Here is a 221,737-nt window from a genome sequence, read left to right as displayed (position 1 = left end):
CTCACAGGGACTACCCGCCCTGCCCGCGCCATCTCGTGCCGACGCTGCCGCGTCCACCGCAAGCCCGGCTCGCGAAAATGACGACCGCAAGATCGCCCCTCCTGGATGAGCCGGGATGGACGACACATACGTCAAAACCGAATTTCGGTAAAGTGGAATATTTTTGCTTGGATGGATTGACAGAGGGCGACACAGCAAGGGGTGCCGTAGCCCGGATGAGCGGAGCGACATCCGGGACAGCACGGGATGCAGGCGGGCGGCCCCGGATATCGCTCCGCTCATCCGGGCTACAGGAGCTGAGCTGCCGTCATCGAGAGATCGTGGCACGGCGCTTTGCGCCTTTGCCCACCCTACGAGAGCTCGCTACGCGTCCTCGACGCCCGCCTCGTGCGGCGTGAACTGGTAGACCGAGCTGCAGAACTCGCAGGTCACGACCACCTTGTCGTCCTTGACCATGGCGGCGCGGTCGTCGGGCGAGAAGCTCTTGAGCATCGCGGCAACCGCATCGCGCGAGCAGGAGCACTGCGCCTTGAGAACCAGCGGATTGAACACGCGCACGCCGCGCTCGTGGAACAGGCGGAACAGCAGCCGCTCGCCGGAGAGCTCGGGATCGATCAGCTCGACGTCCTCGACGGTCTCGATCAGCGAACGCGCCTCGACCCAGGCATCGTCCTCGGTGATGGCATGCACCTCGACGCCATCAGGGGCATCGCCGGGATGCAAGTCCGCCTGCCGCGCGCGCTCCGGCGCCTTCGGCAGAAACTGCATCAGCATGCCGCCGGCACGCCAGCGATGCTTGCCGCCGTCGTTGGAGCGCCACTCCTCGCCGACCGCGAGACGCACCTTGGTCGGGATCTGCTCGGAGCGCAGGAAATATTCGTGGGCGGCGTCTTCCAGGCTGCCGCCGTCGAGCGCGACCAGGCCCTGGTAGCGGCTCATGTCGGGGCCCTGGTCGATGGTCATGGCGAGATGACCGCGGCCGAGCAGCGCGCCGGAATCCCTGGCGTCGCCGAGACGCGCGGCATCGAAGCGGGCATAGGCGCGCAGGCGATCCGGCGCCTGGTAGTCCACCACCAGGAACGACACCGGACCGTCGGTCTGGGCCTGGAGGATGAAGCGCCCCTCGAATTTCAGCGCCGAGCCGAGCAGCGTCGTCAGCACGATGGCCTCGCCGAGCAGCTTGCCGACGGGCGCGGGATAATCGTGCTTGGTCAGGATGTCGTCGAGTGCCGGACCAAGCCGCACCAGGCGCCCGCGCACGTCGAGTGCATCGACCTCGTAGGGCAGCACGGCGTCATCGATCGGAACTGCGGATGGCGCGCGAACCGGGCCTTCGGACCCGGTCTTCATGTCAGGAGATTGGAAAACCATGGCGCTCTATCTGGGGTCGGAGGTGGGAAATGGAAGGGGCGCGGAGGTGGCATGTTCCGGGTGCGGGTTGAGCGGTGGCAAGCCGCCTCAAATTCGATGTCGTCCCGGGGCGCGCGAAGCGCGAGCCCGGGATCCATAACCACAGGCTGCGATTTGGCGAAGACTGTTGGCGTCGCCCAGCCTGCCACAAGAGAGATTCCGCGATATGGGTCCCTGCGTTCGCAATGCGTTCGCAGGGACGACACTTGTGTATGAGGCGGCAGCCGGGCCGCCAGCGCAGTTATTTCACCGCGTCGAAGCACCAGGCCAAGATGCCCTTTTGCGCGTGCAGGCGGTTCTCGGCCTCGTCGAACACGACCGATTGCGGGCCGTCGATCACCTCGTCGGTGACCTCCTCGCCGCGATGGGCAGGCAGGCAATGCATGAACAGCGCATCGGGCTTGGCAAGTGACATCAGCTTGCCGTTGACCTGGTAGGGCTTGAGCACGTTGTGGCGATGCTCGCCTTCCTTGTCGCCCATCGACACCCAGGTGTCGGTGACGACGCAATCGGCGCCGCGCACGGCGGCTTCCGGATCGGTGCCGAGCACGATCGGCGCGCCCGTCGCCTTGACCCAGTCGCGCATCGCCTTTTTCGGCGCGAGCTCCGGAGGCGTTGCGACGTTGAGCTGGAACTTGAAGCGCTCGGCGGCGTGCGCCCAGGACGCCAGAACGTTGTTGTCGTCGCCAGTCCAGGCCACCGTCTTGCCCTCGATCGGGCCGCGATGCTCCTCGTAGGTCATGAGGTCGGCCATCACCTGGCAGGGATGCGAGCGCCGCGTCAGGCCGTTGATCACGGGTACGGTGGCGTTGGCCGCAAGCTCCAGCAACGCATCGTGATTGAGGATGCGGATCATGATGGCGTCGACATAGCGCGACAGCACGCGCGCGGTGTCGGCGATGGTCTCGCCGCGGCCGAGCTGCATCTCGGCGCCGGTGAGCATGATCGCCTCGCCGCCGAGCTGGCGCATGCCGACGTCGAACGACACCCGCGTCCGCGTCGAGGGACGCTCGAAGATCATCGCCAGCGTCTTGCCTTCGAGCGGCCGCACCGGCTGGTGCGCCTTCTGCTTCGCCTTCATGGCGCTTGATGCGGCGAGCATGCGCTTGAGCTCCGACAAGGGCAGCTCGTTGATGTCGAGGAAGTGCTTCGGCGTCTTGTTGGGAGACTTGCTCATCAGCTTGCCGCCCGCTTGCTCTGGCCGGCCGCCAATGCGGTGCAGGCACGCTCCAGCCGCCCGACGCTGTCCTCGATCTCGGCCTCGGTGACGATCAAAGGCGGCAGGAAACGCACGACATTGTCGCCGGCCCCGACGGTCAGGAGCTTTTCGTCGCGCAAGGCGGCCACCAGATCGCCCGAGGGCACGACGGCCTTGATGCCGATCAGGAGGCCCTCGCCGCGCACCTCGTTGACGATGTCGGGATGACGGTCGATCACGGAAGCGAGCTTCTGCTTGAGCAGCAGCGACATCTTCTGCACGTGGTCGAAGAAGCCGGGCTTGAGCATGACGTCGAGCACGGCGTTGGCCGCGGAAATCGCCAGCGGATTGCCGCCGAAGGTCGAGCCGTGCGAGCCGGGGCCCATGCCGGCCGCCGCATCCGCGCTCGCCAGCACGGCGCCGATCGGGAAGCCGCCGCCGAGCGCCTTCGCCAGCGACATCACGTCAGGCGTGACGCCGGTGCGCCGATACGCGAACAGATCGCCGGCACGGCCCATGCCGGTCTGCACCTCGTCGAAGGCGAGCAGCAGGCCCTTCTCGTCGCAGAGCTGGCGCAACGCCTTGAGGAAAGCGGGCGGTGCCGAACGCACGCCGCCCTCGCCCTGGATCGGCTCGATCAGGATACCGGCGGTGTCGGGGCCGATCGCCTTCTTGACGGCGTCGAGGTCGCCATGCGGCACCTGGTCGAAGCCGTCCATCGGCGGACCGAACCCTTCGAGATATTTTGCAGAGCCTGTCGCAGCGAGCGTCGCCAGCGTGCGGCCGTGGAAGGCGCCTTCGAAGGTGATGATGCGGTAACGTTCCGGATGCCCCTTGGAGAAGTGATGATGGCGCACCAGCTTGATCACGCCCTCCAGCGCCTCGGCGCCGGAATTGCAGAAGAACACGAAGTCGGCAAAACTCTCGTTGCACAGGCGCGCAGCAAGCTTCTCGCCGTCCGGGCTCTGGAACAGGTTCGACATGTGCCACAGCTTCGTCGCCTGCTCCTGCAACGCCTTGATCAGATGCGGGTGGCAATGGCCGAGCGCATTGACGGCGACGCCCGAGGTGAAATCGAGATAGCGATCGCCATTGGTCGCGATCAGCCAGCAGCCTTCGCCGCGTTCGAAACCGAGGTTGGCCCTGGCGAAAACGGGGAGCAAATGCGGGGCTGCGCTGTTAGTCATGACGGCCACTTGATGTTGCGGACGGTGTGAGGCGTGCTTTGCGCAACGCACCATTGACCGGCCCGGAAAACGAAACGTGCCGCCTTTTAAGGGCGGCACGCGCGACCATCTTAGGCCTGGTGAAACGGGTGTCAATGCCGCCCGGAAAGCCCCGCGAAACGCTGAATCCGTAGTCTTGCGGTGCCGATTTTGCGGGTTTTTCACCACGGAACATGTGGACGCGAGTCGGCGGACTCTTGCGCGGGAGTCACGCCATATTGTAGCGTTTGGACTGTCAGATACGACATCTCGTGCAGCAGTTCTGATCCCTTAAGTCCTCATGTACCGGCGTAAACGTTCGGGCGTCTTGAGCGCGCCCGGCGAGCCTTAAGGGATTCTGGCGGCACGGGTTTTTGAAGGCTTAGACAATCGCTGCGAAGGCCCCAGGATGGCAGCCGCGCGGCGAGGGAAAGGGTGCAATGACGGTTTTGACCTGGTCCGACGATCGCGTCGAGCAGCTGAAAAAGCTCTGGGAGGCCGGACTTTCGGCCAGCCAGATCGCAGCAGAGCTCGGCAATGTGACCCGCAATGCCGTGATCGGCAAAGTGCACAGGCTCGGCCTGTCCGGCCGCGCCAAGAGCCCTTCGTCGGCCGCGCCCCGGCCGCGCAAGGCGCGTCCCGCCCAGCACATGATGCGGGTGACCCGCCCCATCGCGCGCGGCAACACCGCGCTGGCGCAGGCCTTCGAGGTCGAGATCGAGGCCGAGCCCGTCACCTACGACAACGTGGTGCCGATGAGCCAGCGGCTGTCGCTGCTCGAATTGAACGAGGCGACCTGCCACTGGCCGGTCGGCGATCCCTCGAGCCCGGATTTCTTCTTCTGCGGCGGCAAGGCGCTGTCCGGCCTGCCCTATTGCGCCCAGCACTCGCGCGTGGCGTATCAGCCGGCAGCCGATCGCCGCCGCGCACCGGCGAAGCCCACGCGGTGAGCTCGCGGAATTAACTGATCGCCTAGACTGCAGCCGTCACACGATGACGGCTCCAATGACTCGGTGTCATCCCCGCGAACGCGGGGATCCATAACCACAGGGCGCAATTGTTGCGCGAGATGGTGACTCCGAGTCTTCGCCAAACCACGTCCTGTGGTTATGGGTCCCGGATCTGCGCTGACGCTTGTCCGGGACGACACGGAGAGTGCGGCTACAGCCGCTACACCCAACGCCTGCTAACCCGACGCCTGCTCCGCCTTGGCGAAGCGATCGTCCAGTGCGTAGCCGGCGCCGCGGACGGTGCGGATCGGATCCTGCTCGCGGCCGAGATTGAGCAGCTTGCGCAGGCGGCCGATATGGACGTCGACGGTGCGCTCGTCGATGTAGATGTCGCGGCCCCAGACGCTGTCGAGCAGCTGCTCACGCGAGAACACCCGGCCGGGATGCTCCAGGAAGAACTCCAGCAGGCGATATTCGGTCGGGCCGAGATCGATCGGGCGGCCCGAGCGCGCGACGCGGCGCTTGTCACGGTCGAGCTCGATGTCGCCATAGGCGAGCACGGTGGCGAGCCGCTCGGGACTGGCGCGGCGCAAGAGGCCCTTCACGCGCGCCAGCAGCTCCGGCACCGAGAACGGCTTGACGATGTAATCGTCGGCGCCGGTCGCAAGACCCCGCACCCGCTCGCTCTCCTCGCCGCGCGCGGTGAGCATGATGATGGGCAGCTGCTTGGTCTCGGGCCGGGTGCGCAGGCGCCGGCACAGCTCGATGCCGGAGAGGCCCGGCAGCATCCAATCGAGCACGATCAGATCGGGAATGTGCTCTTTGAGGCGGGTGTCGGCGTCGTCGCCGCGCATCACCGTCTCGACGTCATAGCCGTCGCCTTCGAGGTTGTAACGCAGCAGCTCGGTGAGAGCTTCCTCGTCCTCAACCACCATAATGCGTGCGCCCATGGTGTCGTCGCTCCTTAGGTATTCGGGATCGTCGTGGCGAAGTTCGTCATGTCGCCCTTCGGCCGCTTGTCGGTGATCGCCTGGCCCTCGATCATGTAGAACACGGTCTCGGCGATGTTGGTGGCGTGGTCGCCGATGCGCTCGATGTTCTTGGCGCAGAACATCAGATGGATGCAGAACGAGATGTTGCGCGGATCCTCCATCATGTAGGTGAGGAGCTCGCGGAACAACGAGGTGCAGATCGCGTCGACTTCCTCGTCGCCCTTCCACACCGCCATCGCCGCCGGCAGATCGTGCGCGGCATAGGCGTCGAGCACCGACTTGACCTGCTGCTGCACCAGGTCGGTCATGTGCTCCAGGCCGCGGAACAGCTTGAGCGGATGGAAGTCGGTCTCCAGCGCGGCGACGCGCTTGCCCATGTTCTTGGCGAGGTCGCCGATGCGCTCGAGATCGGTCGCAACCCGCATGGCGCCGACGATCTCGCGCAGGTCCACCGCCATCGGCTGGCGGCGGGCGATGGTGAGCACGGCGCGCTCCTCGATGCGCTTCTGCAGCGCGTCGAGATCGGCGTCGATGGCGACGACGCGCTGGCCGAGCGCGACATCGCGACGGATCAGCGCATCGACGGAATCGACGATCATGCGCTCGGCGATCCCGCCCATCTCGGCGACCAGGCGGGTGAGCTCCTGGAGGTCGGTGTCAAAGGCCTTTGCGGTATGTTCAGTACCCATATTGCGTCTCCTCAGCCGAACCGGCCGGTGATGTAGTCCTGCGTCCGCCGGTCGGTCGGCGACGTGAAGATCTTGCTGGTGTCGTCGAACTCGATCAGCTCGCCGAGATACATGAAGGCGGTCTTGTCGGAGACGCGCGCCGCCTGCTGCATGTTGTGGGTGACGATCGCGATCGTGTAGTTCTCGGACAATTCCTGGATCAGCTCCTCGACCTTGGCGGTCGAGATCGGGTCGAGCGCCGAGCACGGCTCGTCGAACAGGATCACCTCGGGCCGCACCGCGACGGTGCGGGCGATGCAGAGGCGCTGCTGCTGGCCGCCGGAGAGCGACAGGCCGGAGGCGTTGAGCTTGTCCTTGACCTCGTTCCACAGCGCGCCGCCGCGCAGCGCCTTCTCGACGCGGTCGTCCATCTCGGACTTCGAGATCTTCTCGTAGAGGCGGATGCCGAAAGCGATGTTCTCGTAGATCGTCATCGGAAACGGCGTCGGCTTCTGGAACACCATGCCGACCCGGGCGCGCAGCAGGTTGAGGTCGAGCTTGGGATCGAGGATGTTGGTGTGGTCGAGCAGCAGCTGGCCGGTGGCGCGCTGCCCCGGATAGAGGTCGTACATCCGGTTGAAGATGCGCAGCAGGGTCGACTTGCCGCAGCCGGACGGGCCGATGAAGGCCGTGACGCGGTTGGTGCCGAGCGCCAGATTGATGTTCTTCAGCGCGTGGTGCTCACCGTAGTAGAAATTCAGGTTGCGCGCGGTGACCTTGGCAGGCGCCTCAGGCAGCGGCTGCGAGCCGGGATGAACGCTCGGCGCGCTGACGGAAACAGACATTTCACTCATTTTGCGGTCCTCTCGGCACCAAGGATGCGGGCGCCAATATTCAGGGCAAGCACAGTCAGGGTGATCAGCAGCGCACCGCTCCAGGCGAGCTGCTTCCAATAGGCGTAGGGGCTCTGCACGAAGTTGTTGATGGTCACCGGCAGGTTGGCCATCGTCTTGTCCAGGCCGAGGCTGAAGAACTGGTTGGACAGCGCGGTGAACAGCAGCGGCGCGGTCTCGCCGGCGACGCGGGCGGTGGCGAGCAGCACGCCGGTGATGAGGCCGGAGCGGGCCGCGCGGTAGGCGATGCGCTTGATCACCAGCGAGCGCGGCAGGCCGAGTGCGCTGGCGGCTTCACGCAGCGGGTTCGGCACCAGCAGCAGCATGTCCTCCGTGGTGCGCACCACGACCGGGATCACGATCACGGCGAGCGCCAGCGCGCCCGCGATCGCCGAGAAGCCCCGCATCGGCACCACCACCGCGCCGTAGATGAACAGGCCGATGATGATCGAAGGCGCCGAGAGCAGGATGTCGTTGATGAAGCGGATCACCGAGGTCAGCTTGTCGTTGCGGCCGTACTCGGCGAGGTAGGTACCGGCGAACAGGCCGAGCGGCGCGCCGATGCCGACGCCGATCGCGGTCATGATGATCGAGCCGACGATGGCATTGCGCAGGCCGCCGTCGGTCGAGCCCGGAGGCGGCGTGTCCGCGGTGAATAGCTCCAGGTTCAGGCCGCTGATGCCGTTGTAGAGCAGCGTGACCAGGATCAGCGCGAGCCAGGTGACGCCGAAGGCGGCGGCGGCGATGCAGAGGCCGCGGATGACGATGTCCCAGCGGCGGCGGCGTGCATAGATCGGGTTCATGGCTTCACTTCCCGGCCTTGGTTTCCAGCCGCATCAGCATCAGCCGCGCGGCCGCGAGCACGAAGAATGTCAGCACGAACAGCAGCAGGCCGAGCAGGATCAGGCCGGACTGATGCAGGCCGTCGCTCTCGGCGAACTCGGACGCGATCGCCGCCGAGATCGTGGTACCCGGGGCGAAGATCGAGGAGGAGATCCGGAACGAGTTGCCGATGATGAAGGTCACCGCCATGGTCTCGCCGAGCGCGCGGCCCAGCGCCAGCATGACGCCGCCGATGATGCCGACGCGGGTGTAGGGGATCACCACGCTGCGGACGACTTCCCAGGTGGTGCAGCCGACGCCGTAGGCGGCTTCCTTCAGGACCGGCGGCACCGTCTTGAACACGTCGACCGAGATCGAGGTGATGAAGGGCAGCACCATGATGGCGAGGATCAGCGCGGCGTTGAACAGGCTGAGATAGGACGGGGGACCTGCGAAGATCGCGCCCAGCACCGGGACGCCGTCGAAGACCCTGATCATAAAGGGCTGGAAGGTGTTGGCCAGGAACGGGCCCAGCACGAAGAAGCCCCACATGCCGTAGATGATCGATGGGATGCCGGCGAGCAGCTCGACCGCCATGCCGATCGGGCGGCGCAGCCATTGCGGGCAGAGCTCGGTGAGGAAGATGGCGATGCCGAGGCCGACGGGAATGGCGATCAGCATCGCGATGAAGGAGGTGACGAGCGTGCCGTACATCGGTCCGAGCGCGCCGAGCACGGGCGGATCGGCCGACGGCGCCCAGCGCTGCGTCCAGAGGAAGGAGAGGCCGTATTCCTTGATCGCCGGGAACGCGCCGACGATCAGCGAGATGATGATGCCGCCGAGAATGAGCAGCACCGAGATCGCGGACAACCGCGTGATCCAGTAGAAGGTGACGTCGCCGAGCTTGAACGCGCTCAAGGCCTTGGCGCGGTCATACGGTCCGGCGTCGTCGATCACATCGCTCTGAACGGCCATTTCTGCCACGCCGATCCCCTGTACCAAAGAATACACTTTTTATTGGTCTCGTGCCCCGGATGCGGTGCAGCGCGCAGCGGTGCGCCGCTGATCCGGGGCCCAGTTCTTGTGGTCCCGGCTCTGCGGAGCAGCACTTGCGTGCTGCGCCGCGTCCGGGACACGAGAGCTGATGGTCTCAGCTCTTGATCTCGGCAGCCCAAGTCTTCTCGATCTGCTGGACGACGCTGTCCGGCATCGGGATGTAGTCGAGTTCCTCGGCCGCCTTGCCGCCGTTCTTGAAGGCCCAGCGGAAGAACTTGATGGCTTCCTGCGAGGCCGCCTTGTCGGTGGCATCCTTGTGCATGAGGATGAAGGTCGCCGCCGTGATCGGCCAGGACTTCTCGCCCGGCTGCTCGGTCAGGATGACGTAATAGCCGGGCGCCTTGGCCCAGTCGGCGTTGGAGGCGGCCGCCTGGAATGCTTCGACGGTCGGCTGCACCGGCTTGCCCGCCTTGTTGACGAGGCCGGCGTAGGTCAGCTTGTTCTGCTTGGCATAGGCGTATTCGACATAGCCGATCGAGTTCTTGGTCTGGCCGATATTGCCTGACACGCCTTCGTTGCCCTTGGCGCCGACGCCGACCGGCCACTCGACCGCGGTGCCCTCGCCGACCTTGCTCTTCCAATCCGCGCTGGCCTTGGAGAGGTAGTTGGTGAAGTTGAAGGTGGTGCCCGAGCCGTCCGAACGGCGGACCACGGTGATCGCGTCCGACGGCAGCTTCAGGTTCGGATTGAGCTTCTTGATCGCGGCGTCGTCCCACTTGGTGATCTTGCCGAGATAGATATTGGCCAGCGTCTGGCCGTCGAACAGCAGTTCGCCCGGCTTCACGCCCTCGAGATTGACGACGGGGACGATGGCGCCCATCACCATCGGCCATTGCACGAGGCCGTCCTTCTCGAGCTGCTCGGCCTTGAGCGGCGCATCGGTGGCGCCGAAGGTCACGGTCTTGGCCTGGATCTGCTTGATGCCGCCGCCGGAGCCGATCGACTGGTAGTTCAGTCCGTTGCCGGTTTCCTTTTTGTAGGCGTCAGCCCACTTCGAATAGATCGGGAACGGGAACGTCGCGCCGGCGCCCGTGATGTCGGCGGCAAGCGCCACCGTCGTCGATGCGGCGACCAAGCCGGCAGCGACCATCGTCTTGAGGAAATTCATGCTGGTCTCCATACAGGGGAGCGAAGCGCAATCCGCGCCCGATCGCGCTCCCCGCGCCGCCCGTTTAGGAGCGGTCGGCTGTGCTTTTACGAAGGTTTCGTGACAGTCGGATGACAATGGCAAGCAATTGATATTGCTTGGATTTCAGGTCGCCTCGGAAGTCCTGATTTGGGGAAAACAGGCGGTGAAAGTGGCGCCCTGCTTGGGCACGCTTTCGATCAGGAGCCGGCCGCGATGGCGGTTAAGAATATGTTTCACCAGCGATAATCCGAGGCCGGTGCCGCCCTGCGAGCGACTGTCGCCGACGTCCACGCGGTAGAACCGCTCGGTCAGCCGCGGCAGGTGCTCGGGTGCGATGCCGGGGCCGAAATCGCGGACCATGATCCGGATTTCCTGAGTTCCGTCAGGGGCCGCGGCCGAGGTCAGCGACACGATGACGCGTCCGCCGGAGGCGCCGTATTTGAGGGCGTTCTCGATCAGGTTCTCGAACAGGCGGAGCAGCTCCTCGCGGTCGCCGGCGATCATCACCGGGCTATCCGGCAAATGGATCTCGACCTCGACCTGGCGCTCGCGCGCCAGCGGCTCGAGCCCGTCGGCGACCTGGCGGATGATCGGCAAGAGGTCGACCAGGGTGTCGGGCCGGACATGGGCCGACAGCTCGACCCGCGACAGCGACAACAGATCGTCGATCAGGCGCGCCATGCGCGTGGCCTGGTTGTGCATGATGCCGAGGAAGCGCTCGCGCGCCTTGGGATCGTCCTTGGCCTGCCCCTGCAGCGTGTCGATGAAGCCCGACAGCGCGGCCAGCGGCGTGCGCAGCTCGTGGCTGGCATTGGCGACGAAGTCGGCGCGCATCTCCTCGACCCGGCGCAGCGGAGTCTGGTCGTGGAAGGTCATCAGCATGCATTTGTCGGCGCCGCCGAAGCTGGTCGGCACCGGCACCGGCGTGATCATGAGCTCCATCCAGCGATCGACCGGGACATGATCGAGATAGGTCGCGCGCCGCGGCTCGGTGGTCGCGATCGCCTCGCGCAGCGCCGTGATGATCTCCGGCGAGCGCAGCGCGAACTGGGCGAGCTCGTTCCTGCGCAGCGCCGGCGCGAGCTGGGCGGCGGCGGCATTGAGGTGGATGACGCGGCCGGCGCGGTCGAGCAGCACCGCCGGATCCGGCATGCCGGCCACCACCGCAGCCACCGCCGCGCTCTCGACCGGATTGATGCGCCCGACGTCGTCACGCGAAGCGGCGGGATCATGCAGGCGCCACGGGATCAGCGCAGCGGCGGCGATGCAGAGGAATACGATCGCGGCGGGCAGCGCCGACAATTCGCCGAGCGAGACGATGACGGCCAGCGCCAGCGCCGCAGCGATCAGGATGATCGTCGAGTGCCGCAGCCGGTCGGACCAGGGCTGGGCGGAGGGAGAAGAGGGGGCGTCGATCGCCATCGGGGCGGACTTCTCCTGGGGGCTTGTCTCAAAGCTTGGCGCCGTCAGGCGCCGCTGTCGCTACGCTCTCTGACATAGGCGGCTTCGCGTGCCGGGCCGGGGTCGAGCTTGAGCGCCGCCTGCTGCAAGCGCTTCGATCGTGCGCCGATGATAACTTCGCGAAACGTCAGCAAGATTACAGAGATGACAAACGGCGACAGATAATAGAGGACGCGGAACAGCAACATGCCGCCCAGAAGCTCCTCGCGGTCCATCTGCCAGAGGCCGACCAGCATGGCGGCGTCGAACACGCCGAGCCCGCCGGGCGAATGGCTGGCGAAGCCGAGCAGCGTCGCCGACACGAAGATCACCGCGACCACCACGAAGCCGAGATTGGGCTCGTCCGGGACCAGCACGTACATCGCCAGCGCACAGAAACCGAGATCGATGATGCCGATCGCGATCTGGAGCAGCGTCAGCGGGCCGCCCGGCAGCACCACGGTCCAGGGCCCGCGGCCGACCACGCGCGGCTGGGTCCAGACCCAGGCCACGTAACCGACCAGGCTTGCGATGATCATCAGCGCCAGCGTCCGGTTCAGCCACGGCGGCAGCTGATCGATCGAGGCGGCGGCCTCGGGATGATAGGCGATGCCGAGGCCGAGCACGGCGGCATTGCCGAGCCAGAAGGTCAGGCCGGCGAGAAAACAGATCTTGGCGACGTCGATCGCGTTCAGCCCATAGGCCGAATAGATGCGATAGCGCACCGCGCCGCCGGTGAAGACGGAGGCGCCGACATTGTGGCCGATCGAATAGCTGGTGAAGGCGGCGAGCGCGTTGATGCGATAGGGCACATTGGGACGGCCGATCGCGCGCACGGCGAACAGGTCGTAGAAGGTCAGGGTGAAATAGCCCGCGGCGACGAACAGCGCCGCCATCGCAATCTGGCTCGGCTCGGTGCTCTTGATTGCCTCGAGGACCTCGTTGAAGTCGATGCCGCGCAGCATGTGGTAGAGCACATAGCAAGCGATGCCGATGACCGCGACGCTGATCACAACGCCAAGCTTATGCAGGATTTGCTTCTCGCGCAGAAACGACGTCGCCCTGCGTATGGCTTCCAGCATCTAGACCTCGAACAACGCTTCAGCGGCCAGAACGGCCGGCGGACAGACGGACGGCGCACAGGCACGCGACGACCCCTCGCCGCCGGCTCCGGCATCGCGCATGCCCCCTGCCTCTCCACTAGCGCGTTTTGAGCCGGAGTGGAATTCGCCAATTCGAACAAAAACACGTGCCTTCAATATTTTAGGCAGGGTCTTGGCTCCTGATGCAGGGTTTGGCGCCTTCGGCGGCAAGCTTGAGGCGAATCTCCTTGGCAATCCTGCGCAGACGCCATGAAGTTTTGATGATTTCGGCCGCACAATGTTCCGTCACGCCTTAAGCCGACGTCAATCTATGGACGGCGCCCGCCTGTTGAAAGAGGGGCATCCTGGGCATCGTTCGCGAATTGTCCCGATGCGCCGGAAGGTCGCGGGGCCGTGACCTGCCCTCAAGGCGCGGTCAGATAGCCGCGGCGATAGGCGCCGGCCTGATCGTCGAAGATCGCCATGGCGGTGGTCATCCGCCTGAAGCCCAGGCGCTCGTAAAACCCTTCCTTGCCGGGCACGGCATAGAGGATGATCTTGCGATGGCCGCGGCAACGCACAAGCAGACGTTCGATGATGTCGCGGCCAAGACCCTGCCCCTGGCGGTCCGGGTGGACGGCAATATCGCAGAGATAGGCGCAGTCGCGGCCGTCGGCCAGCACGCGCCCCGCTCCGACGATGCGGCCGTCCTCCATGGCGAAGGCGCGAAACATGCTGTTGCCGAATACCAGCGCAAGGTCGGCCGGCGTCTTGTTGCCGAGCGGGGCGATCCGATAGAGCTCGGACAGCTCGTCCCAGTCGGTCCCGGCGAGATCGTCAACCCAGACGATCGACATTGCGAAAACCCTCCCGGCTCATTCCCGCGCGGCGTTGACGGCAGCGACGATGTCGTCGCCGTCAGGAAAATGGCCTTTGCTGCGGCTGGCGACGATCCGGTCGCCGAGCTTGACCTGGAAAATACCGCCCTTGCCGGGGACGAGATCGGCGTCCAGCCCCAGCTGTCGGCGCAGCGCTGCAGCCACCTCTTTGGCGCGCTTCTCGTAGCCGCACGGGCGGCAATAGATGATGGTCACCTCCGACATCCCGCCCTCCGTCAGGCCGCAAGCTGCCGGCGCACAGCTTCGATGCCGGCGATCCAGCCGGCCAGGGAACGGCCGATCGCGTCGGAATGATCCTCCTGGAGGTAGTGCCGGCCGGGCCCGAGGCGGACGAGCGCGCAGTGCTGGAGCGAGGCCGCGAACGTCGCGGCGAACTCGGGCGTAACGACCGCGCCCGGATCGCCCGCGAACAGCAGCTTCGGATATGAGGACGCCTTCAGCGAGGCGTGAGCCGATTGCAGCGCCTGATAGACATCGGCGGGCTCGCCGGCGATCGGCAGTTCACGCGGGAATGCCAGAACCGGACGGCGGCTCGCCGGGGTGGGAAAGGGCGTGCGATATGGCGCCATCTCGCCTTCGCTCAAACTGCGCAGGATGCCCGCCGGCAACACGCGTTCGACGAAGGCGTTCGCGTCCAGGATCATGGCCTCCCCCTCGCCCGGCGTCCTGAATTTGCGGAACGTCTCGCGCGCAGCTTCGACCTGGTGGAAATCCTGCCAGGTCGGCATCGGCCGGATGAACTCCATGAAGGCAAGGCCGCGTACCAGCGCCGGCCGGCGCGCCGCCAGATGAAACGCAAGCGCCGTGCCCCAGTCCTGCGCAACGAGATAGGCGGAGGAAATGCCGAGCTGTTCGATCAGCGCGTCGAGATAACGCACATGGTCGACGAAGCGGTAGGCGACGTCGGGCTTGCCGGAGCGGCCGAAGCCGATGAGATCGGGCGCAATGCAATGCGCCACCGGCGCCACCAACGGCAGGATGTTTCGCCAGATGTGCGACGAGGTCGGATTGCCGTGAAGGAAAAGCGCGACCGGCGCGTCCTGCGCGCCCGTCTCGCGATAGGCCATCGTGCTTCCCAGCACGGCGGCGCTGCGGATCTGAATCTCGGCTTGCTGGCTCATGTCGGCTCCTTGAAGACAGTCTTGAATGCGATGGTCTTGAAGCGCTCGAGCGCCTGGGGCGTGCGGTCGACCTTCATGCGCAGGATCGCGCCCTGCCAGGACGCGAGCAGGAAGTCGGCAAGCTCCTCAGGCGCGAATTCGGAATCGATCTCGCCGCTTTCCTGCGCCTCGCGGATGCAGGCGGCGAAGGGCATGCGCCACTCGGCAAATATTTCAGCAAGGCGGGCGCGCAGCATCTCGCTGCTGCCGGCCGCTTCCAGACTGAGATCGCCGATCAGGCAGCCGCGTCCGTAGCCGTCGGCTGCGAGCCGTCCGGTGATGATGTCGAGATAGCGCTTGAGCCGCGCCCGCGGGGTCAGCGAGCCGTCTTCGAGGGCCTCCGCGACCAATCCCTTCGTGATCTCGAAATAGCGATCGAGCACCTCCGAGGCGAACGCTTCCTTGGAGCGGAAATGATTGGTGAAGGACCCCTGTGGCGCGCCCGCCGCGGCGGTGACATCGCGCACGCTGGTGCCGTGATAGCCGGTCCGGAACATGACCTTGAGGCCGGCGTCGAGGATGGCGTCTTTGAGCGAGGGCTTGGGCATGAGGGAATAATACGTACGTACGTATTATTGTCAATCACTGACATTTTCCGCCGGATGGCGACCCATGTCGGGACAATGGGGGAGCTTGGTGGCGGAGCCTCAGCCGGTCCGCATGCTGCGCGCGACCACGCGGTCGCGCAGCCAGGCGCCGATGGTGCAGCCGACGAGGTAGCAGGCGAACATGATCAGGCCGAGGTCGAGCCAATAGCCGAAGCGGCCGGGGACCACATGGGCGAACGAGGCCGCGACCAGCGCGGCGGCGAGCGCGGCGAGCCAGCGCGCGGTCACCTTCGAGGTGCCGTTGCCGCGCTGGACCACCGAGATCCAGCCCATGCAGAAGCCCAGCAGCACCGAGCCGATCAGCCAACCCAGATGGAACGAGACGAGATAGGGCATCGTCACCTCACCAGAAATTCGATGCGGCGGTTCTGCGCCTTGCCGTCGTCGGTATCGTTGCCGGCGACGGGCTGCGTGCTGCCATGGCCAACCGCGGTGAAGCGGCTCGCGGGCAGGCCGGCCCTGACCAGATAGTCAATCACCGCCTGCGCGCGCTTCTCGGAGAGGGCCCGGTTGAAGCCGTCCTCGCCGTCGGCATCGGTATGCCCGGCAACCTCGATATTCACGGCAGGGCAACGCAGCGCCGTCTCGATCAGATGATCGAGGATGCCGGCGGAATCCGGATCGATGTCGGCACGCTTGGGCGTGAAGCGGATCTTGCCCTTGGCCAGCAGGTCCGTGAACAATTGCTGGCACACGGTGCCGTCGACCGGCCCTGGCGCAGGCTTCACGGTGATCTCCGGCTTGTACTGCCAGTTCTTCGGGAAGTCCTTGCCGAGCCCTGCACGGATCTCGTTGGCGGCCCCCTCGTAGAGCGCATCGCCCGACAGCTTCACCTCGCGATCAGACACGACGAGCGTGCCGGTCGACAGCCGCGACAGCGCGCCGAGCGCGGCGACCACGGCCGTGTTGAAGGAGCCGGGGGCGCCGAGGCTGGCCTTGAGATTGTCGACCACCTTCTCGGTGAAGAACTTTCGCCCGGCGCTGGTGGCGATCGCCGCATGCACATTGTTGTCGGGGACGTAGCCGGTCAGCGTCACGGTCGCCGCGACCGGATCCTTGTAGGCCTGGAAGATGTAGGGCGGGGCCTTGACGTCGTTGGCGGCGACCGAAAAGCCCTCCGGCAGGTTCTTCAGCGCGGCTGCGATCGCCTCGCGGCCGCCGAGCTCGCGCGCCATGCCCGACAGATTGACCTTGGTATCCGTGATCGTGATCTTGCCGTCCTTCAGCTTGCCGATCTGGTCGAGCAGCAGCATCGCGGCGGCTTCGAACCGCGGCGGCGCACCGCGCGCCAGCCCCATCTGGTCGGCCACCTCGGCCCCGCCGATCTCCTTGCGGGCCGCCTCGGTCAGCCGGCCCTTGATCGACGGCAGCGGCGCGGAGCCCGACAGCGTCACCCGCACCACGTCGCGCTCGGCGTTCCAGACGAACGGTTGGGCTTCGGGAACAAGCCGGGTCCGGTCGTCGACCAGGCGCACGCCCGGAACAGTCTCGACCGCCGTCACGGCGTCGCGGCGCCCCTCCTCGGAGAACGCGTCCGCGACCAGGCTGACGTCGCGGCCGTCGACCGCGATCCGGGTCTTGTCCAGAACGGTCCCCTTCAGCGCCGCCGAGCTGCGGGCCGACAGGTCGGCCTCCACCGGTAAGGTGTTATTCCAGGCCGCAAATCCCCACATGACGGCCAGGGGAATCAGCCCCGGCCACCATTTGCTGGCCCACCTGAAAAGCTTCTGCATTCGACGACCCGAACTCTGGAACCGGAGACAAAACAAACCCTTGGCAGGCTGTCAAACCGGAAATGGCGCCCTTCCGAAGGCACGGCCTGGACAATCGGAATAACTTTTTCTTCAAGGGTTCTTCCGTAAGTTGAGGACGGAATGCCAGAGTCCGCCGACGGGTCATGAAACAACTGCGTAACAACGTCATCCGCGCCGGGCTGGGAGCACTCTATTTCAGCGGGGCACACCATCTGCTGCGCCCGCTCTTGTCCGGCGTCGGTGCCATTTTCATGCTGCACCACGTGCGGCCGGCCCGCGAGGCCGCGTTCCAGCCGAACCGGCATCTCGAGGTCACCCCCGAATTCCTGCGCGCGACGCTGTGCCATTTGCGCGCGAGCGATATCGACATCGTCACCATGGACGAGCTGCATGAGCGGCTGGTGCAGGGCCGCTTCGACCGCCGCTTCGCCGCCTTCACCTTCGACGACGGCTACCGCGACAATCTGGACCACGCGCTGCCGGTGCTGCGCGAATTTGACGCGCCGCTGACGGTCTATGTCGCGAGCGATTTTGCCGAAGGCACGGGACGGCTGTGGTGGACGGCGCTGGAGGCCGTGGTCGCCAAGGCCGAGCAGGTCGACGTCAGAATCGGCCATTCCGCGCTGCGGCTCGATGCGACGACGCCGGCGGCCAAGCAGGCCGCGTTCGACCGCCTGCACGACTGGCTGCGCGCGCTGCCGGGCGAGCATGACCTGGCGCGGGAGATCGAGGCGCTCTGCACGGCGTACGACGTCGACATGGCGGCGCTGTGCCGCAACCTCTGCCTGTCCTGGCCCGAGCTGAAGACATTTGCCGCCGATCCGCTGGTCACGATCGGCGCGCATAGCGTCAGCCATTGCAACCTTGCCAAGCTGGCGGAAGACATCGCCGCACAGGAGCTGGCCGTGAGCCGGGCGCGGATCGAGCAGGCGCTAGAGTGCCCCGTGCTGCACCTCGCCTATCCCTATGGCGACCGCGAGGCGGCGGGGCTGCGCGAATTCGGCCTGGCTGCGACGGCCGGCTTCAAGACCGCGGTGACGACGCGGCCCGGCATGCTGTTTGCCGAGAATGCCGGCCAGATGACGGCGCTGCCGCGCGTCTCGCTCAACGGCAATTACCAGGACGCGCGAATCCTGCCGGTGCTGACCTCGGGCGCCGCGACCGCGATGTGGAACGGCTTCCGCCGGATCGCGGCGGCGTAGCTGCGCTCCGCTAGCGGAGATTGACTCCCCTTCCCGCCCCGCCCAAAACAGCGCCAACCAAGGGAGGCACCATGTTCAACGACCTGTTCTCGCTCAAAGGCCGCGTCGCGCTGGTGACCGGCGGCTCGCGCGGCATCGGCAAGATGATCGCGGCGGGATTTCTCAGCGCCGGCGCCGCAAAGGTCTACATCACCGCGCGCAAGGCGGGGCCGTGCGAGGCGACCGCCAGGGAGCTCACCGCGCAATATGACGGCGAATGCATCGCGCTGCCGATCGACATCTCCACCGTCGAAGGCTGCGACAGGCTCGCCGGCGAGATCATCAAGCTGGAGCCGAAGCTCGACATCCTCGTCAACAACGCCGGCGCTGCCTGGGGCGCGGAGTTCGACGAATTCCCCGAAAGCGGCTGGGACAAGGTGATGGACCTCAACGTCAAGTCGCTGTTCTTCCTGACCAAGGCGCTGGCGAAACCGCTGCGCGCGGCCGCAAGCGCAGAACGTCCGGCCAAGGTGATCAACATCGCCTCGGTCGACGGCATCTTCGTCAACCCCGGCGAGACGTATTCCTACGCCGCCAGCAAGGCCGCGGTGATCCACCTGACGCGGCGCCTGGCGACCAAGCTGATCAAGGACAACATCAACGTCACCGCGATCGCGCCGGGCGCCTTCAAGTCCGACATGAACCGGGCCGCGCGCGACCACGCCGACGAGGTCGCACAGCGCATCCCGTCGCGGCGCATCGGAAGCGACGAGGACATGGCAGGTGTGGCGATCTATCTCGCCTCGCGCGCGGGCGATTACGTGGTCGGCAACACCATCGCCGTCGACGGCGGCGTGGTGTACGCGAATGCGGGCCTGGAGATTGCGGGATGAGAAGCGCGAATGGCGAGTAGCGAATGGCGAATAGACGCTCGCCCATTCGCTACTCGCCATTCACCATTCGCCAACTTTCTTTACGACTCGATCTTCACGTACTCGAAATCGCCCGGCTTGTTGTCGATGCCGACCTTCGGCGGCGAGATCCAGGAGGCGTACTTGCCGGTCTCGGTGACGGGCTGCATCAGCGAGGTGATGAAGTCGCCGTCGTTGGCCGAGGGCAGCCATTCGTCCTTGCGCCTGGCCCAGGTGGCGTCGTCGATCAAGATGCCGTCGGGCGTGGCGTGCACGTCCTTGAATTCGCCGATGTGGCGGTGGAAGGCGACGTTGGGCAGCTTGAGCTGAAAATCATAGCCCGCGGTCGAGATCACCTTGTTCCAGCGCAGCATGCCCTTGACACAATCCTGGCTGTAATCGTCGCGCAGCCGCATGTTGAGCGCGGTCAGCGCGGGCTCGTCGACCAGCTTGATCTCTCCGTTGATCAGCTTGAGCACCGGATAGGTGGAATTCTTGAGCTGGTGATCGTCCTCGATCTGGGTTTCGTGATAGCGGCCCTTGATGCCGGCGTTGAAGGCGTTGGCCGCGTTGGTCGAGACCTCCGAGCCGAACAGGTCGAGCGACAGCGTGTAGTGCAGGTTCAGCTTCTTCTGGATGGTCGGCAGGTCGATCACCCCGAGCGCGCGCACCTTTGCGATATCGGTGGGATCGGTGATGCCGGCGGCCTTCATCGCATCGCAGGTGCGCTGCACGACGCGGGTGATGCCGGTCTCGCCGACGAACATGTGGTGCGCTTCCTCGGTCAGCATGAAGCGGCAGGTGCGCGACAGCGGATCGAAACCGGACTGCGCGAGCGAGTGCAGCTGCATCTTGCCGTCGCGGTCGGTGAAGTAGGTGAACATGAAGAAGGACAGCCAGTCCGGCGTCGCCTCGTTGAAGGCGCCCAGCATGCGCGGCGCGTCGGCATCGCCGGAGCGGCGGCGCAGGAGATCATCGGCTTCCTCGCGGCCGTCGCGGCCGAAATATTTCTGCAGCAGGTAGACCATCGCCCAGAGGTGACGACCTTCCTCGACATTGACCTGGAACAGATTGCGCATGTCGTAGAGCGAGGGCGCGGTCTTGCCGAGATGGCGCTGCTGCTCGACCGAAGCCGGCTCGGTATCGCCCTGGATCACGATCAGGCGGCGCAGCATGGCGCGATGCTCGCCCGGGACTTCCTGCCAGGCCGGCTCGCCATAATGCTCGCCGAACGGCACGACGCGGTTCTCTTCCTGCGGCGCAAGCAGGATGCCCCAGCGATATTCGGGCATGCGCACATAGTCGAACTTGGCCCAGCCGCGCGGATCGACGGAGTACGCCGTGCGCAAGTAAACCAGCGATTCCTGGAAGCCTTCCGGCCCCATGTCGCTCCACCAGTCCATGTAGCCGGGATGCCAGCCTTCCAGCGCTTTCAGCACCTGACGGTCTTCGGCGAGATTCACGTTGTTCGGAATCTTGGTCGAGTAGTCGACGTTCATGATGTTCATGTTCATGGTGACCTCCCGTGGGGGACTGACTCGTTGAAGGGGCGAATAGCGAATGGCGAGTAGCGAATGAAATTCCCCTATTCGCCATTCGCCACTCCCTATTCGCTAGACTCGCGTCATATCGAATTTCGGCTTCTGGCCGCTGCCATAGCGGCGTAGCGCGCCTTCCTCCCCGACCGCGTTCGGGCGCTGGAAGATCCAGTTCTGCCAGGCCGTGAGGCGCGCGAAGATCTTTGATTCCATGGTCTCGGGGCCGACGAAGCGCAGGCTCGCCTCCATGCCGGTGAGGCTGTCGGGCGAGAAGCTGGCGCGCTCCTCCAGGAAGACGCGAACCTCGTCGTCCCAGTCAATGTCGTCGAGCGCGAAGGTGACGAGGCCGAGCTCCTCGGCCTGCTCGGCGTCGAGGCTGGTGCCGAGCGTTGCTTCCACGCGCTCGACATCGGAGGGGTCGGCCTGGAAGCGCGACTGCAGCCGGGTCAGCCCATGGCTCATCGGGTAGGGGCCGAAATTCATCGCGGACAGCTCGATCGAGGGCGGCGGACGGTTGTCGCCCTGGCGCGTGCCGATCAGCATGTAGGAGCGGTCGGCTGCGAAGACGAGCTCGGCGAGGGTGCCGGCAAAGCAGGAGCCGGGCTCGACCAGCGTCACCAGCGTGCGCGAGGTGACGTCGATGCGCTTCAGCACGCGCTTCCAGTAATGCCTGATTTCGTTGACCAGCCAATGCGCCTTGTTGGCTTCGAGGAAGGCGTCGTGCGCGAGCACATGAGCGCGGTCGCCATGGCTCTTGAAGACGAGCATCGCGATCTCGAGCTCGTTGATGCGCAGATGCAGGATGGCGTCGTCGAGCTCGCGCGCCACCCGGAGCGGCCAGAACGAGGCGCCCTGCGCCATCATGCCGTCGATGTCGGCAGGCGGCGCGGCCTCCGGCGCCTTGATCGAGATGGTGGCGATGCGGGCCGTGCGGTCGATGTCGACCGTGACGAAGCCGTAGCGGATGCTGGTGTCGTCGATCAGGCGCTTGAGCGGCGTCAACGCGATGCCCTTGCCGCTGCCCTTGCGCTTCGAAGCGGCAGCAAATTCGCTGGCACGCTCGGCGATCTTGGCCTCGAGCTTGGAGTTCGGCGCGATCTCGTCGACGAGGCGCCATTGCACGGCGCGCTTGCCCTTCACGCCTTCCTCGATGGTGCAGAAGAAATCGGCGTGATCGCGGCGCACCTTGCGCTTGTCGACAACGCGCGTGAGGCCGCCGGTGCCCGGCAGCACCGCGAGCAGCGGCACTTCGGGCAGCGCCACGGCGGAGGAGCCGTCGTCGGCGAGAATGATGTGGTCGGTGGCGAGCGCCAGCTCATAGCCGCCGCCGGCGGCCGAGCCGTTCACCACGGTGATGAAGCGCTGGCCGGAATTCTCCGAGGAATCTTCCATGCCGTTGCGGGTCTCGTTGGTGAACTTGCAGAAGTTCACCTTGTGGGCATGGGTGGAGCCCGCGAGCATGCGGATGTTGGCGCCGGCACAGAACACGCGGTTCTTGGCCGAGCGCATCACCACGACCTTGACCTCGGGATGCTCGAAGCGCAGGCGCTGGATCGCGTCGGCAAGCTCGATGTCGACGCCGAGATCGTAGGAATTGAGCTTGAGCAGGTAGCCCTCGAACAGGCCGCCATTCTCGTCGACGTCCATGGTCAGCGTCGCGACGTCGCCGTCGACCGCCAGTTTCCAGTGCTTGTAGCGGGACGGTTCGGTCTGGAAATCGATGAATGTCGCGCCGCCTGCGAGGCGCCGATCTTCCCCGGCCATGGGTCATCCCTGAGCTTGATTATGCATTTTCGCCGTAGCGTTAGATGCACAATAGTGCATATTTTCGAGCGCGTCTAGCCCTTAACGGAGCTCACATGCATTTTGTTTCATCCCAGGGAAGACAGCGGCGGACGCTCCAATCCCGTTGCTGTTCAGCGCGTTCGGTTCTGCCAGACCGCTGCCATCCTCACGCGGCGCGGCCTTGCAGTCCCTCATCATCGCGCAGCGCCGCTCTCGCGAACTGCTCCATCGCTTCCAGCGTCGCCCCAGGCGCCTCACGATGCGGCGAATGGCCGGCGCCCGAAATGATCTTCACGTCGACCGGGCAGTAGCACTCTTCCTGCGCGATCTCGACCTGACGCAGGGTGCCGTACTGGTCATCCCCGCCCTGAACGATCAGGACAGGCACGCGGATATAGGCGAGGTATTCGGAGATGTCCCAGTCGCGGAATTTGGGATCGAGCCAGGCACCGTTCCAGCCGTAGAAGGCGTTGTCGACGTCCTTGTGCCAGCGCGCGAGCTTTGCCTTGAGGTCCGTGGTCTCGAACGTCGTCTTGATCTCGGCGATGGATTTCACCGAGAGGTCCTCGACGATGAAGTGCGGGGCGATCAATCCGATGCCATGCAAACGGTGATCCTGGTGCGAACCGGCATAGATCGCCGCGATCGAGGCACCGTCCGAATGGCCGAGCAGGAGGCCGCGCTTGAACGGAATAGCGTCGAGGATTTTCGGCAGCACGTCCAGCGCCTCGCGCTGCATGTAGTCGAGCGGCCGCGGCAACGGCACGGGGCTCGATTGGCCGTAGCCCGCGCGCGAATACGCGAAGATGCCGGCACCGGTGGCCTGCTGGAGCTTCTCGGGGAAATCACCCCAGAGGCCGACAGAGCCGAGGCCCTCATGCAGCATCACGATCGTGGGCGCGTCGGTGACTAGCGGCGCGAACCATTTGTATTCGAGGCTGGCGCCGTTGATGCTGAGAAAGCCGGTGGGAGGAAGATTGGTCATCCTGTCGTTTCCATTCATTCCGTCATTCCGGACAACTCGCAAAGCGAGTTGATCCGGAATCTCGAGGTTGGAGTCCATCGCTCGAGATTCCGGGTTCGCGCTTCGCGCGCCCCGGAATGACGAGCGACTAATGCGCCCCCTCCCGCAGCTTGAACCGCTGGATCTTCCCGGTCGCCGTCTTCGGCAAGGACTCCACCACGTCGATCCAGCGCGGATATTTCCACGGGCCGATCTTCTGCTTGACGTGCTCCTTCAGCATTTCCTGGAGATTGCTCGTCGTCGCGCCCGGGCGCAGCACGACGAACGCCTTCGGCTTCAGCAGGCCTTCCGGATCGGCTTCCGGCACGACGGCCGCTTCCAGCACGGCGGGATGCGAGATCAGCGCGCTCTCGACCTCGAACGGCGAGACCCAGATGCCGGAGACCTTGAACATGTCGTCGGCGCGGCCGCAGAAGGTGTAGCGGCCCTCGGCGTCGCGGACATATTTGTCGCCGGTGCGGGTCCAGGGGCCTTCAAACGTGCGGCGGCTCTTGTGGCGCTGATTCCAGTAGCCCTCACCGGCGGAGGGCGCATCGACCAAGAGCTCGCCGACCTCGCCGTCGGCGACGTCCTGCCCGGCTTCGTTGACGAGCCGGACCGCATAGCCTGGCACCGGCTTGCCGGAGGAGCCGTATTTGATGTCGCCGGGCGCATTCGACAGGAAGATGTGCAAGAGCTCGGTCGAGCCGACGCCGTCGAGGATGTCGACGCCGAAGCGCGCCTTCCAGTTGTTGCCGACCGATTCCGGCAGCGCCTCGCCGGCCGAGGTGCAGATGCGCAGGGCCTTGCCGCCGCGCTCGCTTTTCATGGTCTCGTCGTTGAGCATCGCCGCGAACAAGGTCGGCACGCCGTAGAAGATCGAGGGGTTGTAGCGGTTCATCAGATCGAACATGCGCGCCGGTGTCGGCCGCTCGCTGTTGAGGATCACGCTGGCGCCGACCGACATCGGGAAGGTCAGCGCATTGCCGAGGCCATAGGCGAAGAACAGCTTTGCGGCGGACAGACACACATCGCTCTCGCGGATGCCGAGCACCTGCTTGGCGTAGGTGTCGGCGGTCGCCTGCAAATTGGAATGGATATGGCGCACGCCCTTGGGCATGCCGGTCGAGCCCGACGAGTAGAGCCAGAACGCCGGCTCGTCAGGATGCGTCGCGGCGGTGGTGAACTGGTCGCTCTCGCCGGCAATCTCCTCCGCGAGTTGCTTGTGGCCGTTCTGCTTGGCGCCGGAGACCACGACATGCTCGAGATCGGGCATGCGGCCGACGACGTCCTTGATGACGGGATAGAGCGCTTCGGAGACGAACAGCACGCGCGCGCGGCAGTCGGCGAGGATGTAGGCGTATTGGTCCGCCGTCAGCAGCGTGTTCAGCGGCACCGGCACGATGCCGGCGCGGATCGCGCCCAGGAACACGACCGGAAAGTCGACCGTATCCAGCATGATCATCGCCACGCGCTCCTCGCGGCGGACGCCGAGCCGGCGCAGCATGTTGGCGGCGCGGCGGGTCTGTTGCTGGAGCTCGCCATAGGTGAGCCGCGAGACGGTGTCGTCGAAGGCCAGCTTGCTGCCCCGGCCCTCCTCGACGTTACGGTCGAGCAGCCAGGTCACCGCGTTATAGGATCCCTCGCTCACGGACTTCTCCCCCGAATTTAGAATTATAATTCATAGAAAGACACCGCGGTCGCTTGCTGTCAATGCCAGCAGGCACTATGTTTCATTAAATTGCGCCGCAGGACAACCTTCAAGAAGACATCCCCTAAAGAAGGCTCATGACCGACAGTCCCGACGCCGAATCCCGATTCCTTGAACAGCTCGGCCAGCGCGTGCGCACCATGCGCGCGTTGCGCGGCATGTCGCGCAAGGTGCTCGCCAAGGTATCCGGTATCTCGGAGCGCTACATCGCGCAGCTCGAAAGCGGCAAGGGCAATGTCTCCATCGTGCTGCTCCGCCGCGTCTCCGACGCGATGGGCGCGCATCTCGAAGACCTGCTGCCCTCGGCCGAGCCGACACCGGACTGGCAGATGTTTCGCGATCTCTTGCGCAAGGCGACGCCGGCGCAGATCGCGCAAGCCAAGGATCTGCTCGCCGGCGGCAGCGCAACCGCGCCGCGGCGTGCGCCGTTCTGCGGCATCGCGCTGATCGGCCTGCGCGGCGCCGGCAAATCCACGCTCGGCAAGATCCTGGCGAAGAAGGTCGGCTGGAGCTTCGTCGAGCTCAACAAGGAGGTCGAGCAGCAGAACGGGCTCTCGGTCGCCGAGATCATCGCGCTGTACGGCCAGGAGGGCTTTCGCCGCATGGAGCAGGCGGCGCTGCAACAGCTGCTGGCGCGCAACGAGCTGATGGTGCTGGCGACCGGCGGCGGCATCGTCTCGGAGCCCCTGACCTTCGACCAGATCCTGACCTCGTTCTACACGATCTGGCTCAAGGCCGAGCCCGAGGAGCACATGGCCCGAGTCCGTCGCCAGGGCGATCTGCGTCCGATGGCGGACGACCGCTCCGCCATGGCGGAGCTGCGCAACATCCTCTTGAGCCGCGAGCCGCTGTATTCGCGCGCGACGGCAGTGGTCGATACCGCCGGCCTCTCCGTCGATGCAGCCGCCGCGCGGCTGGTCGAGGCCGTGCGGCCGGTGCTGCAGAACGAGGCCCGCAGCTTCGGACTGCGGAGTGTGGCGCTGTAGGGAGAGTTGTCAGCTCCGATCTCCGCTACGTTCCCTCCCCCCTTGCGGGGGAGGGTTAGGGAGAGGGGTCCACACGGGGACTCCATCCTTCACGCAACACGTTCGTTCTTCGCCACAACGAACACCTTTTCCTGGGCACCCCTCTCCCCCGCCCTCCCCCGCAAGGGGGGAGGGAACGCAGTAGTGCGCGCTGAAGCACTTCGTATCCCTTTTCGTTCCGTAAATGGACGATATGAAGAGCAGCCAACTTCGGGCTTCAATAATGACCTCCACCGACGTCAGCACTTCCATGTTCGAATGGATCTGCGGCAGCGCTGCGATCGAGGCGCCTCGGCGCAATTCGAACGCGCACCATGCACCTTGTGCGATTTGAGTTCCGCGGCGATCGCCTGCTAAGCTCCAGGCATGACCGACATCCTTCCCGATACGCTCCGCCGCCTCTACACCGATCCCGGCGAGTACATCGACAGCGATCATCCCGCCGTGCAGCAATTCGCTGACAACGCCGTGCGCGCGGACGCGAGCGCGCGGCAGAAGGCGAGCGTGCTCTATAAGGCGGTGCGCGACGGCATCCGCTATAACCCCTATGTCAGCATGCGCGTTGCCGAGACCTTTCGCGCCTCGAGCGTGCTCGCCGCGGGCCAGGGTTATTGCGTCGGCAAGGCCGCGCTCTATGCTGCCGCCTGCCGCGTCCACGGCATCCCCGCACGGGTCGGCTTTGCCGACGTGAAGAACCATCTCACCACCGAGAAGCTGCGCGCGAGCATGGGCACCGACATCTTCACCTGGCACGGCTATACGGAGGTGTTCGTCGACGGCGCCTGGCGCAAGGCGACGCCGACCTTCAACGACACGCTCTGCGCCAAGGTCGGCGTGGCGCCGCTCGATTTCGACGGCCACACCGACGCGCTGCTGCATCCCTTCGACGGCGAGGGCCGCGCCTACATGCAATACGTCAACGATCGCGGCACCTATCACGACGTCCCGGCGAAATTCCTGATGCGCGAGATGGCGCGGGATTACGCCAACATGCAGGGCGAGGACCTTTCGGGCCGCGACATGGAGCGCGAGGCGGAGGGGCGGTAGCGCACGATGGGCGCGCCTCCCAATTTCATCCGTCGGCCGGCACGCCGCGCCGCTTGCATCTCAGACGCGGCTCGGCGGCCGCAGCCCGAGCCCAAGCGCGTCCGCCGAGAATGCGGCCTACCTGGCCGACTTGGTCGCTAGACCGACCAGTAATGCGGATGCGGGTAGGATCGCGAACGATCACCCCAGTCGAACGCATCGCCATCGAACTCGCACGGGCCACTGCTGAGTTCGTCCAGCGTCAACTCGATCTGGAACGCCTCGCGCCTTGGGTCGTATTTCAACGCGCTCCACTGGAGAGGGTAGTGATGGTGGGTGCCAAGCAGTCCACCGGTCTTGATCACCGCATAGGCAACCATCCCACTCATCTTGTCGAGCATCAGTCGTTCGATCGTGCCGAGCTTCGTACCGTCGCGCCCGTAGACGGCGACACGCTCCACGCGATCACTGGGAACCATGGTATGATGCATGGCGTCCTCCCTGTTCTCATTGCGCCCATTATAGCACCGGTTTCGAGATAGCGGGAATACAGTTACAGAAGTTGCGACCGCAGCGACGCCGCCCCCTCCTGCAGCAGCGGCAGGAAACGATCGATCAGTTCCTGCGCCGGCACGCGGTCGACATGGGCCCCCATGTTGATCGCGGCGACGATGACGCCATCGTAGCGACGGACCGGAACCGAGATCGAACGAAAATGCGGCTCGGCCTCGCGATCGACCAGGGAATAGCCCTGCGCACGGTCGGCGGCGATGCGCGCCAGCAGCGCCTTCGGGTCGGACTGTGTCTGCGGCGTCAGCGCCTCGCGCGCCATCGCCTTCAGGCGCGCGGCAAGGGCGGCATCGTCGAGCTGACCGAGCATGGCGCGGCCGACCGAGGTGCAGAACGAAGGCAGGCGGTAGCCGATCTCCAGTCCGCCCGAGAACACCCGCGCCGGACTCCCCCGGGCAATGAACACGACGTCGTCGCCGTCGAGGATCGCGAGCGAAGAGATCTCGTTCGCTGCGGTCGCAACGTGATCGAGCACGGGCTGCAGCACCGCGACGAGCTGGTTGGAGCGCAGGTAAGACGCCGCCAGCGTCAGCACATGCGGGGTCAGTGAGAACAGCTTGCCATCGCCCGAGACGTAACCGCCGCGCTGGAGCGTGAACAGCATGCGCCGTGCGGTGGCGCGCGGCAGATCGGCGGCGCGGGCGAGATCGCTCAGCGTCATCGGACCCGCATTGGTGCCGAAACATTGCAGCAGGCGCAGGCCGCGATCGAGCGCCTCGACGAAATCCGTCGCCCGCTCCTCGCTCTCGCTCCGTTTCAGCTTGGGCATGGGAGGATCCTGCAAAATAGTGCTTGCTGCCGGATCACGGCATGGCATAATTCGCCCATTCGTTCAATAGGCGAACAAACGCCACTCCACAAGGGATGCACGCGTCATGATGAGCCAGGAGCAGAACGACCTGATCACCCGCACCGGACCGAAGGATCCGTGCGGCAGACTGATGCGGAGCTACTGGCAGCCGGCGGCGCTGGTGGACGAGCTCGAGGGCGCTCGCCCGATCCGCCCGGTCAGACTGCTCGGCGAGAACCTGGTGCTATTCCGTGACGAGACCGGACGTTACGGCCTGATGGATCGCCACTGCGCCCATCGCGGCGCGGACCTCGCCTTCGGCCGGCTCGAGCATGGCGGCCTGCGCTGCGCCTTCCACGGCTGGCTGTTCGACGCCACCGGCCAGTGCATCGAGACCCCGGCTGAGCCGAAGGATTCGAAGCTCTGCCAGAACATCCGGCAGCGCTCGTATCCCGTAGTCGAGAAGAGCGGCATCCTCTGGGCGTATCTTGGCGAAGGTGAGCCGCCGGCATTTCCCGAGATCGACTGTTTCGTTGCGCCGGGCAGCCATACTTTCGCGTTCAAGGGCCACATGGCCTGCAATTGGCTGCAGGCGCTGGAGGTCGGCATCGATCCCGCGCACGCCTCCTATCTGCATCGTTTCTTCGAGGACGAGGACACCTCCACCGCCTACGGCAAGCAATTCCGCGGCGCCTCCGCCGGCAGCGATCTGCCGATGACGAAGATCCTGCGCGAGTACGACCGCCCGATCATCAATGTCGAGCACACCGAATACGGCCTGCGCCTGATCGCGCTGCGCGAGATCGACGAGGAGCGCACCCATGTGCGCGTCACCAACCAGCTGTTCCCGCACGGCTTCGTCATCCCCATGAGCACGGAGATGACGATCACGCAATGGCACGTGCCGGTCGACGACGAGAATTGCTACTGGTACGCGATCTTCACCAGTTACACCTCTCCGGTCGACAAGCAGAAGATGCGCGACCAGCGGCTCGAGCTCTATGAGCTGCCGGACTACAAGTCGCGCAAGAACCGCAGCAACGATTACGGCTTCGATCCGCACGAGCAGCAGAGCGCGACCTATACCGGCATGGGCAACGACATCAACGTCCACGACCAATGGGCGGTGGAATCGATGGGCGCGATCCAGGATCGCACCAAGGAGCATCTCGGTTCGAGCGACAAGGCGATCGTGCAGTACCGCCGCCTGCTGCGGCAGGAGATCGAGAAGGTCTCGGGCGGCGAGAAGCCGATGCTGTTCCTGGACGAGGCCAATGCGCGCAGCATCCAGGGACCGGCGACCATGGACGGCATCGGCCCGACCCGGGGCTGGGAGACCTACTGGATGGAAGTCGACGTCAAGCGCCGCCGCGGCGCGCCGTGGATCGCGCCGGTGCCGAAGGAGATCGCTGATAACGTGCATAAGCTGACGGCGGCGGAGTGATGGCGCCGATCGTCGCCGGCGAGTCGCGACGGCGGCTCAGCAATCTCTGGTGTCATGCTCCGCGAAAGCGGGGCATCCAGTCCGCCTCGGCCTCTCGTGGATACGTTGCCGTCTCTGGAATACTGGATCGTCCGTCTTCGCGGGCGATGACAGACAGCTCTCGTAGGGTGGGCAAAGGCGCAAGGCGCCGTGCCCACCATGTGTCCGTGAGAACGATAGACGCGGTGGGCACGCTTCGCTTTGCCCACCCTACTGCAGTTGAGGGGGTGGTGAAGTGACTTTCGTCGCGCGTCATGCGCTGTGGTCGGATGAGCAAAGGGACGCCGCGGCGCGCATGTGCCGCATCGTCGAGGAGAGGAATCTCGAGGTGATCCGCCTCGCCTTTCCCGACCAGCACGGCATCCTGCGCGGCAAGACCATCGTCGCCTCCGAGGCGATTGCCGCGCTGGAGAGTGGCTGCTCCATCACCACCACCATGCTCGCCAAGGACACGTCGCACCGCACGGTGTTTCCGGTGTTTACCGCGGGCGGCGGCTTCGGCATGAAGGAGATGGAGGGCGCGGCCGACGTGCTGATGGTCGCCGATCCCACCACGTTTCGCGTCTTGCCGTGGGCGCCGACCACGGGCTGGGTGCTGTGCGACCTCCACTTCAATGACGGCCGCCCGGTGCCGTTCGCGACGCGCTCGCTCTATCGCAAGGTGCTCGACGAGCTCGCGGGCCGAGGCCACGATTTCGTCGCCGGCCTCGAGGTCGAATTCCACATCTTCAGGCTCGACGATGCGCATATGCGGCCGGAGGATGCCGGTCAGCCCGGCACGCCGCCATCGGTGAGCCTGCTCAGTCACGGCTATCAATATCTCACCGAGCAGCGATTCGATCAGATGGAGCCGGTGCTGGAGATCCTGCGCCGCGATATCGTCGCGCTCGGCCTGCCCCTGCGCTCCGTCGAGGTCGAGTTCGGACCGAGCCAGTGCGAGTTCACCTTCGCGCCGCGCAAGGGGCTGGAGCCTGCCGACAACATGGTGCTGTTCCGCTCCGCCGTGAAGCAGATCGCGCGCCGGCACGGCTATCACGCCACCTTCATGTGCCGGCCGAAGCTGCCGAACGTGTTTGCCAGCGGCTGGCACCTGCACCAGTCGATCGTCTCGCGCGCGAGCGGCGAGAACCTGTTCATGACCAAGGAAACGGCGAAAGACGGCAGCGAGCCGCTCAGCGCGTTCGGCAAGGCCTACCTCGCCGGCCTGCTCGATCACGCCCGCGCCTCGACATTGTTCACCACCCCGACCATCAACGGCTACAAGCGCTACCGCTCCTATTCGCTGGCGCCGGACCGGGCGATCTGGGGCCGCGACAATCGCGGCGTGATGATCCGCGTGCTCGGCGGCGCGGGTGATGCCGCAACGCGCCTGGAGAACCGCATCGGCGAGCCAGCAGCAAACCCTTATCTCTACATGGCCTCGCAGATTCTCTCTGGCCTCGACGGCGTCGATCGCAGGCTCGATCCCGGCCCCTCCGCCGACACGCCCTACGAGACCAAGGCGCCGCTGCTGCCGAAATCACTGCGCGATGCCGTCGCCGCCCTGAAGGACGATCCGTTCTTCCGCGAGAAGCTCGGAGCCGAATTCGTCGATTATTACACCCACATCAAGAACGCCGAGATCGACCGCTTCCTGTCTGAAGTGACCGACTGGGAGCACCGCGAATATTTCGAGGTGTTTTGACGTCGGGTCGTACTCTCGCCGCCGTCATTGCGAGCGCAGCGAAGCAATCCAGACTGCCTCCGCGGAAAGACTCTGGATTGCTTCGTCGCTCCGCTCCTCGCAATGACGGGGTTGAGAGAGCGGGGGCTCCTCGCAATGACGGCGGGGAGAGAGGGGCTCAGATGCCCAGATATTTGTGCTGGAGATCCGGCTCGGCCAACAGCTCGTCGGAGGTGCCGCTCCATACCGTCTTGCCGCGCTCGATGATGTAATGGCGATCGCAGATGCGGGCGAGATGGTCGACGTTCTTGTCGACGACCAGGATCGATTGCCCCCGGCTCTTGAGCAGCGACAGGCAGTGCCAGATTTCTTCGCGGATCAGCGGCGCGAGGCCTTCGGTCGCCTCGTCCAGAATGAGCAGCTTCGGATTGGTCATCAGCGCGCGGCCGATCGCGAGCATCTGCTGCTCGCCGCCGGAGAGCTGGTTGCCCATGTTGGTCGCACGTTCGGCGAGGCGCGGGAACAGCACGTAGATCGCCGGCAGTGTCCAGGGATTGGGACTGCCGAAGCGATCGGCGGCGGCCGCCACCAGGTTTTCGCGCACGGTGAGGTTCGGGAAGATCTGGCGGCCCTCGGGGACGAGGCCGACGCCAAGCTTTGCAATTCGGTAGGACGGCAGCTGCCGCACCTCGGCGCCGGCAAAACGGATCGCGCCGGCACGGGCAGGCGTCAGGCCCATGATGGAGCGGATGGTGGTGGTCTTGCCCATGCCGTTGCGGCCCATCAGCGAGACCATCTCGCCCGGCTTGATCGACAGCGACAGGCCGAAGAGCACCTGCGAGAGGCCGTAGCATGTCTCGATGCCGTCGACGTCGAGCAGCGTGTCAGCCATGATGCGTCACCACGTGCTGGTCGCCGAGATAGGCGCGCTTGACGTCCTCGTTCGCCCGGATCGCGGCCGGATCGCCGGACGCGATGACGCGGCCATAGACCAGCACCGTAATGCGGTCGGCCAGCGCGAACACCGCCGGCATGTCGTGCTCGACCAGCACGATCGAGACTTCCTTGCGGAGCTCCTGCAGCAGTTTCACCATGCTCTGGGATTCGGTAACGCCGAGGCCGGCCATCGGCTCGTCGAGCAGCAGCAATTTCGGCTTGCTGGCGAGCGCGACCGCAAGCTCGATCTGGCGTCGCTCGCCATGGCTGAGCCTCGAGACCAGAACATCGGCGCGATGAGCCAGGCCAACGCGATCAAGCGCGGCATGTGCGGCATCGCGCAGGCCTTTCTCCTTGCGCGCATCGGCGAAGAAGCGGAACGAGGTGCCGGCATGCGCCTGCGCCGCCAGTGCGACGTTATCCGCGGCGGTGAAATCGAGCAGCAGCGAGGTGATCTGGAACGAACGCGCAAGGCCCAGCGCACAGCGCCGATAGGCCGGAAGGTAAGTGATATCGCGCCCCGCCAGCGAGACGCTGCCGGAATGCGGCGCGAGATGTCCGGTGAGCTGGCTGATCAGCGTGGTCTTGCCGGCGCCGTTCGGGCCGATGATGGCGTGCAGCTCGCCGCTGGCGACGTCGAGCGAAACGTTGTCGGTCGCGATGATGCCGCCGAAGCGTCGCACCAGCTTTTCGACGCGGAGCAAGGGTTCAGCCACGGTCGGCCCTCCCCAGCGCGCCCATGATGCCGCCGCGGCCGAACAGCACGATCAGCAGCAAGAGCGGGCCCAAGATCAGCGCCCAATATTCGGTGATCTGCGACAGCAGCTCTTCCAGCAGCAGGAACACCACCGCGCCCATGACCGGGCCGAACAGCGTGCCCATGCCGCCGAGGATCACCATCACCATGAGGTCGCCGGAGCGGGTCCAGTACATCACGGCCGGGCTGACGAAATCGGTGTTGTTGGCGAGCAGCGCGCCGGCGAGGCCGCACATGGTGCCGGAGATGACGAAGCAGACCAGCTGGTAGCGCTTGGCCGGAAAGCCGATCGCCTGCATGCGCTGCTCGTTGGAGCGCAGACCCTGCACGACGAGACCGAAGCGCGAATTGACGATGCGCCAGATCAGGACCATTACGCCGAACAGGCAGGCGAGGCAGAGATAGTAGAACTGCGTTCGGTTCGACGGGTCGATCAGGCCGGAGAAGTCGCTCCGCGTGTAGATGGTGAGGCCGTCATCGCCGCCGTAACGCGCAAGGCCCGAGGCGACGTAATAGGCCATTTGCGCGAAGGCGAGCGTGATCATGATGAAGTAGACGCCGCGGGTGCGCAGTGAGAGCGCGCCGATCACCAGTGCATAGATTGCGGAAGCCGCGAGCGCGACGGCAAACTGGATGAAGCCGGATCCCACGCCTTCCTGCGCCAGCATGCCGACCGCGTAGCCGCCGATGCCGAGATAGGCGGCGTGGCCAAAGCTCATCAGGCCGGCAAATCCCATGATGAGGTTGAGGCTCGCAGCCGCCAGCGCCAGGATGACGATGCGGGTGAACAGCGTCAGGATGAAGATGTTGCCGGACAGATGCGAATAGAGCGGCAGCAGCACGAGGCCTGCCAGCATCAGGGCCGTGACGGCCTTGCTCACAGTCAAACCCTTCATCGACGATTGGCCGGAAACAGCCCCTCCGGCCGCACCACCAGCACGATCGCCATCAACAGGTAGATCAGCATGGAGGACAGCGCGGGCGCGGCGGTGGAGGCGGCGGCGCCGCTCAGCACCTGCCGCAGCAGATTGGGCAGGAAGGCGCGGCCGAGCGTGTCGATCATGCCGACGAAGATCGCGGCGAGGAACGCGCCGCGGATGGAGCCGATGCCGCCGATCACGATGATGACGAAGGCGAGGATCAGGATGTTCTCGCCCATGCCGATCTGCACGGTGAGGATCGGCGCCTGCATCAGCCCGGCAAGGCCCGCGAGCGCGGCCCCTAGGCCGAACACCAGCGTGTAGAGCAGCTTGATGTTGATGCCGAGCGCGCCGATCATCTCGCGGTTGGAGGCACCGGCGCGGATCAACATGCCGATGCGGGTGCGCATCACGCCGAGATAGAGCAGGAGCGCGACCAGCAGCGCCACGATGATGATGGCGAGGCGATAGGCCGGATAGTGAATGCCGGGCAGGATCGGCACCGGCACGGTGAGCCAGGCCGGCAACGGCAGCGCGAGGCCCGCCGGGCCCCAGATCAGCCGCACGGCTTCGTTGAAGAACAGGATCAGGCCGAACGTCGCGAGCACGTGGTCGAGATGGTCGCGGCCGTAGAGATGCCGCAGCGCGCTCACCTCCAGCACGATGCCGAGCACCAGGGTGGCGCCGAGCGCCATCAGCGCACCGAGCAGGAAGCTGCCGGTCCAGGCCGCGAAGGTCGCGGCGAAATAGGCGCCCATCATATAGAGCGAGCCGTGCGCGAGGTTGACGAGATCCATGATCCCGAACACCAGCGTCAGGCCGGCGGCGAGCAGAAACAGCAGCAGGCCGAACTGCAATCCGTTCAAGAACTGTTCGACGACTAGCAGCATCAAGACTCTTTCAGGCGCACGCAGCGTCGCGCCGATGTTCGAACAATGTCGCCATCAGTGAAAGAGCTCCCCCTGCCTCTTCAAGGCCGAAAAATGGGTAATGGCAGTATCGTTCCGAGGCAAGAGCGATTCGACACCTGACATGCACTTTGTTGCATGCGGGTGCATGCGGGCAAAATGCCCCTGCAAGAAGGCTGCCGCGCAGGCTGGGTCAACCTGCCGCACCCGACACGAGCCGCGCTCTTCTTGGGCCCGATGATCTCCACATCGTCATGGCCGGGCTTGTTCCGGCCATCCACGCCTTGCCCGCGGCGCGAAGAACGTGGATGCCCGGGCCTTCGCCGCGCCGGAGCAGCTTCGGCCGCGCAGGCGGGACAAGCCCGGGCATGACGACCTCTTTGTGAGGGGATGCGTCTAGTGCGACGTCATCCGCTGGGGGAGGTTATCCAGTTCGGCGAGCACGCTGTCGGCCGTGGAGGCCTCCAGCGCCGCCATCCGGAACAGATGGGCGAGCGTCGCCAATCCGGTGTCTTCCGCCATTTGCGCCAGCTCGAGCGCCATGTCGGACATGTAGCCGAGAGTCTCGTCCTCGGTCTGCGCCACGATCTGGCTGTCCCGCATCATGTTCGACATCTCAGGCGCTCTTTCGCTGCGCGGCAGCAAGGCCGCAGAAGTTGGCACGGGCGATACAGTCGATCCGCGGACCGTCCTGCTGGACCACGCTCGTCATCCCGATACGGTCATGCACGACATCGAGCGATTCCTGGCGGACCTCGATCGTTGCCGCCATGGTCCAGGAATTTTCCAACAGGGCCGGCAATCCCAGCGGCGTGACGACGAAGCCGATGTCGTGGAACCGCGGCAGCCACCAGGTTTCCATGACGAGACAAAGCCGCTCGATGCCCTGCTCGAGACAGAACTCCTGCGCCGCCGCCATCAATTGCAGATTGAATGCGCCGTCGCGGCGCTCGCGCGAGACGAAGAAGCGCGACCATTCCCAGACCAACGGATCCGACGGACAACCGCATACCGACGCGAGATGCGGGAACACCTCGCTCATCATCGTCGGCCTGGTGGTCGGATACAGCCGGGAGCCGCCGAGCACCCGCCGGTTTTCCAGTGCCAGCAGGTAGACCGCGTCGTCATTGTCGTAGCTATCGATCTCGCGCCCGTCAGACTTGCGCAGCGCCTCCCATTTCCGCTCCTCGACAAATATCTCGTGGCGGATCCGGAAATGCTGTTCGAGAACGTCTTCGTAAAGGTGCCGATTGACGGCAGAAATCACATGAATCATGAACTCCCCCTTGGCTCGCAATGCGGGGAAGCCTCAGCGAAAACGGCCGAGCCGACTATTGGGAAATTTCCCAGTAGGCGAATGTTTCAGAGATTGATGATTCTGTGGCGGATCGCGATCGCGACCGCATGCGTCCGGTTGACCGCACCGAGCTTGCGCGCGGCAGTTGCAAGATGCTCTTCCGCGGTGCGTTGCGTGATGTGCAGGATCTCGCCGATCTCCCAGGCGGACTTGCCTTGCGAAGCCCAGGCGAGCACCTCGCGCTCGCGGGGGGTGAGGCGCGTCGACGGATGCGGCGTCGGATCGAGCAGGCGGCGGATGTGATCGAAGCCGTACATCCCGATCAGGTGCAGCGCCGGCTTGCTGCGCGCATTGAGATCGAGGTGGACGCCGGCGAGCGAGACGCCGGCCTCGTAGCCGGTCAAGCCGTGGATCGGCACGACGAAGCCGCGCGACATGCGGAAATCGGCAGCGCGCCGCATCACCTCCACCGCGCCCGGCTCCAGCTCCGGATCGTACGGCGCTTCGGACCACTCGAACGGGTTCACCGTCTGCCGGCATTTGCGGATCACGGGATCGACGCGGTCGTAGCTCTTTTGGGTATAGAGGCTGAACCACTCCGCCGGCCATTTCTTGGCGAGCACCATCTGGGAAAAGCGCTGCTCGGGATTGGGCAGGCCCGCCACGATGATATGTTCGAAGCCATACCGACCGAACGCGGCTGCAAGCGCGTCCATGGCGTCCGGAACCTTGGTACAGGTTCCGAGCCCTTCGATGAAGTCGAGCGCCTCGCGGCCATAATCAACGCCATCAGCGGCGGACATCGGTGCGTTTCCTGACCTTCGCCCTCGCCTATAGCACGTATTCGCGGGCCGCCTCAATTTCGCAGCGACCGTAGTTTCCCGGTCCTCATCCGGCCAGAAGATTTAAACTACTTGTGGCAGAGTTGACGGCACTATACACCTGAACGTCTCCGAAGCGGGAAAACCACGATGGAAGACGAGGACATCGCCCTCAACAGCGTGCTCGGCCTGGAACTGAATCGCGTGTTTTTCGCCGTCCGCGAAACGGCAAACAAGCAGAAGATCATCGAGTTCGCGCGCGAAGTGCTGGAGAGCGAGCGTGCGGAGCCGGCCGACAGCATCTCGCCCGAGGGCCCGGCGAGCTAAAGCGCAGTTGCAGCAGGCGCCGCCGATGCAGCGGATCGCGCGACGATGCCCTTCCATTCGAACGAACCGATTTTAATCGAAACATTCTGACAATTGCCTCCCCTTCTTCCCGACCACGCTCTCGTGCCCCGGACGCAGCGCAGCGTCCCTTTGACGGTGCGCTGCAGAGCCGGGGCCCAGATTGCCAAGAACAACCGCTGTGACAGGGGTCCCGGCTCTGCGCAGCAGCGTTGCACGCTGCAGCGCGTCCGGGACACGAGAGCGATTTGCAGCCTCCGTCCACATCCTCAGACACTTACCGCTGGATGACGGCGCGGCTCTCGTGAGATGATCGCCGCCCCGATCCTCGTTCGGATGCCAAGAGCATGATGACGCTGCGCCAGGTCGAAGTGATCCGTGCCGTGATGGTGACGGGCACCATCGGCGGCGCGGCGAAGCTGCTCAACGTCTCGGCGCCGGGGATCAGCCGCCTCGTCAAATACACCGAGCGCTCGCTCGGCATCCGCTTCTTCCAGCGCCAGAACGGGCGCTACTTCCCGACGCCGGAAGCCGAGAACATCTTCGAGCAGATCAACGGCGTCTACAAGAAGGTCGACGATCTCTCCGAGATCATCTCCAAGATCGGCCGTGGCGGGTTGTCCGAGCTGCGCATCGGCTCGGTGCCGAGCATCTCGCAGGTGATGGTGCCCCGCGCGATCGAGCGCGTCCGGCGCCGTTATCCCGATCTCGGCATCGACATCAACATCCTCAAGCTCGAAGAGGCCATCGACTATCTCATGCTCGGCCGCGGCGAGTGCGTCGCGATGAGCTACCGGCTGGAGCATTCCGCGCTCGACTTCATGCCGCTCGCCTCGGGCGAGCTGTATTGCATCGTGCCGCCCGGCCACGAGCTCGCCGGCCGCAAACAGGTCTCGGCCGCCGAGATCACCCGCTATCCGCTGATCGGCATCGATCCCAACGATCCCTACGGCCGGATCATGGCCGGGATCTTCGCGCGCAACCGGCTCGACTACAACATCACCATCCGCGCGCGCTTCGGCACCACGGTCTGCGCGCTGGTGAAGGCGGGGCTCGGTATCGCCATCATCGACCAGTTCACCGTGGCTCATGGCGGCTATCCCGGGATCGAGCTCTTGAAGATCGCCGAGCCGACGCGGTTCGACACCTACATCGCGGTCAAGCGCGGCGCGCCGCTGTCGCTCCATGCCGAGGCTTTCATCGAGGCGCTGCGCGCCGAGATGCGCGCGGTCGAGCCGTCGCGCGGCAAGGCCGCTTCGGTGCGCGGGCGGAAGAAATAACATGATGTTAGGTTTGCCGGCTAAAAGGGTAATTGTGTTAGCCTAAGGAAAGGCTATCGTCGGAGACCTGGAAGCCCCTTGGAATTGCGCGGGTTTCCCCGCTAATGACCGGCACCGAACGTTCCATTTGAGACGATAGCGAACCATGTCCACGCGCGGATACGCCGCCAGCAAGAAGCTCCTCACCGGCCTGATCGGCGCGCCGATCGCGCATTCCGCGTCCCCTGCCATGCATGAACGTGCCGCCGAGGCGCTCGGCCTGCGCGGCCACTATCAGCTCATCGAAATTGCCGGCGCCGATGCGGCCGGCCTTGGCCTGTTGCTGGAAGGCGTGCGGCGGCTCGGCTTTGCCGGCGTCAACGTCACCTATCCCTACAAGGAAGCGGTGGTCCCGCTGCTCGACGCGCTGGCGCCCGGTGCGGCCGCGATGGGCGCGGTCAACACGGTGGTCGTCAGAAACGGCCGCCTGACCGGCCACAACACCGACACCACGGGCTTTGCGCGCGCGGTGGCGCCGCTGCTGGCGCCCGCGGGGAACGCCGTCGCGGTGATCGGCGCCGGCGGCGTCGGCAAGGCGATCGCGTTTGCGCTGGCGAACCTGAAGGTTTCCGACATCCGCATCTTCGACAGCGAGCCCGCGCGCGCCGCGACGCTCGTCTCCCTGCTGGCGCCGCAAGGCGGCGCAAGGGGGGCTGCAAGGGTCGCTGCAAGCGTCGAGGACGCGCTTCATGGCGCAACCGGTCTCGTCAACGGCACCCCGGTCGGCATGCTGCCGAACCGGGCCATGCCGGTTGCGGCCGCGCTGCTGCACGAAAAGCTGTGGGTGGCGGATGCCGTCTACTCGCCGCTGATCACGCCGCTGCTGGCGGCGGCCGAAGCCAAGGGCGCGCGGATCATGACCGGGCGGGAGCTCGCGATCTATCAGGCGGCCGACGCTTTCGAATTGTTCACGGGGCTTGCCCCATCGACCGAGGTCATGGGACAGGCATTCGACGAGGTGATGGCGGCACGAAGCTCAGCCTATCACGCAGCGTAACCAAAGCGGCCGGACACAAGGCCGCGGACCCTATCTGAGGAAAACCGGAGGAGACATCATGAAATCGACCCTGCTGGCAGGCGCCCTGCTTGCCTTCGCGACCGCAACCAGTGTCCACGCCCAGGCGATCAAGCTCGCCAACGTCGCCGAGCTCTCCGGCGGCGGCGCCACCGTCGGCACCAACTGGAAGAACGGCATCGACCTCGCGATCGAGGAGATCAACGCCAAGGGCGGCGTGCTCGGCCGCAAGCTGGAGGTGACCCACGCCGACTCGCAGTCCAACCCGGGCGTGGCGCGCGCCCAGGTCCAGAAGGCGCTCGATGCCGAGCCCTATGTGCTGCTCGGGCCCGGCTATTCCGGCTCGGTGAAGGTCACGGCCCCGCTCGCGGCCGAAGCCGGCATCGCGCAGATCATGGGCGGCGAGGCCGCTGAGCTGACGCAAGGAGGCAACAAATTCCTGTTCCGCACCTCGTTCGGCCAGCAATCCTCGATGCCGAAGGTCGCGAAATACATCCACGACGAGATGAAGGCGAAGACGGTCGCGGTGGTCTGGGTCAACAACGATTTCGGCCGCGGCGGGCGCGACGTCGTGATCAAGGAGCTCGACCGGCTCGGCTCCAAGGTCGTTGCCGACCTCTCGACCGAAGCGGGCCAGGCCGATTTCGCCGCCGACGTCGGCAAGATCAAGGCCGCCAATCCCGATGCCGTCTTCGTCTACCTCAACGAGGAAGAGAGCGCGCGCATCCTGAAAGAGCTGAAGCGCCAGGGCGTCACCGCGCCGCTGATGGGCGAGACCACGCTGATCGGCCAGAAGGTGATCGAGCTCGCCGGCGATGCCGCCAACGGCGCGCGCGGCCATGTCGGCCTCACCACGGATGCGCCGGTCGACCAGATCAAGCAATTCCGCGAGAGGTTCTCCAAGAAGTACAATTACGTCCCCGACCACAACGGCCTGAAGGGCTATCTCGCCGTCTACATGGTGAAGGCCACCACCGAGAAGATGGGCAAGGTCGATCCGAAGAAGTTCGCCGACACGCTGCACGGCCTCACCATCAAGGCCGCGGACGAGCCGGGCATCCTGATGGACGTCACCTTCAGCGACACCGGCGACATCGACCGCCAGAGCTTTCTGGTCGAAGTCGTGGAAGGCAAGCAGGTCGTGAAGCAGGTACTGCCGAAGGTGAAGTGAGATCTTCTTCGCCTTTCCCCGCACGCGGGGGGATATCTCTCTTCTCCCTCTCCCCGCTCTTCGCGGGGAGAGGGTCGGGGTGAGGGGCTGCTTCCGCGAGTCCAACCGTTAGCGAATTCGCGGAGACAGCCCCTCACCCCGCCCTCTCCCCGTAAGCACGGGGAGAGGGAGACGAAAGAGCGGGGCGAGGGAGAAGACAGAACAGCGAGAGGGAAAAATGTCCAACCTATTCGATCTTCTGGTCGCGGGGCTCGCCACTGGCGCGATCTATGCGCTGGTCGCGGTCGGCTTCACGCTGCTGTGGCAGACCTCGCAGACCATCAATTTCGCGCAAGGCGAGTTCGTGATGCTGCCGGCGTTCCTGATGCTGGCGGCGATGCATGCCGGCGCGCCGTTCTGGCTCGCGATCATCCTGGGTATCCTGCTCTCGATGATCCTGCTCGGGCTCGCCTTCAAGCTGCTGCTGGTCGACCCGATGATGCGTCACGGCGTGCTGCCGCTTGCGATCGCGACCATGGCGCTCGCGATCGGCATCAAGGAATCCGTCAAGCAGTTCTTCAGCGCCGAAGCCCAGCCCTTTCCCTCGATCGTGCCGACGGGCGACGTCTCCATCCTCGGACACGCGGTCTCGCTGCAAAGCATCGGCGTGCTCGCCGTCGCCATCCTCGCCGTGGTCGGCCTGACCACGCTGCTCAACCGCACCTCGCTCGGGCATCAGATGCAGGCGGCGGCACAGAACCCGACGGTGGCGCGCATCATCGGCGTGCCCGTCGAGCGGATGATCCTGCTGACCTTCCTGATCAACGCCTTCCTGGTCGCGCTGGCTTCGCTTCTGATCACGCCGATCTACCTGGCAAAATTCTCCTCCGGAGAGGTGCTGGGCCAGGCCGCTTTCATCGCGGCGATCGTCGGCGGCTTCAACCAGGTGCGCGGCGCCATCGTCGGCGGTCTCCTGATCGGCGTGCTCGACAATCTCGCGGCCGCCTATGTCTCCACCCAATATCGCGCCGCCGTGCCGATGATCTTCCTGATCGCCGTGATCCTGTTCCGGCCGCAGGGATTGCTCGGCCGCGCCGAGGAGCGCACGGTATGAGCAGCTTCGGCAAACCCCTGAAGATCGCGCTCGGCCTCGCAATCATCGCCGGCCTGATCGTCATCCCCATGAACTTCAACCGCTACGGCCTGTTCATCCTCAGCCAATGGGCGGTGATGAGCATCGCCGCCATGGGCCTCAACCTCACGCTCGGCTATGCTGGCCAGGTCTCGCTGGCACAGGGCGCCTTCGTCGGCATCGGCGCCTATGCCGCGGCGATCATGACCACCCATGGCTGGCCGCTGCCGGCGGCGATCCTGGTCGCGATCGCATTGAGCTTCGCGGTCGGCTGGGTGCTCGGCTATCCCGCGCTGCGCGTCCAGCACCACTACCTCGCCTTCGTCACGCTGGCCTTCTCCACCCTCGCCTTCCTGGTGTTCCGCAACGAGAGCTGGCTCACCGGCGGCATCTACGGCATCTCCAACATCCCGCGGCCGCATATCTTCGGCATCGCGACCAACAAGCCCCTCCCCTTCTACTACGTCTGCCTCGGCTCGCTCGCGATCGTGTCGCTGGCGGTATGGTGGCTGATCCGCTCGCCCTGGGGCCGCGCCTTCATGGCGCTACGTGAGAATCCCTTGCGCGCGCAATCGCTCGGCATCGACACCCGGCGCTACACGCTGATGGCATTCGCGATCGGCTCGGCGCTCGGCGGCGTCGCCGGCGCGCTCTATGCGCCGCTGACGCAATATATCGATCCGGTGCCGTTCAACCTCTCGCTCTCGCTCGACCTGCTGATGATGGTGATCGTCGGCGGCGCCGGGTTCTATTTCGGCCCCTTCCTCGGCGCGATGATCGCGGTGCTGCTGCCGGAATGGCTGCGCTTCACCGAAGGCTATTACCTGATGCTATACGCGGTCGCGGTGATGCTGCTGCTGATCTGGTCGCCGACGGGCATTCTGGGAATCCTCGACCGCTATCTCGCCGAACGCCGCACCAAGGCGGCCTCCGCACTGCGCGCCGTCGCAAAGTCGCGCCTGGAGACGGTGCAATGAGCGCGGTATTGGAAGTCTCAGAGATCAAGAAAAATTTCGGCGGCATCAGCGCCGTCGACGGCGTTTCCTTCGACGTGCGCGAGGGCGAGATCCTCGGCCTGATCGGCCCGAACGGCTGCGGCAAGTCGACCCTGTTCAACTGCATCCTCGGCCAGCTCACGCCCTCGGGCGGCGAGGTCAAGCTCGCCGGCAAGGTCGTCACCGGTCTGCGCCCCGCCGAGCTCAACAAGCTCGGCGTCAGCCGCACCTTTCAGCTGTTGCAGGTCTTCCCGAAGCTCTCGGTGCGCGAGAACCTGATCCTGGCGGGCCAGGAGCACCAGGGCAGCATGGCCTCGCGCCTGGTCGGCCGCTCCGATGCCGGGCTGACCGAGGCCGCCAACCAGATGATCGGCTTCTTCAAGCTCGATCATCTCGCCGACGAGCCGGCCGGCGGCCTGTCCTATGGCCAGCAGAAGTTGCTCGACGCCGCCATGGCCTTCATGGGCGGCCCGCGCCTCGTGCTGCTCGACGAGCCCGCCGGCGGCGTCAACCCGTCGATGCTGGCGGACCTCAAGGAGCGCCTGGTCGCGATCAACCGCGAGAAGAACGCCACCTTCGTCGTGATCGAGCACAACATGGAGTTCGTGATGTCGCTGTGCTCGCGCGTGATGGTGATGGCGGAAGGCAAGGTGCTGGCGATGGGTCGCCCCGACGAGGTCCGCAAGAACCCCGCCGTGATCGAAGCCTATCTCGGACATTAGGGAGAGCGAGCCATGAGCGACCCGATCCTCTCGGTTCACAATCTCGTCGGCGGCTACGGCAAGATGACGATCTTGAACGGCACGACGTTCTCGGTGCCGCCGGCGACCATCACCACCATCATCGGCCCCAATGGCGCCGGCAAATCCACCGTGTTCAAGGCGATCTTCGGCCTGCTCAGGCTGCGCGAGGGCAAGATCAGCTTTGCCGGCCGCGACGTCACCAATTTGAGCCAGCGCGCGCTGCTCAATGCCGGCATCTGCTACGTGCCGCAGGGCCGCAACATCTTCCCCGAGCTGTCGGTGCGCCACAATGTCGAGCTCGGCGGCGTCGCGGCCGAGAAGGGCCTCGACCTGCCGAAGCGGATCGAGGCGGCGCTCGACCTGTTTCCGGCGCTGCGGCGGAAGTCGACGCAGCAGGCCTCGACATTGTCCGGCGGCGAGCAGAAGCAGCTCGAGATCGCCCGCTCGCTGCTGCTCGAACCCAAGCTGGTGCTGGTCGACGAGCCCTCGATCGGCCTGTCGCCGCTGATGGTGCAGCAGACCTTCGATATCCTCAAGAGCTTGCGCAGCCGCGGCGTCACCATCCTGATGATCGAGCAGAACGCGCGGTCGGCGCTGGAAATCTCCGACATCGGCATCGTGCTCGAGCTGGGTCAGACCCGCATGGTCGATGACGCCAAGCGCATTTTGAACGATCCGCGGATCGGCCAGCTCTTCCTCGGCGGCGCGATGGAGGAGAGTGCGGCATGAGCGCGGCTATACGCATCGCCGTGGCCGGCGCCGGCCTGATCGGCCGCCGCCATATCGAGCTGATCGCGGCATTCGAGGGCTGCGAGCTCGCCGGCATCGCCGATCCCTCGCCCGCCGCGAAGGATCATGCACTGGCGCAGAACGTGCCTTGCTATTCCGATCATCGCGCGCTGCTGGCACGGGAGAAGCCGGACGGCCTCGTCATCGCCTCGCCCAACACACTGCATTTGCCGATGGCCCTTGATTGCGCCGCGGCGGGTGTGCCGGCCCTGATCGAGAAGCCGGTGACCGAGACGGTTGCCACCGCGCAGCGCCTGTGCGCCGCGGTGAGGCGCACCGGCGTGCCGATGCTGGTCGGTCACCACCGGCGGCACAATCCGATCATCAAGTCGGCCCGCGAGACGGTAGCAAGCGGCAAGCTCGGCCAGCTCACCGCAGTGGCCGGACTGTGGCTGCTGAAGAAGCCGGACGATTATTTCGAAGTCGCCTGGCGGCGCGAGGCGGGCGGCGGTCCGCTGCTGATCAATCTGATTCATGACATCGACAATCTCCGCTTCATCTGCGGCGAGATCGTCGAGGTGCAGGCGCTGACCTCGAACAAGGTGCGCGGCTTCGCCGTCGAGGACACCGCGGCGCTCCTGCTGCGCTTCGCCAACGGCGCCCTCGGCACGGTGACCGTGTCGGATGCGACGCCGGCACCATGGAGCTGGGAACTCACGTCGGGCGAGAACGCGGTCTATCCCAGACAGGACCAGCCCTGTTACGTCTTCGCAGGAACCAGCGGCTCCCTCTCGGTGCCGACCATGGAGCTGTGGTCGTATCGACAAGATCCCGGCTGGCACGCGCCGCTGGTCCGCGAGCCCGCCGCATTCTCGGCTTACGATCCGCTCGTCGAGCAGCTTCGGCATTTCCTGGCCGTGATCGCCGGCCGCGAGCAGCCTCTGATTTCGGTCGAAGATGCAATGGGCACGCTCGCCGTCGTCGAGGCCGTCAGCGAAGCGGCGCGCACGGGACAAAAGATCTCGCCGGGGCAGATCATGGAGCAAGCCGCATGAACAAACGCTCGATCGCCACCGTCTCGCTCTCGGGCAGCCTGGACGAGAAACTCCGCGCCATCGCGGCCGCCGGCTTCGACGCGGTCGAGATCTTCGAGAACGATCTGCTGTCGTTCGGCGCAAGCCCGCGCGAGATCGCAAAGCTCTGCCGCGATCTCAACCTGACGATCTGCGCGTTCCAGCCGTTCCGCGATTTCGAGGGCATGCCCGAGCCGCAGCGCTCGCGCAACTTCGCACGCGCGGAGCGAAAGTTCGATCTGATGCAGGAACTCGGCACCGATCTCCTGCTGATCTGCTCCAACGTCTCGCCCGCCTCGCTCGGCGGCATCGACCGCGCCGCGGACGACCTTCGCGAGCTGGGCGAACGCGCGGCCAAGCGCTCCTTGCGCGTCGGCTACGAGGCGCTGGCCTGGGGCCGCCATGTCAGCGACTATCGCGATGCCTGGGAGATCGTGCGGCGCGCCGATCATGCCGCGATCGGCATCATCCTCGACAGCTTTCACGCGCTGGCGCCCGGATTTCCCACCCGCGCGATGGCCTCGATTCCGGGCGACAAGATCTTCCTGGTGCAGCTTGCGGACGCGCCCAAGCTCGAGCTCGACATCCTGTCGTGGAGCAGGCACTTCCGGTCCTTCCCCGGCCAGGGCGATCTGCCGGTCGTCGAATTCATGGCCGCGATCGCCGCGACCGGCTATGCCGGGCCGCTGTCGCTGGAGATCTTCAACGACCAGTTCCGCGCCGGCTCGGCCGCGCAGACCGCGCTCGACGGCCTGCGCTCGCTGATCCTGCTGGAAGACCAGCTGGCGCCGGATTGGCCGAAATTCGCCGCCGAGCCGCTGGCGCCGAAGGCGAAGAGCCGCGGCACCGGTTTCATCGAGTTTGCCGTCAACGAAACCAAGGCCGGCGATCTCGCCCGCCTGTTTTCCCAGCTCGGCTTCCGCAAGACCGGCGCGCATCGCAGCAAGGCGGTGGAGCGCTGGTCGCAGGGCAAGGTCGAGCTCGTCATCAACAGCGAGACCGACGGTTTTGCCCATTCCCATTACGTCACCCACGGCCCCGGCGTCTGCGCCATCGCGCTCGACGTCGACAATGCCGGTCTCGCCATGCAGCGTGCCGAGATGCTGAAGGCGCGCACCTTCTACCAGCCGGTCGGACCGGGCGAGCTGGAGATTCCTGCGATCCACGGCGTCGGCGGCAGCCTGCTCTATTTCCTGGATCAAGCCGGCAAGAACTGGGACACCGATTTCGAGGCGATCGCGGGCAACGCAGACCAGGACGCGCTGCTCGCCGTCGATCACATCGCGCAGACGATGCCCTATGACGAGATGCTGTCCTGGCTGTTGTTCTACACCGGCATCCTCGACCTGAAGCGGTTGCCGCAGATGGAGATCGCCGATCCCAGGGGCCTCGTGCAGAGCCAGGCCATCGTCAACGCCGACCAGAGCCTGCGCTTCGTGCTCAACGGCTCCTCCGCCAACCGCACGCTGCCGGCGCGCTTCATCTCGGAATTTTTCGGCTCAGGCGTGCAGCACGTCGCGTTCTCTTGCAGCGACATCTTCACGACGGTCGCGGAGATGCGCAAGCGCGGCGCGGATTTTCTCGATATCCCTGACAATTACTACGACGACATCGAAGCCAAATACGACCTCGCGCCCGAGCTGATGGCGCAGCTGCGCGCCAACCACATCCTCTACGATCGCGAAGGCGACGGCGAGTTCTTCCAGGTCTACACCCACATCTTCGACGAACGCTTCTTCTTCGAGATCGTCGAGCGGCGGAGCTATCAGGGCTTTGGCGCGGCCAATGCCGCCATCAGGCTGGCAGCGCAGGCGCGCGAGGTGCGGCCGATGAGCATGCCGCGGGCGTGACTGCCTTTCTCTCCACGAGACCGGAATCGTAGGGTGGGCAAAGGCGCGCTTGCGCCGTGCCCACCACCTCTCAATGATTGATAAGAATGGTGGGCACGCTTCGCTTTGCCCACCCTACGATACTTACAATTGAGGGGGCAGAAGAGCCCCCTCATCCGGTAGCTACACCGACCTCACTTCATCTTGCACTTGTCGTGGAAGCGATCCTGGTCGTTCTCGACGATGGTCGCGACCGTCTTCAGCGCGAGCTGGCCTTCGGAATCCTTGACCACGTCCTGCAGGTAGAAGTTCTGGATCGGGATGTGATTGTTGCCGAACTTGAACGCGCCGCGCACCGACTTGAAGTTGGCCTTCTCCATCTCGGCCTTCATCTCGTCCTTCTTCGAGGTGTCACCTTTCACGGCGTCGACGGCGCTGTTGATCAGGTTCGCGGCGTCATAGGACTGCGCACCGTAGAAGGTCGGGCGCAGGCCGGGATACTTCTTGCGATAGTCGGCGACGAAGCGCTTGTTCTGCTCGTTGGGGAGGTCGTTGACCCATTGCTGCGCGCCGGGCACCCCGAGCGCGTTCTCTTTCTGGAGCGGCAGCGACAGCTCGTCGATGGTGAAGGCGGTGTAGAGCGGCATCGTACCCTTCAGTCCGGCCTGCGCATATTGATTGAGGAACTGCACGCCGGCGGCACCTGGGTAGAACACGAAGATCGACTCGGCGCCGGAGGCGCGCGCCTTCGAGAGCTCGGCGGAGAAGTCGAGCTGGCTCGGCCACACCGTGTATTCCTCACCCACGACCTGGCCCTTGAAGGTGCTCTTGACGCCGGCCAGCATGTCCTTGCCGGCGGCGTAGTTCGGGCCGATCAGGAACACCGACTTGACGCCCTTCTGGTTCATGTAGGTGCCGACCGCCTGCGGGGTCTGGTCGTTCTGCCAGGAGGTCGAAAACACGTAAGGCGAGCACAGCTCGCCCGCGAGCTGCGACGGTCCGGCATTGGCCGAGATCAGGAAGGTCTTCGAATCGACCGCGGTCTTGAGCGAGGCGAGCAGCACGTTCGACCAGATATAGCCGACGATGAAGTCGACCTTGTCCGACTGCACCAGTTTCTCGGTCTTCTGCTTGCCGACGTCGGGCTTCTGCCCGTCGTCCTCGTAGAGCACCTCCACCGGCTTGCCGCCCATCTTGCGGCCGAGGTGATCGAGCGCGAGCTCGAAGGAATTACGCATGTCGTTGCCGATCACGGCGGTCGGGCCGCTGAACGTCGAGACGAAGCCGATCTTGATGGTGTCTCCAGCGAATGCCTGATTTGCCAGCACGAGCGCCGCTGCGCCCGCCAGCCAAAATGCCGTCCTCATAACCACTCCCTCCTTATTATCGGTCCCGGAAACGGGGTGATCGCCGCCCCGGGCCTGTCTCTATTGAACGCAAAATCTGTCGAGCCGCCAATGGCTCAGCGCCTGCCCCTGCACCATATTTCGCCCCGATTACGGATAGCAAGAAATATAATTCTACTTAACTCGGCTGAGGCCGGCTTCAGGGGCCGGTCCGGAGCTCTGGCGCTGTATCGCGACGGATCGATACACCCCGCCTATGCCGCGATTGATGGCCTCTATTGGACCGCGACACCCGATCCGCACTTAAATGAGGAAGAAGCAGCAGCGAGATTCGAGGGCGTATCATGACCGCACACCCCCATCGCGTCGTCATCGTCGGCGCCGGCTTCGGCGGGCTGGAGGCGACCTACCGGCTCGCGGGCACGCCGGTCGAGATCACGCTGATCGACCGCCGCAACCATCATCTGTTTCAGCCGCTGCTCTATCAGGTCGCGACCGCCTCGCTGGCGACCAGCGAGATCGCCTGGCCGATCCGCCATCTCATGCGCGACCGGCCCGAGGTGACGACGCTGTTCGCGACCGTGAGCGGCGTCGATGCGGCGCGACGTTGCGTGCTGATCGACGACGGCAGCGAGGTGCCCTACGACACGCTGGTGCTGGCGACCGGCGCGCGTCACGCCTATTTCGGCCACGACGAGTGGGAGCAATGGGCGCCGGGGCTGAAGACGCTGGAGGATGCGACCACCTTGCGCCGTCACATCCTGGTGGCGTTCGAGCGCGCCGAGCGCGAGACCGATCCGGCGAAGCGCGCGGCGCGGCTGACCTTCGTCATCGTCGGTGCCGGCCCGACCGGCGTCGAGCTCGCCGGCACCATCGCCGAAATGGCGCGCCACACGCTGCCCGGCGATTTCCGCAACATCGACACGACCAAAGCGCGCGTGGTGCTGATCGAGGCGGGGCCGCGCGTGCTCGCCGGCTTCGCCGACGACCTCTCGGCCTATGCGCAGGCGTCGCTGGAGAAGATCGGTGTCGAGGTCGTGCTGGGACAGGCCGTCACCGAGATCAACCGCGAGGGCGTGGTGTTCGGCGGCAAGCTGCTCGAAGCCAAGACCAGGATCTGGGCCGCCGGCGTGCGCGCCTCGCCGGCAGCCGAATGGCTGGGTGCACCTCACGACCGCGCCGGACGCGTGCTGGTCGAGGCCGACCTCACCATCCCCGGCCATCCCGAAATCTTCGCGATCGGCGACACCGTCAGCATCAACGCTTGGGACGGCAAGCCGGTGCCGGGCATCGCGCCGGCGGCCAAGCAGCAGGGCCGTCACGTCGCCGAGACCATCAAGGCCCGCCTGCGTGGCGCTGCGGCCGGCCCGTTCCGCTACAAGCACGCCGGCAGCCTGGCCCAGATCGGCAAGCGGCTCGCCGTCATCGATTTCGGCCGCTTCAAGCTGCGCGGCGCCATCGCGTGGTGGATCTGGGGCATCGCCCACATCTACTTCCTGATCGGCCTCCGCCACCGCCTCAGCGTCGCCTTGAGCTGGCTCTGGATCTACGCGCGGGACCAGCGCGCCGCGCGGTTGATCACGCAGGGATCAAGCAAGGTGGTGTAGGGAGCTCTTCGCCGCGCATTCCTCTGACCCTCCCCTGAAGGGGGAGGGTCAGCACGCAATCGAGCGAAGCGAGATGCGTGCCGGGGTGGGGTGACAGTCTCTCCACTGATGAAGTGCCCGAGTGGATGGATCACCCCACCCCGCTCGCGCTGCGCGCGATCGACCCTCCCCCTCCAGGGGAGGGTGAAGCAGACGCGCTCGCTGCTAGCTACTTCACCAGCTCACACCCGCCCTCCGCCAGCGGGCGGAAGGCCTGGTCGGCGGGAATCGTCGAGACCAGCTTGTAATAGTCGTACGGATATTTCGACTCCTCCGGCTTCTTCACCTCGAACAAATACATCGGATGCACGACGCGGCCGTCCTGGCGGATCGTGGTGTCGCCGAACAGTTTGTCCTTGCCCTTGAACTTCTTCATCTCGGGCACGGCATCCTTGGCGTTGTCGCTGCCGGTCGCCGCGACGGCGTTGAGATAAGCCAGCGTCGAGGCATAGACGCCCGCCTGATTGCCGCTCGGCATCTTGCCGTTCATGCCGGGCCGCGCGGCGAAGCGCTTGGCGAAGGCGCGGGTGTCGTCGTTCATGTCCCAATAGAAGGCTTCCATGAGCTGCAAGCCCTGTGCGACCTTGATGCCCATGCCATGAATGTCGTTGATGAAGAGCAGGAAGGCGACGAGCTTCTGTCCGCTCTGCTGGATGCCGAACTCGGCGGCCTGCTTCACGGCGTTGATGGTGTCGCCGCCGGCATTGGCAAGGCCGATCACCCGGGCCCTCGAGCTCTGCGCCTGTAACAGGAAGGAGGCAAAGTCGGAGGTGCCGAGCGGATGCTTGGAGGAGCCCAGCACCTTGCCGCCATGGCCCTCGATGTATTTCTGGGCCTCGGCCTCGATGCCCTTGCCGAGGGCGTAGTCGACCGTGAGGAAGTACCAGTCCTTGCCGCCGCGCGACATCATCGCAGCCGCCGTGGTGTTGCCGGTGGCCCAGGTGTCGTTGACCCATTGGATGGTGTTGGGCGAGCAGGCCTTGCCGGTGAGATCGGAGCTTGCGGTCGACGACGCCAGGAACGTCATGCGGCTGTCGCGCAGCAGCGTGTTGATGGAAAGACCGACCGCCGAATTCGGCACGTCGACGATGGCATCGACGCCTTCGACATCGAGCCATTTACGCGCAATGGCGTTGCCGACGTCGGCCTTGTTCTGGTGGTCGGCATAGACGATCTCGACCTTGATGTTCTTGCCGCCGCCGTTGAAGTCTTCCGCCGCCATGCGCGCGGCTTCCACCGAGCCCATGCCGTTGGTGTCCTGGAAGATGCCGGAGATGTCGTTGAGCACGCCGACGCGCACGACGTTGTCGGAGATCTCGGCGCTTGCCGCGCCGGCAACCAGGCTCGCGGCCAGCGCGAGCGTCCACTTCAGATGTTTCATGGTTCCCTTCCCTGTTGATGCGTTGCCGCACCGGCCGTTGCCGGAGCGGTTGAAAAATCAGTTGGCTTTGCAGGTCAGACCTGCCGCTCCGGCAGCTTCACGATGAGCCCGTCGAGCTCCGGCGTGATCCTGATCTGGCAGGACAGCCGGCTGTTCGGCCGCCGCTCGCTCGCGGTGCCGTCGAGCAACGCGTCCTCGTCGTCGGCCATATCAGGCAGGCGCGCGAGCCAGCCTTCATCGACATAGACGTGACAGGTCGCGCACATGGCGTTGCCGCCGCATTCGGCCAGAATGCCGTCGAGGCCATGACGGGTCGCCGCCTGCATGGCGCTCTCTTCACCTGAGGTCTCGACGCGCTCGGACTTGCCGTCGGCATGGATGAAAGTGATGGCGGGCATGAAGCTCCTCGTCAGGCCGGGGTAATCGTCACAGGCAGGCTGTCGAGCCCGCGCAGGGTGTTGTTGAAGCGGCGTTTCGGCTCGCCCGTGATCTCGATTTTCGCGACACGGCGCGCCAGCGCAGTCAGCATCACCTCGCCTTCGAGGCGGGCGACGAGCTGGCCGACGCACATGTGGATGCCCGAGCCGAAGCCGACATGGCCGGAGGTCCGGCGGGTGATGTCGTAGCTGTCGGGCCGGTCCCAGCGCCTAGGATCGCGATTGGCGGCGGCCAGGAACATCAGCACCTTCTCGCCCTCGCCGATCGTGGCGCCCGCGAGCTCGACCTCGCGCGTGGTGGTGCGGAAGAAGGTCTGCACCGGACTTTCGAACCGCACCGCCTCCTCGAAGGCGTTGCGCGCCAGCGTCGGATCATCGCGCAGGCGCTGCCATTGGTCGGGGAAGCGCGCGAGGCAATAGACGGCGGCACCGATGCCGTTGACCGTGGTGTCGAGGCCGGCCGACAGCAGCGAGCGCACCAGCAGCGGCGCCTCGGTGGCCGTGATCTCGCCATCGTCGACGCGGGCATGAATGCAGGCGCCGAAGCCCCCGGGCGCGAGGTTGTCGCGCTGGCATTGCTCGGCGACATAGGCCTGGTGCGGCGCCGAGCGCGCGATCGCCTGCTGGCGCAGCTCGTTCGGCGGGCCGAACGCGTTGAACACGACGCTGGCGTAGGGAATCAGATGCTCGCGTCCTTCCGGCTTCAGGCCCAGCGCATCCGGAAAGATCGAGAGCGGGTAGGCCTCGGCGAGATCGGCGACCGCGTCGAAACTGCGCTTGTCCAGCAGCGCGTCCACCCGCTCCTCCGCCGCGGCGGCGAAGCGGTCGCGCACCTGCTTCATCGCGGTCGGCGACAGCACTTTCGACAGCACGGCCCGGGTGCGGGTGTGCGCGGGCGGGTCGGCTTCGAGGATCAGGCTCGGCGGCCGCCACGGCGTCTCCTTCTTGAAGTCGGACAGGCCGACACCGCGGCTGGAGCAGAAGGTGGCGGGATCGTTCAGCACCGCATGGACCTCGGCATAGCGCGCCACGCCATAGACGTTCCACTTGTCGAGATAGACCACCGGTCCGGCCTCCCGCAGCCGCTGATGGGCGGGATAAGGATCGGCGAAAAACTCCATGTCGAACGGATCGACGTCGAGATGCGGGACGGAGGCGGGACCCGTCGATGCCGGGGTGGCGGATGCGGTCATGGAAGACCTCCCTCATTTTGATCTTGTGAAAGGGCGGCGCATGCCATTAGGTCTTTGGGCCCACCGCGAGTCAGAACCCCGACATGCCTGCGCCTTCGACCAGATCCCGGCAAAAGCCTGCGCCCGTTGAGACGGGGCCGACGCTCGATCTCAACCGCTACGTCCCCGCGTTCGTCACCTTCATCGCCAACAAGCTCTCGAACAGCGCGACCGCGTTCTATCAGCGGGAATTCGGCGTCAACGTCACGGAATGGCGAATCATGTCGCTGCTGGCGATCGAGCCCGGCATTCCGGCCTCGCGCATCTGCCACGTCATCGGCTTCGACAAGGGGCCCGTGAGCCGGACGCTGGCCGGCCTCGAGAAGCGCGGCCTGATCTCGATCCGCACCGACCCGAATGACGGCCGCACCCATTCGATCGCGCTGACGGCAAAGGGCCGTGCCACGCATGACAAGGTGATCGTTGCGGCGCTCGAGCGCGAACGGCGGCTGTTGTCGTGCCTGAGCAAGGACGAGCGCGAGGTGCTGATCGATCTGCTCCGCCGGCTGCACGACAATCTCGGCGCGGTCACGGGCGGCATCGAGCCCTGACGGGTCGCGCTTCAGGCGCCACCTTCCGTCACGTCCAGGCATGCGCCGGCGTTTGCCGACGGCACCGTTCGGGCCGAGCATCGTTTCCTCCAGGGTCGGACGCGGCAGTTTCCCTGCCGTCATTGCCTCCTGGAATGGTTTGCATAAATTAGTTGCCTAGGCAACAAAAGAATCGGAAATATATTACGGCGTGTGGCTGTCCTGTTTCGCCAGCATCTTCTTCGCATAGCGCTCGTCATTCCGGGGCGCGCGTAGCGCGAACCCGGAATCCATCGTGCAGCCATCTATGCGGGAAAATGGATTCCGGGTTCGCGCCACAGGCGCGCCCCGGAATGACAGCGAGATGAGCTAGGCGCCCCTCCTACGCCGCTCCTTCATCGGCTCACTACAAGCCGACCCATTCCGACGACGCATCATCATTCAGCTGCGCCACCGCATCGGCACGCCGCGCCAGCACGGCGCGCTGGTTGATGTAGCCCTTGTCGGTGATCTCGCCGCCGTCGACCGACGGTGGCTCGGCGAGCAGCAGCGCACGGGTGGCGTGACCAGAGGAATTGGCGGCCTGCTGCTTCAGTTTCGCGAGGCCTTGCGCGATGGCGCTCCTGACCTTGTCATGTGCGAGCACCTCGCTCACATCGGCCGTCTCGCCCAAGCCGGCATGGGCGCGGCAGGCTGCGATGTTCGGGAACACCAGAAAGCGCACTTCGTCACCGCCATGGCCTGCGACCACGATGTCCTGCGCCAGCGGCGCCAGCGCGGCGATGCCGGCAACGCGCAGCGTGCCGACATTGACCCAGGTGCCGGAATTGAGCTTGAAATCCTCGGCGACGCGGCCATCGAAGAACAGGCCGCGCTCCGGCCGCGCATTGTCGGCAAGCTTGACGGCATCGCCGATCAGGTAAAAGCCCTCGTCGTCGAAGGCCTGCCTGGTCAGCTCCGGCGCCTTCCAATAGCCCGGCGTGACGTTGGGGCCGCGCACCCGCACCTCCAGCTTGTCGCCCGAGGCGACGAGCTTCAGCTCGGTACCGGGAATGGGCACGCCGATATTGCCGGAGCGCTCGGCGAGGAAATGGCAATCAGTCGCGAGCGGCGACGTTTCCGTCGAGCCCCAGGCCGAAACCATCGGCAGCGCGCGGCCGACGGTCTTGATCGAGAGCTCCTCGAGCGCGTCCCAGAGATTCTGCGGCAGGGCGGCGCCGGCATAGAAGGCGAATTTCACCTCGCCGAAGAAGCGGCGGCGCAGCTCCTCGTCGCCGCGCAGCGCCGCGATCAGCATGTCGAAGCCGCGCGGCACGTTGAAGTAGACCGTCGGCATCACGCTCTTCAAATTGGCCAGCGAGGTCGCAAACAGCCCGGGCGCGGGCTTGCCGCCGTCGATATAGAGCGAGCCGCCATTGCGCAGCACGAGATTGAAATTGTGGTTGGCGCCGAAGGTGTGGCTCCAGGGCAGCCAGTCCAGGATGACGAGATCACCGCGCGTCTGCTCGAGAAACGTCCAGGTCTGCGCCTTGGCCTGTTGGCTCGAGGTCAGCATGCGCTGGGTGTTGATGACGGCTTTCGGCGTGCCGGTCGACCCTGACGTGAACAGGAACTTTGCGATCGTGTCCGGCGTCACCGCGGCGAAGGATGCTGCGACGTCAGGGCTCTCCGGCGTTGCCGCGACGGCGCGGAAAGCGAGTGCGCCGGCGTCATCCGCGTTGCCGCTGATGATCTGCGCCCGGTGCAGCGGCGCGATGGCGGCAAGCGCGGCCGCGAAGGGCCTGGTCGCAGAGACGTAGATCGCGCCCGGCTCGAGCAGCGCGATCATGCTCTTGAGCTTCTCGAAATCCCGCGACATCAGCGAATAGGCCGGCGAGATCGCGGCCGAGGGCACGCCGACATGCTGGGCGGCAAGCGCGAGCAGCGCGTGGTCGATGCTGTTGTCGGAGAGAATCGCGAGCGGGCGTTCCGCGCTGAGGCCCTGCGCCAAGATCCAGGACGCCGCCGCACGCACCTGGCGCAGCGCCTGCGCATAGGTGACGGTGGTCCACGGCGCTTCGACATTGCCGCGCTCGGCGAGGAAGATCGCATCCGGCGTTTGCCGCGCCCATTGCTCCAGCCAGTCGCCGACGCAACGCGCGCCATCCCGCAACGGATCGGGCGATCGCAGCACGATGCTGCCGTCGGCGCGATGCTCTGCGACGGTGCGCGCGCTTGCGAACAGGCCTGCAACGTCACCACGTGGGGCGACTGTCATGTGTGTCTCCTCCCTCCGTCCGGATACGACCGGCCGCGACCTCGTTCGGGCTGCTTGGCCACAATGTTGGGCTTGACAATTGTTGTCGTCAACAACAATCTTTTGCTTGCCTCGCTGACGCGCTAAGCTTGCCGGGCGGGAGACACGATGTGACAGCCAGCGCACCCCAGACTGCCCCACGCAAGCGCGCCGGCAATGGCGCGGCGCCTCAAGATATCGCCGACGACATCGGGCTCGATGCGCTGGTCGGGCACGCCGGCTACGCGGTGCGGCGCTTCCAGATCTGGATCTTCCAGGACTTCATCAAGACCCTCGGCGAAGTCGACATAAGGCCGACGCAATATTCGGTGCTGACGCTGATCGGCGCCAATCCGGGCCTGTCGCAGATGGCGGTGGCAAAGCGCCTCGGCATCGAGCGCGCCCGGCTGGTGCATCTGCTCGACAGCCTCGAGCTGCGCAGGTACGTCAAGCGGGTCAAGTCGAAGGCGGACCGCCGTTCCCATGCACTGCACCTCACCGCGCAGGGCGAGACGGCGCTGGCGAAATTCAAGCGGCTCGCGGCCGAGCACGAGCGGCACGTCGAAGAGAAGATCGGCAAGGAAAACCGGGCGCAGCTGCTCCGGATCCTCGCTGGCTTCACCTGATCTCGACTGCCCATAATTTAGGCTGACGCTCGGCAAAGGGCGATGATGCCGCCGCCGATGAGCTTGCCGAAATACCTCATAACCAACTGATTACACTATAATCTTTCTCAACGATCGGGCCCCCTGCTATTGTACACAATGGCACATCGCTTGCTTCCTCCGGGGTGAGGACAGATTGCCGGAGTTTTGTCGCCATGGGGGCTGAGCAGCCTGAAACGATCGCCGCGATTGTGGCCGCGCATCGCGCGGGCACGCTGACGCCGGCAGAGACGGTCGCGCGGACCTATCAGCGCATCCGCGACCGCGACGATCCCGCCATCTTCATCAGCCTGCGCGAGGAGAAGGATGCGGTCGCGGAAGCCGAGAGGCTCGCCGCGCACGCGGATGCCGCCAGCCTGCCGCTGTACGGCGTGCCGGTCGCGGTGAAGGACAATATCGACGCGCTGGGCTTTGCGACCACCGCCGCCTGCCCCGCCTTTTCCACCGCGCCGACGCATGACGCGACCGCGGTGGCGCGCCTGCGCGCCGCGGGTGCCATCATCATCGGCAAGACCAATCTCGACCAGTTCGCGACCGGCCTCGTCGGCGTACGCTCGCCCTACGGCATTCCCAGGAATTCGATCCGTGAGGATCTCATTCCCGGCGGATCGAGCTCCGGCTCCGCCGTGGCGGTCGGCGCCGGCCTCGTGCCGCTGTCGCTCGGCACCGACACCGCCGGCTCGGGTCGCGTGCCGGCGATGCTCAACAACATCGTCGGGCTGAAACCGAGCCTCGGCATGATCTCGAATGCCGGCCTCGTACCGGCCTGCCGCACGCTCGACTGCATCTCGGTGTTCGCGCTGACGGTCGACGACGCGGCGCTGGCGCTGTCCGTGATGGCGGGACCGGACCCGGCCGATCCGTTCTCACGCGACCGGCCGCTTGGGGCGATGACGCCGCTCCCGGCAGATCTGCGCCTCGGCGTGCCGCGCAACGGACAGCTGATCTTCTTCGGGGACAAGAATGCCGAGGCTGCCTACGCCGATGCGCTGAAGCGCTGGACCGCGCTCGGGGCAACGCTGGTCGAGTTCGACCTCGAGCCGTTCTACGAGACGGCGCGGCTGCTCTATGAGGGGCCGTGGGTCGCCGAGCGTTACCTCGTGATCAAGGATCTGCTCGCCTCCGCGCCGGGTGCGATCCATCCCGTCACGCGCGAGATCACCGCGGCCGGCGCGCGGCTCACGGCGGCCGAGACCTTTTCGGCGCTGTACCGCCTGCAGGGCCTGCGCAGGATCGCCGAGCGCACCTTTGCCAATATCGACGCGCTGGTGCTGCCGACGGCGCCGACCGCCTATACGACCGCGCAGGTGCTCGCCAATCCGATCGAGCTCAACAGCCGGCTCGGCACCTACACCAATTTCGTCAACCTGCTCGACCTCTGCGGCCTGGCGCTGCCGGCGTCGATGCGCGCGGACGGCATTCCGTTCGGCATCACGCTGCTCGCCCCCGCCGGACGCGATGCGATGCTGGCGAGCATCGGCCGCGTCTTCCATGCGGATACCAAGCTGAGCCTCGGCGCGAAAGGCGCGGCACAAGCTCCGCTCGCGCCGCTGCCGGCAAGCCGCAGTGACGACATCCCGATCGCCGTGGTCGGCGCGCATCTGTCCGGCATGGTGCTGAATGGCGAATTGATAGCGCTGAACGGACGCCTGATCGAGACGATCAGGACAGCGCCCGATTACAAGCTCTACGCGCTCAAGACCACGCCGCCGAAGCCCGGCATGCTGCGCGTCGCCGCCGGCAAGGGCGCGTCGATCGAGCTGGAGATCTGGTCGCTGTCGCCATCCGCCTTCGGCCAGTTCGTCAACGCGATTCCCTCGCCGATGGCGATCGGCACGGTGCGGCTTGCCGATGGCCGCACCGTGAAGGGGTTTCTCGTCGAGCCGGAGGTGCTGGGCGATGCGCGCGATATCACGGCTTATGGGGGATGGCGCGCATATATGAAGGAAGCTGCGACAAAGTAGCTTTCGTAGGGTGGGCAAAGCGTAGCGTGCCCACGATTCCCTGAATCATAAGAAGACCGTGGGCACGGCGCTTTGCGCCTTTGCCCACCCTACGGCACCGCGCGCGCGGCTTACACCGACACGGCGTAGATCTCGTACTCCCCGCGCACCAGCTCGATATGCGCGCGCATCGCGGCTGCCGCGCCCTGCTTGTCGCCGCGCATGATGGCGACGACGACGCGGTCGTGCTCGGCATGCGATTTTGCCAACCGGCCGAGGTTGCGGAACTGGGCGCGGCGGAACGGCTGCACCCGGACGCGGGTCGCCAGCGTGATCTCGGCGATATAGCCGTTCTGCGAACCGGCATAGATGGCGTTGTGGAAGCGTTCGTTGACCTCGTGGAAGCGATCCGGGTTGCCGGTGTAGCTCAGCACGCGCAGCTCTTCGTGGATGGCCTCCAGGCCATGGCGCTCGCCCGCGGACATGCGCTCGGCCGCAAGGCCGGCGCACAGCGCCTCGAGCTCCGCCATCGCCTCGAACATGCTTGTCAGCCGCTCGATCGAGGGCTGCGCCACCACTGCGCCGCGATGGGGCCGCGCCTCAACGAGGCCGCTCGCCACCAGCTGGCGCAGCGCCTCGCGCACCGGCGTGCGCGAGACGTTGAAGCGCCGTGCGATGTCAGTCTCGTCCAGTGGTGCGCCGGGGGCGAGGGCGCCGCGCACGATCTCGTCCGCCAGTTGCAGGCGCAGCTCCTCAGCCCGCGTGACCTTGTGCACGCTGGGTGGCGCCCGATCGACGCGAGGCACCACCGGCTCGGCCGGCGCTGCCCCTTGCGGAAGATCGTCAAGCGTCATGCGGTCTCTTTCGGCTCGTCGATGATGCTGACATGGGCGGCGACGATACGCCAACCCTCGGGAAAGCGGATCCAGGTCTGCATCTGCCGGCCGACCTTGCCGGGCGCCGTGTCGCGATAGAACAGGGTGGAGGCCACCGCGGTGTCGCGGCCATAGCTGGTAATGACCGTCTTGGCGGTGCGGCGGTTCAGGCCGACGGGCGAGCGCGCGGCACGGAAGCCGCTGATCGCCGCATAGCCATAGAGGTTCTCGCCGATGCCGTAGCGCAAGGTGCGGGGGTCGTTGCGGAACAGCTCGCCGAGCACGGCGACGTCGTTGTTGACGAGGGCCTGCTCATAGCGATCGAACGCGGCTTTGACTTCCGCGATCACGTCGGGGAGATCGATCTCCATCTCAGATTCCTCTCGGCGATGGCGCGGCGGCCACGCCCATCTTTTCCAAGGCGTAGGCGACGCGGAGCGCAATGTCCTCACGCCAGGGCGCGGCGATGATCTGCACGCCGATCGGCAGCGGCTCGAGCGGCACCGGCACTGCAACGACCGGCAGGCCGATGAACGAGATCGGCTGGGTGTGGATGCCGATATTGGCGCGCACCGGCAGCTCGACGCCGTCGAGATTGAAATTCACCTGGCCGAGCTTCGGTGCCGTACAGGGCGTCGCCGGCGCGAGCAGCACGTCGACTGACTTGAAGATGTCCGCGAGCTGCGCGCGATACCAGCGGCGGAATTTCTGGGCGCGGTCGACCAGCGGCGCCGGCACCATCGCGCCTGCGATCAGCCGGTCGCGCACGGCCGGATCGAAATCGTTCGGGCGCTTGCGCAGGCGATCGAGATGCAGCGATGCACCTTCGGTCGTGGTGATGACATAGGCCGCCGCGCGGGCACGGGCGGCCTCGGGGATGTCGATCACCTTCGTTGCGCCGAGCGCCTTGGCGACGCGGCTGACCGCTTCGACGGCTTCCGGAAACACATTCTTCTGGAAGTAGCCGCCGGCAATCGCGATACGCAGATCCGACACCGGGTTGGCGATCAGCGGCAGCGTCGGCTCCAGACCGCGCGTGGTGCAGGCGCTGTCCTCCGGGTCCGGGCCCTGCATCACGTCATAGGCGAGCGCGAGATCGGTGGCGGAGCGCGCGAACGGGCCGAGATGATCGAGGCTCGCGACGAACGGGAACGAGCGCGCCCGCGACAGCCGGCCATAGGTCGGCTTCAGGCCGAAGATGCCGCAGAACGAGGACGGCACGCGGATCGAGCCGTTGGTGTCCGAGCCGAGCGCGATCGGCACCAGCGCGCCACCGACGGCGCTGCCGGAGCCGCCGGAGGAGCCGCCGGTCATCCGCGTCGTGTCATGCGGATTGCGCGAGGGGCCGTCATGGACGTTCTCACCGGTGAAGTCGTAGGCGTATTCGCCCATGTTGAGCGCGCCGACGAGCACGGCGCCGGCAGCCTCCATGCGCTCGATCAAGGCCGCATCGCGCCTGGCGGGCGGAAGGTCGCGGTTGATCTTCGAGCCGGCCCGGGTGGGCAGACCCGCGACGTCGAACAGGTTCTTCACCGCAAAGGGGACACCGGCGAGCGGGCCGACTTCCTGGCCCGCGGCGATGTCGGCATCGATCGCGCGTGCTTTCGCGCGGGCGCGATCGGCGGTGACATCGGTAAAGGAATTGAGGATGCCGTCGTGCTGCTTGATGCGTGCGAGCGCAGCCTCCGTGGCATCGAGCGCGGACATCTTGCGGGTCGCAACCGCGCTGGCGATCTCGGCGGCCGTCATCTCTGGCTTGCTGGTCATGGCAGCATTACGCCGTGAAGATCGGCGCCGGCTCTGTCTCGTCCGGCAGCGCGAATTCGTCGACCATGCGGCCAAGCCGCAGCGAGACTTCGAGATTGGCGCGCACCGCGGGCCTCCAGGCCTCCTCGACCGGCAGCGCCAGCGCTTTCGATACGGCGTCGATATAATCGTCCAGCGGCTCGGCCATCACGCTCCCAAACAATCTCTCAATGCAACGGCGGATGCGGGATCGCCGTCAGCAGTTCCTTGGTGTAGTCGTCCTGCGGATCGCTCAAGACCTGCTCGGAGGAGCCCTCTTCGACGATCCGCCCCGTCCGCATCACAATGACACGATCGCACAACAAGCGCACCACATTCAAATCATGCGAGACGAACAGATAGCTCATACCTAGCCGCTGCTTCAGGTCCTGAAGCAGATTGAGCACGACCGCCTGAACCGAGACGTCGAGCGCCGCCGTCGGCTCGTCGAGAATGACGAGTTTCGGATGCAGCGCGATAGCGCGGGCGATGCCGACGCGGGCCTTCTGGCCGCCGGACAATTGATGCGGGAAGCGGTCGAGCAGATTGTGCGGCAGGCCGACCATGGTGGCGAGCTCCTCGCAGCGCGCGCGAAGCGCGTCGCGTCCCCTGACGTCGCCCAGCTGCATGATCGGGTCCGCAATGGCGCGCGCGGCGGTGAAGCGCGGGTTGAGGCTGTCGGTCGGATCCTGGAACACCATCTGGATGCGGCTGCGCTGCGGCAGCCGGGCGAAGGCGGATGGCGCGATGCCGGAGATGTCCTCGCCGTCGAACTGGATCAGGCCGGAGGTCTGGTCCAGGAGCCGCATCACCATCATCGACGTCGTCGACTTGCCGCAGCCGGATTCGCCGACGAGCCCGACGCTCTCGCCATGGCCGATCGAGAAGCTGATGCCGTCGACGGCACGGAACACGTCGGGCTCGACGGGCGGCTTGCGGCCGAACAGCTTGCCGAGCACGGCGGTGGCGCCCTGGCGGGGGTACTCCTTGACCAGCTTGTCGACGAGAAGGAGGGGCTGCTCGCTCGTCTCCCTCGCCCCGCTCGCGCTGAGAGGGTCGGGGTGAGGCGCTGCTTCCGCGAGCACGGTGCTGGGAGAGGCGGAGGATGCCGCTACGCTTACGTCCTCTTCCGGCAGCAAGTCCCGCAACGACACACCGAGCCGCGGCGTCGCGCGCATCAGCTTCTTGGTGTAGGGGTGCTGCGGGTTTGCAAAGATGTCGGCGGCCTTGGCAGTCTCGACCACGCGGCCCTTCTCCATCACCACGACGCGGTCGCAATAGGCAGCCGCAAGGCCGAGGTCGTGCGTGATCAGGATGGTCGACATCGCGCGGCGCCTGGTCAGCTCGACGATCAGATCCATCACCGCCTTCTGCGTGGTGACGTCGAGGCCGGTGGTCGGCTCGTCCGCGATCAGGAGCTGCGGATTGCAGGCGAGCGCGAGGGCGATGACGACGCGCTGGCACATGCCGCCGGACAGCTCGAACGGATAGGCGTGGTAGCGCTCGCGCGGACGGGCGATCTTGACCTGCTCCAGCGCCTCGATCGCCTTCTCACCGTGATCGGCCACCTGGGCCTGCTGCACATGGGTGCGCAGCACGTCCTCGATCTGGTCACCGACTTTCCGGATCGGGTTGAGCGCGGCGCGCGGGTTCTGGAAGATCATCGAGACTTCGCGGCCGCGCAGATCGCGCATCTGGTCTTCGCTCGCCGCCTTGACGTCAATGCCCGAGAACATCACCGAGCCCTCGGCGATCCGCCCGGCACGGTCGAGGATGCGCATCACCGCATAGGACGTCACCGACTTGCCGGAGCCGGACTCGCCGACGATGGCGAGCGTCTCACCCTTGGCGACGGAGATGTTGACCTGCTGCACCGCTTTGACGATGCCGCGGCGGGTGGTGAACTCGACCGTGAGGTCCTGGACGTCGAGCAGCGGCTGGACGGTCATGCGGGCCTGCCCATCAAAAAGGTCGAAAACAACCCCATGCACAGTAGAACGGCATTGGAATCGTTGGGGAATTTTTGACGGCTTTTTGCCGGTGAGGGAGGCACCGCTCTCTCATTCCCTCCCCCCTTGCGGGGGAGGGTTGGGGAGAGGGGTGGCCCCAGGAGAGATCGGAGTTCGTGGCTACCCCCCTCCCTGCCCCTCCCCCGCAAGGGGGGAGGGAATGAGAGAGAGGTGCCCTCCTCACATCCGAGTCTCACGTTGCTTGCGCCGCAAGGAAGACCAGCCATCACGTCCTCCGCTGGGGATCGACGATGTCGCGCAGGCCGTCGCCGAGGAGGTTGAAGCAGAATACGGCGATCATCAGCGCGAGGCCGGGGAAGAGCGCGATCCACCATTCGCCTGACACCATGAAGCCGGCGCCTTCGGCGACCATGATGCCCCATTCGGCGGTCGGCGGACGGACGCCGAGCCCGATGAAGGACAGGCCCGCGGCATTCAGGATGGCGTAGCCCATGGTCAGCGACATCTGCACGATCATGATCGGCATGATGTTCGGCAGGATGTGCACCAGGAGGATGCGGAATTCGCCATTGCCCGACAGGCGCGCGGCCTGCACGAAGCCGGCGTTGCGGCGCACATTGGCCTCGGCGCGGGCGACGCGGGCATAGAGCGGGAAGTTCACGATGGCGGTGGCCAGGATGATGTTCTGCACGGTGTTGCCGAGCGCGGCGACGATGCCCATCGCCAGCACGAACAACGGAAAGGCCATGATGGTGTCGGCGATGCGGCCGACGATACGATCGGTCCAGCCGCCGAAGTAACCGGCCGCGATGCCGGCGAGGCCGCCCATCAGGAACACCAGCGCAACCGAGGCGACCGCGATAAAGGTGTCGAGCCGCGTCGCCACGATGACGCGGCTGAAGATGTCGCGCCCGAGCTGGTCGGTGCCGAACCAGTGCGCCGCCGACGGCGGCTTCAGCGCCGCGGCGGTGTCCGACGCAAGCGGATCATATGGCACCACGTAGGGGCCGAAGATCGCGGCAAGCAGGATCAGGATCAGCAGCGCGAAGGCAAAGCCCGTGACCTTGTTCTCGCCGAGGACATAGCGGGTCTGGTCGAGGATCGCGACGAGGCCGGACGTACGCGCGGGACCGACGGGTTCGACAGCAGGCGCAACGGAGCTCATTGTTTCACTCCTGGAGCTTCATGACTTTGGGTGGCGAGCTTGGAGTTGGCTTCACTTCTCCCGCTTGCGGGGGAGGGAGCGCACCGTCCGCGCGATTCGCATCGAACGCGATCATGGTCGGCTACCCCTCCAACCGCACCCGCGGATCGATCACGCCGTACAGGATGTCGATCACGAGATTGAGCAGCACGTACATCACTGCCATGGTCAGCACGAAGCCCTGCACCGGCGCGAAGTCCGACGCGATCAGGGCTTCCACCGCGTAGGAGCCGATGCCGGGCCAGGCGAACACTTTTTCCACCAGCACGTTGGCGCCCAGCAGGAACGAGAACACCATGCTGAGCGTGGTGATGACGGGCAGCATCGCGTTGCGGAACGCGTAGGTGACGATCACGGTCGCCGGCGACAGCCCGCTGGCCCGCGCGGTGCGGACGAATTCGGATGCGAGCACCGCCAGCATCGAAGCGCGCGTCATGCGCGCGATCGGCGCCAGCGAGAAGATCGCGAGCGTCGTCGCGGGCAGAATGAGCTGGCTCAGCGCCGAGCGGAACGCCTCGAGGTCGCGCGCGATCAGCGTGTCGATCAGGTAGAAGCCGGTGACCGTCGGCGGCGCGCTGTAGAACACGTCGAGACGCCCGAGCGGCGCCGGCGACCAGCCCAGGCGGAAATAGAACACATAGACCAGCACGAGGCCGGTGAAGAACACCGGCAGCGAGACGCCGGCCGTCGTCGTGACCCGGCAGAGATGGTCGATCCACGACCCCGGCCGCGTCGCCGCGAGCACGCCGAGCGGAATCGCTATCACGACCGAGACGATGAGGCCGAGCAGGGTCAATTCGGCGGAGGCCGGCAGGCGGTTGCGGATCTCGGCAGCGACCGGCTGCCCTGTGGTCAGCGAGTTGCCGAAATCGCCATGGGCGAGATCGCTGGTGTAGCGGAAGAACTGCTCGATCAGCGGCCTGTCGAGGCCGAGTTTTTTCCGGATCTGCTCGACGGCCTCCTTGGTCGCGGCGGGACCGGCGAAGTAGGCGGCGGGATCGCCGGGCAGCGCGCGCGTCAGCAGGAAGGTGACGATGACGACCCCGATCAGCGAGGGAATCGCGAACATCAGGCGCTTGCCGATCATGGTCAGCATGGGGCGCTCCCCATTGCGAACAAGCCGCTCTCGGCACGCTCGGCTATGTTCCCTCCCCCCTTGCGGGGGAGGGCTAGGGAGAGGGGTGCCACACCGGGACTCGCAGTGTGACGAAGAAAACGCCGCGCGCGACGAGGAGCACCATTTCCTGGGCTACCCCTCTCCCCAACCCTCCCCCGCAAGGGGGGAGGGAGCCTGAAGAGCGTGCTCACCTCACTCGGCAGAGTGACGCAGAGAAACGCGGCTATGTCGCACGCGCTCCGCATTTCTCACCCCTTCGCCATCGCGCGATAATCGAGGCGGCGGTGGAACCAGTATTGGTAGCCGCTGATATTCTTCTGCATCGCGACGTTGACGAAGGGCTGGTAGAGCGGGATGCGCGGGATGTCGGTGAAGGCGAGATCGACGAAGCCCTTCACGTCCTTGTCGTAGGCCGCCTTGTCGCCGCTCGCGGCAGCGGTGCGCGCACCGTCGATCAGCTTGTCCATCTCCGCCGACTTGTAGCTCATGGTGTTGAAGACGGAATTGTTGCCGTGATAGCACCAGTAGAAGAAGTATTCGGGGTAATCGAGCCAGCCCGAGAACACGTTGGTGAAGAGCGGCATCTCCTTCTTGTTCAATTCGGTGCGCCAGTTGGCGCCGGGCACCTTGTTGATGGTGGTCTTGATGCCGATCTGCGCGAGAGATTCCTGCACCAGCACGCAGAGCGGCTCGTTGACGCCAGCGAAGTTGAGATCGAACGAGATCGTGGTCTCAAAACCGTTGGCGTAGCCGGCTTCAGTCAGCAGCGCCTTCGCCTTCTCCATGTCGGTGTTGTATTTGTGCGGCTGCGGCCAGGCCACTTCGGTCGGCTTGTCCTTGGCGGCACCGAACATCGGGTTGGCGAGGCCGAACATCACCGCGTCCATGATCTTCTGATAGGGCAGCGCGTAGGCCACGGCCTGGCGCACCTTCGGATTGTCGAAGGGCGGCTTGGTGACGTTCATGCCGATATACTGGATGCCGTTGGAGAACGGCAGCGACACCACGTTGAGCTTGCCGTTGGCCTTCATCTCCTGAAAGTCCTTGTTCGGCAGCTCGTAGGAGATGTCGGCATCGCCGCGCTCCAGCAGCGCGCGGCGGTTGCCGGCCTGCGGCACCATGCGCCAGATCACGCGCTTGATCTTCGGCAGCGGGCCGCAGACCCAGTCGTCGTTGCGCTCCATGATGACCTCGGTGCCGGCGGTCCACTTCGTCACCTTGTAGGCGCCGGAGCCCGCGGTCTGCTGCTTGGTGAATTCGAGACCCCAGGGATCCTTCTCGCTGGCGTTCTTCTTCACCAGCTCGGAATTGACGATGCAGGGCACGATCACGGCGAGATCGGGTATCGTCAGCTTGTCCTTCTTCAGGAAGTCGACGCGCACGGTATGGTCGTCGATCACGACGAACTGCTCCGGCTTGGTGAGCGAGCCCGCGCTCATCTGGAAGGTCGGGAATCCGCCGACGCTGACGGCGCGGTCGAGCGACCACTTCACGTCCTTGGCGGTGACGGGCGTGCCGTCGTGGAATTTGGCGTTCTTGCGCAGCTTGAAGGTGACCGACATGTCGTCGATCTTGAAGTCTTCGGCGAGTTCGCCCTTGAACTTGTCGCGGTCGTAATAGGGCACGCCGCCGGGGCCGCTCTTCATCTCGTGGCTGATCAGCCGGTCGTAGCAATTCCAGGACACCTCATAGCCCGGCACGTTGGTGCCGATGCCGTGGATGTCGAGATTGTTGGGGCCGCCTTCCGAGACGATCAGCAGCGTCTCCGAGCGGGCGTCGGCATAGGCGGTGGAGATCACGGACGGCATGGCCGGAAGCGCCGCCCCGGCGGCCAACCCGGAAACGGATTTGAGGAAATCGCGGCGCTTCATGAAATGCTCCAACACAAAGGGTTTGGTTGGAACCGGATTCGCAAGGTTCGTGCCAAGGCTTAACGAGGCGTTACGCCTGGCCTAAGGCACGGGGACTAAAAGTCTATTCGCTTTCCTCAAGGAGTAAGGGGGAACAACCAACATCCAGCATTGCATACAAAGAGACGCCTTTGCCTAAATATTAGGCTATTTGGTGCCGCGGCCCATTCCGGAGGCGATCATGGAGGCCACGACGGAGCGGTACGCCCAAGCCGTCATTCCGGGGCGATGCGCAGCATCGAGCCCGGAATCCATCGGGCGGTAGAACGCGCGGAGCAATAGATTCCGGGCTCGCCGCTGCGAGGCGCCCCGGAATGACGGGAGGCGTGGCGCGATCAGCCGGGCCAGATCAGCTCTTGAAGCTCAATCAAATCATCCGCCTTCTCCTGCCAGCCCTCGATGCAGATGTGGCTGTTGAGGTCGCTGGCCCGGTGCAGCAGCATCAAGGCCATCAGGCGGCGCTTGAGCGCAAAGTCCGGCTTCGCATAGCCGAAGCCTTCGAGCAGGCTCTTCACCCGGCCCGGCCGGCCCGCCGCCATGAAGGCGCTGGGCCCGAGCAGGTCGTAGTCGCGCCATCCCGCAAGCACGTCGCCGAAGTCGAACAGGCCCTTGAGCGACCATTGGCCGTCGTCGCAGGCGAGCAGAAAGTTTTCCGGAATGTATTCGCCGATCAGGATCACCGGCGGCGCGTCCATCGGGATCAGCTCTTCTGCATCGCGCACGAGATCGTCGAGGCCGGCGAGAAACTTCGGCGCAAGGCCGAGACGGGTGTGCCTGGCACGGCAGCCCCGCATCTGCCTCCCCATGAAGTCGTCCCAGCGCGGCTCGATCGAGGCGAGCGGTCCGAGCGGAGTGCGCTGGACGGCCGCGATGGTCTCGCCGATCTGGCGCAGCACGCGCTCCTTCTGGTCTTCCGGCAGTTGCGGCCAGACCTCCGCGCCGAGCGTGCCTGATAGCCGCGTGATGATCAGATAAGGCCAGCCGTCGCGCATCCCTTCCGCGACGATCTCGGGGATCGGCAGATCGAGACGGCCGGCGAGCTGCGCCAGAGCGCCACGCTCCGAGACGAATTGCGCTGCGAGCAGCGGCGGGAAGATCTTCAGGATCAGCGTCTCGCCGAGACCGACCACGAGATTGGTCCCGGTCGCGAACACATGCGGCGCGCCGATAGGAAGACCGTGGCTGCGCGCGATGTCGAGCGCGATTCCAAGCCATTGCGGGGACGCGGAGCGAAAGGCGTGGAAGCTGTCCGCGTCGGTGAAGTGAGGGAGTGTCATCGATATTGCGCTTGATGCGATTGAGCTCGTCATGCCCGGGCTTGTCCCGGGCATCCACGTTCTTCGTACTGCGTGGCAAGGCGTGGATGGCCGGGACAAGCCCGGCCATGACGCGGTGGAAAGACCTTGCGCGTCAACGTCAAGCCTGGCTTCCTTGCATCGCTACCGCTCCGGGCTTGCGCGCTCGAACTGGCGGAGCAGCTTGTTGCCGCGCTCGACGGCGGAATCCAGCGCGGCCTGCGCGCTCTTGTGGCCGGCGAAGGCCTGCTCCAGCTCGTCCTCGATCGCGCCGCGGATCAGCACGAAGGAGCCGAGCCGGATGCCCTTCGAATTCTCCGTCGGCGGATGCAAGGTGATCTCCTCGAACGAAATCGCCGAGCCCGGATTGCGCTCGTAAAAGCCTTGCGACCGCGTCAGCTCGAACGCGCCGCGGGTGATCGGCAAGTATCCGGTGTTCTGATGCCAGGCGGCCTGCACGCCGGGCTGCGACAGATAGGCGAAGAACCGCGCCACGCCCTTGTATTCCTCGCGCGGCCGGTCGCGCAGCACCCACAGGGTGGCGCCGCCGATGATCGAGTTCTGCGGCGCGTCCTTCACGTCGGGCCAATACGGCATCATGCCGTAACCGATCTCGAACTTCGAGTTCGCCTTGATGTCGGCGCGCGTCGCCGAGGAGCCGATGAAGATGCCGCATTCGCCGCGCTGGAAACGCGGCTCGGCCGCTTGTCCGCGGCCGCCATAGTCGAACACCTTGGTCTTCTGCCATTCGCCGAGCTGGGCGACGTGACGCACGAGGGTGGGATTGTTGATGGTCAGTTCCGCATCCAGCCCGGCAAAGCCGTTGGCCCGGCTGGCCACCGGCAGATTGTGGAAGGCGGAGAAATTCTCGACATGGATCCAGGACGGCCAGGACGTGGTGAAGCCGCAAGAAGCGCCGTGGTCACGCAGGCGCTTTGCAGCCAATCCCAGTGCCGGCCAGGTCTTCGGCGGCGTCTCCGGATCGAGGCCGGCGTCGCGGAACATGGTCTTGTTGTAATAGAGGATCGGCGTCGAGGAATTGAACGGGAACGACAACAGATTGCCGGCCGCGTCGGTGTAATAGCCGGAGACCGCGGGCAGGTAATCGGCGAGCGAGAACGGCTCGCCCTGGTCCCGCATCAGGTTGAACACCGGGTAGATCGCGCCCTTGGCCGCGGTCATGGTGGCGGTGGCGACCTCGTTGACCTGGACGATCGCGGGCTGGCTGCGCGAGCGGAAGGCGAAGATCGCGGCCGTCACCGTCTCGGTGTAATTGCCCTTGTAGACAGGCACGATGCGGTAGTCGGACTGCGAGGCGTTAAAGTCCGTGGCCAGCTTCTCCAGCTGCCGGCCAAGCTCGCCGGACATGGCGTGCCACCAGGCGATGTCGGTGGCGGCGCGCACGGGGACAGCCCATGACAGGGCCGCGAGGGCGGCGGCGATTCGCAAAATGCGCAAGGCTGGCATCACGATGGCTCTTCCCCGGGCCGCGCGACAAAGGCGGCTGCCCTGCTTAAGGCGCGGCATATCCGGTTTCAACCGGGAATGAACGGCGGCCGCGCCGCACAATCGGTCTGCGGACTCACGCGGGATGGCCTTCCCTTTACCATCTGCTAGATTGCATTGAACCTTTTCCATCCGCCATAGACTCCACCACTGAGGGGTTGAGTGTGCCAGTGTTGAACCGTGCCGAACTCTCGCGGACCGGGGTGATCTTCGTCGCGCTTCTGCTTGCCGCGGTCTCGATGGACATGAGCGCGACGGGTGCCGTTGCGCGCGAATTTCGCGCCGCCGACACCCAGGCCGAGAACTACCCGACCGTCCAGGCGCTGCGCTATATGGGCGCCCTGATCGCCGAGCGCACCCAGGGCCGCCACGAGATCAAGGTGTTCCACTCCCGCCAGCTCGGCGAGGAAAAGGAGACCATCGAGCAGACCCGGGCCGGCGCGATCGACCTCAACCGGACCAACGTGGCGCTGATCGGCAACTTCGTTCCGGCGATGAACGTGCTCGCCATGCCGTTCCTGTTCCGGTCCATCGAGCACATGCAGAAGGTGCTGGACGGGCCTGTTGGCAGCGAGATCCTCGATAGTTTCGAGCCCTACGGCTTCGTCGGGCTCGCCTTTTACGATTCCGGCGCGCGGTCGATCTACAACGGGGTCCGCCCGGTAAGGGGTCTTGCGGACCTCAAGGGATTGCGGATCCGGGTGCAGCAGTCGGAGTTGATGAGCCAGATGGTCCGCGCGCTCGGCGCCGAGCCGGTCGAGCTGCCCTATGGGCAGGTGCTCACCGGTCTCGCCAACCATCTGATCGACGGCGCGGAAAACAACTGGCCATCCTTTGTGACGACGGACCATTACAAGCATGCCGGCCACTACACCCTCACCGAGCACACGATGAGCCCCGAGGTTCTCGTGATCTCGCTGAAGGCCTGGCAGAGCCTGGCGCCGGACGACCGGAACATCTTCCGGGAGGCCGCCCAGCGCTCCAGCCGGTTCATGCGGGAGAAATGGCGCGACCTCGAGGAGCAGTCGCAGCGCAAGGCGCAGGCAGCCGGCGTCACGGTCATCAGGGATATCGACCGCAAGCCGTTCGAGGACGCGATGGCCCCGATCTACGCCAAGGCCGGGCGCGATCCCGCCGCGGCCGCGCTGATCGAACGCATTCGCAAGGTGGAGTGAGCCGCGTTGGCTGCGCTTGGACATCACGAGCACGCGGAACGGCCGCCCGGCCCGGTCGGGCGGATGCGCGCGCGCCTGGTCGGCGTGCTGCGGGCGGTGCCGATCCGCTGGCGCATCCTGTCGATCGCCGCGCTGAACTCCGCCGTGGTGGTGGTGCTGGTGGCGATGATCTGGAACGGCGCGCAGGTGCTGGGCTCGGCCTGGGACGATGTCCGCCAGGTGCGCGAATCCGACCGGATCCTGGCGCTGCTCGAAAGCGAGACCGGACGGCTGCACAATCTGATCCACCGCTACATCAACCAGCCGAGCCCGGACCTGTTCGCCGAGATCCTCTTGCTGCGCGAGGCGGTGCTGGGCACATTGTCCAACCGCGCCGCCAAGGACCCGATGCTGTCGGGCTCGGTCGAGGAGCTGGAGCGCACCACCGACCGCTTCCTCAACGGCTTCGGCGAGCTGCGCAGCGTGCAGTCCACCATCGCAAAGACCTATGAGGAGCAGGTGCAGGGCCCGGCCCGGGACATGGCCGGCCTCTACTCCATCATCGAGGGCGCCACCGGCCACCGCGACGCGCTGATCTGGCCCTCGCTCGGAAAATCCCGCGAGGCCTTCACCGCGATGCTGGTCGCCGCCAATTCCTATTACCTGTCGCTGTCGACGGGCGCGGCCGACGACGCGCGCCGCAACACCGAGACGATCGAGAAGACCATTCCGGTGATGATCGATCTCGCCGACAACGATCTCCAGCGCATGGCGCTGCAGCGGCTCGGCGCCCGCACCGCCGCGCTGCGCGAGGGCTTTGCCAAGCTGTCCGAGCAGCTTGCGAGCCGCACCGAGCTCCTGCGCAACAGCATCGACGCCAGCCAGGCCGAGGCGATCGGCGCCATCGACGACCTCTCCACCAAGATGCGCCAGCGCGAGCAGAAGGCGCAGGAGACCTTTGACCGCACGCTGGCGGATATTTCGCGGCGCGTGCTGTCGATCGCGGTGATCTTCCTCGGCATCATCCTCACCGCCGGCGTGATGATCGCGCTGTCGATCCGGCTGCCGCTGCAGCAGATCATGACCGCGATGCGCGCGATCACGCTCGGCGACCTCGACCGCGAGGTGCAGGGCACCAAGGCGCGCGACGAGGTCGGGGCGATGGCGCGCGCGGTGGAGGTGTTCCGCGAGAACGCCATCGCCAAGCGCCAGACCGAGGACGAGCTGCGCGCCTCCAAGGAGAAGGCCGAGAGCGCGCTGCTCGAGCTCAATACCGCGCAGCAGAATTTGATCGATGCCGAGCGGCTGGCCGCGCTCGGGGGCCTCGTTGCCGGCGTCGCGCACGAGGTCAACAACCCGATCGGCATCAGCCTCACGGTTGCCTCGAGCTTTGCCCGGCGCACCGAGATTTTCGAGGCCCAGCTCAGGGGCGACGGCGGCCTGCGCCGCTCGCAGCTGGAAGAATTCGTGCAGTCCTCGCGCGACGCCTCGCAGCAGCTGGTCGCCAATCTCCAGCGCGCCGGCGAGCTGATCCAGTCGTTCAAGCAGGTCGCGGTCGACCGCTCCCATGCCGAGCGACGGCAATTCTCGCTCAGCGAGGCCACCGACCAGATCATCGCCAGCCTGCGCCCGGTCTTGAAGCGCTCGCCGATCACGCTCGAGGTCGACGTGCCCGAGGGGCTGCTGCTCGACGGCTATCCGGGCTCCTATGGCCAGATCCTGACCAACCTGTTCCTCAACGCCGCCAACCACGCCTTCGCCGACGGGCGCGCCGGCACCATCACGATCTCGGCGCGGCCGCGCGGCACCGACGATGTCGAGCTCATCTTCACCGATGACGGGGCCGGCATGACCCCGGACGTGCAGCGCCAGGCCTTTGACCCTTTCTTTACCACCCGGCGCAATGAAGGCGGCACGGGACTTGGCCTGCATATCGTCTATAACCTCGTCACCCAGCAGCTCGGCGGCCGCATGATGCTGGAATCCAAGCTGGGACAAGGCACTACTTTTCGCATTATCATGCCCCGCGTCGCCAAGGGCGGCGCGGAAAGCACAGAAAGTGACGGGACTTCTCAATGGCCGAACAGGACGATGTCCTCCACCTGATCGACGACACCGGTACCGCGTCGGAGGATAGCAACGCCCGGAAGTGGAAGATCGCCGTCATCGACGACGATCCGGCGGTGCATGACGGCACCCGCTTCGCGCTGTCCGACTACAGCCTCAACGGCCAGAGCCTGGAGATCCTGTCGGCCTATTCCGCGGCGGAAGGCCGCAAACTGATGACCGAGCACAGCGACATCGCCGCCGTGCTGCTCGACGTCATCATGGAGACCGACGTCGCCGGCCTCGAGCTGGTCGAGTTCATCCGCAACGAGATCAAGAACGAGACCGTGCGCATCATCCTGCGCACCGGTCAGCCCGGCCAGGCGCCGGAGCGGCGCGTGATCGTGCAGTACGACATCAACGACTACAAGGCCAAGACCGAGCTCACCGCCGACAAGCTGTTCACCTCGCTGACGGCGGCGCTGCGCTCCTATCAGCAGCTCGAGCGCATGGTGCAGACAAGGCGCGGGCTCGAGATCATCATCGACGCCGCCTCGACGCTGTACGACTTCAAGTCGATGCAGCGGCTCGCCGAGGGCGTGCTGACCCAGCTCGCCTCGCTGCTCAACGTCGACTGCGCCGGCATCCTGGTTCTGCGCGACAATGGCGGCCTCGACCCCGAGCTCTCGGTGCTCGCCGGCAGCGGCTGCTACAGCCGCTTCATCGGCACCACGACGTCGAAGGCGCTCGACCCCGATCTGCGCGAGATGGTGGAGGCCGCGTTCCAGCGCCGCAAGAACGAATTCGCCGACCATCGCAGCGTGATCTATCTGCGCACCGGGTCGGGCCGCGAGGTGGTGGTGCTGCTGCAGGCCGAGCGCGAGCTGTCCGAGACCGACCGTTCGCTGGTCGAGATCTTCTCCTCCAGGCTCTCGATCGCCTTCGACAACGTGATCCTGTATCAGCAGCTGCAGGACGCCAACACGCAGCTGGAGGACCGCGTCGCCCAGCGCACCCGCGCGTTGATGCAGGCCAACCGCCGCCTCTCGGCGCAATGGCTGCGGCTGCAGCGCGCCAACGGCTTCAAGAACGAGATTTTGGGCACCGTCGCGCACGATCTGAAGAACCCGCTCGGCGTCATCCTCGGCCGCACCGAGATGCTGAAGGAGCTGATCTCGACCGCCGCGTCGCAAAGCGGCGTGGTCGCCCAGGTCGACCACATCCGCGACGCCACCAAGCGCCTGATCACGATGGTCGACCATCTGATCTCGGACGCGATGGCCGACGCCTTCGACATCACCATCCGCCGCGAGCCGGTCGACGTCGCCGCTTTGGTCAAGGAGGTCGCCGAAGCCAACCAGCCGCTGGCCGTCAACAAGCAGCAGGCGATCAGCGTCACCGCGCCGGCCAACATCGTCACCATGTGCGACATCGACCGCATCCGCGAGGCGATCGACAATCTCATCAGCAACGCCATCAAATACTCGCCGATCGGCGGCAGGATCGACGTCGCCGTCAGCGATGAGAGCGGCGACACCATCGTCCGCATCAGCGACGAGGGCGCCGGCCTGTCGCCGGAGGATCTCGGCCGTCTGTTCGGCCGCTTCCAGCGGCTGTCGGCCAAGCCGACCGCCGGCGAGAGCTCGACCGGCCTCGGCCTCTCCATCGTCAAGCGCATCGTCGACATGCATGGCGGCGAGGTGACCGCCGACAGCGGCGGGCCCGGCCAGGGCTCGACCTTCACCATCACCCTCCCCGCGACTGAAACGCCGTGATGCAAAGCCCATGACCCAAAGCCAGCACATCATGATCGTCGACGACGAAGCCCCGGCCCGGGAGATGGTCGGCGATTATCTCAAGATGCACGGCTTCACCGTGACGCTGTGCGACGGCGGCAAGTCGCTGCGCACGGCGATCCAGGGCAGCATGCCAGATCTGGTCGTGCTCGACCTCAACATGCCGGAGGAAGACGGCCTCTCGATCATCCGCGACCTCAAGAGCCGCATCAACGTGCCGGTCATCATGCTGACGGCGACGGCGAGCCCGATCGACCGCGTCGTCGGGCTCGAGCTCGGCGCCGACGATTACGTGGCCAAGCCCTGCGAGCTGCGCGAGCTGATGGCCCGCATCCGCTCGGTGCTGCGCCGGAGCGTGCCGGCCAAGGCGGCCGCGCCGGAGGCGGCGGCGAAATCCGACAAGGACCAGCTGGTGCGCTTCGGCACCAAATGGCTCGATCTCGAAGCGCAGGCCTTGCGCGACGACGAGGGCAACGAGCATCCGCTGACCGCGTCCGAGTTCGGGCTGTTGAAGGTGTTCGCGGCCAATCCGAAGCGCGTGCTGTCGCGCGAGCGCCTGCTGGAATTGGCCAATGCGCGCGACGCCGAAGCCTTCGACCGCGCCGTCGACCTGCGCATCATGCGCATCCGCCGCAAGATCGAGCCCGATCCGGCCAAGCCGGCCGTGATCCGCACCATCCGCGGCGGCGGCTACCTGTTCTCGCCGCAGGGCGAGAAGGCGTAGCGGCGGGCAGCGCAGGCAGTGCCGTAGGGTGGGCAAAGCGGAAGCGTGCCCACCGTCCTCTCCATAATTGCGAAAGATCGTGGGCACGGCGCTTCGCGCCTTTGCCCACCCTACGACAGTGCCGTTCCCGGCTACCCGCTTCGGGCCCCGGGACGACAGAGGTGGGTGCGGCACGGCCGAACGCAAATCGCCGGGATTCGTTCCGTGGCGCCTCCGTCCGCCTCCCAAGGCCTCCTCCCGTATTTTCCGTACATTGAATTTGCACGCTTTTTTGCCCCGGATGTTTCGTCGCCCCCCCTCCGACGAAACAATTTGGCGGCGCACGAAACCATTTTCCGCTTTTCGTGCAGACGTCCCGAAACGTTGGCTGATTAACACTTTGGTCCAAGGAAACGCCGCTCGGTTGCGGCGCTACGGGGAGCCAAGTCCATGCCGAACGTCATCGCCATCAACGCCCAAGCCAGCCAGAGCATCATCGCCGCTCAGGCGACCTCGGACGACATGCTCCTCGAAAGCATTGCCGACGGCAACCGGACGGCCATGCACATCCTATATTGCCGGCACAATGTGAGGGTGTACCGCTTCATCCTGCGCATCGTGCGCGACGCCACCGCGGCGGAAGACCTCGTCAGCCAGGTGTTTCTGGACGTGTGGCGAACCGCCGGCCAGTTCCAGGGCCGTTCCCAGGTCTCGACCTGGCTGCTCTCGATCGCCCGCTTCAAGGCCCTGACCGCGATGCGCCAGCGCCGCTTCGAGGACATCGACCAAGAGGACGTGCGCCAGATTCCCGACGGTAACGATACGCCCGAGACCTCGCTCGACCGCAGCGATACCAGCGCCATCCTGCGCGCCTGCGTGCAGAAGCTGTCGCCGGCTCATCGCGAGATCATCAACCTGATCTACTATCACGAGAAGTCGGTGGAGGAGGTCGGGCAGATCATCGGCATTCCCCAGAGCACCGTGAAGACGCGGATGTTCTACGCCCGCAAGCAATTGGCCGAATTGCTTAAAGGCTGCGGCGTCGAGCGCTTCGCCGCCTGAAGTTTCGATATTTCAATGGGATAGGACCTTGCTTTGGTCCTGTCCGGGACACGGAAGTGTTACCGCCCGCGACACAATTGAAACAAAGCACAACATCAGGCGGAAAAACTTCCTCCCTATAAAGCTCACATACGGTTTTGCTTAAACCTCCCAAGGACCTCCAACGACCCGGACGGGATGCCCCCCTCCGGGTCGTTTTGTGTCTGGGGGGCTCCGAGCTCATGCCGCGCGCCAAGCGAGGCGGACAGCGACCTCTCATTCCCTCCCCCCTTGCGGGGGAGGGGCAGGGAGAGGGGTAGCCACTCCGGGACTCTCTCGATCGGAGACCGTGGCACGAGCGCAGATGGATGGACCTTTTCCTGGGCTACCCCTCTCCCCCGCCCTCCCCCGCAAGGGGGGAGGGAGCGCACCGTCCCTGGGGCCACAGGCGTTGCCTCGCAAAGCCACCTACTCTCGGCGGTCGCGCTCCTGCTCGGTGCGCTGATTGGCTGTTCGATTTCGATCCGAATTTGCTGCGCGAGGCCGCCTGCTGCTCAATGCCAGCAGCTGATGCCGCACGGACATCGCGCGGCGGATTTCGGGTGACGCCCTTGTTGCTTGACTCCACAAACCCGTCCGTGGAGTTTCCAAGGCAACGCAATCATCCGCGCGCGATGGACGACACCACCACCAGCACCGACATTCGCCTCCGTGAAGGCTCCTCGATCGCGCAGCGGCTGGTGATGTCCGGCTTTGCGGCCGCCGTTGCGCTCTGCTTCACCCCCGGCCTGTTCACGCACGACACCATGGAGATCATCATCTCCGTGGTCGCGCTGCTGGTCGGCGCCGGATTCGTCGTCGGCATCATGATGGCGCCGGCGGTGGTGTGGATCATCACATCGGATGAAATCCTGATCGGGCAGCAGCGCCCGTTCGGAAAGCTCCGTACCAGGATCATCGCCAAGGACGACATCGCCGGCTTGCAGGTTCCGGGCAGCAAGAGGACGAAAGCCCGCTTCCAGCTGGCGTTCACATTGGCCTCGGGAGAGCGGTTGACGTCGCCGCCGATCTCGGACGTCACGCACGTTCATGACACCGTGGCGCGGATCGCCGCGCAGTTCGACGTTCCCGACGTCGAGGCGCCGAGCAATCCGCTCGATGCCAGCAATCCCGAGATGCGTCTCGGCGATCCGCTCGAACCGTTTCCCGCAAGGGACATCCGGATCGTTGCGTTCATTGCCCTCGCCCTGTGCGCGGCGCCCTACGCCTACAAGCTCTGGCGGGGGCTATCGCCGACCCATGTCGACATCTTGCTGCTGCCGCTCGGCGCGCTCGCCGCCTTCGCCGTGCACCGCTACGCCAACCTCGTCACCGGCGCGTTCTGGATCATCCGGCAAGCCGACATCCGCGTCGAGCGCCTGTGGGGCGACGGCAGCTTGCGCGCCGACCATATCGAGGGGCGCGACGTGAAGACGATCACGGTCGAGCGCCGCGGCCGGTCCGAGGACGAGCATTGCATCGTGGCGATCCGGCTGCATTCGGGGCAAAGATTTCGCAGCCCCCGCATCGGATCGCGGGTCGAGGCGCGCGCGGTGGCGACCGAGATCGTGCGGCGGCTCGGGATCGCGCCGGAGAGCAACAAGATCTGACTGGCGCTTGGCAATGGTCGGAGATGGTCTTTCCGCGACTTCGGTCTGAGCCTCTCCCGCTTGCGGGAGAGGTCGCCGCGTCCCGGGGCGATGCGAAGCATCGTCCCGCGCGGCGGGTGAGGGTTCTTTCCTCTAGGGGAGTGTCCCATTGTGGAGACACCCTCTCCCCCGCCCTCCCCCGCAAGCGGGGGAGGGAGCGCAGTACCGCCTTGGCCACGACCTAAGCTTTTCGCGCCATCCCCTGTTTGTGGCATTGCCCGGCTTGGTCAAAAACCATAGGCATTCTCGTGACATACTAGAGCGGCGCGCCATCAACTTGCCATGAACTTGCCCCTCAGGTTTGATGGCTTTGAATGATTTGCGCTGTGGCAGCGGGGAGAGATTGAAATGGCGGATTTTCGTCACCTGACCGGAATATGCGTGGCCGCGATCGGCCTGTTCCTGTCCGCGCCGCAAAGCTTTGCCCAGCAGCCGGACCGCGGCGACGAGCCGGGCCTGGTTGCCGACGACGGCTATCAGCTCGAGCCGGAATGGCAGAAGCAGGTGGTCTATTTCCGCACCACCGAAGCGCCGGGCACGATCATCGTCTCGACCGCCGAACGGCACCTGTACCTGGTGCAGCCCGGCGGGCGCGCGATCCGCTACGGCATCGGCGTCGGCCGCGACGGCTTTCAGTGGCAGGGGCTGGTGACCATCACCAACAAGAAGGAGTGGCCGGACTGGACGCCGCCGCCGGAGATGATCCAGCGCCAACCCTATCTGCCGCGCTTCATGGCCGGCGGCCCCGGCAATCCGTTAGGGGCCCGCGCTATGTATCTGGGCACCACCGTCTACCGTATCCACGGCACCAACCGCCCCGACACGATCGGGACCAAGGTGTCCTCGGGCTGCTTCCGCCTCGTCAACAACGACGTCGCCGATCTCTACGACCGCGTCCCTGTCGGCACCAAGGTGGTCATCCGGCAGAAGCCTGAGCTCTGAGACTCATGATTCGAGCGTGATCTCTACGGACGACCGCGTCGCCTTGCCGGCGCGGCTTGTCCGGATCGGATCATGCTCTCCCGCCCTCGCCTGATTCCTTTTCCCGATTTCTCGAGAGAACAACATGATGCGCACTTTTCGTGGCGGCCTGCTGATCGGGCTCGCGGTCGCCGTGCTGGTCGCCGTCCTGGCCATCATCTATGAATTCTACGACACCCGCACGCTGAAGCGCACCGTGCGCCGCGGCGAGGTGCTGTGCGGGGTCAACAAGGGCCTGCCGGGCTTCTCGATCCCCGACGACAAGGGCAACTGGACCGGCTTCGACGTCGATTTCTGCCGCGCAGTGGCCGCTGCGATCTTTAATGACCCCGGCAAGGCGAAATTCATCGCGCTCGACGCCAACGAGCGCTTCAAGGAACTGCAGAGCCGCAAGGTGGACATCCTCTCGCGCAACACGACCTGGAGCATGGCGCGCGAGCTCGACTACGATCTCTACTTCCCCGCGGTCGCCTATTACGACGGCGTCGGCTTCATGCTGCCGCGGTCGCGCAACAAGGAAACGTCGCTGGACCTTGATGGCAGCAAGGTCTGCGTGCAGACCGGGACCACGACCGTGCTCAACGTCGCCGACTACTTCCGTGCCAACAACATGAAGTACGACGAGGTGAAGTTCGACAAGCTCGACGACGTGGTGAAGGGCTACGACACCGGCAAATGCGACACGTTCTCCGCCGACGTCTCGCAGCTCTACGCGCTCAGGCTCAACCTGACCAAGCCCGGCGACCACATGATCCTGCCCGACATGATCTCCAAGGAGCCGCTCGCCCCCGTCGTGCGCCAGCGCGACGACGACTGGATGATGATCGTGAAGTGGACGCTCTACGCGATGATCAACGCCGAAGAGTTAGGTGTGACCTCGGAGAACATCGACGAGGCGCTGAAGTCGAAGAAGCCGGAAGTGATGCGCCTCGTCGGCACCGAAGGCCGTTACGGGGAGCAGCTCGGCCTCACCAAGGACTGGGCCGCCCGCATCATCCGCCACGTCGGCAATTACGGCGAGATGTACGAGCGCAATATCGGCGAGAAATCGAAGCTGAAGATTCCGCGCGGCATGAACCAGCTGTGGAACGCGGGTGGCGTGCAATACGCGCCGCCGATGCGGTAACAGGTCCCTCCGCCGTCATTGCGAGCGAAGCGACGCAATCCAGTATCTTTCCGCGGTGGTGGGGGGCTGGATTGCTTCGTCGCTGCGCTCCTCGCAATGACGGATTCTGGCCGGCGCTCTCCGCACATTCAACTGTCATCGCCCGGCTTGACCGGGCGATCCAGTACGCCGCGGCCTCTCCGTAACTTTCTGCTGTCTCTGGAATACTGGGTCGCCCGGTCAAGCCGGGCGACGACACCGGCTGTGAGGCGCGGCCTTCGCGCCTCGGCTCAATACCCCCGCGCGCGCGCCAGCTGCTCGGTGTGGTAATTGGCGTCGCCGAACAGCTCCTCGCACACTCGCGCGCGCTTCATGAAGAAGCCGATGTCGAACTGGTCGGTCATGCCCATGCCGCCGTGCATCTGCACGCCTTCCTGCACGGCGCGCGTGGCGGTGGTGCCGGCGCGGGCCTTGGCAACCGCGACGGCTGAGGCGGCCTTGGCGACATCCGCGTCCAGCGCCTGGAGCGCCTTCATGGTTGCGGCGCGGGTGATCTCGATGTCGACATAGAGCTCGGCGGCGCGGTGCTGCAGCGCCTGGAATTCGCCGATCAGCTTGCCGAACTGCTTTCTGTTCTTGAGATACTCGACGGTGCGGCCAAAGACTTCGTCGCTGAGGCCGACCATCTCCGCGGCGACCGCGCCGCGGCCGATGTCGAGCACGCCGTCGAGCAGCGCGGCGCCCTGATCGACCTCGCCGAGCACGCTGTCGGCATTGACTTCGACATTGGAAAGCTCGATCCGCGCAGCATTGTGCGCGTCGACCATGATGGTGCGCTCGACCGCAACGCCCTTGGCCTTGGGGTTGACCAGGAACAGCGTGAGGCCGTCACGCTCACCGGCTGAGCCCGCGGTGCGGGCGGCGACGATGAAGAGATCGGCGACGTGGCCGTCGACCACCAGCGCCTTGGCGCCCGACAGCTTGAAGCCGTTGCCGGCGCGCACGGCCTGCAGGCTGGTCTGCAGCGGACGATGCTTGGCGCCCTCGTCGATCGCGAGCGTCGCGAGCAGCGAGCCGCTCGCGATCTTCGGCAGGTATTCCGATTTCTGCGCGGCATTGCCGCCGCGGTTCAGCGCCGAGGCCGCAACCACTGAGGTCGCGAGGAAGGGCGACGGCATCAAGGTCCGGCCGATCTCCTCCATCACGATTCCGGCTTCCATGAATCCAAGCCCGCTGCCGCCGAATTCCTCCGGCACCAGAAGGCCGGCAAAACCCATCTCGGCGAAGGAATGCCAAAGCTCCTTGGAGAAGCCGGTGGGGTCCTTGCTGTCGCGCAGATGCCGCAGATGCGACACCGGCGCCTTGTCGCTGATCAGCCCGCGCGCGGAGTCGCGGAGCATCGATTGTTCTTCGGTGAGGACGAGGGCCATGTGCGTGTTTCCGATTCGAAATCTGTTTGTTGTCGTCATTCCGGGCTGACCCGAAGGGTCAGACCCGGAATCCATCAGGCCGCATGCATGCCGTGAGATGGATTCCGGGTTCGCGCTTCGCGCGCCCCGGAATGACGGGTGCGAGAGCGTGGCTTACGCCCCCGGCAGATCCAGGATGCGCTTGGCGACGATGCCGAGCATCACCTCGGACGTGCCGCCTTCGATCGAGTTGGCCTTGGTGCGCAGCCAGGCGCGCGGACGGGCGCCCTGCCTGGAGCGCTCGCTCTCCCATTCCAGCGCATCGACGCCGCCGGCCGACATCAGGATCTCGTGGCGGCGCTTGTTGAGCTCGGTGCCGTAATATTTCATCGCCGACGAGAACGCCGGATGCGCCTGCCCTGCTTTGGCGAGATCGACCGCGCGCTCGGCGCAGGCCGCGAGGGCGGCCTCATCCACGTCGAAGCTGGCGATCTTGCCGCGCAGCATGGCGTCGTCGAGCTTGTCTTGCGCATCGGTGCCGACGGAGTCGGCCGCGATCTGGCCGAGCGGCCGGCCGACGCCGCGCTCGCCCACCCCTGAGATCATCGCACGCTCGTGCTGCAGCAGATATTTCGCGACGTCCCAGCCGCGGTTGATGGTGCCGACCACGTGCGATTTCGGCACGCGGACGCCGTCGAAGAAGGTCTCGCAGAACGGCGAATAGCCGGAGATCAAGAGGATCGGCTTGGTCGAGACGCCCTTGGACGTCATGTCGAACAGGATGAAGCTGATGCCGTCGTGCTTCTTGGCCGTAGGATCGGTGCGGACCAGGCAGAAGATCCAGTCGGCGTAATTGGCGTAAGACGTCCAGATCTTCTGGCCGGTGATGATGAAATCGTCGCCATCGCTCTCGGCGCGGGTCTGGAGCGAAGCGAGATCGGAGCCGGCGTTCGGCTCGGAATAGCCCTGGCACCAGCGGATTTCGCCCGCCGCGATCTTCGGCAGATGCTCCTTCTTCTGGGCGTCGTTGCCGTATTTCAAAAGCGCCGGCCCGAGCATCCAGATGCCGAAGCTCGACAACGGCGGACGCGCGCCGATTCTTGCCATTTCCGCGCGCAGCACCTTGTGCTCGGCGGCGCTGAGGCCGCCACCGCCATATTCCTTCGGCCAGTCCGGCACGGTCCAGCCCTTGTCGCGCATGCGCTCGAACCAGATGCGCTGCGGCTCGGAGGAGAACTTTGCGTTGCGCCCGCCCCAGAACACGTCGGCGTCCGACGTCGCGGGCTTGCGCATCTCCGGCGGGCAATTGGCTTCCAGCCAGGCGCGCGTCTCATCGCGGAATGTTTCGAGATCGGCGGTCTCAGTGTCGCTCATGGTCGTTTCCATCAATCAAAAAGACTTGTTGGGCACGACTCTGGGCCAAGCCCCCGCGGAATTCAACCACTTCCGCAGGCGCAGTCGGCTATAGTCGCGGCACGACGGTGCTTGAAAACAAAGAGGAAACGCGCATGCGCCTGAAGCTTCTTTCGCCTGGCGAAATGAACGAGAGCCAGCGGCAGACCTATGACGAATCGATTGCCGGCAAGCGCGGCAAGCCGCCGGCGCCGATGATGGCCTGGCTCAACAGCCCGGAGATGGCGCGCCACGCCACGCGGCTCGGCGAGGTCATGCGCTTCGACACGATATTCCCGGCAAAGCTCTCGGAGATCGCGATCCTGGTGACGGCGCGGCACTGGACCGCGCACTACGAATGGTACGCGCACAAGCGCCTCGCGCTCGCCGGCGGCATGGATCCTGACGTCATCGACGCCATCCGCGACCGCCGCACGCCCGAGTTCGACGATCCCAAGGCCAAGATGATCTACGACGTCGCGAAGTCGCTGCATGAGGGCCACGGCGTCGAGAAGGGCCTCTACGATGCGGCGGTCAATCTGCTCGGCGAGCGCGGCGTGGTCGAGGTGATCGGCCTGTGCGGCTACTACACGATGGTATCGATGACGCTGAACACGTTCGAGTTCGGGCTGCCCGAGGGCGAGGTGTCGGAGCTGAGCTAGTTTCCGATCGGGAAACGATGGGTTTCGAGATGAGCAATAGCGCTGTCCCGAGGCCCGCCCTATCTGGAGTTCAGCAACGGAGCATCCCCATGTCGCAAAATCCCGCCGTCGCCGCCGGCACAAGGATCGGCCACGTCCATCTCAAGGTCGCCGATCTCGATCGCGCGCTCGGCTTCTATTGCGGCGTGCTCGGCTTCGAGCTGATGCAGCGCATGGGCTCAGGTGCCGCCTTCATCGCGGCCGGCGGCTATCACCACCACATCGGGCTTAACACCTGGGAAAGCAAAGGCGGCTCGCCACCGCCGCCGGGCACGACCGGGCTGTTCCACACGGCAATCCTCTATCCGACGCGGCCGGCGCTGGCGGACGCGCTGCATCGTGTGCTCACGGCCGGGATTGTGCTGGATGGGGCGAGCGATCACGGCGTCAGCGAGGCGCTGTATCTGCGCGATCCCGACCAGAATGGCGTCGAGCTGTATTGGGACAGGCCTCGGGAGCAATGGCCGTTCGGACCGGATGGGAAGCTGGCGATGTTCACCAAGCGGCTGGACGTTGAGGGGTTGCTGAGGGAGCGGGAGGGGTGAACTCCGATCTCTCCCCGTCATTGCGAGCGTAGCGAAGCAATCCAGAGTCTTTCCGCGGAGGCAGCCTGGATTGCTTCGTCGCAAGAGCTCCTCGCAATGACGGAGTATGTTGAGGCGGCGTCGCGCCTTCGTACAGGTGCCGTAGGGTGGGCAAAGCGACTTGTCCGCCGTAGCTCGGAGAGCGAAGGCGGAAGCGTGCCCACGAACCCTTGTGAGTCATTGAGAAATCGTGGGCACGGCGCTTCGCGCCTTTGCCCACCCTACGAGAGCTTTGTCCGCGGCTTTCCCCGCACCATGATCAGCGCAGCCGCCGCGACCTCCAGCGCAATGCACAGATAGAACGGCAGCGAATAGCCGCCGGACCAATCGCGCAAGGCTCCGACGACGCCGGGGCCGAACGCGTAGGTGACCTGGTTGATCGCGGTATTCAGGCTGATCAGCACGCCGAACGCGGCGCTGTCGAACTCCTGCTGCACGATCAGCGAGGGCAGCGTGATGAGGTTGCCGACCGAGAAGCCGAACAATGCGCAGGCCGCGATCAGCACGTAATCATTGTGCAGGTTGATGACGACACACAGCGCCGCGGCCTGGCTCAGGAACGACAGCGCAGAGGCGAGGCGCTGGTTGAGGCGGTCGATCACCAGCGAGAACAGCACGCGGCCGACCACCGCCATCGCGGTCAGCACCGCGACCGCGATGGCGGCGCGCTCGCGGCCGATCACGGGATCGAGGAACGAGATCAGGTGCACGATGAAGCCGACCTGGGCGAACAGCACCAAGGCAAATGCAATGGTCACCGTCAGGAAGCCGACGTCGCGCAACGCCCAGGCGCGGATTTGCGTCGATGATTGCGGCTTGGCCCGCGCCGCCGCGTGCCGGCCGTGGTGATCGGGCGGCCGGCCGACGAGAACAAGGATCACCGGCAGCAGCAGCACCAGCATGGCGCCGGCAGCGATGTACATCGCGCTGGCGAAGCCGACATGGCCGATCAGCGTGACCAGCAGCGGCACGCCGACGATGCCGCCGAAGCTGGCACCATTGAGCGCGAGGCTGATCGCCATGCCGCGCTTGTGATCGAACCACAGGCTGATCGTGTTGGTGATCATGGCAAGACTGGTGCCGGCCCAGCCGAAGGCGAGCACGGCATTGGCGAGATAAAGCTGCCAGGGTTCGCGCACCGCGCCGATCGCGACGGCCGCTGCCGCCATCGCCAGCGTGCCGGCGATCAGGCTGAGGCGCGGGCCGTACTTTCGCACGGCTTCGCCGACGAAGACGACCAGCAGCGCGCCGAACAGATAGAAGAACGTCGTGCCGGAGGAGATCAGCGTGGTCGGCCAGCCCCGCGCGCGCTGCAGCTCGGCGACATAGACGCTCTGGCCGTAGAAGCCGAGCCCCCAGCCGAAGGTCGCGAGCAGGAAGCAGACCGCGACGATGCGCCAGCCTTCGTAACGGAGGGAGGATTCGTCGATTGGCGCGGTGGGACGGGGGCTGTCGAGCATTTGCGCTGGTCCTCGGTTTCCCCCGCGAGCGCCGTGCTTCACGCTCGCCTGTTGATGACGAGCATCATGTAACAACCCGAGCACCGAAAATCACTTCGGCCCGGATCGAAGTATCAACGTTGCTGACAGCCTCCTGCCAACTTAGACCGCGTCCGGGAACTCACCCATGGCCGCGTCAAGGCGCGCCCTGCGGCGACGGGCCCAGGAGACCAGCGAGAGCACGACGAGACCGAGAACCACTGGCGGGAACACCACCAGGTTCACCGCCGACCAGCCGTAACTGGCGAGCAGCTGCCCGGAGGAGAACGAGCCGAGCGCCATCATGCCGAACACCAGGAAGTCGTTGAAGGCCTGCACCTTGTTGCGCTCCTGCGGGCGGTGCGTCTCCAGCACCAGCGCGGAGGCGCCGATGAAGGAGAAATTCCAGCCCACGCCGAGCACGATGAGCGTCGCCCAGAAATGCATTGCGGTGAGGCCGGAGAGACCGATACCGGCGGCACCGGCTTCCAGCAGCAGGCCGACGGCCACGACCTTCGGCGCGCCGAAGCGGGCGATCAGCGCGCCGGTGAAGAAGCTCGGCCCGTACATGGCGACGATGTGCCATTGAATGCCGAAATTGGAATCGGAGACGGACAGGCCGCACATCTGCATGGCGAGCGGCGCCGAGGTCATCACCAGGTTCATCATGGGATAGGAGATGACGCCGCACAGTGCCGCCGCGATGAAGCGCGGCTGCGTCACGATGGTGAGCAGCGGCCGGCCGCCATGCAGATCGGCCGGCGCGGGCTTCGGCATATCGACGCCGGCGACGATGCCCATCGCGACCAGCGCGACGGCCGCCTGCACCAGGAAGCTGAAGGCGAACAGATAGGGCTGCCAGACGTCCATGGTCCATTGCACGAGCTGTGGACCGAGCACGCCGGCGAACACGCCGCCCGCCATCACCCAGGACACCGCCTTGGGCCGGTAGGCCGCGCTGGCGCCGTCGGCGGCGGCGAAGCGATAGGACTGTGCGACGGAGCCGTAGAGGCCGCCGAGGAAGGTCGCGATGCAGAACAGCGCGAACGAGCCGTGCAGGATCGCGAACGAGCCGAGCAGGCCGGTCAGCGTGCCGAGGCCTGTGCCGATGACGAAGGCGACGCGGCGGCCGAAACGGCGCGAGATCGCGCCGGTCGGCAGCGTGCCGGCAGCAAGTCCGACCACATACATCGAGATCGGCACGGTCGCGAACGACATGTCGGGCGCGAGCGTGGCGCCGACGATCGCGCCGGTAGCGAAGATCACGGCCGAGTTGGCGCCGGTCAGCGCCTGGGCGGCAGCGAGCCGCACCACGTTGGCGCGCACGCGGGCCTCGGCGGCGATCTCATGGGCTGCAGTCACGTCAAGCATCGGCTTTTCCGCCCCAACGGGCTCTCGAGGGGCTCTGTTGATTCCCGGCACTATGGAGGGGTGCGGGAGGAGGGGCAACCGGCGCAAACGGGCGCAGGCCATGCCTCTGACGCAATCGGCGCAATGATAGCGGCTCGCACCCTTGACGGCTTGCGCTCGATCAAATCTGATCCGCCGCGATTTTCCCGGGAGTTTTATTCATGTCCGTCGACGACAGGCCCACGCTCAGCGCTCCCGACGACGACCCCTTTCTGTGGCTGGAGGAGATCGAAGGCAAGCAGGCGCTCGATTTCGTCGAGCGGCAGAATCAACTGACGCTGCAGGCGTTCGGCGGCAAAGGTTACGAGCACGACCGCGACGTCTTAGCTGCGATCTACGACCGGCCCGACAACATTCCCTATGTCACCCGGCGCGGCTCCGATCTGCACAATCTCTGGAAGGATGCCGCCAACCCGCGCGGCCTGTGGCGGCGGACGACGCTTGCGGAGTTTCGCAAAACGACGCCTGCGTGGGAGACCGTGCTGGATATCGACAAGCTCGCAGCGCACGAAGGCGAGGACTGGCTGCTCGGCGGAATCGCCACGATGCCGGGAAGCTCGCGTGCGGTTCTGAGCCTGTCGCGCGGCGGCAGCGACGCCGTGACGCTGCGGGAATTCGACATGGATACGAAGAGCTTCGTGACGGACGGCTTTACGCTGCCGGAGGCGAAGGGCGGTCTCGACTGGCTCGATGCGGACACGCTGTTGCTGTCGAGCGCCTATGGCGAGGGCATGGCGACGAGCTCGGGCTATGCGCGCACGGTTAGGCTGTGGCGGCGCGGCCAGCCTGTCGAGCGGGCGGAGGTGATCATCGAGACCACCGCCGATCACATGATGATCCATGCCGTGGTCGACGACACCGGACCTGAGCGGCGGGTCTGGATCGTCGACCAGATCGATTTCTTCAATCACGCGATCTGGCTGCGCGACGCAGCCGGCGGCATGACGAAGCTCGACCTGCCGACCGGGATCTGGCTGCAGGCCCATGGCGACTGGTTCGCGATGAAGCTGCGCAAGGACTGGACGGCCGGGGGGCGGACCTACGCCACCGACACCGTGCTCGGCATCTCGCTCTCGGCGTTCCTCGCCGGCAGCCGCGATTTTGCGGTGCTGTTCGAGCCGGCGCCGCGGCGCGCGCTGCAGGGCCTGTTCTGGGCGGCGGGCAAGCTCGTGCTGTCGATCCTCGACGAGCTGCGCCCGCGCTTCGAAATCTGCACGCCGTCCGCCAACGGCTGGAGCCGCGACACGCTTGCCGGCCTGCCTGAGATCGGCGTCGTCGACGTCTGGCCGCTCGATCGTCATCCTTCCGAGAGCAACGGCGATCTGCTCGCCAACGTGCAGGATCCGCTCACGCCGCCGTCGCTGCTGTTGCTCGAACGCGGCGTCGCCAGCCCGATCGTGCTGAAGCAGGCGCCGAAGACCTTCACCGCCGACGGGCTTGTGGTGACGCAGCACGAGGCGGTCTCGATCGACGGCGAGCGCATTCCCTATGTGCAGACCGGCCCGGCGGGCGAGACCGGCGATGCACCGGTTTATATGAGCGCCTATGGCGGCTTCGCGCTTGCGGTGAAGCCTTATTACAATTCCTCACTCGGCAAGCTGTGGCTGGAACGTGGCGGCACCATTGTGCAGGCGAATCTGCGCGGCGGCGGCGAGTTCGGCACGCGCTGGCACGATGCCGGCCGGCTCGCGGGCAAGAAGCTGTCGCACGACGATTTCGCCGCGGTCGCCGCCGATCTCGTGCGCCGCGGCGTGACGCGGCCGAAGCGCATCGCCGCGCAGGGCGGCTCGAACGGCGGCATTCTCATCACCAACATGCTGGTGCGCTATCCCGAGCGCTTCGGCGCGCTGTTCTGCACCATCCCGCTGATCGACATGCGCCGCTACACCAAGCTGCTCGCGGGCGCGAGCTGGATCGCGGAATATGGCGACCCCGACAAGCCCGAGGAATGGGACTGGCTGAAGACCTACTCGGCCTATCACAACGTGAGGGCCGGCCAGCCCTATCCGCCGATCCTGATCGCCACCACGCGCCGCGACGACCGCGTCCATCCCGGCCATGCGCGCAAGATGGCGGCGAAGCTGCAGGCGATGGGCTACGAGGCCTGGTTCTACGAGCCGGCAGCCGGCGGCCACGGCTACGGCAAGGATAACAAGGAGCGCGCCGGTTTCGAGGTGCTCGGCTTCCGGTTCTTGAAGGAGAAGATCGGGTGGCGGGATGGCGAGGGCTGAGGCTTATTGATTAAAGGCGCCAGCCACGGGCTGCTCTTGCCTCTCCCGCTTGCGGGAGAGGTCGACGTGCCCCGGGGCGATGCGAAGCATCGTCCCGCGCACGGCGGGTGAGGGCTTTTTCCTCTCGGGGGTTGTCCCGTTGTGGAAGCACCCTCTCCCCAACCCTCCCCCGCAGGCGGGGGAGGGAGCGCACCTCCCGCGTAGCTACCGCGAAAACACCAGCGTCAGATTGTTCGCGGGCATGTCGATGGAATCGACGAGGCGAAGGCCGGCGGCCGTCGCGAGCTGTTCGACATCGGCGATGTCGCGCACGCCCCATTCCGGATTGCCTTCACGCAAGGAGGTGTCGAACACCGCATTGCTGAGCGCGGTGTGCTTGCCGTCGCGCTTGAAGGGACCATAGAGGAACAGCTTGCCGTCGGAGCGCAGATAGCGGCCGGCGCCGGCGAACAGGCCCTCGGCCACGGCCCAGGGCGCGATGTGGATGACATTGGCGCAGAACACGGCGGCAAGGCTCGTCGGCGCCTGCCCGCTCTTCATCTCCGGACACCAGTCGGGATCAGTGAGATCGATACGCAGGGGACTGCGAATGTTTGGCAGGCCCGCATAGACGCGCCAGGCCTCGATGCTCCTGAGATGGCGCTGATTGAGGTCGCTCGGCCACCAGACCAGGCCGGGCGTATGGCGGGCGAAATGGACCACATGCTGGCCGGTTCCGCTGCCGAGCTCGACCACGTTGCCGGTGAGGCCCGTGAGGTGCTGTTCCAGCGCCGCCCAGATCGGCACGTGATTGCGATGGAACGCGGGCGCATCGAGCCGCCCATCCGGCTCGACCCGGCCACCATCCCTGCCAAACTCGACGACATATTCAGCCAAGCGAGATCCCCAAAATATGCGCACAGAAAGGAAGGCCCGAAGGCCAAACGCTCTAGAATAATTTGCTAGTGCCGCCCTATTGGATGAACGAACTATCTCATGGGTTGCAATGCGGAGGATATTAACTCCATTTTGCCGCGTGCATAGTCTTGATTGTCAGGCGATGCCCTTTGTGCTTTGCAACGCCTATATATTTCCACAAACGAGATCATCGACATAACGCTCGGGACGATGCCTTGACCGCCTTTCCTTGCAAGCCTGCCATCCTGCTGGCGCTGGCCCTCTGCGCCGGCGCGGCTCCGGCACAGGCGCAATCCAGTGTGGCCGACGGCCAAAAACTCGCCTTCGACCGCGGCAAGGGCAATTGCCTGACCTGCCACGTCATCAAAGGCGGCGACCTGCCGGGAACGATCGGTCCGGAACTGAAGGACCTCAAGGCCAAATATCCCGATCGCAACGAGCTCACCGCGATCATCTTCGACGAGACCAAGCGCAATCCGCAAACCATGATGCCGCCGTTCGGCCGGAACCGGATTTTGACCGACCAGGAGATCAGCGCGATCGTTGATTTCCTGCAGACCCTGTAACGGCCGGCTGCCCAGGAGACCAGAGATGACCACGACCACCGGCCCCCTTGCGACGCGGCGCCTGATCCTTCAGGGCGCGGCCTCCGTCGCATTGCTCGGCCTCGGCAATCTGCCGTTCGCGGCGACGCCCGTGCGCGCGGCGGCCAACGACAAATATCCGGACGAGGCTTTCAAGCAGAAGAACGAGGCCGACGCGATCAAGGCGCTCTACGGCAAGACCGCCGAGCCCTCCGACAAGGTCAAGCTGGATGCGCCCGAGATCGCCGAGAACGGCGGCGTCGTGCCGGTGTCGGTGACGACGACGCTCGACAAGGTGAGCGCGATCTCGTTCTTCGTGACCGAGAACCCGTACGCGCTCGCCGCGTCCTACAAGATCGCCGAGGGCACGATTCCGGGCGTCGCCAACCGACTGAAGATGGCCAAGACCACCAAATTGGTCGCCATCGTGGAGGCTGACGGCAAGCTCTACAGCGCGACCAAGGAAGTGAAGGTCACCGTCGGCGGCTGCGGCGGCTAGGAGGATCGGTCCGATGGCATCAAGCATTCGCGTGCGCGCAACATCCAATGGCGACATCACCGAGGTGCAGGCGCTGATCCAGCATCCCATGGATACCGGCCTGGTGAAGGATCCCAAGGGTGAGTTGATCCCCGCGCACTACATCCAGCAGCTGAAATTCGAATGGAACGGCAAGGACGTCTTCGTCGCCGATTGGGGCACCGCGGTCTCCAAGGACCCCTATGTGAAGTTCAGCTTCAAGGGCGCCAAGAAGGGCGACGAGCTCAAGATCTCCTGGACCGACAACAAGGGTGGCTCGGATACGACCACCGCGAAGATCGCGTGATGAAGACCCGGTCTGCCCTGCTGCTTGGCTCGCTCAGCGCCGCACTCGTTGCGCTCGCCCTCACCGCTCCGCGCGTCGTCGCGGCCGACAAGGTCGATCCCGTTGCCGACGCCAAGGCGTTCCAGAACTTCTTCTTCCAGAAGTTTCCTGACGTGAAGCACGAGGACTTCGTCAACGGTCCGTATTCCATGAACGCCGATCTGAAGCGGCAATGGCAGGAGAAGGAAGAATTCCCGCCCTACGAGTTCGCGCTCGAGGCCGGCAAGGAAATGTTTGCGACGCCGTTCAAGAACGGCAAGACCTATGCCGACTGCTTCCCGAACGGCGGCATCGGCGTCCGCCAGAACTATCCCTATTTTGACACGAAGGAAGGCAAGGTCATCACGCTGGAGCTCGCGCTCAACCGCTGCCGCGAGGCCAACGGCGAAGCGCCCTATTCCTACGTCAAGGACGAGATGGCCTCGCTGACCGCGTACATGGCCTACACCTCGCGCGGCAAGCCGATGGACATCAAGATCCCCGACGATCCGCGCGCGCTCGAAGCCTTCGAGAACGGCAAGCGCTATTTCTACACCCGCCGCGGCCAGATGAACTTCTCCTGCGCAAGCTGCCATGTGCAGAGCCCGGGCGAGCGCATCCGCGCCGAGATCCTGGCGCCGGCGCTCGGCATCGTTAACGCGATGCCGATCTACCGCTCCGAATGGAGCGGCATGGGCACGACCAGCCGCCGCTTCGTCACCTGCAACAGCCAGACCCGCGCGGTTCCGCTGGAGCCGCAGGCGGACGAATACCGCGACGTCGAATATTTCCTGTCCTACGTCGCCAACGGCCTGCCGATATCAGGCCCGGGAGCGCGGCCATGAAGCGGACACTTGCTCTCGCCATGCTGCTCGCGCTCGGCCTCGTCGCCACGGCGCGCGCGGCGACCGAAGCGGACTACAAGACGGCGTACACCGCCGCCGAAGCTGCATCGAAGGAGGCTGCCGGCTTGCGCAACCAGTGGACCGTGACCGTCTCGATGCTGGCCGCAGCCAGGAAAGCGGCCGATAGCGGCGATTTCGACCGTGCCATCGCCGCAGCCAGGGAGGCCGAGGCGCTGGCAAGGGCGTCGATCTTCCAGGCGACGTCTGAAAAAGAGGCCTGGAAGGCGATGGAAATCCGCTAGACTGACCTCAACTGGAACAGCCTTGCGACCATTGAGGGCGCGGAGAATTATGGGATGGCGATCCGCCGCCGCGATTTCCTGAAGTCTGCAGGCCTCGCCGCCGCATCGCTCGGTCTGCCGCGGCTTGCGCTTGGCGCCGAGACCGCGAGCATTTACGACATCGAGCGGTTCGGCAATGCGCGCATCCTGCACATCACCGACACGCATGCGCAACTGAACCCGGTTTATTACCGCGAGCCCAGCGTCAATATCGGCATCGGCGAGATGGCCGGACGGCCGCCGCATCTGGTCGGCCGCGCCTTCCTGGAGCGGTTCGGCATCCGCTCCGACAGCGCCGAAGCCTATGCCTTCACCTGTGTCGAATTCGAGAAGTCGGCAGGCCGCTTCGGCAAGCTCGGCGGCTTTGCCCACCTGAAGACGCTGGTCGACCGCTTGCGCGGCGACGTCGGCGAGCAACGTTCGCTGCTCGTCGACGGCGGCGATCTCTGGCAAGGCACCGGGCTTGCCAATGTCATGCAGGGCCGCGACATGGTCGAGGTCGCGAATCTGCTCGGCATCGAAGCGATGACCGGACATTGGGAATTCACCTATGGCGAGCAGGCGCTGCGCGACAATCTCGAGCGCTTCAAGGGCGAGTTCCTGGCGCAGAACGTCTTCCTGACCGAGGAAGCCGCGTTCAACGACGCCCCCGCCTTCGACAAGGCCACAGGGCGCGTGTTCAAGCCATCGATGATCAAGGAGATCGGCGGCCATCGGGTCGCGATCGTCGGCCAGGCCTTCCCCTACGTGCCGATTGCGCATCCCAAGCGGTTCACGCCGGACTGGTCCTTCGGCATCCGCGAGGAGGAATTGCAGAAGCACGTGGATGCCTTGCGCGGCACCGACAAGGTCGACGCGGTCATCCTGCTGTCGCACAACGGCATGGATGTCGATCTCAAGCTCGCAAGCCGCGTCACCGGCATCGACGTCATCCTCGGCGGCCACACCCATGATGCCGTGCCGCAGCCGATCGCGGTGAAGAACGCCGGCGGCATCACGCTCGTCACCAATGCCGGCTCCAACGGAAAATTCCTCGCCGTGCTCGATCTCGCCATCGACAGGGGCAAGGTCAGCGACGTTCATTATCATCTGCTGCCGGTTTATTCCGAGCTGCTGAAGCCCGATCCGGCCATGGCCGAGCTGATCGGCCGGCTGCGCGCGCCGCATGTAACCGACTGGTCGGAGAAGATCGCAACGCCGGACCGCCTGCTCTATCGCCGCGGCAATTTCTCCGGACCGGTCGACGAGCTGATCTGCACCGCGCTCCGCACCGAGCTCGATACCGAGATCGCGCTGTCGCCGGGCTTCCGCTGGGGCGTCACCGCGCTCTCCGGCCAAGCGCTGACCATGGAGGATTTGCTCGCGGAAACCGCGATCACCTATCCCGAAACCTATGTGCAGGAGATGACGGGCGCCCAGATCAAGGACGTGCTGGAGGACATCTGCGACAACCTCTTCAACGCCGATCCCTATTACCAGCAGGGCGGCGACATGGTGCGCGCCGGCGGGCTCAGCTACACCTGCACACCGACCGCCGCGATCGGCAGCCGCATCTCGGATTTGAAGATCCATAATGGCAAAGCGATCAGCGCCGGCCATCGCTACAAGGTCGCAGGCTGGGCTTCGGTCACCGGCCAGCAAGGCGCGCCGGTGTGGGACGTCGTCGGCAAATATCTGCGCTCGGGCCGGATGTTTCAGGAGCGGCTCGGCTCCGGTGTCACGCTCAAGGGGGTCGACGATAATCCAGGCATAGCGGGACAGGGATGAGGCGCGCGCAGATCCTATCCGCGCTGATGCTGGCGCTGCTCGTCTTCGCCGCCGTCCCGCCGGCCTCGGCGCAACAGGTGCCGCTCCAGGACAAGCCATTCGCCGAGCACAAGATCGTGCTGCAGCTCTCCGACGGCGATCCGAGGAAGCAAGCACTGGTACTCAGCGTCGCCAACAACCTCCTGAAGGCCTACGCCCCCGACAAGATCGCGCTCGAAGTGGTGACGTTCGGTCCCGGCATCGACCTCTTGCTGTCGGGCAGCGAGCGCCGCAAGCAGGTGGAAAGCCTGATCGCGCAAGGCGTGCGGTTCGACATCTGCCTCAACACGGTGGACACGATCGAGCGCGAGACCGGCAAGCGGCCGGAGTTCATCCCCGCGGCGACGCCGGTGCAGGTCGGCGTCGGGCAGATCCTGTTCCTGGCGGAGAACGGCTACACGGTGGTGAGGCCGTGATTTCGTTGGGCACAGCGCCGCCACAGACGCGGTGTCATTCCCCGCGAAAGCGGGGAATCCAGTACGCCGCGGCCCCCTCCGTATCCCACGACGGCCTCTGGAATACTGGATCGCCCGCCTTCGCGGGCGATGACAGTTGTGTGGATGGCCCAACCACTCCCACATTTGCGCCGCAACAAGAATCTTCCAAATTTTCCTACGTAGACAGTGAATTGCTTCTCTTTCCGGCCCGGAACGTAGTAGAATCCTCGAAATAGGTTCCACTGCCGGGCTTCCTGCCATGATCTTCCGTCAGCTCTTCGATAGCGTTTCGGGCACCTACAGCTATCTCCTCGCCAGCCGCCCCGGCGGCGAGGCGCTGATCCTCGATCCCGTGCTGGAGAAGGTCGACCGCTACTGCCAATTGCTGCGCGAGCTCGACCTCAAGCTGGTCAAGGCGGTCGACACCCATCTGCATGCCGACCACGTCACCGGCCTCGGCGAGCTGCGCGACCGCACCCATTGCATGACCGTGATGGGCGACCAGACCAAGGCCGACGTGGTGGCGATGCGGGTCGCGGACGGCGACAAGGTGACGATCGAGGGCCTGTCGCTCGACGTGATGTACACGCCCGGCCACACCGACGATTCCTATTCCTATCTGATGGGCGATCGCGTCTTCACCGGCGACACGCTTCTGATCCGCGGCACCGGCCGCACCGATTTCCAGAACGGCTCCTCGCGCGCGCAGTACGATTCGATCTTCAACCGGCTGCTGAAGCTGCCGGACGAGACAATGGTGTTCCCGGCGCACGACTACAAGGGCGACACCGTCTCCACCATCGGCGAGGAGAAGCGCTACAATCCCAGGCTCCAGGTGCGCTCGGTCGACGAATATATCCAGCTGATGGCCAATCTGAAGCTGCCCAATCCGAAGATGATGGACGTGGCGGTGCCCGCCAACATGCATGTCGGCCTGCATCAGGAGGAGCTGGAAAAGGAAGGCCGCGCGCTCAGCGCCGTCGAGGCGATTCGCGCGCTCGGCCGGCCCGACATCCTGCTGGTCGATCTGCGCGAGACCAACGAGCGGCTGAAGCACGGCACGCTCGAAGGCGCGCTGCACACGCCCTATCCCTCCGTCGAGGAGAGTCTCAAGCCCGGTGGCATGCTGCGCGAGGTCGCAGCCGCCACCGGCCGCCGCATCGTGTTCTTCTGCGCCTTCGGCGAACGCTCGGCGATGGCGGTGGCCGCCGCCAAGGACGCCGGCCTTGCCAATACGGCGCACATCGCCGGCGGCCTGGATGCCTGGAAGAAGGCCGGCGGGCCGCTCGTGCACTGACGGCCGCGCGGCTTCTTGAGATAAGTCAGCAGCCGCCCACATATTCGGACTAGGATCGGATGCAGCATCACCATCCGGGACCAGCCATGACCAAGACCGCCAAGCCGAGCGAGCCGCCCAAGACTGCCAAAGAGAAGCCGGCGGACGACAAGCCGAAGAAGCCGCTGCCGGCCGACATCGACGACGACGATTACGAAGACGGCGACATCGCAACACCGAAGCGTGACCGGCACGGTCCGGACGACGAGCCGCTGTGAGGGTGTGAAGCTTCCTCACGAACTGTGCGTTCCTCCCCCGCAAGGGCAGGGCTATCGCATATGAATGACACGGGGGCTGTCTAGGCTTGCTCCGCCTCTCCCGCTTGCGGGAGAGGCCGACGCGCTCGCAGAGCGCGGCGGGTGAGGGTTCTCGCCGCGCTGGGGCGCCCTCAGTTATTCTCAATAATCCCTGCGCGGAGACACCCTCTCCCCAGCCCTCCCCCGCAAGCGGGGGAGGGAGCCGACTGCCGATGCCGCTGCATTCCGCGCATCATATGCGACAGCCCTGTCCCGCAAGGGGGAGGGAGCGCACTGTGTCCAACGACATCATCGAGATTGCAGCAGCCCCGCCCGCACTACCTGCCATGCGCCTGCGTTCATGGACAAATAACCGCCGTTCGATAGTTTCCGCACCTCGCAGGGAGTGAAACGGAACTGCAATGGTCGACATTCTCGCCGCACCGCAGCAAGGCAAGGCGGACAGCGCGCTGCGCACGCTGACGGGAATCTCGATCGCGCACTGGGTCAGCCATTTTCACTTGCTGGTCCTGCCGATGCTGTTTCCGTTCCTCAAGGCGCAGCTCGGCGTCGGCTATATCGAGCTCGGCTTCGCGCTCACCGTGTTCGCGGTCGTGTCCGGACTGACGCAGGCGCCGACCGGCTATCTCGTCGACCATTTTGGCGCGCGCAAAATCCTGCTGATCGGCCTGACGCTGGGCGGCTGCGCGCTGATCCTGCTCGGCCTGCATCTCAGCTACGTCTCGCTGATCGCCTGCGCCGTGCTGCTGGGCCTCGCCAACAGCGTCTATCACCCCGCGGACTACGCGATCCTGGCCGAGCACATGGACGAGGCGCGAATGGGCCGCGCCTTCTCGATCCACACCTTTGCCGGCTTTCTTGGCGGCGCGGTGGCCCCGGCGATCGTGGCGGCGCTCGTCGCCCTGTCCGGCGGCGTCGGCGCGCTGATCGCATCGGGCGCGATCGGCATTCTGGTGGCACTGCTGCTGCTCGTCATGAACATTCCCGACGCCGGCGCCAGCAAGACAAAGCCGGGCGCGGAGAACACGCCGAGACAGTCCGTCATCACCCCGGCGCTGGTCACGCTGACGGCGTTGTTCATGCTGCTCGGCCTCTCCGTCGCCGGCATCAACAATTTCGGCGTCGTGGCGCTGATGAGCGGCTACAGCATCTCCTATTCGGCGGCCAACGTCATGCTGACGGCATTCCTCGGCGCCAGCGCCGTCGGCGTGCTCGCCGGCGGTTTCCTCGCCGATCACACCGAACGCCACGGCTATGTCGCGGCGGCCTGCTTTGCTGTCAACGCGGCGATCGTGCTGCTGATCGCGCTCGCGACGCTGCCCGGCTGGGCCTTGACCGCAGCGATGACGGTCGCGGGCTTCCTCTCCGGCGTGATCGCCCCCTCGCGCGACATGCTGGTGCGCAATGCCGCACCGGCGGGCGCCGCGGGGCGCGCTTTCGGCATCGTCTCCACCGGCTTCAATCTCGGCGGCATCGTCTCACCGCTGCTGTTCGGCTGGATCATGGACCAGAGCGCGCCGCGCTGGGTGTTCGGCGCGTCCGTGATCTTCATGGTCGCCACCGTGGTGCTGTCGCCGTTCACGGAACGGAAGCGGGAAGACAAGGCGTAACCACGGCGAGGAGTCGTAGCGCGAAACTGGTCACTCCGGAGTGGGCGATTCGCGCCTCTTACGTCGGCGACACCGCGCCCTTCAGCGCGGCCGCCTGTGCCGCGACACCACGCCTCAACCTCGCCTTTTCCGTGTTCGGCCAGAGCAGCAAGAGGCCGAGCAGGCCGGAGCCGACCATGATCACGGCGTTGATGGTGAAGCCGGTCATGTAGCCATCAAGCGTGCTGCCGGCACGCTGGATCGTCGCCCCCATCACCGCCGGCGCGATGATGCCGGCCAGCGTGTACAGCGCACCGTAGATCGCGAGGATGGCGCCGCGCTGCGAGGTCGGCGTGAACTCGCCGAGCATCGGCGGGCAGACGACATAGATCGCACCGCACAGGCCGGAGCCGACCACCAGCAGCGCGATCTGCAGGCCCGCACCCTGAACATGCGGCATCATGGCCAGGATCAGCCCGCCGATCGCCAGCGGCACCGAGCCGAGCACGCCGCGTGCCACGCGCGTGTTGTAGCCGCGCGCCATCATCACCTGCGAGATCCAGCCGGTGAGGATGACGATGGTGGCGCCGAATACCCAGGGCAGGATCGAAATCCAGCCGGCCTGGCTCTGCGAGAAGCCGAGCCCCTTGACGATGAACGGCGTGAACCAGGTCAGGCCGAGCGACAGCGCCCAATAGGCACCGAAGGTCGCCGCGACGCAGCCGATGAAGGTGCGCGAGGTGAGCAGCTGCAGGTAGGGAATCTTCTGCTCGGTCTCGGCAAGGACCTGCGTGTCCTCCAGCGGCCCCTCCCTGCCGAGCGCGAGCCAGGCACAGACCCAGAGCAGGCCGACGATTCCGAGCGCACCGAAGGCATAGTGCCAGGAATGATTGACGATGATCCAGTTCAGCGCCGGCACCGCCAGGATGACGCCGAAGGCCGAGCCCTGCGACAGGATCGCGGTCGGTAGCGTGCGCTTCTCGTCGGGGAACCATTTGTAGATGGCGTGCGCGGCGACCGAGAAGGCCGGGCCTTCGCCGGCGCCCAGCACGATGCGGCAGATCAGGAGCGTGGTGAAGGAGACGGTGCCGACCATCGGAAACTGGGCCAGAGCCCAGATCACCGCGAGCGCGAGCAGCACCCAGCGCGTCGGCACCTTGTTGACGATGAAGCCGACCACGATGGCGGCGATCGAGAACAGGAAGAAGAACGAGGAACCGAGCAGGCCGAACTGCTCCGGCGAGAGCTTCAGATCGGTCATGATCGGCACACCGGCGAGACCGACGACGATTTTGTCCGCGAAGTTCACGACCATGAAGAGAAAGAGGAGAAATGTAATGGTCCAGGCACCCTTCGGCGTTGGCTTCGCCGAAACCCTGGACTCCCCTGCCGTCCTGCCCGCCGCATTGGGCGTTCCCTGATCGCTCATCGTTCTCCCCGCATGTCCTTTCTGGCACTTTTTTGATTTGGCCGTCTTGGAATCCGACAACGAAGCTAACAACGGGTTCGAAACCAACGCAACCCGGCATTTCCGCAGCAAGTGTGGTACGCAACAAGTCCGTTAATTCCGTCCGGCGCCATTCATCGTGCTGAGCATCCGAAATCTTTCCAAGACCTTCTCCTCGGCCGGCGAACCGGTTCATGTGCTGCGCGGCGTCGATCTCGACCTCAGGGCAGGCGAGCGCGTCGCGCTGACCGGCGAGTCCGGCAGCGGCAAGAGCACGCTGCTGCACCTGATCGCGGGGCTCGACGCCGCCGACGGCGGCACGATCCGGCTGGAGGACGTCGAGGTGACCAAGCTCTCCGATGCGGGGCGCGCCAGCTTGCGGCGCGACCGGATCGGCCTGGTCTTTCAACAATTCAATCTGATCCCGAGCCTGTCGGTCGCGGACAATCTGGTCTTTCAGGCGCGAATTGCGGGCCGGCACGATGCAGCCTGGACCAAGGAGCTGGTCGAACGGCTCGGGCTTGGATCACTTCTGAAGCGCTATCCCGAGCAATTGTCCGGAGGTCAGCAGCAACGGGTCGCGATCGGCCGGGCCTTGGCGACAAAGCCCTCGCTGCTGCTGGCGGACGAGCCGACCGGCAATCTGGACGAAGACACCGCCGAGGACGTGCTGGCGCTGGCGCGCGACCTCGTCGCGCGCACCGGCTGCGGCTTCCTGATGGTGACGCACAGCCTGCATCTGGCCAGAGCGCTCGACCGCCATCTCACCCTGCATGCGGGGCGGATCGCATGAGACGCGCGCTCTGGATCCTCGCGGTGCTGCTCAGCCATTGGCGGCGCCACAAGATGCAGTTCGCGACGCTTCTGGTCGGGCTGATCGCGGCGACCGCGCTGTGGAGCGGCGTGCAGGCCATCAACCAGCAGGCCCGCACCGCCTATGACCGCGCCGCGGCGACGTTCGGCGGCAGCCGCACGGCGATGCTGGTCGCGCCACATGCAGCGACGTTTCCCCAAGAGTTGTTCGTGAAACTCCGCCGCGCCGGCTGGCCGGTGTCGCCGGCGCTGGAGGGACGGGTCCAGATCAACGGCCGCTCCGTACGCTTGCTCGGTATCGAGCCGGTGACGCTGCCGGTCGAAATCGGCAACGCGCCGCGCCTCGGTGCTGCGGATCTGGGAAGTTTCGTGGCGCCGCCGGGCCAGACCTTGGTGGCCCGCGAGACGCTGAGCGACTTGCAGGAAGCGGAAGGCGCGGCACCGCCGATCAGCAACGGCGCAACGCTGCCGCCGCTGCGCGTGCTGCCGCAGCTGGTGCCCGGCGTGCTGGTGGTCGACATCGGCGTGGCGCAGCGCCTGCTGAACAAGCCGGATCAGCTGTCGCGGCTGCTGATCGGCAAGCCGAAGAGCAGGCCTGCTCCGCTTGCAAGCGTTGTCGGCGACCAGTTGCAGCTGATCGAGCCGACCGCGGAGACCGAGCTGGAGCGCCTCACGGACAGCTTCCATCTCAACCTCACGGCGTTCGGCCTGCTGTCGTTCTTCGTCGGCCTCTTCATCGTCAACTCAGCCGTCGGCCTCGCCTTCGAGCAGCGGCTGCCGATGCTGCGGACGCTGCGCGCCTGCGGTGCCTCGGCGCGGCTCGTCAACACGGTGCTGGTGGTCGAGCTCGTCGCGCTGGCGCTGGTGGCGGGATTGATCGGCCTCGTGTGCGGCTATTTCATTGCCGCCGTGCTGCTGCCCGACGTCGCGGCGTCGCTGCGCGGGCTCTATGGCGCGCAGATCTCGGGGCAGCTCAGCCTGCGGCCCGAATGGTGGTTCGCCGGCATCGGCATCAGCATTGCGGGCGCGCTCGTCGCGGCCGCGACTAGCCTGATCAAGGCGATCAGGATGCCGGTGCTGGCAACGGCGCAGCCGCGCGCCTGGCAGCAGCTGCAGCGCCGCTGGCTGATCCTGCAAAGCTGTGCGGCCGGCGCCGTGTTCGCGGTCGCGCTGCTGCTGCTGCGTTATGGCGAATCGCTGATTGCGGGTTTTGGCTTGCTCGCGGCCCTGATGCTCGGCGCGGCCTTGATCCTGCCGGCCTTGCTCGAGCTTCTCCTGCTCGCGGGCCAACATACCGCGCGAAGACCGCTGGCGCTGTGGTTCTGGGCGGACAGCCGGCAGCAGCTCTCCGGCCTGTCGCTGGCGCTGATGGCGCTGTTGCTGGCGCTCGCCGTCAATGTCGGCGTCTCCACCATGGTGGAGACGTTCAGCCGCACCTTCCTCGGCTGGCTCAACGGACGGCTCGCCGCCGACGTCTACGTCAGCGCCTCCGACAATGCGCAAGGTGTCGCGATCCGCAACTGGCTGAAAGAGCGCGGCGACGTGCAGGCGATCCTGTCCGGCGGACGCGCCGAAGCGCAGCTTCAGGGTCAGCCGGTGGAGCTGCTCGGCCTGCCCGATCACGCGCTCTATCGCGAGCGCTGGCCGCTGCTGGACGCCGCGCCGCGGGCCTGGGCCCGGCTCGTGCCCGGCAACGCTGCCTTCATCAGCGAGCAGCTCAGCCGCCGCCTGAATCTGCGCATCGGCGACGTCGTCGAGGTGCCGGCACCTGGCGGGACCTGGGAGCTCGACATCGTCGGGATCTACGCCGATTACGGCAATCCGAGGGGGCAGCTGACCGTGAATGTCGCGGCCTTGATCCGGCAGTTTCCACTGACGCCGCAGACGCGGATCGGCCTGATCGTCGCAAAGGAGAACATCTCGGGCCTGATCGCGTCGCTGCAGAAGCAGTTCGCGCTCGACGACCGCAGCGTCGCCGACCAGGCGACGGTGAAGGCGGAATCGATCCGCATCTTCAAGCGCACATTTGCAGTGACCTCCGCGCTGAATGCCTTCACGCTCGGTGTCGCCGGGATCGCGCTGTTCACCAGCCTGCTCACGCTGGCGAATTCCCGTCTGCCGCAACTCGCGCCGCTGTGGGCGATCGGCATCACGCGGCCGCACCTTGCCGCGATCGAGCTGACCAAGACGCTGTCGGTGGCGCTGTTCACGGCGCTGCTGGCGGTGCCGCTCGGCCTCCTGGTGGCATGGTGCCTGATCGCGATCGTGAATGTGAAGGCCTTCGGCTGGCGGCTGCCGTTCCATGTGTTTCCGGAGCAATTGATCGGGCTGGTCGCGGTGGCGCTGCTGGCCTCGCTGCTGGCGGCCCTCCTGCCGGTGGTGCGGCTGGCGCGGATGCAGCCGGCAAGCCTCGTCAAGGTGTTTGCCAATGAGCGCTGATCGCATGTCGCGCCGCGCCTTCGCCGCCGGCATTGCCGCGCTGGCACTCGCACGCCGCGCCGGCGCGCAAGGTTATGCCGGGCTCGGCGAGACAGCGGATGGCTTTGCGAAGGTGACGCCGGGAAGGCCGTTTGCCTTTCCGGCCGATCACGGGCCGCATCCGGAGTTTCGTATCGAGTGGTGGTATCTCACGGCCAACCTCGTCGACGGCAGCGGTGCGGCTTGCGGCCTGCAATGGACGCTGTTCCGCCAGGCGGCGCAGCCGGGCCCGCAAGGCGAAGGCTGGGCCAACCAGCAGGTGTGGATGGCCCATGCCGCGGTGACGCGCGCCGACACTCATCGCTTCAACGAAACCTTTTCACGCGGTGGCATCGGGCAGGCCGGCGTCACAGAAAAGCCGTTCGATGCCTGGATCGACGATTGGCAAATGAAGGGCCTCGAGCGCACCGACGATCGCCATCTGGCTCCGCTGACACTGAAGGCATCCAGCACCGATTTCAGCTACGCGCTGACGCTGGAGGCCGATCGTCCGGTCGTGTTGCAGGGCGATCGCGGCTACAGCCGCAAGTCGGAGCGCGGGCAGGCGTCCTATTATTACAGCCAACCGTTCTACCGCGCCCGCGGCACGCTCACCATCGACGACAAGCCGGTCGATGTCTCGGGCCAGGCCTGGATGGACCGCGAATGGAGCAGCCAGCCGCTCGACAGGGATCAGACCGGCTGGGACTGGCTGTCGCTGCATCTGTCGTCGGGCGACAAGTTGATGCTGTATCGGCTGCGCCAGAAGGACGAGAAGAATTATCCGTTCGGCAATTGGATCGACGCCGCAGGCAACACGCAGATGATCGCGGGGGACGACATCCAGATGATTCCGAAGGCGACGGCGGAGGTCGCAGGACGCACGCTGCCGGTGGAATGGCAGATCGCGATCCCGTCGCGATCGTTCTCGATCCTGTGCAAGCCGCTCAATCCAAAAGCCTGGATGGGGACCGGCTTCGCCTATTGGGAAGGGCCGATCGGCTTTGCCGGGAGCCATGACGGTGTTGGCTATCTCGAGATGACCGGCTATTGAAGCCGCGACCTCTTCAAAGGGATTCCGCGATGTATCACCTCACCGCCGTCGTCACCCTGCTGGCGATCGCATTTTACTTCTTCACCAGCATCAACGTCTCGCGCTCGCGTACCAGGACCGGCGTCAAGGTGCCCGCGATGTCAGGCCATCCGGATTTCGAACGCGCCTTCCGCATCCAGATGAACACGCTGGAATGGATGCCGATTGTCCTGCCGGCGCTCTGGCTGTTCGCGGTCTATATCAGCGACGCCATCGCCGCCGGACTCGGCGCGGTCTGGATCATCGGCCGCATCGTCTATTTCATCGGCTATTCGCAGGCAGCGGCCAAGCGCGGCCCGGGCTTTGCGATCCAGAGCATCGCGGCGATGGCGCTTTGGGCGGGGGCGCTGGGCGCGGTGGTGTTGCGGCTGGTGAAGTGAAGCACGCCATCACGCATGCCCGTGTCCCGGGCGCGGTGCAGCGTGCAACGCTACGGCGCGTCCGGGACACGCCGCCTCTCACTTCGTCAGCGGGCAGCCGCTTTCCTTGGCGGTGAAGAAGGCCTTGTCGCCGGGGACGGTGGCGAGCAACTTGTAATAGTCCCAGGGCTTCTTGGATTCCGCGGGCTTCTTGACCTCGAACAGATACATGTCGTGGACCATGCGGCCGTTCTCGAGCACCTTGCCGCCTTGCGCGAAATCGTCCTCGACCGGCAGCTCCTTCAGCTTCTTGGCGACGGCATCGGGATCCTTGGTGCCGGCGGCCTTGACCGCTTTCAGATAGCTCAGCGTCGCCGAATAAGTGCCGGCCTGAATCATGTTCGGCATCCGGCCGGTACGCTTGAGGAAGCGCTCGCCGAGATTGCGGCTCTTGTCGTTGACGTCCCAGTAATAGCCTTCCGTCAGCACCAGACCCTGCGCGGCCTGCAGGCCGAGGCCGTGCACTTCGGCAAGCGTCATCAGGAGGCCGGCGAGCTTCTGGCCGGCGGAGACGATGCCGAATTCGGACGCCTGCTTGATCGAGTTGGTGGTGTCGAGGCCGGCATTGGCGAGGCCGACGATCTTGGCCTTGGAGCTCTGCGCCTGCAGCAGGAAGGAGGAGAAGTCCGAGGAGTTGAGCGGCACGCGCACCGATCCGACCACCTTGCCGCCATTGGCGGTGACGATCTCGCTGGTGTCCTTCTCCAGCGCATAGCCGAAGGCGTAATCGGCGGTGAGGAAGAACCAGGTGTCGCCGCCGGCCTTGGTCAACGCGCCGCCGGTGCCGACGCCGAGCGCGCGGGTGTCGTAGGCCCAGTGGAAGCCGTAGGGCTGGCAGGCATCGCCGGTCAGCCGCGAGGTCGCGGCGCCGACGACGATGTCGATCTTCTTCTTTTCCTTGGACAGGTCGTGGATCGCGAGCGCGACCGAGGAGGTCGTCAGCTCCGTGATCATGTCGACGTTCTCAACGTCGTACCAGCGCCGCGCGATCGCGGTCGCAAGGTCGGGCTTGTTCTGGTGATCCGCGGTGACCAGCTCGACCTTCTGGCCCAGCACCTCGCCGCCGAAATCCTCGATCGCCATCCTGGCCGCCTCGACTGACCATTTGCCGCCGTAATCGGCATAGACGCCGGACTGGTCGTTGAGGATGCCGATCTTGACGCCTTGAGCAGAGGCCGGCGCCGCCAGCACCAGGGCAGAGGTTGCGACGGCGGCCAAAAGTGCTGATTTCATATGTTATCTCCCAGCAGTTTCTGTTTTGAAATCGCGCGGATACCAGTGAAGAACCCCGCGCCTGCCCATCCGCTTCAAGTTGGTCGTTAGTATGGAGGTGTGCGCAAGCAATCGGTGTCGTCCCGGGGCGCCCCGCATTCGCGGGGATGACACCGGGAGTAAGGGGACGCGAGTGGCCACCACTGACATTAGGGAGCCGCCAGCTCCGGCTTCTTCCCCTCGTTCCGCCCCTCCGCCAGGTTCCGCACCACCACATAGAAGATCGGCGTGAACAACAGGCCGAACAGGGTGACGCCGATCATGCCGAAGAACACGGCGACGCCGACCGCCTGCCGCATCTCGGAGCCGGAGCCGGTCGAGATCACCAGCGGCAGCACGCCGAGGATGAAGGCGAAGGAGGTCATCAGGATCGGCCGCAGGCGCAGGCGGCAGGCCTCGATCACGGCCTCCAGCCGTGGCTTGCCTTCATTCTCGATATCGCGCGCGAACTCGACGATCAGAATCGCGTTCTTCGCGGCCAGCCCCACCAGCACGACGAAGCCGATCTGGGTGAGGATGTTGACGTCCTGGCCCATGATGCGCACGCCGATGGTGGCGGCGAGCAGGCACATCGGCACGATCAGGATCACCGCGAACGGCAGGGTCCAGCTGCCATATTGCGCGGCGAGCACGAGATAGACGAACAGCACGCAGATCGGAAACACGTAGAGACCGGCATTGCCGCCGGTGATCTGCTGATAGGACAGATCCGTCCATTCGAAGGTGAAGCCGCTCGGCAAGGTGTCGTCCGCCAGCTGCTTGATGGCGTTGAGCGCGGTGGTCGAGCTGGTGCCCGGCGCGGGCTCGCCCTGGAGCTCGGACGCGGCATAGAGATTGTAGCGCGCGACGCGGTCGGGGCCCGAGACGTCCTTGAACTCGACCACGCTGCCGAGCATCACCATGTCGCCGGAAGCGTTGCGCGTGCGCAGGCGCGCGAGATCGCTGGGCTCCTTGCGGAACGGAAAGTCGGCCTGCGCAGTGACGTGATAGGTACGGCCGAACAGGTTGAAGTCGTTGACGTAGGTCGATCCGAAATAGCTCTGGATCGTGTCGTTGATGTTCGAGATGGGAACGCCGAGCTTCTGCGCCTTGGTGCGGTCGATGTCGACGAAGAGCTGCGGGGTGTTGGCGGTGAACGGCGAGAACACCGAGGGGCCAAGCAGCGAGGGCGATTTGCGCGCTGCGGCGACAAGCTCGTCGGTGGCCGCAGCGAGCATTTCAGGCCCGCGGCCCTGGCGGTCCTGGATGCGGATGGTGAAGCCGCCGCCGGTGCCGATGCCGGGCACGGCCGGCGGCGGAATCACGATGATGAAGGCACCCTGGATTGCGGACAGGCGCTTGCGCAGCTCGACCGTGATGGCGTTCGCGGACAATCCCTTCTTGATGCGCGCCTCAGGTTCGTCGAACACCGGAAACAGCGCCGCGGCATTGCCGGCCTGCGTCCGCGTGGCGCCGGAGAAGCCGGCAAAGGCGGCGACGCGGACGATACCCGGCGTATCCAGCGCGATCCGCTCGATCTCGCGCACCACCTCGGTGGTGCGCGCCAGCGAGGCCGCGCCGGGCAATTGCACGGATACGATGACGTAGCCGCGATCCTGGGCCGGGATGAAGCCCTGCGGCGTCGTCACGATCAGCCAGCCGGCGCTGCCGATCAGCACGACGTAGATCAGGAGCATCACCACCGAATGCCGGATCACGAAATTGGCAAGGCCGGCATAGCCATGCGCCAGCCGGTCGAACACACGGTTGAACACGCCGGTAAAGGCACCCCACGCCCGCGCGATGAAATTCCAGTTCGCCGGTGGCCGCTTCGCTTCATGCGGAGTGAGGATCTGCGAAGCCAGCGCCGGCGACAGCGTCAGCGAGCAGAAGCACGAGATCGCGGTCGCAACCGCGATGGTGACGGCGAATTGCTGGAAGAACTGCCCGGAGATGCCGCCGAGGAACGCCGTCGGCACGAACACCGCGCACAGCACCAGCGCGATCGAGACCAGCGCGCCGCCGACCTCCTCCATGGTCTTGAGGGCGGCGTCGCGCCGGCTCATGCCGTGCTCGAGATGCCGCTCGACATTCTCGACCACGACGATTGCGTCGTCGACCACGATGCCGACGGCGAGGACGAGGCCGAACAGAGTGAGATTGTTGATGGAGAAGCCCAGCGCCGCCATCACCGCGAAGGTGCCGACAAGCGACACCGGGATCGCGATGATCGGAATGATCGCGGGACGCCATCCCTGCAGGAACACCAGCACCACGACCACCACGAGCAGCATGGCCTCGTAGATGGTCTTGATCAGCTCGTGCACGGACTGCGCGATGAACTCCGTCGGATTGTAGCCGATATTGTAGTCGAGACCTTTCGGGAAGCTCTCCTTGAGCCTCGTCATGGTGTCGTTGATGTTCTTTGCCGTGGCGAGAGCATTCGATCCCGGGCGCTGCGTCACGAGCATGGCGACCGCGGATTTGCGTAGCAGGAAGCTGTTGGTGGAATACGCCAGCGCACCGAGCTCGATGCGGGCGACGTCGCGCAACCGCACGACACGGCCGTCGGAGCCGGCCTTGATCAGGATGTCCTCGAACTGCTTCTGGTCCTTCAGCCGGCCGGTGAAGGTGAGATTCGGCTGGAAGGCACGGTCGGCGATCGGCGGCTCGGCGATCTGGCCGCCCGCGATCTGCACATTCTGGGCGCGGATCGCGGCCAGAACCTCGGCCGAGGTCAGGCCGAGATTGGCGATCCGGTCAGGATCGAGCCACAGCCGCATCGAATAATCGCGCGCGCCGAAGATCTGGATGTCGCCGACGCCGTCGAGACGCAGCAGCTGATCGCGGACCTGGAGCAGCGCGTAGTTGGAGATGTAGAGCTGGTCGAAGGTGTCGTCCGGCGACAGCATGAACACGACCATCAGGATGTCGGGCGAGTTCTTGCGCGTGGTGACGCCGTTGCGCTGGACCTCCTCCGGCAGGCGCGGCTGCGCGATCGCGACGCGGTTCTGCACCAGCACCTGGGCCTTGTCGAGGTCGGTGCCGAGCTTGAAGGTGACGGTGATGGTGAGCTGGCCGTTCGAGGTGGCCTGGCTGTAGAGATACAGCATGTCCTCGACGCCGTTGATCTCCTGCTCGATGGGAGCTGCGACCGTGTCGGACACGGTCTGCGCGGAGGCGCCGGGATATTGCGTGGTGACGACCACGGTGGGCGGCACCACCTGCGGATATTCCGAGACCGGCAGCGTGGTGTAGGCGAGCGCGCCGACGATCAGGAGCACGATCGACAGCACCATCGCCAGGATGGGCTGGTTGATGGAGAGACGGCCGAGATTCATGACTTGTCACCGGGCTTGCCACCGGCCGGTGCCGGCGCGGTCTGCGGAGCGACCTTGGCGCCGACGCGGGCGCGCTGGATGCCGTTGACGATGACGCGGTCCTCCGGCTTCAATCCTTCGCGGATCACGCGCAGGCCGTCATCCAGCGGGCCGAGCACCACGGGACGCGCCTCGACGGTGTCATCGGACTTCACCACGAAAACGATTTTGCGGGACTGGTCGGTCGCGACGGCTGCATCCGGAATCAGCAGAGCCTCGTAGGGCGCGCTGCCGATCAGCCTGACACGGCCGAACTGGCCGGGCAGGATCGACAGGTCGGTGTTCTTGACGACCGCGCGGCTCCGCAGCGTCCCGGTCGAGACGTCGAGGCGGTTGTCGAGAAAGTTGATGGTGCCTTCACGCGACGGCTTGGTCTCGCCGGCGAGCGTCACCTGCACAGGGTTCGCCGTGTCGCGCGAGCTTGGGCGCCGCCCCTCGAACCACAGCTTGCTGTATTTGATGAAGGTCGCCTCGTCCATGTCGAAATAGATGTAGATCGGATCAAGGGTGACGATGGAGGTCAGTAATGTCGACGTGCCGCTGTCGCTGCCCTGCACGAGATTGCCGGGACTGACGAGATGGCGGCTGACGCGGCCCGTCAGCGGCGCCGTCACATGCGTGAACTCGATATTGAGCCGGGCGGCCTTCAGCGCGCCTTCGGCCTGCGTCTCGGCGGCGTGCGCGGCCTGCAGGGCCTGACGGCGTTGATCCACCACCTGCTCGGAGACGGCGCTGCTCTGCACGAGGCTGAGGCCGCGATCGAGCTCGCGCTTGGCAAGCTCCACCTTGGCCCGAGCATCCGACAGCTGGCCCTCCGCTTGCGTCGCCACCGCCTCGAACGGACGCGGGTCGATGACGTAAAGCAGATCGCCCTGACGCACGATGGCGCCATCCTGGAATTCGACCGAGTTGACGAAGCCGCCGACGCGCGGGCGCACCTGCACCTCCTCGACCGCCTCGAAGCGCCCGGTGTACTCGTCCCAATCGGTCACGGTGCGCTTGACCGGCTGGGCCACCGTCACGGGCGGAGGTGGCGGAGCGGCGGCCTGTGACGCCGGCTTGTCACAACCGGTGAGCGTGAATGTCGCGCCAAGAAGCGCGGCGATTGCACCCAGCCGAGCCAGAACGAAATCGTGCTTTTTGACAAACCGCTCGCTGCCATCCGGTCCGCTCATCCCAGGTCCTCGCACAAAAGCCGCAGAATATGCAGGGTACGCCCCTACCTGCGGGCGCCACAAGATGGGTGGCAAAAATGAACTCTTCAAGACCGCGATGCGCGCAATGCTTCGAAGCATGGCCTGACCGGATGGCGGGTTGACAGCCAGATCGCCCGCTCCGCGCGCGGCGGATTGCGAAGGGCGCTATTCGCGGGGGTCATGAATTGGGAGGGTGCCACCTTCGCCTCTCCCCGCGTGCGGGGAGAGGCCGGAGCGCATCGCAAGATGCGATCCGGGTGAGGGGGAGCCTCCGCGAGTCCAACTGTCAGCTCCCTCGCGGATAGCCCCCTCACCCCGACCCTCTCCCCGCACGCGGGGAGAGGGAGAAGAGCCCTCAGCGCCTTCACACATGACGGGCGCCGGCGGCTCGGCTAAATTAACCCGCACAAAAACAAGGCGAATTGTCCGGGAGGACAGGCGTGCACCAGGGACGTGTCGTTTTCGGCGCGATCGAGGAGGTCGTGTTCGGCCATCCTGCGGCCGGCGCCATCGTCGCGCAGATGGACCGGCTGGGAGCGCGCCGCGCCTTCCTGATGGTCTCCGGCACGCTCAACCGGCACACCGACGAAATCGCGACGATCAAGCAGGCGCTGGGCCCGCGCTGCGCCGGCCTGTTCGACGCCATGCCGGCGCATACGCCGCGCGAGGCGGTGATCGCGGCCAGCCTTGCGGCGCGCGAGGCGGAGGCTGATCTGATCGTCACCGTCGGCGGCGGCTCGATCACCGACGGCGCCAAGGCGGTGCAGCTTTGCCTCGCCAATGGCATCACCGATATCGACGGCATCGAGCGCATCCGCGTCCGCAAGGGCATCGCGCCCGAGATGAATGCGCCGACGGTGCGGCAGATCAGCGTGCCGACCACGATCGCCGGGGGCGAGTTCAGCGCGATCGCCGGCGTCACCGACCGCAGCACCAATGTGAAGCAGATGCTACGGCATCCGCTGACGGTGCCGCGCGCGACCATCCTCGATCCGTCCATCACCGTGCACACGCCGGAATGGCTGTTCCTGTCGACCGGCATCCGTGCCATCGACCATTGCGTCGAAGCGATCTGCTCGCGTGAGACGCATCCTTATGCCGACGCTCAATCGGTGAAGGGCCTCGCCATGCTCGCCGACGCGCTGCCGCGGGTGAAGGCCAACCCCGCCGATCTCGACGCGCGAATGGACGCGCAGATCGGCACCTGGCTGTCGATGGGTGCGCTCGCCGCCGGCGTGCCGATGGGCGCGAGCCACGGCATCGGCTACGTGCTGGGCGCGGCCTTCGACGTGCCGCACGGCTACACCTCCTGCATCATGCTGCCGGCGGTGATGCGCTGGAATGCGCGCGACAATGCCGAGCGGCAGATGATCGTCGCCGCCGCCATGGGCTATCCCGGCCGCGACGCCGCCGACGTGCTCGATGCCTTCATCCGCTCGCTTGGCATGCCGCGCAGCCTCGCCGACGTGCGTGTGTCGCCCGAGCATTTCGAGTCAATCGCCGACCAGGCGATGCGCACGCCCTGGGTGCCGCGCAATCCGCGCAAGATCGAAGGCCCGGCGCAGGTGCGCGAAATCCTGCTTCTCTCCGCATGATTCAGGCCGGAGGATAGATGTACACAGCTCGCCACGCCCGCCTGCGCCCGCTGCAGCCCGCCTTCATCATGGCGGCCACAGGCGAGGCCGTCACCTACCGCGAGCTGGAGGCGCGCGGCAACCGGCTGGCGCATCTGTTCCGCAAGCACGGCCTGAAGCGGCTCGACCATTACTCGATCTTCATGGAGAACAATTCGCGCTACCTGGAGGCCTGCGGCGCGGGTGAACGCTCCGGGCTGTACTACACCTGCATCAACTCCTTCCTGACGCCGGGCGAGCTCGCCTATCTGCTCGTCAACAGCCAGTCCCGGATTCTGATCACCTCGGTGGCGAAGCTCGACATCGCGCGCGAGGCGATCAAGTCTTGCCCCGATATCAAGCTCTGCATCGTCGCCGATGGCCCTGGCGAGAGCGAGCGCATCGTCGGGCTGGCGGACGTGACCGCGGACATGCCGACAACACCGATCGCGGACGAGTGGCTCGGCACGGCCATGCTGTATTCGTCCGGCACGACGGGACGACCAAAAGGCATCCTGCGGCCGCTGCCGGAGGAGCCACCGAAGCACAATCTGCCGCTGTTCGATTTCCTGACCAAGCTCTGGCACTACCGTGAGGGCATGGTCTACCTGTCGCCGGCCCCGCTCTATCATTCCGCACCGCAAGCCGCCGTGAACCTCACGATCCGCATGGGCGGCACCGTGATCATCATGGAGAGCTTCGATCCCGAGCGTTACCTCGAGCTGGTGCAGCGCTGGGGCATCACGCACACCCAGCTGGTGCCGACGATGTTCTCGCGCATGCTGAAGCTGCCGGAGGAGGTCCGCAAGCGCTACGACCTGTCGTCGCTCGAGATCGCGATCCATGCCGCCGCGCCCTGCCCGGCTCTGGTCAAGGACGACATGATCAAATGGTGGGGACCCATCATTCACGAATATTACGGCGCCACCGAGGGCCTCGGCTTTACCGCCTGCGATAGCGAGGAATGGCTGGCCCACCGCGGCACCGTCGGCAAGGTGCTGCTCGGGGATCTGCACATTCTCGACGAGAACATGCGGGAGTGCCCGACCGGCACGCCGGGCCAGGTCTGGTTCAAGACGGCAACGCCATTCGAATATTTCAACGATCCGGAGAAAACCAAGGAGGCGCGCTCGCCGGACGGCAGCATGAGCACGGTCGGCGACGTCGGCTATGTCGACCAAGACCGCTTCCTGTACCTGACCGACCGCGCGACCTTCATGATCATCTCCGGGGGAGTGAACATCTATCCGCAGGAATGCGAAAACCTCCTGATCACCCATCCGAAGGTCGCCGATGCCGCGGTGTTCGGGGTGCCGAATGCCGATCTCGGCGAGGAGGTGAAGGCGGTGGTGCAGCCGATGCCGGGCGTGGTGCCGGACGCGGCGCTGGCCGAAGAGCTGATCGCGTTCTGCGCGAAATCGCTGTCGCGGCAGAAGGTGCCGCGCTCGGTCGATTTCGAGAAGGAATTGCCGCGGCTGCCGACCGGGAAGCTGTACAAGCGCCTGCTGCGGGACCGGTATTGGGGAAACAAGGCGTCAAGGATCGTGTGAGGGTTTCCGCTACGTAAGGTGCGCAAGCAAGCGCCACACGCGCAACTGTCGTCCCGGGGCGCGACGAAGTCGCGAACCCGGGACCCATAACCCCAGGGAGGAGGCGTTGCGCGCGGCGGCAACTCCGAGTCTTGGCCAAACCGCTTCCTGTGGTTATGGATCCCGGATCTTCGCTGCGCTCGTCCGGGACGACGGCGGTGTTTGTCGAGGCAGCTGCGCGCAACAGCTGCACCAGGACCATCTCTTCGCACCTGCACTCTCACATCGTGAGACACTGAAAGCCCTGCGGCCTTCCGTCATCCGAATTGTCGAGGCGGCATGCGGCGCTATCGGGGTTGCCTCCCCCGGCTTGCGTGCTATCGTCGCGACAAACAGGCCGCAAAAGGCCGATGTCCAGGGAGGATGAGCATGCGGAGCGTGTGGGCGCTTGCCGTAACGGCGGCGCTATCTGTGCTGATGGCCTCAACCACCACGCTCGCCGGCGAGCCGAAGCAGGGCGGAACCTTGCGGATGTATCACCGCGACAGTCCGGCCAACGCCTCGATCCTCGAAGGCGCGACCTATTCGGTCAACGTGCCGTTCATGGGGGTCTTCAACAATCTCGTCATTTATGATCAGCACATCGCACAGAACAGTCCCGACACCCTGAGGCCCGAACTCGCCGAAAGCTGGTCCTGGAGCAGCGACAACAAGAAGCTGACGTTCAAGCTGCGCCAGGGCGTCAAATGGCACGACGGCAAGCCGTTCACGTCGGCCGACGTCAAATGCAGCTTCGATCTCCTGATGGGTAAATCGCAGCAGAAGCTTCGGCAGAATCCACGCAAGGCCTGGTACAACGAAGTCAACGAGATCACGACGAGCGGCGATTTCGAGGTCTCGTTCGAGCTGAAGCGGCCGCAACCCTCGCTGCTGGCGATGCTCGCGTCCGGCTATACGCCGGTCTATCCCTGCCATGTCTCTCCGGCGGACATGCGCACCCATCCGATCGGGACCGGACCGTTCAAGTTCGTCGAGTTCAAGGCCAATGAATCGATCAAGCTGACGCGAAATCCGGACTATTGGAAGAAGGGCCTGCCCTATCTCGACGGCATCGAATACACGATCATCACGAACCGCTCGACCGCGATCCTCGCTTTCGTCGCCGGCAAGTTCGACATGACCTTCCCGACGCACATCACGATCCCGCTGCTGAAGGACATCAAGTCGCAGGCGCCGAACGCGACCTGCGTCGTCGAACCGACCAACGTTTCGACCAATATCATTGTCAATTCGAGCTCCCCGCCGTTTGACAACATCGATGTTCGCCGGGCGGTGGCCCTTGCGCTCGACCGCAAGGCTTTCATCGACATCCTGTTCGAGGGCCAGGCCGATATCGGCGGCACCATGCTGCCGCCGCCTCAAGGCATCTGGGGCATGCCGAAGGACAGGCTCGAGACCATTCCGGGCTACGGCCCGAACGTGAACGCGAACCGCGAGGAGGCAAAGAAGCTGATGCAGAAGGCCGGCTACGGTCCCGACAAGCATCTGGCGGTGAAGGTCTCGACGCGCAATCTCGCGGAATATCGCGACCCCGCCGTGATCCTGATCGACCAGCTCAAGAGCATCTATATCAACGGCGAGCTCGACGTCGTGGAGACCGCCAACTGGTTCCCGAAGGTCGCGCGCAAGGACTACATGCTCGGCCTCAATCTGACCGGCAGCTCGGTCGACGACCCCGACCAGTCCTTCTACGAGAACTATTCCTGCGGCTCGGAGCGGAACTACACCAATTACTGCAACAAGGAGATCGAGAAGCTGTTCGACGTGCAATCGCAGGAGACCGACACCAACAAGCGCAAGCCGCTGGTGTGGGACATCGACAAGAAGCTGCAGGAGGACGTCGCCCGCCCGATCATCTTCCATGCACGAGCCGGCACGTGCTGGCAGCCTTACGTCAAGGGCATCACGATCATGTCGAACAGCTCCTATAACGGCTTTCGCTACGAGGATGTGTGGCTCGACAAGTAGAACGGCAGGCTGAAGACTAGCGGCTCGCGGAGGGCGAAGGATGTTTGCCTATCTGGTGCGACGCCTGTTGCTGATGCTCGTGACCCTGTTCGGGATCTCGGTCGTCATCTTCGTCCTGCTGCGCGTCGTGCCCGGCAATATCGTCGACATCCTGTTCGCCGCCGCCGGCTATGTCGATCCCGCCGACAAGGCCAATCTGGAGAAGGAGCTCGGCATCGACCAGCCGCTGATCGTGCAATACTGGCACTGGATCAGCGGTTTTCTGCGCGGCGACCTCGGTTATTCCTATGTTTCCGAGAAGCCGGCACTGCAGGAGATATTGCCGCGAATTCCGATCACGGCAAAGCTGGCCGGCCTCGCGCTGCTGTTCTCGGCCTCGATCGGAATTCCCTTGGGTGTCATCAGCGCTGTGAAGCAGGGCACGCGGCTGGATTACGCCTTGCGCGTGGTCAGCCTCAGCGGCCTGTCGCTGCCTTCGTTCTGGCTCGGACTTTTGATTCTCACCGCGTCGGTCGCGATGTTCGGCCAGATGCCGATCTTCAATCCGAATCCGCAGACCTGGCTCGAGGCGTTCGCAACCTACGCGGTGCCGGCCGCCGCCGTCGGCTTCCGCAGCGCGGCGCTGACCATGCGCATCACGCGATCCTCGATGCTGGAAGTGCTGCGGCAGGACTACATCCGTACTGCGCGCGCCAAGGGCGCCTCCGAGGCCGCCGTGAACTATCGCCACGCGCTGAAGAACGCGATTCTGCCCGTGATCACCGTGATCGGCATCGAGGCGGCCTTCCTGATCGGCGGCCTGATCGTCACCGAGACGGTGTTCAACATCCCCGGTGTCGCCCGCTTCCTGGTCGAGGCGATCCGCTGGCGCGACTATCCGATCGTGCAGAACCTCGTGATGTTCATCGCCGTGGTCGTGGTGGTCGCGAATTTCACCGTCGACATGCTCTACGCGGTGTTCGACCCGCGGATCAGGTACACGGATTGATCGCATGATCTACTCTCACGCAGCGTGCGCGCTCTCCTTCACCTCTCCCCGCCTGCGGGGAGAGGTCGGATTGCGCAGCAATCCGGGTGAGGGGGACTCTCCGCGAGCGCAGATCTCACCTCCCCTGCGGAGAGTCCCCCTCACCCCAACCCTCTCCCCGCAAGCGGGGAGAGGGGGAAGATAGAGCTGACATGGCCGCAATCGACTATGATCTCGAACTACGGCGCGCCGGCGCGCATGCCACCGGCGGCTGGCGGCGCGTGCTGTTCTTGGCGCAGCGGCACGTGCTCGGCGCGGCCGGGCTCATCATCATGACGGTGTTCGTGCTCACCGCGATCTTCGCCGATTTCATCGCGCGCTATGACCCGCTGACGGTCGATTCTGCGCGCGCGCTGGCTCGCCCGAGCTGGGCGCACTGGATGGGGACCGATTCCTTCGGCCGCGACGTGTTCAGCCGCATCATCCACGGCGCGCGCATCTCGCTCGCCGTCGGCATCGGCTCGACCGCGCTCGGCGGCACGATCGGCGTCATCGTCGGGCTCACATCGGGCTATCTGTCCGGCTGGGTCGATCTCGTCTTCCAGCGCGTTTCCGACGTGCTTCAGGCGCTGCCGCTGCTGGTCCTCGCCCTGATCATGACGGCGGCGCTCGGCCCGTCCTTGCCGAACGTCATCATTGCGATCGCCATCCCGCTGATCCCGACCGTGTCGCGCGTCACCCGCGCCAACACGCTGGCGCTGCGCGAGCAGCCCTTCGTCGAAGCCGCCAAGTCGATCGGCATGAGCGAGATGCGGATCGCGCTGCGCCACGTGCTGCCGAACACGCTGGCGCCGCTGATCGTGCTCGCGACCGCCCAGCTCGGCTCGACCATCCTGACCGAGGCTTCCCTCTCCTTCCTTGGCCTCGGCATTCCCGAGCCTTATCCGTCGTGGGGCCGCATGCTGTCGGAATCCGCCGCCGAATATGTCCGCACCGCGCCCTGGCTGGTGATCTTCCCGGGCGTCGCCATCAGCCTCGCCGTGTTCGGCGCCAACCTGTTCGGCGACGCCCTGCGCGACATCCTCGATCCCCGGCAGCGCGGCTGATGACCAAACAATCCGATCTCGTGCTCGAGGTGAAGAACCTGAAGACGGTGTTCTTCACCAATTCCGGCCTGTTCAAGGCCGTCGACGATCTCTCCTTCAGCGTGAGGCGCGGGGAGACCCTGGCGATCGTCGGCGAATCCGGCTGCGGCAAGAGCGTCACCGCGCTGTCGCTGATGCGCCTCGTGCCCGATCCGCCCGGCCGCATCGTCGGCGGCTCCGTCTCGCTCGAAGGCACCGATCTGCTGGCGCTGGACGAAGCCGAGATGCGCGCCGTCAGAGGCAACCGCATCTCCATGATCTTCCAGGAGCCGATGACATCGCTCAATCCGGTGATGCGGATCGGCGACCAGATCGTCGAAGCCGTGCGGCTGCACCGAAGCATCCCGGCCAGGGAGGCCCAGAACATCGCCGTCGAGATGCTCCGTCTGGTGCGCATTCCCGAACCGGCGCGACGCGCGAGGGAATACCCGCATCAGCTGTCCGGCGGCATGCGCCAGCGCGCGATGATCGCGATGGCGCTGGCCTGCCGGCCGGCGCTGCTGCTCGCGGACGAGCCGACCACGGCGCTCGACGTCACCATCCAGGCGCAGATCCTGGCGCTGATCCTCGACCTTCAGAAGGAGCTCGGCACCGGGCTCGTGCTGATCACGCATGATCTCGGAGTGGTCGCGCAGACCGCGCAGCGCGTGATCGTGATGTATGCGGGGCGAAAGGTCGAGGAAGCCAGTGTCGAGGCGCTGTTCGCCTCGCCAATGCATCCTTATACGCGCGGGCTGATGGCGTCGATCCCGGCGGTCCCCGCAGCCGGAATCGTTGCTCCGGAGCGACTGAACGAGATCCCCGGCACGGTGCCCTCGCTGGTGCGCCTGCCGAAGGGTTGCGCCTTCGCGCCGCGCTGCAAGCTCGCCATCAAACGTTGCGAGGCCGAATATCCGCCGCTGGCGGATTGGGGCGGCGGCCATCTCGCCGCTTGCTGGCGCGCGGAAGAAGTCGCGGAGGTGGCATGACCGAGGCCCTGCTCGAGGTCACCGACCTCAGGAAATATTATCCGGTGCGTGCCGGCGTGCTGCGGCGGCAGGTCGGCACCGTGCACTCGGTCGATGGTGTGTCGTTCTCCCTTCAGGCCGGCGAGACGCTTGGGCTCGTCGGCGAGTCCGGTTGCGGCAAGTCGACGGCGGCGCGCAGCGTGCTGCGGCTGGTCGAGCCGACCTCCGGCAAGATCCGCCTCGACGGAGAAGACATCACGCACCTCTCCAAGTCGGCGCTACGCCCGCACCGCCGCTCGATGCAGATCGTGTTCCAGGATCCGTTCGCCTCGCTCAATCCGCGCATGACCGCCGGCGACATCGTCGGCGAGCCGCTCATCGTGCATGGTCTGGCGACCGGCAAGGCGCTGGAGGCGAGGGTCGCAAAGCTGTTCGAACAGGTCGGATTGCGCCCCGACCAGATGCACAACTTCCCGCATCAATTCTCCGGCGGACAGCGCCAGCGCATCTGCATCGCGCGCGCGCTGGCGCTGGGGCCGCGCCTGATCGTCTGCGACGAGCCGGTCTCCGCGCTCGACGTCTCGATCCAGGCCCAGGTGATCAACCTTCTGATCGACCTGCAGCGGCAGCACGGCTTCTCCTATCTCTTCATCGCCCACGACCTCGCCGTGGTCGCGCATATCAGCCACCGCGTCGCCGTGATGTATCTCGGTCGCATCGTCGAGATCGCCGGCAAGGACGAGCTGTTCCGCAATCCGAGGCATCCCTATACGCAGGCGCTGCTCGCCTCCGTGCCGATCGCCAATCCGCTGGCGAAGAAGCTCGCACCGCTGGTCGACGGCGACGTGCCGAGCCCGGTCAATCCGCCGCCGGGCTGTGCGTTTCACACCCGCTGCCGGTTTGCGATGGAGCGTTGCAATATCGAGCGGCCGGCGCTGCTGGACGCCGGCGACGGCCACCGGGTGGCGTGTCTGCTCAATGAGGGAACGGGGCGGAGCAACGCGACTGCGTAGGGCGGGCAAAGCGACTTGTCCGTCGTAGCTCGAAGAGCGAAGTCGGAAGCGTGCCCACCACCTCTCTGCCAATCGAAACGAATGGTGGGCACGGCGCTATGCGCCTTTGCCACTCTACGATTGCGGATCATGCCACAACGAGCTGATCACCGGCCAGGCCGCCAGTGCTGCGGCCAGATGCTTGAGCGTGTGGCCCGAGACCATGTGCCCGGTCGCTTCGAACACCGTCACGTCGCCAAGCTCGAAAAGCTTGGCCAGCGCATAGAACAAGATCACGCCGCCCAGCGGCACGCCAAGCGCGCCGGGCCGGGGCCGCGTCAACGCCAGTCCCACGGCGAGCGCGATGCCGCCGTACTGCACGACCACCCATGGTGTGAGATTCTCGCGCGCCACCCAGGCAGCCAGCAGGCCCGCGATCATCATCAGCACGAGCACCGCCTCGCCGGCGCGCACGCTGACGCGCTCGCTGGCCGCGATGCCCAGAAATCCCGCAAACGCCACGGCCATGCCGAGGCGGTCGGCGACCAGCCGTTGCGGCGCGTCGGGGTCGAGATGATAGAAGCCTGAGCCCAGGCAGGTGAGGATCAGTCCCACGAAGAACCAGCTTGCACCGACGGGCACGTCGAGGCGGCCGCGCAGCCGCTCCGAGCCCCAGACACCCATCGCGAGGAACGCAAGATTGCTCAGCACGTCGGCGGCGTTGGGCACGCCGAGCCAGGTGCGGCTGTCGACGAAATGCGGGATGTGCCAGGCGGCGGCAGGCAGCGCGGGCGCAAAGAGGGCCGCGACCGCCAAGACGAGGAGCGCCGCGGTCAGATATTTTTCGCGGGCTTGCGGGGCGCCGAACCAGAGGCGGCGCGACCCCAACGGGATTTTGGCAGCCGCCTGGACGGGATCATTTGCGTGCGACACGCGGGGCTCTCCGAGATTGAACATTGTTCAGTATTAGTAGGCGAGGAATGAACAATGTTCAATAAGAATTGCCCGTGATCGCCAGCCGATATCCATTCCATTGGAATCATGGGGTATTTCAGAACGACAGGGCCGGCCCCAGCGTCTCGCGCGAGCGTGCCCACAACGCTCGCGTCTTGGGTGACATGGGTCCCGGCTCGCCCTTCGCGCGTCCGGGACACGAGGCTACGCGGCGATCTCCGCCACGATCCTGCCCGTGGTCACCTGATCGCCCTCGGCGACGTCGATCGCCGTGACAACGCCGTCGATGCCGGCCTTGTGGACGTGCTCCATCTTCATCGCTTCCAGCGTCATCACCGGCTGGCCGGCGGCAACCCGGTCGCCCGGCTTGACCAGAACGGCGACGACGCGGCCATTCAGGGCCGCGCGGACCTTGCCGTCTCCGCCATTGCTTGCGGCGGCCTTCGGCGCAGCCAGGGTGAGATCAACCACCGCAAGCGGGATACCGCGATGCTGAAGGTGGAGCCGATCGCCGTCGCGCAGGAATTTGGCGCTGTCCATCACGCCGTCGTGGCGAAAGCGGATGGCGTCAGCGTCGAGCTGCTCGATCTCGAATTTGTCCTGGCGGCCGTCGGGGGCCACGGTATAGCCGCCGTCGCGTTCGCGCGTGATCTCGAGCTCCAACGTTTGGCCGGCGATCTCGATCTTCGCGGGAAGCGGGAACGTTGCCGACAGGCTCCGGCCACTTTGCCAGGACGGCGCGCGCGGATTGGTGACGTAGAGCAGCAGGCCTGCCAGCGCCGTATCGAATGCCGCGTCTGGCCGCGGCGCCAGCAATTCGTCGCGGTGCGCATCGATGAAAGCCGTCGTCGCCTCGCCCTTGGCAAAGCCGGGGTGACGCAGACACGACATCAGGAACGCCTGATTGGTGGTCACGCCGAACGCCGTGAGCTGCTCGAGGCCAACGATCAGCCGCCCCCTCGCCTCCTCGCGCGTGGTGCCATGGCTGATGACCTTGGCGATCATGGAATCGTAGAACGGGGGGATCTCCGTGCCCGATCGCAGCGCGTGCTCGACGCGGATGCCGTCCGGCACCTGCCAGCGCGCCATGCGGCCGGATTGCGGCATGAAGTCGTGCGCCGCATCTTCCGAGCACAGCCGCACCTCGATGGCATGGCCGGAAAACGTGATGTCCCGTTGCTTCAGCGGCAACGGCTCGCCGCGCGCGACGCGCAGCTGCAGCTCGACGAGATCGAGCCCGGTGATCGCCTCGGTGACGGGATGCTCGACCTGAAGACGCGTGTTCATCTCCATGAAGTAGAACTCGCCGCTCGCATCGAGCAGGAATTCCAGCGTGCCGGCGCCTTCGTAATGCAGCGCCTTCACCGCAGCGACCGCAACCTCGCCCATCCTGGCGCGCAGCTCCGGCGTGACCGCGGGCGACGGCGCCTCCTCGATCAGCTTCTGGTGGCGACGCTGCACCGAGCAGTCGCGCTCGCCGAGATGAATGGCGTTGCCGTGGCTGTCACCGAACACCTGGATCTCGATGTGCCGGGGATTTTGGATCGCGCGCTCGAGGATGATTGTGGGATCGCCGAACGCGGCCTTGGCTTCCGACCGCGCGCTGCGCAGCGCATCCGGGAACGAGGCCGCTTCAGTGACGAGCCGCATGCCGCGGCCGCCGCCGCCGGCGACGGCCTTGATCATGACCGGGAAGCCGATCCTCCTGGCCTCCGCAAGCATGATTTCGTCGCCCTGCTCAGTGCCCTGATAGCCGGGCACGACGGGAACGCCGGCCTTCGTCATGATTTCCTTGGCACCGGCCTTGTTGCCCATCGCCTCGATCGCCTGCGGCGACGGCCCGATGAAGACCAGGCCGGCATCCTTGCAGGCTTGCGCAAACGCCTCGTTTTCGGCCAGGAAACCGTAGCCGGGGTGGACGGCATCGGCACCGCTCGCCTTGGCCGCTGCAATGATCGCGGGAATGTTGAGGTAAGACTGCGCCGGCAAGGCTTCGCCGATGCGCACGGCCTGATCGGCGTGCTTGACATGGAGTGCATCGCGATCCGCGTCCGAATAGACCGCGACGACGCCAAGGCCGAGCCGCCGCGCGCTGCGCATCACGCGTAGTGCGATCTCGCCGCGATTGGCCACAAGGACCTTGAAGAACGGCCGGTGCTGCACTGATCCGTTCCTCATGGGCGGGCCACCGAGAATTGCATGCGCTGGGGTGCGCGCGCGTCGCCCTCGCGGCAGATCGCGAGCACCTCCGACAGCACCGCACGGGTATCGCGCGGATCGATCACGCCGTCGTCGAGCACGCGCGCGCTGGTCGAGAACACGTCCATCTGGCCGTCGAACACGCCGACGATCTGCGCCTTCATCGCGTCCAGCTTGTCCTTCTCGATCGGCTTGCCGCGGCGGGTGGCGGCGGCCTCGGTCACGATCGCCATGGTCTCGGCGGCCTGCTCGCCGCCCATCACGGCGGTCTTGGCGTTCGGCCAGGAGAAGCAGAAGCGCGGATGGAAGCCGCGGCCGCACATGCCGTAATTGCCGGCACCGAACGAGGCGCCGCAGTAGATGGTGATCTGCGGCACGGTCGCCGAGGTGACCGCCTGGATCATCTTGGAGCCATGCTTGATCATGCCCGCTTCTTCATAGGCCTTGCCGACCATGTAGCCGGTGGTGTTGTTGAGATAGAGCAGCGGCGTGCGGGTCTGGCAGCAGGCCTGGATGAAATGCGTCGCCTTGTTGGCGCCGGCGGGATCGAGCGGACCGTTGTTGGTGATGATGCCGATCGCCTGTCCCTCGATGCGGGCGTGGCCGCAGACCGTGGCCGGGCCGTAGCTGGGCGCCATCTCGGTGAAATCGGAATCGTCGACGATGCGCGCGATCACCTGCTTCATGTCGACCGGGCGCTTGTGGTCCATCGGCATGATGCCGAGCAGCTCGTCCTGATCATAGCGCGGCGGCTTGAACTCCGGAGCCGCCCGCCCCGGCCGCTCCCATTCCAGCGCTGCCATGATCTCACGCGCGATGCGCAGCGCGTCGCGGTCGTCCTCGGCGAGGTAATCACCAAGACCGGACACCTGCGTGTGCATCTCGGCGCCGCCGAGCTCTTCCTCGGTCGCAATCTCGCCGGTCGCGGCCTTCAGCAGCGGCGGCCCCGCGAGAAAGGCGCGGGTGCGGCCGCGGACCATCACGATGTAATCGGACAAGCCGGTCTGATAGGCGCCGCCCGCCGTGGACGAGCCATGCGTGACAGTGACGACGGGCAGGCCTGCCGCCGACAGCCGCGCCAGATTGCGAAAGATGTTGCCGCCGCGGACGAAGTCCTCGACGCGGTAGCGCAAGAGATTGGCGCCGGCGCTTTCGACGAGCTGCACATAAGGCAGCTTGTTCTCCAGCGCGAGTTCCTGCACGCGCAGCGTCTTGTCGAGGCCGAAGGGCTGCAGCGCGCCGGCATCGATGCCGGAATCGCTGGCGCTGACCATGCAGCGGACGCCCGAGACGAAGCCGATGCCGGCGATGACGCCGCCACCGGGCACGCTCTTGCTCGCGTCCGGCACGTCGAACATGTAGCCTGCCAGCGTGGACAGCTCGATGAAGGGCGCGCCGGGATCGAGCACCAGCGCGACACGCTCGCGCGGCAGCAACTGGCCGCGCTTGTGGAAGCGATCCTTTGCAGCGGCAGATGCGGCACGCGTGCGCTCCTCCAATGCGCGCATGCGGTCGATCAAAGCGAGCATGCCGTCGCGGTTGGCGTGGTAGGCGGCGCTGCCGGGGGAAACGGTGTTTTCGATGACAGACATGACTTGATCCTGCTCGTCATTGCGAGGAGCGAAGCGACGAAGCAATCCAGACTGCATCCGAGGGAGATTCTGGATTGCTTCGCTTCGCTCGCAATGACGGGTGAGGCGATACCTTACCTGTTCGTCCCAAAGATCTTCCGCGCCTCGGCCGGGCTCGCGATCTCGCGGCCCGCACGCCTTGCACAGGCGGCAATCGCCTCGATCAACTGGCCGTTCGAGGTCACCTTCGTGCCGTCGGCAAGATAGAACGTATCCTCGAGCCCCGTGCGCAAGTGCCCGCCGAGCTCGGCGCAGCGCTGGTGCAGCGGCCAGATCTCCTCGCGGCCGATGGCGGTGACCTGGAAATGCGCCTCGGGCCGCTTCAGCTTGATCAGGATCGGCAGCAGCTCGGGATCGGCAGGCATGCCGGAGGCAACGCCCATCACGAAATTATACTCGAGCGGTCCCCTGTACATGCCGACCTGATGGTACATGCCGACGCAGCGAACGATGCCGACGTCGAAGCATTCGAACTCGGGGATGGTGCCGACCGCGTTCATAACGTCGAGATAGTCCTTCACCTTCTCGACCGCGTTGTCGAACATCATCGGCGGCCAGGCCCAGGTGTTGTCGGCCTTCACCTTCAGGTAATTGAGCGAGCCGGCGTTGCAGGCGGCGATCTCCGGCTTGGTCTCGCGGATGCAGTCGAGCGCGCCGGAGTAGTTCGGCCCTGACACGCCCGAGGTATGATTGATGATGACGCCGGGGCAGGCTTCGCGGATGGCCTGCTGAATCTCCCTGCTGACGCTCACCTCCCAGGACGGCAGGTGTCCCTTGCCCGGCGCCTGCTGCCGCAGATGGATGTGCATGACGGACGCGCCGGCCTCGAACGCAGCCCTGGCCTCCCGTGCCATCTGCTCGGGCGTCACAGGCACGTTGTGCTGCTTGGGGTCGGTGAGCACGCCGTTCAGCGCGCAGGTGATGACGGCCTTGTCGCTCATGCCAACAATATCTCGCACGTTGAGAATTCAACGTTTGCGATCATGTGATGGGTGGCATGCGGCTTCTTGCGCGGAGAAGCTGAATACAGGACGAGAAACCGTAGGGTGGGCAAAGGCGCTCTTGCGCCGTGCCCACCATCTCTCCACACCCCACGAAAGTCGTGGGCACGCTTCGCTTTGCCCACCCTACAAGAGCGGTGCTAGCCCGCCTCCGCGAGCCGCACCGTCTCGGTGCTGCGATAGATCGCAAGATCGCGCGAGCCGACGAAGATCGCGCGCGGCTTCAATCCGTAGAAGCGGCGGATCGAGTGGCTGAAATGGGTGGAGTCGGGATAGCCGATGTCCTGCGCGAGATGGGCGAGGTTGAGATCCTGGTTGGCGAAGTGCAGCAAATGCCGCGCGCGCTTCCAGGCACGGAAGGAGCGGAAGGAGATGCCGGTCTCTTCCTTGAACAGATGCAGGAAGCGCGAGGCGGACAGCCCGGCCTCGGCGGCGCAGGTATCCGCGGTCACCGGCTCGCCGGAGAAGCGCTCGATGCGGGCGACGGCCCGCGTGATGCGCGGATCGAGCACGCGGCGCGGCAGCGCCTCGCCAAAGCACATCTCGTCGAACTCGGCGGTGGTGATGTCGCCATAGCGGCGCTGGCGCAGCAACGTATAAGCGGCCAGGATCTTGCGGGCATAGGCGGCTTTGTCCGGCCCGCGCAGGCGCTCGGCCAGGGCCTCGATCACGCCGTCCGGCATGCTTTCCGGCTCCAGCGTCACGCTGATGACGGTGCGATAGTCGCTGGCAATGGAATGGCGCTGGTTCGGCAGCGTGACGAACAGCTCGCCGCTGACAAACGTGTCGTCGATCGCAAGATGCAGGCTGCCCTTCACCGCAACATAGACATGGCAGCAGCCGGGGGTCCGCTTGCGAGGGCGCCCGAGCAGGCCGGCATAGAATACCCGCTCCGGCGTGATCAGCATCAGATGGTCGGATTCGCGACCTTTATCTTCCATTGGGTTCCTCCTCGCGCGGCTCTCTGGCCGCTGCGGACGGAGGTCACCTTAGCGGAAATTTGGCCGCTGTCACGAGAGGATAGCGCTGTCATGAAACATGCTTCGTCGTTCCGGGGCGGTCCGCAGGACCGAGCCCGGAACCTCGAGATTCCGGGCTAGATGCTGCGCATCACCCCGGAATGACAGCCTTCCTTACGCCCTCACCCTCGCTGCAACATTCTGCTCGACGCCAGCCCTCTGTTCCGCGGCTACGGCACGCTTGAAACCGTCGCGCTGCTGCAGGCGGGCCCAATAGGCCGCGACATTTGGCCCAAAATCCTTGGCGAGCCCGATGTTGCTCGCCAGGCGGAGCGCGTATCCGATGACGATGTCAGCGGCCGTGAAGCGGCCGGCGCACAAGGTTTCGGCATTGGCTGTGGCTGCCTCAACAGCGCGCAGTCGGCCCAAGAACCATTTCGCATAATCGCCGGCGACCTGCGGATTGCGGCGTTCCTCCGGCTCGAGCTGGGTGTATCGCAGCACCAGCGTCTGCGGAAAGGTTAACGTGGCATCGCTGAAATACATCCAGTTCAGGAATGCGCCATAGGCGGGATCCTCCGGCCCGACCATCAGCGGCGTCGGGCCGTATTTGACGCCGAGATAGTGGCAGATGCCGGAGGATTCGGTCATCCTGGTCTCGCCGTCGATCATGAAGGGAATCGTGCCGAGCGGATTGAGCGCAAGATATTCCTTGGCGAAGACGCGCGGTGGGAACGGCAGCATCTTCAGCTCGTAGGGCAGCCCCATCTCCTCCAGCATCCAGAGCGGACGGAATGAGCGCGCGGCGTCGCAGTGATAGAGCGTGATCATCAAGCACTCCCTTTGCTGCCGGGCAGCGTACCCATCATCTTGCACAGGACCATCAGCATGACCTCGTCGGCGCCGCCGCCGATCGAAGTCAGGCGGCTGTCGCGATAGGCGCGGCTGACCGGCGTCTCGTTGGTAAAGCCCATTCCGCCCCAATATTGCAAGCAGGCGTCGGTGAGCTCGCGGCCGAGCCGGCCGGCCTTCAGCTTGGCCATGGTCGCGAGCCGCGTCACGTCCTCGCCGGCGACCAGCTGCTCGGCGGCACGATAGATCAGCGCGCGCAGCAGCTCGACCTCGGTCTGCATCTCCGCGAGCTTGAAGTGCACGACCTGATTGTCGAGGATGCTCTGGCCAAAAGCCTTACGGTTGCGCGTGTATTCGATGGTCTGGTCGATGATGTATTCATGCGCCTTCAGGCAGGCCGCCGCGCCCCAGAGCCGCTCCTCCTGGAACTGGATCATCTGGTAGGTGAAGCCCTTGCCCTCCTCGCCGATGCGGTTGCGCTTGGGCACGCGAACATTGTCGAAGAAGATCTGCGCGGTGTCGGAGGAACGCATGCCCAACTTGTCGAGCTTGCGGGCGACGGTGACGCCCTTGCTCTTCATGGGCACGCAGATCAGCGACTTGTTGCGGTGAACGGGGCCGTCGCCGGTGTTGGCGAGCAGGCAGATCCAGTCGGCCTGCGTGCCGTTGGTGATCCACATCTTGCCGCCATTGATGACGTAATCGTCGCCGTCGGAGCGAGCCTGCGTCTTGATCGACGCGACATCGGAGCCCGCGCCGGGTTCGGAGACGCCGATGCAGGCGACGAAATCGCCCGAGATCGAGGGTGCCAGAAACTCGCGGCGCACCTCGTCCGAACCGAAGCGCGCCAGCGCCGGCGTCGCCATGTCGGTCTGCACCCCGATCGCCATCGGCACGCCGCCGCAGGTGATGGCCCCGAGCTCCTCCGCCATCATCAACGCATAGGAATAGTCGAGGCCGGAGCCGCCGAACTCGACCGGCTTGTTCAGGCCGAGGAAGCCGAGGCTGCCCATCTTCTTGAACAGCTCGTGCGCCGGGAAGATGTCGGCCTTCTCCCATTCATCGACATGAGGATTGATCTCGCCCGCGATGAATTTCTGCAAGCTGCGGCGAATGTCGTCGTGGTCGGCGGTGAATAGCATTTTATCCTCTTCGTCATTCCGGGGCGCGCGAAGCGCGAACCCGGAATCCATTTCTCTACAGTGCGTGCGGCCCGATGGATTCCGGGCTCGACGCTTCCGCGTCGCCCCGGAATGACGGCGTCCGTCACAACCCCATCTGCCGTGACGCCAGATCCTTCATGATCTCCTCGGTGCCGCCGCCGATGGCGTTGACCTTGACCTCGCGGTAGATGCGCTCGGCCTTGATGCCGCGCATGAAGCCGGCGCCGCCGAATATCTGCACGGCTTCCGAGGCACAGAACGCCATGGTCTGCGTCGCCTGGTTCTTCATCATGCAGATTTCCGCAACCGGGCTCTCGCCCTGCTCGAGCCGCCAGGCCAGCATCTCCAGCATTGCCTGCGAGGCTGCCACCTTCTGCGCCATGTCGACGATCTTGTGCCTGATCACCTGATGCTGGGCGAGCGGCTTGCCAAAGGTCTTGCGCTCCTTGGCATAGGCGATGGCCTCGTCGAGGCAGACCCGGGCGAAGGCGGTGCAGCCTGCCGCCATGCCCATGCGCTCGCTGTTGAAATTCTGCATGATGATCTTGAAGCCCTGGCCCTCCTCGCCGATCAGGTTTTCGGCTGGCACGCGGCATTCGTCGAAATGCAGCGTCGCGGTGTCGGAGGCCCACCATCCCATCTTCTTCAGCTTGGTGCGCGACAGGCCCGGCGTGTCGCCTTCAATCAGGAGCAAGCTGACTCCGCCGGCGCCCTCACCGCCGGTACGCACGGCAACGGTCAGATAATCGGCGCGCATGCCTGAGGTAATGAAGGTCTTCTCGCCGCTCACGACGTAGTGATCGCCGTCGCGCCGTGCCCTGGTGCGGAGGCCCGCGACGTCGGAACCACCGCTCGGCTCGGTGATCGCGAGCGCGGAGATCTTCTCGCCGGACAGCACCTGCGGCAGCACCCGCGCCTTCACCTCAGGCCGCGCCGCGCGCGCGATCGGCGGCGAGCCGATGGTGTGGCTCATCAGGCTGGCACTGACGCCACCGGCGCCGGCCCGCGCCAGCTCCTGGCTCGCGACGATCTTCATGAACTGATCGGCAGCGATGCCGCCATATTCCTCGGGAAATCCGAGGCCCAACAGGCCGATCTCGGCCGCCTTGCGATAGAGCGCGCGGGGAAATTCGCCGGCCTCGTCCCACTCATGGGCGAAGGGGGCGATCTCCTTCTCGACGAAGCGGTGCATGACGTCGCGAAAGGCGTCGTGCTCGGCGGTATAGAACGGGCTCTTCATTGGTCTCGCCCTGTTGGCGGATTCGCTGGTCCACCATGGCTGGAACATTTGCCATTCACTTGCGCGGAGTGGCTGACCATGGGAGCAGCTCCACCGCAGCCTATCACCCAGCAACTCCACGCAAGACGATTTTCGTCCCGCACTGGCTAACTCGGCTCAAAAAAACGTTGCTGCACAGACTCCGGCTGGCGCCAACGCCACGCCGGGCATCGCGCACGGGCAGCAAGCAGGAGGGCGGCACCGACCGCCGAGGGAGGAATTCTTGGCCGTTCGCTATTACGACTGGATCGTCCATCATGGCCGCCGCACACCGAACAAGGTCGCGGTGATCGACCTCGCGAGCGAACGCCGCTTCACCTATTCGCAGCTCGATGCCCGTGTCTCGCGCCTCGCCTCGTTCCTGCGCCACACGTTGAACGTCTCGCGCGGCGACCGCGTCGCGGTGCTGGCGCTGAACACGACTGACACGCTGGAGGTCCAGTTCGCCTGCGGTCGCCTGGGTGCGATCTTCGTGCCGCTGAATACCCGCCTCACCGTTCCCGAGCTTCAGTTCATCACCGGCGATTGCGCGCCGAAGGTGATGATCCACGACACCGATCTCGCCGAGACGGCACTTGCCGTCGCCAAGCGCTGCGGTGTCGCGACCAGCCTGCTGCTCGGCCCGGGCGGATCCTACGAGGCCGGCATCGCCGCCGCAAAGCCGCTCGACCGCGCTGAAGAGGTCACGCTCGATGACGTCTCGACCATCATGTACACATCGGGCACGACGGGCCATCCGAAGGGCGCGACCATCACCCATGGCATGACCTTCTGGAACTGCGTCAATCTCGGCGGCCCCGCCTGCATCGGGCCGGCCTCGGTGCTGCTCACCGTGCTGCCGCTGTTCCACACCGGCGGTCTCAATTGCTACACCAATCCGGTGCTGCACGCCGGCGGCACCGTGATGATCATGCGCGCCTTCGATCCCGGCACGGCGCTCGGCCTGATCAACGATCCCGCGCAGGGCATCAACGTGTTCTTCGGCGTGCCGGCGATCTACCAGTTCATGGCGCAGCACCCGGCCTTCGCGACCACCGACCTCAGCCGGCTGATCGTCGGCGGTGTCGGCGGCGCGCCGATGCCGGTGCCGCTGCTCAAGGTGTGGGAAGCGCGCGGCGTCGCGCTGCAGCAGGGCTACGGCATGACCGAGACCTCGCCGGCCGTCTTGGTGCTCGATCGCGAGGATGCCGCGCGCAAGGCCGGCTCCGCCGGCAAGCCGGTGCTGCATACGGAGGTGCGCATCGTCCGGCCGGACGGCAGCGATGCCGACGTCGGCGAACTTGGCGAGCTCTGGGTGAAGGGACCGAACATCACGCCGGGCTATTGGAACAGGCCGGAGGCGAACAAGACCTCCTTCACCGACGGCTGGCTGCACACCGGCGATGCGACCCGCGTCGACGAGGAAGGCTTCTACTACATCGTCGACCGCTGGAAAGACATGTACATCTCCGGCGGCGAGAACGTCTATCCGGCCGAGGTCGAGAACGTCCTGCATCAGCTCAGCGCCGTCGCCGAAGCCGCCGTGATCGGCATCCCGGATCCGCAATGGGGCGAGGTCGGCCTTGCCATCGTCGCGGTCAAGCCCGGCCAGAAGCTCACTGAGGCCGACGTCTTGGCGCATTGCGCGGCCAATCTGGCGCGCTTCAAGTGCCCGCGCCAGATCCGCTTCGTCGACGCGCTGCCGCGCAACGCCACCGGCAAGATCCACAAGCCGACCTTGCGCAAGGAATTCTCGGTGGCCTCAGAGATCGACAGGAAAGTCGCCAACTCCTGACCACAGCGCCCTTCGCGGACGCTTTTATCTTTCCGGCACGCCGGCCGGTCGATTGCGGATTATTGCGTCAGGAACAGCGCAAAAGGCTCTTCCACCGTGCGGCGCAGATGCTTTCGATACAGGGCGTGGTTGGCATCGTCGGGCGCAACCCGCCCGAGGGATGGCTGCGGGACGTTCCTAAGCGGCACGTAGGCGATCGGTGCGGCAATCGGCGTGAGCTGCGAACCAGGGCCTGCACGGAGCGTCGAGATGATGCCGTACATCTCACCGGCGACCGTCGGCCGCGACACCGTGATCACGCGATGCTGGCCGTGCTTGATGATGACGAGGTAGACGAAACCGGATTGATGGGGAACGGCGACCTCGCCGGTATGCTCGTAGGCGGCATCGGTTCGATCGCCCTCGCGGAAGACCAGCGAAGAGACTTTCGGATCCCAGATGATCTCGGTGCGGTAGGCGAAAATCGCGTCCTTGTCGCCAAAGGACGGCCGCAACGTGATGTAGACGTCCTCGAGCCAGGTCACGGCGCGATGCGCATAGGAGCCGAGGCTGTCGGGAGCGACATCGTTGGCGGCCTGAGGCGCCGGCACGACGGGGCTTTTGCGTAAGGAAACGCCCAGCGCCTGCTCCAGCCGCACCGTCGTCGCCAGCGTGAACGGCCGCCGCCCGCCGAGCACCTTCTCCAGCGTCGAGAGGCTGAGCTTGGCCTGCTCGGCCAGCGCCTGCCGGGAAATCCTGCGTCTGGCGAGCTCCTCGCGAATGGTGTCAGCGATCTCGCGGCTCTGCTCGTCCGAAAGCTGCTTGTCGGAAACCTTGTCCTGCATCTGCATCGTTGGCCCTGCTCCAGCACGGCCATTCTAGCAGGCCGGACAAACCAGCACAAAACCGCACATGGTCATCCCGGCCACGGCGCACCCGGCCGGCCGTGGCGGAACATTGCCGATCATTCTGCTCGCGAAAGCGGCCACTCCCGACGAATGCTCGGAGCCAGCAAACGCCCTTTCGGGAGCAGGCCAAATGGACACCTACGACACAGCCGACGACGACGAGCACCCCATGTTGAAAGGGCTGATCAAGCTCGGATTGCTTCTTCTCGCGCAGGGCATCGCGGTGATGCTGATGGCGTTCGTGGCCCTGCTGGTCAGCTTCGGGACGAGTTGGTCGGCAACGACCGAGCAGGCCAGCCTGCTCCAGCCCGGCGATCCCAGGTCCGGAAGCCTGCTCCTGAAGGACGGCGGCGCCATCACGGAAGCGATCCGCCTCGGCATCGACGTCGACATCACGGTTTCCGGCCCGACCCTGCGCGCCCGGGTCACTCAGGCCTTCCGCAACCCGACCCAGGATTGGGTCGAGGCGACCTATGTCTACCCGCTCGCGATCGGCGGTGCCATCGATACGCTGAAGATGGTGGTCGGCGACCGCATCATCGTGGGAGACATCAAGGAGCGGCAGCAGGCACGATTGATCTACGAAGAGGCGCGCCGCGCCGGTCAGAGGGCCGCGCTCACCGAGCAGGAACGGCCGAACATCTTCACCAATTCGGTTGCAAATATCGGCCCTGGCGAAACCGTGCTGGTGCAGATCGAATATCAGGAGCCTGTGCATCAATCCGGCAACGAATATTCGCTCCGCCTGCCGCTGGTGATCGGACCGCGCTACAATCCGGCGCCGATCGTCCAGAGTGTCGATTTCCGCAACGACGGATCGGGCTGGGGCGCGACGACGTCGGACCCGGTAGCAGATCGTGACCGCATCTCGCCGCCCGTGCTGGATCCCGCCAAGACTGCACCGGTCAATCCGACCAGCATCACGGTGCACCTGAAGGCCGGCTTCGCGCTTGGCGAGGTCAAGAGCCACCACCATAATGTCAAGATCGAGAGTCCGGACAGCACGACACGAATCGTCACGCTCGCCGACGGCGCTGTCCCCGCCGACCGCGACTTCGAGCTGACGTGGAAGCCAGTCACCGACAAGGCGCCGTCGGTCGGCCTGTTCCGCGAACGTGTCGGCGATGCCGATTATCTGCTCGCCTTCGTCACCCCGCCCGGCGCCGAGCAGGCGACACCAAAGCCGCTGCCACGTGAGGTCGTGTTCGTGATCGACAATTCGGGGTCGATGGGCGGCACGTCGATGGTCCAGGCCAAGGCGAGCCTCGCTTACGCGCTTACCAGGCTTCTGCCGACCGACCGCTTCAACGTCATTCGCTTCGACGACACCATGGACGTGTTGTTTCCCGCTTCCGTGCCGGCCGATGCCGCGCATGTCGGCGAGGCGACCTCGTTCGTGGGCGCTTTGCAGGCGCGTGGCGGCACCGAGATGGTGCCGGCGATGCGCGCAGCGCTGGCCGACAAGCTAAGCGACACCGGCATGGTTCGCCAGGTCGTCTTCCTGACCGACGGCGCAATCGGCAACGAGCAGCAATTGTTCGAAACGATCACGGCGATGCGCGGCCGCTCGCGTGTCTTCATGGTCGGCATCGGGTCGGCGCCCAACACCTATCTGATGACCCGCGCCGCCGAGCTCGGTCGTGGGGCTTTCACCCATATCGGCTCCGTCGAGCAGGTGGAGGAACGCATGCGCGGCCTGTTCGCCAAGCTCGAAAATCCGGCCGTGACCGGTCTCGCCGCGAAGTTCTCCGAGGCCAACGCCGACATCACCCCGGCGATCATCCCCGACGTCTATCGCGACGAGCCGCTGGTGCTGGCGGCAAAGCTCGACAAGCTCGAAGGCTCACTCGAGATCAGGGGGCGCGTCGGCGACCGCCCATGGTCGGTGACCCTGCCGCTGCAACATGCCGCCGAAGGCAAGGGCCTGTCGAAACTCTGGGCCAAGCGCAAGATCGGTGACGCCGAAGTGGCGCGCGCCATGCGAGAGCTCGCACCCGGGGAGGCGGACAAGGCGATCCTGACGCTGGCGCTCGACCATCAGATCGTCACGCGGCTAACAAGCCTCGTCGCCGTCGACAAGACGCCGAGCCGCTCCGAAGGCGCGCCGCTCAAGCTCAGCGAATTGCCGATCAACCTGCCCGCCGGCTGGGATTTCGAGAAGGTGTTCGGCGAACGGCCGCAGATCCCGGCGCAGCTGCGCGAGCGCCATGCCGATGCGGGCACCTCACCGGCCATGCGGCGCCCGACACCCGCAGCGCCCGATTCAATCCGTCTGCCCAAGACGGCGACCTCGGCCGAGCTGAAGATGATCGCGGGCCTGATCCTGATCGTGCTCGCCCTTTTCCTGTTCGTGTTCAACCGGCGTCGGCCCTTGCTCACCAACGCCGCTTGAGAGAGGAGCCCCCCGACTCCTCTGTTAGCGCGCGCGGCTGCCTGTCCCGTAACCAACGGCCGCGCGCGTCTTTTTTTGGGGGTGTCATTCCGGGGCGATGCGAAGCATCGAGTCCGGAATCTCGAGATTCCGGGTTCGGCTCTACGAGCCGCCCCGGAATGACCAACAAAGAGATGCAGATGCCCCGCCTCATATCTCCTCTGGTTCTGGCCCTGATCGGCCTCTTCCTGTTCGGCGACGGCGCCTACATCCACGCCAAGGCATGGCTCGCCCAAATGCTGCTGGAGCGGGCGTTCGACCGAAGCATTGCGACGGGACAGGCGGTAAAGCCGTGGTCGTGGGCCGACACCTGGCCGGTGGCGCGGATCGAGGTCAAGCGGATCGGTGCCAGCGCCATCGTGCTGGACGGCGCGAGCGGACAGGCGCTGGCGTTTGGCCCCGGCCATATCCACCAAACAGCCGATGCCGGTGAACGCGGGACTGCCGTCTATGCCGCCCATCGCGACACTCATTTCCGCTTCCTGCGCAATGTCGTCATTGGTGACATCATCGATGTCACACGTCGCGACGGTCGCCATTTCCGCTATCGCGCGGATTCCTCGGCCGTGGTTCGTTTCGATGCATCGGGCATCGACGCTACGACACAAGGTTTCGAGCTTGTTCTCGCGACCTGCTGGCCATTCGACGCGGTCACCTCCGGCCCCGAGCGCTACATCCTGCATGCGACATTGATCGGAGCCGACAAATCGCCCACCGCGCCGACGACACGCGGCAGCGTCGCTCATTCCACCACACGGCATACCCCCGTGGTTGCCAGTCCGAAGGACTCGCCATAGAACGGAGTGACGCTCGACCAAGAAGAACAACAGGTGAGGTCACGGCATGGAAGCCCAAGTGTCTGCTGCGTCCGCGTTCCATCCATGGTCTCCACCGTCCGATGCCAGCGACATCGTCAAGGGCATCCACGCGATGCTGCATCCGCGCAACATCGTGCTGGTGGGCGCAACCGACAAGCCCGGCAATTATGCCGAACGCATCTGGAACAATCTGGTCAAATACGGTTTCGAGGGCGGCCTCTATCCGGTCAACGCCAAGCGCGACGCCATCTGGGGCGTCCCCTGCTACAAGGATTTTGCGAGCCTTCCCGAGAAGCCCGATCACGTTCTGGTGCTGGTGCCGGCGCGTTTCGCCGTACAGGTGATCCGCGACGCCGCGGCGGCCGGCGCGCGCTCGGCCACTATCGTCACCTCCGGCTTCAGCGAGCTGCAGGACGAGGAAAGCCAAAAGCTCGCCGCCGAATTGCAGGCGGCCGTGCGCGAGACAGGACTTGCGGTCACGGGGCCGAACTGCCTCGGCAATCTGAGTGCCGGCGAAAGGCTCTTCACCAACATCGATGACCGTGTCGTGACCATGGAGCAGGGCGCGGTGGCGATCGCCGGACAGTCCGGTGCGATCGTCATGGCGATCCGTCAGGCGCTGGAGGATCGCGGCGTCGGCGTCGGCTACATGGTGACAACCGGCAATGAAACCGGACTCGAGACGCCGGACCTGATGCGCTATTTCGCCGAGGATCCGAGCGTCAAGGTGATCGTCGTCTATCTCGAAGGCGTACGCAACACCAGGTCGTTCCGCGACGCCTGCAAGGCGGCGCGCGCCGCCAGCAAGCCCGTGATCGCGCTCAAGCTCGGCGCCTCAGAAGGCGGCCGCGCTGCGGCGATGGCGCACACCGGCGCGCTCGCGGGCTCGATCGAGACGTTCGACGCCGTTGCAACGCGCGAAGGCGTGATCCGGGTCGGTGGGCTCGACGAGTTGATCGAGACCACCGAATGCTTCGTCCACGCGGCCGTGCCCAAGGGCGACCGGCTCGCCGCCGTCACGCTGTCGGGCGGCAAACGCGGCATGCTGATCGACGCCTTTGACGCAGAAGGCCTGAAGTTCGCGCCGCTGAGCGCGCATGTCAGCTCGGAGCTGGCGAAGATGCTCGGACCGGGCTCGATCGTCGGCAATCCGCTCGATGCCGGCTTTGCCGCGGTCGTCGATCCCTCCGTCTATATGAAGTCGATCAAGCTGATGATCGACGATCCCGATATCGACATCGTCATTGTCGATGCCGAGCTGCCGAAGGCGCCGCACGAGCTGCGGGAGCGCAATTTGCGCATCGTCGACGAGATGGCGGGCAAGGCCGGCAAGCCGGTGATCTACATCAGCGCGATGTCGATCGGCTTCACCGAGTTCACCAAATCCTTGCGCAAGTCGCTGCCGCATCTCGCGGTCATGCAGGGCATGGACCGGGCGGTGACCGCGATCAAGTCGCTGCTCGCCTACGCCAGGCTGCGCAAGGAGGTGCCCGACCTCGTCTCGAGCTCGAAGCCCGCCGCGCGCGCCGTGCTGGAGAAGGCGCTGAGATCTGCAAGCGGCGCCGCGCTCGACGAGATCGCCTCGAAGAAGCTTCTGAAGGCGTATGGCATTCCGATCTCGAAGGAGGCGATCGCACAGACCGCGACGAAAGCCGTAGAGATCGCCAAGCAGATCGGCTTTCCGGTCGTGGCCAAGGTCGTCAGCGCGGAGATCCTGCACAAGTCCGACATCGGCGGCGTGGTGTTGAACCTGAACAGCGCGGCCGAGGTGAAGAAGGCGTTCGCCGATATCACGGCTCGGGTGAGCAGGTTGAAAGGCAAGCCGAGGCTCGACGGCATCCTGATCGCGCAGCAGGTCAAGGCCGAGCTCGAGCTCGTGGTCGGCGCCTCGCTCGATGCCGAGATGGGGCCTGTCGTGCTGTTCGGCACCGGCGGCATCGACATCGAGCTGATGAAGGACGTCGCGCTCGCCGGCGCGCCCCTGGACGAGGCCGAGGCGCGGCTCCTGATCGGCCGCACCAAGGCCGGCATCAAGATGCGCGGCTATCGCGGCAAGCCGGCCCTGCACGAAGCCTCCGCGGTGAAGGCGCTGGTCGGCCTGTCCAATTTGATCGCGGATGCCGGCGACCGGATCGCCTCGATCGACGTCAACCCGTTCCTGATCAACACCAGGACCGGCGTGGCCGTCGATGCCCTGATCGTGCTGAACAATGCTGCGGCAAAGCGTGCGGCTGGACATTAGAGCGAAGAAAGGCGGCGGGTTACGCTTCGCTAACCCGCCCTCCTTACATTGCGGGCTGCTTCCAACTTCCCCGTTTTGGCCGTAAAACCGTCCCCATATGGCACGTGCGAGCAATCTGGTGATCGGAACGGCGACGCTGGCGGTGATCGCCGTGGCGTTCGGCGGCGTGCTCGGCGTGCAGAAATGGCGCACCATCCAGAGCCGCAGCCAGTTGCGGGTGGTGTTCGAGGGTGGCTCCGCCAGCGGCCTGCGCCGCGGCGGCCCGGTCAATTTCGACGGTGTGCCGGCCGGCCAGATCCGCTCGATCAAGCTGGAGAGTCCGCGCCGGATCGTGGCGCTGGTGATGCTCGACAATACCGCGCCGATCCGCAAGGACACTGTGGCGGGCATCGAGTTCCAGGGCCTCACCGGCGTCGCTGCGATCTCGCTGATCGGGGGCGCTCCCTCCGCGCCACCGGTGCCGCTGGACTCGGACGGCGTCCCCGTCCTGACCGCCGACCTCAGCGACGCCGAAACTATCGTCGAGACCCTGCATAGTGTCGACCGCACGATCGTCAGCAACGCCCCCGCAATCAAGGAGGGTCTGAGCACGTTCGAAAATTATACCGCCGATCTGCGGAGCAAAGGCACCGAGATCGATTCCGTCATGGCCAAGGTCGACAGCGCCTTCGCGGGCTTCGACAAGGCGGTCACGAAGATCGAGGGCGTCGTGCCCGGCTTCGTCGACGGCAAGGCCGACGAGCTGTTCGAGAAGATCAAGGGACTCCACGAGCTTGCCGACACCATGAAGAAGAAGTCGGCGGGCTATCTCGAGGACATCCGTCGCTCACTGCTCGATGTCAGCGAAGCCGCCAACAAGATGAGCGGGACACCCACACCCGCCGCCACTCCGCGCCCGCCGCGCAAGCCTACACAGCAGAAGCGCTGATCTAGTAGTTGGACGCCGCCGCCTCATTCGGGATGCCGTCGATCGGACACTCATCGGTCCCCGGCGTCGCGCGGGTCATCGCCTCGACCATGTCGCGCGCTCCTTCGGGATCCCTGATCCAGTTCTTGTAGAAATCATACGGGCACGCCGCGACGCCGCGCGGGCTGTCGCCGGAATTGATCATGCCGGTGTAACCGCGGTGGACCAGCTTGTAGAGATGGTTCTGCGACTGGCCGTTGCGGCGCGCGTCGCGGATCAGGTGTTTCGAAAGCTGCGCGTATTGGATGCCGTAATCCTCCTCGCCGCATTCGCCGAGCGTGCGGCCGTCGAAGCCGATGATCGCGGAATGGCCGAAATAGGAATAGACGCCGTCGAAGCCGGCGGCATTGGCGACCGCGACATAGACGTTGTTGGCCCATGCCATCGCCTTGGAGATCATGACCTGCTGCTCCTTGGCCGGGTACATGTAGCCCTGGCAACGCACGATCAGCTCGGCGCCCTTCATGGCGCAGTCGCGCCAGATCTCCGGATAATTGCCGTCGTCGCAGATGATCAGGCTGACCTTGAGTCCCTTCGGCCCCTCGGAGACATAGGTGCAATTGCCGGGATACCAGCCCTCGATCGGCACCCATGGCATGATCTTGCGGTACTTCTGCACGATCTCGCCCTTGTCGTTCATCAGGATCAGGGTGTTGTAGGGCGCCTTGTGCGGATGCTCCTCGTGGCGCTCACCGGTCAGCGAGAACACGCCCCAGACCTTGGCCTTGCGGCAGGCCTCGGCGAAGATCGCGGTTTCCTCGCCCGGCACGACCGAGGCTGTCTCGTACATCTCCTTGGAGTCGTACATGATGCCTTGCGTGGAATATTCCGGGAAAATCACGAGGTCCATGCCGGGCAGTCCGACCTTCATGCCGACGATCATGTCGGCGATCTTGCGGGCGTTCTCGAGCACCTCGGCCTTGGTGTGCAGGCGGGGCATTTTGTAATTGACGACCGCGACGCCGACCGTGTCGTTACTGCTGGAGATGTCACCGTGAAGCATGTTGAGAGCTCCTGTACCTTATCTGTTTGATGCTGGCGTGTAGCGTTAGTGGCTGATCATCCAGGGCCGCGCCGTCGGAAAACCCTTGGCGCCGCTTCCGGACTTGGTCATCAGCCGCGCCGGCTTCTTCTTGTCCGACGAGCCCTTGTCCTTCACCGTCTTGCCCGACGAGCAGCAGCCGCAGCCGGGGCCGTGCGAGGCCTTGTATTGCGCCAGCGTCTGCGGTGCGTGCGAGCTGCGCTCGTTGACGGCATGCGCCTTGCGCTTGTCGGCCGGCATGCAGAAGAAATTCGGGGCGGTCAGAATCACCCGCGGCGCCATGGTCTCGCAGTGCGGACAGCTTTGCGGATCGTCGCATTCCGCCATCGGGCGCAGGTCCTTGAACGGACCGCAGTCGTCACAGAGATATTCGTAGACCGGCATCGTGTACCCCTTCGCGTTCGGTCATGGCGGAGCGTCCGCTTCACCTCGCCCCGCTTGCGTGGGGAGGTCGGAACGCATCGCAAGATGCGTTCCGGGTGAGGACGGAGTTTCCGCAAACTCACTGTCATCGTTCAGGCGGAGATAGCCCCTCGTCCCAACCCTCTCCCCGTAAGAACGGGGAGAGGGAGCGCAAGCGTCACTTGTCCGGCGAGATCGGCATCTGGATATCGCCGGTGATGTGCTTGATGGGTCCGGCCGCCGACGGCATCACGTCGAAGTCGAAGATCTCCGTCGGCAGCCATAGCGTGGCGCAGGCATTGGGTACGTCGACCACGCCGGAGATATGGCCCTGGCACGGCGCGGTGCCGAGGATCGAATAGGCCTGGGCGCCTGAGTATCCGAACTTCTTCAGATACTCGATCGCGTTGAGGCAGGCCTGACGATAGGCGATGTGAACGTCGAGATAGTGCTGCTTGCCGGCCTCGTCGACCGAGATGCCTTCGAAGATCAGATAGTCCTTGTAGTTCGGCGTGATCGGCGACGGCTTGAAGATCGGGTTCTTGATGCCGTACTTCGACATGCCGTCCTTGATCACTTCCACCTTCAGGTGCAGCCAGCCGGCCATTTCGATGGCGCCGCAGAAGGTGATCTCGCCATCGCCCTGGCTGAAGTGCAGATCGCCCATCGAAAGACCGGCGCCAGGCACATAGACCGGGAAGTAGATCTTGGAACCGCGCGAGAGATCCTTGATGTCGCAATTGCCGCCATGCTCGCGCGGCGGCACGGTGCGTGCTCCTTCGGCGCCGATCTTGGCCTTGACGTCGCCCTTGGCGCGGCCGCCATGGGCGGTCGGCGCGAACGGCGGGTTGGCAAGGCCAGGCACACGGGTCGGGTTGGTCGAGATCAGCTCGGCCTCGCGCTTGTTCCAGGTGTCCAGCATCTTGGGATCGGGCAGACAGCCGATCAGGCCGGGATGGATGAGACCTGCGAAGTTCACGCCGGGCACGTGGCGCGACGAGGTGTAGAGGCCCTTGATGTCCCAGATCGACTTCTGCGCCAGCGGGAAATGGTCGGTGAGGAAGCCGCCGCCGTTCTGTTTGGAGAAGAAGCCGTTGAAGCCCCACAGGCTCTCCTTAAGCGGACCGACGTCGAGCAGATCGACGACGAGCAGGTCGCCCGGCTCGGCGCCCTTGACGCCGATCGGGCCGGAGAGGAAGTGCACGATCGACAGATCGATGTCGCGCACGTCGTCGGCGGAATCGTTGTTCTTGATGAAGCCGCCGGTCCAGTCGTAGGTCTCGATGATGAAATCGTCGCCGGGATTGACCCAGGCCACGATCGGGATGTCGGGGTGCCAGCGGTTGTGCACCATGTCATTTTCATAGGCCGATTTGGTGAGATCGACCTTGATCAGTGTCTCTGGCATCGAGATGCTCCCCTTTGACTACGGTTGGTTAGACGGACAGATATTTCGAGACTTGCGCGGCATCGACGGCATCGCGCGGATCGTCACGCACGATCTCGCCGTTCTCGATCACCAGAACGCGGTCGGCGATATCGAGCGCGAAGCTCAGGACCTGCTCGGACACGACGATGGAGAGCCCCTTTTCGTCGCGGATGCGCTTCAGGGTGCGCGCCATCTCCTTGATGATCGACGGCTGGATGCCTTCGGTCGGCTCGTCCAGCAGCAGAACCTTCGGCTTGGTTGCGAGCGCGCGCGCGATCGCGAGCTGCTGCTGCTGGCCGCCGGACAAGTTGCCGCCGCGACGGCCCTTCATTTCCAGCAGCACGGGGAACAATTCGTAGATGTCGCCCGGCACCTCGGAGCCACCGGAGACGACGAGGCCGGTCTCGATGTTCTCCTTCACCGTCATGGTCGAGAAGATCATGCGGCCCTGCGGCACGTAAGCGAGGCCCTTGGCGACGCGCTCGTAGCTCTTGAGGCTGCCGAGCTCGGCGCCGTCCATGGTCACCGAGCCGCGTCTCGCGGGCAGGATGCCCATCAGCGACTTCATCAGCGTGGTCTTGCCCATGCCGTTGCGGCCCATGATCGCCACGATCTCGTTGGGCGCGACCTTGACGTTGAGCCCGTGCAGCACCTCGCTCTGGCCATAGGCAACATGGAGATCGGAAATTGCCAGCATCAGCGTGTTCCTGATTCAGAGTGAATGGTGAGGCACGAACGCCTTCCTTCTTCCCTTGTGGGAGAAGGTGGCGCGGACGCAGTCCGCGACGGATGAGGGGTCTGCATCCGCGGATGCACGAGGCAGTTTGACGCGCGGAGAGACACCCCTCACCCGGATCGCATCCGGCGATGCGATCCGACCTCTCCCACAAGGGGAGAGGTGCACCGCTCGAGCCGCAACTGTTTCACTCACCTTCGCCATCGCTCAGTGCCCCAGATAGACTTCGACGACCTTGGGATCGTTCTTCACCTTCTCCATGGTGCCCTCGGAGAGGATCTGGCCCTGGTGCAGCACGGTCACCTTGTGCGCGATGTCCTCGACGAACTTCATGTCGTGCTCGATCACCAGCACCGAGCGGTTCTTGATGATGCGGTTGAGCAATTCGGCGGTCTTGGCGCGCTCGGACACACTCATCCCGGCGACGGGCTCATCGAGCATCAGGAGGTCGGGGTCCTGGATCAGCAGCATGCCGATCTCGAGCCACTGCTTCTGGCCGTGGCTGAGCTCGTCGGCATAGGTGTTGAGCTTGTCCTTGAGGAAGATCATCTCCGCGATCTCCTCGACCCTGTCCTTCACCAGCTGGTCGCGCTGAAAGGTCAGCGAGCCGAACACGCTGCGGCCGCGGGGGAATGAGATCTCGAGGTTCTCGAACACGGTGAGATCCTCGAACACCGACGGCGTCTGGAACTTGCGTCCGACGCCGGTCTGCACGATCTCGTTCTCCTTCATCTTCGTGAGCTCCTTGCCACGAAACTGAATCGAGCCCGAGGTCGCCTTGGTCTTGCCGCAGATCAGGTCGAGCACCGTGGTCTTGCCGGCACCGTTGGGACCGATGATGACGCGAATCTCGTTCTCCTCGACATAGAAGGAGAGATCGTTGACCGCCTTGAATCCGTCGAACGAGACGGTCAGGCCGGAGACGGCGAGCAGGAAGTCCTTCGGCTGATGACCGATGAGCATGATCTATCTCCTCACTGCCAGCGTGGCATCGGCATCGTGATGACCGATGAGCATGATCTATCTCCTCACTGCCGGCGTGGCATCGGCATCGTGATGTCCGATGAGCATGATGGCCTCCCTCACTCTGCTGGCGCGCCGTCGGCGACCGAATTGTCGTTCCAGCCCGGCTTCGCCTTGCGCGAGGCGAACAGCCGATCGATGCGCGGCTGCACGTAGTCGGCCCAGAGTCCGGACAGACCATTGGGGAAGGCGAGCACGACCGCGATGAACAACGCGCCGAGGCCGAATAGCCAGAGTTGCGGAAAGGATTCGGACAGGCTCGTCTTGGCGAAATTCACCAGGATGGCGCCCCAGATCGCGCCGAAGATCGACATGCGCCCGCCGACCGCGGTGTAGATCACCATCTCGATCGACGGCACGATGCCGACGAAGGACGGCGACATGAAACCGACATTGAGCGCGAACATGGCGCCGCCGATCGCGGCGAAGACCGCCGCCATGCAGAAGGCGAAGATCTTGAAATTGGCGACGCTGTAGCCGGAGAAGCGGACGCGGTCCTCCTGCTCGCGCATCGCCACCAGGATGCGGCCGAGCTTGGTCAGGCGGATGAACTGCGCGATGCCGATGCAGGCGAACAGCAGCACCACTTCGACGAAGTACAGGATGATCTTGGCGTGGTCGGGCCGGATATCCCAGCCCTTGAGCGTGCGCAGATCGGTCATGCCGTTGATGCCGCCGGTATAGCCCTGCTGCCCGACGATCAGGATGGTGAGGATGGCGGCCACGGCCTGGGTGATGATCGCGAAATAGGTGCCGCCGACGCGGCGCTTGAACATCGCGGTGCCGATGATCAGGGCGAACAGGCCGGGGACCAGGATGATGGCGAGGATGGTGAAGGTGAGGCTGTGGAACGGCTGCCAGAACAGCGGCAGTGACGTGATCTGATTCCAGTCCATGAAATCGGGGATGCCGGGCGTCGACTGGATCTTGGTGTTCTCGACGCTGGAGGCCTCGAGCTTGAGGAACATCGCCATGCAATAGCCGCCGAGGCCAAAGAAGACGCCCTGCCCCAGGCTCAGGATGCCGCCATAGCCCCAGCACAGCACGAGGCCGAGTGCGACAAAGGCGTAGGTCAGGTATTTCGCGACCAGATTGAGGCGGAATACGTCCAGCGTCAGCGGCAGGATCACGAACAGCACGGCGGCAAGCGCAATGAAGCCCATCAGTTCGGATCGGTTGAAGAAGCGTGAGTTGATGATCATGACTTGCCTGCTTCTCGTTATTTGCGAACCTTGAGGGCGAAGAGACCCTGCGGTCGCAGCATCAGGATGCCGACGACCGCGAGCAGCGTGAGCACCTTGGCCATCGAGCCCGACATGAAGAATTCGAGCGTCGATTGCGTCTGCGAGATCGAGAAGGCGGAGGCGATGGTGCCGAGCAGGCTGGCGGCGCCGCCGAACACCACGACCAGGAACGTATCGACGATGTAGAGCTGACCGGAGGTCGGTCCGGTCGAGCCGATCATGGTGAAGGCGCTGCCGGCGACGCCCGCGATGCCGCAGCCGAGCCCGAAGGTGTAGCGGTCAACCTTCTCGGTGTTGATGCCGACCGCGCCGGCCATGATGCGGTTCTGCACGACCGCGCGCACCTGGCGGCCCCAGCGCGACATATAGAGAACGTAGGCGACTGCGATGGTGATCAGCACGGTGAGACACATCACGAAGACGCCGTTGATCGGCACCTCAATGCTGTCGGTGACGCGCAGCGAACCCAGCATCCACTGCGGCAGCTCGACGCCGACCTCGCGCGCGCCGAACACGGAACGATAGGCCTGCTGCAGCATCAGGCTGAGGCCCCAGGTCGCCAGCAGCGTATCCAGCGGGCGCTTGTAAAGGTGCCGTATCAGCCCCCACTCTACCACCATCCCCAGCGCACCGGAGGCGAGGAAGGCGAGGATCATAGCGAGGAAGAAGTAGCCGGCGAACAGACCCGGCAAATACGCCTGGAAGAGATTGGAGGTCATCCAGGTGACGTAGGCCCCGAGGATCATGAACTCGCCATGGGCCATGTTGATGACGCCCATCTGGCCGAAGATGATGGCAAGCCCGAGCGCCATCAGGACGTAGACCGAGAACAGGATCAGCCCGGCAAAGCCCTGCATGACGAAGATAGAGCCGAGATCACCAAGCGAGTAGTCGCCGAACATCGATGTCCTCCGTCGGGGATAAGGGTCCCGCGTCGCGATGCAGTGTCGCGACGCGGGGTCTTGGGCATGGACTTGCAATCCACGCCAGGGAGCGGTTTGCCTTCTGGGGAAACAGCGGCGGACGCCGCGGCTCTTACTGATAGCCCTTGGGGAACGGATCCGGCTCGACGAGATCGGCGGTCTCGTAGATCAACTCGAACTGGCCATCGAGCTTGGCGCGCCCCACCCGGGTCTTCGACCAGAGGTGATGGTTCTCGTGGATGCGCACATAGCCTTCCGGCGCGCCCTTGAACTCGACACCCGTAGAAGCCGTAGCGATCTTGTCGACGTCGAAGGAGCCGGCCTTCTCGACCGTCAGCTTCCACAGCCACGGGCCGAGATAGGCAGCCTGGGTGACGTCTCCGATGACAGTCTTCTCGCCCCACATCTTCTTGAAGGCCGAGACGAAAGCCTTGTTGTTCGCGTTGTCGAGCGACTGGAAATACTTCATACAGGCATAGGCGCCCGCAATGTTCTCGCCGCCGATGCCGTCGATTTCATCTTCGGTCACCGAGATCGTCAGCAGCGCCTGCTTGGAGAGATCGATGCCGGCCGCCTTGAGCTGCTTGTAGAACGCGACGTTCGAGCCGCCGACGACGTCGGTGAAGATCACGTCCGGCTTGGTCAGCTTGATCTTGTTGATGACCGAGTTGAACTGCGTCGAGCCCAGCGCATAATATTCCTCGCCGACGACCTTGCCCTTGAGCACGTTTTCGACGTGCTTGCGCGCGATCTTGTTCGAGGTACGCGGCCAGATGTAATCCGAGCCGATGAAGAAGAACGACTTGGCGCCCTTCTCCTTGGCGATCCAGTTGAGGCCGGCGAGAATCTGCTGCGTCGCTTCCTGGCCAGTGTAGATCACGTTCTTGGATTGCTCGAGGCCTTCGTAGAAGGTCGGGTAGTAGAGCATGCCGTTATACTGCTCGACGACCGGCAGCACCGCCTTGCGGGAGGCCGAGGTCCAGCAACCCATGATCGCCGCAACCTTGTCGTTGACGAGGAGCTTCTTCGCCTTCTCGGCGAAGGTCGGCCAGTCCGATGCGCCGTCCTCCTGGATAAACTTGATCTTGCGGCCGAGCACGCCGCCCGCCGCGTTGATCTGCTCGATGGCGAGCTTTTCGGCCTGGATCGAGCCGGTCTCGGAGATCGCCATGGTGCCGGTCGCCGAATGCAGGATGCCGACCGTCACCTCGGTGTCGGTGACCGCAAGACCCGTGGTGTTGACCGCCGAGGTCGCCGGGGCCTGGGCAAATGCCCCCCGCGGCAGCATCGTCATGGCCGGCACGGCGGCCATTCCCATCAATAACTTGCGCCGAAACGGCGACAACAGGCCCTTGTTTCCTTCGTCCGACATGAGCACCCCACTTTTTGTTCGAGAACACGCGATTGGTGCCGTGAGGATGGCGCGGATCTGGGCGGCGGAAGCATACGCAAGATCGCGTATACTGCACCGCAAAATGCCGACGTAGGCTTTTGGTACGGAATTTGCGAGGGCTCTGGGTCCGTATCGGGAGTGGGGTAGAGCGTGGCAGGGCGGCAGCGAATAGACCGCGTCAGGCGCCAGTACAACCAATGGGTCGCCAACCAGACGCTGGAAGACTACGCGCTGCGCTTCACGGCCAAGAGCGCACGCCGCTGGTCCGCCGCCCGGGTCGCCAACACTGCGCTGGGCGCGATCTCGTTTCTGGCGATGGAGGCGATCGGCGGCACCATCACCCTGAACTACGGCGTCACCAACGCCACCGCCGCCATTCTCGTGGTTTCCCTCATCATCTTCTGCTGCGGGGTTCCGATCGCCTATTATGCCGCCAAATGCGGCATCGACATCGACCTGCTGACGCGCGGCGCCGGTTTCGGCTACATCGGCTCGACCGTCACCTCGCTGATCTACGCGTCCTTCACCTTCATCTTCTTCGCGATCGAGGCGGTGATCCTCGCGTCCGCGCTCGAAATGTGCTTCGGGATTCCGCGGCCGGTCGGCTACCTCATCAGCGCCGTCGTCATCATCCCGCTGGTCGCTTACGGCATCACGCTGATCAGCCGCTTCCAATTGTGGACGCAGCCGCTGTGGATCGTGCTGCACATCATCCCGTTCGCGGCGATCGCCTGGCACAACCCGCACTCCTTCACGGAATGGCACAAGTTTTCCGGCGAGCACGGCGATCTCGACGGACATTTCGATCTGCTGCTGTTCGGTGTCGCGGCCTCGGTCGTGTTTTCGCTGGTGGCGCAGATCGGCGAGCAGGTCGACTTCCTGCGCTTCCTGCCGCGCGATCGCCGCGCGTCCAGGGCCTCCTGGTGGATGGCGCTAATGAGCGCAGGTCCCGGCTGGATCGTGCTGGGCGCGCTGAAGCTGCTGGCGGGTTCGTTCCTCGCCTTCTTCGCGCTCAGCCACGGGGTGCCGCCCGAGGAGGCCGCCGAGCCGGCGCACATGTATCTCGAAGCGTTCCGCTACGTGCTGTCGCAGCCCGATCTTGCGCTGGCCTTGACCGGAACGTTCGTGATCCTGTCGCAGGTCAAGATCAACGTCACCAACGCCTATGCCGGCTCGATCGCCTGGTCGAACTTCTTCTCGCGTCTGACCCACAGCCATCCCGGCCGCGTCGTCTGGCTGGTCTTCAACGTCATCGTGGCGCTGCTGTTGATGGAGATCGGGGTCTACAAGGCCCTGGAGCAGACGCTGGCTCTGTATTCGAACGTCGCGATCGCCTGGGTCGGCGCGCTGGTCGCCGATCTTATCGTCAACAAGCCGCTCGGATTGCGGCCGCCGCAGATCGAATTCAAGCGCGCGCATCTCTACGACGTCAATCCGGTCGGCGTGGGCGCGATGACGATCGCGACCATCGTCTCGATCAGCGCCTTTTACGGCCTGTTCGGGCCCACCGCGAAGGCGCTGTCGGCCTTCATCGCGTTGGCGGTTGCCTTCATCGCGGCACCGTTGATTGCCTGGGCGACGGACGGCAAGTACTACATCGCACGCAAGCCGAAGCGGAGCTGGCAGAACCTCGAGTCGATCCAGTGCTGCATCTGCGAACACGCGTTCGAGCCGGAGGACATGGCCTCCTGCCCCGCTTACGCCGGGCCGATCTGCTCCCTGTGCTGTTCGCTGGACGCGCGCTGTCACGATCTCTGCAAGCCGCACGCGCGGATCCAGGCGCAGGTGTCGGAGACGCTGGGCAAGCTGATGCCGCAGCCGCTCTATGCGCGGATCAACTCGCAGCTCGGCCACTATATCGGCGTGTTCGTGGTCTCCGCGGGCCTCGTCGCGCTGGTGCTCGGGCTGATCTATCTGCAGACGTCGGCGAGCGTGCATGGCGAGAACACGCTCGTCTCCGAGGTGCTGTGGAAGGTGTTCTTCTCGCTCAGCATCATCATCGGCGTGGTGGCCTGGCTGTTCGTGCTGGCGCAGCAGAGCCGCCGCGCGGCCGAAGCCGAGACACGGCGGCAGACGACGCTGCTGATCCAGGAGATCGACGCGCACAAGCGCACCGACGCCGAGCTCCAGCGCGCCAAGGAAGTGGCCGAATCCGCCAACCTCGCCAAGAGCCGCTATGTGGTGGGCCTGAGCCACGAGCTGCGCTCGCCGCTGAACGCGATCAGCGGCTACGCCCAGCTGCTGGAGCAGGATGCGACGCTGAGCACCAAGCCGCGCGACCAGGTCCGCGTCGTCCGCCGCAGCGCCGACCACCTCTCCGGCCTGATCGACGGCATTCTGGACATCTCCAAGATCGAGGCAGGGCGGCTGTATCTGTCGCGCGACGAGGTGCGCCTCGGCGAATTCCTCGATCAGCTCGTCGGCATGTTCCGCTTGCAGGCCGCGGCCAAGGGCATCGACTTCGTGTTCCGGCGGCCGCCATACCTGCCGCTGGTGGTCTACGCCGACGAGAAGCGGCTGCGCCAGGTGTTGATCAATCTGCTCTCCAACGCCATCAAGTTCACCCAGAGCGGCAGCGTGCAGTTCGTCGTGCACTATCGCAGCCCCGTCGCCGAGTTCGAAGTGATCGACACCGGCCCGGGCATCCGCGCCGACGACCTCGAACGCATCTTCGCGCCCTTCGAACGCGGCGCGCTCGGCGTCTCGCAACCGCAGACCGGCACCGGGCTCGGCCTGACCATCAGCCGCCTGCTGGCCGGGGTGATGGGCGGCGATATCAAGGTGACGAGCACGGTGGGCACCGGTTCGACCTTCAAGGTCAAGATCCTGCTCTCTGAGGTCACCAATCCGCAGCGCATCGCGCCGGTGGAGGCGCCGGTCTCCGGCTATCACGGCGCGCGCAAGACCATCCTCGTCACCGACGACGATCCCGTCCATCGCGACCTGCTGCGCGAGGTGCTGACGCCGCTCGGTTTCATCCTGCTCAGCGCCCCCGATGGGCCCGGCTGCCTCGCGCTGGCACAGCATTGCCGGCCCGATCTGTTCCTGCTCGACATCACGATGCCGGCCATGGACGGCTGGGCCGTCGCGGAGGCCTTGCGCGCGAGCGGCCATCACCAGGCGCGCATCCTCATGGTGTCGGCAAGCGCGCTGGAGGCCCACGGCACCCCGCTGGCGCAGCCCTTCCACGACGGCTATCTGATGAAGCCGATCGACATCCCCCGTCTCCTGGAGACGATCCGCCACCTGCTCAAGATCGAATGGCAATACGGCTCGGACGAGATCGCGGTGCCGTTCTGGCGTCCCGAGACCGGATCAAGGCCGCCGGCGCGGCACATCGAGGCGCTGATCGGGCTCGGCCAGATCGGCTACGTCAAGGGCATCCAGTTGAAGCTGGACGAGATCGGCAGCGAGCATCCCGAGCATGCCGACTTCGTCGCACAGATGCGGTCGCTGGTCGACCGCTTCGATCTCGATCAGTACATGGACACATTGAAGACATTGCATGCGCATGAGCATTGAACCGAAGAAGCGCGACGTCGCGCTCGTTGTCGATGACTCTCCGGAGACGCTGCGGCTGCTGACCGATGCGCTCGACGGCGCCGGCATGACGGTGATGGTGGCGCTCGACGGCGCAGCCGCGATGCGTATCGTCGACCAGATCACGCCCGACATCGTGCTGCTCGATGCCGTGATGCCCGGCATCGACGGCTTCGAGACCTGCCGCCGGCTCAAGCGCGACGCGGACCTTGCCAATGTCCCTGTCATCTTCATGACGGGCCTCGCCGAAACCGAGCACATCGTGCGCGGGCTCGAGGCCGGCGGCGTCGACTACGTGACCAAGCCGATCGTGATCGAGGAGATGCTGGCGCGCATTCGCGTCCATCTCGGCAATGCCCGGCTGACGCAGAGCGCGCGCGCCGCGCTCGACGTCTCCGGCCGCTTCCTGTTCGCGGTCAACCTCCAGGGCAACGTGCTGTGGGCGACGCCGCAGGCGCAAAAGCTGATGTCCGACCATCAGGGCGCGCAGGCCGACGATTTCGTCCTGTCGCCATTGCTGCTGCAATGGCTGGAGCAGGCCAAGGCCAAGGGCAGCTCGAAGTCGCAGGCGACCTCGTTACCCGACAATCCGCAACTCCGGCTCTACTACATGGGCGAAACGGCGCCGAACGAGTTTCTGCTGCGGCTCTCCAGGGAGTCCGGCACCGCACTGCCTCCCGAATTCACCAGCGAGCTCGGCCTCACCACCCGCGAGGGCGAGGTGCTCGCCTGGCTCAGCAAGGGCAAGACCAACCGCGACATCGCGCAGATTTTGGGTCTCAGCCCGCGCACGGTCGACAAGCATCTGGAGCAGATCTACGCCAAGCTCGGCGTGGAGAACCGGACCGCCGCCGCAGCAATTGCGGCGAATGCGACGAGGCGGAATTCGTGAGCGTGAGTTGACACGCCACCGACCCAACAACCGGCGTCGTCCCGGACAAGCGCAGCGCAGATCCGGGATCCATAACCACAGGGAGACGTTTGGCGAGGACTCGGAGTGGTCAGCTCGCGCCATAATCACTCCCTGTGGTTATGGGTCCCGGGTTCGCTTCGCACCCCGGGACAACAGTGGAGTGTGTGGCGAGCGCGTCCGCCGCAATGGCCGCCTCCTCCCCACTCACCCGTACACAAACGCCTTGTCGTCCAGATCCGTCTTCGGAATCTCGTCCTTCTCGGTCCAGTAATCCTGGCTGTGCTGCCATTCCGGCTTGTCGCCGCGCTTGGGCAACAGGCCCATGTTGCGCATCATGTAGCCGGGGTTGAAGTTTTCCGGATCGATCCAGGGCAGGATCGGCATGTTGTGGTCTTCGGGGCGCAGTTTCACCTCGACCTTCCTGGCGCCCTTCGCCTTCATGTGACCGAGCAGCCGGCAGACGAAATCGGCGACGAGGTCGACGCGCAGCGTCCAGCTGGCGCGGAAATAGCCGAACACCCAGACCATGTTCGGAACGCCCGTGAACATCATGCCGCGATAGGTGACGGTGTCGCCGAAGGCGAGCGGCTTGCCGTCGATCTCGAAAGCGATGTCGCCGAGCGCGGCGAGATTGAAGCCGGTTGCGGTCACGATGATTTCGGCTTCGAGCAGCTTGCCCGATTTCAGCTGGATGCCGTTCTCGACGAAGCACTCGATCTCGTCGGTGACGACAGAGGCCTTGCCGCCGGCAATGCCCTTGAACAGGTCGGCATCCGGCACGAAGGCGATGCGCTGCCGCCACGGCCGGTAGGTCGGCGTGAAGTGCGTCTCGACATCGTAGTCGGGACCGAGCACGGCGCTGATCTGGCCGATCAGCTCCTTCTTCACCTGCTCGGGCTTGGATACGCAGAGCTTGGTGAAGGCATCCTGCTCGAACAGGATCTTGCGCCGCACGATCTCGTGGATCCACTCCTCGTCGACCTGAAGCCGGCGCAGCTCCTCCGCGATCTCGATGGCGTTGCGGCCGAGTCGGAAATAGGTCGGCGAGCGCTGCAGCATGGTGACATGCGCGCATTTGTCCGCGATGTTCGGCACCAGCGTTGCCGCCGTGGCACCCGAACCGATCACGACCACTTTCTTGTTCGTGAGGTCAATGTCGTCGGGCCAGGTCTGGGGATGGACGATGCGGCCCTTGAAACGGTCCATGCCCTTCCATTCCGGCGTGTAGCCTTCCGAATGGCGGTAATAGCCCTGGCACATCCAGAGGAAGTTGGCGGTAAAGGTTCTGGACTCGCCTGTGTCGGTCGTCACCGCCTCGACGGTCCAGAGATTCTGCTCGCTCGACCAGCTCGCGGAATTGATCTTGTGCTTGTAGCGGATGTGCTTCGCAAGATCGTTCTCTTCGATCACCTCGTTCATGTAGGCGAGAATCTCTTCGGCGGTCGCGATCGGCGGTCCGACCCACGGCTTGAAGCGATAGCCGAAGGTATGGAGATCGCTGTCGGAGCGGATGCCGGGATAGCGATGCGTGATCCAGGTGCCGCCGAAGCTCGCCTGCGTCTCCAGGATGACGAAGCTCGTCCCCGGAAGCTGCTTTGTCAGGTGATAGGCGCTGCCGATGCCGGAGATGCCGGCGCCGACGATCAGCACGTCGAAATGCTCTGAAGCTTGCTTGGTTGTGGCATGACTGCGAACGGCGACATTCATTGTTATTTCTATGCCTTGCTTGTTTGTGGCCGCCCTTGACCGGACGGCGCGTTTCCTCCGCGACGGGCAGTTTCGCTCGCCGCGCTTCCGCTACAAAATGACATAGATCAAGTGCGGGTCAAATCACAGCGCCGCACCCCAGCTCCGCGCGGTCTGCAAGATCCAGTCGCGATAGAGCGTGAGCGGCGTGACGCCGGTCAATCCGCCGCAACCGGCGGCGCCGTTCGGCCCTGTGGACCAGCTGACGAGGCCGACGAGAACGGCACCATTCGGCCTGTCCTCGAACACGGGACCGCCGGAATCGCCGGTGCAGGCACCGATTCCCTCGCGAACGCCGTTGGTTACGGGATCGACCAGCCGGATCTGGAGCGTGCCGGGCTGGCCTGTGGCGACAAGCGCGGCAACACGCGTCGTACCGCCGCTCTTGCCTTCACCGCGAACGGTGACGCCGATGCCGGCGATGACGAAACGGCTGCCGACCTGAATCGGAATGGTCGGCATGCCGACCGTCACCGTGGATTTTCCCTTGAGTGGAATTTCCAGTTGCAGCAATGCCACGTCGGCGGTGGCGCGGTGCGACTGCATCGCCTGCATGTTGAAGTTCGGATGGATCGCGACCGCGCGCACGTTCAGCAATTGCGGCGCACCGTCGGCGCCACGATCGACCACCTTGTAGTCCGCGCCTGGCTGCACGCAGTGCGCAACGGTCAGGACAACGCGTGGCGCAATCAAGCTGCCGGTGCAGAAATTGCCGCGCGAGCCGACGATGGTGACGATTGCGCGCGCGACACCATCGGCCTGCGGCGTGCCGCCGCCGACGATGGCATGAGCTGGCCCGACGGTCAGCAGCGCAGCTATGACGAGAGTTGCAAGCTTCTTCATGGGAACATGCTTCGGCATCGGTGATAGCGGGAGATTGCTTCGGACTGGCTCTTGCCGATAGCGCATGCTAGCCGTCTTGGAAAGGAATTGACGAGGGCATGACATTGACGATCGAGGCTGTGATCTTTGATTTTGGCGGCGTGCTGACGAGTTCGCCCTTCGAGGCATTCGCGCGGTTCGAGACGGCGCGCGGCCTGCCCCTCGACATCATCCGGCGCACCAATGCCGCCAACCATCTGGAGAACGCCTGGGCCAAGTTCGAGCGGGCCGAGGTCGATATCGAGACGTTCGATCAATTGTTCGCCGAGGAATCTCGCGCGCTCGGCGCCGAGGTGCGTGGCCGCGAGGTGCTGCCGCTGCTGCAGGGCGACCTGCGCCCGGAGATGGTCGAGGCCTTGAAGCGCATCAAGGCGCAATTCAAGACCGGCTGCATCACCAACAACCTCCCGGCCAATGCGATCGGCAGCCTGACGGGGCGCTCGCTCTACATTGCCGAGGTGATGGTGCTGTTCGACCACGTGATCGAATCCGCCAAGATCGGCCTGCGCAAGCCGGACCCGCGTATTTACGCGCTGATGGTAGACACATTGAAGGTCGATCCGAAGCACTGCGTCTATCTCGACGATCTCGGCGTCAACCTCAAGCCCGCGCGCGACATGGGCATGACCACGATCAAGGTAACGAGCGGCGCACAGGCGATCGCCGAGCTCGAGAAGGCGACGGGGCTGAAGCTAGGGTAGCGCGTCAGTCTCTGTCATTGCGAGGAGCGCAGCGACGAAGCAATCCAGGGTGTTTCCGCGCAGAGATTCTGGATTGCTTCGCTGCGCTCGCAATGACGGTGCGGGAGCATCCCGCCTGTCAGATTGACTATCCCGCCGCGGCCGCGATGCGCTCGGGAAATGCCGCCGCCAGCGCGGCACGATCCGGCTTCAGCACGCCGCGCTCGGTGATGAGACCTGTGACCAGACGCGCCGGCGTCACGTCGAAGGCGTAGTTCGCGACCGGCGAACCCTCCGGCACGATCCGCACCGTCTCCAGCCGGCCATCGGCCGTGCGGCCGGTCATATCGGTGACCTCGACGCCGCTGCGCTGCTCGATCGGGATGTCGCGGATGCCGTCATGGACGGCGAAATCGATCGTCGGCGACGGCAGCGCGACGTAGAACGGCACGTTGTTGTCGTGCGCGGCGAGCGCCTTCAGATAGGTACCGATCTTGTTGCAGACGTCGCCATTGGCGGCGACGCGGTCGGTGCCGACGATGGCGAGATCGACCATGCCGTGCTGCATCAGATGCCCGCCGGTATTGTCGGGGATCACGGTGTGCGGCACGCCGTGATGGCCGAGCTCCCATGCGGTGAGCGAGGCGCCCTGGTTGCGCGGACGCGTCTCATCGACCCAGACGTGGATCTTGATGCCGCGCTCGTGCGCAAGATAGATCGGCGCCGTCGCCGTGCCCCAATCGACGGTGGCGAGCCAGCCGGCGTTGCAATGGGTCAGCACGTTGACCGTCTCGCCCGGCTTCTTCGCCGCGATCGCCTCGATCAGCTTCAGACCGTTGCCGGCGATGCCGCGATTGATCTCGACATCCTGCTCGACGATCTCGTCGGCGCGCGCATAAGCGGCCTCGGCTCTTTCAACGGGATCGATCGGCGTGAGCGTCGCACGCATCTCGTCGAGCGCCCATTTCAGATTGATCGCCGTCGGCCGCGCCACCACGAGCGTATCATACGCATGCTTCAGACCGGCGTCGGAGGCATCCTCGCGCATTGCGAGTGCCATGCCGTAGGCCGCGGTGGCACCGATCAGTGGCGCGCCACGTACCAGCATGTCGCGGATGGCAACGGCCGCGTCTTCGCACGAGGTCAGCTTGGCGACGACGAACTCATGCGGCAGCCGGCGCTGATCGATCGCGCCGATCGACCAGCCGTCGTGTTCGCGCCAGATGCTGCGGAAATGCTTGCCGTCGACCTTCATGGCATTCTGCCTTTCGTATCACGCCCGCAGCACGCGCCCCGCCACCGCGTCGAGCTTCTTGAGGAGCTCGGGATCGCGCGCCTCGGGCGCCGTGATCAGCGCTGTGTCGAGCGCACGGTCCGAGCCGATCGGACACGGCTCATGTTCGCGCGGAAGATCCTTCGCCAGCCGCGCCACCAGCGCCTTCGCCTTGTCGGCGTTCGACGTCAACACGCGGATGATGTCCTGCACCGTGACGGCATCGTGGTCGGGATGCCAGCAATCGAAATCCGTCACCATCGCGACCGTGGCGTAGCAGATCTCCGCCTCGCGTGCGAGCTTCGCCTCGGGCATGTTGGTCATGCCGATCACGGAATAGCCCAGCGTCTTGTAGGTCATGCTCTCGGCATAGGTGGAGAATTGCGGCCCTTCCATGCAGACATAGGTTCCACCGCGCGCAATCGCGATATTCTCGGCTTCAGCCGCTGCCGCAAGGTGGATACGCAACCGCGGCGAGACCGGATGCGCCATCGACACATGCGCGACGCAGCCCCGCCCGAAGAACGAGCTCTCGCGCTTGTGGGTACGGTCGACGAACTGATCGACGAGGACGAAGGTGCCGGGCGGAAGTTCCTCTCTAAACGAACCGCAGGCCGACAGCGAGATCAGGTCGGTGACCCCGGCGCGCTTGAGCACGTCGATATTGGCGCGATAGTTGATGTCGGAGGGCGACAGCCGATGGCCCTTGTCGTGCCGCGGCAGGAACACGATCGGCAGCCCGGCGATATTGCCGCGCCTCAAGGGGGCCGACGGCTCGCCCCAGGGACTCCTGATCACCTCTTCGCGCGCATCCTCGAGACCCGGCAGATCGTAGATGCCTGAACCGCCGATGATGCCCAATACCGCCTGCGCCATGCCTGCTCCACCCATCCGCCACGTGCGACATGGTTAAGCTATGCCAGTTTTGCGGCGGTTTTGGAACGGGGTGGAGGCGGATGGCGGTGTCGTGAGGAGGGCGGACCCCATATTCAGTGTCATCCCTGCAAACGCAGGGACGACCCGGGGAGATATCGGCGCGAATTAAGCCGCGTTCGCCAGCCGCAACTGGGTCGCCACCATCCGCTCCAGGGTCTCGACGGACTGGAAATTCTCCGGCGTGATCTCCGACTGCGGGATCGTGAAGTCGAACTCGGCTTCGACCCCGAGCATCAGATTGACCATGTCCATCGAGGTCAGGCCGGCATCAACGAGCTTGGCGGAAGACGTGACGTCTGCGGTGAGTGAATTCTGTTCGAGGATGCCCTTCACAAGCTTGATGATGCGATTGCGCACGTCGGTATTGAAGGCCTGCATCGGCAAATTCCCATCTGTCTAACGAGTCGGATCGAACTGCCGGCTACGATGGGCACGGCTCGCCGGTCCTGCAATGGGCGTCACCAATACTTCGCGTTTCTTAGTAAACGATGACTCAGATTGTCCGGAATCCAGGCTTTTTCCAGAGTCCTAACGCGACGCCGGAAAATCCGGTGATGCAAACAACCGGCCCTTAACTGTTCGTCCGGAATTGGGCTTTGTTTACCCTCTATTTCATCGACGAATTTGAATTAAATCCGTAGCCTCGTCTCATAAGCAAAGATGACCGGAGGATCGCTTTCAGCGGCGTCGCAATGATGCCGGCGATCCCGAACGGCAAACCGGAGGCGGACGAGTATGAACGTGCGTGAAGCAATCCTCACTGTCGACGAAGCGCAGGCGAGCTTCCTCGAGCAGGGTCCCTCCCTGATCGAGCGCGCCGCCCGGACCGCCGCTGCTGCGGCGGCCGACGCCGATGGGGTCGATCGCGACGCCCGTTTCCCGCACAGGGCTTTCGAGGTCGCCCGCGAGCAGAAGCTGCTCGGCGTCATGATCCCGGTCGAGTTCGGCGGCTTCGGCGCCTCCATCTACGACGTCACCGACATCTGCTACACGCTCGGGCGCGCCTGCGCCTCGACTGCGATGATTTACGCGATGCACCAGACCAAGGTCGCCTGCGTTATCAGGCACGGCCACGGCATCCCTTGGATGGAGACCATGATGCGCCGGGTCGCCCGCGACCAGTGGCTGCTCGCCTCCTCCACCACCGAAGGCCAGAATGGCGGCAACATTCGCGCCAGCGCCGCCGCCGTCGACCACGCCGGCGACACCATCTCGCTGGTGCGCGATGCCACCGTGATTTCCTACGGCGCCGAGGCCGACGGCCTCGTCACCATCGCCCGCCGCGCCACCGATGCCGCTGCCTCCGACCAGGTGCTGCTGGCACTCGCCAAGGACGACTACTCGCTGAAGCCGACTCTCGGCTGGGAAACGCTCGGAATGCGCGGCACCTGCTCGACCGGGTTCGAGCTGAAGGTCGACTGCCCCGCCGACCGCGTCTTCCCGGAATCCTACGACAAGATCCACGCCCAGACCATGACACCGTTCGCACATCTGTGCTGGTCGTCGGCCTGGGCCGGGATCGCCGCCGCAGCAGTAACCCGCGCGCAGGCCTTCATCCGCAAGGCAGCCCGCAGCTCCGGCGGCCAGATGCCGCCGGCCGCGGCGCATTTCACCGCCGCCAAGATGTCGCTGGCAAAACTGCGCGCGCTGCTGTCGGCCAATATCGATGCCTTCGCCCGCGCCGAGCATGACGAGCGCGCTCTTGGCTCGCTCGACTTCCAGTCCTCGATCACGCTTCTGAAGGTGCAGGCCTCCGAGCTCGCGGTCGAGACCGTGATGCATGCGATGCGCACGGCGGGCCTCTCCGGCTACCGCAACGACGGCGAGTTCACCATGGGCCGGCACCTCCGCGACGTGCTGTCGGCTCCGATCATGATCAACAACGACCGCATTCTGGCCAATGCCGCGACGCCGACGCTGATGAGCGGCGTGCCGGCAAGCCTTCGTGACTAAGTGCTTGGCGACTGAGCCGACAAGAGTAATTTTGAGATAGCAGGGTACTGATCCATGAACATTGCCGTCCTCCCCGATTCGCCGGCGACCGCGCCGCAGACGATTGATCCGCTCGATCATCTCGCCGACAAGCTGTTCCATCGCATGGGCGCCGACGGCGTCTATGCCCGCACCGCGCTCTATGAAGGCGTCGTCGAGAAGCTGGCTGCGCTGATCACGGGCCATCGCGAGACCGGGACCGAAGTGATGCGCTTCCCGCCGGTGATGAGCCGGGCTCAGCTGGAGAAATCGGGCTATCTCAAGAGCTTTCCGAACCTGCTCGGCTGCGTCTGCGGCCTGCACGGGACCGAGCGCGAGATCAACGCCGCGGTGAGCCGTTTCGATGCCGGCGGCGACTGGACCACCTCGCTGTCGCCCGCCGACCTCGTGCTGTCCCCTGCTGCCTGCTATCCGGTCTATCCGATCGCGGCGAGCCGCGGGCCCTTGCCGAAGGGCGGTCTGCGTTTTGACGTTGCCGCGGATTGCTTCCGCCGCGAGCCGTCGAAGCATCTCGACCGGCTGCAATCGTTCCGGATGCGCGAATATGTCTGTATCGGCAGCCCCGACGACGTCGCCGACTTCCGCGAGCGCTGGATGGTGCGCGCACAGGCGATCGCCCGCGACCTCGGCCTGACCTTCCGTGTCGACTATGCCAGCGATCCCTTCTTCGGCCGCGTCGGCCAGATGAAGGCGGTCAGCCAGAAGCAGCAGCAGCTCAAGTTCGAGCTCCTCATTCCGCTGCGCTCGGAAGAGCAGCCGACGGCCTGCATGAGCTTCAACTATCACCGCGAGCATTTCGGCACGACCTGGGGAATCCAGGATGCCGACGGCGAGCCAGCCCACACCGGCTGCGTTGCCTTTGGCATGGACCGGCTCGCGGTCGCCATGTTCCACACCCATGGCACCGACCTTGCCGCCTGGCCCGCCAAGGTGCGGGACGTGCTGGGCCTGCAGCCGCAGGCTCCGGCCGATGCCCATGTCGAAAGCTGGCGCTAACCAAACGAGGCCTGTCATTTCCACGGGTAAGACGAGCGTGATCCACACCAAGGTCCGATGCCGCGAGATCACCGAGTCCGACGCAAACGCGATCGCGGACCTGCTGACGCGCGGCTTCGTGGGTCGCTCGCGCGACTACTGGATTCAGGGCCTGCGTCGGCAGGCCTTCCGGCCCGTGCCGGAGGGCTATCCGCGCTTCGGCTACATGCTCGACAATGACGGCACGCCGGTCGGCGTGCTGCTGCTGATCTATGCGGAACGCAAGAATGGCGAAGAGACCGCCATTCAGTGCAACCTGTCCAGCTGGTATGTCGATCCGGCCTACCGCAACTATGCTCCGCTGCTGACCAAGATCGCCCAGCGGCACAAGGACGTGACTTACTTCAACATCAGCCCGGCGCCGTGGACCTGGCCGATCATCGAGACCCAGGGCTTTCGGGCCTATTGCCGCGGCATATTCTTCTCGGTGCCCGCACTGGCGCGTGTCCCGCGCTCGAGCGAGATCGAGGTCATCCCGCCTCACGCCAAGACGATCGAGGGGCTTTCCGAGGCCGAAACCGAGCTGCTGACGCAGCATGCGCGGTACAATTGCCTCAGTCTGGTCTGCCGCACGCCACAGGGAACATTTCCCTTTATTCTGCAACCCGTGCGCATCCGACGCGGCTTCATCGCGCCCCCTGCGATGAAGCTGATCTATTGCCGTAACGCCGCGGAATACGCCGCCTGCGCCGGCCGTATCGGCCGGCTGCTGCTTCGGCTCGGCAAGATCGCGGTGGCGGTCGATGCCAACGGGCCGATTCCCGGTCTTGTCGGTATCTATACCGAACGGCGCGGTCGCAAATATTTCAAGGGCCCGCATCGGCCGGAGCTCGGCGATCTCACGGACACCGAGCTTGTGTTGTACGGGCCTTAGGTAGCGCGCTTCGGACCAAACCACCGCTATCGTTCCTGACTTCGCAGGGACGATGCCTGATATGTAGCTCCCTCTCGGCCAACTCATGCAGGCACCTCGGCAATCCGGACGCGCCTCCATCGCCGGTCACCCTCCGTAAACTACCGCGCTTAAGGGAATTTTCCGGCCTCTTCGCTACGCTCGGTGGTTGAATTAGGTTGCGTTGAATCTATTGCTCGCCGAGATCCCGCCGATCCCATGACGTCGACCTGCGACAACGAGCTTGGTGCACGCCGCGAGCTGGGCCCGGAGGCCCTGGTCGCGCTGAGCCAGCTTGCGCTCGACCACATGGAGCAGGGCGTCTGCGTCTACGATGCCGACAACCGGATCGTGCTGGTCAACCAGCGTTACCTCTCCCTGTTCGATATGTCGGCCGACGTCGTGCGGGTGGGCACGAGCTACCGCGAGGTGCTCGCGCACAGCGCCGGGCGCGGCAACTTCCCGCAAAGCGAGCTTGACGCGCTCTATTCGGTGCGGATCGCACAGATCGCAGGGGGAAAGCCGTTCCGGACCGAACAGCGGCTTGCGACCGGCCTCGTCATGTCGCTCGAGTTGAAGCCGCTTCCCGGCGGCGGCTGGATGACGATCTGCGACGACGTCACCCGCCTCGCTCGGCTCGAAGCGGAATTGCGGGTGCAGACCGAGCGCAGCCAGCACGCGCTCGCCAACATGTCGCACGGCCTCATCATGTACGACGCCGACAGCCGCGTCGTCGTCTGCAACGAGCGTTTCCTGAACCTCTACAACCTCGATCCCGGGGTCGTGAAGCCGGGGGTCTCCCATCGTACGGTGCTCGACCATTGGGTGTCGCGCGGCAATTTGTCGGACATGCCGGCCGACGAATTCCACATTTCCAGATTGGAGGACGCGCGCCTCAGACGGGCGAAATCCCTCCTGGTAATGCGTTACGACGGCCGCATGGTGCAGACGATCTCCCGCTTCCTGCCCGACGGCGGCTGGGTGACCGTGCACGAGGACGTCACGGAGCGGCTGCAATACGAGGAAACGCTGCGGCAACAGAACGTCATGCTCGATGCGGCGCTGGAGAACATGGCGCACGGGCTCGCTTTCTACGACAGCGACATGCGGCTTCGGGTCTGCAACACCACCTACCGCAAGCTCTACCGATTGTCGCTGGAGGAAACCAGGCTCGGCACGCATCTGGCCGAGCTGATCGAGCGTTCGATGGCGAACGGCGCATTCTCGTCGGAGTACAGCCCCCAGCAGCTCCTGGAAGCCGCCCGCGCGCGGATCGCCAACCGCGATTCCTCGCCGATGCGTCGACGCATGTCGAACGATACCGTGATCTCGGTGCGCTATTGCGCGCTGGCCGAAGGCGGTTTCGTCGCCACCTATGAGGATATCACCGAGCGGGAACATGCGATCGGAGAGCTGAGCGAGCAGTACCGCCGCTTCGACGCGGCGCTCAACAACATGAGCCAGGGCCTGTGCATGCTCGATGCGAGCCTGCGCGTGATCGTCTGCAATCGCCGCTATATCGAGATGTACGGCCTGTCGCCCGATATCGTGAAGCCCGGCGTCTCGATGCGCGAGATCATGGAGCACAGCTGCGAGCTCGGCATCCATCCTGATATGACGGGAGCCAGGCTTTATGCCGACTATGTCGAACGGTTGCGCGAGGGCGAGCACACGCTGCACCGGCATCTGAACGACGGCCGCATCATCAAGCTCAACCACAAGCGCATGGAGCAAGGCGGCTGGGTCGTCACCTATGAGGACGTCACCGAGCGTCACAAGGCCCAGGCGCGCGTCGCGCACATGGCACGGCACGATTCGCTCACCGACCTGCCCAATCGCATGCTGTTCCGCGAGAAGATGAGCGAGGGGCTGAACCAGGTCGCGATCGCCGGCGGCGCGATGGCGGTGCTGTGCTTCGATCTCGACAATTTCAAGACAGTCAACGACCGCCTCGGCCACGCCGCGGGCGACCGCCTGCTGCGCTGGGTTGCGGCGCGCCTGAAGGAAAATGTCGGCGAACACGACACCGTCGCACGCCTCGGCGGCGACGAGTTCGCCATCCTCCAGCGCGGACCGCAGCCGCAATCGGCCGAGGAGCTCGCCCGCCGCCTCGTCGACATCATCGGTCATCCGCCGCCGCTGGAGAGCCAGTCGATCCATGTCGGCGTCTCCGTCGGTATCGCGATCGCACCCGACCACGGGCTCGATGCCGACGAGCTGATGAAATGCGCCGACCTCGCGCTGTACCAGGCCAAGGCCAGGGGACGCGGAGCCTATCAGCTGTTCGAGGCCGAGATGGAGGAAGAGGCGCGCAGCCGGCACGCGCTGGAGCAGGATCTGGTTGGCGCGCTAGAAGGACGTGAATTCCACCTGGTGTTCCAGCCGCAGATGCGGCTCGATTCGTCGGAGCTCACCGGCTTCGAGGCCCTGCTGCGCTGGAAGCATCCCTCGCGCGGCCTGGTCTCACCGGCCGAGTTTATTCCGATCGCGGAAGAGAACGGGCTGATCGTTCCGATCGGCGAATGGGTGCTGCGCAGCGCCTGTGCGACTGCCGCGTCCTGGCCCGGTGTCACCGTCGCGGTGAACCTGTCGCCGGTGCAGTTTCGCTCGCGCGGATTGGTGGCAATGGTCACGAGCGCGCTGGCTGAGGCCGGCCTGCCGCCGCAACGGCTCGAGCTCGAAGTCACCGAAACGGCCCTGCTCGACGACAGCGAGGCGACGATCGAGATCCTGCACCAGCTTCGCGCGCTGGGAGTGCGCGTCAGCCTCGACGATTTCGGCGTCGGCTATTCCTCGCTGAGCTACTTACGCAAATTTCCGTTCGACCGCATCAAGATCGACCGCTCCTTCGTCGGCACGCTCGGCGAAAGCCCGGAGAGTGTTGCCATCGTCCGCACCATCGCAAGCCTCGGCTCCGTGCTCGGCGTCGAGACGACGGCGGAGGGTGTGGAGACGGAAGAGCAACTCGATTTCGTCCGCGAATGCGGCTGCACCGCCGTGCAGGGCTATTATTTCGGCAGACCGTGCCCCGCATCGGAGGTCGGCCGCACTATCGAGACGCTGAACACGGTCCGAAAGGTCGCCTGAGCTCGCGCCGCCGGCGGCGCAAATTCCGTGTCTCGGCAAGCGCCAGAAAGACCGATTGTCGCACATCGCGTTTCCGGCATGATTGGGCTCCCCGACGGCTGCGCCGCGACCGCGCAATGCGCTTTTCTTCTCCCGTGAATTCGAGGACAATCCCCTCACAACAATGAGAATCTGCGGCCTTAACGCGGCCGCTGCGAGGGAGGTGTTCCGATGTCGGGGTATGGGCTGAGGGCGGCTGCGTTTGCCGCGATGCATATCGTCATGGGCGCGTTGGCCGCGACCGCGGCTGGCGCGCAAGACTATCCCACCAAGCCGATCACCCTGATCGTGCCGTGGCCGGCCGGGGGATCGACCGATATCTCGATGCGCGCGATCGCCGACAGCGCCTCGAAGGTGCTGGGGCAGCCGATCGTGATCGACAACAAGGCCGGCGGCGGCGGCACTGTCGGCCCCGCGACCATGGCAGCGGCGGCGAAGCCGGACGGCTACACCATCTCGCAGATTCCGATCACGGTCTTCCGCCTGCCCTTGATGCAGGAGGTGTCGTGGGATCCCGCCAAGGACTTCACCTACATCGTCCATCTCACCGGCTACACCTTCGGTGTGACCACCAGCGCAGAGTCGCAGTTCAAGAGCTGGAAGGACGTGGTGGAGTTCGCGAAGGCGAACCCGGGCAAGGTCACCTATGCCACGCCGGGCGCCGGCACCTCGCTGCATATCGGCATGGAGCAGATCGCCGGAATGTCCGGCATCAAGCTGACGCAAGTCCCGTTCAAGGGCGGCGCGGAGACCAACGCCGCGGTGCTGGGACAGCACACCATGCTTCAGGCGGATTCCACGGGATGGCGGCCGCTGGTCGACGCGGGCAAGCTGCGCCTGTTGATGGTGTGGACGGGCGCGCGGTCGCCGAACTACCCCGATGTGCCGACGCTGAAAGAGCTCGGTTATCCCATGGTCTATGACTCCCCGTTCGGCATCGCCGGCCCGAAGGGGATGGATCCAAAGATCGTCGCCAAGCTGCACGATGCTTTCAAGAAGGCGGTCGAGGACCCCGCCGTGGTGGCGACGCTCGCCAAATACGACATGGTGCCGAACTACAAGAACACCGAGGACTACAAGAAGTTCGTCGTCGAGCTCACCGAGTCCGAGCGCAAGGTGATCGAGACGCTCGGACTGGCGAAGAAGTAGAGTCGGGGTGCCAAACATGCTGGCGTCATCCTGAGGCGCGAGCCGCACTTGCGGCTCGCCTCGAAGGATGGATCGGGGCACCGTCGCCCTTCGAGGGCCGCTGAAGAAGCGGCCACCTCAGGGTGACGGTGGTCGAGAGGTGTCTCACATGACCAACCAAACCAACGTCAAGCTCCGCCTCAACAATTCCGAACTCTGGGGCGGAGTGATCGGGCTTGCGCTCGGCGGCTTCGTGATCTGGTCGGGGATGAAGCTCAAGCTCGGCACCATCAACGATCCCGGCTCCGGCTACGTGCTGTTCTACACCGGCATCCTGATGTGCGTGTTCGCCGGCGCCATCATCGTCTCCGCGGTCACCGAGGGCGGCCCGACGCTGGCCTCGCGCTGGGAGAACGTGCGCTGGAACAAGCCGCTCCTGCTGATTGCCTGTCTGGTGGCATTCTCCATCGCGCTGGAGCCGCTCGGCTTCCTGCTGTCGTCGATCCCCTTGATGCTGCTGCTGTTGCGACTGATCGATCCGGTGCGCTGGGCGCTGGCGATTCCGATCGCCGTGCTGGTGCCATCAGGCATGTGGTGGGTGCTCAAGCGACTGCTGTTGATCCAGCTGCCCTCGGGCCTGTTCGGGATCGGCTGACCCATGGATACGCTCGTCAATGTCGCCCACGGGTTCGGCGTCGCGCTGCTGCCGGTCAACCTGCTCTATTGCTTCATCGGCGTCTTCATCGGCACGCTCGTCGGCGTGCTGCCGGGCATCGGGCCGATCTCGGCGATGTCGCTGCTGTTGCCGGTGACGCTGTCGGGCACGCCGGAATCCGGCATCATCATGATGGCCGGAATCTATTACGGCTCGATGTATGGCGGCTCGACCACCTCGATCCTGGTCAACATCCCCGGCGAGGCTGCCTCCGTCGTCACCTGCATTGACGGCCACCAGATGGCGAAGCAGGGCCGCGCCGGCCCCGCGCTCGGCATCTCCGCCTTCGGCTCCTTCGCCGCCGGCACGTTCGCGCTGATCGCCTTGATGCTGGTCGCGCCGAGGCTTGCCAGCGTCGCCATCGCGTTCGGCCCGGCCGAGTATTTCAGCCTGATGGTGCTCGGCCTCGTGGTGCTCACCTTCCTGACGCAGGGCTCGATGCCGAAGGCGCTGCTGATGGCGTGCGTCGGCGTCGTGCTGGGCCTGATCGGGCTCGACAGCATCACGGCGCAGCCGCGCCTGACCTTCGGCCGCATGGAGCTGATCGACGGCATCGGGCTCGTGCCCGTCGTGATGGGCCTGTTCGGCGTTGCGGAGGTGCTGCTCAACACCGAGCAGGCGATCAAGCGCGACGTCATCAACACCAGGATCACCCATCTGCTGCCCACCAGGCAGGACTGGAGGGCGAGCGCAGGTCCGGTCGGCCGCGGCACCATCCTCGGCTTCTTCCTCGGCATCCTGCCGGGCGGCGGCGCGGTGGTGGCGTCGTTCGCCTCCTACGCGCTGGAGAAGCGGCTGTCGAAGACGCCCGAACGTTTCGGCCATGGCGCGATCGAAGGCGTCGCGGGACCGGAATCGGCGAACAACGCCGCGGCGGGCGGCGCCTTCATTCCGCTGATGACGCTCGGCATCCCGCCGAACGTGGTGATGGCGCTGCTGCTGGGAGCCTTCGTCATTCACGGCCTGCAGCCGGGGCCGCTGCTGATCACGCAAAACCCCGGCCTGTTCTGGGGCATCGTCGCCAGCATGTATATCGGCAACGTCATGCTGCTGATCCTGAACCTGCCGATGATCGGCATGTGGGTGCAGCTGCTCAAGCTGCCCTACAACATCCTGTTTCCCCTGATCATCCTGTTCACGATCATCGGCGTCTACTGCTCCAGCAACAACGTGTTCGACGTCTATGTGATGATCGCGTTCGGGATCATCGGCTATTTCATGCGCAAGCTCGGCTACGAGCCGGCACCGCTGGTACTGGCCTTCGTGCTGGGACCGATGATGGAGAACAATCTACGCAAATCGCTGATCCTGTCGCAGGGCGATCTCTGGACCTTCGTGCAGCGGCCGATCTCGGGAGTCTGTCTTGCGTTCGCGATCGTGCTGTTGGTCGCGCCGCTGTTGCCGTCGCTGCGCAAGAAGCGCGAGCTGGTGGCGCTGGATGAGGGGGCGTGAGGAAGATCTCGTAGGGTGGATTAGCCGAAGGCGTAATCCACCACTTTCGTTCCCCAGTAGATTGGCTTGGTGGGTTACGCTTCGCTAACCCACCCTACGACATCTCAGCTCGCCGCCGGCAATGCGTTCTCCGCCGCCGTACCCCACGGGCGCTCGGCCGCGGCAAGCCCGATCAGGCGACCCTGGATGTAGTCGCAGCCCCAGTCGCGCAGCATGCTTGCGGCTTCCTCGTCCTGCACCCATTCGGCGACGGTCTTGATGTCGAGGCGGCGCGCGAGGTCGATCAGGGTCTGCACGAAGGCTCGGTCGTCGGCGGAATGGGTGATGTTCTGCACGAAGGCGCCGTCGATCTTCACGATATCGACACCGAGCTTGCGCAGGTTTCGGAACGAGGTGTAGCCGGCGCCAAAATCGTCGATGGCGATGCGGCTGCCGAAATTCTTCAGCCGCGTGACGAAGCCACGGACGTCGTCGATGTCCTGGATCGCGACCGTCTCGGTGATCTCGACGATCAGCCGCTCGGCAACGCCGGGATGCGACAGCATCAGCGACTCGATCCCCGCCCACCAGTCCGGGTCCATCGTCGTGTCCGGCGAGATGTTGAGGCTGAGGCTGACATCGGGCGCGGCGGCGAGCTCGGCGACCACGAGCTCGAGCACACGATGATCGACCAGGCGGATCAGGCCGAGCCGTTCGGCGACCGGCACGATGTCGGGCGCGAGCAGCACATGGCCGTCACCCTGGTCCATCCGCACCAGGCATTCGTGGAATGCGCGCTCGCGCGAGGCGGCGGACACCACCGGCTCGTAGGCGAGCTTGATGCGGCGCTCGTTCAGCGCGGTGACGATCTCGTCGGTGACGCGGATGTTGACGCGGCGCTGCGCGTCGCGCGCGGCGTCCGGACGCCAGGCGGCGAACGAGCCGGCGCGGCGGCGCTTGGCGGCGTCCAGCGTCTCGTGGGCACGGTTGACGGCCTCGTCGGTGTTGCGGGCATAGCGCGGCAGGCTGACCGCGCCGATCGAGGCCGTGACCGAGACCGGTCCTGATTTGGTCGGCACCACCTCGTCGCGGATGCCGGCGAGGAAGCGCTCGGCGGCGACGTTCATGTCGTCGACGGTGCAGTTCTTCAGGATCAGGCCGAACTTGTTGCCGGAAAAGCGGCCGAGCACGTCGCCGCCGCGCAGCCGCAAGCGGATGCGCTTGGCGATGTCGAGGATCACGGCATCGGCAACGTCGAAGCCGAAGGCATCATTGACGCGGGCGAGGTGATCGATGCCGACCAGCATGAAGGCGGCGGTGGATCGGAAGCGGGTCGTCTCCTCGATCGCCTCGGCCAGCGCCGCGATCAGATGAGAGCGGTTGAGCTCGCCGGTCAGCGGATCGAGCCGGGCCAGCTTCGTCAGCTCCTCGTCGCGGGCATGGCGCTCGTTGTTGATACGGACCGAGCCGATCGCGCGCGTGGGGCGGCCATCGGGGCCGGCGAACCAGCGGCCGGTCTCCTCGATCCAGATCACGGGGTCGGCGGCGCTCATGCGGACGCCGTACTCGATGCGGTAGGGCGTGCCGTCCGCGCCATGCACGGCGGAAGTCTGCGCCAGCGCGGCGATCCGCAGCGCCGGCCCGGGCTCGATCAGCTTGGCGAATTCGGCGCCGGTCGCCAGCCGCTCGGCGGGAATACCGGGAAAAACGCTCGCGACCTGGTCACCCCAGACAATGGCATCGCTGGCGATGTCCCAGGCGAACACGGCCTGACCGAGCGCGGCCAGAATGTCGGAGGCTTGCGGCAATGCAGGGGTCAAGATCGCCTCGTTTCGGGACAGCCGGGAAGTCCTGAGCCGGCACAGGATAGAGCCAGATTCGCGTTTGACCCTAGGCAAAGTTCATAAACAATTTGGAAACCACGTTCCCAGAGGACCCAGGAACCAGTTAGGCTCCACCGGCATAACCCTTGCGAGACCATCACATGCGCCGGCGCCAATGTCCCAAAATGCGCCAGTTCGAGCAGATGAACGGTGTTGCGATGGCAAATGCGGACAGATTGCCCGAGACAGAGCGGCAAACCGGCACGGCCCTCGTGCCGCTGATGCCGACCTTGCGCTGGGCCCGCAAGGCGCCGCTGCCGCGCCCCGATCCGAGCTTCGTCACCCAGCTCATTGCCAATGCCGAGCAGCTGCCCCAAACGAGCCGACTCCGCCGCGCGTCTTCTGAAGACGCGCAGACCGCCTATGGCAGCAAACGCCCGCTGCAAAGCGTCAGCGCACGGACACGGCAGGTGGCTTGAGGCTGGTCAGCGCGGCGGCGTGTCGGAGGACGGCGGCGTGCCGTGACCCGGCTGAAGCTGCGGCGAGGGAATTTCCGGGGAAGACGCGCCCTGCACGGGCTTGGGCGCAGGATGGTCCATCAGCACGGATTCGGCGACGGATTGCGCCGAGGTCGCGGGAGGCTCGACCGGTGCCGGCTGCGGTGCAATCACCGGCTCGAACTTGCGCTCGGACGCGGCATCCTCCGCCGGCGCCTCGGCCTGGCGCTTGGCCTTGCGCGGCGCCGGCACCGTGGTCTCGGCGACATAGGTGACGCGGCGGCGCGTGCGCTGGGCAATGCCACCGAGGAAATCCGCCATCGCGAGCAGCACCAGCAGGAAATAGGTCGAGTTGCCGAACTTGGGCCACATCACGAATTCGGCCGCCGCCGCGCCGAAGACGATCAGCGACAGCAGATGGTCCATCAGGAACTTCGATCCGGGCCGCGCACCCTTGACCACCTCGAGCAGCAGCAGCACCACGCCGAGCGCGAGCAGGAGATCGGCGAGCGTGACCGGCCAGGCCTCGCCCGTGATCATCGGCACCTTGAACAGCACGTCCGAGAAGGACACGCTGGGCATCAGGAAGGCGATGATGTTGTAGACCGCGAGCGGAATCAGAAGCAGCGGGAAACCGACCATCGGCGAAATGCCTCTCGATCATGATATCCGGACAGAACAATGCAGCGGCGAAGCATTCGCTCCGCCGCCGTCACCGTCTATCTCATGGATGGGCCGAAATCAGGCAAGCCAGATCATCCTGCCCAGAGAAAGGTCCTGACCTCAGGACTCTTTCTTCTTCAGGACCTGCCGGCCCTTGTACATGCCGGTCTTGAGGTCGAGATGGTGCGGACGACGGAGCTCGCCTGAGTCCTTGTCTTCCACATAGGTCGGCTTCTTGATGGCGTCTGCCGAGCGGCGCATGCCACGGCGCGACGGCGAGGTTTTTCTTCTCGGAACGGCCATTTCAATATCCTCTAGGGATTGGTGTCATCAGGGCATCGTCCGGAGGGGACGGCTCAGCACCCGCAATACGAGGCGAGCTGAATGCCGATCAAGGCCGGGCTTATAGAGGAAGGCTGGCCTTAAAGCTAGGCTCTTGGGCCGGAAAATACGCCCGGAACGGGCTCAAAATCAGCGATTTTCGCGCCAGCAGGTTGCAAGCGAGCTCGCCTGCCCCCGCGCCATATAGGTTGCCGCCAGCCGCCGGACGCCCGGACCGGGGCTTTTAGCGCTGCGTTTGACTGGATTCGGCAGGATCGAGGCCAGAAGCGCCGCCTCCCGGGGTGAAAGGTCCTCGGCCGACTTGCCGAAGGCATAGGCACTGCCGGCCTCGACGCCGAACTGGCCCTGCGGACCGAACTCGGCGATGTTGAGATAAATCTCCAGGATCCGCGGCTTGGGCAGGACGAGATCGATCCAGAGCGCCAGCGGAAATTCGAGCGCCTTGCGGACGAAATCCCGCCCCTGCCAGAGGAACAGATTTTTCGCGACCTGCTGGGTGATCGTGGAGGCGCCCCGGAAGGCGGTGCCGTCCTCCTTTGCGTCGTCGATCGCCTCGCGCAGCGCGCCCCAATCGATGCCGTGATGCCTGCAGAAATGGGCGTCCTCGGCTGCGATAACCGATCGCGGCAGATAGGGCGACATCGCGGCCAGATCGATCCAGTCCCGCTGCATCGGCGCGCCGCGAAGCGAGCGCCAGGCCATCAGCGTCGAGACGGGATGGCCGGTGCGGTAGAATGGCACGATCACATAGGGCGCGAGCAGCGCAACCGCGAGCACCAGGAGAAGGATTTTGACGATGCGCAAATCAACCTTTCCGGCGCAAAATGAAACGCGGCCACCGATCCTGCCATTAAGTCTGTGATAATTCGGGCCTTTTCCAGCACTTTTTAGGCCTTCCAAACGATTGACTGAAACGGGCGCATAAAGGATTGTCCCGCCGAATTTTAGTTCTGGAGCCCTTCTTGATGACCGGCACGTCCCCGTCCGATTTCGCCAAACGTCTGGACAAGACCGCTGATGATACCGAGGCCCTGCTCGGGCGCCTGCTGTCGGACGATATCCTGCACGATGAGATCGCCCGGCCCAAGCGACTGATGGACGCAATGCGCTATTCGAGCCTGAACGGCGGCAAGCGTTTGCGGCCGTTCCTGGTGGTCGAGAGCGCAGCCGTATTCGGCGTGCCGCGCGAAGCGTCCCTGCTCGTGGGCGCGGCGCTCGAATGCATCCACTGCTATTCGCTGATCCATGACGACCTGCCGGCAATGGACAATTCGGACCTGCGCCGCGGCCGCCCCACCCTGCACAAGAAGACCGATGACGCCACCGCGATCCTCGCCGGCGACGGCCTGCTGACGCTCGCCTTCGACATCGTCACCCGCGACGAGATCCATCGCGACGCCAACGTGCGGCTGCTTTTGACGCGCGCTCTTGCGCGCTGCGCCGGCATCGGCGGCATGGTCGGCGGCCAGATCCTCGATCTCGCCGGCGAGGGCCGCTTTGGCGGCAACGAGCCGATCGATGTCGCCCGTATCCAGCAGATGAAGACCGGCGCCCTGCTGCGCTATGGCTGCATCGCCGGTGCGATCCTCGGCCAGGCCTCGCAGAAAGAATATCAGGCGCTCGACGATTACGGCCGCGCGCTCGGCGAAGCCTTCCAGATCGCGGACGATCTGCTCGACGTCGAGGGCGATGCGGCAGCCCTCGGCAAGCCGTCCGGCCAGGATGCAGCCCTCGGCAAGACCACTTTCGTCACCCAGCTCGGCATCGAGGGCGCCAAGCAGCGCGTGCGCGACCTGCTGGCGCGGGCCGACAGCGCCGTCTCGATCTTCGGCGACCGCGCCGCCGTGCTGCAGGCGGCGGCTCGCTTCGTCGCCGAGCGGAAGAACTAATAGCTCCGGGCTCCTTCACCTCTCCCGCTTTGCGGGAGAGGTCGACACGCTCGCGGAGCGTGGCGGGTGAGGGCTCTCTCCTCTTGGGGGTCCTCGATTGTGGAGGCACCCTCTCCCCACCCCTCCCCCGCGAGCGGGGGAGGGAGCGCACCTACGATGCGGCCACAACGAGAGTTGAGTGAGAGAGCCGTCCCGTCATGGCCACAAACAAGGAAGATCCCGCCCTCGCCCGCTTCCGCAAGATGTCGCGGCCGGTACGGTTGATCTATGCGCGGCCGCGGACCTTCATCGCGGTCGCGGCCGGCATCCTGGTCGGCCTGCTGCTGCCGGGCTCGTACCGGCTGATGACGCGGCTCTTGTTCGGCTGGGACGCGCTGATCGCGGTCTATCTCGTGCTGGTCTATGCGATGATGCTGTGCAACGACCACCACCACATCCGCCGCGCCGCCGCGATGCAGGACGACGGCCGCTTCGTGATCCTGCTGGTGACGGCGATCGGCGCCTTCGCCAGCATCGCGGCAATCGTCTCCGAACTCGGCACGCCACATCGCGGAGTGCTGGAGTTGAGCATCGCCATCGCCACCATCGCTTTGTCGTGGGCCGCCGTGCACACGACCTTCGCGCTGCATTACGCGCATGATTATTACCGCAGCACCACGCCGGGCCTGCAATTTCCGAGCGGCGACAAGGAAGACCACGCCGACTATTGGGACTTCGTCTATTTCTCGTTCGTGATCGGCATGACCGCGCAGGTCTCCGACGTCGGCATCACCGACAAGACGATCCGCCGCACGGCCACCGCGCACGGGATCGTGTCGTTCATCTATAACACGGCCTTGCTGGCCCTGACGGTGAACATCGCAGCGAGCGCGATCTCGGCCTGAATTCGTCCGAGCGTTGCCGGACGACGCTCTCGACCACGCGCGCCCTCAGCGACACACCTCGACATTGGCGTCGTTGTGGGGGCCGCCGCCGCCGCGATATTCGAGATGACAGCCGCGGTTGACGGGACGGCAGCCGATGCTGTTGCAGAATATCTGCCCGCCGGCCGCGGGGCGGCCGGCACCAGCCGCGGCGGCAATGCCGGCCGCGGCACCATAGCCGCCCGCCGCGCCAGCGGCAGCACCGCCGGCCTGCCGACGCTGCCGGGCGGGACGCTCGTCACCGTCGTCGCGCTTCGCCGTCGCGGGCTTGGCCGGCTTTGCGGCGCGCTGCTTCTCGCACTCATTGTCGTCGTTGACCGCATAGCCCTCGCGGCAGACGATCTTCGTGCACTTGTCGCCGTCGGCCTTGAAGCCGTGCTCGCAAACCAGCGGACAGACCCGCGACGGCTTGGCCTTGACCGCATCGAGCGCGTCGGTGCTCGCGACCTTCACGTCGAGCTTGGTGCCGGCATAGCGATTGAACTGCGACAGCGAGCGCTGCGCGGACGTATTCCAGGTGCCGTCGGCTGTGCCCGAGAAGCAGCCGACGCGGCCGAGCTCGGTCTGCACCGACCGGTTGAGATCGGCCGGCGCGGTCGGCGGCGTCAGCGAGGCGACATTGGTGCCGGCCGGGCTCGCCGTGCTGGCCGGCGCGGCGCTCGGAGCCGCGGCGGCGAGGTTGACGCGCTGCTGCTCGGCGGCGGCGGCCTGCTGCTGCGCCTGCTCCTTGGCCTTCTGCGCGGTAAGCTGGGCCTGCTCGGCGGCTTTGGCGTCGGCCGCGGCTTTGGCCTGCGCGTCCTTCTGGGCGCCGAGGGCCGCGAGACGATCGCGCTCGGCCTCGGCCTGCTTCGCCTTCGCGATGGCCGCTGCATGGGCCTGCTCGGCACCGATCTTTTCGACCTGGAGCTTGGCGAGATTCGCATAGAAGCCATCGGGGTGCTGGGCGAGGAAGGCGTCCCATGCCGCCTTGTTGCCAACCTGCAGCGCGAGCTCATAGTCGCGGCGGATATCGGCCTGCGGGTTCGCCACGGGCGCGACCGGCGCAGCGGCCACCACCTTGACCGGAACCAGCGGCACGTCCTCGCCGCCGAGCGAGCCGTAGACGAACGGCTCCTGCTTGTTGCCGGTCGACTTGAGCACCTCGTCGCGCACGAAACCGAAGGCGCGGCGGACATCGAGGCCCGGCGTCGTCAGATACTTCGACAGCGCCACCGTAAAGGGACTGTTGGCGCCGTCGCCGTCCTGGGCGGTGAAGCCGGCCTTCGCCGAATAGGCGATCAGCGTGTTGGGGCTGGTCGGCTCGACTTGTGCGAGGCCCCGACCCATGGCGCGCGAGGCAATCGTGCGCTTCATCCTCTTGGCGAACGGATTGTCGCGGCAGGCATCCAGGATCACCAGGCGGAGCTGCTTGGCGGGCTCGACGGCGACGAGGACGCGGTCGAGCGAAAGCGCCTCGTCAAACACGTCGGTGTCGCGTTCGAGCTTGGCGTCGACCGGAATCAGATAGTTCGAGCCCTCGACCTCGATGCCGTGGCCGGCATAGTAAACCACGGCGATGTCGGCCGTCCGGGTGGCGTCGGCAAAATCGCGGAGCACGCGACGGGTATCCTGCGCGGACAAATCGTGCCGGGAATCGACGACATCGAAACCGGCCTCCTTCAGCGTCTTGGCCATCACCGCACCGTCATTGACGGGGTTGGTGAGCGAAGGCGCGTGCTGATACGCCGAGTTGGCAAGCACCAGCGCGACGCGCTTTCCGGCGAACGCGGGATCCGGGCCGAACAGCAGCGCTGCGGCGAGGAGAAGCGGGCAGAGCCTGAGCAGATTGCGCATGACACGACTTCCGAGGTTCGGGGCGTCTCGAGCCCCCTTTGGGACCGCTTTAGCAGGATCTGGTGGCGATGCTTGTGATGGAGGTCACGAAGATCGCACCGACGACCGCCCGAAAGGCCTCCTCTGTTTGTCGCGCCAGCGCAGCCGCGGTTCGGCGGCCCCGCCGGCGTTCGGGCGAGTTCCACTAGCCGTCGCCGATATGCCCCCGGTATTGCGGCAGATTGTCCGTAATTTCGTGCCAGGGCGCCTTCGAGCCTACGAAAATATGGGCGCTCGGCCGGATCGAAGGGGCATCGACCAGGGCTCCCATGGCGACATGAACCCATTGTCCGTTGCGTACCCGGGAGTAAAGCAGCGAGCCGCATCGCCCACAATGGGCGTCATGGGTGGTGTCGTCGCCGAAAATGAGACGCTGGTCGTCCCCCCTGACGATGCGGAGCTTGTCCTGCGGGATGCCGGCGAACGGCTTGAAGGCCGAACCGGTGGTGCGGCGGCAATTCGAACAATGGCAATTCATCGCATAGGAGAACGCATCGGTCACCTCGAAGCGGACGGTGCGGCAGTAGCATTCGCCGATCAGGATACGCGCGTTCGAATTTTCTGATCCGGTCATGGCGAGCCCTGGCGCAAATGGCTGACACACCCATAGCGCACTTTGATGTCTAAGACTAAGTTCGCCGCAAGCCATCATGCAAAAGGGTGACCCATGAGCCAGAACCGTTCGAGCGTCGAAGCCGTCGTGCAATCCTATTTTGACGGCCTTTACGAGAGCGACGCCGAGAAGCTCGGCGCCATCTTCCATCCCTCGGCAGATTTGCGCTGGGTCGAGAAGGGCGAGTTGCAGGTGCTGTCTGTGCCCGACTGGCTCGAGCGCGTGCGCAAGCGTCCCTCCGCCAAGGCCGAGGGCAAGCCGCGCGAGGATTTCATCGTCACCATCGACCGCTCGGACGAGAAAACCGCCTTCATCAAGGTCCGGTGCCAATTGCCGCCGCGCTACTTCACCGATTATTTGGTGGCGATGAAGCTCGCCGACGGCTGGCAGATCGTGTCGAAATCGTATCGGTATGACCTGAGGGAGTGACGAGGCAAACCTTCCGCTGCCCGAATTCGGACGCGCTTGCCCCTCATTCTCCGTCATTGCGAGCGCAGCGAAGCAATCCAGAATCTTCCCGCGGTGACAGACTGGATTGCTTCGCTGCGCTCGCAATGACGGTGCGGATGCACCATACGCTGCATCAACCCCTGCCCCCTCGCCCGAAAGCCCCCATGCTTGTCGATCGCCGCTCCCTGCTCGCCTCCCTGTGCTGGATCGCCGCGTCTCCCGCGCTCGGCGCGGAGGCGCCGGCCGAACTCGAATCCTACGAACGCGAGAGCGGCGGGCGGGTCGGGCTCTATGCGGAGAACCTTGCGACCGGTGCAAAGCTCAGCTGGCGCGCCGATGAGCGCTTCGTCATGTGCTCGACCTTCAAGGCCTCGCTGGCGGCTTGCGTGCTGGCGCGGGTCGATCGCGGCGAGGAGCAACTCGCGGCCATGGTCCCTTACGGCAAGGCCGATCTGCTGGAATATGCGCCGGTCGCCAGGCAGAATCTCGCGGCCGGCACGATGTCAGTCGCCGAAATGTGCAAGGCGATCGTCGAGCTCAGCGACAATACCTGCGCCAATCTGCTGCTGGCACGGATCGGCGGGCCGGCTGCCCTCACGGCATTCTGGCGATCGATTGGCGATAACACCTCGCGGCTCGATCATAATGAGCCCGAGCTCAACCGCTCGCCGCCCGGCAATCCCCAGGACACCACGACGCCAGCGGCGATGGCGGGCAATTTGCGGCGTCTGGTGGTGGGCGATGCCCTGTCGCCGGCCTCGCGTGCCCTGCTCACGGAGTGGATGGTGAACTGCAAGACCGGCGCGAACCGGCTGCGCGGCGGCCTGCCCGCAAGCTGGACCATCGGCGACAAGACCGGCAACAACGGCAAGGATGCAGCGTGCGACATCGCGGTCGTCTGGCCCAAACCCGACACGCCGATCCTGATCGCGGCTTACGTCCAAGGCGGCGCGCCGAATGCGGCGCAGATCGAGGCCGCGTTCGCGCGGATCGGCCGGACGGTGGCTGCGCGGCTGGCGTCGGCAGCGCATTGACGCAGCAGTCGCTTCCGGGTCAAGACAGGCTGCCATGGAAGCGAAGTTTCAAATTTTTATCATCCTGCTCGCCGTATTGGCGGGCGTGGCGCTGGCCGCACGCCGCTTCAACATCGCGCCCGCCATCCTGCTGATGCTGGCCGGCGTCGGCCTCGCCTTCGTGCCCGGCATGCCCCAGGTGGAATTGCCGCCGGAACTGGTGCTGCTGATGGTGCTGCCGCCGCTGATCTACTCGGCCAGCGTCGCCATGAGCTGGCGCGAGTTCAGGAAGAATTTGCGCCCCATCGTTCTGCTCGCGGTCGGCGCCGTGATCTTCACCGCAGCGATGGTGGCGGCCGCGACGCATTACATGATCGGCCTGCCCTGGACCATCGCCTTCCTGCTCGGCGCCATCGTCGCGCCGCCCGACGTGGTGGCGCCGCTCGCGATCGCGCGCCGGCTCAACATGCCGCGGCGGCTCCTGGTCATCCTCGAGGGTGAAGGGCTCGCCAACGATGCCACCGCGCTGATCCTCTACCGTTTTGCGCTGGCCGCAATCATGGTCGGACATTTCTCGCTGCCGCTTGCGGCCGGCGAATTCCTCCTCATCGTCGCCAGCGAGATCGCCTTCGGCATCGGCGTCGGTTGGCTCTCCCTTCGCTTCCGCAAATGGTCCGGAGATCCGCAGGTCGAGCTGACGCTGTCGCTGATCACGCCCTACGTGTCCTATTGGCTGCCCGAGCATGTCGGCGGCTCCGGCGTGATCGCGACCGTCGCCTGCGGGCTCTATGTGAGCTGGAACGGTCCGCTGCTGATCTCGTCGGCGACGCGGCTGCAAGGCATCTTCTTCTGGGACCTCGTGATCTACCTGATCGAGGGCGTGCTGTTCCTGCTCACGGGCTTCCAGATGCGCGCGCTCTACGAGAAATCGAAGGCGTTCCCGCTCGACGACATCCTGATCGCAACCGCCGTGGTCCTGGTGATCGTCGTGATCGCGCGCTTCGCCTGGCTCTATCCGGCAACCTATCTGCCGCGGATGCTCAGCAAGTCGCTGCGCCAGCGCGATCCGTCGCCACCATGGCAATGGCCGTTCGTGCTCGCCTTCACCGGCGTGCGCGGCGCGGTGTCGCTCGCGGCCGCGCTGGCGCTGCCGTTCACGTTGCCGGACGGCGAGGCCTTTCCGTATCGCGACCTGATCCTGTTCGTCGCCTTCGGCGTCATCTTTGTCACGCTGATCGGCATCGGCCTCACGCTGCCGCCGGTGGTGCGCTGGCTCGGCGTCGCGCAGGCCGGCCGCAACGAGCATGTCGCCGAGCACGAGGCCGAGATCGCCGCGCGCCGCCAGGCCCTCGACGCCGCGCTGAAGTCGCTCGAAGCCATGACCGCGGGACAGGAAGTCTCCGGCGAGGTGATGCGGCTCCTGCGTGCACGTCACGAGATCCGCGTCAACCAGCTGCCGGATTCACTCGATCCCGCCCACCACGACGTTTCCGCCGCCGGCACCGCGCTGACCCGCGACTTGATCGCCGCCGAACGCAAATTCATTCACAACCTGCTGCGCGACGGCCAGATCACCGACGAGACGCGGCGGCGGATCGAGCGCGACCTGGATCTGGAGGAGGCGAGCCTGGCGAACCGGGAGTATCGGGGCGGGCCGTTGTAACAGCGGAGCAATCTACCGCCTCTCGCAGAACTGCCTCATCGCGGCTGCGACGGCTCCCGCAACGGCCTCGTGCCGCTCCGGCGAGTTCATCTCCATCTCCTCATCGCGGTTGATGATCGAGCCGGCCTCCAGCAGCACCGCGGCGCTTCGCGTCCGCGACAGCACGACGAGCCCGTCATAGCGGTAGACACCGACATCCTTGTCGAGCAACTGGCGCCGATAGCGGCCCATCACTGGCAGAGTGTACTGGCTGGCATAGTGCAGGCCCTGCTCCTTCAGCTGCCCGCCGATCATCCGGGCCAGCGTCAGGCTGGTGGCGAAGTGCGGATTCTGCCGCGACACGAACAGCGAGTGGCCCGAAAAGCGGTCGCTGAAATAGCTCCTTGCGCCGTCGAACTCCCAGGTCTCGAGCAGCTTGTCCGGCACCGAGTCGTGATGGACCGACAGGAACAGATCGGCCCGGCCGTCATTCGCGGCACTGACCCGCTTGAACAGGCTCGGCCGCGCCTTGCCGTCCGTGACGAGCAGGCGGGTCGACGCGAAGCCTTCGGACTTGAGCTTCGCCGTGATGCGTTTTGCGAGAACGAGATTGAAGCCGAACTCCGGATCGTTGCGCGCGCTGAGGGCGCCGTAGGAGTCCGGGGTGTGCCCGACGTCGACCACGATCCGGAATTTCGGCATCTCGCATCTGGTCGGTGATTGCGGCTGCTTGGGCTTGGCTTTCGCGATCTTGCGCGCGGCGGCGGCCTCGCTGCGGCCGGCAGGCAGGAGCGATGACAACAGGATCGCGGCGACCAGTCCGGCGATGATGCTGCGCGATGGCCCCACGCGTTGCTCCGCGGCTGCGATCTGCGGACGGCCGACGAAGTCCGCGACATCGCCAAAACGTTCCAACGTCATGGCCGGCAGGTCCTTGGACTTGCTGGTGACGCAGGCGTTCCGGAACCGGATTCGGTCAGGAATTTATTGTACTCTGCCCGCAGCACGGAAGATCCTCCCGATTTGTTTCGAGAAGATTGGCGCGGGACCGCTGTCACGTCAACGCAGGAGCTGCACAGATCATATCGTAGGGTGGGCAAAGGCGCTCTTGCGCCGTGCCCACCATCTCTCTCGATCGCAAAAAATGCGTGGGCACGCTGCGCTTTGCCCACCCTACGGCACCGCGGCCTAGACCGGCCGCTCCCCCTTCACCGTGACGCGCGTGCCCGAGCGCGTGTGCGGCCAGTAATCCCACATCGCGCGGTGCTGGGTGCAGCGGTTGTCCCAGAACGCGATCGCGTTCTCGGTCCAACGGAAGCGGCATTGGAACAGCGGATTTTCGGCGTGCTGGTACAGATAAGCCAGCATCGCATCGCTCTCGTCGCGCGGGATGCCGTTGATGTGGCGGGTGAAGCCGCGGTTGACGTAGAGCGCCTTCCTGCCCGTGACCGGATGCGTGCGCACCACGGGATGCTCGGCATGCGGATAGGACGGACGATCGGCAACACCGTAGTTCGCATAGAGCCCGCGATAGATCGGCTCGCCGTCGTGCAGCGCGGTGAGGCCATCGAGATAGGTCTTCATGCGGTCCGACAGCGCCTCATAGGCCGCGTACATATTGGCGAACAGCGTGTCGCCGCCGCGCGGCGGACATTGCTTGATGTAGAGGATCGAGCCCATCGGCGGCTCGAGATCGCAGGACACATCGGAGTGCCAGCCCTCGCCGTTGGCCCGCGGCGAGTTCTTGTCGGCGTAGATCTTCATCAAGGCCGGGTCTTCGTCCTCATGCGGCGCGGCGGGATGAAAATGCAGCTCGCCGAACTTGCGGCCGAAGGCGAGATGCTGCTGCGGCGTGATATGCTGGTCGCGGAAGAAGATGACGAGGTTCTCGGCCAGCGCGCGGTGGATCTCGTCCATCTGCCGGTTGGAACGAGCATCGCCCGAGACGAGCGAGCCGATGTCGACCCCGGAGATTTCCGCGCCGATGATCGGCGTGAGCTTTTCGACCGCGATGGTCTCATAGGGCGCGCCGTCCTCGGCCGTGTGGCGATAGCGCGGCCCCTGCTTGCCGGCGAGTGAGCTCATGGGTGTGCTCCCAATCATTATTGATTGAGAACCATCGTAGCGCGCGGTGACAGATACGCAATCTGCGCTGCAAACACGGCCGTCGTCCCGGGGCGCGCAAAGCGCGAGCCCGGGACCCATAACCACAGGATTGGGTTTGACGAAGATTCGGAGTGACAGCTCACCATAACCACAACGGCCTGTGGTTATGGGCCCCCGCCTTCGCGGGGGCGACGAGCAGAGCGCGGGCTACAGCTGAGTGAAATTACTCCGCCGCGGTCACCGGCACCTTGGCGCCCTGGCCGTAACGCTGCTCGATATAGTCGATCACCAGCGCCTTGAAGTCGGCGGAGATGGTGGGGCCGCGCAGCGTGCGGAACTTCTTGCCGTCGACGAAGACGGGCGCCGCCGGCGCTTCGCCGGTGCCCGGCAGCGAGATGCCGATATTGGCGTGCTTGGATTCGCCCGGGCCGTTGACGATGCAGCCCATCACCGCGACGTTGAGCTCCTCGACCCCCGGATATTTCGTCTTCCAGACCGGCATCTCGTCGCGGATGAAATCCTGGATCGAGCGCGCCAGCTCCTGGAACGTGGTCGAGGTGGTGCGGCCGCAGCCGGGGCACGCTGCGACCAGCGGCACGAAGGTGCGGAAACCCATGGTCTGCAGCAGCTCCTGGCCGACCTGCACTTCACGGGTGCGATCGCCGCCGGGCTCAGGCGTCAGCGAGATGCGGATGGTGTCGCCGATGCCCTGCTGCAAGAGGATGCCGAGCGCGGCCGAGGACGCCACGATGCCCTTCGTGCCCATGCCGGCTTCGGTCAGGCCGAGATGGATGGCGTAATCGGAACGGCTGGCGAGGTCCTGATAGACCGCGATCAGATCCTGCACCGCCGAGACTTTTGCGGAGAGGATGATGCGGTTCTTGGGCATGCCGAGCTCTTCGGCGCGCGCCGCCGAGAGCAGCGCGGACTGCACCATGGCCTCGCGCGTCACGGCGCGGACGTCGCGCGGATTGGCGGAGGCTGCGTTCTCGTCCATCAGCTTGGTCAAGAGCTCCTGGTCGAGCGAGCCCCAATTGGCGCCGATGCGGACCGGCTTGTTGTTCTTGTTCGCGATCTCGATGATGTCGGCGAACTGGGTGTCGCGCTTGTCCTTGAAGCCGACATTGCCGGGATTGATACGGTACTTGGCGAGCGCCTCGGCGCAGGCCGGATAGGCCGCGAGCAGCTTGTGGCCGATATAGTGGAAGTCGCCGATCAGCGGCGTGGTGATGCCGCGCTTGGCGAGGCCGTCGCGAATGTGCGGAACGGCGGCCGCAGCTTCCTCGCGATCCACGGTGATGCGGACCATTTCGGAGCCGGCGCGCGCCAGCGCTGCGACCTGGGCGATGGTACCGTCGATGTCGGCGGTATCGGTGTTGGTCATCGACTGCACGACGATCGGCGCACCGCCGCCGACGGCGACGTCGCCGACCTTGACCTGGGTGGTACGATGGCGCGGTGCAGGCCCCGCGATGTCGGAATCGATGGTGGTTTCGGGCTTGTTCATGGGGTCCAAATATCAGGTTTTGGTGACGTTCAGCAATGCATCAGCCGGCGCCGCAGCCGTTTGGCTCGGACGGTTAACCAGAAAAAGCCCAGCAATTACAAGGAGGGCAGCCGCCCCGAATGCCAGGCTTAGGGTGTCGTGCATGATGAAATAGCTACCCACCACGCCAAACAAAGGGGTGATGAAGGTAAAAGCCGACAATTTGCTGGCCGAATAGGCCTTCACCAGCGCGAACCAAAGCGTGAACGTGGTTCCAACCACCCAGATCGCCTGGAACGCCATCAGGCCGAGCGACAGCGGCGCCGGCGTGTGGGTGATGCTCTCGCCGAACAGCCAGGCCGCGAGCCCCAGGATCGGGATCGAGGTGGCGACCTGATAGCCGAGCGCCTTCTCGGGCGCGGCAAACCGCAGCCGCGTGCCCTTGGCCACCAGCGTGGTGGCCGCCCACAGCGCGGCGCCGCCGACGATCATGAGGTCGCCGAGCAGGACATGCGAATCGACATTGGGCTGCGGCACGCCGATCGCGAGGGCGACGCCGGCAAAGCTGATGGCGAGGCCCAACCATTGCGAGGCGCCGAGCCGCTCGCCAAGCACCTGGTAGGAGCCGAGCGCAACGAAGAACGGCGCGGTGTAGAGGAACACCACCGCGCGCGATGCGGAGGTGAGACGCAGACCCTGGAAGATCAGCACGAATTCGATGCCGAACATCAGCCCGGCGATCAGGCCCGGCTTCCAGGTGCGGTCGTTCTCGAAGAATTTGACGCCGCGAAACGTGCCGATGATGAACAGCACCGGCAGCGCGCCCGCCGAGCGGATCGTAGCCTGGAGCATCGGCGGGATGTCCGGCAGCACCAGCTTCACCGCGATCTGGTTGAACCCCCAGGTCAGGCACAGCATGAGCATCAGGGCGATGGCGCCGGCACTGAGGGGACGTGCGGCGGCGTGGTTAGCTGGTGATGAGGACATGTCTTCCCGAAAAACCGGCTTTGCGCCGTTGTTGCTCTATGCAGCTTTCTGGCAATGGGTGCAGACGCCCGTGATCTCCACCACGGACAGTTTCGGAGCAAAGCCCGAGCTGCGTGCCGCGGCATTGAGATCCCCGGCGAATGACCCCGACGGGATCTCCCCGACCAGGCCGCAGCGCTCGCAGATCAGGAACGCCACCGCCGAGGTCGCGTCGTGGTCGTGGGCGGCGCAGGCGAGGTAGGCGTTGCGGCTCTCGATGCGGTGCACGAGACCGTTGGCCATCAGGAAATCGAGCGCGCGATAGACCGTGATCGGCGCCGGCCGCGACATGGACTTGGCGAGCTCGTCGATCACCTCGTAAGCGCCGAGTGGGCGATGGCTGGAGAGCAGCGCTGCCAGCACCTGGCGGCGGATCGGCGTGAATTTCTGCGCGCGCTGCTCGCAAACTTCCTCGGCATGCGCCAGCGCGTCCGCAGTGCAGCGGCCGTGATCGTGATCGGGCGCGGGAAATGCCGGCTTGGCGAGGGTCATGCACCGACAATCTTAGCATCCGGGCCGGGGAACCCAAAGCGCGACCGTGCAGACGGCTGCCAGCCATGCTCACGCTGCGGGGCAGCCTCCTCTGAACTCGCCATGGGAATAATCGTAAGCTTGCTTATTATATTCCGAGCTTATTGGAGACCAAGCTCATGAGCCGCGGGTCCGTCGACCAGAACTTCCTGTTCACGCTGGGCGAGCTTTACCGCCTCTTGCGAGTCTATGCCGACAAGGAGGCAAGGCGGTTCGGCATTACCCGCGCGCAATGGGCGGTGCTGGCCAAGGTCGAGCGCAGCGAGGGCATGAAGCAATCGGAACTCGCCGAGCTGCTCGAGATGCAGCCGATCACGCTGACCCGCCTGATCGACAAGCTTTGCAACAATGACTGGATCGAGCGCCGCAACGACGCTTCGGACCGCCGCGTCAAGCGCCTCTATCTCAAGAAGGCCGGCCGGCAATTGCTGGGCCGGATGGGCGGGTTGAAGTCCGAGCTGACGGCCAACGCGCTCGACGGCATCGCACCGGCGGACGCCCACCGCCTCCTGTCCCAGCTCGAGACCATCAAGGAAAACGTGCGCACCGCGATCCAGAGATCCGGCGCTGAGCAAGCACGCAAGGAGCAGCGCTATGGCTGACCAAGTCCTCAAGTTCCAGCCCGAGCAGAAAACCGAGAGCGGCAAGCCCACCAAGAAAGCGGGCACCGACCCGCGCCGCCGCCTGGTCGCGGGCCTGCGCCGCTATCGCCGTTTCCTGCTCCTGGTCGTGCTGCCGGTCATCGTCGCCATCGGCGGTGTCACCTTCTACCTGCATGGCGGCCGCTATGTCGGCACCGACGACGCCTATGTCGGCGCCCAGAAAGTGCTGGTGACGCCCGACATCTCCGGCAAGATCCTGAAGGTGGTCGTGAAGGAGGGCCAGTCGGTCAAGCGCGGCGACGAGCTGTTCGAGATCGACCCCGTTCCGTTCCGCCTCGCGGTGGACGAGGCCAAGGCGCAGCTCGCGCAGGCCCGCACGACCTATGACAACCTCGTCGCCAACATCAAGATCTACGGCGACATGCTCGATCTGGCCCGGCAGGGCATCGATCTGAAGAAGCGCGATGTCGAGCGCAAGCAGGCGCTGGTGAAGAACAATTTCGGCTCGCAGCTCGACCTCGACAACGCCTCGAATGCACTGGTCACCGCCGGCGCGCAGGCGCAATACATCAAGCAGCAACTCTCCAACGCCAGGACGCAGCTGCTCGGCGACCCCGAATTGCCGCTGGAGCAATTCCCGCCCTACGCGCAGGCGAAGGCCAAGCTGGACGATGCCCAGCGCAACCTCGATCACACCGTGCTGCGCGCGCCGATGGAAGGCGTGGCGACGCAGGTCGAGCAGATCCAGCTCGGCCGCTACGTCGCCGCCGGCACGCCGGTGTTCTCCATCATCGACGTCGCCCACCCCTGGGTCGACGCCAATCCGAAGGAGAGCGACCTCACCCACGTCTCCGCAGGGCAGCCCGTCACGCTCGAGGTCGACGCGTTCCCGAGCCATGTCTTCAAGGGCAAGATCGGCTCGCTCTCGCCCGGCACCGGCGCGCAATTCGCGATCCTGCCGCCGCAGAACGCGACCGGCAATTTCGTCAAGGTGGTGCAGCGCGTGCCGATCCGCATCTATTTCGACGAGACCGACAAATACGTGCGGAAGCTGAAGGCCGGCATGAGCGTCTATGCCACCATCGACACCGGCCATCAGCGCTCGCTCGCCGGCCTCCTCGGCCTGTCGGCGACCGCGAGCCAGGACAAGGACTAAATCGATAAAAACAAAGACTGATCCGATGTCCGACGCCAATGCCAGCCTGATGGTCCCCGGCCTGCGCCGGAACATGGTGACGATCTGCGCCATGACCGCGACCGTCATGCAGGCGCTGGACACCACCATCGCCAACGTCGCCCTGCCATACATGCAGGGCTCGCTGTCGGCCTCGCAGGACCAGATCAACTGGGTGCTGACCTCCTACATCGTCGCCGCCGCAATCATGACGGCGCCGGTGGGCTGGATCGCCAACCGTTTCGGCCGCAAGCGCATCTTCATCATCTGCTCGGCCGGCTTCACCATGGCCTCGGTGCTGTGCGGCCTTGCGCAGGACATCAACCAGATGGTGCTGTTCCGGCTGCTGCAAGGCGTGTTCGGCGCGGCCCTGGTGCCGCTGTCACAATCGGTCATGCTCGACTATTACACGCTCCAGGAGCGCGCCAAGGCGATGTCGATCTGGGGCATGGGCGTGATGATGGGCCCAATCATGGGGCCGTCCCTGGGCGCCTGGCTTACCGAGACCTATTCCTGGCATTGGGTGTTCTTCGTCAATCTGCCGTTCGGCGCCATCACCGTGCTCGGGCTGATCCTCTTCATGGACGAGACCAGGAAGGATCTCAGCCTCAAATTTGACTGGTTCGGTTTCGCCGCGCTGGCAATCGCGATCGGCGCGCTGCAGCTCGCGCTGGACCGCGGCGAACAACTGGGCTGGCTCGAATCGGGCGAGATCCTCGCGGAATTCATCGTCTCGGCCGTCGCCTTCTACTTCTTCCTCGCGCACTCCTTCACGACCTCGACACCGTTCATACGCTTCGCGCTGTTCCGGGATCGCAACTTCGTCACCGGCTGCGTGTTCATGGTCGTGATGGGGCTCGTGCTGTTCTCGACCATGGCGCTGGCCTCGCCCTACATGCAGAACGTGATCGGCTATCCCATCATCACCGCCGGCCTGCTGCTGGCGAGCCGCGGCATCGGCACCTTCTTCGCGATGATGCTGGTCGGCCGCATGATGCGCTATTTCGAGGCGCGCACGCTCATCATCTCGGGCCTGGCGCTGACTGCGGGCTCCCTGTTCCAGATGACCGGCTGGACCGACCTGACCCAGGTGCCGGAGATCGTGACGGTCAGCGTCATCCAGGGCTTCGGCTTCGGCCTCGTCTTCGTGCCGCTCTCGACCGTGGCCTTTCTGACACTGTCGAACGACCTGCGCACCGACGGCACCGCGATGCTGACCCTGATGCGCAACGTCGCGAGCTCGGTCGGCATTTCCGTGGTCATCGCCGAGCTGACGCAGGGAACGCGGCGGACCTACGCGATTCTCTCCGAGCACATCAACCCGTTCAATCACGCGCTGCAGATGCCGGACGTCAGGGGCCTGATCAATCTGTCGACCGACGCCGGCCGCGCCATGGCGGACAGGATGGTCAGCGTGCAGGCGCAGATCATCGCCTTCGCCCACGACTACCAGCTGGTGATGATCTTCATCCTCTGCACCATCCCGCTCGCCTTTCTGATCGGCTCGACCAAGGCCACGCTGCGCAGGCAGGCGGCGGGACCGGAACATGCGGTGATGGAGTAGTAGATCTCTCGTGCCCCGGACGCAGCGCAGCACGCAAGTGATGCGCTGCAGAGCCGGGGCCCATGCCTGCGGCGCGATGGGTCCCGGTTCTGCGGCGCATCGCTACGCGCTGCACCGCGCCCGGGACAAGAGCCGGGCTACAACAACTCCTCGCAGCCCAAATCGTCCACCGCCGCCATCGCCCGCTCCAGATTATTCCACCAGATCACCGGCGGGATGTTGATGCTCCACTGCCAGACCGGCCTCGTGATCTGCCAGAGCACGGCCCAGCGGTAGTCGCGATCGAGCGCGCCGCGCGTATAGCCGGTGATGCCGCTGTCGATCAGCGTGTCATGGTAGAGATTGAGCAGCGCGCGCTCGAGCGCCTGACGGCGCTCCGGATACCAATGCATCGCCATCATGTAGGCGAGATCATGGGTCGGAACGTTGATGCTCCACAGGTCGAAATCGAAGATCCGCACGGTATCGGCGACGCCCGCGCGCGGCAGCAGGAAATTCCAGACATTGGCATCGCCATGGGTGATGCTGAGGTGACGGCGCGAGTGGTAACGCTGGGACAGCCGGTCCGATTGATCGATGAGACGCCGATAGAGCGTGCGCCGCTCCTCGCTGAGGCGATCACCGAGATAATCGGCAAAGCGGTCGTAATGTCCGGCGAAGGTCTCCATGCGCTCCGCGCTGTCCTCAGGACTCGCGAAGGTGCCGACGGAATCGCCGAGGCCCGGATGGTCCCACCAGGCCGCATGCCAGCGTGCGAGCGTCGTCACGATCGCGATCGCCTGATCGCGCGATGGCGGCAGCGGCCAGGCCGCCGCGACGTCGTGGCTGTCGGTGAGGTCCTCGAGCAGAAGATGCCAGGCGAGGCTGTCCTCGTCGAAATGACCGTCGAAGCAGCTGGGCACGAGTCCCGGCGGCATGCTCGGCGTCAGCTGCGTGTAGTATTCCACCTCGCGCCGGCCGCCGTTGGCAAGTTTCTCGGCGAAGGCGGAATTCGCGGTCTTCAGGATCAGCGAGTGCGGGGCGCCGGCGGATTCGCCGACATAGCGCAGGCCAAGCCGGACGATATGGGACACGAGGGTGTCGCGCTGGTGCAGCACCTTCACCTCGCGCACCGCGCCTGCGTCCAGCACGCCGCCCCGGCGCAGCGCGGCCGTCAGTCGGGCAGGCTCAACGACCGCCGGCAATTGTAGAGTAGTCATGAACCACGATGCCCCTGTCCCGCGCCATACTGCACGATCGCCCCCCGGACACCAGCAGCCGAGATGCCGCCGAGCTCAGGCTGCCGCGGTCGAGTCGCGCACGGTCCGCACCACGACCGACCGTAGCTGTTCGAGATTGGTCGCCATGCCGGCGATCGCCTGCCTGACCTCCGCGGCGCGCTCGTTCACGGAGGCGGCGTCGCGGCTGACATTGCCGATCTTGGCCGAAACCTCCTTCGCCGCAGTCGCCGATTCGGAAATCGACCGCGCGATCTCCCGCGTCGCGGCGTCCTGCTGTTCCATCCCAGCGGCGACCGAGGTCGCCACGCCGTCGATCTCGACGATGTGCGCTCCCATCGTCTCGACGGCATCGACCGCGGCTTGCGTCGAGGCCTGAATCTCGGCGATCAGCCGCGCGATCTCCTCGGTGGATTTGGCGGTCTGGTCCGACAGGGATTTCACCTCGGCGGCGACCACGGCGAAGCCGCGGCCGGCCTCGCCGGCGCGCGCCGCCTCGATCGTGGCGTTGAGCGCCAGCAGGTTGGTCTGGCCGGCGATGCCGCCGATGAGGTCGGAGACCTCGGCGATCTTCTTCACCGATCCGGCCAGCGCCTGGATGGTCGAACGCGCCTGCTCGCGGCCGGCGACCGCCGATTTCGTGACCGTGCTGGTCCGCGCGACCTGGCTCGCGATCTCGCGGATCGAGGCGCTCAGTTGCTCGGCCGCAGCCGAGACGGTCTGCGAACTTCCGAGCGCCTGGGTGGAGGCTGCGGCGACGGCCTGCGACTCTGCCGAGAGCGAACTTGCAATCTCGGACAGGCTGGTGGCAACCCGCTCCACGCCCTGGCTCGCCGCGCTGGCGGTGTCGACCGAGCGGCCGGTCTCACGCTCGACGGTCTCCGCCATCTGTTGCAGCGCGCCACGCTTGGCCAGCGCCGCCTCCTGCTCCTGCCGCAACTGTTCCTCGCGCAAGCGGGAATTCTCGACCGCCGCCTGCTTGAACACCACAAGCGCACCCGCCATCGAGCCGACCTCGTCCTGGCGGTGGGTGAACGGAATGTCGGCGGCGAGATCGCCGGTCGAGAGCTTCTGCATCGTGTCCGTCATGCGCACGATCGGGCGCACCACGCCGACGGCAACGCCGAGCAGGCCCGCGGCAACAAAGGCCAGGACGGCGGCGGAGACGCCGAGGAGGATCCAAAGCATCGAGCTGTCGCGGTCTGCGGCCAGCTTCTCCATGGCGGCATTCTGCTTGTTGGCGCTCTCGACGATGCTGTCGATCACGGCGCGATGCGCGGTGTAGGCCTCCTTGAGCTGGGCATAAGCGCGCTCCGACGCAGCCGCATCCTTGGCCTTGAGGGCCGGCAGGAGCTGGTCGGACGCCTTCCAGAATTTCTGCACTTCGGCGTCGGATTTCGACACCAGCGCCGTCTTCAGGTCGGCCGAGAGGCTGGAGGAGACCCAGAAGGCCTTGCGCTCGTCGTAGTCCTTGCGGAGCTGAACCAGGCGCTCGCCGTGGGCCGCCAGCTGATCCGGCTCACGCATGGCCAGCGTCGCCTCGAGATAAGCCTCGATGACATATTCCGGCGGCGGCAGAATGTCCGCGATGAGGTCGTTGCCGAGCTTGATGTCTGAATAGAGCGGACCGCCGACCTTGAGCTCTTTCAAGGCGTACAGGCTGGTCGAAACCACGGCGGCAAAGCCGATGGCGAGAACGATGCCAAACGCAACGATCGCAGAGGACAACGACAGACGAAATTTCATGAAACAATCCGGGGCGACGTCGAAACTGCGACCACCCTAGACCAATACGGTAAATACGGAATTGCTTTCGCGCCGGAATTGTGTCGCGCGAATCCCGCACAAGTACGGGAATTGTCGCCAAGCCAATCGGAATTTGAGTCAGCGAGGCTGACGCACCAGAGTGGGAAGACAGCGTTCGAGCCTGATGCAACGCAGCATCGGCCTTTGATGCACCTATTTGCACATAATGCGAGATGCGCGCCGAGGACCGGGCCCCCGGCGCGCATTGCTCAGACGTCGAAGAACACCGTCTCGTTGTCGCCCTGGAGCCGCAGGTCGAGCCGGTAGATGGACTTGCCAGCCTCCCGCACGGCAATCAGCGTGGCACGGCGATCGGCGGGCACCAGCGCCAGCACGGGATCGGCGGCGTTGCCGGACTCGTCGCTGAAATAGATGCGGGTGTAGAGGTGCCGCAGCATGCCGCGGCCGAACACCGCAACGAGGATGTGCGGCGCCTGCGGCTTGCCGTCGGGATCCGGCACCGCGCCCGGCTTGATGGTCTCGAAAGCGTAATGGCCGTCCTTGTCGGTGCCGCAACGGGCAAAGCCGCGGAAGCTCGCATTCGGCAGCGCACGCGTGTCCTGCGGGTCGGCAAAGCGCCCCTTCGCGTCCGCCTGCCAGATCTCCAGCATGCAATCCGGCACGGCGACACCATCGCCGTCGAACACGCGGCCTTCGATACGGATGCGGTCGCCCGTGACGTCGGGGGTCAGCGTCGAGTGCGTGAATGCGTCGTTCCAGGCGTACTCGCCGGTCGGCGTCAGGCCGTATTTGAAGAACGGGCCGACGGTCTGCGACGGCGTGATCCCATTATCCTGCACTTAGCTGTTCTCCATGGGGGTGGCGTTCTTGCCGCGCAGCACGATGTCGAACCGGTAGCACAGCGCCCATTCGGGCTGGGTGTTCTCCAGATCGAACGAGGAGACCATCCGCGCCCGCGCCTTCTCGTCCGGCACCGAGTTGAAGATCGGGTCGAACGGAAACAGCGGATCGTTCGGGAAGTACATCTGCGTCACGAGGCGCGTGACGAAGGAATGTCCGAACACCGACAGATGGATGTGCGCCGGCCGCCAGGCATTGTGGTGATTGCCCCAGGGATAGGCGCCGGGCTTGATGGTGACGAAGCGATAGTAACCGGACGCATCGCTCACGGTGCGGCCCGCGCCGGTGAAATTCGGATCGAGTGGCGCCGGATGCTGGTCGCGGACATGGACGTAACGGCCGCAGGAATTGGCCTGCCAGATCTCGACCAATGAGCTCGGTACGCCCCGGCCGTCCTCGTCGCGCACGTGGCCGTGGACGATGATGCGCTCGCCGAGCGGTTCGCCGCTGTGCTGGAGGGTGAGATCGTTGTCGCCCTCACGCACGGTCTCGTGGCCATAGACCGGGCCGGTGAGTTCCGACAACGTATGCCGCATCGGGATCAAGGGCTTGTTCGGCGCGCGCTTGATCGAGCTCTTGTAATCGGGCGACAGCGGCAGCGGATGCGCCTTGTTGCTGTCGGTGGGATAGATGAACGTCATAGGCGAACTCCTCCCCGGCCATTTTCGGTCCGGCCGGTCAACGCTTCCGGCAATCATTATAGGATATAACTAATTGGGGAAAGCGGGTTTTGGGGCCAGTACGCGCCGGATTTGGCCTGAAGCGCCTATTTAATCGGTGGCCGCGGCAGCGTGGCCTCGCCGGCTTCGAGCCGATAGGTGTGATCGAGCGAATACCAGGGCGCAACGACGTCCGGCACTGCCGGATGCGGCGAGTCATGGCGCTGGAACTTGCCGATGAGAGCCCGTGTCACACCGAACTGCACATCGCTGTCGATATGCGGGTCGGCGGGATCGTAGACCTGCGAGATCAGCGTCTTGAATCCGGGCTTGAAGATCAGGGCGTGCAGATGCGCGGGTCGATAGGGATGCCGGCCCTGCGCCGCCAGCAAGCGGCCGACCACGCCATTGGTCGGGATGGGATAGCCGACCATCATCACCGAACGGAAGGAGAAGCGCCCATCCTGGTCGGTCGTGAACTTGCCACGCAGGTTCATGTCAGCCTGTTCAGGATCCTGGTTCTCGTAGAGGCCGACCGGGGACGCGTGCCAGACATCGACCTCGGCGCCGGCAACGGGACGGCCATCCTTATCCACAACGCGGCCGCTGACGAACAGCGGCGCGCCCGGGGTCTCCGAGCGCACGATTGAGCCGCCGTTCTCGACCCGCGGCGAGTTCAGCCGCCAGAACGGACCGAGCAGGGATTGATCGGTTTCCGTATTGCCCTGATCGCCATTGTTGAGCAGGCACACCAATGAGGAAACGCCGAGCGAGCCTGCCATCAGCACGACTTCGTTGTGCGTGTCGGTCGAGAGCTTGCCGAGCTCGGCGATAACAGCCGTGGCGTCGCGAAACTCCTTCTCGGTCAGGCGGACATCGCGGACGAAGGCATGCAGATGCTTGACCAGGGAGCGCATGATCTGGCGCATGCGCGGATCGGAGGTCTGCTCCATCACCGCCAGTGCCGCGGCCGTGACGTCCTGCTCGCGCTCAATGATCATGCCACTATTTCTCCCTGTCATTCCGGGGCAGCCCGACAGGGCTGAACCCGGAATCTCGAGATCCCGGATTCCGCCCTATCGGGCGGCTCCGGGATGACCGGACGCTAAGCGTCCGGTCAGTTCAGCTTCTCGATCGCAACGGCCACACCCTGGCCGACGCCAACGCACATGGTGGCGAGCGCGAGCTTGCCGCCGCGCTTCTCCATGCCGTGGACGGCGGTGAGCGCGAGGCGCGCGCCGCTCATGCCGAGGGGATGACCGAGCGCGATGGCGCCGCCATGCGGATTGACGAAATCGGCATCATCGGCGACGCCGAGCTGGCGCATACAGGCGATGCCCTGGGAGGCGAAGGCCTCGTTGAGCTCGATCAGGTCGAAATCGCTGATCTTCTTGCCGAGGCGCTCCATCAGCTTGCGGGTCGCGGGCACCGGGCCAATGCCCATGATGCGCGGCGGCACGCCGGCCGAGGCCAGGCCGAGGATGCGGGCGCGGGGCGTCAGGCCATGCTTCTTCACAGCTAGCTCCGAAGCCAGGATCATCGCGGCAGCGCCGTCATTGACGCCGGAGGCGTTGCCGGCGGTCACGGTGCCCGGGTTGCGCACGATCGGCTTCAGCTTGGCGAGGCCTTCCAGCGTGGTCTCGGGACGCGGATGCTCGTCCTTGTCGACGGTGATGGGGCCGGCCTTGCCGCCGGGAATGGTGATCGGCGTGATTTCTTCCGCAAAATAGCCGGAGGCGATCGCCTTGCCGGCGCGCTGCTGCGAGCGGATCGCGAAGGCGTCCTGGTCGGCGCGCGAGACCTGGAATTCCTCGGCGACGTTCTCGCCGGTCTCCGGCATGGCGTCGACGCCGTACTGCGCCTTCAGCAGCGGATTGATGAAGCGCCAGCCGATTGTGGTGTCGAAGATCTCGGCGGAGCGCGAGAAGGCCTCCTGCGCCTTGCCCATCACGAACGGCGCGCGGGTCATCGACTCGACGCCGCCGGCAATGGCAAGCTCGATCTCGCCCGAGCGGATGGCGCGCCCCGCGGCGCCGACCGCATCGAGGCCGGAGGCGCAGAGCCGGTTCAGGGTCTGGCCGGGAACCGAATCCGGCAGACCTGCGAGCAGGAGCGCCATGCGCGCGACGTTGCGGTTGTCCTCGCCGGCCTGGTTGGCGCAGCCGAAGAAGACTTCGTCCACTTGCGCCCAGTCGAGATTGGGGTGCTTGGCCATCAGCGCCTTGATCGGGGCGGCGGCGAGATCGTCGGCGCGCACCTTGGCGAGCGAGCCGCCGAAGCGGCCGATCGGGGTCCGCACGGCATCGCAAATAAAGACGTCACGCATCGTTGTTCTCCCTGAATGCCGCGGTTCGGCCCAAATTCTTCAATGACGGCGGAGTTTTAGGAGGGCGCCCGCGGCAGGTCAATTGACGGTTTCGCGGGTGGCGTATTCGGATCGGCGTCATGAAATTCCCTCGTCATTCCGGGGCGCCCGAAGGGCGAGCCCGGCGCCTCCCGGAATGACGACGGAAAATGTGGCAGTTCCTCGCCCCACGCGGACAACGTGGAAAACCTCGTCTCTCCGGCCAAAGCGATAGGAGCAGGTGCCGAAATTTTGTAGGTTGCGCCGCCCATGACGATGCAACAGCCGATCCCAGCACCGCCCGCCGACGAAGCGCCCGCACCACCGGCGGAAGCCGCCGCGCGCGTCACGCCGATGATGGAACAATATCTGGAGATCAAGGCGGCGCATCCGGGCCTCCTGCTGTTCTACCGGATGGGCGATTTCTACGAATTGTTCTTCGAGGACGCCGAGATCGCCTCCAAGACGCTCGGCATCGTCCTGACCAAGCGCGGCAAGCATCAGGGCGCCGACATCCCGATGTGCGGCGTGCCGGTCGAGCGCTCCGAGGACTATCTGCACCGTCTGATCTCGGCCGGACACCGGGTCGCAGTCTGCGAGCAAACCGAGGATCCCGCCGCTGCGAAAGCGCGCGGCAACAAGAGCGTGGTCCGCCGCGGCGTGGTGCGGCTGGTGACGCCGGGCACGCTGACCGAGGACACGCTGCTCGACGCGCGCGCCAACAATTACCTGCTGGCGATCGCGCGCGCCCGCGCCTCCGGCGGCGGCGATCGCTTCGGTCTTGCCTGGATCGACATCTCGACCGCCGAGTTCATGGTCACCGAATGCTCCGCCGGCGAGCTCGCCGCGACGCTGGCGCGCATCAACCCGAACGAGGCGATCGTCACCGACGCGCTCTATAACGACAGCGAGCTCGGACAGACCCTGCGCGAGCTGCCGGCGGTGACGCCGCTGACCCGCGACGTCTTCGACGGCGCCACCGCCGAGAAACGACTGTGCGACTATTTCGCGGTCGCGACCATGGACGGGCTGGCGCAGCTGACGCGCCTCGAGGCCACCGCCGCGGCCGCCGCAATCACCTATGTCGACCGCACCCAGGTCGGCAAGCATCCGCCGCTGTCGCCGCCCGCGCGCGAGGCCTCCGGCGCGACCATGGCGATCGACCCGGCCACGCGCGCCAATCTCGAGCTGACGCGGACGCTCGCCGGCGAACGCCGGGGATCGCTGCTCGATGCGATCGACTGCACCGTGACGTCGGCGGGCTCGCGCCTGCTGGCGCAGCGGCTGGCAGCGCCGCTGACGGATGCGCCCGCCATCGCGCGCCGGCTCGATGCGGTCAGCACCTTCGTTGCCGATTCAGCCGCGCGCGAGGACATCCGCAGCATCCTGCGCGGCGCGCCCGACATGTCGCGGGCTCTGGCTCGGCTCTCGGTCGGCCGCGGCGGGCCGCGCGATCTCGCCGGCATCCGCGACGGCATCATCGCCGCGGACCAGGTGCTGACGCGGCTCTCCGAACTGGATGAGCCGCCGCAGGAGATCGCGGCGGTGATGGCAGCGTTGCAAAGGCCGTCGCGCCAGCTTGCGGCGGAATTCGCCAGCGCGCTGGACGAGCAGCTGCCGCTGATCAAGCGTGACGGCGGCTTCGTTCGCCAGGGCTATGAGCCTGCCCTCGACGAAGCGCGAAACCTGCGCGACGCCTCGCGCCTGGTGGTGGCCTCGATGCAGGCCCGCTATGCCGACGCGACCTCCGTCAAAGGCCTCAAGATCCGCCACAACAACGTGCTCGGCTATTTCGTCGAGGTCACCGCGCAGCACGGCGACAAGCTGATGTCGCCGCCGCTGAACGCGACCTTCATCCATCGCCAGACGCTGGCGGGGCAGGTTCGCTTCACCACCTCCGAGCTCGGCGAGATCGAGGCCAAGATCGCCAATGCCGGCGACCGTGCGCTCGGACTGGAGCTCGAGATTTTCGAGCGGCTGTCGGCGAAGGCCATGGCGATCAGCGACGATCTGCGCGCCGCTGCCCACGCTTTTGCCTTGCTCGACGTCGCGACATCGCTCGCAAAACTCGCGGTCGACGATAATTACGTGCGACCGGACGTGGACGATTCGCTCGGCTTCGCGATCGAGGCCGGCCGCCACCCCGTGGTCGAGCAGGCCCTGAAGCGCAATGGCGAGCCGTTCATCGCCAATGCCTGCGATCTGTCGCCGGCGCCCGGCCAAAGATCCGGCCAGCTCTGGCTACTCACCGGTCCCAACATGGCCGGCAAATCGACCTTCCTGCGCCAGAACGCGCTGATCGCGCTGCTCGCCCAGATCGGCAGCTTCGTGCCGGCCGCGCGGGCGCGGATCGGCATCGTCGACCGGCTGTTCTCGCGCGTCGGCGCCGCCGACGATCTCGCTCGCGGCCGTTCCACCTTCATGGTGGAGATGGTCGAGACCGCGGCGATCCTCAATCAAGCCGGCGAGCGCTCGCTGGTGATCCTGGACGAGATCGGCCGCGGCACCGCGACGTTCGACGGGCTCTCGATCGCCTGGGCCGCGATCGAGCATCTGCACGAAAGCAACCGTTGCCGCACTCTGTTCGCTACGCATTATCACGAGCTGACCGCGCTCTCGGCCAAGCTGCCGCGAATGTTCAATGCCACCGTGCGGGTGAAGGAGTGGCAGGGCAATGTCGTGTTCCTGCACGAGGTGCTGCCGGGCTCGGCCGACCGCTCCTACGGCATCCAGGTGGCCAAACTCGCCGGCCTGCCGCCGGCGGTGATCACGCGCGCGAAGTCGGTTCTCTCCAAGCTGGAGGCACAGGACCGCGGCCAGACCGCGCGCGCGCTGGTGGACGACCTGCCGCTGTTCGCCGTGCCCTCGCGCGCCGCAGCGGAAGCCGCCCCGCCGAGCGAGGCCGAGCTGCTGATGGCAGCGGTGAAGGCGCTGCACCCCGACGAGATGTCGCCGCGCGAGGCGCTGGATGCGCTCTATGCACTGAAGGCCAGGCTGCCGAAGCAGTGATGGTGCGGTAGGGTGGGCAAAGCGTAGCGTGCCCACCAATAGCAAAATGAGATAGCACAGAGATGGTGGGCACGGCGCGCAAGGGCGCGCCTTTGCCCACCCTACGATTCCTGCGTGCTACGCCCGCGCCGCGATCGCCGCCGCTTCCGCCGCCGCGCGCTGCATGCTGGTCGACATCTCGTTCGTCACGGTGCTCTGCTCCTCGATCGCCGCGGCCGTCGACGTCACGTATTCGCTGACGTTGTTGATGGCCTGCTTGATCGAACCGAGCGCGTTGACGACGTCGCCGGAGATGCCGTTGAGGCTGCCGATCTCCGCGCCGATCTTGTCGGTGGCCTGCTTGGCCTGGTTGGCGAGGCTCTTGACCTCCGAGGCGACCACCGCGAAGCCGCGGCCGGCTTCGCCCGCGCGTGCGGATTCGATCGTGGCGTTGAGCGCGAGCAGGTTGATCTGTCCGGTGATGTTGTTTATCAGCTCGACGATGCCGCTCATCGCCTGCGCGGCTTCGGTGAGGCGCTGCGCCTGGGCGTCCGCGGTGGCGACCTGATCCACCGCACTCATCGCGGTCTCGCGCGATTTGGTCATCGCCTCGGAGATCTCCCGCACCGAGGCGTTCAGCTCCTCCGAACCCGCGGCGACCGATTCCATCATGCCGCGCACGCGCTCGTTGCCCATGCGGACCAGCACCTGCTTGGTGACGTCGGTGGCGTATTTCACGACCTTGAACGGCTTGCCGTTGAGATCCATGATCGGATTGTAGGAGGCCTGGATGTAGACCTCCTTGCCGCCCTTGCCGATGCGCTTGTATTCGGCCGCCTGGTATTCGCCGCGATTGAGCGCCGCCCAGAACTCGCGATAGGCGCCGCTGTCGCGCTCGCTCGGCTCGACGAACATGCTGTGATGATGGCCCTTGATCTCGGCCAGCGAATAGCCGAGCGCGCCGAGGAAGTTGGCATTCGCGGTGATGATCGTGCCGTCCATGTTGAACTCGATCACGGCCTGGGCCTTGTCGATCGCCGCGATCTGGCCGGCGAGATCGGCGTTCTTCAGCTTCTGCGCCGTGACGTCGGTCGCAAACTTCACGACCTTGAAGGGCTTACCCTTCTCGTCGAAGACCGGATTGTATGAGGCCTGGATCCACACTTCCTTGCCGCCTTTGCCGATGCGCTTGTATTCGGCGGCCTGGTATTCACCTCGGTTGAGTGCCGCCCAGAACTCGCGGTAGGCGGCGCCATCGCGCTCTGAAGGCTCGACAAACATGCTGTGGTGCTTGCCCTTGATATCGGCCAGCGAATAACCGAGCGCGCCAAGGAAGTTGGCGTTGGCAGTGACGATCGTACCGTCCATGTTGAACTCGATGACCGCCTGCGAACGGTTGGCGGCGGCAACTTGCGCTCCGTAGTCGAGATTCTGCAGACGGACCGAGGCGTCGGACCATTCCACCACAACTCCCGCGCGGCTGCCGTCGTCGTTCTTCACGGGAGTTGCAACGAGGTCGAATTTCCGATCGCCGACCTCGATCATCGCGCGATGCACGCTGTTGAGGCTCGCAAGCATCTGGCGCTGATGCTGCGGGTTCTTGTGAAACACGTCGATGTTGGTCCCGACGAGCGTGTCTACATTGAAGTGCGGCAGCTCCTTCTTGAGATCGGCCTCGGCTGCTCGAAGCAAATCCGTCACAGCGTTGTTCATGTAGATGATCTTGAGGTCGTTATCCGCAACCATCAGATTGGCGCTCACGACCTTGGCCGCCATCAACGTAACTGCGTCGGTATTCGATTTGCGCTTGAACATGATCTCTCCAATATCGACCCGGTTGTACTGCACTCCGTAAACTTACGGAGCGAGAAGGATATGCTTTACGCGGGACGGGAATTAACGAGACAATTGTAGAGAACAAGTTCAAACAAACTTCTAATATGTGTATCGGAAACACGCCGCGACGTCGCAGCCCACTCGATCACGGCTGTTGATATTTGGAAATCATCAGCGACGTCTCACGCGAGAAGATCGAGATCCCGCTTATGTTCGCGGCATTTAGCGCAGGCGCGACCTTGACCGCCGCCGCGACGCAATCCCGATGCACCACAGCGTGAAATTCCAAGCAACGCAGGTGCCGAGCGCGAGACACAGACCGACGCTCGATCCGAACGACACCACCGCCACGTGCAGGACTGCGATTGCCGTGCCGAATCCGAGCAGGCCCCAGGCGGAATTGGCGAGCACTGCGGCTGTCGGCGGGCCGCCGATGCGCGGATGCAGGATCACCATGATGCTGGAGAACACGACGGGATACAGCGCGATGATGCCGCTGATGCGGGGACCGACCCAGCCCGAGGTCGAGACCACGATGGCGACGAGCATCGCCACCAGCGCAGCCCGCATCGGAACGTCATACCAGCGGCGCGTCACCAGCGGCATCTTCACGTGGCGGTATCCGGCTAGGAGCGGAATGCAGATGCCGAAGGCGATCAGGTTCGCGGCCAGCCCGGCGGTGAGCGGCCAGTCGAACTGACGGACGATCGATGCAAGCACGATCCAGACCGCGACTGCGCTGCCACAACTCACCAGAAGATTGTACCGCTGCGCCAGCACGACATAAGTGAGGCACATGAAGATGGTTGCCGCATTGATCGGAAGGCTCGCCAGCGCGCCCTGCGCAATGAACGCGGCGTCGTGATCGAGTGCGAGGAAGACGTAGGACGGACCGGCTGAGATCGGCAGGGTCGCGACCAGCGCTCCGATCACCGGTCCCGCGCGTTCGGTGATGATCGACGCCGTCACGACGAACGTCGCCGCGATCGCCATGCGCAGGAGCAGGAAGAGGATGAAGTGAAGGTCGGGTGACATTCTGTCTGTCATTCCCGGGCGCGCGAAGCGCGAGCCCGGAATCCATAACCAAAGGCCGTAGTGGTTCAAGAGCTGGAGCAACGACCGTCCGAGATCTCGACGGGCCGGGGTTGGGTATCGGCTCGCGCCAGGCGGCGCGCCCCGGGACGACACCGATCGTGGAGTAGCGACCTTCGCCTCACATCCGCTGCATCGACACCGAGACCTTCGGGCCGTTCTTGATGGTCTGGTAGACGACACAATAGCGCTCGGTCAGCTTGAGCAGGAGATCGAGCTTGTCCTGCGGTGCGTCGGTGTCGACCTCGAAGCGCAGACGAATCTCGGCGAAGCCGACCGGCGTTTCCTTGTCGATGCCGAGCGTGCCGCGGAAATCAAGATCGCCCTCGGCAAAGACATTGCCGGTCTTCAAGGGCACCTCGATCGCGGTCGCAACCGATTTCAGCGTGACACCGGCACAGGCGACCAAGGCTTCGAGCAGCATGTCGCCGGAGCAGAGCTCGAGACCGGAACCGCCGGTGCCCGGGTGCAGGCCCGCCATTGCGATCGCGCGGCCGGTCTCGACCTTGCAGGCGATGCCTTCGCTGTCGGTGGAGCCCTTGGCTTTCAGTGTGATCAACGCGGTCTTGGGATCGGTCTTGTAGCGCTCCTTGATCGGAGCCTGCAGCTGGCGCAGTTGGGCGGCGTCCATCTTGTTCTCTCCCGGCACATCGCGTTTGACGAGCGGTATAGAAGGCGATCCGTTTCGTGTCAGCCCATGATTGATGGAAGCTGCCATGAGCAACCGGAACTCAGACCCGAAACTCTAATCTATTCATGATGTTACAGGCCCTTATCAAGAGCGGCGCAGCGACCCTCCCATCCGGGTAACCAGGTTCATCTGTCGACCTCTCACGAAGTCTCGTGACAGCGCCCGTCACCTCTTATATCCGGTGAGATATGGACAGCGTCGCGACTGAGCATAGGGCCGAGGTGGACGATCGTTTCGACACTGCGCGGATCACCGCCGCGGTCGATGCGCTTGTCGAAAAGCATCAGGGGCGCGAAGACGCGTTCCGCACCGCCATGGCGCAATTGCTCAAGGCCGAGCTGATCGCAGCGCGCGCCGCGGCACAGGAGATCCTTTTGAAGGACCGCCACGGCCGCCGCTGCGCCGAGCGGCTGTGTCACGTCCAGGACGAGATCATCCGCATCCTGTATTCGGCGGCGACCCGTCATCTCTATCGCTCGCCGATCCCGAGCGGTGCCGAGCGCATGGCGGTGGTCGCGACCGGCGGCTACGGCCGCGGCCTGATGGCGCCCGAATCCGACATCGATCTGCTGTTCATCCTGCCCTACAAGCAGACCGCCTGGGGCGAGCAGGTGGCAGAGGCCATCCTCTATTGCCTCTGGGACATGGGGCTGAAGGTCGGCCACGCCACGCGCTCGGTCGACGAATCGATTAGGCAGGCGCGCGGTGACATGACCATCCGCACCGCGATCCTGGAGACGCGCTTCCTCACCGGCGACAGGCCGCTCTATGACGAGCTGGTCGCGCGCTTCGACAAGGAGGTGGTGCAGGGTACCGCCTCGGAATTCGTTACGGCAAAGCTCGCCGAGCGCGAGGAGCGGCACCGCCGCGGCGGCCAGTCGCGCTACCTGGTCGAGCCCAACGTCAAGGACGGCAAGGGCGCCCTGCGCGACCTGCACACGCTGTTCTGGATCGCCAAATACGTCTACCGCGTGCGCGACACCAGCGAGCTGGTCGAGCGCGGCGTGTTCGACGCGCAGGAATATCGCAGCTTCCGTCGCTGCGCCGATTTCCTCTGGTCGGTGCGCTGCAATCTGCATTTCTACTCTGGCCGCGCCGAAGAGCGCCTCTCCTTCGATCTCCAGCGCGAGATCGCGGTGCGGCTCGGCTATACCTCGCATCCCGGCATGCAGGACGTCGAGCGCTTCATGAAGCACTACTTCCTGGTCGCCAAGGAGGTCGGCAACCTCACCGCCATCCTCTGCGCCAAGCTCGAGGACCAGCAGGCCAAGCCGGCGCCGGTCCTGAGCCGGATGATGGCGCGGCTGCGGCCGACCGCGGTGAAGCGGCGCGTCCCCGACAGCGACGACTTCATCGTCGACAACAACCGCATCAACGTCGCCGCTCCCGACGTCTTCAAGCACGATCCGGTCAATCTGATCCGCATCTTCCGCCTCGCGCAGAAGAACAATCTCGCCTTCCATCCGGATGCGATGCGCGGCGTGACGCGTTCGCTGGGCCTGATCAACGCGCAGCTTCGCGAAAATCCCGAGGCCAACCGGCTGTTCATGGAGATCCTGACCTCCGACAACGCCGAGATCGTGCTGCGACGGATGAACGAGACCGGCGTGCTCGGCCATTTCATCCGCGCCTTCGGCAAGATCGTCTCGATGATGCAGTTCAACATGTATCATCACTACACCGTCGACGAGCACCTGATCCGCTGCATCGGCTTCCTTCAGGACATCGAGCGCGGCGGCGCCGAGGAGTTCGCCCTCGCCAGCGATCTCATGCGCAAGACGAGGCCCGAGCACCGCGCGGTGATCTATATCGCCACGCTGTTGCACGACGTCGCCAAGGGCCGGCCGGAGGATCACTCGATCGCCGGCGCCAAGGTGGCGCGCCGGCTCTGTCCGCGGCTCGGCTTCAGTCCGGCCGACACCGAGCTCATCGCCTGGCTGATCGAGGAGCACCTGACCATGTCCACGGTCGCGCAGTCGCGCGACCTGTCGGACCGCAAGACCATCGAGAATTTCGCCGCCGTGGTGCAGTCTGTCGAGCAGATGAAGCTCTTGACCATCCTGACCACCGCCGACATCCGCGGCGTCGGTCCCGGCGTGTGGAACGGCTGGAAGGCGCAGCTTTTGCGCTCGCTGTACTACGAGACCGAGCCGGTGCTCACGGGCGGCTTCTCGGAGGTCGATCGCGGCAAGCGCCTCGCGGCTGCCTATGCCGAATTCCGCATGGCCTTTGCCGAATGGCCGGCGGACGAGCTCGATGCCTATATCGGCCGGCACTATCCGGCCTATTGGCTCAAGGTCGAGCTGCCGCGCAAGATCCGGCACGCCCGCTTCGTCCGCTCCAGCGAGCAGGCCGGCCACAAGCTCGCGATCAATGTCGGCTTCGACGAGGTGCGCGGCGTTACCGAGCTGACGATCTTCGCAGCCGACCATCCCTGGCTGCTCTCGATCATCGCCGGCGCCTGCGCCTCGGCCGGCGCCAACATCGTCGACGCCCAGATCTACACCACGACCGACGGCCGCGCGCTCGACACCATCTCGATCTCCCGGGAGTACGACCGCGACGAGGACGAGGGACGGCGCGCCACCCGCATCGGCGAGATGATCGAGGACGTGCTGGAAGGCAAGCTGCGCCTGCCGGAGGTGGTGGCGCGGCGCACCGTGCGCAGCAAGGCGCGGCCCTTCGTGATCGAGCCGGAAGTGACCATCAACAACCAATGGTCCGACCGCTACACGGTGATCGAGGTCTCCGGCCTCGATCGCCCCGGCCTGCTCTACGAGCTGACCACGGCGATCTCGAAACTCAACCTCAACATTGCGTCAGCCCACGTCGCGACCTTCGGCGAGCGCGCGCGCGACGTATTCTATGTCACCGATCTCCTGGGCGCTCAGATCAACGCGCCGACCCGCCAGGCCGCGATCAAGAGCGCGCTGACCCATGTGATGGCCGGCGAAAAAGCGGTTCAGCCGGCGGCGTGATTCCTGCGTCATTCCGCGGCTCGCCGCTGCGCGGCGAGCCGGTTTGAGGAAAGGAGAGATTGACGCGACGCGCATGCAACACCTCACCAATCACCGCGCCGACTTCTGTTCGGAGAGCCGTAGCGCGTTTACGAGTGCAGACAGAGTGGCTGGTTGATGCTGACGACTGGGATAGTACATGAAGAAGCCGGGAATCGGCGGCGTCCAATCCTCCAGCACCCTAATGAGGCGGCGTTGCGCGACATATTTGGCGATCTGCTCTTCATAGGCGAGTCCGATACCAACTCCAGCGAGCGCTGCCTGAATCACCAGATGAGTATCATCAATGATCAGCGGGCCGTTCACGTTGATCGTGACCGACTTTCGTCCCTGCTCGAACTCCCACCGATATGGACCACCCGCAAGACGCAGGGTGATACACCGATGATCGCTGAGGTCCTTTGGCTTTTCGGGGATGCGTCGTGAGGCGAAATAGCGTGGCGACCCTACCACCGCCAATCGCAGGTCGGGTGTGAGACGAACCGCGATCATGTCCTTTTGAATGTACTCGCCAAGCTGAATACCGGCATCGAACTCGCCTGCAACGAGGTCCACGGGGCCAGTGACGGTGACAACGTCCAGAACGATGTCAGGGTAGGCATCAGCGAAAGCTCTGAGCCGCGGCAACAATACCATCACGGCAGCGGATCGTGACATCACAATTCGAAGGCGACCTTGAGGCCGGCGCCGAACGCTTCGGGCTTTGTCGAGGGCCTGACGAATTTGCTCAAGGGCCGGAGACAAGTCTTCCAGAAGAGCGGCCCCGGCAGCGGTTGGCGCAACGCTCTTGGTTGTTCGCGCGAGCAGCTTCAGCTCGAGCCGCTGCTCAAGCCTCCGGATCGTGTGGCTCAAGGCAGACTGAGATACACCAAGCTTTATCGCGGCGCGTGTAAAGCTTCGTTCATTGGCCACGACTGCAAACGCGGCAAGTTCGTTCATTTCGTTTGTCATCATCTATGAATACTGCTCACGAGCCTATGCCAAGCAGGACGCCTAGTCTCATAAACTACATTGTCGTAGGTCTTGCGAGCAAGGAGACGACCTGCGGCATCTTCCGATACGCGGAGCAGGTTGAGGCTCAGCACAAGTTACCGCGCCGCGTGGATGAGCTCGGTGCAACAGCTTTGAGGAAGACGATGGATACAGACTTTTCCGCCTTGCGTTCGCTTGCGCAGGCCTATTTCGATGCTGCCTATGAAATGGATGCCGAGAAATTTGCATCCATATTTGACCCCTTGAGTTCAGTGACGAAGATCGCCGAGGACGGCAATGTTGGCGTGACGCCGATTGCAACCTGGCTGGCAGCGGTCCGCAACATGAAAGCTCCGAAGCAACAGGGCTTCACGCGGGATGATCAGATCGTGTCAATCGACGTTGAAGGAGAGCTCGCGCTCTTGAAGGTGAAATTTCAAATCCCGCCACGTTCCTTGACCGATCTGTTGTCATGCTTGAAGGTGAATGGGACCTGGAAGATCGTTCAGAAGGTGATGACGTCGAAAGTCTGACGGAGTCGGTTACCGTAGGAGAGAGCAGCCGAAGGTTCGCGCGACGACCCATCCGCGCGGGCAGAACGTTGCAGCCCGGCTCTAGCTGTTCGGCCACGGCTCGCTCGGGTCCACATCCCAAGCCTGCATCACACCGCCGCCAATCACTCATTCTCAAAGGGGTTCTCGAACCTCCACGCCCTCATGCCGCAGCAGCCAGCGTTTGCGCTCCAGCCCGCCGCCATACTTCACCAACGAGCCATCCGCGCCGATCAGCCGGTGGCACGGCAGGACCACGCTGATCGGGTTGGAGCCATTGGCATGGCCGACGGCGCGAATGGCCTTGGGCATCTCGATCTTTGCGGCGAGCGCGCCGTAGCTCATCGTGGTGCCGGCAGGGATTTGCGCGAGCGCAGTCCAGACCTTCTGCTGGAACGGCGTGCCGGCGATGCGCCACGCGATGCCCGGGAGCTGGCCGAGATCGCCTTCGAAATAGCCTGACAGCGCGGTCCGCATGGCCGCGGGCGCGGCCTGGCCGCTCAGCTCGACCACACCGTAGTGCAGGCGCAAAAGCTCGCGCATGCGGTGCTCGTAGTCCTCCCAGTCGAGGGCGCGCAGGGCGCCTTCGGCATCGGTAACGAGCAGCGCTGTGCCGATCGGCGTCGTCAGGCGATCGAGGCCGAAGCTTATAGGAGGTTTGGTTGATCGGCTGGCCATTGCGGCACCATTGCATCGAAACACGCCCATCGCACTTGCCATGCCGGCCATGCTAACGTCCACCCGAAAGCTGACGCTTTGGGGGAGCTCACCTTGATCCTGATCGCCAATGTCCTGGTGGCACTGGTTGCCGCGCTGCACGTCTTCTTCCTGATCCTGGAGATGTTTCTCTGGGACAAGCCGCAGGGCCTGAAGGTGTTTCGCAACACGCCGGAGAAGGCCGAGATCACGAAGGTGCTGGCCGCCAATCAGGGCCTCTATAACGGCTTCCTTGCCGCCGGCCTGGTCTGGGGTCTCGTCCACGACAATCCGGTCTTCGCATTCCAGATCAAGGCGTTCTTTCTGCTTTGCGTGATCATCGCCGGCGCCTATGGCGCTGCGACTGTCAGTCCACGCATCCTGATGGTGCAAGCGCTGCCGGCAGTGATCGCGCTGGCTGCGTTGTTCCTGGCTTAGTTTCTGGCCTGAGACGCTACGGCGCAGCGTCGCGATCCTTGCGCGGCGCTGCGCCTTCCTCCACAATCTTCGGCAGCGATGGCGACCGTTGCAATCAACGGAGAAAGACCATCGGCCGAAAATTCCGTCAGGAGGAACAACCAAATATGAACAATCGCAGGGTCTTCCTAGCTGCCACGGCAGCGCTCGCGCTCGCCGCCAGCCAAGCCTTCGTAAGCCAAGCCTTCGCCCAGAAGAAATACGACACCGGGGCGAGCGACACCGAGATCAAGATCGGCCAGACCGTGCCGTTCTCCGGCCCGTATTCCGTCTATGCCAATATCGGCAAGACCCAGGCCGCCTATTTCAAGATGATCAACGATCAGGGCGGCATCAACGGCCGCAAGATCAATCTGATCCAGTATGACGACGCCTACTCGCCGCCGAAGACGGTGGAGCAGGTGCGCAAGCTCGTCGAGGGCGACGAGGTGCTGTTCACCTTCCAGCTGATCGGCACCGCGGCCAACGCAGCCGTGCAGAAGTACCTCAACGGCAAGAAGGTCCCGCAACTCCTCGCCTCGACCGGCGCCGCGCGCTTCAACGATCCGCAGAACTATCCCTGGACCATCGCATACAATCCCAACTACGTGTCCGAGGGGCGGATCTACGCCAAGTACATTCTCAAGGAGCATCCCAACGCCAAGATCGGCGTGCTTTACCAGAACGACGACATGGGCCGCGACTATCTGGCGGGGCTCAAGAGCGGGCTCGGCGACAAGGCCGCCAGCATGATCGTCGGCGAGGTCTCCTACGAGGTCACCGACCCGACCGTCGATTCGCAGGTGGTCAAGCTGAAGTCGATGGGGGTTGATCTGTTCTTCGACGCCTCGACGCCGAAATTCGCGGCGCAGGCGATCAAGAAGCTCGCAGATCTCGGCTGGACGCCGGTGCACATCCTCGACATCAATGCGAGCCCGGTGTCGGCAACGCTGAAACCGGCCGGCCTCGATATCTCGAAGGGCATCATCTCGACCAATTACGGCAAGGACCCCGGCGATCCCCAGTGGAAGGACGATCCGGGCGTGAAAGCCTTCTTCGCCTTCATGGACAAGTATTTCCCCGAGGGCGACAAGCTCAATACCGTCAACACCTACGCCTATTCGGTGGCCGAACTGCTGGTGCAGGTCATGAAGCAATGCGGCGACGATCTGACGCGCGAGAACGTGATGAAGCAGGTCGCCAACATCAAGGGCTACACACCCAGCCTGGCGCTGCCCGGGATCAAGATCAACACCGGCCCCAATGACTACCGCGTCAACAAGCAGATGCAGATGATGAAGTTCAACGGCGAACGCTGGGAGCTGTTCGGACCGGTCATCGAGGACACCGGCCCGTCGGGTTAGGACTCAACTTCTCTGCGACGTCATGCCCGGGCTTGTCCCGGGCATCCACGTTCTTGGGCCAAAGGGAAGCCGTAGATGGCCGGGTCAAGCCCGGCCATGACGATCGAGAGAGCTTCCTACTTGGCGTTCAGGTCGGTATCTCCCCGAAATTCTTGCCCACCGGCAGCACGGCATGCCGGATCAGCCGCGAGTCCTCCACGGCTGCCTGCCGATGCTTCACCGCCTCGCGATAGACGGGGTCGCGGATCATCTCGACGAAGGCTGAGACGCTGGGATATTCGGCGATGAAGCAATGGTCCCAGCGTTCCTGCTGCGGACCGATCAGCATCAGCTCGAACTTGCCCTGCCAGACGATGCGGCCGCCCAGGCGCTCGAACACCGGGCCGCTCTCGCGGCCATAGGCGGCGTAGGCTTCCGCCCCGCTCGCCTTGCGTCCGTCCGGATAGGCCGCCTCCTTGCGCAACCGCACCAGGTTGAGCATGTGGATCGGGCCGGGACGGTCGTTCTCCCGGAACTGCGCGAAGATCTCCTTGGTCGGGTCGATATGGCCCATGAGCGCTCCCTCTTCTTTATGGCGACGATCCTAGCTTTGCCGCCGAGGATACGGAACTGCGGGGTGCGAATGCCCCACCTCCTAATCGCGCGTTAACCTCGGGGTAACCGGGCCTTAAACAGCGACCGCTAGCGTGCGGCGGGGCGGGCTGACCGGGCGTTTGCGTATGGCGTGGGGAAAGAAAAAGGGTGGGCGGAAAGAGCCGCTGTTCGGCTTGCCCGCAGCGCTCGCCGATCTGCGCCTGACCGCGGCGGATCGCATTCCCGGCGGCGGCGACGACAAGCCGAAGAAATCAGCCAAATCACCCGCCCGGCGCAAGGGCGAGGATGCCGGCGACGAGCCGCCGCGCGAGCGCAAGGCGCCGGCCGGCCGCAGTGGGGCCAAGCGCCGCGCGAAGTCGCGCGGCGGGTTCGGCCTCGGCCGTCTCGTCTATTGGGGCGCGGTGCTGAGCCTGTGGGGCGCGATCGCGGTGGTCGGCGTCGTGATCTATGTCGGCGCCCATCTGCCGCCGATCCAGTCGCTGGAAATCCCCAAGCGCCCGCCGACGATCCAGATCGTCGGCATCGACGGCAGCATGCTGGCGCAACGCGGCGAGATGGCCGGCGCCAATGTCGCGCTGAAGGAGCTGCCGCCCTATCTGCCGAAGGCGTTCATCGCCATCGAGGACCGCCGCTTCTATTCGCATTTCGGCATCGATCCCGTCGGCATCCTGCGCGCCCTCGTCACCAACGTGCTCCATCGCGGCGTCTCGCAGGGCGGCTCGACGCTGACGCAGCAGCTCGCCAAGAACCTGTTCCTGACCCAGGAGCGCACCATACAGCGCAAGCTGCAGGAGGCAGAGCTCGCGATCTGGCTGGAGCGCAAGCATTCCAAGGACGAGATCCTGGAGCTCTATCTCAACCGCGTCTATTTCGGCTCGGGCGCCTACGGCGTCGAAGCCGCTGCGCAGAAATATTTCGGCAAGTCGGCCAAGAACGTCACGGTCGCCGAAGCGGCAATGCTCGCCGGCCTCGTCAAATCGCCCTCGCGCCTCGCACCGAACCGCAATCCCGAAGGCGCCGAAGCGCGCGCGCAGATCGTGCTCGCGGCGATGGCCGATGCAAACTTCATCACCGACGCGCAGGCCAAGGCCTCGATCGGCCATCCCTCCTACAACGTGAAGCCGGCCGGCGCCGGCACCGTCAATTACGTCGCCGACTGGATCGGCGAAGTGCTGGACGACCTGGTCGGCCAGATCGACGAGAGCATCAAGGTCGAGACCACGATCGATCCGAAGCTGCAAAGCGTGGCGGAAGCCGCCATCATCGACGAGCTCGCGGCCAAGAGCGTGAAGTTCAACGTCAGCCAGGGCGCGCTGGTGGCGATGACGCCTGATGGCGCCGTGCGCGCCATGGTGGGCGGGCGGAACTATTCCGACAGCCAGTACAACCGCGCAGTGACCGCCAAGCGCCAGCCGGGCTCCTCGTTCAAGCCGTTCGTGTATCTGACGGCGCTGGAGCAGGGCCTGACGCCTGACACGATGCGCCAGGACGCGCCGATCGAGGTCAAGGGCTGGAGACCCGAGAACTACACCCATGAATATTTCGGCGCGGTGACGCTGACCCAGGCGCTGGCGATGTCGCTCAACACCGTCGCGATCCGTCTCGGCCTCGAGGTCGGGCCGAAGAACGTGGTGCGCACCGCGCACCGGCTCGGCATCTCCTCCAAGCTCGAGCCCAATGCCTCGATCGCGCTCGGGACATCGGAAGTCTCGGTGGTCGAGCTGGTCGGTGCTTACGCGCCGTTCGCCAACGGCGGCTTCGCGGTCGCGCCGCATGTCGTCACGCGGATCAGGACGCTGAGCGGCAAGCTGCTCTACATGCGCCAGCCGGAAGGGCGCAATCCGGTGATCGACCCCCGCTATGTCGGCATGATGAACGCGATGATGCGGGAGACGCTGATATCGGGCACCGCCAAGAAGGCGGAGATCCCGGGCTGGCCGGCGGCCGGCAAGACCGGCACCAGCCAGGATTATCGCGACGCCTGGTTCATCGGCTACACTGCGAGCCTCGTCACCGGCGTCTGGCTCGGCAACGACGACAACTCGCCGACCAAGAAAGCCACCGGCGGCGGCCTGCCGGTGGAAGTCTGGACGCGCTTCATGAAGGCCGCGCACGAAGGCGTGCCGGTGGCAAACCTGCCGAGCGCACCGGGCGGCTGGGGCCTGTCGAACCTCGCGCAGGCGGCCTCGCAGATCTCGCCGCCGACAGCGGCAGCACCCGGACCGGCACCGGCGAACGCCGGCGGCTATCGCCCGCCGCCTCCCACGCGCGCCAATGTGCGGCCGGAAGCGGCGGCAGGGCTCGACGGCTGGCTGATGGACCGGTTGTTTGGCGGGAATCGATAGGTTCTGCCCGAGGTTTCGATGACCTCGAAACAAGAACTGCGAAAACAACCCCATGCACAGTAGCCGAGGATAATGAAATCAACGGCTTGCGCAGGCAGCGCAGAGCCTGAAGCGCGCGCTTCATCACTTCGGCAATTCCTGCCCAGCGCGGCAAGATCGACCGCGACCCACGCATGGCTGATGGGAAAAACACCAATCTCTTCAAGCACCCGTCTTCGGCCCGGGATTTGCTCTCATAGGTCGAGCAGGAACCTGGGAGCGTTCGATGATTTCAAATGTATCCGGTGCGGCGTTGCCTCATCTGCGGCCCGCATCAACTCCCGCGTCGAATGCGGCATCGGGTCTCCAACCGGTGGTACCGGACGCGACTGACGCTGCGACCAGCAGCTTCCGGATTGACGTCTCGCAGGTCAAGCCGCTGTCAGGTGCGAAGGTGATATCGGCGGCGGACAATCCCCACCTGCGCGACCTCCTGGCAACGAACTGGCTGAGGACTCACGACGCGAGTGCGACGCAACCGGTCGCCGCAGACAACGCACCGGAGAACACCTACGCTCAGGTCAAGGTTGACGGCGAGGTGGTGGCCACGTTGTACAATGGCGGGTCCTCGGTGATGACCAACCAGGCCGCGGCGAAGGTCGGCAAGCTCGAGGATCCTCCCGGCTTGAGCGGGCCGGACCTGGCGCAATGGCGGGCCGACAGATACGCCGAGCTGCTTGGCGGCACCGTCGAGAAGGCCTCCACGGCCATCACGCAATCGCAATGGACGCCGCGCGAGAGCAGGCCCACGACATATAGTCGCGAGCAACTCGACGCGGCGTTCCAGGCGATGGTGGCGGAGGGTCAGACGGCTGGCGCGCAGCAGCAATCAGCCTATCTGGCCTCACGCGCGCAGGCGGGAACGAGTGCGGATTTCAGTGCATGAGGGTGGTTTGAAGCCGCCCCGCTCTCTGCTGTCACTTACCGCGAAAGCGAGGCATCTAGTACAGCACGCCCCGGCTCAACAACAACGGTCTCTTTAATACTGGGTCGTCCGGTCAAGCCGGACGACGACAGCGAGTGTTAGGCGGGTAGTGAGAGCCTAATCCTCGACCCCGTAGCGGTGCAGATCATTCCCGTAGGTGTCGAGCCACTTCTTGGCGCGCTCCATCGACGGGCAGACTCTGCCGCAGACGCGCCAGAACCGCGCCGAGTGGTTCATCTCGACGAGATGGGCGACTTCGTGGGCGGCGAGATAGTCGAGCACGAAGGGCGGCGCGAGGATCAGGCGCCAGGAGAACGACAGCGATCCGGCCGAGGTGCAGGAGCCCCAGCGGCTGGACTGATCGCGGATCGAGAGGCGCTTGACCTTGACACCGAGCTCGGCGGCGTAGGCCTCCGCCGAACGCTGCAGATCGCGGCGCGCCTCGCGCTTGAGGAAGTCGCTGACGCGGCGATCGACATGTTCGAGCCCGCCGGCGACGCAGAGGATGCGTTCACCGCTATCGCGCATCTCGGTCCACACCGTGCCGCGCGTGCCGGCGCGATGAACGATGCGATGCGGCGTGCCGCGGAGCGGTACCACCGTGCCAGGCTGGAACGGCGCGGCCTTCGGCAAGCGACCGAGACGCGCGGCAATCCAGGCGCCGTGACGCTGTGCGAAGTCCTTGGCTTCGGCGAGCGTGCCGCGCGGCGGGATGGTGAGGATGGCTTCGCGATCGCTCGGATGAATCCTGAGTGTATAGCGGCGCGCGCGTCTGTGCCGGCGCAATCGGATGGCAAAAAATTGCGATCCGTGGGTGATGACGAGGGTCTTTGGTTCGTGGGGCCGCCGATAAAGGAGTGCGCGAGTGGCCATGTCTGTCAGTCCGGGGGGCAGGAGGGCGCCCGGATTCTGCCATAACCGCCGCCATGGGAAGCGCTCGGCGCAAAAACAAATCATTTGCCCAATATACAGCGGTCAGGCGACCGGGAGACCCTACAGACTGGGGTTGGAACCGGCTTTTTTCGCCCTCGCTGGATGCATGCGACACCCCCAAAGGGTGAGTACTGACTCACTCCTAGGAAGCTACCTAAATACCGCGAATCTGGCGGGAACTCGCCCCCGCCGGGGCCTTCGGCCAAGCCTGGATTCTCGACCGGAAAGCCGAAAACGAGCTTATTCGGCTGCGCGCGCCTGCAATGAGCTCGGATTGGCCGCCGAGACCATGAAATCATGAATCCGCGGCACGATTTCCGACTTGAAGCGCGAGCCGTTGAACACACCGTAATGTCCGACGCCCTTCTGGACGTAATGAACGCGGCGATGCTCGGGGATCGAGCTGCACAAAGCGTGCGTTGCTTCGGTCTGACCGAGACCGGAGATGTCGTCGTTCTCGCCTTCGACCGTCATCAACGCAACGCGCGTCACCTTGGAGGGATCGACGCGTGTTCCGCGATGGGTCATCTCGCCCTTGGGCAGCGAGTGCTTCACGAACACGGTGTCGACCGTCTGCAGGTAATATTCGGCGGAGAGGTCCATCACCGCGAGGTATTCGTCGTAGAACTCGCGGTGCTTGTCGACGAGGTCGCCGTCGCCCTTCACCAGATTGGCGAACAGCTGCTTGTGGGCGTCCATGTGCCGGTCGAGATTCATGCTGATGAAGCCGTTGAGCTGCAAGAATCCCGGATAGACGTCGCGCATCATGCCCGGATGCGGGAACGGCACCTTGGTGATGACGTGGTTGCGGAACCAGTCGATGCCACGCTCCTGGGCGAGGTTGTTCACAGAGGTCGGATTGCGACGGGTATCGATCGGGCCGCCCATCAGCGTCATCGAGATCGGCACGAACGGATCGCGTCGCGCTTCCATGATCGAAACCGCGGCGACCACGGGCACCGAGGGCTGGCACACCGCCATGACGTGGGTGTTGCCGCCGAGCACGTGCAGCATCTCGATGACGTAATCGATGTAATCGTCGAGATCGAAGCGGCCGTCGCTGAGCGGCACCATGCGGGCATCGGCCCAGTCGGTGATGTAGACCTCATGCGCCGGCAGGAAGGCCTCGACCGTTCCGCGCAGCAGCGTCGCGTAATGACCGGACATCGGCGCCACGATCAGCACGCGCGGCTGCGGGCTGCGCAAGGGCCGCGCGAACTTGCGATCGAAGTACAGCAGCCGGCAGAACGGTTTTTCCCAGACCGAGCGGATCTCGACGGGAACGCGGATGCCGTTGACCTCGGTGTCGTTGAGACCCCATTCCGGCTTGCCGTAGCGGCGCGTGGTGCGCTCGAACAATTCGCAGGCCGCGGCGACCGACTTGCCGACCTCGGTGCGCGCCCAGGGATTGAGCGGATTCTGAAACAGCAACTTGGTCGCGTCAGTGACGGCGCGCGCCGGATTGAGAGAGGCGTGCGCCATCTCGTACATCCAGTACATCGGCGTCGTCAGGACCGGACTGCCTTCAGCCGCCAGGGGCGGCGCGCCGCCAAACTCACCAATAGGCATTGTTATATTCCTCTTCGCATCGCAGCATACTGCCGAATGCGTAATATTGCGTCAATGCATGGTTCCGTACATCTACGTAAGAGAAACGGTAAAACCAGCCTGAATCCACGGGAAAGTGACGCTATTCGCCGCTCGAGAGCAGCGAGCCGTGTTTTCTGGCGCTGCGCAAAAGAGCAAGGAATGCCCCAAAAGATGCAACGAGGAGCGCGGCATTGATGGCCAATGCATCCAGCATCAGGTCGCCGCGAAAGGTGTTTTCGATCAGCAGCGCGCGCATGCCCTCGAACACGTAGGTCGGCGGTAGCGTCCAGGCGACGTATTGCAGCCAAGCCGGCAGCACGCTGACCGGATAGTAGATGCAGGCGAGCGGCATGATCGCGAACATCAGGGTCCAGACGATGCTCTCGGCGCCAAGGCCGTTTCGCAGCACGAGACCCGAGACGAAGATGCCGACCGACCAGCTCGTAAAGATCAGATTGCAGAAGAACGCGATCAGCGGCAGGCCGAGCGCGTAGACGTTGAAGTGAAACAGGAACAGCGCCAGCAGCGTCATCGGGATCACCCCGATCGCGAGCCGGATCAGGCTCATGACCATCAGCGACAACAGAAACTCGATCGGCTTGAGCGGGCTCATCATGAGGTTGCCGAGGTTGCGCGCCCACATCTCCTCGAGGAACGAGATGGAGAAGCCGAGCTGGCCGCGGAACAGGATGTCCCAGAGGATGACGGCGCCGATCAGCGTGCCGCCGGCGCGCGCGAAGAAACTGGCGTTCTCGGCGATGTAGAGCTGGAGGAAGCCCCAGGTGATGACCTGCAGCGCCGGCCAGTACAACAGCTCGAGCAGGCGCGGCCAGGACGACAGCAGCAGGTACCAATAGCGCAGGATCATCGCGCCGATACGGTGCACGGAGATGCCGTGGTGGAGGGAGATCTCGGTCATGGGGCAAACCCGTAGCCCGGATGGAGCTTCGTCATTCCGGGGCGCGCGGAGCGCGAGCCCGGAATCCATAACCGCAGGCGGTGGTGGGACTCCCAGTCTTCGCCAAACTCAATCCTGTGGCTATGGATCCCGGGCTCGCGACTATGTCGCGCCCCGGGATGACAGGCTCCATCCAGGCTGCAAGTACGGCTTCCCCTCACCGCGTCGCCTCCTTCGCGCCGTTCGCCCGGCCGCGCGCGACGTCGAGAAACACCTCCTCCAGCGTGGTGCGGTTGTAGCGGGCCATGATCGCCTCGGGCGTGTCGTCGTCCTCGATGCGGCCGCGCTTCATGATGATGACGCGGTCGCAGAGCCGCTCGACCTCGAGCATGTTGTGCGACGCCAAAAGGATGGTGGCGTTGTTGTCCCTGCGATAGCGCTCCAGATGCGCCCGCACCCAGTCGGCGGTATCGGGGTCGAGCGAGGCCGTCGGCTCGTCCAGCAGCAAGAGCTCGGGCTGGTTGATCAGCGCCTTGGCAAGCGCGACGCGGGTCTTCTGCCCGGCGGACAGTTTGCCGTTGGCACGATCGATGAAGTCGGTGAGATCGAGATCGTCGGCGAGCTCGGCGATGCGCCCGGCGAGGTTCTTCACCGCATAGAGCCTGCCGAACACGGTGAGGTTCTGCCGCACCGTGAGCCGCATCGGCATGTCGACATAGGGGCTTTCGAAGTTCATCCGCCCCAGCACCGCGGCGCTCTCCTCGGGCATTCGATGGCCGAGCACCTGCACGCGGCCGGAGGTCGGCAGCACCAGGCCCATGATCATCGCGATGGTCGTGGTCTTGCCGGCGCCGTTGCCGCCCAGAAGCCCGGTGATGCTGCCGCGCGGCAGCGAAAAGGAGATGTCGTCGACGGCACGGGTCTGCTTGTAGACCTTGACGAGATGATCGACCGTGATCGCCGCGGACAGGCTGCGATCCGCGACAGTCGGCCGGCTTGAAGCGTCGTCATACTCGGTCATGCTGACCGTTCTTCTGCTATTGCGGCAGGGAGCGCAAGGCTTGTAATCCGGTGGTTCCGCGAGCCCAGCGTTTGTGACTTTGGAAGGCGCCGCCACATTGGCCAATATGACCGAAATTGCCGCTTCGAACTTCCGCCACGCGCAGCGGCATATCCGCCTGGACACGATCCTGCGGCTGCGCTGGCTCGCGGTGCTGGGTCAGCTCGCCGCGATCTTCATCGTGGCGCAGGGGCTGGAATACAACGTCGAGATCGTCCCCTGCGTCAGCATCATCGCCTTGTCGGCGGCGGTGAATCTGGGACTCCAGACCGCGGCCAACCCGATGCAGCGGCTGGAGCCGGTACAGGCGGCCGGCCTGCTCGCGCTGAACATCGTGGAACTGGCCGGCCTGTTGTATTTCACCGGCGGCTTGCAAAACCCGTTCTCGTTCCTGTTCCTCGCGCCGGTGCTGATCTCGGCCACGGCCCTGCCGGCACGCTTCACCTTCGGCCTCGGCGTGCTTGCGGTCGCCTGCGCCTCGGTGCTGTTCTTCTTCCACCTGCCGCTGCCATGGGATTCAGACGATCCGCTGGTGCTGCCGCCGATCTATCTCGTCGGCGTCTGGCTTTCCATCGTGCTCGCGATCGGCGTCACCAGCCTCTACTCCTTCCAGGTGACCGAAGAAGCGCGCAAGCTCGCGGACGCACTGGCCGCGACCGAGCTGGTGCTGGCGCGCGAGCAGCATCTGACCCAGCTCGACGGCCTTGCCGCTGCCGCCGCGCACGAACTCGGCACGCCGCTCGCCACGATCTTCTTGATCTCGCGCGAGCTGGAAAAGACGGTGAAGGACGCCAGCATCGCCGCCGATCTGAAGACGCTGCGCGAGCAAACCCAACGCTGTCGCGACATCCTGAGCAAGATCACCCAGCTCTCCCCCACCGGTGCGCCGTTCGACCGTATGAAGCTGTCGGAGTTGATCGAGGAGGTGGTGGCCCCGCACCGCGATTTCGGCGTCGAGATCAAGGTGCGGATCGCCGTCGCCGTCGTGGCCGAACCGGTCGGTTCCCGCAATCCGGCGATCCTCTACGGTGTCGGCAACATCGTCGAGAACGCGGTCGATTTCGCTCGCACCACCGTCGAGGTGAACGCGTGGTGGAATAAGGACATCATCGAGCTCGTGATCTCCGACGACGGTCCCGGCATTCCCCCTGATATCCTGAACCGAATCGGCGAGCCCTACCTGTCGCGACGGCGAACCGTGGACGACGGCGGAGGTGAACGACGCGGCCTCGGATTGGGCGTGTTCATCGCGCGCACATTGCTCGAACGCACCGGCGCCAAGGTCTCGTTTACCAACCGGACCTTTCCGGAACACGGTGCCGTGGTCCAGATCAGTTGGCCGCGACAACGATTTGAGACTATCGAGACCCTCGAAGAAACAATAGGATAGGGCATGATCCGGAAAGGCATTCAGCGGTTTTCCGACACGATCATGCTGAAAGCGAGAATCGCAAGCGCGATGAGGATTCGTCGCGCTTGAGGCCGCGACCTTGCGTCGCACAACGGGGCCGATCGACTATCGGCGGCCTTGGCACCGTCCGATAGCAAGGCCATATGTCAACGCGCTGGAGAGAGGACCAAACCTTGAACGCCATCGCCGAATTGAACGAACAGGCCGACCGCTCGCTGCTCATCGTGGAGGACGACAAGCCGTTCCTGGAGCGCCTGTCGCGCGCCATGGAAACGCGCGGCTTTACGGTGACCTCCTGCGATACCGTCTCGGACGGACTTGCGCAGATCGGCAAGGCCGCGCCCGCATTCGCCGTCGTGGACCTGCGGCTGGGCGACGGCAACGGCCTCGACGTGGTCTCGGCGCTGAAGAAGAAGCGTCCGGATGCGCGCGCGATCGTGTTGACCGGCTACGGCAACATCGCCACCGCCGTTACCGCGGTGAAGATGGGCGCGGTCGATTATCTCTCCAAGCCCGCGGATGCCGACGACGTGGTCGCGGCGCTGCTGTCGACCAACGCAGAGAAATCCGAGCTGCCGGCCAACCCGATGTCGGCGGACCGCGTGCGCTGGGAGCACATCCAGCGCATCTATGAGATGTGCAACCGTAACGTCTCTGAAACGGCGCGCCGGCTCAACATGCACCGCCGCACCCTGCAGCGCATCTTGGCCAAGCGCGCGCCAAGGTAACGGTGTCGTAGGGTGGGCAAAGGCGCAAAGCGCCGTGCCCACGATCTGTCAGGGTTGGATGGAGATCGCGGGCACGCTTCGCTTTGCCCACCATACGGCAGCTCGACTGCTGCTACTCCCAAAATTCCGCGTGGCCTTGCGGATCGACCAGCCGGTTGATCCGCAGCGCTGCGGCCATTGCAAACCGCACCGTCATCTGCTTGCGCGTGGCGGCAGCGAGCTTGTGCTCGGGCGCTTCGCAATGCAGGTACGCGCCATAGGCGTCGGCGACGATCAGGCCGGTGTCTTGCGGAAAGATCTCGCACGGCAGGTCCTGCGTGAAGGCGAAGAACAGCCGGTCGCAATGGGCGCGGTATTCGTGCCATTTCTGGTCGGCACGCAGATCGTCCACCGACGATTTGATCTCGACGATCCAGATCTCGCCGCGTTCGTTCAGCGCCACCAGATCAGCGCGCCGGCCCGAGGGCAGCGGCAATTCGCTGATGCAGGAGAAGCCGAGCGAGCGCAAAAGCCGCGAGGTGCCGCGCGCAATCGCGAGCGCCGTGTCGGATTGGCGGCGATCGGGCGGTGGAACGAGGGAGAGGTTGCGGGCGGTGCTGTCCATGACGGGGAGGATAGCCGATTCCGTTCTCTCCGTCATTCCGGGGCGCGCGAAGCGCGAGCCCGGAATCCATAGCCACAGGACGGAGTTGTGGATCGAAGCAGGCCACTGCGAATTTTCGCCAAACTCGATCCTGTGGTTATGGATCCCGGGCTCGCGCCAAAGTGGCGCGCCCCGGGACGACAGCGAGCAAAGAACGCGGAACCTCCCCTTCCCCACGCACTTATCACGCAGCCGCCGGACCTCGGCGGAACCCCGAGGCGGCGCGTGCATGATCGACGATCTCTGGTACAAGAACGGCGTGATCTACTGCCTGTCGGTCGGCTCCTATATGGATGCCAACGGCGACGGCATCGGCGATTTCAAGGGCCTGCTCCGCCGGCTCGACTATCTGCACGGGCTCGGCATCACCACGATCTGGCTAATGCCGTTCCAGAGCTCGCCGGGCCGCGACGACGGTTACGACATCGCCGATTATTACAGCGTCGATCCCCGCTACGGCACGCTCGGCGATTTCGTCGAGTTCACCCATGGCTGCAAGCAGCGCGGCATCCGCATCATCATCGACCTCGTCGTCAACCACACCTCGGACCAGCATCACTGGTTCAAGGAGGCGCGGCGCGACAAGGCCTCGCCCTACCGCGACTGGTATGTGTGGTCCGACACGAAGCCGGCCGGCGCCAACAAGGGCATGGTGTTTCCCGGCGTGCAGAAATCGACCTGGACGCGCGATAAGGAAGCCGGCGCGTACTACTTCCACCGCTTCTACGATTTCCAGCCCGATCTCAACACCTCGAACCCGCATGTGCAGGCCGAGATTCTCAAGATCATGGGCTTCTGGATCCAGCTCGGCGTCTCCGGCTTCCGCATGGACGCGGTGCCCTTCGTGATCGCGACCAAGGGCGCCAAGGTGAAGAAGCCGCTCGAGCAATACGACATGCTGCGCGCGTTCCGCGAATTCCTGCAATGGCGGCAGGGCGACGCCATCATCCTCGCCGAGGCCAACGTGCTGCCGAAGACGGACATGGAATATTTCGGCCACGACGCTGACCGCATGCACATGATGTTCAACTTCCACGTCAACCAGCACCTGTTCTATGCGCTGGCTTCAGCCGATTCGCGGCCCTTGGCGAAGGCGCTGAAGGCGACCAAGCCGCGGCCGGCCACCGCGCAATGGGGCCTGTTCCTTCGCAATCACGACGAGCTCGATCTGGGACGCCTGACCAAGGTGCAGCGCGACA

190 protein-coding genes and 1 pseudogene (1 of these 191 running past the window's edge) are annotated in these 221,737 nt (G+C 65.1%); 87 read left to right on the top strand and 104 right to left on the bottom strand.

Annotation, left to right across the window (positions count from 1 at the left end):
* Positions 1-363 precede the first annotated feature (363 nt).
* The 3 genes from D6B98_RS12400 to D6B98_RS12390 all read right to left on the bottom strand — a co-directional run bounded on the left by D6B98_RS12400 (position 364) and on the right by D6B98_RS12390 (position 3,795).
* Positions 364-1,371 carry an Hsp33 family molecular chaperone gene (locus D6B98_RS12400; protein WP_126257263.1) on the bottom strand — a complete coding sequence of 336 codons (1,008 nt, stop codon included), beginning with the start codon at positions 1,369-1,371 and terminating at the stop codon, positions 364-366.
* Between the two features lie 280 nt (positions 1,372-1,651).
* Positions 1,652-2,587 carry an ornithine carbamoyltransferase gene (gene argF / locus D6B98_RS12395; protein WP_126257262.1) on the bottom strand — a complete coding sequence of 312 codons (936 nt, stop codon included), beginning with the start codon at positions 2,585-2,587 and terminating at the stop codon, positions 1,652-1,654.
* On the bottom strand, positions 2,587-3,795 hold the full coding sequence (locus D6B98_RS12390) for an aspartate aminotransferase family protein (RefSeq protein WP_164718549.1): 1,209 nt from the start codon (positions 3,793-3,795) through the stop codon (positions 2,587-2,589). Before D6B98_RS12390 ends, argF begins: the two co-directional genes overlap by 1 nt.
* Positions 3,796-4,253: 458 nt before the next feature.
* On the opposite strand from D6B98_RS12390, the gene D6B98_RS12385 reads away from it, so the two are divergent.
* A complete protein-coding gene (locus D6B98_RS12385; RefSeq protein WP_126257260.1) occupies positions 4,254-4,763 on the top strand; it encodes a GcrA family cell cycle regulator in 510 nt (169 codons plus the stop codon).
* A gap of 236 nt (positions 4,764-4,999) precedes the next feature.
* On the opposite strand, the gene phoB is transcribed toward D6B98_RS12385, so the two are convergent.
* The 14 genes from phoB to D6B98_RS12315 all read right to left on the bottom strand — a co-directional run bounded on the left by phoB (position 5,000) and on the right by D6B98_RS12315 (position 17,245).
* Entirely contained in the window at positions 5,000-5,713 is a 714-nt protein-coding gene (gene phoB, locus D6B98_RS12380; RefSeq protein WP_126257259.1) for a phosphate regulon transcriptional regulator PhoB, read from the bottom strand.
* A gap of 14 nt (positions 5,714-5,727) precedes the next feature.
* On the bottom strand, positions 5,728-6,444 hold the full coding sequence (phoU, locus tag D6B98_RS12375) for a phosphate signaling complex protein PhoU (RefSeq protein WP_028138971.1): 717 nt from the start codon (positions 6,442-6,444) through the stop codon (positions 5,728-5,730).
* Between the two features lie 11 nt (positions 6,445-6,455).
* Positions 6,456-7,277 carry a phosphate ABC transporter ATP-binding protein PstB gene (gene pstB / locus D6B98_RS12370; RefSeq protein WP_126257258.1) on the bottom strand — a complete coding sequence of 274 codons (822 nt, stop codon included), beginning with the start codon at positions 7,275-7,277 and terminating at the stop codon, positions 6,456-6,458.
* Positions 7,274-8,119, bottom strand: coding sequence for a phosphate ABC transporter permease PstA (gene pstA, locus D6B98_RS12365; protein ID WP_126257257.1), 846 nt, complete (start codon positions 8,117-8,119; stop codon positions 7,274-7,276). Before pstA ends, pstB begins: the two co-directional genes overlap by 4 nt.
* Before the next feature lie 4 nt (positions 8,120-8,123).
* Positions 8,124-9,113: a phosphate ABC transporter permease subunit PstC gene (gene pstC, locus D6B98_RS12360; protein WP_164718557.1), complete on the bottom strand. Its 990-nt coding sequence runs from the start codon at positions 9,111-9,113 to the stop codon at positions 8,124-8,126.
* A gap of 175 nt (positions 9,114-9,288) precedes the next feature.
* Positions 9,289-10,302 carry a phosphate ABC transporter substrate-binding protein PstS gene (pstS, locus tag D6B98_RS12355; RefSeq protein ID WP_126257255.1) on the bottom strand — a complete coding sequence of 338 codons (1,014 nt, stop codon included), beginning with the start codon at positions 10,300-10,302 and terminating at the stop codon, positions 9,289-9,291.
* A 144-nt stretch (positions 10,303-10,446) separates the two neighbouring features.
* Positions 10,447-11,745 carry an ATP-binding protein gene (locus tag D6B98_RS12350; RefSeq protein WP_126257254.1) on the bottom strand — a complete coding sequence of 433 codons (1,299 nt, stop codon included), beginning with the start codon at positions 11,743-11,745 and terminating at the stop codon, positions 10,447-10,449.
* 44 nt (positions 11,746-11,789) lie between these two features.
* Positions 11,790-12,845: a lysylphosphatidylglycerol synthase domain-containing protein gene (locus D6B98_RS12345; RefSeq protein ID WP_126257253.1), complete on the bottom strand. Its 1,056-nt coding sequence runs from the start codon at positions 12,843-12,845 to the stop codon at positions 11,790-11,792.
* Between the two features lie 425 nt (positions 12,846-13,270).
* Positions 13,271-13,702 carry a GNAT family N-acetyltransferase gene (locus D6B98_RS12340; RefSeq protein WP_126257252.1) on the bottom strand — a complete coding sequence of 144 codons (432 nt, stop codon included), beginning with the start codon at positions 13,700-13,702 and terminating at the stop codon, positions 13,271-13,273.
* Positions 13,703-13,720: 18 nt separating this feature from the next.
* Positions 13,721-13,948 carry a SelT/SelW/SelH family protein gene (locus tag D6B98_RS12335; protein WP_126257251.1) on the bottom strand — a complete coding sequence of 76 codons (228 nt, stop codon included), beginning with the start codon at positions 13,946-13,948 and terminating at the stop codon, positions 13,721-13,723.
* Positions 13,949-13,959: 11 nt separating this feature from the next.
* Positions 13,960-14,865: a haloalkane dehalogenase gene (locus D6B98_RS12330; protein WP_126257250.1), complete on the bottom strand. Its 906-nt coding sequence runs from the start codon at positions 14,863-14,865 to the stop codon at positions 13,960-13,962.
* Complete coding sequence (locus D6B98_RS12325) at positions 14,862-15,452, bottom strand: TetR/AcrR family transcriptional regulator (RefSeq protein WP_126257249.1); 591 nt, start codon at positions 15,450-15,452, stop codon at positions 14,862-14,864. Before D6B98_RS12325 ends, D6B98_RS12330 begins: the two co-directional genes overlap by 4 nt.
* Positions 15,453-15,551: 99 nt before the next feature.
* On the bottom strand, positions 15,552-15,848 hold the full coding sequence (locus tag D6B98_RS12320) for a hypothetical protein (RefSeq protein ID WP_164718548.1): 297 nt from the start codon (positions 15,846-15,848) through the stop codon (positions 15,552-15,554).
* Between the two features lie 2 nt (positions 15,849-15,850).
* Entirely contained in the window at positions 15,851-17,245 is a 1,395-nt protein-coding gene (locus D6B98_RS12315) for an OmpA family protein (RefSeq protein WP_126257247.1), read from the bottom strand.
* Positions 17,246-17,409: 164 nt separating this feature from the next.
* Between D6B98_RS12315 and D6B98_RS12310 the strand changes: the two genes are divergently transcribed.
* The gene (locus D6B98_RS12310) at positions 17,410-18,468 is read left to right on the top strand and encodes a polysaccharide deacetylase family protein (protein WP_126257246.1); all 1,059 of its coding nucleotides are present in this window, start codon (positions 17,410-17,412) and stop codon (positions 18,466-18,468) included.
* A gap of 71 nt (positions 18,469-18,539) precedes the next feature.
* A complete protein-coding gene (locus tag D6B98_RS12305; protein ID WP_126257245.1) occupies positions 18,540-19,340 on the top strand; it encodes an SDR family oxidoreductase in 801 nt (266 codons plus the stop codon).
* A gap of 80 nt (positions 19,341-19,420) precedes the next feature.
* Here D6B98_RS12305 and boxB read toward each other — a convergent pair whose 3' ends face one another.
* The 4 genes from boxB to D6B98_RS12285 form a co-directional block, all read right to left on the bottom strand.
* Entirely contained in the window at positions 19,421-20,872 is a 1,452-nt protein-coding gene (gene boxB, locus D6B98_RS12300; protein ID WP_126257244.1) for a benzoyl-CoA 2,3-epoxidase subunit BoxB, read from the bottom strand.
* 99 nt (positions 20,873-20,971) lie between these two features.
* Positions 20,972-22,660, bottom strand: a complete 1,689-nt coding sequence (boxC, locus tag D6B98_RS12295) for a 2,3-epoxybenzoyl-CoA dihydrolase (RefSeq protein WP_126257243.1) — start codon at positions 22,658-22,660, stop codon at positions 20,972-20,974.
* 187 nt (positions 22,661-22,847) lie between these two features.
* Complete coding sequence (locus D6B98_RS12290) at positions 22,848-23,666, bottom strand: alpha/beta fold hydrolase (protein WP_205680479.1); 819 nt, start codon at positions 23,664-23,666, stop codon at positions 22,848-22,850.
* Positions 23,667-23,793: 127 nt separating this feature from the next.
* Positions 23,794-25,335 carry a benzoate-CoA ligase family protein gene (locus tag D6B98_RS12285; protein WP_126257241.1) on the bottom strand — a complete coding sequence of 514 codons (1,542 nt, stop codon included), beginning with the start codon at positions 25,333-25,335 and terminating at the stop codon, positions 23,794-23,796.
* A gap of 137 nt (positions 25,336-25,472) precedes the next feature.
* On the opposite strand from D6B98_RS12285, the gene D6B98_RS12280 reads away from it, so the two are divergent.
* Together D6B98_RS12280 and D6B98_RS12275 are read left to right on the top strand one after the other, a co-directional pair.
* Entirely contained in the window at positions 25,473-26,381 is a 909-nt protein-coding gene (locus D6B98_RS12280; protein ID WP_126257240.1) for a helix-turn-helix transcriptional regulator, read from the top strand.
* A gap of 405 nt (positions 26,382-26,786) precedes the next feature.
* The gene (locus D6B98_RS12275) at positions 26,787-27,467 is read left to right on the top strand and encodes a transglutaminase-like domain-containing protein (RefSeq protein WP_126257239.1); all 681 of its coding nucleotides are present in this window, start codon (positions 26,787-26,789) and stop codon (positions 27,465-27,467) included.
* Positions 27,468-27,604: 137 nt separating this feature from the next.
* On the opposite strand, the gene D6B98_RS12270 is transcribed toward D6B98_RS12275, so the two are convergent.
* Together D6B98_RS12270 and D6B98_RS12265 are read right to left on the bottom strand one after the other, a co-directional pair.
* Positions 27,605-27,937, bottom strand: a complete 333-nt coding sequence (locus tag D6B98_RS12270; RefSeq protein WP_126257238.1) for a PRC-barrel domain-containing protein — start codon at positions 27,935-27,937, stop codon at positions 27,605-27,607.
* 62 nt (positions 27,938-27,999) lie between these two features.
* Positions 28,000-28,785 (bottom strand): IclR family transcriptional regulator domain-containing protein, encoded by a 786-nt coding sequence (locus tag D6B98_RS12265; protein WP_126257237.1) that lies wholly within the window; start codon positions 28,783-28,785, stop codon positions 28,000-28,002.
* A gap of 106 nt (positions 28,786-28,891) precedes the next feature.
* On the opposite strand from D6B98_RS12265, the gene D6B98_RS12260 reads away from it, so the two are divergent.
* Positions 28,892-30,250: an aromatic ring-hydroxylating dioxygenase subunit alpha gene (locus D6B98_RS12260; RefSeq protein ID WP_126257236.1), complete on the top strand. Its 1,359-nt coding sequence runs from the start codon at positions 28,892-28,894 to the stop codon at positions 30,248-30,250.
* A gap of 274 nt (positions 30,251-30,524) precedes the next feature.
* Complete coding sequence (locus tag D6B98_RS12255) at positions 30,525-31,973, top strand: glutamine synthetase family protein (protein WP_126257235.1); 1,449 nt, start codon at positions 30,525-30,527, stop codon at positions 31,971-31,973.
* A 157-nt stretch (positions 31,974-32,130) separates the two neighbouring features.
* Here the strand turns inward: D6B98_RS12255 and D6B98_RS12250 are convergent, their stop codons facing one another.
* The 7 genes from D6B98_RS12250 to D6B98_RS12220 all read right to left on the bottom strand — a co-directional run bounded on the left by D6B98_RS12250 (position 32,131) and on the right by D6B98_RS12220 (position 37,573).
* Positions 32,131-32,844 (bottom strand): ABC transporter ATP-binding protein, encoded by a 714-nt coding sequence (locus D6B98_RS12250; protein WP_126257234.1) that lies wholly within the window; start codon positions 32,842-32,844, stop codon positions 32,131-32,133.
* Positions 32,837-33,604, bottom strand: coding sequence for an ABC transporter ATP-binding protein (locus D6B98_RS12245; protein WP_126257233.1), 768 nt, complete (start codon positions 33,602-33,604; stop codon positions 32,837-32,839). Before D6B98_RS12245 ends, D6B98_RS12250 begins: the two co-directional genes overlap by 8 nt.
* Positions 33,597-34,541, bottom strand: coding sequence for a branched-chain amino acid ABC transporter permease (locus D6B98_RS12240; RefSeq protein ID WP_126257232.1), 945 nt, complete (start codon positions 34,539-34,541; stop codon positions 33,597-33,599). The genes D6B98_RS12245 and D6B98_RS12240 overlap by 8 nt, the downstream gene beginning before the upstream one ends.
* Entirely contained in the window at positions 34,538-35,455 is a 918-nt protein-coding gene (locus D6B98_RS12235; RefSeq protein WP_126257231.1) for a branched-chain amino acid ABC transporter permease, read from the bottom strand. Before D6B98_RS12235 ends, D6B98_RS12240 begins: the two co-directional genes overlap by 4 nt.
* Before the next feature lie 414 nt (positions 35,456-35,869).
* Positions 35,870-36,088, bottom strand: coding sequence for a hypothetical protein (locus D6B98_RS12230; RefSeq protein ID WP_126257230.1), 219 nt, complete (start codon positions 36,086-36,088; stop codon positions 35,870-35,872).
* 1 nt (position 36,089) lies between these two features.
* Positions 36,090-36,749 (bottom strand): acyl-homoserine-lactone synthase, encoded by a 660-nt coding sequence (locus D6B98_RS12225; protein ID WP_126257229.1) that lies wholly within the window; start codon positions 36,747-36,749, stop codon positions 36,090-36,092.
* Between the two features lie 86 nt (positions 36,750-36,835).
* Positions 36,836-37,573 carry a helix-turn-helix transcriptional regulator gene (locus tag D6B98_RS12220; protein ID WP_126257228.1) on the bottom strand — a complete coding sequence of 246 codons (738 nt, stop codon included), beginning with the start codon at positions 37,571-37,573 and terminating at the stop codon, positions 36,836-36,838.
* A gap of 168 nt (positions 37,574-37,741) precedes the next feature.
* Between D6B98_RS12220 and D6B98_RS12215 the strand changes: the two genes are divergently transcribed.
* The 10 genes from D6B98_RS12215 to D6B98_RS12170 all read left to right on the top strand — a co-directional run bounded on the left by D6B98_RS12215 (position 37,742) and on the right by D6B98_RS12170 (position 47,942).
* A complete protein-coding gene (locus D6B98_RS12215; protein WP_126257227.1) occupies positions 37,742-37,918 on the top strand; it encodes a hypothetical protein in 177 nt (58 codons plus the stop codon).
* Positions 37,919-38,283: 365 nt separating this feature from the next.
* Positions 38,284-39,216 (top strand): LysR family transcriptional regulator, encoded by a 933-nt coding sequence (locus tag D6B98_RS12210; RefSeq protein WP_126257226.1) that lies wholly within the window; start codon positions 38,284-38,286, stop codon positions 39,214-39,216.
* 145 nt (positions 39,217-39,361) lie between these two features.
* Positions 39,362-40,252 (top strand): shikimate dehydrogenase, encoded by an 891-nt coding sequence (locus D6B98_RS12205; RefSeq protein ID WP_126257225.1) that lies wholly within the window; start codon positions 39,362-39,364, stop codon positions 40,250-40,252.
* 58 nt (positions 40,253-40,310) lie between these two features.
* The gene (locus tag D6B98_RS12200; protein WP_126257224.1) at positions 40,311-41,441 is read left to right on the top strand and encodes an ABC transporter substrate-binding protein; all 1,131 of its coding nucleotides are present in this window, start codon (positions 40,311-40,313) and stop codon (positions 41,439-41,441) included.
* 217 nt (positions 41,442-41,658) lie between these two features.
* Positions 41,659-42,534 (top strand): branched-chain amino acid ABC transporter permease, encoded by an 876-nt coding sequence (locus D6B98_RS12195; RefSeq protein WP_126257223.1) that lies wholly within the window; start codon positions 41,659-41,661, stop codon positions 42,532-42,534.
* A complete protein-coding gene (locus D6B98_RS12190) occupies positions 42,531-43,529 on the top strand; it encodes a branched-chain amino acid ABC transporter permease (RefSeq protein WP_126257222.1) in 999 nt (332 codons plus the stop codon). The genes D6B98_RS12195 and D6B98_RS12190 overlap by 4 nt, the downstream gene beginning before the upstream one ends.
* Positions 43,526-44,269, top strand: coding sequence for an ABC transporter ATP-binding protein (locus D6B98_RS12185; protein ID WP_126257221.1), 744 nt, complete (start codon positions 43,526-43,528; stop codon positions 44,267-44,269). The genes D6B98_RS12190 and D6B98_RS12185 overlap by 4 nt, the downstream gene beginning before the upstream one ends.
* Before the next feature lie 12 nt (positions 44,270-44,281).
* On the top strand, positions 44,282-45,019 hold the full coding sequence (locus D6B98_RS12180; protein ID WP_126257220.1) for an ABC transporter ATP-binding protein: 738 nt from the start codon (positions 44,282-44,284) through the stop codon (positions 45,017-45,019).
* Positions 45,016-46,074, top strand: a complete 1,059-nt coding sequence (locus D6B98_RS12175; RefSeq protein WP_126257219.1) for a Gfo/Idh/MocA family protein — start codon at positions 45,016-45,018, stop codon at positions 46,072-46,074. The genes D6B98_RS12180 and D6B98_RS12175 overlap by 4 nt, the downstream gene beginning before the upstream one ends.
* Positions 46,071-47,942 (top strand): bifunctional sugar phosphate isomerase/epimerase/4-hydroxyphenylpyruvate dioxygenase family protein, encoded by a 1,872-nt coding sequence (locus D6B98_RS12170; RefSeq protein ID WP_126257218.1) that lies wholly within the window; start codon positions 46,071-46,073, stop codon positions 47,940-47,942. The genes D6B98_RS12175 and D6B98_RS12170 overlap by 4 nt, the downstream gene beginning before the upstream one ends.
* Positions 47,943-48,115: 173 nt before the next feature.
* On the opposite strand, the gene D6B98_RS12165 is transcribed toward D6B98_RS12170, so the two are convergent.
* Positions 48,116-49,288 carry an ABC transporter substrate-binding protein gene (locus tag D6B98_RS12165; RefSeq protein ID WP_126257217.1) on the bottom strand — a complete coding sequence of 391 codons (1,173 nt, stop codon included), beginning with the start codon at positions 49,286-49,288 and terminating at the stop codon, positions 48,116-48,118.
* A gap of 323 nt (positions 49,289-49,611) precedes the next feature.
* On the opposite strand from D6B98_RS12165, the gene D6B98_RS12160 reads away from it, so the two are divergent.
* Positions 49,612-50,874, top strand: a complete 1,263-nt coding sequence (locus D6B98_RS12160) for an NAD(P)/FAD-dependent oxidoreductase (RefSeq protein WP_126257216.1) — start codon at positions 49,612-49,614, stop codon at positions 50,872-50,874.
* A gap of 208 nt (positions 50,875-51,082) precedes the next feature.
* On the opposite strand, the gene D6B98_RS12155 is transcribed toward D6B98_RS12160, so the two are convergent.
* From D6B98_RS12155 to D6B98_RS12145, 3 genes are all read right to left on the bottom strand, one after another.
* Entirely contained in the window at positions 51,083-52,294 is a 1,212-nt protein-coding gene (locus D6B98_RS12155; RefSeq protein ID WP_126257215.1) for an ABC transporter substrate-binding protein, read from the bottom strand.
* A 74-nt stretch (positions 52,295-52,368) separates the two neighbouring features.
* Complete coding sequence (locus tag D6B98_RS12150; protein ID WP_126257214.1) at positions 52,369-52,692, bottom strand: 2Fe-2S iron-sulfur cluster-binding protein; 324 nt, start codon at positions 52,690-52,692, stop codon at positions 52,369-52,371.
* 11 nt (positions 52,693-52,703) lie between these two features.
* The gene (locus tag D6B98_RS12145; protein WP_126257213.1) at positions 52,704-53,924 is read right to left on the bottom strand and encodes a cytochrome P450; all 1,221 of its coding nucleotides are present in this window, start codon (positions 53,922-53,924) and stop codon (positions 52,704-52,706) included.
* 83 nt (positions 53,925-54,007) lie between these two features.
* Here D6B98_RS12145 and D6B98_RS12140 point away from each other — a divergent pair, with 83 nt between their 5' ends.
* Positions 54,008-54,514 carry a MarR family winged helix-turn-helix transcriptional regulator gene (locus D6B98_RS12140; protein ID WP_126257212.1) on the top strand — a complete coding sequence of 169 codons (507 nt, stop codon included), beginning with the start codon at positions 54,008-54,010 and terminating at the stop codon, positions 54,512-54,514.
* A 385-nt stretch (positions 54,515-54,899) separates the two neighbouring features.
* On the opposite strand, the gene D6B98_RS12135 is transcribed toward D6B98_RS12140, so the two are convergent.
* A complete protein-coding gene (locus D6B98_RS12135) occupies positions 54,900-56,750 on the bottom strand; it encodes a feruloyl-CoA synthase (protein WP_164718547.1) in 1,851 nt (616 codons plus the stop codon).
* Positions 56,751-56,899: 149 nt separating this feature from the next.
* Between D6B98_RS12135 and D6B98_RS12130 the strand changes: the two genes are divergently transcribed.
* Both D6B98_RS12130 and atzF read left to right on the top strand, forming a co-directional pair.
* Positions 56,900-57,394 carry a MarR family winged helix-turn-helix transcriptional regulator gene (locus D6B98_RS12130; RefSeq protein ID WP_164718546.1) on the top strand — a complete coding sequence of 165 codons (495 nt, stop codon included), beginning with the start codon at positions 56,900-56,902 and terminating at the stop codon, positions 57,392-57,394.
* 194 nt (positions 57,395-57,588) lie between these two features.
* The gene (atzF, locus tag D6B98_RS12125; protein ID WP_126257210.1) at positions 57,589-59,397 is read left to right on the top strand and encodes an allophanate hydrolase; all 1,809 of its coding nucleotides are present in this window, start codon (positions 57,589-57,591) and stop codon (positions 59,395-59,397) included.
* 110 nt (positions 59,398-59,507) lie between these two features.
* Here the strand turns inward: atzF and D6B98_RS12120 are convergent, their stop codons facing one another.
* The 10 genes from D6B98_RS12120 to ugpB all read right to left on the bottom strand — a co-directional run bounded on the left by D6B98_RS12120 (position 59,508) and on the right by ugpB (position 70,999).
* Positions 59,508-60,230: a GntR family transcriptional regulator gene (locus D6B98_RS12120; protein WP_126257209.1), complete on the bottom strand. Its 723-nt coding sequence runs from the start codon at positions 60,228-60,230 to the stop codon at positions 59,508-59,510.
* Entirely contained in the window at positions 60,227-60,622 is a 396-nt protein-coding gene (gene hpxZ / locus D6B98_RS12115; protein ID WP_126257208.1) for an oxalurate catabolism protein HpxZ, read from the bottom strand. Before hpxZ ends, D6B98_RS12120 begins: the two co-directional genes overlap by 4 nt.
* A 1-nt stretch (position 60,623) precedes the next feature.
* The gene (locus D6B98_RS12110) at positions 60,624-62,018 is read right to left on the bottom strand and encodes an AtzE family amidohydrolase (protein ID WP_164718545.1); all 1,395 of its coding nucleotides are present in this window, start codon (positions 62,016-62,018) and stop codon (positions 60,624-60,626) included.
* Positions 62,019-62,025: 7 nt separating this feature from the next.
* The gene (locus D6B98_RS12105; RefSeq protein ID WP_164718544.1) at positions 62,026-62,205 is read right to left on the bottom strand and encodes a DUF4089 domain-containing protein; all 180 of its coding nucleotides are present in this window, start codon (positions 62,203-62,205) and stop codon (positions 62,026-62,028) included.
* A 19-nt stretch (positions 62,206-62,224) separates the two neighbouring features.
* The gene (locus tag D6B98_RS12100) at positions 62,225-63,985 is read right to left on the bottom strand and encodes a dipeptide ABC transporter ATP-binding protein (protein WP_126257206.1); all 1,761 of its coding nucleotides are present in this window, start codon (positions 63,983-63,985) and stop codon (positions 62,225-62,227) included.
* A gap of 286 nt (positions 63,986-64,271) precedes the next feature.
* Positions 64,272-65,171: an ABC transporter permease gene (locus tag D6B98_RS12095; protein ID WP_126257205.1), complete on the bottom strand. Its 900-nt coding sequence runs from the start codon at positions 65,169-65,171 to the stop codon at positions 64,272-64,274.
* A gap of 121 nt (positions 65,172-65,292) precedes the next feature.
* The gene (locus D6B98_RS12090) at positions 65,293-66,306 is read right to left on the bottom strand and encodes an ABC transporter permease (protein WP_126257204.1); all 1,014 of its coding nucleotides are present in this window, start codon (positions 66,304-66,306) and stop codon (positions 65,293-65,295) included.
* Between the two features lie 269 nt (positions 66,307-66,575).
* Positions 66,576-68,198, bottom strand: coding sequence for an ABC transporter substrate-binding protein (locus D6B98_RS12085; protein WP_126257203.1), 1,623 nt, complete (start codon positions 68,196-68,198; stop codon positions 66,576-66,578).
* A 374-nt stretch (positions 68,199-68,572) separates the two neighbouring features.
* Positions 68,573-69,514 carry an aminoglycoside phosphotransferase family protein gene (locus tag D6B98_RS12080; RefSeq protein ID WP_164718543.1) on the bottom strand — a complete coding sequence of 314 codons (942 nt, stop codon included), beginning with the start codon at positions 69,512-69,514 and terminating at the stop codon, positions 68,573-68,575.
* A 162-nt stretch (positions 69,515-69,676) separates the two neighbouring features.
* Positions 69,677-70,999: a sn-glycerol-3-phosphate ABC transporter substrate-binding protein UgpB gene (gene ugpB, locus D6B98_RS12075; RefSeq protein ID WP_164718542.1), complete on the bottom strand. Its 1,323-nt coding sequence runs from the start codon at positions 70,997-70,999 to the stop codon at positions 69,677-69,679.
* 203 nt (positions 71,000-71,202) lie between these two features.
* On the opposite strand from ugpB, the gene D6B98_RS12070 reads away from it, so the two are divergent.
* The 8 genes from D6B98_RS12070 to D6B98_RS12035 all read left to right on the top strand — a co-directional run bounded on the left by D6B98_RS12070 (position 71,203) and on the right by D6B98_RS12035 (position 81,573).
* Entirely contained in the window at positions 71,203-72,213 is a 1,011-nt protein-coding gene (locus tag D6B98_RS12070) for a TRAP transporter substrate-binding protein (protein ID WP_126257200.1), read from the top strand.
* A gap of 63 nt (positions 72,214-72,276) precedes the next feature.
* Positions 72,277-74,298: a sensor histidine kinase gene (locus D6B98_RS12065; protein ID WP_164718556.1), complete on the top strand. Its 2,022-nt coding sequence runs from the start codon at positions 72,277-72,279 to the stop codon at positions 74,296-74,298.
* On the top strand, positions 74,268-76,013 hold the full coding sequence (locus D6B98_RS12060) for an ATP-binding response regulator (RefSeq protein ID WP_126257199.1): 1,746 nt from the start codon (positions 74,268-74,270) through the stop codon (positions 76,011-76,013). The genes D6B98_RS12065 and D6B98_RS12060 overlap by 31 nt, the downstream gene beginning before the upstream one ends.
* Positions 76,014-76,023: 10 nt before the next feature.
* On the top strand, positions 76,024-76,758 hold the full coding sequence (locus D6B98_RS12055) for a response regulator (protein ID WP_126257198.1): 735 nt from the start codon (positions 76,024-76,026) through the stop codon (positions 76,756-76,758).
* Between the two features lie 429 nt (positions 76,759-77,187).
* Positions 77,188-77,799, top strand: coding sequence for a sigma-70 family RNA polymerase sigma factor (locus D6B98_RS12050; protein WP_126257197.1), 612 nt, complete (start codon positions 77,188-77,190; stop codon positions 77,797-77,799).
* Between the two features lie 653 nt (positions 77,800-78,452).
* On the top strand, positions 78,453-79,427 hold the full coding sequence (locus D6B98_RS12045) for a hypothetical protein (RefSeq protein WP_164718555.1): 975 nt from the start codon (positions 78,453-78,455) through the stop codon (positions 79,425-79,427).
* Positions 79,428-79,814: 387 nt separating this feature from the next.
* Positions 79,815-80,408: a L,D-transpeptidase gene (locus D6B98_RS12040; RefSeq protein ID WP_126257196.1), complete on the top strand. Its 594-nt coding sequence runs from the start codon at positions 79,815-79,817 to the stop codon at positions 80,406-80,408.
* A gap of 127 nt (positions 80,409-80,535) precedes the next feature.
* Entirely contained in the window at positions 80,536-81,573 is a 1,038-nt protein-coding gene (locus D6B98_RS12035) for an amino acid ABC transporter substrate-binding protein (RefSeq protein ID WP_126257299.1), read from the top strand.
* A 269-nt stretch (positions 81,574-81,842) separates the two neighbouring features.
* On the opposite strand, the gene D6B98_RS12030 is transcribed toward D6B98_RS12035, so the two are convergent.
* Positions 81,843-82,982 (bottom strand): acyl-CoA dehydrogenase family protein, encoded by a 1,140-nt coding sequence (locus tag D6B98_RS12030; protein WP_126257195.1) that lies wholly within the window; start codon positions 82,980-82,982, stop codon positions 81,843-81,845.
* A 153-nt stretch (positions 82,983-83,135) separates the two neighbouring features.
* On the bottom strand, positions 83,136-84,335 hold the full coding sequence (locus tag D6B98_RS12025; protein ID WP_164718541.1) for an acyl-CoA dehydrogenase family protein: 1,200 nt from the start codon (positions 84,333-84,335) through the stop codon (positions 83,136-83,138).
* A gap of 134 nt (positions 84,336-84,469) precedes the next feature.
* On the opposite strand from D6B98_RS12025, the gene D6B98_RS12020 reads away from it, so the two are divergent.
* A complete protein-coding gene (locus D6B98_RS12020) occupies positions 84,470-85,015 on the top strand; it encodes a carboxymuconolactone decarboxylase family protein (protein ID WP_126257193.1) in 546 nt (181 codons plus the stop codon).
* Between the two features lie 89 nt (positions 85,016-85,104).
* Positions 85,105-85,599 (top strand): VOC family protein, encoded by a 495-nt coding sequence (locus tag D6B98_RS12015; RefSeq protein ID WP_126257192.1) that lies wholly within the window; start codon positions 85,105-85,107, stop codon positions 85,597-85,599.
* Between the two features lie 260 nt (positions 85,600-85,859).
* On the opposite strand, the gene D6B98_RS12010 is transcribed toward D6B98_RS12015, so the two are convergent.
* On the bottom strand, positions 85,860-87,098 hold the full coding sequence (locus tag D6B98_RS12010) for an MFS transporter (RefSeq protein ID WP_126257191.1): 1,239 nt from the start codon (positions 87,096-87,098) through the stop codon (positions 85,860-85,862).
* Between the two features lie 141 nt (positions 87,099-87,239).
* Positions 87,240-88,487 (bottom strand): MFS transporter, encoded by a 1,248-nt coding sequence (locus D6B98_RS12005; protein WP_126257190.1) that lies wholly within the window; start codon positions 88,485-88,487, stop codon positions 87,240-87,242.
* A gap of 200 nt (positions 88,488-88,687) precedes the next feature.
* On the opposite strand from D6B98_RS12005, the gene D6B98_RS12000 reads away from it, so the two are divergent.
* Complete coding sequence (locus D6B98_RS12000; RefSeq protein ID WP_126257189.1) at positions 88,688-90,757, top strand: prolyl oligopeptidase family serine peptidase; 2,070 nt, start codon at positions 88,688-88,690, stop codon at positions 90,755-90,757.
* 204 nt (positions 90,758-90,961) lie between these two features.
* On the opposite strand, the gene D6B98_RS11995 is transcribed toward D6B98_RS12000, so the two are convergent.
* Positions 90,962-91,633: a DUF938 domain-containing protein gene (locus tag D6B98_RS11995; protein WP_126257188.1), complete on the bottom strand. Its 672-nt coding sequence runs from the start codon at positions 91,631-91,633 to the stop codon at positions 90,962-90,964.
* 236 nt (positions 91,634-91,869) lie between these two features.
* Between D6B98_RS11995 and soxX the strand changes: the two genes are divergently transcribed.
* The 10 genes from soxX to D6B98_RS11945 all read left to right on the top strand — a co-directional run bounded on the left by soxX (position 91,870) and on the right by D6B98_RS11945 (position 99,712).
* Positions 91,870-92,220 carry a sulfur oxidation c-type cytochrome SoxX gene (gene soxX, locus D6B98_RS11990; protein WP_126257187.1) on the top strand — a complete coding sequence of 117 codons (351 nt, stop codon included), beginning with the start codon at positions 91,870-91,872 and terminating at the stop codon, positions 92,218-92,220.
* Positions 92,221-92,245: 25 nt separating this feature from the next.
* On the top strand, positions 92,246-92,737 hold the full coding sequence (soxY, locus tag D6B98_RS11985; protein WP_126257186.1) for a thiosulfate oxidation carrier protein SoxY: 492 nt from the start codon (positions 92,246-92,248) through the stop codon (positions 92,735-92,737).
* A 13-nt stretch (positions 92,738-92,750) separates the two neighbouring features.
* On the top strand, positions 92,751-93,062 hold the full coding sequence (soxZ, locus tag D6B98_RS11980) for a thiosulfate oxidation carrier complex protein SoxZ (RefSeq protein ID WP_126257185.1): 312 nt from the start codon (positions 92,751-92,753) through the stop codon (positions 93,060-93,062).
* The gene (soxA, locus tag D6B98_RS11975; RefSeq protein WP_164718540.1) at positions 93,062-93,925 is read left to right on the top strand and encodes a sulfur oxidation c-type cytochrome SoxA; all 864 of its coding nucleotides are present in this window, start codon (positions 93,062-93,064) and stop codon (positions 93,923-93,925) included. Before soxZ ends, soxA begins: the two co-directional genes overlap by 1 nt.
* Positions 93,922-94,227: a hypothetical protein gene (locus D6B98_RS11970; protein ID WP_126257183.1), complete on the top strand. Its 306-nt coding sequence runs from the start codon at positions 93,922-93,924 to the stop codon at positions 94,225-94,227. The genes soxA and D6B98_RS11970 overlap by 4 nt, the downstream gene beginning before the upstream one ends.
* A 54-nt stretch (positions 94,228-94,281) precedes the next feature.
* On the top strand, positions 94,282-96,033 hold the full coding sequence (gene soxB / locus D6B98_RS11965; protein WP_126257182.1) for a thiosulfohydrolase SoxB: 1,752 nt from the start codon (positions 94,282-94,284) through the stop codon (positions 96,031-96,033).
* Positions 96,030-96,488: a DsrE family protein gene (locus D6B98_RS11960; protein ID WP_126257181.1), complete on the top strand. Its 459-nt coding sequence runs from the start codon at positions 96,030-96,032 to the stop codon at positions 96,486-96,488. The genes soxB and D6B98_RS11960 overlap by 4 nt, the downstream gene beginning before the upstream one ends.
* A 280-nt stretch (positions 96,489-96,768) precedes the next feature.
* Positions 96,769-97,806, top strand: a complete 1,038-nt coding sequence (locus D6B98_RS11955; RefSeq protein ID WP_126257180.1) for an MBL fold metallo-hydrolase — start codon at positions 96,769-96,771, stop codon at positions 97,804-97,806.
* A gap of 86 nt (positions 97,807-97,892) precedes the next feature.
* Positions 97,893-98,063 carry a hypothetical protein gene (locus D6B98_RS11950; protein ID WP_164718539.1) on the top strand — a complete coding sequence of 57 codons (171 nt, stop codon included), beginning with the start codon at positions 97,893-97,895 and terminating at the stop codon, positions 98,061-98,063.
* Between the two features lie 440 nt (positions 98,064-98,503).
* On the top strand, positions 98,504-99,712 hold the full coding sequence (locus D6B98_RS11945) for an MFS transporter (protein WP_126257178.1): 1,209 nt from the start codon (positions 98,504-98,506) through the stop codon (positions 99,710-99,712).
* Between the two features lie 58 nt (positions 99,713-99,770).
* Here D6B98_RS11945 and D6B98_RS11940 read toward each other — a convergent pair whose 3' ends face one another.
* Positions 99,771-101,120 carry an MFS transporter gene (locus D6B98_RS11940; RefSeq protein WP_126257177.1) on the bottom strand — a complete coding sequence of 450 codons (1,350 nt, stop codon included), beginning with the start codon at positions 101,118-101,120 and terminating at the stop codon, positions 99,771-99,773.
* 157 nt (positions 101,121-101,277) lie between these two features.
* On the opposite strand from D6B98_RS11940, the gene D6B98_RS11935 reads away from it, so the two are divergent.
* Genes D6B98_RS11935 through D6B98_RS11920 form a run of 4 tightly spaced genes read left to right on the top strand, consistent with a single transcriptional unit; the run spans position 101,278 to position 105,881 of the window.
* Complete coding sequence (locus D6B98_RS11935) at positions 101,278-101,931, top strand: ABC transporter ATP-binding protein (protein WP_126257176.1); 654 nt, start codon at positions 101,278-101,280, stop codon at positions 101,929-101,931.
* On the top strand, positions 101,928-104,390 hold the full coding sequence (locus D6B98_RS11930; protein ID WP_126257175.1) for an ABC transporter permease: 2,463 nt from the start codon (positions 101,928-101,930) through the stop codon (positions 104,388-104,390). Before D6B98_RS11935 ends, D6B98_RS11930 begins: the two co-directional genes overlap by 4 nt.
* Positions 104,380-105,462 (top strand): lipocalin-like domain-containing protein, encoded by a 1,083-nt coding sequence (locus D6B98_RS11925; protein ID WP_126257174.1) that lies wholly within the window; start codon positions 104,380-104,382, stop codon positions 105,460-105,462. The genes D6B98_RS11930 and D6B98_RS11925 overlap by 11 nt, the downstream gene beginning before the upstream one ends.
* Positions 105,463-105,491: 29 nt before the next feature.
* Positions 105,492-105,881, top strand: coding sequence for an MAPEG family protein (locus D6B98_RS11920; protein ID WP_126257173.1), 390 nt, complete (start codon positions 105,492-105,494; stop codon positions 105,879-105,881).
* 78 nt (positions 105,882-105,959) lie between these two features.
* Here the strand turns inward: D6B98_RS11920 and D6B98_RS11915 are convergent, their stop codons facing one another.
* From D6B98_RS11915 to D6B98_RS11905, 3 genes are all read right to left on the bottom strand, one after another.
* The gene (locus tag D6B98_RS11915; protein WP_126257172.1) at positions 105,960-107,153 is read right to left on the bottom strand and encodes an ABC transporter substrate-binding protein; all 1,194 of its coding nucleotides are present in this window, start codon (positions 107,151-107,153) and stop codon (positions 105,960-105,962) included.
* A gap of 188 nt (positions 107,154-107,341) precedes the next feature.
* Positions 107,342-110,512, bottom strand: a complete 3,171-nt coding sequence (locus D6B98_RS11910; protein ID WP_126257171.1) for an efflux RND transporter permease subunit — start codon at positions 110,510-110,512, stop codon at positions 107,342-107,344.
* On the bottom strand, positions 110,509-111,726 hold the full coding sequence (locus D6B98_RS11905; protein ID WP_164718538.1) for an efflux RND transporter periplasmic adaptor subunit: 1,218 nt from the start codon (positions 111,724-111,726) through the stop codon (positions 110,509-110,511). The genes D6B98_RS11910 and D6B98_RS11905 overlap by 4 nt, the downstream gene beginning before the upstream one ends.
* Positions 111,727-112,187: 461 nt before the next feature.
* Between D6B98_RS11905 and D6B98_RS11900 the strand changes: the two genes are divergently transcribed.
* The 7 genes from D6B98_RS11900 (at position 112,188) to D6B98_RS11870 (ending at position 120,989) form a co-directional block, all read left to right on the top strand.
* Positions 112,188-113,342 carry an iron-containing alcohol dehydrogenase gene (locus tag D6B98_RS11900; protein ID WP_126257169.1) on the top strand — a complete coding sequence of 385 codons (1,155 nt, stop codon included), beginning with the start codon at positions 112,188-112,190 and terminating at the stop codon, positions 113,340-113,342.
* Positions 113,343-113,359: 17 nt separating this feature from the next.
* Positions 113,360-114,910 (top strand): AMP-binding protein, encoded by a 1,551-nt coding sequence (locus tag D6B98_RS11895; RefSeq protein ID WP_126257168.1) that lies wholly within the window; start codon positions 113,360-113,362, stop codon positions 114,908-114,910.
* 408 nt (positions 114,911-115,318) lie between these two features.
* Entirely contained in the window at positions 115,319-116,917 is a 1,599-nt protein-coding gene (locus D6B98_RS11890) for an ABC transporter substrate-binding protein (RefSeq protein ID WP_126257167.1), read from the top strand.
* 40 nt (positions 116,918-116,957) lie between these two features.
* Complete coding sequence (locus tag D6B98_RS11885) at positions 116,958-117,905, top strand: ABC transporter permease (protein ID WP_126257166.1); 948 nt, start codon at positions 116,958-116,960, stop codon at positions 117,903-117,905.
* A gap of 191 nt (positions 117,906-118,096) precedes the next feature.
* Positions 118,097-118,990 (top strand): ABC transporter permease, encoded by an 894-nt coding sequence (locus tag D6B98_RS11880; RefSeq protein WP_164718537.1) that lies wholly within the window; start codon positions 118,097-118,099, stop codon positions 118,988-118,990.
* The gene (locus tag D6B98_RS11875) at positions 118,990-119,997 is read left to right on the top strand and encodes an ABC transporter ATP-binding protein (RefSeq protein WP_126257164.1); all 1,008 of its coding nucleotides are present in this window, start codon (positions 118,990-118,992) and stop codon (positions 119,995-119,997) included. The genes D6B98_RS11880 and D6B98_RS11875 overlap by 1 nt, the downstream gene beginning before the upstream one ends.
* Complete coding sequence (locus tag D6B98_RS11870) at positions 119,994-120,989, top strand: ABC transporter ATP-binding protein (RefSeq protein WP_126257163.1); 996 nt, start codon at positions 119,994-119,996, stop codon at positions 120,987-120,989. Before D6B98_RS11875 ends, D6B98_RS11870 begins: the two co-directional genes overlap by 4 nt.
* A 114-nt stretch (positions 120,990-121,103) precedes the next feature.
* On the opposite strand, the gene D6B98_RS11865 is transcribed toward D6B98_RS11870, so the two are convergent.
* The 8 genes from D6B98_RS11865 to D6B98_RS11830 form a co-directional block, all read right to left on the bottom strand.
* On the bottom strand, positions 121,104-121,901 hold the full coding sequence (locus tag D6B98_RS11865; RefSeq protein WP_126257162.1) for a hypothetical protein: 798 nt from the start codon (positions 121,899-121,901) through the stop codon (positions 121,104-121,106).
* 225 nt (positions 121,902-122,126) lie between these two features.
* Entirely contained in the window at positions 122,127-124,100 is a 1,974-nt protein-coding gene (locus D6B98_RS11860; RefSeq protein WP_126257161.1) for an acetyl/propionyl/methylcrotonyl-CoA carboxylase subunit alpha, read from the bottom strand.
* Positions 124,097-125,713 (bottom strand): acyl-CoA carboxylase subunit beta, encoded by a 1,617-nt coding sequence (locus D6B98_RS11855; RefSeq protein WP_126257160.1) that lies wholly within the window; start codon positions 125,711-125,713, stop codon positions 124,097-124,099. The genes D6B98_RS11860 and D6B98_RS11855 overlap by 4 nt, the downstream gene beginning before the upstream one ends.
* A 113-nt stretch (positions 125,714-125,826) precedes the next feature.
* Positions 125,827-126,693 (bottom strand): beta-keto acid cleavage family enzyme, encoded by an 867-nt coding sequence (locus D6B98_RS11850; RefSeq protein WP_126257159.1) that lies wholly within the window; start codon positions 126,691-126,693, stop codon positions 125,827-125,829.
* A 200-nt stretch (positions 126,694-126,893) separates the two neighbouring features.
* Entirely contained in the window at positions 126,894-127,694 is an 801-nt protein-coding gene (locus D6B98_RS11845) for a helix-turn-helix domain-containing protein (RefSeq protein WP_126257158.1), read from the bottom strand.
* 192 nt (positions 127,695-127,886) lie between these two features.
* Entirely contained in the window at positions 127,887-128,543 is a 657-nt protein-coding gene (locus D6B98_RS11840) for a glutathione S-transferase family protein (RefSeq protein WP_126257157.1), read from the bottom strand.
* The gene (locus D6B98_RS11835; protein WP_126257156.1) at positions 128,543-129,706 is read right to left on the bottom strand and encodes an acyl-CoA dehydrogenase family protein; all 1,164 of its coding nucleotides are present in this window, start codon (positions 129,704-129,706) and stop codon (positions 128,543-128,545) included. Before D6B98_RS11835 ends, D6B98_RS11840 begins: the two co-directional genes overlap by 1 nt.
* A gap of 124 nt (positions 129,707-129,830) precedes the next feature.
* Positions 129,831-130,967 carry an acyl-CoA dehydrogenase family protein gene (locus tag D6B98_RS11830; protein ID WP_164718536.1) on the bottom strand — a complete coding sequence of 379 codons (1,137 nt, stop codon included), beginning with the start codon at positions 130,965-130,967 and terminating at the stop codon, positions 129,831-129,833.
* A gap of 262 nt (positions 130,968-131,229) precedes the next feature.
* Between D6B98_RS11830 and D6B98_RS11825 the strand changes: the two genes are divergently transcribed.
* Positions 131,230-132,780, top strand: coding sequence for an acyl-CoA synthetase (locus tag D6B98_RS11825; protein ID WP_126257154.1), 1,551 nt, complete (start codon positions 131,230-131,232; stop codon positions 132,778-132,780).
* 59 nt (positions 132,781-132,839) lie between these two features.
* On the opposite strand, the gene D6B98_RS11820 is transcribed toward D6B98_RS11825, so the two are convergent.
* Positions 132,840-133,610, bottom strand: a complete 771-nt coding sequence (locus D6B98_RS11820) for a helix-turn-helix domain-containing protein (protein WP_126257153.1) — start codon at positions 133,608-133,610, stop codon at positions 132,840-132,842.
* Positions 133,611-133,797: 187 nt separating this feature from the next.
* Here D6B98_RS11820 and D6B98_RS11815 point away from each other — a divergent pair, with 187 nt between their 5' ends.
* The 4 genes and pseudogenes from D6B98_RS11815 (at position 133,798) to D6B98_RS11795 (ending at position 140,086) form a co-directional block, all read left to right on the top strand.
* Complete coding sequence (locus D6B98_RS11815) at positions 133,798-136,059, top strand: marine proteobacterial sortase target protein (protein ID WP_126257152.1); 2,262 nt, start codon at positions 133,798-133,800, stop codon at positions 136,057-136,059.
* Between the two features lie 179 nt (positions 136,060-136,238).
* A pseudogene (locus D6B98_RS11805) lies at positions 136,239-136,799 on the top strand (class GN sortase); the annotation flags it as partial.
* Between the two features lie 142 nt (positions 136,800-136,941).
* Positions 136,942-139,158, top strand: coding sequence for an acetate--CoA ligase family protein (locus D6B98_RS11800; RefSeq protein ID WP_126257150.1), 2,217 nt, complete (start codon positions 136,942-136,944; stop codon positions 139,156-139,158).
* Positions 139,159-139,255: 97 nt separating this feature from the next.
* Positions 139,256-140,086, top strand: a complete 831-nt coding sequence (locus D6B98_RS11795; RefSeq protein WP_126257149.1) for an MlaD family protein — start codon at positions 139,256-139,258, stop codon at positions 140,084-140,086.
* 1 nt (position 140,087) lies between these two features.
* Here D6B98_RS11795 and D6B98_RS11790 read toward each other — a convergent pair whose 3' ends face one another.
* From D6B98_RS11790 to urtA, 8 genes are all read right to left on the bottom strand, one after another.
* The gene (locus D6B98_RS11790) at positions 140,088-141,128 is read right to left on the bottom strand and encodes an aliphatic amidase (protein ID WP_126257148.1); all 1,041 of its coding nucleotides are present in this window, start codon (positions 141,126-141,128) and stop codon (positions 140,088-140,090) included.
* A gap of 45 nt (positions 141,129-141,173) precedes the next feature.
* Entirely contained in the window at positions 141,174-141,551 is a 378-nt protein-coding gene (locus D6B98_RS11785; protein ID WP_126257147.1) for an FmdB family zinc ribbon protein, read from the bottom strand.
* A gap of 196 nt (positions 141,552-141,747) precedes the next feature.
* On the bottom strand, positions 141,748-142,977 hold the full coding sequence (fmdA, locus tag D6B98_RS11780; RefSeq protein ID WP_028133835.1) for a formamidase: 1,230 nt from the start codon (positions 142,975-142,977) through the stop codon (positions 141,748-141,750).
* 28 nt (positions 142,978-143,005) lie between these two features.
* On the bottom strand, positions 143,006-143,695 hold the full coding sequence (urtE, locus tag D6B98_RS11775) for an urea ABC transporter ATP-binding subunit UrtE (protein WP_126257146.1): 690 nt from the start codon (positions 143,693-143,695) through the stop codon (positions 143,006-143,008).
* A gap of 246 nt (positions 143,696-143,941) precedes the next feature.
* Positions 143,942-144,697, bottom strand: coding sequence for an urea ABC transporter ATP-binding protein UrtD (gene urtD, locus D6B98_RS11770; RefSeq protein ID WP_126257145.1), 756 nt, complete (start codon positions 144,695-144,697; stop codon positions 143,942-143,944).
* Between the two features lie 119 nt (positions 144,698-144,816).
* Positions 144,817-145,959: an urea ABC transporter permease subunit UrtC gene (urtC, locus tag D6B98_RS11765; protein ID WP_164718535.1), complete on the bottom strand. Its 1,143-nt coding sequence runs from the start codon at positions 145,957-145,959 to the stop codon at positions 144,817-144,819.
* A gap of 17 nt (positions 145,960-145,976) precedes the next feature.
* Positions 145,977-146,903, bottom strand: coding sequence for an urea ABC transporter permease subunit UrtB (gene urtB / locus D6B98_RS11760; RefSeq protein WP_126257144.1), 927 nt, complete (start codon positions 146,901-146,903; stop codon positions 145,977-145,979).
* Positions 146,904-147,036: 133 nt separating this feature from the next.
* Positions 147,037-148,296, bottom strand: coding sequence for an urea ABC transporter substrate-binding protein (gene urtA, locus D6B98_RS11755; RefSeq protein ID WP_126257143.1), 1,260 nt, complete (start codon positions 148,294-148,296; stop codon positions 147,037-147,039).
* A 171-nt stretch (positions 148,297-148,467) separates the two neighbouring features.
* Between urtA and D6B98_RS11750 the strand changes: the two genes are divergently transcribed.
* Both D6B98_RS11750 and D6B98_RS11745 read left to right on the top strand, forming a co-directional pair.
* A complete protein-coding gene (locus tag D6B98_RS11750; RefSeq protein WP_126257142.1) occupies positions 148,468-151,839 on the top strand; it encodes a hybrid sensor histidine kinase/response regulator in 3,372 nt (1,123 codons plus the stop codon).
* Positions 151,823-152,749, top strand: a complete 927-nt coding sequence (locus tag D6B98_RS11745) for a response regulator transcription factor (RefSeq protein WP_164718534.1) — start codon at positions 151,823-151,825, stop codon at positions 152,747-152,749. The genes D6B98_RS11750 and D6B98_RS11745 overlap by 17 nt, the downstream gene beginning before the upstream one ends.
* Positions 152,750-152,974: 225 nt before the next feature.
* Here the strand turns inward: D6B98_RS11745 and D6B98_RS11740 are convergent, their stop codons facing one another.
* Both D6B98_RS11740 and D6B98_RS11735 read right to left on the bottom strand, forming a co-directional pair.
* Positions 152,975-154,477, bottom strand: a complete 1,503-nt coding sequence (locus D6B98_RS11740; protein WP_126257140.1) for a flavin-containing monooxygenase — start codon at positions 154,475-154,477, stop codon at positions 152,975-152,977.
* A 123-nt stretch (positions 154,478-154,600) separates the two neighbouring features.
* The gene (locus D6B98_RS11735; protein ID WP_164718533.1) at positions 154,601-155,359 is read right to left on the bottom strand and encodes a S1 family peptidase; all 759 of its coding nucleotides are present in this window, start codon (positions 155,357-155,359) and stop codon (positions 154,601-154,603) included.
* 104 nt (positions 155,360-155,463) lie between these two features.
* On the opposite strand from D6B98_RS11735, the gene D6B98_RS11730 reads away from it, so the two are divergent.
* Positions 155,464-156,099, top strand: a complete 636-nt coding sequence (locus tag D6B98_RS11730) for an HAD-IA family hydrolase (RefSeq protein WP_164718554.1) — start codon at positions 155,464-155,466, stop codon at positions 156,097-156,099.
* A gap of 127 nt (positions 156,100-156,226) precedes the next feature.
* Here D6B98_RS11730 and mtnA read toward each other — a convergent pair whose 3' ends face one another.
* The 3 genes from mtnA to D6B98_RS11715 all read right to left on the bottom strand — a co-directional run bounded on the left by mtnA (position 156,227) and on the right by D6B98_RS11715 (position 158,665).
* Positions 156,227-157,333, bottom strand: a complete 1,107-nt coding sequence (gene mtnA, locus D6B98_RS11725; protein WP_126257138.1) for an S-methyl-5-thioribose-1-phosphate isomerase — start codon at positions 157,331-157,333, stop codon at positions 156,227-156,229.
* Between the two features lie 18 nt (positions 157,334-157,351).
* Positions 157,352-158,227, bottom strand: a complete 876-nt coding sequence (locus tag D6B98_RS11720; protein ID WP_126257137.1) for an S-methyl-5'-thioadenosine phosphorylase — start codon at positions 158,225-158,227, stop codon at positions 157,352-157,354.
* 165 nt (positions 158,228-158,392) lie between these two features.
* Positions 158,393-158,665 carry a phosphopantetheine-binding protein gene (locus tag D6B98_RS11715; protein WP_126257136.1) on the bottom strand — a complete coding sequence of 91 codons (273 nt, stop codon included), beginning with the start codon at positions 158,663-158,665 and terminating at the stop codon, positions 158,393-158,395.
* Positions 158,666-159,022: 357 nt separating this feature from the next.
* Between D6B98_RS11715 and D6B98_RS11710 the strand changes: the two genes are divergently transcribed.
* The 7 genes from D6B98_RS11710 (at position 159,023) to D6B98_RS11680 (ending at position 168,627) form a co-directional block, all read left to right on the top strand.
* Positions 159,023-160,240 (top strand): acyl-CoA dehydrogenase family protein, encoded by a 1,218-nt coding sequence (locus D6B98_RS11710; protein ID WP_126257135.1) that lies wholly within the window; start codon positions 159,023-159,025, stop codon positions 160,238-160,240.
* 54 nt (positions 160,241-160,294) lie between these two features.
* Positions 160,295-161,275, top strand: coding sequence for an amino acid--[acyl-carrier-protein] ligase (locus D6B98_RS11705; protein ID WP_126257134.1), 981 nt, complete (start codon positions 160,295-160,297; stop codon positions 161,273-161,275).
* Between the two features lie 37 nt (positions 161,276-161,312).
* Positions 161,313-162,188 (top strand): acyl-CoA acyltransferase, encoded by an 876-nt coding sequence (locus tag D6B98_RS11700; protein WP_126257133.1) that lies wholly within the window; start codon positions 161,313-161,315, stop codon positions 162,186-162,188.
* 237 nt (positions 162,189-162,425) lie between these two features.
* Entirely contained in the window at positions 162,426-165,293 is a 2,868-nt protein-coding gene (locus tag D6B98_RS11695) for a PAS-domain containing protein (RefSeq protein WP_126257132.1), read from the top strand.
* A gap of 210 nt (positions 165,294-165,503) precedes the next feature.
* Positions 165,504-166,481, top strand: coding sequence for a tripartite tricarboxylate transporter substrate binding protein (locus D6B98_RS11690; protein ID WP_126257131.1), 978 nt, complete (start codon positions 165,504-165,506; stop codon positions 166,479-166,481).
* A gap of 148 nt (positions 166,482-166,629) precedes the next feature.
* A complete protein-coding gene (locus tag D6B98_RS11685) occupies positions 166,630-167,115 on the top strand; it encodes a tripartite tricarboxylate transporter TctB family protein (protein ID WP_135169029.1) in 486 nt (161 codons plus the stop codon).
* 3 nt (positions 167,116-167,118) lie between these two features.
* Positions 167,119-168,627, top strand: coding sequence for a tripartite tricarboxylate transporter permease (locus D6B98_RS11680; RefSeq protein ID WP_126257129.1), 1,509 nt, complete (start codon positions 167,119-167,121; stop codon positions 168,625-168,627).
* 104 nt (positions 168,628-168,731) lie between these two features.
* Here D6B98_RS11680 and D6B98_RS11675 read toward each other — a convergent pair whose 3' ends face one another.
* The gene (locus D6B98_RS11675) at positions 168,732-170,426 is read right to left on the bottom strand and encodes a bifunctional diguanylate cyclase/phosphodiesterase (protein ID WP_126257128.1); all 1,695 of its coding nucleotides are present in this window, start codon (positions 170,424-170,426) and stop codon (positions 168,732-168,734) included.
* A gap of 221 nt (positions 170,427-170,647) precedes the next feature.
* Between D6B98_RS11675 and D6B98_RS11670 the strand changes: the two genes are divergently transcribed.
* On the top strand, positions 170,648-170,908 hold the full coding sequence (locus D6B98_RS11670; protein WP_126257296.1) for a hypothetical protein: 261 nt from the start codon (positions 170,648-170,650) through the stop codon (positions 170,906-170,908).
* A gap of 6 nt (positions 170,909-170,914) precedes the next feature.
* Here the strand turns inward: D6B98_RS11670 and D6B98_RS11665 are convergent, their stop codons facing one another.
* From D6B98_RS11665 to mtgA, 3 genes are all read right to left on the bottom strand, one after another.
* Positions 170,915-171,568, bottom strand: coding sequence for a hypothetical protein (locus tag D6B98_RS11665; protein WP_126257127.1), 654 nt, complete (start codon positions 171,566-171,568; stop codon positions 170,915-170,917).
* A 141-nt stretch (positions 171,569-171,709) separates the two neighbouring features.
* Complete coding sequence (rpmF, locus tag D6B98_RS11660; RefSeq protein ID WP_007598106.1) at positions 171,710-171,892, bottom strand: 50S ribosomal protein L32; 183 nt, start codon at positions 171,890-171,892, stop codon at positions 171,710-171,712.
* A 168-nt stretch (positions 171,893-172,060) separates the two neighbouring features.
* Positions 172,061-172,735: a monofunctional biosynthetic peptidoglycan transglycosylase gene (gene mtgA / locus D6B98_RS11655; RefSeq protein ID WP_126257126.1), complete on the bottom strand. Its 675-nt coding sequence runs from the start codon at positions 172,733-172,735 to the stop codon at positions 172,061-172,063.
* Positions 172,736-172,896: 161 nt separating this feature from the next.
* On the opposite strand from mtgA, the gene D6B98_RS11650 reads away from it, so the two are divergent.
* Together D6B98_RS11650 and D6B98_RS11645 are read left to right on the top strand one after the other, a co-directional pair.
* Positions 172,897-173,820, top strand: coding sequence for a polyprenyl synthetase family protein (locus tag D6B98_RS11650; RefSeq protein WP_126257125.1), 924 nt, complete (start codon positions 172,897-172,899; stop codon positions 173,818-173,820).
* Between the two features lie 197 nt (positions 173,821-174,017).
* The gene (locus tag D6B98_RS11645; RefSeq protein WP_126257124.1) at positions 174,018-174,704 is read left to right on the top strand and encodes a DUF1345 domain-containing protein; all 687 of its coding nucleotides are present in this window, start codon (positions 174,018-174,020) and stop codon (positions 174,702-174,704) included.
* A 45-nt stretch (positions 174,705-174,749) separates the two neighbouring features.
* On the opposite strand, the gene D6B98_RS11640 is transcribed toward D6B98_RS11645, so the two are convergent.
* Positions 174,750-176,576 (bottom strand): caspase family protein, encoded by a 1,827-nt coding sequence (locus D6B98_RS11640; protein WP_126257123.1) that lies wholly within the window; start codon positions 176,574-176,576, stop codon positions 174,750-174,752.
* Between the two features lie 184 nt (positions 176,577-176,760).
* Positions 176,761-177,189 carry a GFA family protein gene (locus D6B98_RS11635; protein ID WP_126257122.1) on the bottom strand — a complete coding sequence of 143 codons (429 nt, stop codon included), beginning with the start codon at positions 177,187-177,189 and terminating at the stop codon, positions 176,761-176,763.
* A 93-nt stretch (positions 177,190-177,282) separates the two neighbouring features.
* Here D6B98_RS11635 and D6B98_RS11630 point away from each other — a divergent pair, with 93 nt between their 5' ends.
* The 3 genes from D6B98_RS11630 to D6B98_RS11620 all read left to right on the top strand — a co-directional run bounded on the left by D6B98_RS11630 (position 177,283) and on the right by D6B98_RS11620 (position 180,354).
* The gene (locus D6B98_RS11630) at positions 177,283-177,657 is read left to right on the top strand and encodes a nuclear transport factor 2 family protein (RefSeq protein ID WP_126257121.1); all 375 of its coding nucleotides are present in this window, start codon (positions 177,283-177,285) and stop codon (positions 177,655-177,657) included.
* Between the two features lie 185 nt (positions 177,658-177,842).
* Entirely contained in the window at positions 177,843-178,712 is an 870-nt protein-coding gene (gene bla / locus D6B98_RS11625) for a class A beta-lactamase (protein WP_126257120.1), read from the top strand.
* Positions 178,713-178,746: 34 nt separating this feature from the next.
* Positions 178,747-180,354: a Na+/H+ antiporter gene (locus D6B98_RS11620; protein ID WP_126257119.1), complete on the top strand. Its 1,608-nt coding sequence runs from the start codon at positions 178,747-178,749 to the stop codon at positions 180,352-180,354.
* 12 nt (positions 180,355-180,366) lie between these two features.
* Here D6B98_RS11620 and D6B98_RS11615 read toward each other — a convergent pair whose 3' ends face one another.
* From D6B98_RS11615 to D6B98_RS11595, 5 genes are all read right to left on the bottom strand, one after another.
* Entirely contained in the window at positions 180,367-181,182 is an 816-nt protein-coding gene (locus D6B98_RS11615) for an N-acetylmuramoyl-L-alanine amidase (RefSeq protein ID WP_164718553.1), read from the bottom strand.
* Positions 181,183-181,521: 339 nt separating this feature from the next.
* Positions 181,522-182,418: a TauD/TfdA dioxygenase family protein gene (locus D6B98_RS11610; RefSeq protein ID WP_126257118.1), complete on the bottom strand. Its 897-nt coding sequence runs from the start codon at positions 182,416-182,418 to the stop codon at positions 181,522-181,524.
* 244 nt (positions 182,419-182,662) lie between these two features.
* Positions 182,663-183,946, bottom strand: a complete 1,284-nt coding sequence (ispG, locus tag D6B98_RS11605) for a flavodoxin-dependent (E)-4-hydroxy-3-methylbut-2-enyl-diphosphate synthase (protein WP_126257117.1) — start codon at positions 183,944-183,946, stop codon at positions 182,663-182,665.
* A gap of 12 nt (positions 183,947-183,958) precedes the next feature.
* Complete coding sequence (locus D6B98_RS11600) at positions 183,959-184,849, bottom strand: DMT family transporter (RefSeq protein WP_430644563.1); 891 nt, start codon at positions 184,847-184,849, stop codon at positions 183,959-183,961.
* A 99-nt stretch (positions 184,850-184,948) separates the two neighbouring features.
* Positions 184,949-185,443 (bottom strand): Fur family transcriptional regulator, encoded by a 495-nt coding sequence (locus tag D6B98_RS11595; RefSeq protein ID WP_126257115.1) that lies wholly within the window; start codon positions 185,441-185,443, stop codon positions 184,949-184,951.
* Between the two features lie 158 nt (positions 185,444-185,601).
* Here D6B98_RS11595 and D6B98_RS11590 point away from each other — a divergent pair, with 158 nt between their 5' ends.
* The 3 genes from D6B98_RS11590 to D6B98_RS11580 are packed head-to-tail and all read left to right on the top strand — an operon-like array spanning position 185,602 to position 188,822.
* On the top strand, positions 185,602-186,084 hold the full coding sequence (locus D6B98_RS11590) for a MarR family winged helix-turn-helix transcriptional regulator (protein WP_126257114.1): 483 nt from the start codon (positions 185,602-185,604) through the stop codon (positions 186,082-186,084).
* Positions 186,077-187,240 carry an HlyD family secretion protein gene (locus D6B98_RS11585; RefSeq protein ID WP_126257113.1) on the top strand — a complete coding sequence of 388 codons (1,164 nt, stop codon included), beginning with the start codon at positions 186,077-186,079 and terminating at the stop codon, positions 187,238-187,240. The genes D6B98_RS11590 and D6B98_RS11585 overlap by 8 nt, the downstream gene beginning before the upstream one ends.
* A 25-nt stretch (positions 187,241-187,265) precedes the next feature.
* The gene (locus D6B98_RS11580) at positions 187,266-188,822 is read left to right on the top strand and encodes an MDR family MFS transporter (protein ID WP_126257112.1); all 1,557 of its coding nucleotides are present in this window, start codon (positions 187,266-187,268) and stop codon (positions 188,820-188,822) included.
* A 137-nt stretch (positions 188,823-188,959) separates the two neighbouring features.
* Here D6B98_RS11580 and D6B98_RS11575 read toward each other — a convergent pair whose 3' ends face one another.
* The 6 genes from D6B98_RS11575 to pcaF all read right to left on the bottom strand — a co-directional run bounded on the left by D6B98_RS11575 (position 188,960) and on the right by pcaF (position 195,691).
* The gene (locus D6B98_RS11575) at positions 188,960-190,021 is read right to left on the bottom strand and encodes a phosphotransferase (protein WP_126257111.1); all 1,062 of its coding nucleotides are present in this window, start codon (positions 190,019-190,021) and stop codon (positions 188,960-188,962) included.
* A gap of 75 nt (positions 190,022-190,096) precedes the next feature.
* Positions 190,097-191,785 (bottom strand): methyl-accepting chemotaxis protein, encoded by a 1,689-nt coding sequence (locus D6B98_RS11570; RefSeq protein WP_126257110.1) that lies wholly within the window; start codon positions 191,783-191,785, stop codon positions 190,097-190,099.
* A gap of 269 nt (positions 191,786-192,054) precedes the next feature.
* Positions 192,055-192,645: a protocatechuate 3,4-dioxygenase subunit alpha gene (gene pcaG, locus D6B98_RS11565; protein ID WP_126257109.1), complete on the bottom strand. Its 591-nt coding sequence runs from the start codon at positions 192,643-192,645 to the stop codon at positions 192,055-192,057.
* Positions 192,646-193,347 (bottom strand): protocatechuate 3,4-dioxygenase subunit beta, encoded by a 702-nt coding sequence (pcaH, locus tag D6B98_RS11560; protein ID WP_126257108.1) that lies wholly within the window; start codon positions 193,345-193,347, stop codon positions 192,646-192,648.
* Between the two features lie 125 nt (positions 193,348-193,472).
* A complete protein-coding gene (locus D6B98_RS11555; protein ID WP_126257107.1) occupies positions 193,473-194,366 on the bottom strand; it encodes a dioxygenase family protein in 894 nt (297 codons plus the stop codon).
* A 116-nt stretch (positions 194,367-194,482) separates the two neighbouring features.
* Complete coding sequence (gene pcaF, locus D6B98_RS11550; RefSeq protein ID WP_126257106.1) at positions 194,483-195,691, bottom strand: 3-oxoadipyl-CoA thiolase; 1,209 nt, start codon at positions 195,689-195,691, stop codon at positions 194,483-194,485.
* A 288-nt stretch (positions 195,692-195,979) separates the two neighbouring features.
* Here pcaF and mutS point away from each other — a divergent pair, with 288 nt between their 5' ends.
* Positions 195,980-198,718, top strand: coding sequence for a DNA mismatch repair protein MutS (gene mutS, locus D6B98_RS11545; protein WP_126257105.1), 2,739 nt, complete (start codon positions 195,980-195,982; stop codon positions 198,716-198,718).
* A 117-nt stretch (positions 198,719-198,835) separates the two neighbouring features.
* On the opposite strand, the gene D6B98_RS11540 is transcribed toward mutS, so the two are convergent.
* The 3 genes from D6B98_RS11540 to D6B98_RS11530 all read right to left on the bottom strand — a co-directional run bounded on the left by D6B98_RS11540 (position 198,836) and on the right by D6B98_RS11530 (position 202,256).
* Positions 198,836-200,512 (bottom strand): methyl-accepting chemotaxis protein, encoded by a 1,677-nt coding sequence (locus tag D6B98_RS11540; protein WP_126257104.1) that lies wholly within the window; start codon positions 200,510-200,512, stop codon positions 198,836-198,838.
* Positions 200,513-200,755: 243 nt separating this feature from the next.
* A complete protein-coding gene (locus D6B98_RS11535) occupies positions 200,756-201,568 on the bottom strand; it encodes a hypothetical protein (RefSeq protein WP_126257103.1) in 813 nt (270 codons plus the stop codon).
* Positions 201,569-201,746: 178 nt separating this feature from the next.
* Positions 201,747-202,256 carry an OsmC family protein gene (locus tag D6B98_RS11530; RefSeq protein WP_126257102.1) on the bottom strand — a complete coding sequence of 170 codons (510 nt, stop codon included), beginning with the start codon at positions 202,254-202,256 and terminating at the stop codon, positions 201,747-201,749.
* Positions 202,257-202,504: 248 nt separating this feature from the next.
* On the opposite strand from D6B98_RS11530, the gene D6B98_RS11525 reads away from it, so the two are divergent.
* A complete protein-coding gene (locus D6B98_RS11525) occupies positions 202,505-205,294 on the top strand; it encodes a [protein-PII] uridylyltransferase (RefSeq protein WP_126257101.1) in 2,790 nt (929 codons plus the stop codon).
* A gap of 90 nt (positions 205,295-205,384) precedes the next feature.
* Here D6B98_RS11525 and D6B98_RS11520 read toward each other — a convergent pair whose 3' ends face one another.
* Complete coding sequence (locus D6B98_RS11520) at positions 205,385-206,272, bottom strand: LysR substrate-binding domain-containing protein (protein ID WP_245481335.1); 888 nt, start codon at positions 206,270-206,272, stop codon at positions 205,385-205,387.
* Between the two features lie 197 nt (positions 206,273-206,469).
* Here D6B98_RS11520 and D6B98_RS11515 point away from each other — a divergent pair, with 197 nt between their 5' ends.
* Positions 206,470-206,838: a nuclear transport factor 2 family protein gene (locus tag D6B98_RS11515; protein ID WP_126257100.1), complete on the top strand. Its 369-nt coding sequence runs from the start codon at positions 206,470-206,472 to the stop codon at positions 206,836-206,838.
* A 153-nt stretch (positions 206,839-206,991) separates the two neighbouring features.
* Here D6B98_RS11515 and D6B98_RS11510 read toward each other — a convergent pair whose 3' ends face one another.
* The gene (locus D6B98_RS11510; protein WP_126257099.1) at positions 206,992-207,534 is read right to left on the bottom strand and encodes a methylated-DNA--[protein]-cysteine S-methyltransferase; all 543 of its coding nucleotides are present in this window, start codon (positions 207,532-207,534) and stop codon (positions 206,992-206,994) included.
* Positions 207,535-207,633: 99 nt separating this feature from the next.
* Between D6B98_RS11510 and D6B98_RS11505 the strand changes: the two genes are divergently transcribed.
* Together D6B98_RS11505 and D6B98_RS11500 are read left to right on the top strand one after the other, a co-directional pair.
* Positions 207,634-207,990 (top strand): DUF1304 domain-containing protein, encoded by a 357-nt coding sequence (locus D6B98_RS11505; RefSeq protein WP_164718552.1) that lies wholly within the window; start codon positions 207,634-207,636, stop codon positions 207,988-207,990.
* A 146-nt stretch (positions 207,991-208,136) separates the two neighbouring features.
* Positions 208,137-209,372: an ABC transporter substrate-binding protein gene (locus D6B98_RS11500; RefSeq protein WP_126257098.1), complete on the top strand. Its 1,236-nt coding sequence runs from the start codon at positions 208,137-208,139 to the stop codon at positions 209,370-209,372.
* Positions 209,373-209,499: 127 nt separating this feature from the next.
* Here D6B98_RS11500 and D6B98_RS11495 read toward each other — a convergent pair whose 3' ends face one another.
* Positions 209,500-209,925: a DUF1330 domain-containing protein gene (locus tag D6B98_RS11495; protein WP_126257097.1), complete on the bottom strand. Its 426-nt coding sequence runs from the start codon at positions 209,923-209,925 to the stop codon at positions 209,500-209,502.
* A gap of 166 nt (positions 209,926-210,091) precedes the next feature.
* On the opposite strand from D6B98_RS11495, the gene D6B98_RS11490 reads away from it, so the two are divergent.
* Together D6B98_RS11490 and D6B98_RS11485 are read left to right on the top strand one after the other, a co-directional pair.
* Positions 210,092-212,311 carry a transglycosylase domain-containing protein gene (locus D6B98_RS11490; RefSeq protein WP_126257096.1) on the top strand — a complete coding sequence of 740 codons (2,220 nt, stop codon included), beginning with the start codon at positions 210,092-210,094 and terminating at the stop codon, positions 212,309-212,311.
* Positions 212,312-212,576: 265 nt separating this feature from the next.
* Positions 212,577-213,236: a hypothetical protein gene (locus D6B98_RS11485; RefSeq protein WP_126257095.1), complete on the top strand. Its 660-nt coding sequence runs from the start codon at positions 212,577-212,579 to the stop codon at positions 213,234-213,236.
* 156 nt (positions 213,237-213,392) lie between these two features.
* Here the strand turns inward: D6B98_RS11485 and D6B98_RS11480 are convergent, their stop codons facing one another.
* The 4 genes from D6B98_RS11480 to D6B98_RS11465 form a co-directional block, all read right to left on the bottom strand.
* Positions 213,393-214,232: a M48 family metallopeptidase gene (locus D6B98_RS11480; RefSeq protein WP_126257094.1), complete on the bottom strand. Its 840-nt coding sequence runs from the start codon at positions 214,230-214,232 to the stop codon at positions 213,393-213,395.
* 216 nt (positions 214,233-214,448) lie between these two features.
* Positions 214,449-215,777: a polyhydroxyalkanoate depolymerase gene (locus D6B98_RS11475; protein ID WP_126257093.1), complete on the bottom strand. Its 1,329-nt coding sequence runs from the start codon at positions 215,775-215,777 to the stop codon at positions 214,449-214,451.
* Between the two features lie 121 nt (positions 215,778-215,898).
* The gene (locus D6B98_RS11470; protein WP_126257092.1) at positions 215,899-216,717 is read right to left on the bottom strand and encodes an ABC transporter permease; all 819 of its coding nucleotides are present in this window, start codon (positions 216,715-216,717) and stop codon (positions 215,899-215,901) included.
* A gap of 196 nt (positions 216,718-216,913) precedes the next feature.
* Entirely contained in the window at positions 216,914-217,717 is an 804-nt protein-coding gene (locus tag D6B98_RS11465) for an ABC transporter ATP-binding protein (protein WP_126257091.1), read from the bottom strand.
* Positions 217,718-217,823: 106 nt separating this feature from the next.
* On the opposite strand from D6B98_RS11465, the gene D6B98_RS11460 reads away from it, so the two are divergent.
* On the top strand, positions 217,824-219,146 hold the full coding sequence (locus tag D6B98_RS11460) for an ActS/PrrB/RegB family redox-sensitive histidine kinase (protein WP_126257292.1): 1,323 nt from the start codon (positions 217,824-217,826) through the stop codon (positions 219,144-219,146).
* Between the two features lie 194 nt (positions 219,147-219,340).
* Positions 219,341-219,895: an ActR/PrrA/RegA family redox response regulator transcription factor gene (locus D6B98_RS11455; protein ID WP_164718531.1), complete on the top strand. Its 555-nt coding sequence runs from the start codon at positions 219,341-219,343 to the stop codon at positions 219,893-219,895.
* Between the two features lie 112 nt (positions 219,896-220,007).
* Here the strand turns inward: D6B98_RS11455 and D6B98_RS11450 are convergent, their stop codons facing one another.
* Complete coding sequence (locus D6B98_RS11450) at positions 220,008-220,499, bottom strand: MmcB family DNA repair protein (protein WP_126257291.1); 492 nt, start codon at positions 220,497-220,499, stop codon at positions 220,008-220,010.
* A gap of 268 nt (positions 220,500-220,767) precedes the next feature.
* Here D6B98_RS11450 and D6B98_RS11445 point away from each other — a divergent pair, with 268 nt between their 5' ends.
* A protein-coding gene (locus tag D6B98_RS11445; RefSeq protein ID WP_126257089.1) for an alpha-amylase family protein crosses the window boundary here: on the top strand, positions 220,768-221,737 show its 5' portion. The gene runs 731 nt beyond the window's last position; the window shows 970 of its 1,701 coding nt (coding positions 1-970); it begins with the start codon at positions 220,768-220,770; its stop codon lies beyond the right edge, outside the window.

It is taken from the genome of Bradyrhizobium sp. LVM 105 (assembly GCF_003957705.1).
In the GTDB taxonomy this organism is placed as follows: Bacteria; Pseudomonadota; Alphaproteobacteria; order Rhizobiales; family Xanthobacteraceae; genus Bradyrhizobium; species Bradyrhizobium frederickii.
This window is presented reverse-complemented; position numbering and strand designations above follow the sequence as displayed.

What these genes read in the sequence shown, in the direction of transcription:
- mtnA (WP_126257138.1), bottom strand. Translation starts at nt 157,333, where the DNA reads ATGAAGGTCGACGGCAAGCATTTCCGCAGCATCTGGCGCGAACACGAC.
- atzF (WP_126257210.1), top strand. Translation starts at nt 57,589, where the DNA reads ATGGGGGCTGAGCAGCCTGAAACGATCGCCGCGATTGTGGCCGCGCAT.
- D6B98_RS11860 (WP_126257161.1), bottom strand. Translation starts at nt 124,100, where the DNA reads ATGAGGAACGGATCAGTGCAGCACCGGCCGTTCTTCAAGGTCCTTGTG.
- D6B98_RS12020 (WP_126257193.1), top strand. Translation starts at nt 84,470, where the DNA reads ATGCGCCTGAAGCTTCTTTCGCCTGGCGAAATGAACGAGAGCCAGCGG.
- D6B98_RS12390 (WP_164718549.1), bottom strand. Translation starts at nt 3,795, where the DNA reads ATGACTAACAGCGCAGCCCCGCATTTGCTCCCCGTTTTCGCCAGGGCC.
- D6B98_RS12250 (WP_126257234.1), bottom strand. Translation starts at nt 32,844, where the DNA reads ATGGCTGACACGCTGCTCGACGTCGACGGCATCGAGACATGCTACGGC.
- D6B98_RS12340 (WP_126257252.1), bottom strand. Translation starts at nt 13,702, where the DNA reads ATGTCGATCGTCTGGGTTGACGATCTCGCCGGGACCGACTGGGACGAG.
- D6B98_RS12085 (WP_126257203.1), bottom strand. Translation starts at nt 68,198, where the DNA reads ATGAAGCGCCGCGATTTCCTCAAATCCGTTTCCGGGTTGGCCGCCGGG.
- D6B98_RS11600 (WP_430644563.1), bottom strand. Translation starts at nt 184,849, where the DNA reads ATGCTCATGCTGTGCCTGACCTGGGGGTTCAACCAGATCGCGGTGAAG.
- D6B98_RS12280 (WP_126257240.1), top strand. Translation starts at nt 25,473, where the DNA reads ATGACCGACAGTCCCGACGCCGAATCCCGATTCCTTGAACAGCTCGGC.
- D6B98_RS12330 (WP_126257250.1), bottom strand. Translation starts at nt 14,865, where the DNA reads ATGAGCCAGCAAGCCGAGATTCAGATCCGCAGCGCCGCCGTGCTGGGA.
- D6B98_RS11620 (WP_126257119.1), top strand. Translation starts at nt 178,747, where the DNA reads ATGGAAGCGAAGTTTCAAATTTTTATCATCCTGCTCGCCGTATTGGCG.
- D6B98_RS12175 (WP_126257219.1), top strand. Translation starts at nt 45,016, where the DNA reads ATGAGCGCGGCTATACGCATCGCCGTGGCCGGCGCCGGCCTGATCGGC.
- D6B98_RS11495 (WP_126257097.1), bottom strand. Translation starts at nt 209,925, where the DNA reads ATGGGCCATATCGACCCGACCAAGGAGATCTTCGCGCAGTTCCGGGAG.
- D6B98_RS12000 (WP_126257189.1), top strand. Translation starts at nt 88,688, where the DNA reads ATGTCCGTCGACGACAGGCCCACGCTCAGCGCTCCCGACGACGACCCC.
- D6B98_RS11705 (WP_126257134.1), top strand. Translation starts at nt 160,295, where the DNA reads ATGAACATTGCCGTCCTCCCCGATTCGCCGGCGACCGCGCCGCAGACG.
- D6B98_RS12185 (WP_126257221.1), top strand. Translation starts at nt 43,526, where the DNA reads ATGAGCGCGGTATTGGAAGTCTCAGAGATCAAGAAAAATTTCGGCGGC.
- D6B98_RS11905 (WP_164718538.1), bottom strand. Translation starts at nt 111,726, where the DNA reads ATGAGCGGACCGGATGGCAGCGAGCGGTTTGTCAAAAAGCACGATTTC.
- D6B98_RS12040 (WP_126257196.1), top strand. Translation starts at nt 79,815, where the DNA reads ATGGCGGATTTTCGTCACCTGACCGGAATATGCGTGGCCGCGATCGGC.
- D6B98_RS11465 (WP_126257091.1), bottom strand. Translation starts at nt 217,717, where the DNA reads ATGACCGAGTATGACGACGCTTCAAGCCGGCCGACTGTCGCGGATCGC.
- D6B98_RS11820 (WP_126257153.1), bottom strand. Translation starts at nt 133,610, where the DNA reads ATGCAGATGCAGGACAAGGTTTCCGACAAGCAGCTTTCGGACGAGCAG.
- D6B98_RS11585 (WP_126257113.1), top strand. Translation starts at nt 186,077, where the DNA reads ATGGCTGACCAAGTCCTCAAGTTCCAGCCCGAGCAGAAAACCGAGAGC.
- D6B98_RS12265 (WP_126257237.1), bottom strand. Translation starts at nt 28,785, where the DNA reads ATGCCCAAGCTGAAACGGAGCGAGAGCGAGGAGCGGGCGACGGATTTC.
- D6B98_RS11835 (WP_126257156.1), bottom strand. Translation starts at nt 129,706, where the DNA reads ATGCTATTCACCGCCGACCACGACGACATTCGCCGCAGCTTGCAGAAA.
- D6B98_RS11945 (WP_126257178.1), top strand. Translation starts at nt 98,504, where the DNA reads ATGGTCGACATTCTCGCCGCACCGCAGCAAGGCAAGGCGGACAGCGCG.
- D6B98_RS11695 (WP_126257132.1), top strand. Translation starts at nt 162,426, where the DNA reads ATGACGTCGACCTGCGACAACGAGCTTGGTGCACGCCGCGAGCTGGGC.
- D6B98_RS12230 (WP_126257230.1), bottom strand. Translation starts at nt 36,088, where the DNA reads ATGTCGAACATGATGCGGGACAGCCAGATCGTGGCGCAGACCGAGGAC.
- D6B98_RS12190 (WP_126257222.1), top strand. Translation starts at nt 42,531, where the DNA reads ATGAGCAGCTTCGGCAAACCCCTGAAGATCGCGCTCGGCCTCGCAATC.
- pstA (WP_126257257.1), bottom strand. Translation starts at nt 8,119, where the DNA reads ATGAACCCGATCTATGCACGCCGCCGCCGCTGGGACATCGTCATCCGC.
- D6B98_RS12010 (WP_126257191.1), bottom strand. Translation starts at nt 87,098, where the DNA reads ATGCTCGACAGCCCCCGTCCCACCGCGCCAATCGACGAATCCTCCCTC.
- boxB (WP_126257244.1), bottom strand. Translation starts at nt 20,872, where the DNA reads ATGAACATGAACATCATGAACGTCGACTACTCGACCAAGATTCCGAAC.
- D6B98_RS11645 (WP_126257124.1), top strand. Translation starts at nt 174,018, where the DNA reads ATGGCCACAAACAAGGAAGATCCCGCCCTCGCCCGCTTCCGCAAGATG.
- D6B98_RS12110 (WP_164718545.1), bottom strand. Translation starts at nt 62,018, where the DNA reads ATGACCAGCAAGCCAGAGATGACGGCCGCCGAGATCGCCAGCGCGGTT.
- D6B98_RS11950 (WP_164718539.1), top strand. Translation starts at nt 97,893, where the DNA reads ATGACCAAGACCGCCAAGCCGAGCGAGCCGCCCAAGACTGCCAAAGAG.
- D6B98_RS11485 (WP_126257095.1), top strand. Translation starts at nt 212,577, where the DNA reads ATGATTTCAAATGTATCCGGTGCGGCGTTGCCTCATCTGCGGCCCGCA.
- D6B98_RS12260 (WP_126257236.1), top strand. Translation starts at nt 28,892, where the DNA reads ATGATGAGCCAGGAGCAGAACGACCTGATCACCCGCACCGGACCGAAG.
- urtE (WP_126257146.1), bottom strand. Translation starts at nt 143,695, where the DNA reads ATGCTGGCAATTTCCGATCTCCATGTTGCCTATGGCCAGAGCGAGGTG.
- D6B98_RS11735 (WP_164718533.1), bottom strand. Translation starts at nt 155,359, where the DNA reads ATGAAGAAGCTTGCAACTCTCGTCATAGCTGCGCTGCTGACCGTCGGG.
- D6B98_RS11555 (WP_126257107.1), bottom strand. Translation starts at nt 194,366, where the DNA reads ATGATCATTGAGCGCGAGCAGGACGTCACGGCCGCGGCACTGGCGGTG.
- hpxZ (WP_126257208.1), bottom strand. Translation starts at nt 60,622, where the DNA reads ATGGAGATCGATCTCCCCGACGTGATCGCGGAAGTCAAAGCCGCGTTC.
- D6B98_RS11720 (WP_126257137.1), bottom strand. Translation starts at nt 158,227, where the DNA reads ATGGCGCAGGCGGTATTGGGCATCATCGGCGGTTCAGGCATCTACGAT.
- D6B98_RS11800 (WP_126257150.1), top strand. Translation starts at nt 136,942, where the DNA reads ATGGAAGCCCAAGTGTCTGCTGCGTCCGCGTTCCATCCATGGTCTCCA.
- D6B98_RS11970 (WP_126257183.1), top strand. Translation starts at nt 93,922, where the DNA reads ATGAAGCGGACACTTGCTCTCGCCATGCTGCTCGCGCTCGGCCTCGTC.
- D6B98_RS11680 (WP_126257129.1), top strand. Translation starts at nt 167,119, where the DNA reads ATGGATACGCTCGTCAATGTCGCCCACGGGTTCGGCGTCGCGCTGCTG.
- D6B98_RS11475 (WP_126257093.1), bottom strand. Translation starts at nt 215,777, where the DNA reads ATGCCTATTGGTGAGTTTGGCGGCGCGCCGCCCCTGGCGGCTGAAGGC.
- D6B98_RS12195 (WP_126257223.1), top strand. Translation starts at nt 41,659, where the DNA reads ATGTCCAACCTATTCGATCTTCTGGTCGCGGGGCTCGCCACTGGCGCG.
- D6B98_RS11715 (WP_126257136.1), bottom strand. Translation starts at nt 158,665, where the DNA reads ATGCAGGCCTTCAATACCGACGTGCGCAATCGCATCATCAAGCTTGTG.
- D6B98_RS12400 (WP_126257263.1), bottom strand. Translation starts at nt 1,371, where the DNA reads ATGGTTTTCCAATCTCCTGACATGAAGACCGGGTCCGAAGGCCCGGTT.
- D6B98_RS11940 (WP_126257177.1), bottom strand. Translation starts at nt 101,120, where the DNA reads ATGAGCGATCAGGGAACGCCCAATGCGGCGGGCAGGACGGCAGGGGAG.
- boxC (WP_126257243.1), bottom strand. Translation starts at nt 22,660, where the DNA reads ATGGCCGGGGAAGATCGGCGCCTCGCAGGCGGCGCGACATTCATCGAT.
- D6B98_RS12240 (WP_126257232.1), bottom strand. Translation starts at nt 34,541, where the DNA reads ATGAAGGGTTTGACTGTGAGCAAGGCCGTCACGGCCCTGATGCTGGCA.
- D6B98_RS11685 (WP_135169029.1), top strand. Translation starts at nt 166,630, where the DNA reads ATGACCAACCAAACCAACGTCAAGCTCCGCCTCAACAATTCCGAACTC.
- D6B98_RS12080 (WP_164718543.1), bottom strand. Translation starts at nt 69,514, where the DNA reads ATGACACTCCCTCACTTCACCGACGCGGACAGCTTCCACGCCTTTCGC.
- argF (WP_126257262.1), bottom strand. Translation starts at nt 2,587, where the DNA reads ATGAGCAAGTCTCCCAACAAGACGCCGAAGCACTTCCTCGACATCAAC.
- D6B98_RS11910 (WP_126257171.1), bottom strand. Translation starts at nt 110,512, where the DNA reads ATGAATCTCGGCCGTCTCTCCATCAACCAGCCCATCCTGGCGATGGTG.
- D6B98_RS11815 (WP_126257152.1), top strand. Translation starts at nt 133,798, where the DNA reads ATGGACACCTACGACACAGCCGACGACGACGAGCACCCCATGTTGAAA.
- D6B98_RS11575 (WP_126257111.1), bottom strand. Translation starts at nt 190,021, where the DNA reads ATGACTACTCTACAATTGCCGGCGGTCGTTGAGCCTGCCCGACTGACG.
- D6B98_RS11740 (WP_126257140.1), bottom strand. Translation starts at nt 154,477, where the DNA reads ATGAATGTCGCCGTTCGCAGTCATGCCACAACCAAGCAAGCTTCAGAG.
- D6B98_RS12210 (WP_126257226.1), top strand. Translation starts at nt 38,284, where the DNA reads ATGATGACGCTGCGCCAGGTCGAAGTGATCCGTGCCGTGATGGTGACG.
- D6B98_RS11925 (WP_126257174.1), top strand. Translation starts at nt 104,380, where the DNA reads ATGAGCGCTGATCGCATGTCGCGCCGCGCCTTCGCCGCCGGCATTGCC.
- D6B98_RS12180 (WP_126257220.1), top strand. Translation starts at nt 44,282, where the DNA reads ATGAGCGACCCGATCCTCTCGGTTCACAATCTCGTCGGCGGCTACGGC.
- D6B98_RS12305 (WP_126257245.1), top strand. Translation starts at nt 18,540, where the DNA reads ATGTTCAACGACCTGTTCTCGCTCAAAGGCCGCGTCGCGCTGGTGACC.
- urtC (WP_164718535.1), bottom strand. Translation starts at nt 145,959, where the DNA reads ATGATCATCAACTCACGCTTCTTCAACCGATCCGAACTGATGGGCTTC.
- soxA (WP_164718540.1), top strand. Translation starts at nt 93,062, where the DNA reads ATGAAGACCCGGTCTGCCCTGCTGCTTGGCTCGCTCAGCGCCGCACTC.
- D6B98_RS12205 (WP_126257225.1), top strand. Translation starts at nt 39,362, where the DNA reads ATGTCCACGCGCGGATACGCCGCCAGCAAGAAGCTCCTCACCGGCCTG.
- D6B98_RS11540 (WP_126257104.1), bottom strand. Translation starts at nt 200,512, where the DNA reads ATGTTCAAGCGCAAATCGAATACCGACGCAGTTACGTTGATGGCGGCC.
- D6B98_RS12025 (WP_164718541.1), bottom strand. Translation starts at nt 84,335, where the DNA reads ATGAGCGACACTGAGACCGCCGATCTCGAAACATTCCGCGATGAGACG.
- D6B98_RS11525 (WP_126257101.1), top strand. Translation starts at nt 202,505, where the DNA reads ATGGACAGCGTCGCGACTGAGCATAGGGCCGAGGTGGACGATCGTTTC.
- D6B98_RS12105 (WP_164718544.1), bottom strand. Translation starts at nt 62,205, where the DNA reads ATGGCCGAGCCGCTGGACGATTATATCGACGCCGTATCGAAAGCGCTG.
- D6B98_RS11590 (WP_126257114.1), top strand. Translation starts at nt 185,602, where the DNA reads ATGAGCCGCGGGTCCGTCGACCAGAACTTCCTGTTCACGCTGGGCGAG.
- D6B98_RS12225 (WP_126257229.1), bottom strand. Translation starts at nt 36,749, where the DNA reads ATGATTCATGTGATTTCTGCCGTCAATCGGCACCTTTACGAAGACGTT.
- D6B98_RS12145 (WP_126257213.1), bottom strand. Translation starts at nt 53,924, where the DNA reads ATGACCGCATCCGCCACCCCGGCATCGACGGGTCCCGCCTCCGTCCCG.
- D6B98_RS12220 (WP_126257228.1), bottom strand. Translation starts at nt 37,573, where the DNA reads ATGTCCGCCGCTGATGGCGTTGATTATGGCCGCGAGGCGCTCGACTTC.
- ugpB (WP_164718542.1), bottom strand. Translation starts at nt 70,999, where the DNA reads ATGCCAGCCTTGCGCATTTTGCGAATCGCCGCCGCCCTCGCGGCCCTG.
- D6B98_RS12095 (WP_126257205.1), bottom strand. Translation starts at nt 65,171, where the DNA reads ATGAGCTCCGTTGCGCCTGCTGTCGAACCCGTCGGTCCCGCGCGTACG.
- D6B98_RS11500 (WP_126257098.1), top strand. Translation starts at nt 208,137, where the DNA reads ATGAACAATCGCAGGGTCTTCCTAGCTGCCACGGCAGCGCTCGCGCTC.
- urtB (WP_126257144.1), bottom strand. Translation starts at nt 146,903, where the DNA reads ATGTTCGGCGACTACTCGCTTGGTGATCTCGGCTCTATCTTCGTCATG.
- D6B98_RS12005 (WP_126257190.1), bottom strand. Translation starts at nt 88,487, where the DNA reads ATGCTTGACGTGACTGCAGCCCATGAGATCGCCGCCGAGGCCCGCGTG.
- D6B98_RS12155 (WP_126257215.1), bottom strand. Translation starts at nt 52,294, where the DNA reads ATGAAACATCTGAAGTGGACGCTCGCGCTGGCCGCGAGCCTGGTTGCC.
- D6B98_RS11845 (WP_126257158.1), bottom strand. Translation starts at nt 127,694, where the DNA reads ATGGAAGATAAAGGTCGCGAATCCGACCATCTGATGCTGATCACGCCG.
- D6B98_RS11875 (WP_126257164.1), top strand. Translation starts at nt 118,990, where the DNA reads ATGACCAAACAATCCGATCTCGTGCTCGAGGTGAAGAACCTGAAGACG.
- D6B98_RS12170 (WP_126257218.1), top strand. Translation starts at nt 46,071, where the DNA reads ATGAACAAACGCTCGATCGCCACCGTCTCGCTCTCGGGCAGCCTGGAC.
- D6B98_RS11460 (WP_126257292.1), top strand. Translation starts at nt 217,824, where the DNA reads ATGACCGAAATTGCCGCTTCGAACTTCCGCCACGCGCAGCGGCATATC.
- D6B98_RS12060 (WP_126257199.1), top strand. Translation starts at nt 74,268, where the DNA reads ATGGCCGAACAGGACGATGTCCTCCACCTGATCGACGACACCGGTACC.
- D6B98_RS11955 (WP_126257180.1), top strand. Translation starts at nt 96,769, where the DNA reads ATGATCTTCCGTCAGCTCTTCGATAGCGTTTCGGGCACCTACAGCTAT.
- D6B98_RS11870 (WP_126257163.1), top strand. Translation starts at nt 119,994, where the DNA reads ATGACCGAGGCCCTGCTCGAGGTCACCGACCTCAGGAAATATTATCCG.
- pstS (WP_126257255.1), bottom strand. Translation starts at nt 10,302, where the DNA reads ATGAATTTCCTCAAGACGATGGTCGCTGCCGGCTTGGTCGCCGCATCG.
- soxB (WP_126257182.1), top strand. Translation starts at nt 94,282, where the DNA reads ATGGCGATCCGCCGCCGCGATTTCCTGAAGTCTGCAGGCCTCGCCGCC.
- D6B98_RS12135 (WP_164718547.1), bottom strand. Translation starts at nt 56,750, where the DNA reads ATGACAGTCGCCCCACGTGGTGACGTTGCAGGCCTGTTCGCAAGCGCG.
- D6B98_RS11745 (WP_164718534.1), top strand. Translation starts at nt 151,823, where the DNA reads ATGCGCATGAGCATTGAACCGAAGAAGCGCGACGTCGCGCTCGTTGTC.
- D6B98_RS11670 (WP_126257296.1), top strand. Translation starts at nt 170,648, where the DNA reads ATGGCAAATGCGGACAGATTGCCCGAGACAGAGCGGCAAACCGGCACG.
- D6B98_RS11535 (WP_126257103.1), bottom strand. Translation starts at nt 201,568, where the DNA reads ATGTCACCCGACCTTCACTTCATCCTCTTCCTGCTCCTGCGCATGGCG.
- D6B98_RS11510 (WP_126257099.1), bottom strand. Translation starts at nt 207,534, where the DNA reads ATGGCCAGCCGATCAACCAAACCTCCTATAAGCTTCGGCCTCGATCGC.
- D6B98_RS11795 (WP_126257149.1), top strand. Translation starts at nt 139,256, where the DNA reads ATGGCACGTGCGAGCAATCTGGTGATCGGAACGGCGACGCTGGCGGTG.
- D6B98_RS12035 (WP_126257299.1), top strand. Translation starts at nt 80,536, where the DNA reads ATGCGCACTTTTCGTGGCGGCCTGCTGATCGGGCTCGCGGTCGCCGTG.
- D6B98_RS12165 (WP_126257217.1), bottom strand. Translation starts at nt 49,288, where the DNA reads ATGAGGACGGCATTTTGGCTGGCGGGCGCAGCGGCGCTCGTGCTGGCA.
- D6B98_RS11520 (WP_245481335.1), bottom strand. Translation starts at nt 206,272, where the DNA reads ATGAACGAACTTGCCGCGTTTGCAGTCGTGGCCAATGAACGAAGCTTT.
- D6B98_RS11785 (WP_126257147.1), bottom strand. Translation starts at nt 141,551, where the DNA reads ATGCCGGTCTACGAATATCTCTGTGACGACTGCGGTCCGTTCAAGGAC.
- D6B98_RS12090 (WP_126257204.1), bottom strand. Translation starts at nt 66,306, where the DNA reads ATGCTGACCATGATCGGCAAGCGCCTGATGTTCGCGATTCCCTCGCTG.
- D6B98_RS12385 (WP_126257260.1), top strand. Translation starts at nt 4,254, where the DNA reads ATGACGGTTTTGACCTGGTCCGACGATCGCGTCGAGCAGCTGAAAAAG.
- rpmF (WP_007598106.1), bottom strand. Translation starts at nt 171,892, where the DNA reads ATGGCCGTTCCGAGAAGAAAAACCTCGCCGTCGCGCCGTGGCATGCGC.
- pcaF (WP_126257106.1), bottom strand. Translation starts at nt 195,691, where the DNA reads ATGCGTGACGTCTTTATTTGCGATGCCGTGCGGACCCCGATCGGCCGC.
- D6B98_RS12325 (WP_126257249.1), bottom strand. Translation starts at nt 15,452, where the DNA reads ATGCCCAAGCCCTCGCTCAAAGACGCCATCCTCGACGCCGGCCTCAAG.
- D6B98_RS12065 (WP_164718556.1), top strand. Translation starts at nt 72,277, where the DNA reads ATGCGCGCGCGCCTGGTCGGCGTGCTGCGGGCGGTGCCGATCCGCTGG.
- D6B98_RS12345 (WP_126257253.1), bottom strand. Translation starts at nt 12,845, where the DNA reads ATGCTGGAAGCCATACGCAGGGCGACGTCGTTTCTGCGCGAGAAGCAA.
- D6B98_RS11595 (WP_126257115.1), bottom strand. Translation starts at nt 185,443, where the DNA reads ATGACCCTCGCCAAGCCGGCATTTCCCGCGCCCGATCACGATCACGGC.
- D6B98_RS12015 (WP_126257192.1), top strand. Translation starts at nt 85,105, where the DNA reads ATGTCGCAAAATCCCGCCGTCGCCGCCGGCACAAGGATCGGCCACGTC.
- D6B98_RS11710 (WP_126257135.1), top strand. Translation starts at nt 159,023, where the DNA reads ATGAACGTGCGTGAAGCAATCCTCACTGTCGACGAAGCGCAGGCGAGC.
- D6B98_RS12140 (WP_126257212.1), top strand. Translation starts at nt 54,008, where the DNA reads ATGCCTGCGCCTTCGACCAGATCCCGGCAAAAGCCTGCGCCCGTTGAG.
- D6B98_RS12335 (WP_126257251.1), bottom strand. Translation starts at nt 13,948, where the DNA reads ATGTCGGAGGTGACCATCATCTATTGCCGCCCGTGCGGCTACGAGAAG.
- D6B98_RS11895 (WP_126257168.1), top strand. Translation starts at nt 113,360, where the DNA reads ATGTACACAGCTCGCCACGCCCGCCTGCGCCCGCTGCAGCCCGCCTTC.
- D6B98_RS12045 (WP_164718555.1), top strand. Translation starts at nt 78,453, where the DNA reads ATGGACGACACCACCACCAGCACCGACATTCGCCTCCGTGAAGGCTCC.
- D6B98_RS12150 (WP_126257214.1), bottom strand. Translation starts at nt 52,692, where the DNA reads ATGCCCGCCATCACTTTCATCCATGCCGACGGCAAGTCCGAGCGCGTC.
- D6B98_RS11635 (WP_126257122.1), bottom strand. Translation starts at nt 177,189, where the DNA reads ATGACCGGATCAGAAAATTCGAACGCGCGTATCCTGATCGGCGAATGC.
- D6B98_RS11450 (WP_126257291.1), bottom strand. Translation starts at nt 220,499, where the DNA reads ATGGACAGCACCGCCCGCAACCTCTCCCTCGTTCCACCGCCCGATCGC.
- urtA (WP_126257143.1), bottom strand. Translation starts at nt 148,296, where the DNA reads ATGTCGGACGAAGGAAACAAGGGCCTGTTGTCGCCGTTTCGGCGCAAG.
- fmdA (WP_028133835.1), bottom strand. Translation starts at nt 142,977, where the DNA reads ATGCCAGAGACACTGATCAAGGTCGATCTCACCAAATCGGCCTATGAA.
- D6B98_RS11880 (WP_164718537.1), top strand. Translation starts at nt 118,097, where the DNA reads ATGGCCGCAATCGACTATGATCTCGAACTACGGCGCGCCGGCGCGCAT.
- D6B98_RS12320 (WP_164718548.1), bottom strand. Translation starts at nt 15,848, where the DNA reads ATGCCCTATCTCGTCTCGTTCCATCTGGGTTGGCTGATCGGCTCGGTG.
- D6B98_RS12055 (WP_126257198.1), top strand. Translation starts at nt 76,024, where the DNA reads ATGACCCAAAGCCAGCACATCATGATCGTCGACGACGAAGCCCCGGCC.
- D6B98_RS12315 (WP_126257247.1), bottom strand. Translation starts at nt 17,245, where the DNA reads ATGCAGAAGCTTTTCAGGTGGGCCAGCAAATGGTGGCCGGGGCTGATT.
- mutS (WP_126257105.1), top strand. Translation starts at nt 195,980, where the DNA reads ATGACGATGCAACAGCCGATCCCAGCACCGCCCGCCGACGAAGCGCCC.
- D6B98_RS12200 (WP_126257224.1), top strand. Translation starts at nt 40,311, where the DNA reads ATGAAATCGACCCTGCTGGCAGGCGCCCTGCTTGCCTTCGCGACCGCA.
- D6B98_RS11630 (WP_126257121.1), top strand. Translation starts at nt 177,283, where the DNA reads ATGAGCCAGAACCGTTCGAGCGTCGAAGCCGTCGTGCAATCCTATTTT.
- D6B98_RS12160 (WP_126257216.1), top strand. Translation starts at nt 49,612, where the DNA reads ATGACCGCACACCCCCATCGCGTCGTCATCGTCGGCGCCGGCTTCGGC.
- D6B98_RS11610 (WP_126257118.1), bottom strand. Translation starts at nt 182,418, where the DNA reads ATGAGCTCACTCGCCGGCAAGCAGGGGCCGCGCTATCGCCACACGGCC.
- D6B98_RS11530 (WP_126257102.1), bottom strand. Translation starts at nt 202,256, where the DNA reads ATGGACGCCGCCCAACTGCGCCAGCTGCAGGCTCCGATCAAGGAGCGC.
- D6B98_RS11570 (WP_126257110.1), bottom strand. Translation starts at nt 191,785, where the DNA reads ATGAAATTTCGTCTGTCGTTGTCCTCTGCGATCGTTGCGTTTGGCATC.
- D6B98_RS11840 (WP_126257157.1), bottom strand. Translation starts at nt 128,543, where the DNA reads ATGATCACGCTCTATCACTGCGACGCCGCGCGCTCATTCCGTCCGCTC.
- soxZ (WP_126257185.1), top strand. Translation starts at nt 92,751, where the DNA reads ATGGCATCAAGCATTCGCGTGCGCGCAACATCCAATGGCGACATCACC.
- D6B98_RS12050 (WP_126257197.1), top strand. Translation starts at nt 77,188, where the DNA reads ATGCCGAACGTCATCGCCATCAACGCCCAAGCCAGCCAGAGCATCATC.
- D6B98_RS11515 (WP_126257100.1), top strand. Translation starts at nt 206,470, where the DNA reads ATGGATACAGACTTTTCCGCCTTGCGTTCGCTTGCGCAGGCCTATTTC.
- D6B98_RS11480 (WP_126257094.1), bottom strand. Translation starts at nt 214,232, where the DNA reads ATGATTTGTTTTTGCGCCGAGCGCTTCCCATGGCGGCGGTTATGGCAG.
- D6B98_RS11665 (WP_126257127.1), bottom strand. Translation starts at nt 171,568, where the DNA reads ATGGTCGGTTTCCCGCTGCTTCTGATTCCGCTCGCGGTCTACAACATC.
- urtD (WP_126257145.1), bottom strand. Translation starts at nt 144,697, where the DNA reads ATGCTCATCGGTCATCAGCCGAAGGACTTCCTGCTCGCCGTCTCCGGC.
- phoU (WP_028138971.1), bottom strand. Translation starts at nt 6,444, where the DNA reads ATGGGTACTGAACATACCGCAAAGGCCTTTGACACCGACCTCCAGGAG.
- D6B98_RS12235 (WP_126257231.1), bottom strand. Translation starts at nt 35,455, where the DNA reads ATGCTGCTAGTCGTCGAACAGTTCTTGAACGGATTGCAGTTCGGCCTG.
- D6B98_RS12310 (WP_126257246.1), top strand. Translation starts at nt 17,410, where the DNA reads ATGAAACAACTGCGTAACAACGTCATCCGCGCCGGGCTGGGAGCACTC.
- pstC (WP_164718557.1), bottom strand. Translation starts at nt 9,113, where the DNA reads ATGGCCGTTCAGAGCGATGTGATCGACGACGCCGGACCGTATGACCGC.
- pstB (WP_126257258.1), bottom strand. Translation starts at nt 7,277, where the DNA reads ATGAGTGAAATGTCTGTTTCCGTCAGCGCGCCGAGCGTTCATCCCGGC.
- D6B98_RS12215 (WP_126257227.1), top strand. Translation starts at nt 37,742, where the DNA reads ATGGAAGACGAGGACATCGCCCTCAACAGCGTGCTCGGCCTGGAACTG.
- ispG (WP_126257117.1), bottom strand. Translation starts at nt 183,946, where the DNA reads ATGAACAAGCCCGAAACCACCATCGATTCCGACATCGCGGGGCCTGCA.
- D6B98_RS11470 (WP_126257092.1), bottom strand. Translation starts at nt 216,717, where the DNA reads ATGACCGAGATCTCCCTCCACCACGGCATCTCCGTGCACCGTATCGGC.
- D6B98_RS11885 (WP_126257166.1), top strand. Translation starts at nt 116,958, where the DNA reads ATGTTTGCCTATCTGGTGCGACGCCTGTTGCTGATGCTCGTGACCCTG.
- D6B98_RS11930 (WP_126257175.1), top strand. Translation starts at nt 101,928, where the DNA reads ATGAGACGCGCGCTCTGGATCCTCGCGGTGCTGCTCAGCCATTGGCGG.
- D6B98_RS12120 (WP_126257209.1), bottom strand. Translation starts at nt 60,230, where the DNA reads ATGACGCTTGACGATCTTCCGCAAGGGGCAGCGCCGGCCGAGCCGGTG.
- D6B98_RS11960 (WP_126257181.1), top strand. Translation starts at nt 96,030, where the DNA reads ATGAGGCGCGCGCAGATCCTATCCGCGCTGATGCTGGCGCTGCTCGTC.
- D6B98_RS11790 (WP_126257148.1), bottom strand. Translation starts at nt 141,128, where the DNA reads ATGCTTCACGGTGACATCTCCAGCAGTAACGACACGGTCGGCGTCGCG.
- D6B98_RS11580 (WP_126257112.1), top strand. Translation starts at nt 187,266, where the DNA reads ATGTCCGACGCCAATGCCAGCCTGATGGTCCCCGGCCTGCGCCGGAAC.
- D6B98_RS11640 (WP_126257123.1), bottom strand. Translation starts at nt 176,576, where the DNA reads ATGCGCAATCTGCTCAGGCTCTGCCCGCTTCTCCTCGCCGCAGCGCTG.
- D6B98_RS11890 (WP_126257167.1), top strand. Translation starts at nt 115,319, where the DNA reads ATGCGGAGCGTGTGGGCGCTTGCCGTAACGGCGGCGCTATCTGTGCTG.
- D6B98_RS12270 (WP_126257238.1), bottom strand. Translation starts at nt 27,937, where the DNA reads ATGCATCATACCATGGTTCCCAGTGATCGCGTGGAGCGTGTCGCCGTC.
- D6B98_RS11850 (WP_126257159.1), bottom strand. Translation starts at nt 126,693, where the DNA reads ATGAGCGACAAGGCCGTCATCACCTGCGCGCTGAACGGCGTGCTCACC.
- soxY (WP_126257186.1), top strand. Translation starts at nt 92,246, where the DNA reads ATGACCACGACCACCGGCCCCCTTGCGACGCGGCGCCTGATCCTTCAG.
- D6B98_RS11690 (WP_126257131.1), top strand. Translation starts at nt 165,504, where the DNA reads ATGTCGGGGTATGGGCTGAGGGCGGCTGCGTTTGCCGCGATGCATATC.
- D6B98_RS11650 (WP_126257125.1), top strand. Translation starts at nt 172,897, where the DNA reads ATGACCGGCACGTCCCCGTCCGATTTCGCCAAACGTCTGGACAAGACC.
- D6B98_RS11855 (WP_126257160.1), bottom strand. Translation starts at nt 125,713, where the DNA reads ATGTCTGTCATCGAAAACACCGTTTCCCCCGGCAGCGCCGCCTACCAC.
- D6B98_RS11490 (WP_126257096.1), top strand. Translation starts at nt 210,092, where the DNA reads ATGGCGTGGGGAAAGAAAAAGGGTGGGCGGAAAGAGCCGCTGTTCGGC.
- D6B98_RS12100 (WP_126257206.1), bottom strand. Translation starts at nt 63,985, where the DNA reads ATGACCGTCCAGCCGCTGCTCGACGTCCAGGACCTCACGGTCGAGTTC.
- D6B98_RS11915 (WP_126257172.1), bottom strand. Translation starts at nt 107,153, where the DNA reads ATGAAATCAGCACTTTTGGCCGCCGTCGCAACCTCTGCCCTGGTGCTG.
- bla (WP_126257120.1), top strand. Translation starts at nt 177,843, where the DNA reads ATGCTTGTCGATCGCCGCTCCCTGCTCGCCTCCCTGTGCTGGATCGCC.
- phoB (WP_126257259.1), bottom strand. Translation starts at nt 5,713, where the DNA reads ATGGGCGCACGCATTATGGTGGTTGAGGACGAGGAAGCTCTCACCGAG.
- D6B98_RS12290 (WP_205680479.1), bottom strand. Translation starts at nt 23,666, where the DNA reads ATGACCAATCTTCCTCCCACCGGCTTTCTCAGCATCAACGGCGCCAGC.
- D6B98_RS12350 (WP_126257254.1), bottom strand. Translation starts at nt 11,745, where the DNA reads ATGGCGATCGACGCCCCCTCTTCTCCCTCCGCCCAGCCCTGGTCCGAC.
- D6B98_RS11920 (WP_126257173.1), top strand. Translation starts at nt 105,492, where the DNA reads ATGTATCACCTCACCGCCGTCGTCACCCTGCTGGCGATCGCATTTTAC.
- D6B98_RS12275 (WP_126257239.1), top strand. Translation starts at nt 26,787, where the DNA reads ATGACCGACATCCTTCCCGATACGCTCCGCCGCCTCTACACCGATCCC.
- D6B98_RS11830 (WP_164718536.1), bottom strand. Translation starts at nt 130,967, where the DNA reads ATGAAGAGCCCGTTCTATACCGCCGAGCACGACGCCTTTCGCGACGTC.
- D6B98_RS12030 (WP_126257195.1), bottom strand. Translation starts at nt 82,982, where the DNA reads ATGGCCCTCGTCCTCACCGAAGAACAATCGATGCTCCGCGACTCCGCG.
- pcaH (WP_126257108.1), bottom strand. Translation starts at nt 193,347, where the DNA reads ATGACGTTCATCTATCCCACCGACAGCAACAAGGCGCATCCGCTGCCG.